Below are 230,686 nucleotides of genomic sequence, written 5' to 3'. Positions count from 1 at the left end.
AGGAACCAGCAATGCGCCATATTCCTTAGCAAGTTTACGAACAATTTGGATTTTAGGGTCTAAGTCTTTACGCCAGCCATGACGGTCGTCGGTTATAGGAAGTACAAACGGCTCCATCAAGATGATGTTGCAGATTCCCGCTTTTTGAAGTTCATTTAGTAATTTTCGATAAACGGATTCAAATTGCTGAGCAGATTTCTTAGTTCCGAATATAGCCTGATCGCTAGTATTATGCCAGGTATCATTGATTCCGATCAAAATCGATACATAGTCAGGTTGTAAAGCTAAACAATCTTCTTGCCAGCGTACTTGCAGATCTGCAATTTTGTCTCCTCCTATCCCACGGTTCATGCATTCAAATTCCATCGTTGGATATTGGGAGATTAGTTTTCCGGCAATCAAAAGTGGATAACCTTTACCTAGATCAGTTGCTTCTGCTCGGTCTCTTCCTGCGTCTGTAATGCTATCACCGATAAATAATATACGTTTTTTCATTTGTCAAAAACTCCTTTTGAATAAAACGATGATTTTCTTCCTTATATTATCCCATAAGCCCTATCAAGACGAAAGAGAAAATATATGTATAAAAAATGACACCAGCCTAGTCCCTTCAAACAATTGAATGAACGCTCATCAAGTGTCTAGTTTTTTATGCTATTTTTTTCTTAACGTGCCGGATTCCCCTTGATTCCTTCGTTGTTTGGTCCAGAGAGATCGATCATACCCAAGCTTCCGTCAATCAGACCACTGATGACGCCATCAAAACATATATTTATAGGCTCATCTAAGACTTCTAGTAAATGTCCCTTTACTAATATCTCTTCTAGATTGCTTGGGATAGATTGGTCATAACTTTATCTGGTCCGATGATTTCAAGGGTGAATTGAACTTACATATGGATTATTGCATGCTGAAAATACGGACCTACTCCATCTTCGAATGTTACTATTAGTTTGTTTTCAGGTGCTAGATGCTGCTTTATTTCAACAGCAGAAGCATCATCAAATTAGATTTCCATTTGAATTACCTTCTTTGTAAATGTTTGATTGATTGCGATTTCGTTATAGAACCTTGTGAATCAAATAGCAATTTCTTTTGCTTTCTTCTCTTGTCTGCTGGAAACTTCCTTTATCCCGTATTTAAAAAAAAGAACTGCGAGAGTTCGCAGTTCTTTTTTTTAAATAAACGTTGCTCTCCGGCCAATTCCTTGGTCACAAGTCACAATAGTCATCAAACATGAAAAACTATTTTTTGAAATTACTCCTTGTGACTCGGAGCTGAACGGCAGACGCACAACCTCTTATGGATAAATTCGGTTCAACAAACGTGGGAATGGAATAGCTTCACGTACATGGTCGATACCAGCAATCCAAGTGACTGTTCGTTCAAGACCTAGACCAAAACCAGAGTGCGGAACAGAACCGTATTTACGTAGATCAAGATACCATGAATATTCTTTTTCATCCAAACCGTGATTACGGATTTGTTCTAGCAAGAAATCATAGTCCGTTGCCCGTTCGCTTCCGCCAATAATTTCACCGTAACCTTCTGGTGCGATCATATCTGCACAAATTACCACGTCTTCTCTTGTTGGATGTGGTTTCATGTAGAATGGCTTGATGGCTTTTGGATAGTTTAGGATAAAGACAGGCTGTTCGAATGAATTCGCAATGAACGTTTCATGAGGTGAACCAAAGTCTTCGCCCCATTCGATGTCATCAAATCCATTTTTCTTCAGTAATTCGATTGCATCATCGTAAGTAATACGAGGGAATGGCAATTTTGTATAAGTTTTTAAGACTTCTTTGTCTCGTCCTAGTACATCTAATGCGTATTCGCAATGATCTAAAACATTTTGTACTAAGAATGCTACATATTGTTCCTGTACTTCTAAACTTTCTTCTTGATGAGTGAAAGCCATTTCTGGTTCGATCATCCAGAATTCGATCAAATGACGTCGTGTTTTTGATTTTTCAGCACGGAAAGTCGGACCGAATGAAAAGACTTTTCCGAAAGCCATAGCAGCAGCTTCCATGTATAATTGGCCACTTTGAGATAAATAAGCTTTTTGATCAAAGTAATTTGTTTCGAATAGATCCGTAGTGCCTTCTGGTGCAGAACCAGTCAAGATCGGCGGATCGATTTTGACAAAATGATGTTGATTAAAGAATTCATACGTTGCACGAATGATTTCATTTCTGATCTGCATAATCGCATGTTGTCTTGAAGAACGCAGCCATAAATGACGATGATCCATCAAGAAGTCTGTTCCGTGTTCTTTTGGTGTGATCGGATAATCGTGGCTCTCGCTTACCACTTCCACATTTGTAATTCCGATTTCATAACCAAATTTTGAACGACTGTCTTCACGGATTTCTCCAGTTACTAACACGGATGTTTCTTGGTGTAGATTTTTAGCTGTTTGGAAAACTTCTTCCGGCACTTCGCTTTTTACAACTACACCTTGGAAAAAGGCTGTTCCGTCTCTTAATTGCAAAAATGCGATTTTTCCGCTTGATCGCTTATTTGCGACCCAAGCGCCGATTGTTACTGTTTCTCCCACATGGTTTTTCGAATCGATGATTTGAATTTGTTCCACGTATGACTCTCCTTTTATATTCCTTGAATTTCTTCAGGATTAATTTTGACTTTTACTCTCAATAAATTGCTTGATTCTGCGTACCGCTTCTTCTAACGTAGCGCGATCAGTGGCATAACTCATGCGGACATTTTCTGGTGCCCCAAAGCCTTCGCCAGTCACAAGCGCTACCCCTGTTTCTTCTAAAAGATCTTCTACCCATTGTGTGACATTTTCATATTTACACATGCGTAGCGTTTCTTTTACATTAGGAAAAAGATAAAAAGCTCCTTGTGGCTTTTCAAGAGAAACACCCGGCAGTTCTGCCACAAGCGGATATAACGTATTCAGGCGTTCTTCAAAGGCGTTCCGCATTTCTTCCACTGTATCTTGCTCGCCTTTCAATGCTTCAACAGCTGCATATTGACTGACTGCTGTCGGATTACTGGTTGACTGGGAAGCAACAGCAATCATTCCATTGATGATCTCAGAATTCCCCACCGCATAACCAATGCGCCAGCCTGTCATCGCATATGTTTTAGACACGCCATTGATGATGATGGTCTGATTTTTGATTGCTTCTGAAATCGTTGCAATTGGAGTAAACTCATTGCCATTATAAACTAAACGGCCATAAATATCATCAGCAACTATCAAAATATCATTTTTTACTGCCCATTTACCGATTGCCTGAAGTTCATTCTTGCTATAAATCATTCCAGTCGGATTCGATGGAGAATTGATGATTACGGCTTTTGTTTTTTCTGAACGTGCTTGTTCTAGCTGTTCAACAGTAACTTTCCAGCTATTGGATTCTTCCCCTTTCACAAAGACAGGAAGTCCTTCTGCCAGTTTTACTTGCTCACCGTAACTGACCCAGTAAGGCACAGGAATGATGACTTCATCTTGCGGGTCAAGGATCGTTTGGAAAAGGGTATACAAAGCAAATTTCGCTCCGTCTGTTACGACTGTTTGTGAAGGTTCATAGACAAGTCCATAGTTTTTCTTCAGATAATCAACGATTGCCTGTCGAAGCTCTGGGATTCCTGCTGTTGGTGTATAATAGCTAGCTTTCCCATTGCGGATTGCTTCGATTGCTGCTTCTTGGATGTTTTCTGGTGTCGCAAAATCCGGTTCTCCCACAGTCAAACTCAGCACATCTCTGCCTTTTGCTTTTAATGCCTTGGCCTTTGCCGCAGCTGCCAAAGTGACAGACGGTTCTAATCGTTTTGTTCTTTTTGATAACTCCATCCCATTCATTCCTTTACCTTTTAAATTCCCTTGATTGTCTTGACTTCATCTCCAGATTCAAAGCCAATCAGGTAATAATTCAGTTTCCCATTTGTTTCTTTTCCTACTACTTCCCACACAGGCTGATCATCATACATCCCTAAAGCAGCTTTTTCGATTTGGATTTCAGGATGGGCCGCAGCAATTGTCTGTTTTGCTTCGTTTTCAGTCAGTCCCTTTGTTTGATCCAATACTTTTACTTTTTCACCAGATTTAGGAATGATAACGGCGATTTCTTTTCCTTTATCATTTGTACCTGTCAGTGAAAAGTATGTCTTCTTTCGAGTAAACCAATAAAAATGATCGGTTTCCTCAAGATTTGCATATTTCTTTGCGATTTCTACTGCTTCTTTCTTCGCCTGCACCGCCGGACGACTGGAACGCAAGTAAAAAATCGAGCTGATCACGATGACCGCTAATAAAAATACGATCAAGCCAAGTAACACGCGATTAATCGTTTTTTCCTTTGTCTGTTTTTTCTTCAAGGGTCGTCGCTCCTTTATCTTCATTCCTTTTCATTATAGCAGATTTTAATTATGAAAAAAGACAGCTCCTCTAACTTCCTTCTTCATTTTTCTTTAAGAATTCATGGATATCCTGATAGATTTCCTCCATAGCTAGCTCTTTGATCGGTACTTTTTTCGGTAATGCATGGATGATCCGTGCGCCATATTTTGCAGTGACTAGTCTTCGATCCAAAATAAGCAATACGCCACGATCTGTCTCCGTCCTTATCAAGCGACCTAATGCTTGGCGTAACTTCAAAGCTGCTTTAGGTACGGATTCCTGGTAAAAAGGATTGATCCCCTCTGATTCTAAATAAGCGTTCCTAGCTTTGACCATCGGGCGAAGCGGATTATCGAAGGGTAAACGTGTGACTACAACGATCTGTAAAGCATCTCCAGGCAAATCTACACCTTCCCAAAAGCTGTCAGCGCCAAACAATACGCTTTTTTCTGACAAAATGAAGCGTTTCAAAAGCTTCTCCCGGCTTCCGCCAAACCCTTGAGCTAGTATTTCTCGTCCTTTTTCTAGCATAGACAGATGCATTTTCTGATAGACCTTCTGCAAAACATCATGAGAAGTGAATAACACAAGTATTGGCCGATCTTCTTGTTCGATCAGACCTGTAAGTGCTGTCTCTAAATAATCGATATATGCTTGATTGCTGACTTGATGGACGGCAGGTGCCTCTTTTGGCACATAGATCCTTGCCTGTTTCTCATAATCATAAGGAGAGGCAATCACTTTAAGAGGTGCTGCTTCAATGCCAAGCCGTTTAGAGAGATAGTGTCGATTAGGGCCGATCTTCAGCGTTCCTCCAATATAAAGAATACGATCATATCGAGGATACCAAACAGTCGACGGCAACATAGCCGCTTGAAAATCATGGAGATGAAAAATCATCTGCTGCGCTGTGTTCCCAGGAACGAACCAATGGATCAAATGATCTCGCCAGTCTTCCAGCCATTGATCCATCAGCAAGTACTGCTTGTCTAATTGATCAAATAAGCTATATAAACTTGCTAAATCGATCCGCATCTGGTTTGTCCAGCTTTCTTGGATAATCTCAAAAGTCAGACGCATTTGTGACTGTAGCTGCTGGATCTCCTGATAAAAAAGCTGCAGGTGATCAATGGCTGTCCCAGATTCCAGTGGCAGCTGATCCAACATCTCTTTTGTCATCATGACTTCTTCTGGATACTGTCCGTTAGGTTGCTTGCCGCTCACTAAACTCATTAATCCTTCTGCCATACAAATCTGTGCTTCGCATAGCGCAGAAAGTTCTTCTCGATAAATCGATAACCAGCGTAAGGCTTCATGTTCTTTCGGTAAATAGCTTTGTATTCGGTCAAACAGCTGATTTGGTTCTTCTAATTGCTGGATTTGTTTATGGAAATAGTTAATACTTAATCGTTTGTCATTTACTTTTTCAGCGATTTCCGGCAAATGATGTACTTCATCGATCAACAAAAATGGACTAGCTGGAAGCAATGGTTCTTTTCGCTGTGTTTCTTGTATTAAAAACGCATGATTGACAATCAAAAAATTACTTTGCCTGATTTTCTTTTGCAAGAAACGAACAAAGTCTTGTTCGTAAAATGACTGATTTCTTGCTAAAAATCCAATACCTCTGTGCGCGATATCTGCAAAGAATGAATGGTTCAAATTTGTTAAATGTAATTCATCCAAATCACCGGTCTTCGTTTGCGTCAGCCAAACTAAGACCGCCATTTGATACAAAGCATATTGTTTTTGTTCTCGCGGTTCCACGAGTGTTCCTTTAAATCGCTGCAGGTCAATATAGTGGCGATAGCTTTTGATAATTACAGGTTGTATGGGCTGATCTAGCAATTGATTCAGCAATGGAATGTCTTTTTCTATGATCTGCTGCTGCAAAACTAGCGAAACGGTACTGATGACAGCGGGTTTTTCAGGTGTAGCCAAATAACTCAATGGCAGCAGATAACCGATTGTTTTACCCATTCCTGTAGCTGCTTCGATCATCAAATCTTTTGATTCATCTTTTGTGAAATGGTCGTAGACCGCATTCATCAGTCTGTTCTGTTCTTTTCGATACATCAGTGTTTTACCAAACATTTTTTCTTTTGCTTGTTTTTTTCTTGGATATGTCCGCTCGCCATAATGGACGGATGTGAATAGTTCCACTTCTTTTTTCTGCAAAGCTAGCCCATCGACGATTTCTAATGAGGGATCAAGTGGCTCTGGTTTTTCTTTCATTTCTTCAATCACATGATAAATGAAACGACTCGTATCCATACCTGTGTGTCTACTTAATCGCGCAATCTGCTCTAACGTGATGATTGGCAATTTTCTCATCCGTTCTTCGATCAGCAAAAGAAGTTGACCTGTCACTTCGGCATCACTATCTGCCTGATGAGGATTCTCATGAATAAATCCAAGGCTTTCTGACAAATCAGCTAAGCGAAAGCTTGGTTCCGTCGGCAAGAAAATTTGTGCAAGTTCTACTGTATCGATGCCTGGTATCTTCAAACTAGGAAGTCCGCATCGCATGAGTTCATGGTTCAAAAAATTATAATCAAAATAAATATTATGCGCGACAAATATGGTGTCTGCCAAAAGATTGTAAATCGTTTGGGCGACATCTTCGAAATAAGGCGCTTTTTGGACGCGTTGATTCGTGATCCCTGTTAAATGCTGGATTTGTTTTGAAATCTTCCGCCCTGGATGAATATCGATCGAAAAACGTGAAGTGATCCGACCTGATTCAATCATGACGCAGCCAAATTGGATGATCCGATCTTCTTTTGGATTCGTCCCAGTCGTTTCGATATCAACGACTGCATAAGTTCTTGGTTTCAAAATATCTTCCTCTTCTCCTGCCTCTAATGTTCTTTTGAAATTATACTACAAAGTGCAGAAAAATACTCTCATCGCTTTTTAAAGAAAATAGACAAAAACGCCCAGACACGCAAATGTCTGGGCGTTTATTTTTTAGTATAGGTTAATTAAGCTTTAGTAACGTTTGTTGCTTGAGGTCCGCGTTGGCCTTCTTCAACATCGAAAGTTACTGCTTGGCCTTCTTCTAAAGTTTTGAATCCGTCGCCTTGGATAGCTGAGAAATGAACGAATACATCGTTTCCGTTTTCTGCAGTGATGAATCCAAATCCTTTTTCTGAGTTAAACCATTTTACTGTACCTGTTTCCATAATAAAAATCCTCCTTGTGTATCAACACATATTTTGCAATTACTTGAATGGTGTATATCTGGAAGATGTTTATTTGAAACAAGCTACCACAGATTACCGAACAAAAACTACTCCTATAGTATATCATACCGTTTACAAAAAAGCTAGAGTTTTTCGACTTTTTTTATTAAAAAAAGTTTTCTCAGCGATTACATAAAGTGAAAAACCGAACTTTTTTTAAAATAAACGACATATTGTTCAGTTGGTGTTTTTTTGCTCTGATGTTCTTTTTTAAACTAAAAAAATTATTCTTTCTGACTACTTATCGGTTCTGTTTCAACGGTCGAGGCTGGGGAAGATTCTTTAGTAGGTCTGATGTTCTCATGGTATTTCTGATAGCCTATGACAGTTACCAGAAGAACAAGGCAAACCAATACGATCAACGAGATTAGTTTTTCTTTTTTGCTCATATCTATACCTCATAAATAACAGGATGATGTCCATCATATTTCTGAGTATAAGTAAAAGCAAAAGCTGCAGCTGTAGAATGTAAGAAATGCCAGCAACTTTCATAATCACAGGTCGGACAGTACCAAAAGTAACCAAATCTTGGCTGCAAAGACCGTTCTTCTGTTTCAGGAATCGCAGAATCAAGATCTGGTGTCTGTACATAAACATTTTTGTACAGACGTGTGCCTGTAATAGGAGACCGCTGTGTTTCTTCAGCAAAAACTGGCTGACTTGTTAAACTTAGGGATAGAAACAGCAAACACCATAACAGTCTTTTTTTCATAAAGACCTCCTTATCGATAAGTTTTTCCCAATTAAAATCATATCTCAAGAACGCCCGTTATTCACATTTTGTTCATAAATGATGTTTTTTGTATCATAATCGTCAAAAAGAGGTCGTGACCACGTCACAACCTCTTTTTTAAACGGTGTTCCAGAAGTAGCTTCTTCGGAAATAAGCCGAAATTTCACAAAAATTTGAGAAATAATTTTTGTCAATCTCTTCTTATTTCTTGAAGCTGACCACTTCTGTCACAACCTCTTCCTTAAACGGTGTTCAAAAGCTTGCATCTGCGGTAATAAGCCCACCAAACAAAAAATATGAAGAGCTATTTTTGCTTGCTGTTCTTATTACTTGATGCAGAACAGCTTTTTCACAACCTCTCATACACGGTGTTTAATCAGCTGACCTTCGGTATTAGCTCAAAAAACGGCAAAATATGTGAAACTATTTTTCCGTTTGTTTCTCTAATACTCAGGTCAAAATACTGATTTCATAACCTCTTTTAATAACGAAGAATCGCTGTCAGACTCTTTTCATCTGGCGCATCTTTTTGATCCAAAATAAATACTTTCCCGCCATTAATGATCACATCATCTGCTAATGCATTCAACACTTGACGCCGATCATATTCTATTTCAGGATCTTCACCGAAACCATCAGCTAAGTTTGACGTAGCGATAAATAGATGCGACACTTTTCCTTCTTTCGCAGCTGGAACGATATCAACTAACTGATCGATGAATTTCTTATCTAAGAGTTTATTGTATTCTTTTGATTCTTGAGCTGCGAGTTCACTTGACAGCTTCTTCGCCCCTTCTTCGATATCTCTAAAGGATAGCTGCGCAGGAGAAGCAGAAATCGCAACGTCTGCACAATAGTAAGGATTTTTGGCGATTTTTTTGAACATCGTCTGATTTTCTGGTAGAGCAAATAAATAAATCGGCCATTGTTCTGGATTTTCGAAAGAATCCTTCAAGTACGTATCAACTGCTTGGTAATAGTTGACCCAATCGATCTCTACTTCTTCATCTTTTGGATTTACGCCATGGAAAGTTACTCCATCTCGGGCTCCGCCTCCTCCATTAGAAGAGAAGTTCAAACCGCCACCTGTCAGTTCAGATCCCAATGCAGTAACGACATCAACCGGTGCCCCTTCTGGTAGAGATACTTCTTTTACTTGTTTGTTGCTGACTTCATACAATTTCATGGAGTCGCGGTTCAATCCCAATAAATAATAAGAATAGTTGAACTGCCCATTTTTGATAATAGCCAGTAAATAAGGAAGATCACTTACATAGTATTGATCGTCTACCGGGATACTCAAACGATGGATATAGGTTTGGTCAGCAGTTATAATGACCGCTACACTCGTAGTTGCACTACGCCAAAACGAAGGATCTCCTAACAAATTTTCAATTTTTTCTTGGAACGGGGACCAGTCATGTTCGGAATATTTTTTCTCAAAACGTTTCTTTGCTTCTTTCGCAAAATTTTTGAATTTGATCTGATCTTTTTCCACATCTTGATGGGCGACATGCGTATTCAGCATGATCGTGACGAATGGTCCTTTAGCGCCTTCTGAAGTCAATTGTGACAATAATTCTTTATCCTTTTTTGCCATAAACGTACCCCTCCTAAAAAAATCATTCCTTTGTTTCTACCTAAAGTCTACCACAACACTATTTTTCCATACAATAAAACGTATCTAAAAAAATAAAACGGTTTCTACGGTTTTAAATTTAGCTATTTTTTTAAGTTATCTTCATAATTTCCTCAATTATTTAGCCCCAGTCTTCAACTATTCTTCATGAAATGCTGATAAACTAAGAAAAAGAATAAAAGAGGTGGATCTTATGCATTTGATTATGATTTTCAGTTTATTAAGTATTATCAGTTTATTTGCTTTCAGCGCTTCCCGCTTATTAGATGCGGAAACACAGCCTATTCCTGTAAAAGTACGTAAAAACGACCGCTAAACTTCCATAACGCGCGTTCTTATCCTAAAGTTTTTTCAGAAACATTGAAACTCTCTCCCCTCTCTGATAAAATTTTAATTTGTAGCGAAACAAATTAATTACAAGGAGATCGGATATGTCCATAAAAAAAACACGTCTAGTCCTATTATTGGCTAGTCTCATTCTTTGCCTTGCTTCTTTTCTACCAGCTGTTGCTGTGCAAGCTGAAGATACGTTCAAAGTAAATGCAAAAGCAGCTTTTGCTGTAGATGCGCAAAGTGGTAAGATTCTTTATGATCAAGATGGAGAAAAAACCATGGGGATCGCTTCAATCACAAAAATCATCGGTCTTTACATCGTTCTTGATCAAGTAAAAGAAGGAAAACTATCATGGGATGATAAAGTTTCGATTTCAGATTATGCAGAAAATTTGAGTATCACCCCAGATTTATCGAATGTTCCTTTGCATAAAGAAAACACCTACACTGTCAAAGAATTATTCGACTCTGCAATCATCCAGTCAGCCAATGCTTCAATGGTGGCCTTGGCAGAAAAAATCTCTGGCAGCGAAGCTAAATTCACTGAACGAATGAAAGAACAATTGAAAGATTGGGGAATCAAAGATGCAACAATCGTTAATGCATCAGGATTGAACAACTCTTATCTTGGCGAAAACCGACCAGAAGGCACTGGAGAAAACGACGAAAATCAAATGTCTGCTCAAGATGTGGCCATCGTTGCCCGCCATTTGATCTTGGATTTCCCAGAAATACTGGATGTATCAAGTACTACGACCCAAATGTTTGGCGAAAATACGCAATCACCAGTGGAAATGGTCAACTGGAACTGGATGCTCCCAGGATTCGTTAATTACAAGGAAGGCGTGGACGGATTAAAAACTGGTACGACTGAGCTTGCAGGTGCTTGTTTCGTTGGTACGATCACTAAAAACGATCAACGGATCATCACTGTCGTATTGAATGCGGACGGCCATGCGGAAAACCCGAGTGCCCGCTTCAATGAAACAGACCGTTTGATGGACTACTGCTATGACAACTGGTCAGAAAAAGAGCTAGGAAAAGCTAACGCAAGTATTCCTAGCCTAAAAACCATTGATGTAAAAGACGGAAAAGAATCAACAGTTCCTGTTGTGCTTAAAAGCCCTGTAAAAGTATGGGTACGAAACGATATGGATACTGGCAAATTAACGATCACGCCAACACTTGACAAGAAGCAAGTCACTGACAACGAGATCCAAGCACCTATGGATAAAGGTACAAAAATCGGTACCGCTACGATCACCTTGGCAGACGATAAATTAGGCTATTTAGAAGACAACAATGCGCCATCAACAGAGATCATTACGGATAAAACAGTGGAAAAAGCGAATATGTTCGTGATTGGCTGGCGACGCGTCGCAGAATTTTTCGGCAACTTGTTTTAAGTGAACAATAAGAAAAGCATCTTTCCATCGGAAAGATGTTTTTTTGCTTTTTCTAGTTTAAATAACAGCTTTTTTCATCTATTTTCGTTATACTGTATAAGAAAAAGGAGTTGAATTTATGAATCTAACCAGAGATCTGATCTTTTTAGTTCTCTATCTTATTGGGGTATTCTCTATCGTTTATTGGCGAAAACAGAAGAAGGATCCTTCCTTGTTCTTTTACGGCAGTACGTGGACATTTACGGTAATCTTAACTTATTTTGTCGTGTTGGAAATTTTTTATTCGACCTTTTATTTTTTGATTCCATTGTTGTTCTTTAGTATCTTTGCTTTTTCTTATTTCACAGAAAAACGAAGGCTGCTGAATGGTCTTTTATTCAATGTTTTCCTCATCAGTTTCGGCATCTACTTGTTTGTCTTGCTGTATGAAACGCAAAATATTTTCCTTGGCGGACTGATCGCCTTGATCACGATTCCATTGCTACTTGTCCTTTTATTTGGTATTTATGGATTGATTGTTTTTCTTTTTTGGAACGGGGTCACAGTTTTACGTAGAGAATCGCATTCATTAGCTAATCTTTTAACGTTGATACTAGCCATTTTTCTTACACTGTTTCTTGTTTTTGACTTTTTCTTGTTAAAATATTTGCCGCAATGGATAAATGCTTTGTTTTTCTGCGTTCCCCTGATCTTGATCTATCTATTTATCGTATTCTACAACTTTTTGACTGTCTCATTCTTGTATCAGTTCAACCGGCCTCGATACAATCAAGACTTCATCGTTGTGTTAGGCGCTGGGTTGATCAATGGAGAAACAGTGTCTCCTCTTCTAGCCAAGCGAATCAATAAGGCAATTGCTTTTTATCGGGCTCAAAGCCGTGCTACATTAAATCCGCCCATCTTATTGATGTCTGGCGGGCAAGGAGCAGACGAAAAAGTACCAGAGGCCATTGCGATGAAACAATATGCCATGGAACAAGGAATCCCTGAAAGAGACATTCTTGTCGAAACCAATTCGACAACCACTTTGGAGAACATGCTCTATTCAAAGGAAATCATGGATCAGCAAATGAAAGGGCCATACCGCGCGATCTTCAGTTCCAACAATTACCACATTTTTAGAGCCGGTCTTTATGCGCGGCAAGCCAAATTGAAAGCAAATGGTATTGGTGCAAAAACAGCTTTCTACTACTTGCCTAATGCGTTTTTAAGAGAATACATCGCCATCTTGATGATGAACAAAAAAAGACATATGATCATTTGCGGATTGCTTTTCGCAGGCTCCGCATTCTTATCGCTGATTACTTTACTTTTCTAAAAAAACAAGGTGTGACAAAACATATGTCACACCTTGTTTTTTTCTTTCATTCTCTTAACTATTGGCAAAAAGAGTATCCCTTTTTTGACCGCTACTTGCTGAGCAGAATAAATACCGCTGTTGCCTGAACACATAAAGCTGATCAAGCAGATCATAAAGAAGTATACTGCCGCTTGTGAACCGAACAATTCGATCCCCATCACAAAGCAGGCAATCGGTGTATTTGTCGCACCAGAAAATACTCCGATAAAGCCCAATCCTGCAAGAAAAGGAACAGAAACATGGAGCAAAGGCGCTAGTGCTGCACCAAGCGTTGCACCAATTTCAAACAATGGTGTCACTTCTCCCCCTTGATATCCCGCGCCTAAAGACAAAACTGTGAAGAATAACTTCCCAATAAAATCATAGACATGTGCCTGTCCATTAAATGATTCTTGAAGTAACGGAAGACTCAATCCGAGATAACGTTGTGTTTGCAAAATCAATGCTGCTGCCACAACTACAGCTCCACCTATCGTATTTCGCCAAACAGGATGAGGAATCCATTGTGCATATCGCGCTTTTAAAAAGACGATCGAACGGCTGAATACCCAGCCAATCAAACCAAAAGCAATCCCAGCAACAAAAACTTTGAAGAACAGCAACATACTCCATCCAGGGATCACACCCATTTGGTAATGTAGGTGAGAAACACCATAGCTTTCCGTCATGAAATTTGCAAACAGTGCAGCAAAGAAGCTAGGGAAGATCGCTTCTGTTCGGACTTTCCCGATTGCCAACACTTCTAATCCAAATAATGTTCCAGCTAAAGGTGTGCCAAATACAGAACTAAAACCCGCACTGATTCCACTGATAATCAAGATTTCCCGTTCTGCTTTATCCAATCGGAACAAACGTGCTGTATTATCTGCTAACGCTCCCCCCATTTGGACTGCTGTTCCTTCACGGCCAACAGATCCCCCAAATAAATGGGTAGTTATGGTTCCAAACAGTGTAAGTGGAATAAGCCGCAACGGGATTTTTTCTTCTCCACCATTTCCTTGATCGATCACTAAGTTGTTTCCACGACTAGAAAGACCGCCGTGATACGCATAGAGATAAGCAAAAAGCGCACCACTAACTGGTAGTAGATAAAGGAGCCAAGGATGTGATAGTCGGATATCTGTCACAACTGTCAGGCTATTTAAGAAAAAAGCAGATAAGCTCCCCATGAATATACCGAGAATCGCTGTGATCACCAGCCACTTCAGCATGTACACTAAAATGCGTACTGGACTCGGTAATTGTTTTTCCATAAAAAATTCCTCCTCAATAAAAAAACGCCTACTAAAGAAAGGGGCTATCCCCAGACTTTAGTAGGCGTCATTAGCTATCTTTCGTTAGCATTTAAAGGCGAACACCATCACCTATTCACTTCCATTAAAAGATAGCATATTTTTCTGTAAAAAACAATAAAATTATCGTTCTTTCTTTACACGTTCAGCAAATTCATAGAAAGGAGCCAATTTCGTTAACTGTTGATTACATTGGTCACTATCATGACAAATATAATTCCCCTTTTTCGTATACGTGCCATCAGAACCTGCTTTCGTTGTAGAAAGAAAAAGCGAAACATTCGATGTTTTCTGACAGATTGCACAGATTCCCTTATTTATCGTTGGTGATAAAGTACCGCTAATCCCTTTTAATTTTTCATCTTCGTAATAGACCATGAATTTTTTCTGCGTACCTGGATCATTCCAGCCGATGTACGTATGTTCTTGCAAGTCGATTTCATTCCAAGCTGGTTTTTTGAGTTTTTTCACTTTTCGGAATAATTTCTCGATTTGTGGTTTGCTAGGCTGCATAAACGGCTGAACGATTTGCTTCAGCTCCTCCAATGCTCTTTCTGCTTGCGCTTTTGTCAGTTTTACGTCTAAAACTGTCGTTAAAAATGTATCGATTTCTGGCAGTTCGTGATCTAATATGTCTCGAATCTTTTCAGCTGCTAGTGCCTGAACTGTTTGTACCGTTTTTGGATCATTGACAGATGAGTACGCATTTAATAACTGTTCTACTTCTCTTTTTATAAAAAAATATTGGTATGGTTTTATTGTTTGTTCCATGATTTTAAAGTCCTTTCTTCTAACCAAAGTGCATACTTTGTAGAAAAAAGTGATCTTCTGCAAAGTATGTGTTACCTGAAGATCCCGGACTCTTTTAAATAAGATACGTTTTGCATCTTATCATCACCCCCTTTAATGCTTATTCTTCTATGTACATGATTCATTCGATAAATAAAAGTAAACCGTATCTTGAACAGATAGTCAACTGCAAACAGAAAAAAGGACTGTGACAAAAGTCGTGTCAAAGTCCCTTGTTTCGAATGAATGGTGTTCAAAAGCTTGCATCTGCGGTAATAAGCCGAAACTTCACAAAAATTTGAGAAGCAATTTTCGTAAATTCCTTCTTATTTCTTGAAGCTGACCACTTCTGTCACAACCTCAATATGGTCTATTATTGGTTTTACCTGTTAAATCGAGGATTCTTTCCCAAAGTAACGTTGCCATCTCTTACGCATACTTGCAGACATGGGCTGAGCCGCTTCTTTGACTGCGCAGTATTTGTCCACGAATGTCACGATATATCCTTCTTTGTACTTAGGCGGTGCTATCGTTGCACCCCACATGTGCTTCAAAATGATATCTCGCTCAAGATCCGACAAATCGGTGATTTTTTCTGCATTCTTTACAGCAATTCTTGGATGGATATACGCATGTGTCCCCTCGTCAAATTTCGTCGTACGCCAATCATAGTAGAACAGATCATGCAAAAGTCCAGCACGCGCTGTTGCTTTAGCATTGCCACCCCATTTTTTTGCGAGCAGATAACTATAGTAAGAAACACTGATGGAATGCTCCAAACGAGTGGAATGAACATGCTGTGTGTAATTCGCTAATTTTTTCACTGCTTCTGTTTCTAAAAGATCTTGTACATAAGACATATATTCTTCGTCTTCACGCCATTTTTCTGTCATAATTATCGATCTGCCACCTTTTTGAATTTCATTTTTTTCTGAAATTGATCTAAGTATACCACCAGTGTTCGGATTATTCTAGTCGCTCTAGATAAAATAGTTAAAGCTTAATAGTTCCTTAATCATAAAGAAAAATGATAAAGAACGATCCCTGCTGCGACTCCGACATTCAATGATTCCGCATTTCCTTTCATTGGGATATATACGTTCTGATCAGTCAAAGACAAGATTTCCTGACTTACTCCCTGACCTTCGTTTCCCATGATTATAGCGAAATCCTCTGTTTTTTCTACTTTGTCTAATGCATGTGCTTCTTCATTTAATTCTGTACCGTACACCGTAAACCCTTTGCCTTTCATTACAGGGATCACTTCTGACAAATCTTTTTGTAACACAGGCAAATGATAATTGCTTCCCTGCATGCTTCGCAGCACCTTTGTACTATAAATATCTGCCGTTCCTTTACCTAATAAAACACCAGCCATACCAAACGCATCTGCCGTACGGATCATCGTTCCCACATTTCCAGGATCCTGTACATTATCTAGTAAAAGCCAGCCTCCTGAAAAATCTGGCGTATCTTCAGATGTTAACGTCATCACTGCTAAGATCCCTTGCGGTGTAGGTAGATCTGACATAGCGGTCATGACCTCATCTGAAATTAGAAAAGTAGAAATCTCTTTGTTTACAGCCAGCCAGTCTCCCCATTCTTTCATACCTCTCTGTGTCACAAAAAGTTCTTTTATTTCTGCATCAGACAACGCAGCTTCTTCGATCAGATGGAACCCTTCCAAAAGATATTCTGCCTTTTCTTCTCTGTATTTCTTTTTATGTAGTTTTTTTAATTCTTTGATTCTTGGATTTTTTGCTGATTGGATCTCTTTCACATTCCTCACCTCACCTGATTATATCATGGAATAGGTGCTTGAGCTTGTTTCATCCCAAAAAAATCGGTATCATTGATTTATAAAACAGGAAAGAAAGGTGACGAACATGCGCAAAGTTAAAATGAATGTCCAAGGACGTGTCCAGGGCGTGGGATTTCGCTATATGACCAAGATGGTTGCTGATCAGTTAGGCGTGACCGGAACGGTAAAAAACGAAGACGACGGCTCAGTCACAATCGAAGCAATCGGAAATGACGACATCATCCAAAAATTTATCGAAGAAGTCAAGAAGTCTCCGAGCCCAAGTGGACGAGTGCAGTATGTGGATGTCCAAGAAGATCCGATGATTGAGGAACGAAAGAAATTTGATGTGGTGGGATAAGGTTGTGAAAAAGCTGGTCTGCATCAAGCATTAAGGACTGGTTGTGAAAAAGTCACTTAGTTTTGAGTATTAAGGAAAATTTTGTGAAAATGGCTTTCCACATTTTTGCATAAATTTGACTTAATACCGAGAAACTGACTTTTGAACACCGTCGATAAGGTTGTTTTTGAAGCGCTTTGCCTCGAGTATTAAAGACAGGGAGTAAAAAAGCTGATCTATAACTTGCAATAAATTTGCTTAACCCATATTTTCCAGACAGAACAAAAAAGTTTTTAGTTTTTTAAATAAGAAAGAAACACTTGGAATCACTCTTTTCTTTCCAAGTATTTCTTTCTTGATTTTTTGTCTTTTTTCAAAATTTTCCGCTACGAAAAAGAACGAATATTTATATGAAATTTCTATGAAGTTGATTGAATTCCATGCGCTTTTTTAGTATAGTTAAGTTTGTGTAAAAATTATAGAAGAGGAAGTATTCTATGAATAAATGGAAAAACTGGTTATTGGGATCCGGACTTGTCAGTATCCTGCTCTTTTTATCTGGCTGTGTGCGGATGGATTCAAACGGAAACCCTGACACTTCAGGAATCGTTTATCGAGTACTCGTCCATCCTATGGGCCAAGCGATTACATATCTAGTTGAGAATTTCAATTGGTCTTACGGCTGGGCAGTTATTGCAATGACTGTGATCGTTCGTATCATCATCTTGCCACTAGGTATCAGTCAATCGAAAAAAACAATGATCCAATCTGAAAAAATGCAAGCGTTAAAACCACAAGTTGAAGCAGCACAACAAAAGCTAAAAGCTGCAACAACACGTGAAGAACAAATGGCAGCACAAGCAGAAATGCAGCAAGTATATCGCGAAAATGGATTGAGTATGACCGGCGGAATCGGCTGTCTGCCTCTATTGATCCAAATGCCGATCTTCTCTGCCTTGTATTTTACGGCACGCTACACAGAAGGTATCCGGGAATCATCTTTTTACGGCATCGATCTAGGCTCACCAAGTATGGTGCTTGTGGCCATCGCAGGGGTCGCTTATCTGCTTCAAGGATATATTTCAACAATCGGTATTCCTGAAGAACAGAAAAAGACGATGCGTACGATGCTGATCGTCTCTCCTGCTATGATCGTCTTCATGTCGATCAGTGCGCCAGCCGGTGTTACACTTTACTGGGTAGTCGGTGGTGTGTTCAGCTGTCTGCAAACATTCATCACAAACGTTATGATGAAACCACGTTTGAAAGCACAAGTGGCAGAAGAGTTGAAACAAAACCCGCCAAAACAAGTCGTCACTCCAAGAAAAGACGTGACAGAATCAGCAAAGCCCGCTAACAACAAACAAGCAACAAAACAAATCAAACAACCAAAAAACAGTACAAACAACAAGGGCCGCAACGCAGGAAAGCAGCAGAAGCGGAAATAAAAACATAGGTCAAAAAAGATGAGAGCTTAGCTCTCATCTTTTTTGTTACTCTTCCTCTTCTGCTATTCCATTAATTAATTCGTTGACAGAGACAATGCTTTCACATCCTGCACGAACAAACTCGGGCTCTGAACCGATCATTTGTGAGTTGATAAATTCAATGACCATCGGAAGATTCACCCCAGCATAAAGAGTAATCTGTTGTCCTTCCATTATTAGTTTAGAAATGATATTTGCAGGTGTACCGCCTAAAAGATCGCATAGTACCACAAAATCATTTAACGAATCTGTGACAGTGAGAAACTTTTGTTTGTATGTTTCAGTGCCATCTTCTGGTAATAAAGGTAACGTGTAGATATCCTCTTGAGGCCCCATGATCATTTCTGTACTTTTTTTCAATTCCTCACAAAATTTTCCGTGACTAATCAATACCAATTGTCTACTCATTTCTCGCTCTCCCTTATTTTGAAATCACACCCAATGCAGATAAAGCAACACACACAATTAATACGATAAAAATCGCTCGAGTAGGAGTCATGTTTTTCTTTCCTAATAACCAATAAACACCACCGACGATCCCAGCGGGTAAAATTCTAGGTAAGATCATATCGATATAGTTTTGCATATTCAATGTCACATCGCCAATCGTTGGTGCCCATGAAAATTTAACATTGATCATTGTCGCAACTAATGCCCCTACCATGAATACCCCTAATAAAGTGGCTGCGTCCGTTAATGCAGTTAAGCGAGATTGCATAGTAGTAACTAAGGAAATTCCTTCTTTGTATGCAAATTCAAGTTGCTTCCAACGAAAAACCATGACAACAATCTGTGCAAAAATCCATATAAACACACCTATCGGATTTCCATCAGTTGCCATATTCGCCGCCAAAGCCCCAAAAATCGTTGGGATCAAAGCAGCAAATACGGAATCTCCAATCGCTGCAAAGGAACCCATCAATCCAGCTTTCAGCCCCGATACGGTTTCCTTTGAAGCAATTCCTTCTTTTTCTTCCATTGCAAGATCAATCCCAGTAATGATTGTATTAAAAAAATTAGAAGTATTAAAAAATTGCGTATGTGTTTTCATCATCTCTTTTAATTCTGGTGTGTTGTCGCCGTATATTTTTCTTAGTTGTGGCAGGATAGTATATAAATAACCAGAACCCTGCATTCTCTCATAGTTCCAACCTAATTGAAAAGTGAACAAACTTCTTCGATTGATTTGCTTAAAATCTTCTTTTGTTAATTTGTAATTAGATTTCGTCATCTTCGATTTCCCCCTCAACAGAATGTGATGGCTCACTAGCTAATGGACGATGGTCTTTGTTTTGATCATTCTTATAACTGATCATTGCTAGTGCTAGACCAATCAATGCTACAGCAAGCATCGGCAGCGAATTGAAAGTTGCCGGAAGATCTTTAACAACGCTTGCCACACTTGTTCCTAATAATTGAACATTAGAGAATAACGTTGCTAATAATGCCGTAATCGTAAATCCTAAAATAAGATAAGAAAGACCTGTGGTGCTAGTTAATTTTTTCCTAGAGGAAAATGTCTAAACATGTTGGTAAATCAACAAAAAACGCATATAGTAGTCTCAAAACTCCCAAGAAATGAGGACTACATATGCGTTCATCAAAATATACTGAACATTATACAGATACTTTTATAACATTCAAGGAAATTATGAGAACTGTTTCTAACATATACCACAATTGTGTACCAGATAAGATTAAAAACCGAAGAAATACTGATCAACTGAAGCAACGCGATACAGTGATTATTGCTTGTGTTATATGGGGCATAATTAATGGCTATACTAGCCAAAGAGCCACGTATAGAGCGGTTTGTTCCGTCTTATTTCTTAATGGTGACTTTCCTAGTAGGAGTCGATTCACTCGCTTAAGTTCAAACTTAGCTTACACTATCAAGATTATTCGATACTTTTTCATCAAGAAGCTCACCAAAGGTGAACTAGTCGGAATTATAGATAGTTTTCCTAGTCAATTATGTAAACCAGTTAGAAATAGACAAGCAAAACTATTGAATCAAATAGCCAAAGTTGGCTATAACTCAACAAAAAAATCTTATTTTTATGGTCTTAAAATTCATATGATCGTTACTAAGACTGGCTTTCCGATTACTTACTCAATCACGAATCCAGGTGTCCATGACGTGAAAGTGTTAGAGACTTTATCGGAAGAAGCGAATCTTCCCAATATCCTAGGGGACAAAGGATATATTAGCCATAAAATCCATGAAAAGCTTGCCCTTAAGGGCATTACTATATCCGTTCCGCCACGTAAAAACATGGATAAATCAGAAAAACTAGACCACAGCTTACTTGGAAAACAAAGAAAAACAGTTGAGACTGTTTTTTCTTCCTTAGAAAAATTAGGTTGTCAAAATTTCAACTCACGTTCTGTTAAAGGGCTAGAGAGTAGATTTGAAAGCATATTACTGGCTTACAGTGTTCTATTAAGTCGAGCACAACGACGTTTTGAAGGAACTTTGAGATATTCTTTAGGATATTAAAATTAACTAGCACCACGGGTAGTATCGAGTCATACGAAAGTCTGTTACAGTGATTGGACCACCTTGAGCAATTTGTTCTCTGAATACTGGAATCACACTACCTCGAGAACCAAGGACATTCCCAAATCTGACAGCTGAGAATTTCGTACAGCCTTCTTCATTCAATCCAGTCACGATCATTTCAGCGATTCGTTTTGTTGAACCCATGACATTTGGAGGATTGTTAGCTTTATCTGTCGATACCATGACGAAGTTTTTCACTTTTGCTGCTTTAGCTGCTTCTGCTACATTTTTTGTACCGAAAATATTGTTTTTGACTGCTTCTTTTGGATTATATTCCATCAGTGGTACATGTTTATGAGCAGCTGCATGGTAGACGATATCTGGATGATATTGTTCCATGATCTCATTGATTTTCTCGCGATCTTGGATATCTGCGATGATCGGTACAATTTCTGTAGGACAATTTTGATGATGTGTGCGTAACTCACGGTCAATCAAGTAGATCGAGTTCTCCCCATGTCCTAAAAGCAATAGCTTTGCAGGATTGAATTGAATGATTTGCCGACAGATTTCTGAACCGATCGATCCTCCTGCGCCGGTGACAAGAATGACTTTGTCTGTGATCTGATCTTTGATGGATTCAATATCCAACTCTACCTCATCTCTTCCCAGTAAATCCACTACGTCAATTGTTTTTAATTTTGATACGCTAATTTTCCCTGAAGCAAGTTCTTCTATAGAAGGCATCGTATTGACTTTCACATGAGTGGATTCGACTAACTCGAAGATTCTTCGTAATTTTTTTCTTGATAAGGAAGGGATAGCGATCGTTACCATTTGAATGTCATATTTTTCAATCAATTCCGGAATATCTTTTAATGCACCTAATACTTTTTTTCCTGAAAGATACGTATTTCTTTTATTCGGATCATCATCTACAAACCCGACAACATGGATATCTTGAGCCGTTTTGGATCCAAGAAAGCTGTTGTATAAAATACGCCCGCCTTCGCCAGCACCAACAATCAATGTATTTTTAGCAGAATCTGCTGATACGTATCTCATATTTTTTGTTTCGACGTAGATACGCCAGATCAATCGGCTACCGATGATCAATAAGAGCGAAAGCAGATAAGCAAAGATAACTAACCGTAAACTATATCGCCGATTAATGAACAGCAGTATGAGGATACTTGAGGCAGCACTTGCAGATAGTGAACCAAAAATTGCAATGATCTCTCTTAAATTTGTATAGCGATTGATCCGAGTGAAAACTTTGAATAAACTACCATAAAATAAATAAAAACCAATCGACAAACCGATAGAGATTAAAATAAGGTCCATTGGTATAGCTACAAACGGCTTCATGAATTTAGCTGCTGCAATATTTGCAGCAATTAATAACAAGCTGTCCACAACAACCAATGTGGCAATTTTTCTTCTTCTTGTTAATACAAACACCCTACATTCCCCCTAAAATAAACCAAACTTCTTCTTTTTTACCTCTTCATAGACTGGATAACTGATTTCATCCCCGTTGATCAGATCCTTTGCGACTTGTTTCATCTGTACTACTTTTTTCTTACCAAAGTCCTTGCCAATCTGCTTATAGCACTCTTTTAAGTAAAAGGTGCGCTTAGAGACCCCATGGGCATCAGAAGCAGCCATCTGCACAAGATTATGTTTGACCATCGTTTTGGCTGTTTTCTGGATGTCTTTGCCAAATACCCCAACATAACTTGGCGCAGTGAGTTGGGCCAAACATCCCATATCTAGGAACGGAAGCAAATGATTTGGGTCTTCGCGAAAATGCGCGTTACGTTCTGGATGGACGATCACTGGTGTCTTTCCTAGTTCTAACAACTCAAAAAAAAGCCGTTCTGCATATAACGGCACTTCCAGTGTCGGAAATTCGATCAGAAGATATGTATCATCTAAATCTGTAAATAATATTTCATCTCGATGGATGTCTTCGATGAGCGTTCCGGTAATACGTACTTCTTGTCCTTCCAATAACGTCAAAGGCAACTGTCTTTTCTCTAATTCGGCTTGTAACGAAGCGACTAGAGAAATGACTTGTGATTTTTCATTGCTGTATTTTCCATTATTGTGGTGTGGTGTGCATAAAATATGCGTAATGCCTTGCTGAATCGCTTTTTCAGCCATTGCAATACTTGCTTCTAAGTTTTCTGCCCCGTCATCGATTCCTGGTAGGATATGGCAATGTAGATCGATCATTTCTCTTGTCTCCTCTCTTCTTATTCCTTAATTTCCGTAGTAATAACCAGCATCTTTGCTATGTTCTGCTCCGTTGTACACAACACCTAAGACTCGTGCTTGTACCATCTCTAGCAGTTCTTTTGCTTTAGTCAAGGATTCTTTACGTGATGTATTTTCACGTACGACCAATAAAGTGCCATCCGTTTTTGAAGACATGATCTGTGCATCTGTTACGGCTACTACTGGTGGCATATCGAATATCACCACATCAAATAACTGTCTTGCTTCGGCTAGAATCTGATCCATTCTTGGCGAGCTTAACAATTCTGATGGGTTGGGTGGCTTAGGCCCACTAGGCAAAATCGATAAGTTCTCGACTGGCGTTCGTTGGATTACATCTGCTACACTTCCTGATGAACTAAGTGCTGTACTTAATCCACTGGCATTGTTCAGCTGGAATGTTTTATAGACGACGGGTTTACGTAAATCTGCATCGACTAGTAGAACCCGTTGACCGGATTTAGCAAAAACGACTGCAATGTTTGCTGAAGTGGTGGATTTTCCTTCTCCAGGACCTGATGAAGTCACGACAATCGTTTTGATTTGCTGACCAGCTGCGGAGGCAAACTGGATATTCGTCCGGATCGTACGATATTGTTCGGCGATTGGTGAAGATGGGTTTGTTAATGTGATCAAACTGACTGCATGAGTTTGTGCTGCTTTTTGTTTCTGTGTTCGTGCCATTTTTCTTCCTCCTAGACTCTTGAGCGGCTTCTGCGTGATGGGGCTGTTTTATCGTTTGTAGCTTTTGGTCGTGCAGGAGCTGTTCCTTTTTTACGGATACCAGCGTTCAATTCTTTCGCTGACATTTCTGGAACTGTTCCTAAGATTGGGAATCCTAATGTATCCGTCACATATTTTTCATCTTTCACTGTCCGATCAAGTAATTCGAATAAGAATGCCAGACCTACGCCTACCATCATTCCTAACACTAAGCCAATCACTAGATTCAATTTATTATTTGGCGAAACAGGTGTCGTATTGGCAACTGCACCTGAAATAATCGAGATTTTATCGACATTCATCACGTCTTTTGCGTTCTCTTGGAAAACTTGTGAAGTTGTATTAGCGATCTGTTGAGCAGTCACTGCATTCGTGCTTATTGCTTGGATCGAGAACATTTGTGAATTTTGTGACTGATTGACGGAGATCGCATCTTTGATTTGTCCAGCAGTCATTTTCACATTGTCTTCTGTTTCTAAACGATCTTTGACTTCATTTAGTACTAAATCACTGACGATCATATCTTTATACGTATTGATCATTTGCAGGTTCGTATTGACATCATTGACATTTGCAGTGTCTGATTGTGGCAGTGTCACGATCAATTGTGCTTGTGAACTGTATTTTGGTGTCAAGATGAAAAATGTTACGATTCCTGAGATGGCCAAGCCAGCAAACATTGAGATGATGATTGTTACCAAGTGTTTGCGTAATGTTTCAAAAATTTCTTTCAAGCTGATTGTCTCTTCCATTTTTTCTCCACTTTCCTATTTATTCTCTAGATTCATTTGATCTTTTAATTCTTTTTTCACACGATCAAGTTCTTGATCGCTGACTTTTTGATAGGAGATATTATCTTGCATGAAGCCTTCTCCTTGCAGCTGATCTTGCTTGATCGTACCAAATGCTTCCCGATAATCTAAAGCGATTTTTTTCATTTCATCAAAGCTCATGTCTGTTTTCATATTCGACTCTAGAGCATTCAAAACGGATTGATAGTTGCTGACACCGTTTAAACTCAATACTTTTTTTGCTACACCTTCTACGATCTTTCTTTGACGCTCTTGTCTACCATAGTCACCATTTGGATCTTCATAACGCATACGAGAATAAGATAATGCCTGATCCCCGTTCAATGTGATTTTACCGATTGTAAAGTCATAGCCATCTTGTGAGAAAGTGAGGTCATTATTGACTTCGATACCACCAACTGCATCAACGAGTTCCTTTAGCCCTTTCATATTGATAGAGACATAGTGATCGATTGGGATGTCTACATATTTTTGTACGGTATCCATCGCCATGGCAGCTCCGCCGAATGCGTAAGCGTGGTTGATCTTGTCTTTTGTGTCACGACCTACGATGTCGACATACGTATCTCGAGGAATGCTGACGATCGTTGTCTGTTTGTCTTCAGGACTGACTGTGGCAACCATCATCGTATCTGATCTTCCTTGATCGACCCGACCTAAATCTCCAGTATCAATCCCCATCAATAGAGCAGAGAAAGATTCTTGTTTGTCCAGATCAACTGGTTTCGTTCGTTCTCCTTGGGTTCGTTCCACTGATTCGTAAGTTTTCTCAATAGAATGTGAGAGATCCAGATATAATTTTGCTCCTACTCCTACAATTGCTAATACTAATACGATAAGAACTGCTAAAATAATCAGAAATATTTTTTTCCCTCTTGATTTTCTTCTTCGTCTTGCCATAGTTTCCTCCGTTTGCTAACCTTGCTTGAATCAACGCTTTAACTGTCAATAGCTTATATTGCTATAGCCCATTTGCTGAGCAACAGTTTGTGCTTTTGTTGCGTATGCTACGCTTATTTTTTCATTCCGGATCTGCTCTATTTGACTGAGCGCCGTCAAATATTGATCGTAAGTAGCGGTGGCAGTCACTTGACCATCCTTTAACATCGTATCGAATAACTGATCTAGTTGCGTGACTTGCGCGATCTGGGTATCAGCGAATCCTAGATATTGCATAACAACCGTTTTCCAAGGACTATCTTTAAAAAAGCTCATATTTTCACGTACACGAGCGACATCTGCACTTGTCACCTTTTCTTTGATGATGACATCATCTACAGCTTGCTGCCAGTTTGATACATTTTTAGTAAATAAATCGTTGACAGCTGTCTGGATCTTCAGTTTTGATTCTGCACTATCTAACTGTGTCACGATTGCTTTCTTCTCATCTTGGATTGCAACAGCTTCTTTAGGCAATTCTGATTCTTTGATGTCGTAATCATCAGCTGAAAGTTTGACAGAGGATAGCTTATTGGACAAACTTGTGATTGTTTCTTCTGTTATTTCAGGGTTTAGAAAAACTTTTTCTTTTGTACTATACAGCTTGTCTACTTCTTTTGATAAAGAAGTCAAGGTGTCTTTTTGATTGGTGATGGCAGATTCTGCATAATTGATCCGTTGCTGATGTTGTCGCTGATTATTGATATGGTATCCAAACAAACAGATCGCAATAGCACCTGCACCTACCGCCACAGCAGTCAATGACTTGACGAATGGCTTTTCCATAGATTCACTCCTAAGTATTGATGATAGATAAATTAAGATATAATTCACTTACATAAAAATGACAGCTTTTTATTTAAAAAAACATAATTAAACTAATATATTCACAGAAATATTTGTAAACAAGTTTTCCCTATATAATCATACCACAAACTGTTTTCTTGACTAGGGCAATTTACGATTAAAAAGTAAATAAAACATTAATAAGATAACAATTAATCGATTTCATTTTTATTTCCTTAATTTTCATAGGTATTTTTAAAAGTTACACAAAAAATAAAATAACAAAAAAATTAACATTGAATTAATAATAGTTATCCTGAATAATTCATACTTTGACTTCAAACCGTCTGAAACTGCCTAACAGCAGTCTTCATTTACTTTTTCATTTTCACCTGTTAAGTGATGCAAAAAGAACCCCATTCTGATATGGTAAAGGTGTCGAAACCAACCATAAGAAAGGAGTTCTTCTCATGACTAGCTTACACAAAAACCAGGTAAAATTCAATTCAAATTTGACTATTTCACATACAGGTGGTCGCTTATCGAGTGATTCGGGTTTGGTCTTAGTTAAAGAGGTGATGAATACCTTCGACTTTTCACACGTAGCTAAACAGTGGCTCCATATTAAAGACAAACGTGTTTACTTCACACATGATAACTTAGCGATATTAGAACAACTCATTATGCAGTTAATTGCTGGGTACTCGGCAGACTCATCAGCTAATCTATTAAGACAGGATCCAGTCTTTCAAGCTGTACTCGGTAAAAAAGAGTTGACCTCACAATCGTCAATCTCACGGTTTTTAGATCGTTTCACCGAGGAGAACATGGATCAACTCCAAGCATTAAATCAGTCGCTGATTGATAAAGCGCGTTTGATTCGCAATGACACCGAGTTAATCATTGATGTCGATTCCACACATTTGGATACCTTTGGACGCCAAGAACAAACAGATTATAATGCCCATTATCAAACCTACGGCTATCACCCATTAGTTGCATTTGACGGATTGACCGGAGATTTCCTAAAAGCTGAACTGCGTTCAGGCAATCAGTACACGTCTAAAGGGGTAAAAGCCTTTATCGACCCGCTGTTACACCACTACAAGAGCACGTTACCTCATACCGAGATATTGGTTCGGGGTGACAGCGGCTTCGCCACACCAGAGGTGTATGAATCTTGTGAAGCAACTGAAAGCCAGTACGTTATCCGATTAAAGAGCAATCGGAGGTTAAGTCAGTTAGCTGAACACTCTGTTCTTTATGGGGATAATAAAAAATGGGAAGACCGAGAAATACAGTATTTTTCACTCCCTTATCAAGCACAATCCTGGTCAAAACCCCGTCGCGTTTGTATTCGATCAATCCGTGAAGCAGGAGAGCTTCTTTTTCACCACGCATTCATTGTGACGAATCTATCCGATAATGTCTCGCCTGAAGTCATATTCTCTCTTTACGGCAAGCGTGGAACAATGGAAAATTTCATCAAAGAAGCGAAATCAGGCTTTTATTTTGACAAAACAGATAGTCCGCGTTTCCTGGAAAATCATGTCAGAATGATGATCAGTGTCCTGGCTTACAACCTCGTCAATTTTTTAAAGACCATTGGATTTGAACAAGTGAATCGGGGGATGACGATTCATTCTATACGATTGACATTGCTTAAAGTTGCCGGAAAACTCGTTAAAACAGGTAGACAAGTCTATCTCAAACTGTCGAGTTATCATGTGTATCAAACTGAATTTTATAAGGTTTTTGAACGCCTACGGCGATCTAGGCAATGGATTTAGGCTAGTTATCGTAAAAATTTTTAACCTATTTTTCCAAGGGGTCAGTCTGCCCTTAAATAGACAAATAATTTTTATTGTAGCCTTCTTCCGTATATATCCTGTTCGAAAACACATTATTTTGGAAGAATGTATCTGCCTAATTTAAATGTAGGCACTTTGTTCAAAAAAATAGCTTAAATTTAGAGCTATGAATTATTCAGGAGTTATTTATATTTATAACAAATAAACCAGAGAAACAGCCTATTTTTTGCCTGTTCTCTGGTTTATTTACATATTAGAAATTATTTTGTGATGATTTGATCCAAACTTGCTAGTGACAAAGCCATGGCAGCAATTTGACTTAATTGCGTTAATCGGTTCTTACGTACTGCTGGTTCTTCTGCCATGACCATCGTCTGATCAAAATAATTTTCGATCAGTGGGCGAAGGCTTACAAGCTGATCATAATTTTCGTTGATCGTTTGGTCAGCAAAGCTTGTTTTCATTGCCTCTACTGCTTTGTGCAGTTCTTTCTCCGCTTCGTTTTCGAACAGTTCAGGGTCTACTTCTGATTGTTTTTCAAGCTCCGCTTTTTTCGCTAAGTTCACGACACGTGTCAAAGCTTCCATCGATGGTTTGAAGTCTTCATCTGCAAGATGCTGCTTGAACAATTGTGCTGCTGCAAATACTTTTGTCAGATCTTTTTGTTCTGCATTCAAAACAGCTTCGATGACATCATGACGGATATTCTTCGTTGTCAATAATTGGCGCAGACGGCCTTTGATAAAGTCGATCACCTGTTGTTGTCCCGCTGACAAGCCAATGCCAAAACGATCCGTATCTTTACTGATAACTTCACTAATCGTTTCTTGCAGAACAGACAAAGGAAAGGCCCATTTTTTCGATTCGATGATTCGAACGACACCATATGCTTGACGGCGCAAAGCATATGGATCGTTTGAGCCACTTGGGATCATCCCAACTGCAAAGAAAGAAAAGATACTATCTAATTTATCAGCAATCGCTAAAACAGAACCTACTGTAGTCTCAGGTAAATCTCCTTCACTGGATATAGGCATGTAATGTTCACGGATCGCTGTTGCTACGGCTGGTTTCTCGCCTTTAAGCAGAGCATATTTTTCTCCCATGATCCCTTGTAGTTCAGGGAATTCTCCTACCATGTTGGTTACTAGATCAAATTTATAGATTTCAGCAGCGCGTTGCAGATCCATCAATTCTTCCTCAGATAGTCCTACTTGTTCGCCTATAATGCGGGCGATGACTTGTACCCGTTGCATTTTCTCGTAGATGCTACCGATTTTTTCATGGAAAGTAACAGTTTTTAATTTTTCAACGTATTGGTCGATTGAAGCTTTCTTGTCTTCATTATAAAAGAATTCTGCATCTTCTAAACGAGCAGTCAATACTTTTTGATTGCCTCGTACCACATTTTCCAATTTTACCCGATCGCCATTACGAGCAGAAATAAAATGAGGAAGCAACATACCTTGATCGTTCCGTACTTCGAAATAACGTTGATGTTCTTTCATAGAAGTGACTAGTACTTCTTCAGGAACAGAAAGATATTTTTCCTCGAAGTCGCCAGAAAAGACAGTTGGATATTCGACTAGATTGTTGACTTCTTCTAGTAAATCTTCATCTAGATCAATGATCCAGTGATTTTTTTCTGCTAATTCGTTTGCTTGTGTGATGATCATTTCTTTTCTTTTTTGCGGTGAAGCAATAACAAATTGTTCATTTAATTTTTCTTCGTATTCTTTTGCATGCGCAAATGTTACATCTTCGCCTAAGAAACGATGACCTCTTGAAGCTCTGTCTGTTTTGACATCCAAGATCTCAAACGGGATTATTTCGTCATCTAACAATGCCACGATCCAGTGAATAGGGCGAATATATTCAAAATCGTATTCTGCCCAGTGCATCGTTACTGGGAAAGTGAGGCTTTTAATGACATCTGCTAACCCTGTCAATACTTCTTTTGCTTCTTTGCCGTGAGTGTATTTCGTTACATAGACATATTCCACGCCTTTTAATTCTCTAAAAGTGATAGCATCTGTCGTCAGACCTTGTCCGCGGACAAATCCTTCAGCTGCTTTCGTCCAGTTTCCATCTGCGTCCAAAGCAATTTTTTTGGCTGGTCCTTTGACTTCTTCTTCACTGTCTGCTTGACGTTCTGGAATGTTTGTTACTTTGATTGCTAAGCGGCGCGGTGTAGAAAACGTTTCGATCGTATCATAAGTCAATTGGTTTTCATCTAAAAATTTTGCAGTTTTTTCTTCTAATTGTTTCATGCTTGGTGTGACAACATGAGCAGGCATTTCTTCCAGCCCGATTTCAAGTAATAAGTCTTTTGCCATCTTATTCAGCCTCCTTCATGTTTTCTGGATTTGCTGTGTTTTTATTCAATAAAGGGAATCCTAATTTTTCGCGTTCTGCCACAAAGATTTTGGCTACAGCACGAGCCATGTTGCGGATACGGGAAAGATAACCTGCTCGTTCTGTTACGGATACTGCACCGCGAGCATCTAATAAGTTGAATGTATGGCTGCATTTCAAAATATAATCATACGCTGGATGAACAAGATTTTCATCGATACAGCGTTTAGCTTCTTTTTCAAAACGGTCAAAATTGCTTAGTAGCAAGTCTTGGTCGCTTACTTCAAAAGAATATTTGGAATGTTCATATTCTGGTTGTTTGAAGATCTCGCCATATTTCACACCATCAGCCCATTCCAGATCATAGACACTTTCAACTTCTTGAATATATGAAGCAAGACGTTCTAGTCCATAAGTGATCTCAGAAGTAACTGGTTTACAAGGTAGTCCTCCGACTTGCTGGAAGTACGTGAATTGTGTGATCTCCATCCCATCAAGCCATACTTCCCAACCCACACCGGCACACCCCATCGATGGGTTCTCCCAGTTGTCTTCAACAAAACGAATATCGTGTTCTAATGGATCAATTCCTAAAAGACGCAAGCTTTCTAAATAAAGCTCTTGGATATTTTCAGGTGAAGGTTTCATTACGACTTGAAATTGATGATGCTGATACAAACGGTTTGGGTTTTCTCCATAACGCCCGTCAGCTGGTCGGCGGGATGGCTCTACATAAGCAGCATTCCATGGTTCCGGTCCGATTGCCCGTAAGAATGTATATGGGCTCATCGTACCTGCTCCTTTTTCTGTATCATAAGCTTGCATCAGCATGCAGCCGTTTGATGACCAAAATTTTTGTAATGTTAAAATCATATCTTGGACGGTCAATTTTTTACTCATCTGTTTTGCCCCTTTCAATTTTTAAGCGTTGCTGTCAATAAGAATACAGGAAAGAAAACGACAAAAAGTCCCTATGTCTGATTACAGACATAGGGACGAATAATTTCGCGGTTCCACCCTACTTCCGAATAAAGATTCGGCAGCTTCATTTATCGTACTCGCAAGTGCCTCTTCAAAAATCGTTTGGGTCCGGCTTCCACTCTCCCGAACTCGCTAAACCACGTGTTTTTTACTGATCTTGGTCAATGTACGTATTCATTTTGCAGTTTTCTTGTTTATATAATAGATCCTCTCAGTGAACGATCTATTTAATCTACGGTTAATAATAGACGGAAGTCCCTGTATTTGTCAAATAGTTTTGGTTTTTTTGTTGTATCTTTCATTTATTCTTCTTTTTCAGGTATCTCTTTTTCAGGCATATTTTTCTCTGGCGTCTTTAATACGTGTGCCCAAGACTTCATTTGATCAATGAACTTTTTGCTTTTTAGATGAATACCGACATATTCATCATACAACTGGTCAATGAGGTCACGGATTGCCTGCTTCGTTTCTTCTTTCAAGTGGATTCCACTGATCTTATCATAAGAAATAGCCGAAAACATTCGGACGAAATAAACAGCGCGAGGATCTGCATGATAACGGTGTTCGTCCATTGGCCAGTGTTTCTCGCATATCACACCGCCATATTTGGAAGAATAGTCAAATTTTCCTTTTGTTTCCCCGCATACGACACAGTGCGTCCAAATTGGCGCGATTCCGAAGCGTTGCAGTATTTGAACTTCAAAGATATTCGTGATGATTTCTGCATCATCTCCTTGATCCATCCGCTGCAGAGCTTGTTGCGTAAATTGGAATAAATGCGGGTCATATTGATGATCTTCGATTGCTGCATCTACTAGATTTAGCAAATAGGTACCATAACCGCTCAAAAAGATATCTTCTTGGATGTTCCGAAACGCATGGACGTCTTTGACACTGCTTAAAAACGACAAACCTTCACTTCGAAAATTACCGATATAGACTGCTTCGGTAAAGGGGAGCAAAGCCGGAGCTAATGGCTGATTTTGCCGATGGATTCCTTTGATATAAAACATCATTTTGCCAGAAGATTCCGTAAAGATTTTGACTAATTTATCTTTTTCTTTGTAATTACGGCTAGATAAAATCAAGCCTTTCGATTCTGCAAGCTGGCTCATATTCTCCCTCCTAAAAAATAAATCTGGAAAAGCAGATTCTGCCGATCCAGATTATTTATGTTTCGATCTTCCGCCGTTTTTCTCAACGTGCGGATTTTTATCCAGTTTATTTCTATACTTAACCTATAAGAAGTTCAGAATATCAGTATTCATCTTTTCGGTAGCCGAAGTCTTGCAGATAGACTTTTTTGTCTCGCCAGTCTTTTTGGACTTTGACCCAAAGTTCTAGAAATACTTTGTCTCCTAAAAGATTTTCGATATCCTTTCTTGCTTTCGTTCCTACTTGCTTCAGCATTTTTCCGCCTTTGCCGATAATGATTCCTTTTTGGCTATCTCTTTCGACGATGATCGTGGCCTGGATATGGATTTTATCATTCTCGTTTCGCTTCATCGAATCAACAACGACTGCGACAGAATGAGGCACTTCGTCTCGTGTTAAAAACAAGACTTTCTCACGGATCAATTCAGAAACGATGAAGTATTCAGGATGATCAGTCACTTGATCATCTGGAAAATATTGTGGGCCCTCTGGCATTTCACTGACTAATACATCCATTAAGCGTTCGACATTGTTTCCTTCTGTAGCAGAGATCGGAATCACTTGTGCAAAAGGCATCTGCGTCGAATAATCTTCGATGATTCCCAGCAACTCGTCTGGATGGATCTTATCGATTTTATTGATAATCAGATAAACAGGAGAATGCACGTTTTTTAGACGTTCAATAATAAAATCGTCTCCCCGGCCGCGTTTTTGATCAGCACTGATCATAAATAAGACTGCATCCACTTCTTTCAACGCACTGTAAGCTGCTTCTACCATAAAATCTCCTAGACGATGCTTTGGTTTATGGATTCCTGGTGTATCGATAAAAATCAGCTGAGCTTCTGGTGTAGTATATACTCCTTGGATTTTATTTCTAGTTGTCTGTGCCTTGTCACTCATAATGGCAATTTTTTGACCCACGATTCGGTTCAATAATGTGGATTTTCCTACATTCGGGCGGCCGACGATTGCGACAAACCCTGATTTATGTTCTGGCATATACGTTCTCCTTTTTAATTAAACAACAAATGATATATTTTAGGGACAAATAAAATCAACCCAATGATGACAGCAAAACAAGCGGTCACTAAAACTGCTCCAGCTGCCATATCTTTGATTTTTTTCCCAATCGGATGAAAATGAAAATCCGTAAACATGTCCACTACATTTTCAAAAACAGTATTGATGATCTCTACTATCCAAACGAGAAAAACAGCTAAAAGCAGCCATAACCACTCTATCCGATCAAGCTGGAAAATCACGCCCATAAATAAAGCAAGGATACCGAACGCAACATGTTTCCTCATATTGCGTTCTTCCTCAAAAACGGTTTTGACTCCTTGGACAGCAAATTCCACAGACATCAGGAAATGTTTGTTTTTCTCTACGTTTTTATCTTTTGAGTCCATAGGCATCCAAGATCTCTTTCTGTAAACCAAACATTTCTTTCTCATCTTCTGGTGTCATATGGTCATACCCGTTGATATGCAAGAATCCATGTACCGCTAAAAAGCCAAGTTCCCGATCATATGAATGGCCGTAAGCTTCTGCTTGTTCAGCAGCACGTTCAATAGAGATCATGATGTCTCCTAGTACACGAGGTAATGGATTCTCTCCATCTTCAAAAATCACTGGGATTTCGTCTTCGCCTTCTTCTTCCAGAGCAAAACTGATGACGTCTGTCGGTGCATCTTTTCCACGGTAATCACGATTGATTACTTGGATTGCCGCATTGTCCATGAAAGTAACAGACATTTCTGTTTCCTCTGGCAGCTTTAAATAAGATGCTGCAAATTGCAGCAAGTCATCGATTTCTTTCATTTTCTCTTCTGAGACTTGGTTTGTTTCATCCATAAAGGTAATATCCATTATACATCGCTTCTTTCTATTCTTCTTGTTCTTCCTTTATCTTCTCAACTTCTGTTTTCATTTTAGGATATTTGATCCGAGAATGGAAGGTGCTACTTAAACCGCTGATCAATGATTTTTCCACTTTTCGGATTTCTTTCAAGGTCAGTCCACTATCGTCTAATTGACCATCGGAAATACGCTCTTCGATAAGATTATGGACAAAACTTTCGATTTTTTCGCTCGTCGGATGATCCATTGCCCGTACTGCAGCCTCACAACTGTCAGCAATATTGACGATCCCTGCTTCGCGACTTTGCGGTTTTGGTCCAGGGTAACGGAATTGCTCTTCTGTTACTTCCGGATTGCGTTCTTTCGCTTTGATGTAGAAATAACGCATTAGCGTGGTTCCATGATGCTGTTTGCAAATATCGATCACCATTTGCGGCATATTATAATCTTCCAATATTTTGGCTCCATCTGTCACATGTCCAAAGATAATATGTTTACTGTCTTCTGGCAATAAGAAATTGTGCGGGTTTTCCGCTCCTGAAGGCAAGTTCTCAACGAAAAAGCTAGCATGTTTGATCTTGCCGATATCATGATAATAGCAAGCTACTCGAGTTAGCAAAGAACGTCCGCCGATTTCTGCTACAGCGTTAGCACTTAGATTAGCTACCATCATACTATGATGATAAGTACCTGGCGCTTCTTCCAGCAACTGTTTCAATAAAGGATGATTTGGATTGCTGAGTTCATTTAATACAATTACACTGTCATCATTGACCATCAATTCAATATATGGGTGTAGACCGATCGTCAGCAAGAATGAGAAGAGTGCACCAGTGAACCCGCAGACGAGCATTAACCAAGTCGTTGCATCACCAAAGCTCATTCCTTGATAGACGATCAAAATGACATCCATCATCACAGGAAAAATAATGACCCACATGGCAGCAGATAATCCTTGTTCTGAGATCCGTTTACGTCTGACAATCGTTGCCATGAGCCCAGAGAAAACATAAGACATCAAGATAATCGTTAGAAAGTTCGTGCCAATCGAATCATAAAAGATGAAAAGTGCAGATACTGCTTGGAAAATACCAGCCATGATCCCTGATCTTCGATTCAAGAAAAAGCTTAAAACAAGTGGTGCAAAAGCAGCGGGATAAAACAGCGGGATGTAAGTAGCTTGTTCCGTTTGGAATAATTGGAAAAATTTCATCAGCACTATGCTGACTGACATAGCTGTCACATAGAAAAGCACGTATTTTGTTCTTTCTCCTGCATTTTGGAATTGAAGTGAATTATAAATCAGTACGCCGATTTGAAGCAAAACAGCTAAAACCATGGCAATTAGCGGAAAAATCGAAGTTGTTTGATTAGTCAGTCCTAGTAATTCCAATTTTTTCATAGCTGAAGCATCGATTTGATTACCTTCACGAACAATGATTTCTCCTTGGAAGATCATCACTGGTTGTACAGCTTCTCGTGCGGATTGTTTCAATTCTTCTGTCTTTTTCTCATTCAATACGTCATTCACTACGATACCTTGATCCACTAAGTAGCGAATCATTTGTTGTTGTGCTGGTGTGACATTCAAATATTGGATTTGCTCTTCTGCTTCTTGTTTAAAAGCTTCCAATTCACTTTCACGAACTTGTTTGCTCATCTGTTCGTCAATGAGCTTCAGACTCTCATCCCTCACAGTATGGATCTCAGTTTCAGTCATTTCAAATATCGTCGAATAAAAATTGTTCGGTAGTTTTTGATAAAACGCAACATTTTCTGCATTCACATTTTCAAAATTTTTCTTCAACGCGGCGATCCGCTCTTCTGTAGTAGGCTTTGGGATATTTTCATCTTCCTTTGCCTTATCAATCTTTTCGTCATAAGATTTGTTGATGGCATCATTCGTCTTATCGATCAATTCAAATAGTTGCTTGATCCGATTGTTCTGGTCATCTGCAAGATCTTTTTGGTAAGTGTATTCTGGAGTGACTGCTTCTGCTGCCAGTTTTCTTTTTTGTTCGGTTTCTTCCGTGTTCTCGATCGTTTTGTTCGCACGGATACTTTCTTCTGCTACTTGGCCTTCTCTGAAATCATTGGCCTTTTGTTTGACACTACTAAATGTAACGCCGCAGATAATGATAAAAAACAAGAACAGCAGAAAAGGCAATGCTGCCTTTCCAAGTTTTTCTTGTAGTTTCTGCAGTGTTTTATTCAACATGTGCTTATCCTCCTAAGCAAAGCTTATTCTTGATGGAGATCTGCCTTTTCATAAGCTTTGATGATTTCGGCAACTACAGGGTGCCGAACAACGTCACTTGCTTCAAAATTAACAAAATCGATTTTCTTGATTTGCTTTAATGTTCGTTCTGCATGAACAAGACCACTTGTTGTCCCTCGAGGCAGATCAATCTGACTCGTATCTCCATTGACAATCATTTTTGATTGATAACCAAGACGTGTCAGGAACATTTTCATCTGAGCAACTGTCGTGTTCTGTGCTTCATCCAAAATAACGAATGCATCATCCAATGTCCGCCCCCGCATGTAAGCTAAAGGAGCAATTTCGATCACGCCTCGTTCCATCAATCGGTTCGTATGATCTAATCCAAAAATTTGGTATAAAGCATCATAAACAGGACGCAGATAAGGATCTACTTTTTCTTTTAGATCCCCGGGAAGAAAGCCTAGATTTTCCCCTGCTTCCACAGCAGGCCGCGTCAAAATGATTTTTTGCACTTCACCTTTTTTCAAGGCAGCGATTGCTAATACTACTGCAAGAAAAGTTTTTCCTGTCCCGGCTGGTCCTACGCCAAATACGATATCATGTTTGGCTACCGATTCGACATATTTCTTTTGGCCGCTGTTTTTTACCCGTATAGGTTTTCCATTACGGTCTTTGACGATCTCTTCCTCATACATCTCAACAAAATAATCTAATGTGCCTTTTTGCCCCATTTTCAGTGCCGTCACGACATCTGGTGTACTTACATGGATTCCTCGTTTGATCAATTCCTGCAATGTCCGAATGACTGAGGCAGCCAAGGAAATCTGGGGTTGTTCACCAATGATCTGAATGATTTCTCCACGTGTATGGATGGTTGTTTCTGTTGTTTCTTCAATCAGTTTTATATGCTTGTCGTGTGCACCTAAAAGCATGCTGACATCATCAGCAGCCGTCAATCTAATCTCTAAAGAACTAGACTCTTCCGTCAAAAATAGACATCCCCTTTTTTTCGATTCATTCTTTCCTATTTTACCATACTCAGAAGAAACTATATAGCAAATAAGAAAAGGTTCTAAAAGAGTTGCTTAACCATAAGTACCAAGAAACGTTAAAAAATAGCTGCTTCCATTCTCTAAAGGTCTCGTTTGAATAAAAAAAGCTGATCATGTAACCTATGCATAAGATAGAGGACAAGTATTCCGTCTAACTTAGCAAGTATTCTCTGGGTATTTTTCTTGTTTCAAAAAAAGAAAACAAAATATTTGAAATATTCTTGCATTTCAAAAAAAACAGGTGTATTATAACGTCAACAAATAAATATACAGCAAAGCGTCGAGGAAAACAGTAGGCTATTCAGCGATTTATTCCCAGTGAGTCATGTAAGTGAGAAATGACAATAAATCGAATAGACGAACATCATTTCCGAGTCAATGTCGAAAACGTAGATCATTGTGGCTGCCTCCATTATCAGGCTAGCGGATAACTTTATCGAAAAGCGTCCGTGAATGAAGAAGCTTTTTTAAGCGAAAAAAGGTGGTACCGTTCTAGAATCTAGAGCCCTTTTCCCAAGTGGAAAAGGGCTTTTTTTATATTTTAAGGTGGTGGTTTTCATGGAATCTGATATTAGTGGTATTTCTAGTTTCTGCAACGTTTATTTTGTTACTCAAAATGATAATTATTGGAGGAAAAATTTATGGAAGAAACAAAAACTTATTCATGGAAGCAATTATTGATGGTCAGTTCACTTATCTTCGGGATGTTCTTCGGGTCAGGTAATCTGATCTTTCCTGTCCACTTAGGTCAAATGGCTGGATCAAACTGGATCAGCGCTGGTGTAGGATTTGCCATCTCAGGCGCTCTTTTCCCATTATTAGCTATCTTAGCTGTAGTAGTGACAAAAAGTGATGGTCTGTATGACTTAGCTAAACCTGTCGGAAAATGGTATGCTGCCTTGTTCTTGATCCTTGTTCATTTAACGATCGGACCATTCTTTGGTACACCGCGGACAGCAGCAACTGCTTTTGAAATGGCTGCTAAACCCTTTTTGCCTGAAAAATATGATTCATTAGGTATGTTTTTATTCTCTGCTCTTTTCTTTTTACTTGCTTATTTCCTTACTGTACATCCAACACGTTTGGTCAAATATGTCGGAAAGTATTTAAACTCCTTGTTTCTTGCATTATTAGCTATCATTTTTGTCGTTTCTTTATTCCAACCCATGGGGAATCTAAACCAATCTGCTGCAGATTCTTATCAGACGAACGCTTTGACAAATGGCGTTTTAGAAGGATACAACACGGTTGATGCAGTAGCTTTACTTGCTTTAAGTGTCACTTTTGTCCATGCAGTTCGTGATCTTGGTTTTAAAGATAAAAAAGTCACAGAATTAACAGCAAAAGCTGGTAGCCTGAGCGTTGCGTTAGAAGTCATGATTTATTTTGGTCTGGTCCTTCTCGGTGCGATGAGTTTGAATAAGATGTCTTTATCAGAAAATGGCGGAACTGCACTTTCTCAGATCACTAATTTTTATTTAGGTAACTTCGGTGCTAGCTTCTTAGGGGTAATGGTCACATTAGGTGTCTTCACTACCGCTATGGGACTCGTTGTTTCTTTTGCACAAGATTTCCATAAACTGTTCCCTAAAGTCAGTTATATGACATGGCTGCGGTTAACGACTTTTGTCTCTTTTGTCGTTGCGAATGCCGGATTGGATAATATCATCCAATGGTCTTTACCAGTATTGATGCTTTTGTATCCATTGTCACTTGCGTTAATCTTGCTTTCCTTAACAGCAAAATTCTTCCAAAAGAGTCCATTTGTCTATCAAGTAACGATGTTCTTTTCTGCCGTTCCAGCCGTATTGGATATGTTGGCAAATTCGCCTGCATTAGTCAGTCAGCAAACTGTCGTAGCAAGCTTACTAGGATTTTATCATCATTATGTTCCTTTTGCTGCATTAGGACTTGGCTGGGTCGTCCCAACGTTGCTTGGTTACGCTGGCAGCTTGCTCTTTTATTATGTATATCGCGTATCAGGATATAAACAAGAAGCAAGTGAGTTACCAGAAGAATAACCAAATCAAACACAATTTAACATAAGAGATATTAAACAGGAAAAAAACAGCTAGAAGAAAGAATCTTATTCTTTCTTCTAGCTGTTTTTTAGTTCTTTTTTTACGAACACAAAAAACTGCGGACAATCACTGTCCGCAGTTTAAATGATAAAATTAAGATTGTAATAGTTCTTTCACAATCGCATTCACTTGGTTTCCATCTGCTTTTCCTTTGACTTTAGGCATAATTGCACCCATAACTTTGCCAAATTCTTTCATTGATGAAGCACCAGTTTGAGTGATTGCTTCTTGAACAAGTTGTCGAATTTCTTCGTCGGAAAGTTGTTCCGGCATATATTTTTCGACTATTACAATTTCACTTTTTACTTTTTCAGCTAAATCGTCACGTCCTGCTTCTTCAAACTCATGCAAAGAATCACGTCGCTGTTTCATTTCGCGAGACAACACCGTTAGTTCTTCTTCTTCTGTCAAGTCGTGACCTTCTTTAATCTGCTCGTTTTGTATAGATGACTTGATCATTCGGATGACTTGTAAAGATTCCTTATCTTTCGCTTTCATCGCTGCTTTCATGTCATCGTTTAATCTACTTAGTAGTGACACACTACCAACTCCAATTCATCACAGAACTAGAATTTTTTGCGTTTTCTAGCTGCTTCAGATTTTTTCTTGCGTCTTACACTTGGTTTTTCGTAGAATTCACGTTTACGAGATTCTTGTAAAGTACCCGCTTTTGACACGGAACGTTTGAAGCGACGAAGAGCATCGTCAAGTGATTCGTTTTTGCGAACGACTGTTTTTGACATGTTAATTCCCTCCCTCCGAGCTTAAAAAGTAACCGTAATTGTTATTGAAATATATCTCAAAAAACAAGACTGTCCTGTAAACATTATATCTAATGCTGTTTTGACCGTCAAGGAAATCTTGCTTTTTTTTAAAATTATCAAATGTTATTTTATTTAAATCCTTATTGACAATTTTCACATCTTCCGAAAATCTCGAATCTATGCCCTTCGATCGTGCATCCACCTAGCTGTTCTTCGAAATAATTCATCGGACACATATGGATTTCTTTCGTTGTTCCGCACACTGTACAGATAAAATGATGGTGATGGCCGATTTCCCCCTGACAGCAATGAAAACGAAACTTCATTTCTCCATTTAAATCGGTTTCTTCCAGTAAATCGATCTCTGCAAAATCATGGAGATTCCGGTAAATCGTATCATAACTTACCCCTTTGAATTCCTGATTCATATAGTCAAAAACTTCTTTAGCAGATACGTAGCGGTTACGCTTCACTAAATAAGTTAACAATGCTTCTCTTTTTTTAGTATATTTAAAACCGTTATTTTTCAATGTTTCTAATGATTGTTCGATCAATGTCTGTTTTTTCATGACTTATTCCTCCAAATCAAAATGATTACGAAGTACGCATTCTAGAGTATGGTATAATAAACATAAAAAAAATGCAAGTGAGGTTTTATCCATGTCTTCCGATTCTACAGAAATCGTTACTTTTTTTGTCATCTCCGACTCTGCTGGAGAAACTGCGACAAAACTAGCGCAAGCTACTATGGCTCAATATCCTACCGTTGAGTTCAACCTATTCCGCAGAACGTTCGTGACAGATGAAAAAACATTAAGGCAGGCATTGCAAGATGCATTAGAAGAAAAAGCACTTGTCCTGCATACATTAATCAATCAAGAACTGATCGAGATAACACGTTCTTTTTGTGAAGAACATCAATTATTTAGTTTCGATGTGATGACGCCACCGATATCAGAAATTGAACGTTTAACTGGTATCAAGCCAATTCGGCAACCTGGTGCCCTCCATTTATTGAATGAGAACTATTTCAAACGGATCAAAGCAATGGAATTTGCTGTAAAATACGATGATGGGAAAGATCCTCGTGGTTTTTTAGAAGCAGATGTCGTTTTGCTAGGCGTATCCCGAACTTCCAAAACGCCTTTGAGCTTGTTTTTAGCAAATAAAAATTTAAAAGTTGCTAATTTACCTTTGATTCCCCAAGCACATATTCCCAAACAGCTGTGGGAAATCGATCCTAAAAAAATCGTGGGACTAACGAATAACCCAGATATTTTAAATAATATCCGTAAAGAACGGATGCGCTCTTACGGATTAAACCCTGATACTGCTTATTCCGATATCGAAAAAATTAGAGCTGAACTCGATTTTGCGAATGATCTTTATGAAAAACTAGGATGTGTAGTGATCAATGTGGCATCTTTATCTATTGAAGAAACGGCTTCGCTTATTTTGAATGCTTTAGACCTAGAAGATCATAGTTATTATGGAACTGAAACAACAGAAAAAAGCGATTAATCATTTTTGTCTTTTTCTTAAAAAACACTGGAGTGTGACAACGAAGAAATTTCGTTGTCACACTCCAGTGTTTATCTATTTGCACCTATCGTTATTGATGTTCCACATGTTTGAGTGTCTGGTTCAAAATATCCAGTACATGAGAATCATCAAGACTATACAAAATCGCTTTTCCCTCGCGATGAGACTTGACGACATGATTTTCTCTTAATAAACGTAGTTGATGCGATACAGCAGACTGCTCCATTTCCACTGCTTGGGTGATTGCTGTCACATTTTGTTCCCCGTCTTTCAGATATAGCAGAATTTTAAGACGAGTGGGATCACTCAACATTTTGAATAATTGACTGACTTTCTCTACTTTTGATTTTTGCGTGTCTGGCAATCCATTCACCTCCAACTTGAAAAAAGACTGACTTCTAAAGTTTACCACTTTTTCCATCAGTCTCAAGTTTTTTATTCTTCTGTCATCTTTTTGATAATCGCTTCATAAGAGGCTACTTTTTCGGCTGCGTCTTCTGTAGAGCTTCCTTTTACACCAATATAAAACTTGATTTTCGGCTCAGTTCCTGAAGGGCGAATAGCGATCCAGCCATTTTCTTCCAATGTATACTTCAATACGTCGGATGGCGGTGTTGTTAGTTTTTCTACGTTTCCTTCACGGTCTGTTCTCGTCAATTCTTTAAAGTCTTCTGTTTGAATAACTTTTGCTCCGGCAAATTCTGTCGGTGCTTCTTTACGGAATTTTTCCATCAAAGCAGAGATTTTCGCAGAACCTTCTTGTCCGCTCATTGTCACAGAAATCGTTTTTTCTGCGAAATAGCCATAGGTTTCAAAAATCGTTTGCAAGCCGTCATACAACGTTTTGCCTTGTTTTTTATAGTAAGCTGCTACTTCTGCTAATAAAAGCAATGCTTGGATCGCGTCTTTATCGCGAACAAAAGGTTTAACTAAATAACCATAACTTTCTTCGAATCCAAACATAAAAGTATGTGAATGGTCTTCTTCAAATTGTTGGATTTTTTCAGCAATGAATTTAAACCCTGTCAACACATTGAACATAGTAGCACCGTAGTGTTCCGCAATTGCTGTAGGCAATTCGCTGGAAACGATTGATTTCAATACCGCTGCGTTTTCTGGTAAAGTTCCCCGTGATTGATGTGCTTCCAAAATATATTGAGCAAACAATGCTCCGATTTGGTTTCCAGTCAATACTTCATAAGAACCATCTGGCAAACGAACCGCTGCGCCTAAACGGTCTGCATCAGGATCTGTTGCAATCAGCAAGTCAGCTCCTTCTTTTTCTCCAAGTCGTATAGCATATTCAAAAGCTGAATGTTCTTCTGGATTTGGCGATTTGACCGTAGTGAAATCTGGATCTGCCACAGCTTGTTCGGGAACTAGTACGAATTGTTCGAATCCAGCTTGTTTCAACGCACGTTCACCCAACATTTTCCCTGTTCCATGAAGTGGTGTGTACACAAGTTTCAAATCTTTCCCCATTGTTTCCACCAATTCATGATCAATCGTTACTGCTTTGATTTCTTCTAGATAAGCAGCGTCCACTTCTTCTCCGATGATCGTGATCAACCCGCTATGTTTAGCTTCTTCGTCAGATAATACTTCGACTTTTAGCGGATTGCTGACTTCACGGACATATTTCGTCAATGCATCTGCGTCTGCAGGAGGCATTTGTCCGCCATCTTCTCCGTAGACTTTATATCCATTGTAAGCCGCTGGGTTGTGAGATGCGGTTACCATGATTCCCGCAAACGTCTTCAAATGACGAACTGCAAAAGAAAGCTCTGGTGTTGGACGCAGACTTTCGAATACATAAGACGGGATATTGTGATGTGCTAGTGTTTTGGCTGCTTCCATTGCAAATTCTGGTGACTGATGGCGTGAGTCATAAGCGATAGCGACACCTCGGCGTTTTGTTTCTTCACCTTGTGTATCCATGAAACGTGCTAGTCCTTCTGTTGCTTGTCTTACCGTATAGATGTTCATTCGATTGATCCCAGGTCCTAAGATTCCCCGCATGCCTGCAGTACCGAATTCCAACGGTGCATAAAAAGCATCTTCAAGTTTTTCAGGATCTTCACCCAGATCATTTAATTGTTTTTTTAAGTTTTCTTCTAAATTTTCTTCATGTACCCATTGTTCATACACTTGTTCCCAAGACATGAAAATAACACCTCTTTCTGAAATATGGTTCTTAATAAGTATAGCATTCACTTATTAGATATGAAAGTATGAGGACCAAAAAACGCTTAAATCAAGAAAGGATTCTTTTATCAAAAGGTGTTGGACGTGTTCGCATAAATCAGATTCAGTAAATTTCACGCGAAAAAAAAGAGTAAAAGAACAATTGAACCCGTTCTTTCACTCTTTTTAAACTTATGCTGTTGTTTCTTCCAAAGACTCCAAGTATTTATACACTTGTTGTCCAGCAATACCGCCGTCACCAACAGCTGTAGTGATTTGTCGCAAATCTTTTTCACGAACATCTCCGATGGCAAAAACGCCTGGCATATTCGTTTTCATTTCGTTGTCTGTTGGAATCCAGCCAGCTTCGTTCGTCAAACCTGCTTCTCTAAAAGGTGCAGTTAATGGATCCAGTCCAACATAGATGAATACTCCGTCTGCTGCTAAATCAAATTCATTGCCGGTTTTGACATTACGTGCTTTCACACCTGTCACTACCATTTCGTTTCCAACGATTTCGTCAACGACTGTATCCCACATAAAGGAAATTTTTTCATTTGCAAATGCACGGTCTTGGATGATCTTTTGTGCACGTAATTCATCTCTACGGTGGACGATCACTACTTCAGAAGCAAATTGTGTCAAATAGATGGCTTCTTCTACTGCTGAGTCCCCACCCCCGATGACTACTAGACGTTTGTTACGGAAAAACGCACCATCACAGACTGCACAGTAAGAAACGCCTCGTCCAGCAAATTCTTCCTCCCCAGGTACGCCTAATTTACGGTGGATACAGCCTGTTGCGATAATGACTGTTTTTCCTTCGTAACTTTTATCTTCACAGATGACTTCTTTATGGCTGCCGTGATCCTTGATATCTTGAACGATTCCATAAGCATTTTCTGTCCCAAATCTTGAGACACTTTCATACATCTTATAAGCTAGATCGGGGCCCATGATCGAATCGAATCCAGGATAATTTTCGATTTCTGCCGTATTGTTCATTTGGCCGCCAGGGGCACCTTGTTCGATCATCAATACGGATAAGTTTGAACGTGAAGCATATAAAGCAGCAGTCATCCCAGCAGGACCTGCGCCAATAACGATTACATCATACATATGTAGATTCTCCTTTACTTAATCAAGTAAGCATACTTTACAGCCAATGCGAAAAAAAGTCTATTGTTCTGCTTGCGTTTCTCGAATAGCTTTATTATACTCGAAAAATCCGTTGAAAAACAATAGACTTTTATAAATCATTGATCAATCGTTCGAAAGATTTTCTCCATTTGAATCAATTACTTTTTTATACCAGTTGAATGATTTTTTCTTTGAACGGGCTAATGTGCCATTTCCTTGGTTATCACGATCGACATAAATGAATCCGTACCTTTTCTTCATCTCACCGGTACCAGCTGATACTAAATCAATACATCCCCAAGTCGTATAGCCTAATAGATCGACTCCGTCTAGTTCTACTGCATCCTTCATCGCCTGGATATGCGCTGCCAGGTAATCGATTCGGTAATCATCTTCCACATAACCATTTTCATCTGGCGTATCGACTGCACCTAAGCCGTTTTCTACAATAAATAATGGTTTTTGATAACGATCATAAATATCATTCATCGTTATTCTCAAGCCTAATGGATCAATTTGCCACCCCCATTCACTTGCTTGCAGATATGGATTTTTGACAGAAGCAAAGATATTTCCTGCAGTCTGTTCCAAGAGTTCGTTATCGGTAGTCGAAACTCGGGAAGAATAATAAGAAAAAGAGATAAAATCAACAGTATGTTCTTTCAGCAATGCGGCATCCCTTGGTTCCATTTCGATCTGAATGCCATTTCGCTCCATTTCTTTCAATGCATAAGCGGGATATTCTCCTCGTGACTGGACATCAATGAAGAAATAATTTTCTCGATCTGATTTTCTAGAAGCCCAAACATCTTCAGGATTGCAAGTGTATGGATAATATGCTCCTGCTGCCAGCATACAGCCTACTTTGTTCTCCGGATCTACTTCATGAGCAATCTTCGTTGCGATGGCACTTGCAACCAACTCATGATGTGCCGCTTGATATTTGATTTGTTCTTCATTTTCTCCTTCTTCAAAATACAGCCCTGCGCCCATGAATGGTGCATTAAGGATCATATTGATCTCATTGAATGTCAACCAATATTTGACAAGTCCTTTATAGCGATTGAAGATGACTCGACACAGATTTTCATAAAAACCAACGAGTTCTCTGGAACGCCACGCACCATATTCTTTGATCAAATGCATTGGACAATCAAAATGCGTAATCGTCACAAGTGGCTCAATTCCGTGCTTTTGGCATTCTTTAAAGACATCCTCATAAAATTTCAAGCCAGCTTCATTCGGCTCTTTTTCATCCCCCATTGGAAAAATACGACTCCAGGCGATAGACATTCGATAAGTCTTGAACCCCATTTCTGCAAACAAAGCAATATCTTCCTTATAACGATGATACATATCGATTGCAATTTTTGCTGGATAAAAATGATCCTCATCAAATTCAAACATTTTTTTCTTTCCGGTGATAACAGGAAAACGGTCTTTTCCGATTGGCACAACATCTACGTTTGCTAGTCCGCGTCCACCTTCATCATAACCGCCCTCACATTGATTGGCTGCTGTAGCACCGCCCCATAAAAAATCTTTTCTGAATCCCATTATACTTCCTCCATTATATGTGTATTACCTGATAATTCTCTTGCCAGTTCATCTTGAACTTTGATTCCTTCTTCTTTTAATCGGCTGATTGTTTCCTTGAATTGCGGTAAATACTGCTGGTGTGCAATAAACAACTCATCCATGATCCGTTTTGCTGTCTTTCCTGATCGTATAAGTGGATTGATCGTAAACGCCTGTAAAGCTGTCCCATAATCACCAGTCACAGCTGCTTCGATCGTCAGCAATTCCATATTCTTCATTACTTGCAACCAGCCTCTTTCAGCAGCAGGAAGAGAACCAAACGCTACATTTCTCGCTCCTTGTGCGCCAACATAGGCAGTGACTTCTACTACACAATCTGCCGGCAGGTCAGGAACAGCTCCATCATTCTTTGTAGATACCACGATCTGTGTTTCTTTATTTCCATAGATTGAAGCAATCGTTTCACAGGCAGCGTCTGAATAATAAGCGCCACCTCGTTTTTGCAATTGTTCAGGTTTATGGTCTAATTCTGGATCTTTGTATAATTCAAATAGCTCTGCTTCTGTTTCTTTCACTTGCTGCGCTCTTGTACCAATCGTTTGATATTCTTCTAAAGCATGTTCCAGCATTTCTTCTTCACGGTAGTAATAGCGGTGGTAGCCACAAGGAATCATGTTCATTTGTTTTAATTGTTCTTTGAAAAACGGGATATCAAAGATATTTTTCGGTAATCCATTATCTTCATCGTATAAACGATCAATCAATTCTGCCGTGCGGTCATTTCCTTTATTATCTGCTACTTTGTGCCAATGGAAATGATTTAGACCGGCAAACTTGTAGATCAGCTCTTCTTTTTTCTTGCCAAGCATTGCTGGTTCTGTCATCATCGCCATCACTGGCACATTGCATAATCCAATCACTTTATCCCATTTGCCATATCTGATAACTGCTTCTGTCACCATCCCACTTGGGTTCGCGAAATTGATCAGCCAAGCATTTGGACATAAACGCTTCATGTCCTCAACGATTGCCAAAACGACTGGAACGGTACGAAAAGCTTTGAATATCCCGCCAGCACCATTTGTTTCTTGCCCAATCATCCCATAATAACTAGGGATCCGCTCGTCTTTGATTCGTGCATCTAATTGACCGACACGAAACTGAGTCGTAACAAAATCCGCATCTTTCAATGCTTCTTCCCGATCCAGAGTTGCATAGATCTTGACTTCATATGGAGAAGCATCCCACATACGCTGAGACATCTGACTAACGATCTCAAGCTTTTCTTTTCCTTCTTCTACATCTACGAGCCAGATTTCTCGTATCGGTAATTCCTCATATCTTTTGATAAATCCTTCCATCAACTCAGGGGTGTAACTGCTGCCTCCACCAATCGTAGCGATTTTGATTCCTTTTGCCATGTTCTCACTCCTTTACTTTTTTACACTTTCATTATCTTTTTTGTAAACAAAACAAACAATAGAAATCCGTTTCTTTCCAGTAATATTTACAAAAGTTACTGTTTTCTAGTGGATTTTTGTAAATATCTTGTCAAAAAAAGTCTATTTTAAGTTATATAGTATAAATCCGTTTACAAAACATTTTCAAAAAAGTTATAATTTACGTAAAAAAATAAGAAGAAGGTATCTACATGTTATTACGTGAAAAAATCAAAGAAATCTCCTTTTCTCCTTCAGAAAATGAAGTGATCCAGTTTCTCTTAAGCGATTCTCCAGCACTTGGCGAAATGACCATCCAAGCGATAGCTGAGCGATGTTATGTCCACCCGTCTACACTCATCCGTGTAGCAAAAAAAATGGGTTTTGATGGCTGGGTCAGTTTTCGTAATGCTTTTTTAGCTGAAACAGCCTATCTTGAAGGGAATTTTCAAGACGTAGATGCGAATCTTCCTTTTTCCACCACAGACGGTATTATGACAATCGCAAATAAAATGGCTTCTTTAGAACAGATGACGATTCATGATACACTTTCTCTCATTCATCATGACCAACTGCAAAAAGCTAAGTATTTACTGCTCCAGGCAAAAAAAATCGTGATCTTCGCCAGTAACTCGAATACTTTGATTTCTCAAGATTTCATGCTGAAAATGAAGCGCATCAAAATGGATGTCACAATTGTCACCACTTTTGGTGAATCATTCTATGAAGCGTACAATTGTACGAGCGATATGTGCGGGATCCTGATTTCTTATACGGGTGAAAATAAAGTGATTCTTCGTACCGCAGAAATATTGAAACAAAATCATGTTCCAATTTTAGCTTTGACCAGTATCGGTGATTCAACGCTATCTGCAATGAGTACAGCCGCTTTGCGACTTACGACACGCGAGCGACTGTATTCAAAAATTGGTAATTTTACGATCAATACATCAATTTGTTATCTTCTAGACGTGTTATATAGTTGTGTTTTTGCAGAAAATTATCAACAGAATTTAGTCCATCTAATTTCTGTCGGTCAAAAATTCGATAAACGCCCTATCAGCTCAGCCATCATGAAAGAGCCTTTCAATTTTGAAAATAAAGAAGTGGAATAAAAAGAATAGTTAAGCCTAGTCCATTCTTCACCTAACCGTTCAGGTCAGTGCGGTGATAAGTGCATCGTCTGGCCCGACCGTCTCCCCTTGGTTTTCCAAAATATCCAAATAATCCGTGTAATTGGTGACGATCACAGGTGTTTCTAAACTGTATCCTTCCTTTTCGATTTTCTTTTTGTCGAAGCGTAGCAACAGATCGCCTTGTTTCACTCTTTCTCCTTGCTGCACTAAGCTTTCAAAATATTTCCCTTCCAACTGCACAGTATCCAATCCGACATGAATCAGCAATTCCAGCTCTGTTTCAGAAACCATTCCAATTGCATGTTTCGTCGGGAACAGGGTCATGACTGTTCCGTCAAAAGGGGCACGTACTTCTCCTTTTTCAGGGTAGATCAAGATTCCTCGACCTAGTGTTCCTTGTGCAAAAGCTGCATCCTTTGCTGCATTTAGTGGAGCGATTTGTCCTTGTATCGGTGTTTTTACAATTTCTTTACCTGATTTTTTCTGTATATTATCTGTTTCACCTGCTTCATCCTTCCAAAAGAAAAAAGTCAGCGAAAACCCGATTACCGAAGCAATAGCAATGCCGATAAACGCTTGAAACATACCACTGGCGTCTATTTCCGTGATGTAGTTTACCACCCCAAAAATCCCTAATCCGCCCATTGTGTAGCTGATTGTTCCAGATGCCATCAAATAGATTCCTGAAACAGCACCACCAATCATCGAGTAAATAAATGGCTTCTTCTTCGGTAAGGTGATTCCATAAATGGCCGGTTCTGTTACGCCGAAGATTCCTGAAATCACAGCTGGCATGCAAAACGCCTTCATTTTTTGATCCTTGAACTTGAAATACATCGCCAATACCACTGCTGTCTGTGCAAAACTCGCGCCATAAACGCCTACTAACATCTGACTCCACCCATTTTGCGCTAGCTGCATAATCGCAAGAGGGATAATACTCCAATGAAGTCCGAAAATCACCAGTACTTGCCAAAGAAACCCTAGAACTGCACCATACACAGCTGGAGAAAAGTCCATCAATGCTTGGAATCCCGTGCTTAATAGATCTGTCAGTATACTGACAATCGGACCGATAATCAAAAAGCCAGCAGGAAGTGCGATTAATAACACAGAAAAAGGAACCAAAAAGGTCTGGACGACTGCAGGAATCCATTTCTTGGCAATTTTTTGGACTTGTCCGGCAAATGCGATAATGAAGATAACAGGTACGACGCTACTGGTATAACTGCTGCCCACCCATGGGATACCCAAAAATGTTTCATAAGCCGGAAGCCCCAGCAAGCTATAAGGCGCAGGACTGCCATCAGGGAAACCACTTTGTAGTGCTGCTCCTTGTACAGTCGGATAACAAAGTGCTGCACCAATCACGAGCCCCACCATCGGATTCAGATGAAATTTTTTCGCTGCTGTGTACCCTAAGATCACTGGCATGAAATAAAAAATTGCATCCCCTATCCCATTCAGCATGATGTACGTACCCGATCCTTCAGTATAAAATTTGAGAAACAAGAACAAAGCATTTAATCCTTTGACCATTCCCGCTGCAGCCAAAGCACCTAAAAAAGGCTGGAAACAGCCACTTAATATGTCGATTAATCGATTGAACAGATTACTACTTGAAGAAACCTCTTCTTCTGCTTCATCGGAAATCCCGGCTACTGTCAGTACTTCTGCATAGACATCTGGCACATGATTCCCGATTACAACTTGATATTGCCCGCCGCTTTTCATGATGGTGACTATCCCTTCCATCTTTTTCAAAACATCATCCTTTGCTTTATTTTCCTCCTTTAGTTTGAAACGAAGTCGCGTCACACAGTGTGTCAAGCTACGGATATTTTCTTTTCCTCCGATATTCTTTACGATGTTTTCTGCTAATTCCTGGTATTTTCCCATTTCTATTCCCTCCAATTAATTAGTGGAAGGTTTAGCCAACCGAATGTCACTACCCTTATTTTCATACGTTCTTGTTAATTTGTCCTCCTTTTTTATTTATTTACAACGATTCTCATGCACTAAACGCGCAGTATGGATCGTTAAATACATTTTTTCATCCGTGGACATCTGGTAGTCGAAAGCCCCGGTTAAAAAGTCTGCTATTTTCTCAACGCAACCAAACGTATCCTTATATTTTTTTTGAATAACTTGGAACAATTCCTCAGAAACTTCTCCATCTTCTGATTTTGCTCCATCTAGGATCTGATAACTTGATGTGGTATTTCTCCGAGATTTTCTTCACTGTTTTTTTCCCAATGGCATACTCTTTAGGAAACAGTTGTTTGATATCATACAGCAATACATTTGGCACAAAGATCCCCATTTTTTGACGTTCGATAGCTGTATACAAGTGATCCGTCAATGAAATATACACAGAATCATTTAAATGGACTTGCAGAGCCTCTTTTGTATATTCAATGATTTCACAAGAAATTTCTAAGTACTCAAGAGGAATCGCTTGTGCCAATTCTTGGAACTGTTGTGAAAGTCCGTCATTTTTCAACTGAAATTTTTTGTCGATGCATGAGTCAAGAATCGGGTCACCCACCTTCTTTTTGAATGCCAATCCTTTTCCCATCACAATCATTTCCCGATCTCTTTCATCCCTTGTTATTACGACGTTGTTATTCAGTACTTTCTCAATCAGCATGTTTTGCTCCTTTCCATGATATATAGGGCTGTATCCAAAACAAAAAGAAAAACCCAAAAAGCCGTCCATGAAACCATGGGAGACTCATCAGGTTTAGCTTGCATCAGGCAATCACTATCCAAGTTGTATCGTTTTCTTTATATTATCGAAAGCAAACGATTTTGTCAACGCTTTCTTAGGGTCTATTAGGCACTTCTGACTAGCTGACGTCGTCTTTTTTAAATCTGGTAACTACGACACTAACTCTCACAGATGAAAAATATGGGAAGCTATGTTTTATTTTCACTCTAGTGCTTAGGTCAAAATGCTACTGTCACAACATCTTTTATATACCACTGCTTTGCAGTTTGTACATATCTGCATACAAACCATTTTGCGCTAGAAGTGTTTCATGATTCCCGCGTTCTACTATATGACCTTTGTCTAAAACTAAAATCAATTCTGCATCTCGAATCGTTGACAGCCGATGGGCAATCGCAATCGTTGTCCGTCCTTGTCGCATTTTCGCCAATCCTTCTTGGATCAATCCTTCTGTTTCAGTATCGATATTTGCTGTTGCTTCATCCAATACTAGAATTTTAGGATCAGTCACGATTGTTCGCGCAAAAGTGATCAGCTGTCGTTGTCCACTAGAATAGCTGGCACCATGTTCGATCACTTTTGAGTGATATCCTTTTGGTAATTCATCGATGAATTTGTTTGCTTGAACAAACTCAGCCGCATGGCGTATCTGTTCGTCTGTGATAGCTGGATTCATCATCCGAATATTTCCTGCGATATCCCCATAAAACAAGAAAGCATCTTGCAAGACCAGCCCCATTTTCTTACGTAACTCTTCCATTGGATATTCTCGAATGTCATGATCATCAATCAATATCTGACCTTCATAAAATTCGTAAAACCGCATCAACACATTGATGATCGAGCTTTTCCCACTTCCGGTGTGTCCCACTAATGCAACGGTCTCTCCCGGATTAGCAACAAAAGAGATATTGTTTAATACATTGTGCTCTCCATCATAAGAAAAGCTTACATTGCGAAACTCAATCTTACCTGAAGTAATCATTTGATCTGCTCCAGGGTTTTGTTGTGGTGCATATTCTTCCGTATCCATAATCTTCAAGATACGACTACCAGCAACCATCCCATCTGTGAAGATGCTCAAAAAGTCCATCATTTGAGACATTGGATTAAAAAATCCCTGGACATAGGTCGTAAATGCATAGATCAGTCCAACTTCTACGGGAGAATGCAACGCATCGATCCCAAACAAAGTCAACACCAACGCAATCGCCAATGCATATAGAAAATTGATGATTGGACTTAACAGAATCGAATTCGTTTTGATCATCGCATAACGCGTGTCTAAATACTCATTGTTCACTTGTTCAAATTCTTTAGCTAAACGAGCTTCTTGGCGAAACTGCTGGATAATACGCATGCCGGAAATCGATTCATTCAATTTCGTATTCAGCTGACTTAATTTTTCTCGCATATTCCGGTAAATACGAGAACTAAATTTCTGGTAATACCAGATGACGATTCCTAAAATTGGCAAGAACACCAAAGTCCACAAGGCAATTTCTCCATTGATTTGAAACATGGCAATGAATGAAGAAACGACTGCAAAGATCCCAGTCAATACCATCAAAAAGACGTACCAAAATTCAAATAGCGTTTCTGTGTCATTCGTCACTCGAGAAACGGTTGATCCTGCCGGTGTCTGATCAAAATAACGCATACCTAGTGTATGCAGCTTTTCAAATAATTTTACCCTAATATACTGATAGGTCTTCAATGAAGCCATGGAATACAAATACCATTGGAAAAACCAAATGATACTTTTGACTATGACTCCAAATAAGTACATACCAGCAAAAAACAAAATAACTTGTGTCGTAGCCGACTGTTTAGCCAGATGATCATCCATAAAAGTTTGGATGATCCTTGGCAATAGGACATTGATCACAGACAGAGCAAACGCAAATAAGATAGCAACGATGAACGTTCTTCTAAAAGGTTTGGCGAACTTCATCAGTCGTTTGATAATCTTTTTCTGTTCTTTAAGTGGAATCGATTTTGTCCATTCCGATTGATAATTTTCATCCATCAGGCCTCGCCTCCTTCTATCTTCGCTTCTAATTGCTGTTTCTCCCACATTTGTTCATACCAGCCCCCTAGTGCAAGCAGCTCATGATGGGTTCCTCGTTCAATGATTTTCCCTTGATCGACAACAATGATTTCTTTTGCATGCATCACGCTACTTAAACGGTGAGCTGAAATGATAGTTGTTTTCTCTTTTCTTATTTCTTTTAAATTATGCAAGATAGCTTCTTCTGTTTTGGCATCTACTGCAGAAAGTGCATCATCTAATATTAATAATTCAGGATTTTTGATCAATGCTCGAGCAATCGAAATCCTTTGTTTCTGTCCGCCAGATAAAGAGACTCCACGTTCTCCAACTAAGGTATCATAACCTTTTGGTAATTCCTTGATTTCATTGTTGATAAATGCTAAAGAAGCCGCATGCTCTACTTCTTCTTCTGAAAGTTTTGGATTAGAAAAACGGATATTATCTCGAATGGTCATCGAAAACAAGAAGTGATCCTGAGGCACATAGCCGATTGATCCTAATAAAGCATTCAATGAATATTCTTTGATCGAACGTCCGCCAAATTGGATTTTCCCTTGATAATCATCGTATTCACGCATCAGTAATTTGATGATCGTCGTTTTTCCCGCACCAGTTTTCCCAACAATACCTAATGTTTCTCCTTCTTGGATTGCAAACTTGATTTGTTCTAATGCTGGTGATTCTTCTTTCGGATAATTAAAAGAGGAAATAGCTACATTCAGCTCGCCTTTTGCCGGGGTCTGCACTGCACCAAGTTGTTCCACGATATGCGTTTTTTCATGCAAAAGTTCATTGACGCGATCATAAGAAGCATTTCCTCTTTCCAATACGTTGAACAATCGACCAATCGCAAACATCGGCCAAACAAGCATACCGATATAACTAATAAATGAGACCATCTGCCCGATCGAGATCGTGCCTTCCAAGACATACTTTCCACCTAAAATAATTGTTGCAACATAAGACAGACCGATAATCAAGGTAATGAATGGATCAAATAAGGAGTCTAAAAAATTGACTCGTTTGTTTTTAATAATTGCATCTTCAATCTTTTCTTCAAAATCCGCTAGATCTTCTTTTTCTTGTCCAAATGTTTTAATGACTTTGATCCCAGTGATACTTTCTTGTGTCTTATCATTGATACTAGAAAAAGCTTCTTGCGAATCACGAAAAGCATCATGGAGTTTTGACCCCAGCACTCGCGAAGTGACGGCCAGCAAAGGCAGAGGAATCAGCGCAATCAGTGTTAAGCGCCAATCAATAAACAAAATCATCGCAATGATCGTTGTTCCGCCCGTAATCACTGAATCTGCAAAGGTCAAGATACCAGCTCCTGCTACATTCTGGATCGCATTCAAATCATTCGTTGCATGAGCCATCAAATCCCCAGTCCGATATTTTTGGTAAAAGAGATTGTCCATTTCTGTAAAATGTTTGAATAACTGCTGCCGAAGTTCTTTCTCCAACCGAGCTGCACTTCCCCAAATATTCGTCCGCCAGATATAACGAAAAAGATATTGTAAAAAAGCAGCGATAATCAATAGGAAGATCCACCCGAAAATGATCTTTACTGATAAATTTTTATCAGCAATCTCATCAATGATGATCCCAATCACTTTTGGAGGAACTAACTGTACCAAGGCCACTGCGAATAGCGAGAAAACCCCAATTAAATAATGTTTCTTTTCCTGACGAAAAAACCAGCCTAACTTTCTAAAAATCGACATTTTACTCCTCCTTTGTCTTTATCAAGAGCCTAGGATTGTCTGTGCTTGTCTTTTTTGCTGAATAATCTGAATAGTCTAACAAATTACGAAATAAAAAACGGGCTGAAAAAATCAGCCCGTAAAAAGTCGTTGGGTCAGAACCTATTTTTTCCCTTGGTTCTTCATTTGCTGCATCATCTGGCGAATTTTCTTCTCAGATGGTTTTTGCCCCATTGACATCATCATTGATCGCAACATGTCCTCATTAACGGGAGGATTTTTTTCTAAATAGTCTTTCATATATTTACGCGCTAGGAAAAAGCCACCTACTGCGCCGATTAGCAAAGCAATAATAGCAATAAGTACGACAATACCTGTTGATAACATATAAATCTCTCCTTTCTATTTCCGAATTGCTCTCAATGACTTATTTTACTAAAGTTTATTGAAAAAAGAAAGGCGTATTCTTTAGTTTCATGCAAAAAATAGTGTTTTTTTTAGAGGAGAACAAAATTTCTTTCGTCATCTAACAAGACGCGCCACGAAAATAAATTAGGCATACCGAATCTTTTTCTTTAATTTTTTCTTTTTGAGGTGTAGAATATAATCGTAGATAAATAGGAAAGGTGGTTTTTTCTTGAATAATCAATCCAACAAACAATTTCATAAGCATCGACTTATTGAACATACAAATGGTTTATCTTTAGCTGAAGTAAATGGAACAGTTGATGTACCAAAGGGGAAAAGTTTTTTTAAAACACTTCTTGCTTACTCTGGACCAGGTGCATTAGTAGCAGTTGGTTATATGGATCCAGGTAACTGGTCCACTTCGATCACTGGTGGACAAAATTTCCAATATTTATTGATGTCAGTTATTTTGATGTCTAGTCTGATTGCTATGCTTTTACAGTATATGGCAGCAAAATTAGGAATCGTGACCCAAATGGATTTGGCCCAAGCAATCCGAGCACGCACAAGTAAGACATTGGGTGTCATTTTATGGATCTTGACTGAATTAGCCATTATGGCAACAGACATCGCAGAAGTCATTGGTGCAGCAATCGCCCTCTACTTACTTTTTGATATTCCATTGGTGATTGCCGTCTTTATTACTGTATTAGATGTTTTCGTTCTCTTACTACTGACAAAAGTCGGGTTTCGTAAGATCGAAGCACTGGTTGTCTGCTTAATTTTCGTCATTTTATTCGTTTTTGTCTATCAAGTTGGCTTGTCTAACCCAGATTGGCACAGTTTATTTGCTGGCTTTATCCCTAACAGTCATACATTCTCAGACTCACCGGTCATCGGCGGCGAAACTCCGCTGACTGGAGCTTTAGGGATTATTGGTGCAACAGTCATGCCGCATAACTTATATCTTCATTCAGCAGTTTCTCAAACTCGGAAGATTGATCACCAAGACGAAGAAGATGTAGCACAAGCTGTACGTTTTTCTACTTGGGACTCTAATATCCAATTGTCGATGGCTTTTCTAGTCAATGCACTGCTATTGATCATGGGTGTCGCTGTCTTCAAAACCGGTTCTGTCCAAGATCCTTCCTTTTTTGGTCTGTATGAAGCCTTATCTGATCCATCAGCTATGAGCAATGGTATCTTGATTGCTGTAGCAAAATCTGGTATCTTATCCACTTTATTTGCTGTAGCACTTCTTGCTTCTGGCCAGAACTCTACTATTACTGGTACGTTGACCGGTCAAGTCATCATGGAAGGCTTCATCCATATGCGTATCCCGATTTGGCTAAGAAGACTGGTCACACGATTGCTTTCTGTGATTCCTGTATTGATTTGTGTTTTGTTTACAAGTACAAAAGGAACGATCGAAGAACATACCGCTTTGAATAACTTGATGAATGAATCCCAGGTGTTCTTGGCTTTTGCGTTGCCGTTTTCGATGATCCCTTTACTGATGATGACCAACAGCCAAGCGGAGATGGGTAGCCGATTTAAAAATTCATTCATCGTAAAACTTCTTGGCTGGTTCTCTGTGATTAGTCTAACTTACTTGAACTTACGAGGATTACCAGGACAGATCGAAAGTTTCTTTGGTGAACAAGCCACTTCTGCTCAACTAGCATTGGCTGATCACATCGCTTATGTAATCATTGTTCTTGTCCTTCTCCTGTTGGCATGGACGATTGGTGATTTATATAAAGGAAACAAAAAATATGAACAGCGTTTGCAGGAAACGGTAGAAGAAATCGAATAGAAACTGATTTTTCCACACAAAGACCCTTGATAGTTAGGTTAAAAATCTAGCTACCAAGGGTCTTTTTATTTAGAAGATAAAGCCTTTTTCAGATTTAATTTACTGAAAACTAGCATGCTTGTTACTACGATGAATTGCGTTAATGGCACGCCTGCGCCAGTGTAGACACTTAAAAAATAATCCTTTTTTTCTGGCGCATAAGAACAAAACCACGAGACACCGAAAAGAAAAACCAATTGTGTCAGTATTAATCCGGTGACCACAATCAAAGAGGAACTATAATAGGCACGATCAGCTTTTGCAAATACGGTTCCTAGTATCATAAGTAATATCCCTGCTATTGAAGCAATCAGCACGGGAATAGCCAGAACTTGGTAAATTTTTATGATGACATTCGCGACTTTTGCTGATTTTGTTAATTGGAAATTAGGTGTTCTCGGTTCATTACTATCGATCCAATTCTCCATTAGCGGAAGGTTTAATAATTCTTGAGCCTGTTTGACTTGTTCTTGCGTTCCGAAACTATAATTTCCTCCTTGATGGAAATCTTTATATCGCCATGCATAAGCGTATCCTGATTGAAGGAAATCGAATACGATTGGCAGATCACTCATCGTCTTTCCATCTCCTGATCCCATCAGATAGAACTCTTTTTTCTTTTTGATGGTTCCCTTGTGATAGGCTTCTTCTAATTCTTGGTTGACTTTTTTCCAAAAATCATTGGTTTCTTTTGCATTGTTTTGGTAATAACCAGATTCGCTTACCACATCTCGCAATGCCCAAAAGATGATATCTCCGGGTAATTCTTTTACTTTTCCACCTTGAGTCCACGCGTGAGTCGTATATAATTCGTCAATACGGGTAGAAACAGTATGGAATGTAGGAGATGCGGCTAATGCTTTATTTAGTGCAGCATGTGAGACCCATATCTCACTGTTTTCTTTATTCAAGTTCGTTTCATCATCTATTCGGATCAGTTGTTTCATCAAACGTCCAAATTCTCCACTGGAACGGTCATTGATGGTTGCAATACCGTATGTTGTCTCATTTTTATATTCGATCCACTGATAGACGATGGAAAAGCCAACTATAGGAAGTAAAAACAATGAAAGTTTCAGCCATTCCCGTTTCGAGAGAAGAAAGAGTCGTTTTTTTAACTTCTTTACTTCTTTGAAAGAAAAGTCTTGCCCTAGCAAGATCTGGACGAAACTGATACCCAAAGCTACTACAGTAAAAGGAAGAAGCCAGATAGAATCTTCGCGAATGAACCAAAAGAAAGGAAAAGCGACAGAAAGCCCTAAAAACCATGGCAGCAATTTTCTGCTAGAACCGTATTTGCGGTAATAAATAGCTAGTAAACAAGCGATAATGATCTCAACAGCCGGAATCACGAGGGCATTACGATATGTTCGAGTGGAATATTCATGTGTAAAACTAATCGGAGAAAACAAAAAATAAAAATAGATACTTAAAAGAAGATACTTGTTCTTCACGATCGGTTTAAACGCGAGTGCAACCAATATACTGGCAAAAATACTGAACATGCCGAACAAAACAGCATAAGAAAGATGCAGTTTATGTGCAAGTACTAAAAATAAGCTGTAGGAGATTCCTTTGGAAAGTGTTGTAGTCGTATACTCCCCTAGCCATTTACCGTCCAAAATATTTTGAGCATAGCGAATCAGCAGCTGGTCATCATAGGTTGCCGACATGTCTGTTCCATAGATTGCTTTACTATATAAATACAAACGAATAATTGTAAATAATAGGGCTATGCCAAGAATAAAGTATGTATGTTTCTTTTTTAGTTGGTTGATCAAGGGTTTTAAAGTGTTCAGCATCTTTTCGTCCTTCCAATCACGTTTTGCCACTTGCTTGTGAAACTTTTCGTTTTTTTACTTTTCTAACAGTATACCTTGTTTGTCTAAATTTAAAAAGAGGGGGGAGAAGATGCATGATGAAAAAGACTGCAAAAAGTACTCCTTTGTTTCTTAAACAAAAAAGGACAAGGCAATGTGCCTGGTCCTTTTTTGCTGCTGTCAGATAGAAAATCTTAGAGTATCACTTCTTCTGCTAATAACTCAGGAAACACTTCTGGATCGAATATTTGTGCTTTGAACATGGCGATTTCTTTTCCATATGGTGCGTAAGCTTTCTTTTTATCTTTGCCGACATAGGGAGTTTCCAAGATTTTCGAAATATTGTCAAACATTGGATCATGGACGATCTTATTCAGCGTGTCGAATCCGATTGTTCCAAAACCAATATTGGCGTGCCGGTCTTTATGCGAACCTTGCGGATTTTTAGAATCATTGATATGGAGTACTTTAAGCCGATCTAACCCGATGATCTTATCAAACTCTTCCATTACACCTGAAAAGTCTTCTTTAATATTATAACCGGCATCATTCGTATGACAGGTGTCAAAAGTAACGGATAATTTTTCATTTAATTTTACTCCATCGATGATTTGCGCTAATTCCTCAAATGTTCGACCGATTTCCGTACCTTTACCTGCCATTGTCTCCAAAGCGATTTGTGCCGTCTGTTCTTTTGTCAAAACTTCATTCAAGCCTTCAATAATTCTAGCAATTCCGGCTTCTGTTCCTGCCCCTACATGAGCACCTGGGTGAAGTGTAATTTGAGTAGCGCCTAAAGCTTCCGCACGAACAATCTCTTCTCTCAGAAATTGGACGGCAAAAGGAAACATTTCTGGTTTGATCGTATTCCCCAAATTAATGATATAAGGGGCATGAACGACGATATTTGTTAGACCGTTTTCTGCCATGTACGCTTTTCCGGCATCAATATTCATCTCTTCGATGGCTTTTCTTCTAGTGTTTTGAGGGGCGCCTGTATAGATCATAAAAGTCGAAGATCCATAACTGGCTGCTTCTGCTGCTGCTCCTAACAGCATTTTCTTTCCGCTCATGCTGACGTGTGAGCCTAATAACATGGATGGATTCCTCCTTGAAAGGCAATTGTTACTAACAATTCCTATATATTGGTAAGATGATATACAAAGAAAATGATTGATTTTTCTTTGCCCTGTTCTCCATAGTAACTGAAATTTTCTCTAAAGAAAAGCTTAAGAACTCTTTTATAAAAAAGATCATTTTCTCACGTTTTAACTCCTTTAAAAAAGAAATTCCTGCCAAAAACAGCCTTGTCTGTTTTTTTGTTCTATTATTTGCTATAATTAGCGAAATAAAACCATTAGTTGAGGTGACCCTTTTGCCACGCAAAAATACTCGAAAAAAACAGAATAGAAGAAAAAAAGAAAAATGGTTTGTTCCTAAGATTATTTTTAGAGTTTTTCAATCATTGACTGTTTTTATTACTGTTCTTCTTTTGATGTTCGCAGCTCTAGGTATTGGAATAGGCGCTGGCTATTTTGCCTATCTCGTCGAAGACACACAATTGCCGACTAAAAAAGCACTGCAGACAGAACTAGGAAACATTACAGAAACGTCAAAGATTGTTTATGCAGATAATACAGAGATATCAAAAATCCAGACAGATCTGATGCGCACGACTATTTCATCTGATAAAATTTCACCTTTATTGAAAACTGCAATTATCAGCACAGAGGATGAATACTTCGATAAACACCAAGGTTACGTTCCTAAAGCTGTTTTACGAGCATTAGTATCTGAAGCTACTGGTATTGGCTCTTCTGGTGGATCAACTTTGACACAGCAATTAGTCAAACAGCAGATCCTTACAGATGAAACAACATTCAAACGTAAAGCAAACGAGATCATTCTTTCTGCACAAGTAGAAAAATACTTTTCAAAAGATGAGATCATTGCTACGTATTTGAATGTCTCACCATTTGGTCGTAATAATAAGGGACAAAACATTGCTGGAGTCCAGGAAGCTGCAAGAGGAATCTTTGGTGTAGATGCAAAAGATGTTACTCTGCCGCAAGCTGCTTATATCGCTGGATTACCCCAAAGCCCGATCACGTATAGTCCATACACGAACACAGGTGCGCTAAAAGAAGATCTTTCTGCCGGCCTTGCCAGAAAAGATTTTGTTTTATTCAGTATGTATCGTGAAGGCCAAATTACGAAAGAACAATACGAAGAAGCAAAAGCCTATGACCTTACAAAAGACTTTCTACCACAACAAATCGCAGAACAGACTGACAGAGAATTCTTGTATTATACTGTGATGAATGAAGCAACAAGAATCATTGCACAACAATTGGCTGAAAAAGACAACGCTGATATGTCTGATTCATCGATCAGTGACGCTTATTATCAAAAGGCACAGCAAACGATCCAAAATAAAGGATATACAATCCATTCGACAATCGATAAAGATGTCTATGCTGCATTGCAAAATGGCGTTGAAAATTATGGATACATGTTAGATGATGGTGCTGGCAGTCAAGTAGAAACCGGAAATGTATTGATGGATAACAGAACTGGCCGCATCTACGGATTCGTTGGCGGACGGAATTACAGTCAGAATCAAAATAACCATGCCTTCGATACAGAACGTCAAGCTGGCTCATCAATCAAACCAGTTCTTGTTTACGGACCTGCAATCGACATGGGGCTTATCGGATCAGAATCCCGTGTATCAGATTATGCAACAACTTGGCAAGAAGGAGAAAATGCTGGCGAGAAAATCGTCAATGCTACTAACGAAGGATCGAACACCTTCCAAACCGTCCGTGAGTCACTAGAATGGTCCAACAATATCCCGGCTTATCACTTATATCAAGATGTGTTGAATTCCGGTGGATCGAAACAATATGCTTACGAGCACTACTTGTCAAAGATGAACTACCCGGCAAATGACAATTGGGGCGTTGAATCTGCTCCTTTAGGTACAGTAGATGTCACGACGCTTCAACAGACCAACGGATTTCAGGCTTTAGCAAACGGCGGCGTCTATGAAGAAGGCTATATCATCGATTCCATCACAGATAACGCAGGAAATGTAATTTATAAACACGAAAGCAACTCTGTCCGGATCTATTCGGAAGCAACGGCATCGATCATGAATGACATGATGCGCAGTGTGATCAATGCAAAAATCACTACACCATTCAAAGATGCCATCTCAAGCTTAAACGGAAATCTAGGAAAAGCAGATTGGGTCGGAAAAACTGGTTCTACCAATGAATACCGAGATTCATGGCTAATTGTCTCTACTCCGTCTATTACCATCAGTAGCTGGGCAGGGCACGATGACAATACTGGAATGGACAGCAAAGCAAGGATACGTTCGGCTAATTATCTTGCCAATCTGATCAATCAAGCTTACCAAGCAAAACCTGACATTTTTGGCACTGATGAGAAATTCGAATTATCATCTGATGTGATGAAGAAAAAAGTATCTGGATTTACTGGTCAAACACCTGGAAAAGTTACTGTCAATAAAAAATCCATCCAAACACCAGGAAAAACAGTTGAATCGCTATGGGCGAAAAATGGACCCAAGAAAAGCGCCTTTAAGTTTGGCGTTGGCGGTACCGATGAAAACTATACAGATTACTGGAACACCGCTTCAGCTTATGCAAGAGCGAATCAAGCAACCAAAGAATCAGATGAGAAAGATGATTGATTTAATAGAATACACAGTAATAAGGGAATGTGACAATAGTATTGTCACATTCCCTTATTTTTTTGATGATGGTGAACAAAATACAGCATCTATACACGGATTGTTTTATATACGATAAATATAATTTCAACCACTTTCTCTCTTTTTTAAAACACAAAAAAAGGATTATAACAAAATTTTGTCATAACCCCTTTTCCCAAATAAACGGTGTTCTCCTGCCAACTCCGAATCACGAGTCACAATATTCATCAAACATGAGATGCTGTTTTTTGAAATTGCTCCTTGTAACGCAGAGTTAAACGGCAGGCACACAACCTCTGAATGGTTGTCCTTTTATTATTTTGTAGATCCTTTTTCTTCGATTCCATAAGGCAAGATAATCGTTTTTTCTTCGACTTCTTCTTTATTCATCATTTTCGTCAATAGGCGCATAGATACCGCCCCTAAATCGTATAATGGTTGTGTGATACTTGTTAAACGAGGACGAGCTACTTCTGTCAGTAGTGAATTGTTACTTGTGATGATTTCGAATTCTTCCGGTACTTTCACGCCACGGTCTAATAAACCATCCAAAATACCGATGGCTAATTCATCATCTGAAACATAGACAGCTGTTGCACCGCTATTATGGATCCGATCGACTAGAGATAGACCATCTTTGAAGTTGTATTGTGCTTCAAAGATCAATCCTTCGCTATATGGTAGGTTATTTTCGCTTAATGCTTCTTTATAGCCTTTCAGACGATTTTGTCCATTGATGGGATCGATCAACGCACCACTGACAAAAGCGATTTTTTTATTGCCGCTTTTTGCCAATTTGTTTACTGCATCTTTTGTTGCGGATACATAATCAATGTTTACGCTACCTACTTGTTCATCTGGATCAATAGAGCCAGCTAATACAACAGGAGTTTTTGAACGTGAAAATTCTCCACGGATTTCGTCTGTGATATGGTGACCCATGAAGATCACGCCGTCCACTTGCTTAGCCAGTAAGTTATTCAATACATTGACTTCTTTTTGGTCGTTGCCATCTGAATTTGCTAAGATAATATTGTATTTGTACATTGTTGCCACATCATCGATACCACGTGCTAAAGAAGCAAAGAACATATTGCTGACATCAGGGATGATTACACCAACTGTTGTTGTTTTCTTACTTGCCAAGCCACGCGCAACTGCGTTTGGACGATAATCCAAGCGATCGATAACTTCCAAGACTTTTTTTCTTGTTGCTGGTTTAACGTTTGGATTGCCATTTACGACACGTGAAACAGTAGCCATCGAAACATTTGCCTCTCTCGCTACATCATAGATAGTGATTGTTTGCTTTTCCATTTGTGTTCTCCTATTCATATTTTATATGTTTTCTGAAAATACGTCTTACATTTCTAAAATAGAATATCAAATAATCTCAAGAATTGCAACCGTTTTATCTCTGTTTTCATGAAAATTTTTACTTTTTTCAGTTTTTAAAACGTTGGTCTTTTAATAAATCAGTGGTACAATTATTGAATACAAAATTAATTTAGAAAGTAGGTTGCCAAATGAATAACGTAAAAATCAATGAACTACGTCAATGGATGGCACAACACCAAGTCGAATTGGCTTATATCAGCGACCCTGGCCACATCGCTTACTTTTCCGGATACGAAAGTGATCCTCATGAGCGTGTACTAGCTCTTTTTATCCCTCTTGAACAAGATCCTTTCCTTTTCACTCCTGCTTTGGAAGTTGAAGATGCTCAAAACAGTAGTTGGGCGTATGATGTCCGTGGCTATTTAGACAGCGAAAACCCTTGGGAGATCATCGGAAAAGAACTTCGTGCTCGCTATGGTCAGCCTGGCAATGTAGGGATTGAAAAGAACGCCTTGACTGTCGAGCGCTTCGATGCTATCTCTGATATCTTGACGGGAACGGATTCTTACACTGATCTAACTTCCATCATCCAACGTCTACAACTGATCAAAACTCTAGAGGAAAAAGACAAACTGATCGAAGCTGGTAAATGGGCCGATGTTGCATTTGAGATTGGCTTTAAAGCAGTGAAAGAAGGCGTGACTGAACAAGCGATCATTGCAGAAATCGAATACCAATTGAAAAAACAAGGTGTTTCACAAATGTCTTTCGACACATTAGTCCTTGCAGGAGCAAATGCTGCAAGCCCTCATGGTACACCAGGAAACACGAAGATTTTACCGAATGAACTTGTGTTATTCGATCTTGGCGTTGTTTGGAATGGCTATTGCAGTGATGCTACTCGTACAATTGCTTATCAAAAACCAACCGACTTCCAAGAAAAAATATACAACATCACTCTTGAAGCACAGCTTGCCGCACAAGAAGCCGTCCGTCCAGGTGTGACAGCAGGTGAACTTGATCAAATCGCACGAAACGTGATCAACAGCTATGGCTACGGCGAATATTTCAATCACCGTTTAGGTCACGGGATCGGAACAACCGTCCACGAATTCCCTTCCCTTGTAGAAGGAAATGACTTAGTAATCGAAGAAGGGATGTGCTTCTCTCTTGAACCAGGAATCTATATTCCTGAAAAAGTAGGGGTACGTATCGAAGACTGTGTATATGTGACAAGCGATGGCTGTGTGCCATTCACGACTACACCAAAAGAATTACTTGTTTTAGAAAAATAAGAGTAAAAAAGGTGAGAGCTAGTCCGCTCCCACCTTTTTATTCTATAAATTTGTGATTTTAGTGATTTGTAGATGAATCTGTCATTGTATCTTTTATTTCTTTTTTAGCTTCTTTCGCATCTTCTTTTGCCATTTTCATCATTTCTTTTGTGTCATCTGCAACTGGTTTTGCTTCTGACATTCCTTCATTGACAGTATCTCCTGCTTTACCAGCAGCGTCTTTTACATCAATCATGATATCTTCTGAAGTATCTTTAGCAATACTTCCTAATTCATCTGCAGGTTTTTTCATATCTTCTGCCGTTTTTTTGAAACGATTAGATAAGTCAGCTGATTGTTCTTTAAGATTTAACAAGATATCGTCAGATTCACTTCCTGCTTCATCTGCTGATTCACTTACTTTTTGTTTGACACTACCTGCTAGATCACCTGCTTGTTGAGAAAGATCTTGCGCTTTTTCTTTTGCAATACCTGTTAACTCAGTCGATTTTTCTTTCGCCATATCTGTGTAATCTGAAGCCATATCCATCAAATCATCCGCTTGGGCAGCTAATTCATCCCGAAGTTCTTTACCAGATTTTGGTGCTAACAATAACGCGGCGATTGCTGCGGCTGTTCCTCCGACTACTGCACCTAATAAAAATCCACCTTTTTTAGCCATTTTTATTTTCCTCCTGTCGTTTCAGTATGTTTTTTGTTTTTAAAAAATTTCATCGCTGTCCCACCGACTTTTCCGGCAACCGTCGCTTTAGCTGTCGTTTTACCGATTCCGCCGACTTTCGTCGCGATGTTTTTACTAGAATGATTAAGTTCTGATACACTTTCACTTAAATCAGCAACTGCTGTGAACAATGGATCGATCGTTGCGACTTTTCCATTGATATCCAAGAGCAGTTCATTACTTTTGACCAGCAAGCCTTCTACTTGTCTAGACAAAAGATCTACGTCTTTTGTGACGATTTCGATCGTCGTATTTGCTTCTGCTACAGTCTGATCTACTTTTTCTAAAGTTTTAGAAACTTGCAACAACACACGAACGATAAAAACGACAAGTATCGCAAAGGCGATTGCTGCGATCAATCCTGCAATTTCTCCTCCTGACATGATCAAACTCCCTTCTTGTCTCTCTTTTCTATAAGGATAGCATTTTCGTGTTTTTTAAACAAATAAAAACGAGCTTCAACTACTTTTTATTCAATTAGCAGCTGAAGCTCGTTAGAAAAAAGGGTTATTTTTTCTTTTCTTCTTTGATTTCTGTTATTCCTTTTGGATTATGATCGATCTTGCTTCCTTCTGCTTCTAATGTTTTACCTAAAGACAGGATATACTCACGTAAAGGTGCACCTACTTCTGGATGTGTTAGACCATATTCAATACTTGTTTTCATAAAACCAAATTTGTCACCGACATCGTAACGTTTACCTGTGAATTTACGGGCAAATACGCGTTGTGTTTTATTCAATGTATCGATTGCGTCAGTTAGTTGGATTTCATTTCCGGCTCCTGGTTGTTGCTCGGACAATACATCAAAAATTTCTGGAGTCAATAAGTAACGTCCAATAATAGCTAAATCACTTGGTGCTTTGCTTGGATCTGGTTTTTCAACAAAGTTTTTGACATTGTATAACCCATCTTCCAATACTTCTCCTGGATTGATAATTCCGTATTTTGAAGTTTCATCATGAGGAACTTGCATAACGGCGATCGTAGAAGCATGAGTACGTTCGTAATCATCGATTAATTGCTGTGTCAATGGTACTTCATCTTCCATGATATCATCGCCTAGCATAACGACAAACGGTTCATTTCCAATAAAGGCTCTTGCTTGAAGAACGGCATGTCCTAAACCCTTTGGATGAGATTGACGGATGAAATGCAAGTTGACATCTGTCGTTTCTTCTACTAATTTCAATAATTCGGTCTTTCCTTTTTCACTTAGGTTTGTTTCTAATTCAATATTTGAATCAAAGTGATCTTCGATTGGTCGTTTAGCTTTTCCTGTAACGATCAAGATGTCTTCGATTCCTGATTTCAACGCTTCTTCAACGATGAACTGGATTGTTGGTTTATCAACAATTGGCAACATTTCCTTTGCCATAGCTTTTGTTGCTGGTAAAAATCTTGTTCCTAATCCTGCTGCTGGAATAACTGCTTTTTTGACTTTCATATACATTCGCTCCTTCAAAAAATTGTTAATGAGAATTCATTTTCTTTTTTCCCATCACGTAACATGATTTCTTTTGCGGCTGTTTTGATTTCTTTTTGTTCATACAGCACTTCATAGATTGTTTGAGTGATGGGCATTTCGATTTCCATTATTTGGGCTAGTTCCATCGCTGCTTGAGTAGTATTCACACCTTCAACGACCATTCCCATATTGGCTAGCACCTCTTCTAGGGGCTGCCCTTGTCCTAACAAGTTGCCTGCGCTCCAGTTCCTAGAATGAACACTTGTGCAAGTAACGACTAGATCGCCTACTCCGCTTAATCCGATAAAGGTCAGCGGGTTGGCACCCATTGCTACACCTAAACGGCTGATCTCAGCTAATCCGCGCGTCATGATTGCTGCCTTTGCATTATCGCCAAACCCTAAGCCGTGAATAGCGCCAGCACCAATAGCAATAATATTTTTCAAAGCTGCCCCCATCTCTACACCGATCACATCAGGATTGGTATAGATCCGAAAATAATTATTCATGAACAGCTCTTGTACATATTTTGCTGCTTTTGCATCTGTACTTGCAGCTGTGATCGTAGTGATGTCATGTTTCGCTACTTCTTCTGCATGGCTTGGTCCAGAAAGAACAACAACAGCTTTTCTTTTTTCTGCTGGGATTTCCTCTAACAAGATGTCAGAGATCCTTTTATGTGTTCCCTGTTCTAATCCTTTACTTGCATGGATGATCACTGGCTTTGTATTCAATTTAGGCACTAGTTCTTTTGCAACAGAACGTATTGCTTTCGTTGGAATGACGAATAGCACCGCATCTGCGTCTTTTACTGCATCTTCCATATTGGTGAATGCTTGGATGGAATCGGGTAGATAATGATCTGGTAAATAACGTTGATTCGTGTGTTGGGTGTTGATTTCTTCTACTTGTGAAGCACGATGTCCCCAAATCCGAACGTCATGTCCGTTTTCGGCGAGGACTTGTGCCAAAGCAGTACCCCAAGAGCCTGGTCCTAAAACCGCTACTCTATAATTCATTTTACCACTCCTGAAATTTTTTTCATTTTTAACGCTCTAAAAATCAGATAATTTGTTGATTTTTTCCTAATGAGCGGTCATAATCCGGTAAATTTCCTTTTTTTCTGCGCCAAATAAATAGAATCAATGTACCGACAAATAACACAGCAGATAATAATTGAGAAATACGGATCACACCTAAAAAGTAAAGACTGTCTGTACGTAATCCTTCAATAAAGAAACGCCCGAAACTATACCACATTAGATAACATAAAAGGACTTCGCCTTTTTTCAAAAGGTGTGGTTTCTTTCGTAAAAACAAAAGCAAAATAAATCCAATCAAACTCCAAAGTGATTCATAAAGAAATGTTGGTTGACGATAGATCCCTTCGATATACATATTATCAATGATGAATTGCGGTAAATGCAGACTTTCTAAGAAGCTTCGCGTCGTGTCTGGTCCATATGCTTCGTGGTTCATGAAATTTCCCCAACGACCGATTGCCTGTGCTAATAATACACTTGGTGCAGCGATATCTAAAAAAGTCCACAAAGAAATAAAATGATATTTAGTAAAAAAATACAGCGTGATCGCGCCTGCAATCAGTCCGCCATAAATAGCTAAGCCTCCTGAACGGATATTGAATATTTGGATTGGATCAGCTATATACTGGGGAAGATCAAATAAAACATAATATAAGCGAGCGCCAATAATGGAGATAGGCAATCCCCACAACATAAAATCTGTCACATCATCTGCTTTTAATCCTACCCGAACAGCCTCTCTGCTGCTAAGCCACATGGCGATAATGATACCTGATACGATGATCAATGCATACCAGTAGATAGGAATCCCTACAAGCTCAAAAGCAACTCGATTGATTTGTGCTAACATATTGTCACTCCTTGCTAGTCGTTGCCTGAGTTTTCTTCAATCAAGCGACTTAATCTTTCTTCAAATGTTTTCGTTGCGTCAAAGCCCATTGTACGTGCACGGAAATTCATCGCGGCTACTTCAATGATGATTGCAACGTTTCGTCCTGTTTTGACAGGGATTTTTATTTGTGGAATGCCCACTTCCGCGATTTCAACGGTCGTGTCTTCAGAGCCCAGACGGTCGTATTTCTTATCTTTTGCCCATGCTTCCAGATAAACAGCCAACTGGACTTGCATAGAGCCACGTACCGCACTCGCACCAAAAAGATTCATTACATCAATGATCCCGATTCCTCGGATTTCAATTAGATGTTCCAGGATTTTAGGCGGTTCTCCGATCACCGTTAATTCATCTTGCTGATAAACATCTACTCGATCGTCTGCGATCAATCGATGACCGCGTTTGATCAACTCCAACGCTGTTTCACTTTTTCCTATCCCACTGTCACCTTGAATCAGTACACCTAATCCGTAAACATCCACTAAAACACCGTGGACACTTGTTCGAGGGGCAAGGCGACCATCTAAATAACTGGATAATTCTCCTAATAAACGAGAAGTTGAGATGGGAGAACGCAGTACAGCTATCCCATTTTCATTTGCTGCCTGGATCATTTCTTCTGGAGCCGGTAATCCTCTTGAAATAATAAATGCGGGCATATCTTCACTACATAATCTTCTCATGATGATCAAACGCTCTTCTGGGATCATCCGTTCCGCAAAACTGATTTCTTTACTGCCAAATAGCTGTAAACGATTATGGGAATAATAATTAAAATAACCAGTCAACTCTAGTCCTGGGCGTGAGATGTCCCCAGTTACGATGACACGGTCTAAGCTTTTCTCGTCGCCTGTCACGATTTCCAAAGATAATTTTTTCACTAATTGGCTAACTTTTACAACTTCTGACATTCATGCTACCTCATTTCTATTAGAGTGTTCTCTATCATTTTATCATTGTCTAGCCAAAAGTACTACCAATTAAAAAAAACGTTTTTATTTAATTACCAATGTAATAGAAAACGCATTCCTGATTCTAAATAAAAAAACTGCGCCGATAGTTCGGCACAGCTTTCTTTTATTTTCTACTGTTATGTTCGCTGACAATTACATTGACAAGCGACATCAAGATAGCTACTAACAACGCTGCACCGAATGAAGAAAAACTAAAATGTTCTGCTCCCACAAAAAAGGAGGTCATTTTAAGAATCGCTGCATTGATAACAAACGTAAACAATCCCAATGTGACTAATGTAAAGGGCAGGGACAGTATCGTCAAAATCGGTTTGACAAACATATTCAACACAGACAATACGAAGCTGGCAAGAACGGCCGTCCAAATACTGCTTACATGGACCATCGCAGGAAAAAGAACAGCCAATGATATGAATGTTAACGTATTAACTAAAATACGTTGAAAGTACGACATTAAAAGTCACTCCATTCGTCATCATCGATTTTTTCCGCTTCTTTGCGTTTTTTTGTTTGTTCACGAGTTTGTTCACGATAATTGTTTTTTTCATAATATGCATTGTTATGTCCATAGTTTGTTCGTGCAGAACGCGCAGATGGGATAATCAAAGCTAATAAAATGTATAAAATGATTGGACTTCCAAAAGCAACTAAGCTCAGGAATACATAAAGCACACGGATAACAGTCGGATCAATCCCGATGTATTCTCCTATTCCTGCTAAAGTCCCTGTCAAAACAACATTTTTATTGGATTTTGTCAACTTTTTTTTCATCATGTCTCACCTCTGTTCTACTATTTTAAATGAAGAAAATCGTTGTGACAACCTTCTTCTTAATCGGTGTCTCTCTGCAAAATTCTCGGTCACAAATTACCATATTCATAAAACGTGACGAGCTTTTTTTGAAATTATTCCTTGTGACTCGGCGATAAGTGGCAAGTTCATAATCTCTTGGTAAACGGTGTTCAAGAGATAGCCTATCGGCAATAAGGCACAATTTTGTAAAATAGGGGAAGCTATTTTACAAAATCGCTTCTTATTGCTCAAGGCTGAACATCTCTTTCACAACCTCTTTATTTATCTGTATCTTTTAAATAGATACTTCCTGTTGTCGTTGAAAGTTGCACTTGCGCGATTTCACCATCTGAAACACGACGGAATTGCAACATTTGGTTTGTCCGTTCTTTTTTCTCACGAACTACTTCGTAATTGGACAGACGGCTATTGATACTTCCAAGACTTGTTTTAGCATGTCCTTCCAAACCGATGCCATCTGGTAAAGCGACTTTGACATTTCCGTTCACTGAACTTGCTTCTACTTTTTTCAAATTATCTTCTTTAATCGTAAGACGTACATCACCATTTACTAAAGACACAGAAAGATTTTCTGCTGTCGCACCAAATGTCACTGTACCATTTACTGTTTCGATAATAGAATCTAAGATGTTCCCGTTTCGAATATCGATATTGCCGTTTACACCTTCTACTTCCAGCATCGTTGCAGTTAATTGGTCCACGATGATGTTACCATTCGTAGATTTTGTATAAATATCTTTAGCTTCCAATGTTTCAATCATGATGTTGCCATTTAGAAGTTTAATAGCTGCGTGGTCGTATACTCGTTTAGGTAAGTAGAAAACAAGGTCTGCACGCACACGTTTATTTGGAATTTGGAAGGAGATATGATCTTCATTAACCTCAATCTGGCTCCGTTCAGAGAATGCTTCAAATGGTTCAGCACCCATTTTTCCGTAAAGTTTGATCTTAGCTTCAACTTTCACATCGTTGCTGTCCCACGTTTTTAACGTCACGTTTCCGTTTGCTGCCTTGATATCAAGGATACTTGCTGCAGGAGCTTCATAGTAAAATTCATGCTCAAATTTCGTTGTCGCAATCCCAGGGACACGTAAGCTGACATCTTTCCATTCCATGTTATCATTCACTGTTTCTGAAACAGTTTGGAATGTTTTCTTCAAGAATTTTCCTAACTGTGATCCAGCTTCTGACATTTTTTCGCCTACTTGATTCAGTGTATCTGTTGCTTGATCTTTCCAATCATCTGGCAATTCAAACTTATCAGTAAACGTTTCTTTTTTCTCAGACCATTGATTCTTACGGATATCTTTTAATTCTGCTTCTAATTTCAATTGTTCTTCTAACAGTGTATCGCCACTAGCTTCTAACTCTTTGATTTCTGCTTCTAACGTCTGACGCTGTGCTAATTCTTCTTCTGTCAACTCGCCTAATTCTTCTTTTGTATTCAGCTGCATCAATGCTTCCTGTTTCTCATTGCGTGCTGCCTTATTGTCAGCGAATTGAGCATTTACTTCATCTAGACGCGCCGAAGTTTTATTCGCTTCAGTTGCTAGTTCATCTAAGATCTTTTCTAAGTTTTCTTGATCTTGTCTTTCTCTTTCCTTTGGATCAACTGGCTCAGAAATTTCTTCTTCGCCGTTTTCAAGTTTATCGATCAATTGACTTGCCTGATCTTTTTCTTTATGACTAGCAGTTACCTTGTCTGCTTCTTTTTTTATTTGCTTTTCGTCTTTTTCAGTTGCCATGCTTTCTAATAAATCTAAGCCTTCTTCAGTCGAAAGGATTCCTTTTTTCACTAAATCTAAAATACGTTCTCTTTCTTTCATGGAAATTGCCTCCTTAAGCAAAATTGTTTGCAAGCTTTTCCTTACATCCATATTATGCACTGATTCAGTAAAAATGTCATAGGACTTAAGTTGTAACTTTTACTCCATCTTGAGTTGTTCTTTCTTTTTTGTAAAGAGATATGCTGTAGTCACGCAGGTTAAAGGAAGAACAAGTAGTGCGGACAATGTGGTAAGAATAGCCATCGTATATTCTAGAACAAATGATTTTTCATTGATCACTTGCTGAAAAGGAATGTCTAAATCAATAAACCAGAGGATCAACGCTAAAGAACTTCCCATGAATGCAAAAAGAAGTGTCATTACTGTTGACGCCAATATTTTTTTAGCAATAGCGAAACTAGAATGGCGCAATTGGTAAAAAGATAATTGCGGATTTGCCTGATATACTTCGAATGTCCCACTAGAAATTGCTACACTAGCATCTAAAACAGCACCACTAAGACTAATCAGAAGCAACGATCTCGTAAGTAATCTAAAATCAATCGCTAAAGTCTTATCTAAGCCAGATAATTCTTCTAGTTCTACCGATGTAAAACCTTGGATCGCTAAAAAATCAGTGATAGGAAGCAATAGTAGGAAACAAAATAAAAAGATCAGTATACTCACAAAAGCTGCACGCATTTTTAGATTATAACCGTTGATAAAAAATAAGATAACCACAGCAATCAATAAAAATCCTATGACCGACAATGCCAGTATCGGCCACTTCTGATGATAACCGAATAACAACAGGAAAAAGATCCCTAAATTGATGAATAAGCCTAAAAGAATATACATACCTTGCGTACCGCCAATAAGTAGCACGCTGATTGCTAAAATCCCAACAAGTATAATAAGTACATTCATCGTTTCAGCCTCCTTACAGTCAGAAAAAAGAGGACCGAGATAGGGATCGATAATACTATTCCTAAGCTGCCAGCAATGACGCGTAAAAATTCCAATGATAAATGCTGTTCTATCGTTTCTTTGAACGACCATTGATTTCCTAAATATAAAAGAAGCGATGGAACTGACCTACTGATATAGACGAACAAAAGGATATTGGTCATCGAGCCAATCACATCTCGACCCACTTGCCTTCCTGAAAGCCATAACTGTTTCGCTGTTATTTCTGGTTGTCGCTTAGTCAATTCTTCTAATGTCGCAATGACTATGATAACGGTATCGAGTGTTCCTCCAGCTGTTCCAATCAGTACGCTAGAAAGAAAAACAGAACGATACGGTCGTGTCAGATAATTCAGTTCCTCATAGCGCAGTCCTTGGTCTTTCCAATGATTCATTGTCAAAAGACAAATAAAAAATGCTAAAAAAACACTCGTAACTGCAGCTGAAATTTTGATTATACTGCTTCTATTCCATCCATCTAAAGCCAATATGCTAATAATCATCCCTATAACGACGAACAGGATAGATATATTTAATAGAGAAATCCCTTCTGTTTTAGTAAAGATGAGCAACAAAAGTAAAAGTAAAACGATATTGATGATGAGACTTCCTAAAGCAAATAGACCCTGTTTTCCGCTAATAAGCAACATGGCGCCAATGAAGATACTTGTGAAGAAGAAAAGCCAGCCATCATTTTTTTTGCTACTAGCTGCCATTCATCTCCATGCATTTGGACTAGATACATTTGTCTCGCTTTTATATTTGCTGTTTCTATTTGATTTTTTTGATAAGGAACCGATAAATAAATCGATTCTCCTTTTTGATCCGTGTTCATCAGTTTTCCTGTAATCAATTGATGATCCTCTTTTATTCGTACTTTTTCTATCTCGATGACAGGTACTTCATATAAAGCGGCTTGATGCTGAATAACCCATGAAGTAAGCACACAAATAAAAAATATAGTGATGATGCTAATTTTTTTTTGCATTCTTTATCCTTTCTATGAAATGATGAAAAGGGTTTGTGACATGTTTTGTCACAAACCCTTTCCCGAATAAACGGTGTTCAAAAGCTTGCATCTGCGGTAATAAGTCCAGCCAAACGAAAAATATGAGGAGCTATTTTTTGTTTGACTGTTCTTATTACTTGATGTAGAACAGCTTTTTCACAACCTCTTTTCATAAACAAACGGCATAATCACAGCTTCAGTTTAGAAAATCTCATTGTGGTTCGTATTTAACTCAGTGATTTTCCCTGTAGCCAAGTAGACGATCCATTCACAGATGTTTGTCACATAGTCTCCGATCCGTTCTAGATAACTGGCAACATTCAAGTAGTCTGTTCCACTGATGACTGTCTCAGGATTTTCCTGCATATTTTTGATTGTTGCATTATAGATTCGATTGAAATAGTCATTGACTCTTTGATCCATATTGGCGATCGTACGTGCGTCTTTTTTGTCTGTTTTGACATAAGCAACTAGGACGTTGTCCACCATTTTTTTCACATAATCGGACATATCGGAGATCTCTTTTTCGATTTCCGGTATTCTCGTCTGCCCTTTTACGCGAATCGTGGATTTAGCAACAGACACCGCATGATCGGCCATACGTTCTAAATCCGAGCTAGCTTTCATGACCGTAATGATCATACGCAAATCAGTTGTAACTGGCTGTTGCAATGCGATCATTTCAAAACTTTTCTTCTCCAAGCGTGTTTCCATGTTATTGATATTTATATCGTTTTCGATAACTTCTTGGGCTAAGATTTTATCGTGTTTGATGTATGCACGAACTGACTTGTGCACGGCGCTGCTCACCATCATCCCCATTTCGTAGAACTGATTATGGAGATTCAGCAATTCTTCTTCAAATTGTGTACGTAGCATTCCGTTTCCTCCTTATCCAAATCGACCTGAAATATAATCTTCTGTCTCTTGTTTTTCTGGATTCATGAATATCTTCTTCGTATCGTTGTATTCGATCAAGTGACCATCTAAAAAGAATGCCGCCTTATCTGAAATACGTGAAGCTTGAGACATATTATGGGTCACGATGATCATCGTATACCGCTCTCTTAATTCTAACAGCATACTTTCGATTTTCCCAGTAGAAACAGGATCAAGCGCACTTGTTGGTTCATCCAATAAGATGATTTCCGGATTAACTGCCAAAACACGTGCGATACATACACGCTGCTGCTGCCCGCCGGATAAAGATAAAGCACTTTTATGCAATTTGTCTTTCACATCATCCCAAACAGACGCTGCCTTCAGGCTTTCTTCAACTACTTGATCAAGGACTTTTTTATCTTTTTCCCCTTTTAATTTCAATCCATAGATGACATTTTCATAGATAGAAAAAGGAAATGGGTTTGGCTGCTGGAATACCATGCCGATTTCTTTTCTTAGTTCAACAACATCTGTTTTTGGACCATAGATGTCTTTGTCTTTATATAAAACACTTCCGGTGATCGTTACATTCGGAATCAGGTCATTCATCCGGTTCAAAGAACGCAGATAAGTGGATTTTCCGCAACCAGAAGGACCGATCATCGCAGTGATTTCCCCTTGATTGAAACTTAGATCGATCCCTTTTAGTGCTTCTTTCTTTCCATAATACAGATGAAGATCTTTAGATGAAATAATTTCTTTTGTCATGTTGAGGCCTCCGTCTTAACCAAAATGACCGGACACATAATCTTCGGTTGCCTGAATTTTTGGTCTGGTAAATATCTTGTTAGTTTTGTCATATTCCATTACTTTTCCTAGATAGAAAAAGGCAGTATAGTCGCTGATACGAGCTGCTTGTTGCATGTTATGCGTCACGATGATGATCGTATAGTCTTCTTTCAAGTTTACAAGTGTTTCTTCAACCGTTCCTGTCGAAATAGGGTCCAAAGCACTTGCCGGCTCGTCTAGCAGCAAGATATCAGGTTTCATCGCGATCGCACGAGCAATGCATAAACGTTGCTGTTGCCCGCCAGATAAAGCCAAGGCACTTTTGTCCAAGCTGTCTTTTACTTGGTCCCACAAGGCAGCTTGTTTCAAGCTTGTTTCAACGATTTCATCTAATTTCTTTTTGTTTTTTTCGCCGTGCTGTTTCAAAGCAAATGTAATATTGTCATAAATCGACTTGCTGAACGGATTAGGACGTTGAAAAACCATGCCAATCCGTTTGCGCATCTCATAAACATCCACTTGAGGCGCATTAATATCTACGCCTTGATACATGATTTTCCCAGTGATTTTCGTATTAGCGATCCCATCATTCATTCGATTCAACGAACGAAGATACGTAGATTTTCCGCAGCCGGAAGGACCAATCAGTGCAGTGATCTTATTTTTTTCAAATTCCAGATCCACTCCTTTGATTGCTTCATTGTCGCCATACCAGACATGTAGATCATCCGTATATAGTGCTACTTCTTTCTCTTTTGGCATGGTGATGACATTTGTTTCATTCCAGTTATATTTTTTCATTTTGCTTCTTCTCCTTAGGCTGAAGTCATTTTTCGGTATAATCGTTTGCCAATCGCACGAGCGCCGAAGTTGAACAGTAAAACAGCAATGATCAACACGGCAGAAGCGCCAGCCGAAACAGAAACACCATCAGGCATCGTGCCTTCTGTATTGATCTTCCAAATATGGACAGCTAATGTTTCAGCTTGACGGAAAATGCTGATCGGGCTTGAAACACTTAATGGATTCCAGTTCGTAAAATCTAACGCAGGTGCACTTTGTCCAGCCGTATAGATCAATGCAGCTGCTTCACCAAAAATTCTTCCAGAACTTAGGATCACACCAGTCAAAATCCCTGGTGTCGCTTCTGGAACCACCACTTTCATCACTGTTTCCCAGCGTGACAAACCTAAGGCCAATCCTGCTTCTCGTTGTGTGTAATGGACCGCTTGTAAAGACTCCTCAACTGTTCTAGTCAAAAGAGGCAAGTTGAATACAGTCAAAGCCAATGCACCAGAAATAATCGAGAAACCATACTGGAATTGAATAACGAAAACCAAGAAACCGAATAAACCGACAACGACAGAAGGCAACGAGCTCAAGATTTCAATCGACGTGCGAATCACATCTGTTAGCCAGTTTTTTCCAGCATATTCTGAAAGATAGATACCCGCACCTAAAGAAATAGGAAAACTGATGATCATCGTGATCAAAAGCAAATAAATCGAGTTAAATAGCTGGATCCCGATTCCACCGCCTTCTTGGTAGGCTTTGGAAGGTTCGGTCAAGAAGGACCATGAAATGTGCGGTATTCCCCGAACTAAGATATAAAGTAGTAAAGCTGCTAAAATCAATACGATGATCCCCGAAACTATATATAAAACACCTGTAGCAATTTTATCTGAGCGTTTTGCGTTCATTATTTCAGCTCTCCTTTCTTCCCAATCATACGGATCACGATATTAAAGAATAATGACATCAATAGCAAGATCAGCGCTAATGACCATAACACATTATTTTCAACTGTTCCCATGATTGTATTTCCGATTCCCATTGTTAAGATGGACGTCAATGTAGAAGCAGGAGTAGTAAGTCCTGTTGGCATCAATGCTGCATTACCGATGACCATTTGGATAGCTAAGGCTTCACCAAACGCACGAGCCATACCAAAAACGACTGCTGTTAAAATCCCGGGCACGGCTGCTCGTAGCACGACTTTGTAGATTGTTTGCCATCTTGTGGCACCAAGCGCTAATGAAGCTTCCCGATAGTGCCGTGGTACTGCCTTTAATGCATCAACAGTCATCGTTGTGACAGTCGGCAAGATCATAACGAACAACACAAATGTACCAGCTAAGATACCAAACCCTGTCCCGCCAAAAATACTTCTGACAAAAGGCACGATAACTGATAAACCGATAAAACCATAAACGACAGAAGGAATACCTACAAGCAGCTCGATGACCGGCTGTAAGATCTTCGTTCCGTTTTTAGGAGAGATCTCCGTCATGAATACTGCTGCACCAATGGCAAATGGCGTGGCAACGATAGCAGATAAAAAGGTCACAATAAACGAACCTGTGATCATAGGCAATGCCCCTACCATTGGTTTCCCATTTGCTCCGATTTGGCTTGGATTCCAATCTGTACCAAACAGAAAATCAAATACATTGATCTTATCAGTAAAAAAGGTGGCCAATCCTTTACTAGCTACAAAATAAAAAATAGATAATACAACCAACACGATCAGCGCGATACATAAAAAACTGATGAATTTTCCACGCTGTTCCATTTTTGAACGTTTTGATTTTGTTAATAATACTTTTTTCACATCTTCCACAGATGACTCCCCCTTAATCAGGTTTAACATACTCACTCAGTGTACAAATTGAACATCAATTTGGTTTTAATAACATGTAAAAGTTTAGCTAAGTTTGTAAATTTTGTGTAAAGATTACTCTTTAACGATATTTCCTTGCCAATCACGTTCGACTTTCATATGAGAAACAGGGATATAACCTAGTTCTCCAACGATGTTATCTTGTACTTCATCAGATAAGATATAGTCTAAAAATTCTTTTGTCAGTTTTTTTGGATGATCTCTTGTGTACATATGCTCATATGCCCAAATCGTCCATTTGTTCGTTGTCACATTTTCATCTGTCGGTTCTACACCGTTAACATTCAACGTATCTACATCATCGGAAACATAAGAAAAAGCAACATAGCTGATTGCACCGGGTGTGTCGGCAACGATCTGGCGCACCATTCCGCTTGAATCTTGTTCTTGTGCCTGAACAGCTGTTTCTCCGTCCAATACCCATTTTTCAAACGTGCTACGGGTTCCGCTTCCTGAAGCGCGGTTCAATATAACTACTGGCTGATCTTTTCCACCGACTTCACTCCAGTTTTTGATCTCGCCTGTAAATAGTTTTTTCAGGTTTTCCATACTGATGTCTTTTACGCCAATATCCTTGTTCACAATAGGAGTGATCCCAACAACTGCTACTCGATGATCGACTAATGCTGAGGCATCGATCCCCGATTTTTCTTCCGCAAACAAATCAGAGTTTCCGATGTCGACTGCTCCTGACTGTACTTGAGACAAACCAGTTCCGCTTCCGCCCCCTTGTACATTGATGAATTTTCCAGGATTTTCTGTCTGGTAAGTTTCAGCAACTGTTTCTACTAAAGGCTGTAAAGCAGAAGAGCCAACAGCCGTAATGGATTCTCCTCGATCAATCCACTTTGAACAGCCTGATAAAAGAATGGCTAATCCTATTATTGGTAAGAATAATTTAAGTTTTTTCATTAGAAATCTCCTTTAATCCTAAAGTATGTTTATTTTATCATTTTCATTACTTGATGAAAACGAATCAAAATCATTAAATAACAAAATAAATTCTCATAATTGTAAAAAAAACTATCTCATTAAAAGTTTCTATGCTATACTGGCTTTGAAATGTGTCTCTTTTAATAGCATATATTAGCTTATTTCTTGCTTTCCCCAAAAAACAAGAGATACCCCAAAGTTAATTTCGCTCATGCGAGACGCTTTCTCCATTTCTGACGTACTCTCAGAAATGGCCCCGTTAGAAAAGGACACGAGATCTCCATCTGTTGATGGTTCTCATGTCCTTTTTATGTTTTAAAGGAGCGGCGAAATCAATCTTGCTAATCCTTCTTTCATCTTGATGATTATTCCTCGGTTTTCATACATTTCTTTTGTGAGATGCGTAGAAATTTTCGAGTCTTCAAAAAAAGCTTTTCTTACACGTGAAGCCATTCGTTCATCATAAACCAGTGTATTGACCTCAAAGTCTAAGCGAAATGAACGAACATCGATATTTGCTGAGCCAACTGAAACAATGCCACCATCGATAATCATCGTCTTTGCATGAATAAATCCATTCTCATATGTTTCGATCCTTGCTCCATACTCGATCAGCTCTGCAGCGAAAGAATACGTTGCCCAGTAAACGAGAAGATGATCTGGTTTGTTAGGTATTTGGATATGAACTTTTACGCCTGAAAGAAGAGCCAACTTCAGTGCTTCATGAATCGATCCATCCGGTATGTAATAAGGCGTTTGGATCAATATCTCCCGTTTGGCTAACGAAATCATTTTCAAATAAGTCATTTTGATTTGTTCATGTTCGGTATCTGGTCCGCTTGTCACGATTTGAACAGCTATATCACCAGTAGTGTGAATGGACGGAAAAAATTTGGGAGAATAGCCTACTTCTTTTGTATGCTGAGAATTCCAGTCCATCAAAAAACGGTTTTGCAAGGTATACACCGCTTCTCCGTAAATACGCAAATGATTGTCTCGCCAATAACCAAATTTCTTTACCAATCCTAGATATTCATTTCCAACATTGAACCCACCTGTATATCCGATTTTCCCATCAATAACTACGATTTTACGATGATTGCGATAATTGATCCGAGGATTAATATACGGAACAAATAGAGGAAAGAAAAATGCGACTTCTCCGCCTGCTTTTTTCAAATTCTGAAAAAAGCTGGAAGAAACTTGTGTGGAACCCCATGCATCAAGAAGGACTCTGACTTTTACCCCTCGTCTTGCCGCCTCTGTCAATGCATCTCGAACTTCTTCACCTAATGCATCACTGCGATAAATATAATACTGGAAGTGGATATGGTCTTCTGCCTGCTTGATATCTTCAATCAGCGCATCGAATTTTTCACGACCATCTGTAAATAAAGTGATTTCATTTTTAGTCGTATAGAGCGTACTTTCAAATACCGTGAGCATATAGATCAATTGTTTCACATCTACTTGTCCAGTAGGCGGATGAGGATAAAGCCCTCGCATCAATGCCTGTTTGTCTTCTTCAATTTCCAGGTTCTTACCGATTTTCCCTTGGATCTTCAAATCAAAAATTTTCTCTTTGGAAATCCCTCTTCCTAAAAAAATATATAAAATAAATCCTACAACTGGAATGAACATCAAAACGAGCAGCCATGCCCATGTTTGAGCAGTTTCCTTTCTTTCTCGAAAAACGATGATAAAGGAAAGCAAAATATTCATAATCAAAAGGATCGTAAAAAAATTGTCAACGATAATTTTCACGGCTTCACCTCTTCTTCTACCAACTTAAGAATACCCAAGTTGTTTTTTAAAGTAAAGGGAAAAAAGCCGCTTCCTTCTATTCTCCTAGCCAATAAAAAAAGAAAGCTGGAACGAAACTGTCCAACTTTCTCATTTTATTTATATTGTGGTATTAGAATTTCAAGAAACGTCTCATAGAAATGATCGAGCCAAGTGAACCAATGATCACACCAATGCCGACCATTAAAAGATTGATTTTCCAAACGATATTTTGTGGATGAATCAATGAATAATGGGAACGTAATAATGATGGATTGATCAATTGGAAAAACCATGCATAACCAAATGTGATGATCAAAATCGGAAGAATCGCACCGATCAGACCGATCCAGCCACCTTCAAGGAAAAACGGCCAGCGAATATATCCATTTTTTGCACCGACTAAACGCATGATTTGAATTTCACGCTGTCTAGACAAAATCGTGATCCGAATCGTGTTCGAAATGAGAAACATCGCTACGAACAGCAGCAATGCCGCTGCAACTAATCCCCATGTCCGAACTGCACCAGCGATTTGGAAAATCCGATCTGAGGAAGCTCCACCGTAATCAGAACGAGAAACATTCTTCAAATCTGCTGCTTCTTCTGCTACTTGTTTTGTATAAGAAGGATCAGTAGCACTTACTACATACACATCATATAACGGGTTATTGTCACCTTCAAACAATTTCCAGGAATCACCCATTTCGTTTTGGATTTTTTTCAATTCCTGTTCTTTGCTTGAAAATTCAACTTTTTTAACATGATCTAAGTCATTCAATTCTTTTTCTAGCTTTTTCATCTCTTCGTCTTTTGTACCGATATCTACGAATACAGATACATCAACGTTTCCTTCTATATCCTGAGCTAATTTAGTTGCATTCATGATAACTGCCATGAATACACCGACTAAAGTCAACGTGATCGTTACCGCACTGACTGAAGCAACTGTCATCCAGCCGTTACGTTTCAAACTCTTGATACTTTCTAATAAATGGCGGAAAAAGGTTCTAATCATCGTATCCATATTCCCCTTCCGCTTGATCTCGAATAATGCGGCCGTTTTCGATAGCAATTACTCGGTGCCGAATCGTATTTACGATCGTACTGTTATGTGTAGCCATCACGACAGTAGTTCCTTGGGCATTGATCCGATCTAATAATTTCATGATTTCCCATGAGTTTTCTGGATCCAGATTTCCTGTCGGTTCATCCGCGATAAGTACTTTAGGCGTATTCACGATTGCCCGAGCAATAGAGACACGTTGCTGTTCCCCACCGGATAATTCGCTAGGAAAGACTCGAACTTTGTGTTTCAAACCAACAAGGTCCAGCACTTCCATTACTCGTTTTTTGATATCTCGAGGTTTTCTGCCGATAACTTGCATAGCGTACGCAACATTTTCATATACTGTTTTTCTTGGTAATAATTTATAGTCTTGGAACACCACGCCGATTTCTCTGCGTAGATAAGGAACTTCGCGGTTTTTGATTGCTATTAGATCATGACCTGCGACGTTCAAAGTTCCTTTTGAAGCTTTTTCTTCTCGATACATCAATTTGATGAATGTAGATTTACCGGCTCCAGACGGACCAACCACATAGACAAACTCTCCTTGTTCGATGACAATCGAGAGATTGCGGATAGCGGTCGTACCATTTGAGTACTTCTTCATTACATCCTTCATTTCAATCATGGCGTTCTCTCCATATCTTTTTCAGTCTTTAGCTATTATAGCATGGCAATGTTTCAACATGCTTGCAAAATCTTACAATTTTATTTCAATTTAACAATGAGTTCTTATTGTAGATGCATTTTTAAATAGCCGTCAATAAATAAATCAAGGTCACCGTCCATAACTGCTTGGACATTTCCTGTCTCTACGTTTGTCCGATGGTCTTTTACCATAGAATAGGGATGGAAAACATAAGAACGGATCTGTGAACCCCAGCCGATTTCTTTTTGTTCTCCTCGAAGTGCAGCTGCTTCTTGTTCTTTCTTTTCCACTTCTAATTGATAAAGCTTAGCTTTTAACATCCCCATAGCTTGCTCACGGTTTTTCAATTGTGAACGTTGTGCCTGACTAGCTACTACTGTTCCTGTAGGCAAGTGAGTGATCCGTACAGCAGATTCTGTTTTATTGATGTGCTGACCACCTGCACCACTTGCTCGGTACGTATCGATTTTCAAATCATCTGGATTGATTTCTATATCGATCGTTTCATCAAGCTCTGGCATCACATCTACCGAACAAAAAGAAGTATGACGTCGTTTCGCTGAGTCAAAAGGCGAAATCCGTACAAGGCGATGAACACCTTTTTCTGATTTTAGATAACCAAAAGCGTTGTGTCCTTTAATCAGCAGGGTCACACTCTTGATCCCTGCTTCATCACCTGCTTGATAATCTAGTGTTTCTACTTGATAGCCATGCTGCTCTGCCCAACGTGTATACATACGTAAAAGCATGCTGCCCCAGTCTTGGGACTCCGTTCCGCCAGCCCCTGGATGCAATTCGACGATCGCATTGTTTCGATCATAAGGTCCGTCTAACAGCATAGATAATTCATACGTCTTCATTTTTTCATCTAATGCATTGATACGTGTTTCTGCTTCTTCCTGCATTGCTGCATCAGGTTCTTCTTGCAGCATCTCCACCATCAATTCGATTTCTTCTAGTTCTTCGGCAAGAGAATGGAATTGGTCATAGGTTTCTTTATTAGCGTTATTTTCGCTGATCACTTTTTGTGCGGCTTCGCTGTCATCCCAAAAACCAGGTTCAGCCATTTTTGCTTCTGCTTCCGCGATGTCTTCTTCCAGCTGATCTAAGTCAAAGAGACCTCCTGAAACTTGTGACCTTTTCCTGCATTTCTGTCAGGAGATTTCGAATTTCGGATATTTCCATGTTTTTTCCTTCTTTCACTATACTTTTTTCATTATATCTAGTCTAACAGAATCAGCAAATAACAGAAAGAAGGTGAGACGAATTCTTAAAAAAAGAATTTGTCTCACCAATCCTGCTGTCAGAAATTAGTTTGCATTTTTTCCATGACAGTTCTTATATTTTTTCCCGCTTCCACAAGGACAAGGATCATTTCTTCCGACCTTGTTCACATGGATTGGCTGTTTTTTCGCGCTAGTATTACTATTTTCTTTGGCATCTCCGTCTTCTGAGTGAGAAGCTGTTCCTTGAGAAACCTGTTCACGCTGTACGTTTTGACGGATCTCAGCTTTCATAAAGATTCGAGTGACTTCATACTCGATGGCGCCTACCATATCTTCAAACATCTTATAGCCTTCTGTTTGATATTCGACTAATGGATTATTCTGTCCATAAGCACGTAAGCCGATTGACTGACGTAATTGATCCATTGCATCAATATGGTCTGTCCATTTAGAGTCCACAACACGCAAGATCACGACTTTTTCAAATTCCAACAATTGCTCTGGACCATTTAGTTGAGCCGCTTTGGTATTAAATACTTCTTGTGCTCGTTCGTTTAGATACTCTTTGATCTCCTGAGCTGTTTTTCCTTCGATATCTGCAAGAGTAATACTATCTTCATGGACAAGAGTACTGCCGGCAAAATCGATGATACTTTCCAAATTCCAATTTTCTTTCTCTAATTGTGTATGCGCATCTACTACACGACTGATTGTCCGTTTGACCATGTTCATTAGTGGCTTGGATAAGCTTTTTTCTTCCATGATTACTTCTTGTCGCTGTTTATAGATTACTTCACGTTGTTCACGCATCACATCATCGTATTGTAAGACGTTTTTACGTGTGTCATAGTTATTTCCTTCTACACGTTTTTGTGCAGATTCTACTTGTTTCGTTAGCATCTTGCTTTGGATAACAGCATCTTCCTCACCGATCTTCATCCGATCTAAGAAAGCTTTGATTCGTTCTGAACCGAATCGTTTCATCAAATCATCTTCCAATGACAAGTAGAATTGTGACATACCAGGGTCTCCTTGACGTCCTGCACGTCCTCGAAGCTGGTTATCGATACGACGAGATTCATGTCGTTCTGTCCCGATAACTGCTAGACCACCAAGTTCTCTTACCCCAAGTCCTAACTTGATATCTGTTCCCCGACCAGCCATGTTGGTAGCAATCGTCACAGCACCTTTTTGACCAGCATTCATAATGATCTCTGCTTCTTTAAAGTGATTTTTCGCATTCAGCACTTCATGAGGAATACGTTCTTGATTCAGCATATCTGATAATAACTCAGATGTTTCAACCGCAACAGTTCCGACTAACACAGGTTGACCTTTGCGGTAGCGATCTTTGATATCTTGCACGACAGCGTGGAACTTGCTTTGTAATGTTGGGTAAAGCAAATCTGGACGATCATCACGGATAACCGGACGATTTGTCGGAATCTGGTATACTTGGATGTTATAAATTTCTCTGAATTCTTCTTCTTCTGTTTTAGCTGTACCAGTCATTCCCGCAAGTTTCTTGTACATACGGAAATAGTTCTGGAAAGTGATCGTCGCCATGGTTTTCGTTTCGTCTTCGATCTCTACGCCTTCTTTAGCTTCGATTGCTTGGTGAAGTCCATCTGAATAACGGCGTCCATCCATGATCCGACCAGTGAACTGGTCAACAATCAGTACTTTTCCGTCTTGGACAACATAATCGATATCTAAAAGCATGATATAGTTGGCTCTCAATGCTTGATCCAAGTGATGGGTCAATGCAGTATTTTCAATGTCGTATAAGTTATCCAAACCGAATGTTTCTTCTGCTTTTTCGATCCCTGCTTCGGTTAAACTGATTGTTTTTGATTGTACATCGATTTTATAATCTTCTTCTTCTTTCAAACGTTTCACGAAGTTGTCTGCTCTTGTATATAAAGCTGTGGATTTTTCTGCTTGCCCTGAAATGATCAGCGGCGTTCTCGCTTCATCAATCAAGATTGAGTCAACTTCATCGACAATGGCATAATTCAGCGGACGTTGTACCATTTGATGGCGGTAAACGACCATATTGTCTCTCAAGTAGTCAAATCCTAATTCATTATTCGTACTATAAGTGATATCACAATTATAAGCCTCGCGTTTTTCATCCGAAGATTTTGAGTTGATATTCAACCCCACTGTTAATCCTAAGAAATTATAAAGTTCGCCCATTTCCGTCGAGTCACGGGTTGCTAAATATTCATTGACGGTAACTACGTGTACCCCTTCGCCAGTCAGAGCATTTAGATATACTGGCATCGTTGCGGTCAAGGTTTTACCTTCACCAGTACGCATTTCAGGGATATTTCCATCGTGAAGCACGATTCCACCCATCAATTGTACGTGGTATGGATATAAACCTAATACACGTTTTGCTGCTTCTCGGACGACTGCAAAAGCTTCCGGAAGTAATTGATCTAATGTTTCTCCTTTTTGGTATCTGCCCTTGAATTCAGCAGTTTTTGCCTGTAATTGTTCATCAGTTAATGCTGCCATTTGGTCAGCGTATGCTTCAACTTTTTTTGCAATGCTATCTAAACGTTTTAGTTCTTTCTTATCGTTTTCGATAAGTGAACGAATCAAATTGGCCATGCGTTGTGTAATCTCCTTTTCCTTCTGTGTATTATCCAGACTATGTAGACTTTACTTTTCATTTTATCATTAGTTATAGATAATTGAAATATCTTAAGCGTATTAAAGTAAGAACTTCATAATTTATTCATATTTCATCTAAAAGAGGAGGAAACTCAAAAAAACTTGCGGCAGCTGTCAGTAGCTGCTGCAAGTTTTCGTTGTTATTTAAGTAAGGCTGATCAGTCTGTTTCAATCAGTCCGTATTTTCCATCTTTACGGCGGTAAACGATACTTGTACCATTTGTTTCTGCATCTTCAAAAATAAAGAAGTTATGTCCCAGCATGTTCATTTGTAAGACTGCTTCTTCACTATCCATTGGTTTCAATGAAAGGCGTTTCGTACGTACGATATCTAATTCAGAATCATTTTCGTTTTCGTCCTCTTCATTGAATAAAGCAGCAGCATCTGCAGTATTCATGCCCGTTTCACGGGATTTACGATTAATTTTTGTTTTGAATTTGCGGATTTGGCGTTCCAATTTGTCAACAACCAAATCGATACTTGCGTATAAATCTGGAGAAGTTTCTTCGGCACGTAATACAAGATAAGGTAATGGGATCGTTACTTCCACTTTTGCTGTTTTTTCTGTATAAACTTTTAAGTTCACATGCGCCGTTGCATCGGGTGCGTCACTGAAATAGCGTTCTAGTTTGCCTACTTTTTTCTCAACGTAGTCGCGAATCGCTTCAGTTACTTCGATATTTTCGCCGCGTACATTATATCTAAACATAAAAATTACCCCTTTCGTCTACCACAATCAAGAAGGAGAAGGACCACTCTTTCCCTCTTCTTAATTCTATTATATCGAACTCTAGGTTATTTGCAAATTAAATCGCTATCAAATTTCCACATCTGATTCATCTTGCCAAAGAAATGGTTCGGATGATTTTCGGCTGTGCGTTCTGCAAGCAATCTGCTGCATGAAAAAGCGTCTGTCCTGTTGTATAGACATCGTCAATAATCAATATTTTTTTATGTTGTATCTTAGAAAGAGGTACGGCAAGCTCAAAAGGCTGAGGCATCTCCAATCTTTCCTTTCGCGTGTTTTTTGCTTGAGCAAGCAGATGTTGCTCTCTTTTGAGCAGCATCTGAAAAGGAATTTTTGCTGCTTTCAACATCTCGCTTACTTGATTGAATCCTCTTTCTAGCCACCTTTTTTCAGATAAAGGTATTGGACAATAAATATATGCCGGGTAATCTTTTTTTATCTGAGTCCATTTATATGCAAAAGTCCCTGCTAATCGGATATCTCCCATAAACTTGTACCGATTGATCCAAGCCTGCATCTTTTCATCGTACGTAAAAAAGGCGCGGTGTTGAAAATCATATGCAGGATATTTCTTCTTCCATTCTTGACAGTCGTTGCAGTAAACGAAACTAGTCTTTGCTTTCTTTTTCGTCTCCTCGTATTTCAAATGGATTGGTTTTTGACAACCTGCACAACCTTTTGCTTCTAATAAATGGAATTGTGCGCGGCAAACTGAACATGTCTGAGGAAGTCTAGATTTCGACACTCCGATGATCTCGCTGAATGTTAAATTTTGAATGATGTCTTTACCGCAGCAACTACATCTCACAGCACCTGCTTCCCTTCTTCGTTCATTTCTTTGATTTCCTGACAGGCTTTTCGAATAGCTGAAGTTTTTTCTTCATAGAAAAAATAGACTCGACTGTTCGTATAAGGACCTTTACGATCAGCTCTTCCTGCGATTTGCACCAAAGAGGATTTAGTAAAAACTGGATGATCTGCTCCTAAAACGATGACAGAGATTCTTTCAAATGTGACTCCTCTTTCTAGGATCATTGTGGTTAACAGTATCTCGTATATTGCTTCTCGCATTTTCTGAACTTTCTTTGCCCGTTGATCGTCTTGTGAAGAAACATCTGTTATCTCATATTCTGGAAAAGCTTCTTGCAGTGTGATTTTTAAACGATGCATCATCGTAATACTTGGACAAAATAAAAGGATACGGTTTTCTTTGATTAGTTGCTGAATGATCCGCACCAAAGAGTTGATTTTCTTTTTGTTTCCACATTTTTGTCGCCAATTATTCATGAAAACAAGCACGGGTTCAGGAAGCAAGCGCCGATGAAAGCGCAAGGCAAGTTTGTGGAGCTCAAATGTCTGCTTGATTTCCTTTAGTAACTTCTCATCAGGCGTGGCACTTAAGTAGATGAATCGGCCGTTTGATCTGATTGCTGTTTGCACAGCGTGAGCTAGCCCAGCATCCCCGTTATAAGGAAACGCATCGATCTCATCGATCACTATTAAATCAAAGGACCGATAAAAACGGTATAGCTGATGAATCGTACAGATAACAAAAGAAGTAAAGGTATAAGCCGTTGCTGTATTCCCATGGAGCAACGTGATTTTTTCTTCTGGAAAAACATAACGATAGCGTAAAAACAATTCATTACAAACATCGACTCGCGGTGTACAAATCGCTACTCTTCCTCCAGCTTTTAAAGTTTCCACTAAAATAGGATAAAGCATCTCTGTTTTCCCTGCACCTGTTACAGCCCAAATAAGATGATGTCTTTTTTCTGAATGGCAAAGTATTCTCTTTGCGATTTCCGTTTGTTTTTCAGTAAGCTGTCCTGTCCAAAAAAAGACGACTTCTCGAGGTTTTGCTTCAGGCTGATCAAACAAATATAAATCTTGTTGAGTGTCGCATCACCCTAAATATAGACAATGTGTACAAAAATAACCGTAATCTGCAAGCTGTCCAACAATGACGGACGTCCTCATTCCACAGCGATGACAAAGAATCCAGTTGCCCAAACGTTCCACTGCTGCGATCTTCTCATAATTTGGTAAATTTACCTCCTCACAGTCTATTGCTTTAATATCTCTCGTCAGAAGCCTTCTACCCCAAAAATGATTCATATTATTCGCCCTAAAAAAATATACGAAAAAACAAGCGATCTATTTTTTGGATCGCTTGTTCGATAGTTATACTGTTCTATTTATTCACCTATGAGCGCGATTGCTTGATCTAACACTTTTTCGCCATTCATCATACCATAATCAGCCATATTGATGACATCTAAAGGAATGCCTTTTGGTTCCAGACGTTTCTCAAAATCAGCTTTCATAAAGCGAACTTGTGGGCCTAATAACAACACATCCACGTCTTTATTTGCAAGATTGTTATCTGCGTCAGAAGCGGACACAGCGAAAATATCAGAGTCGATTCCTTTTGCTTCAGCAGCTTTTTGCATTTTTGTTACTAGTAAACTTGTGCTCATACCAGCCGAACATACAAGCATGATTGTTTTTTTAGCCATATTTTTCTCTCCTTTTTAAAACAAACTACGCAAACGTTTTCTTCGCGTCTGTTACTTTATTATATAAAAAGAAAGAAATTTGTCAACGTTTTCTAAACGCGGTTTATTTAATCAAATAGCCAACTAGATTTCACTAATTTATTGAACACGACATATTCTTTGTCCAAATTGATGACAACTACTTCATAGCCTGCATTTATCCAGCCATAGGCACCTTTTTCAGGGTGTTTATAATCATTTGCCCACCAATCTGTACTTTCCCTTGCTGTTTTGGGAAGTCCGTTACTGGGAAACAACAGTTCGTCAAATTGGGTAAAGGTCAACGTTACTTGAGAGCCGCCATTGTTCTTCAAATAATGCGTAATTGCATCGTACTTTTTCATTCGTTCCTGCATCCCCAGATCCACCTGCCTTTGTCTTTATTATCGCATACTACAGCAATTGCGCAACCGTTACAGTGTTGAAACAACCTAGAACTTTATTTATACTGAATAAAGAAAATGAAAAAAAGAGGTGACAAGATGATCGAGCGCTATCGTACAATAAAAGAAAATGGACAAAGTGAGATTGAGATCAAAAAATCACGCTTTATCTGTTCTCTTAGACGAATAGAATCAGAGGACCAAGCAAAAAATTTCATTCAAGAAATAAAAAAAGAACATTGGAAAGCGAACCATAACTGCAGCGCCTTCATCATTGGAGAAAAAAATGAAATCCAGCGAAGCAGCGATGATGGAGAACCAAGTGGAACGGCGGGCGTACCGATGTTGGAAGTCCTCAAAAAAAATCAACTGATCAATGTAGCTGCAGTAGTCACTCGATATTTTGGAGGAACGAAACTCGGCACAGGCGGATTAATACGAGCATACACTCATGCGGTCTCTCAAGCATTGTCTGACATTGGAATCGTAGAAGGTACCTTGCAACAGGAGATCTCTGTGATGATCACGTATCCGCAACTAGGAAAATTACAGAATTATCTTGAACTCCAACATTTTTTTATAAAAGAAATCCAATATACTGATCAAGTTAGCGTCATCTGTGCTGTAGATGAAAAAAGTGCTGACCACTTTAAAGAATCCATCATTGAGCTGCTGAACGGACAAGTCCAATTTGAAGAGGGTTCTGTTTCTTATCACGAGCAACTGATAACTGATCATATATAAAAACAGGTGATTCTGATTCTCTTTTATTTCTAATAAGGAATCAGGGATCACCTGTTTTTTATTTTTCCAAATAAAACTCAAAACGATTTCCTACGTATTGCGTACGCACATACTCAAACGGCGTACCGTCTTCAAAATAAGAAATCTGGCGCAAACGAAGAACTGCATCTCCTCGTTTTACCTCTAAATAGTCAGCAATTTTCTCAGAAGCCAACACAGCAGTAATCGTTTGATTCGCTGGACCGATCTTTTTCCCGCCTTTTTCTTCTAGCGTGCGATACAACGATTCAGTAATCTCTGCTTTGCTGTAGCCATCGATCAGCTTTTGTGGAACACTGGCAACTTCAAAACAAATAGGGACATCATCTGCGAAACGAATACGTTCCATTCGCAAGATCGTGTCATCTTTACTCAAGTTTAGTTTTTCCATTTCACTTGAGCTTGGCGAAGTCAAGAAATAAGAGATTGTCCGACTAGACGGTACTCGATTTTGTGATTCCATAATTTCTGTAAAACTTGTTGCACCAGACATTTTTTCTTGTACTTTTTCTCGCGCAACATACGTACCCGAACCGATCTTTCTTTCTAAGATTCCTTCATCTGCCAAGTTTTGAATTGCTTGTCTCAACGTCATACGGCTGACATTGAATTTCACTGCTAATTCTCTTTCTGAAGGAAGACGGTCTCCGACTTTCCATATACCTTGTTCGATTTCATTTTTTAATTGGTCATGAATCTGTATATATACAGGTAATTGATTCGACATAACGTACACCCGTCCTTTCGTTTCTTCTATTATAACTGGTATATACCTGATTCACAACTGAAAAAGATAAAGGTTTCTATCCATCAACGGAGGATTTAGACACACATCGTTCTCCCTACTCCTATTGTCAGAAACAATTTTTTAGATATGTTCAACCTAGAAAATAACAAAAGACCCTAAAATCGATGAAAATGCCGACTTATGGATCTTTTGTTATTATTAGCGGTTTTTAGCCATCCATTTTTTTGTATGATTCGTTGGGCGTTTTGATTTTACCTGGACCGCTTTTCCGCCTTTTTTCGGAATATTCACTTCAATATTGTATTTTTCTGATTTGACCAAATCATATAACTTTTCAGCTGCTTCGTCTACTTTTTCTTTCCATTTCATGTGGATCCCTCCAATTCTTGTAGTTAACTTAACTCTATCTTAATTCAGCAGAATCTTCAAGGAACAAGGTAGCAAAGCAAAAAAAAGAGCTCTCGAACTAACGAGAGCTTACGATTGTGGTATACTGGGGTAGCTGGATTCGAACCAACGCATGAGGGAGTCAAAGTCCCTTGCCTTACCGCTTGGCTATACCCCAATGAAATGGAGGAGAGTGGATTCGAACCACTGAACCCTAAGGAACGGATTTACAGTCCGTCGCGTTTAGCCACTTCGCTACTCCTCCGAAAGGTTTGTATCAACCTGACTTAGTTATAATACCTAATTTTCCAGATTTTTGCAACCCTTTATTGAAAGTTTTTTTGATATTTTTTTATTCGTGCAGATTCCAGTGTCGAATCACTGTTTCTATCGCATTTTCAAGACTTTTTTCTTTTCCAAAATCTTCTTCACCAAAGAAAATTTCATATTCTTTTGGCCCATAGGCTAAGATCTCACCAATCATTTTTTTCCCTATAAATAACTGAGTGACTTCATAATTCTTACCTTTGATATCTTTTTTCACTTCTTCTATACGCACTTCAATATCTTTATTTTTTTTTGACATCATTTTCACCTCTCAGATATTTTATCATACTGCAGCAAATAAAACATTCCTTAGGTAAAAATCTCCTATTCATTTCATTCTCTTCTTTTATGCAAGCTGCACCTTCTCTAAAGCTCTTAATTCTCTCCTTGACGTACAGCGAGATAGTTTGCTGCTGCACCTACAAGATTAGCATCGTTTCTGTACTCACATAATAAAATCTGCGGTTCGAAATCATGCAGATCGAATTGTTCTGTCAGCTTCTTCATTCGGCTTTTGATCTCATCAATGAGCCCTTCTTTTGCAGAAACCCCGCCGCCTAATACGATCACTTCCGGATCAAACGAAAATTGAATACTGAATAATCCCTTTGTAAGATACGTATAAAAACTCTCAACTTCTTCTTTTGCTATTGCATCTCCAGTTTCTGCTAATTCAAAGACATCTTTTCCGGTATAAGCATTTTTATCGAGACCTTTGCGTTCACAATAACGCCAAGCCATCTGTACCGCTGTACCAAGTTTACTGAATGTCTTATCGCCATCTAAGAACATCAACCCAAATTCTCCACCGTAAAGATGTGCCCCTTTATTTATTTGTCCTTTCGTGAACAACGCCCCGCCAATCCCAGTTCCTGCCACAACAAAAGCAACATCTTGATAATCACGGGCAGCACCTTCATAAAATTCAGCCATTCCGGCACAGTTGGCGTCATTTTCAATCGTTACTGGGAGTTGAAACAGAGTTTCCAAATCTCGGAAAATATTAAATCCATGAATATAAGGAATCGCACTGATTCCCTCAATCACCTGTTTCTTATTATTCACTACTCCAGGAGAGCTGATTCCAATTCCTTCGACTTCAAAAGAAACGAGTATTTTTTTATAAACTTGAAATAATTGCGTTTTCATTTCTTCCCAAGATTCAGGCGTTGCAAATTGTCCCTTACCTTTAATCTCTTTGCCATCCCAACAACCATATTTGACAGCCGTTCCACCAAAATCAAAAACTAATATTCCCATAAAAATATTCTCCTTTTTGTTTGCTAAAGCTATTGTAATGTATCTATTTAGCATTTGAAAGCATTTTCTCGAATTGAAAGTTTATTAGTTAAAGCTATTTTTAGGTAAGTGAATTGCTAAAATCACTTGATCCCTTAATTGATCTCCATTTTCAAAAATGGGCTCAGAGTAATGATGGATAAAATAGTCTTTGACTCGACCAATCTCCACATAGCCCATTTTTTGATAGAGGTGTAACGCAGCGCTACTAGTAGTGCCAGTACGTATAATGATCCGAGTTTGGTTTGAAGCTAGCTGTGAAAGCTTCTGAAAAGCTGTCTCAAGTAATTTTCCGCCAATCCCCTTTCCTTGATACGTTGGGGTTACTGCTACATTGACGATTTCGTATTCTTTTTCCCTTGCCACATAGATCAGTACACCTATTGTTTTTTCTTTTTCTTTCCATATCCAGCCACTCCCTCTGGAAACATATACTTGAACTTTTTCTTTATCAGGATCTGCATCTAATAACAAGGACCATGGTAAATCTTTCTTGTTTAGTTCTTCGATCATTTTTTGTCCCCCATATAAGTAGTTGCGGAGTTGTTACTTTGACAATAAATTTCCTCTTTTTCTTTATCGCTCAGTGCTACCCGTATTTTTCACAACCTTTTTATAATCTGGTTCTTTTTTATCTTTCTTATTTCGCGTTAATCGGAATGTCAATGGTACATAATCGATACCGCCTTTGACAAAAGGATGACAGCGTAAGATCCGTGCAGTCCCCATTACCGTCCCTTTTAGCGCACCATGGGTTTGAATTGCTTTTATCATATAATTGGAACAGGTTGGGTAATAACGGCAGCTAGGTGGAAATGCAGGCGAAATAAAGCGCTGATATCCTCTAACTAAATAAATCAATATCTTCTTCATCAATTAGATTCCTTCTTTTCTTTTACTAAAAAAAGGGATCGCGACTAACGTCAACGTTCCCTTCTGTTTTCTTTTATCATGTTCTGCTTCATGGCTCACTTCATATCGACTAGAACCACTGTGATACTTATTTATCAATGAAAAAAGTCTCGAATATGAATCCACAAACTTGGCTGGAATACTTTAAATGGATTGCCGCCACCGATGACACCATATCCGATCATCGTTCCGGCCACAAAAAGAAGGATAAGCAATAAGATCACCACTAAAATCTTTATCAAAGTTAATAAGATATATCGTTGGTTACTCATTCAGCCACTTCCTTAAGCAATCGTTTGTGCTGTTTTTTCAGCAGAAGTTTGATCCATGTCTACACGTTCGACGTCTGCACCTAATTGCTGTAGTTTGATATGGAAATTATAATATCCACGGTCTAGATAATTCAAGTTACGCACACGTGTGATTCCATTTGCTTTCAAGCCAGCTAAAACTAATGCTGCTGCTGCCCGCAAGTCTGTTGCATATACTTCTGCACCTTGCAATTCATGGTTTCCATCCATGATTGCTACATTTCCGTCGATTTTGACATGAGCGTTCATACGGCGCATCTCTTCTAAATGTTGGAAACGATTTTCAAACACTGTTTCAGTCACCACACTTGTACCTTCTGCAACTAATTGGATAGCTGTCATTTGAGCTTGCATATCTGTAGGGAAACCAGGATGAGGCATCGTTTTTACATCTGTAGGTAAGATATGTTTTGGTCCGATGACACGGACTCCGCCTTCTTCTTCAATGATTTCTGCACCCATTTCGATCAATTTAGAAATCAATGGGCGGTTATGTTCAGAGATAGCATCTGCAATCAGCACATTGCCTTGTGTCATTGCAGCAGCAACCATAAAGGTACCTGCTTCGATACGATCTTGTACGATTGAGTGGTTGACTGCATGTAAATGATCCACGCCTTCAATACGCATTGTTTCAGTACCAGCTCCATAGACTTGAGCGCCCATTTTATTCAAAATGTTTGCTAAATCAACGATTTCTGGTTCGCGAGCTACGTTTTCAATGATGGTTGTTCCTTTTGCTTTTACGGCAGCCATCATGATATTTTGAGTAGCACCTACACTAGGGAAATCTAAATAAATCGTGTTACCGATCAATTCATCCGCAATTGCTTCGATATAGCCGTTTTTTTGAATAATTTTTGCTCCTAAAGCTTGAAATCCTTTTAAATGCAAATCGATTGGTCGTTTACCAATCGCACATCCACCAGGCATAGCTACTTTTGCATGTCCATTTCTGGCAAGTAGCGGACCCATCACAACGATTGAAGCACGCATTTGACTAACATACTCATAAGGCGCTTCGATTTCTAATTGTCTTGAAGCGTCGATTGTTACTTGATTCTTTTGTTCATCAAAATCTACATCTACGTTTAAGTGACGAATCACTTGATTCATAGTGAAGACATCAGAAAGAATCGGAACGTTGTCTAATGTCGTAATACCTTCTTCTGCTAACAAACTAGCAGCTAAAATAGGCAAAACAGCATTTTTAGCTCCTTCAATTCTTACTGTTCCATTTAATTGATTGCCACCTCTTACGATGATCTCTTCCATGTTGTTCCCTCCAAAAAATTCCAATGAGCATACACTTACTCAAAATCTTTTCTATTATAACATCCTTGCTTTTAAAATAGTACCTTTTTTTAAAATTTACAGGCTAACGAAAAGATTTCGGCATAAAGCGATAACTTCTAAGAAAAAATTACTTGCAGTGTACCCTAAAAAAATTGAAAAAAGTACGATTGCCATTCTAATTTGCGTATTATGCATTGGTCTGAAAAAAGTTTCAATGCGTAACGAACGTAAAGACCAGAAGGCTAAGTAGATAAACGCCAAATGACTCACGATTCGAAGCACCGCATCAATTCCGTATACTTGCATAATGACGTCCTTTCTAACGATTGTTTTATAATAACTAATAAAATGATAATACCATAAAATGTATAAAAGGAAAAACAAGTATACTTAAAAATATAGGAATCCCCTTACATTTTTTAGGAAATAAATGCTAAAAATATGCAAAAAAAGGGACTGAGACAAAAGTCTTGTCGCAGTCCCTTATTCCAAATAAACGGTGTTCAATCATCTGACCCTCGGTATTAGCTCAAAAAACGGCAAAATATGAGGAACTATTTTCCATTTGTTTCTCTAATACTCAGGACAAAACGCTGATTTCACAACCTCTGATATACGGTGTTCCAGAAGTAGCTTCTTCGAAAAATAAGCTGAGATTTCACAAAAATTTAAGAAGCAATTTTCGTAAATTCCTTCTTATGTCTTGAAGCTGACCACTTCTGTCATAACCTCTTTTTACTGTTCTTAAACACGGATAAACATCCGCATCTCATTTTATGAGTGCTTAGATACTTTGATACGATTGATTGCTCGGTGCAACGCAACAGTTGCCCGTTTCAATTCGTTCGTATCTTGTTTTGCTTTTGCTTCTTCGATTTGGCGTTCTGCGCGTTGTTTTGCACGTTCCGCACGAGATACATCGATATCACGTTCACGTTCCGCACTATCAGCAACGATTGAAACAACATTATCACGAACTTCCATGATTCCGCCATTAACAGCGATCCAATCGACGTGGGTATCTGAATCTGTTCGTTTTACACGAACTTCATCAATCGTCAATGGAACGATGATTGGTGCATGTTTAGGCAAAATCCCAAGCTCACCAGCTGTCGTACGTGCAACGACGATAGCTGCATGGTGATCATAGACCAAACCGGCAGGAGTTACCACATTTACTGTTAAATATTGATCCATGGGGCACCCCTTTCTAGTAGCCTAGTGTTTTCGCTTTTTCTACGACGTCTTCGATTCGGCCAACACTTCGGAAAGCTTCTTCAGGAAGATCATCGTATTTGCCTTCCAAGATTTCGCGGAATCCTTTCACTGTTTCTTCTACAGGGACATATGAACCTGGAAGACCAGTAAATTGTTCAGCCACGTTAAAGTTTTGTGACAAGAAGAATTGGACTCTGCGGGCACGAGAAACTAACACTTTTTCTTGATCGGATAATTCATCCATACCTAAGATAGCAATGATATCTTGTAATTCACGATATCGTTGCAATACGTGTTGGACTTCTGTTGCTACTTTATAATGTTCTTCTCCCACGATTTCAGGTGCTAAAGCACTTGAAGAAGAAGCCAATGGATCTACCGCTGGATAAATCCCTTGTTCTGTTAATTTACGTTCCAAGTTGGTTGTCGCATCCAAATGGGCGAATGCTGTTGCCGGCGCCGGGTCAGTGTAGTCATCGGCTGGCACATAGATTGCTTGGATCGATGTGATCGAACCTTTTTTCGTAGATGTGATACGTTCTTGCAATTGACCCATTTCTGTTGCCAATGTTGGTTGATAACCAACCGCAGAAGGCATCCGTCCTAACAAGGCTGATACTTCAGATCCAGCTTGAGTGAAACGGAAAATGTTGTCGATAAACAACAGTACATCTTGACCTTCTACATCACGGAAATATTCCGCAATCGTCAAACCAGTCAAAGCAACACGCATACGTGCACCTGGTGGTTCGTTCATTTGTCCGAACACCATGGCTGTTTTTTCGATAACTCCTGAATCTTTCATTTCATAATACAAGTCATTACCTTCACGAGTACGTTCACCTACACCGGTAAATACAGAAATACCACCATGTTCTTGGGCGATATTATGGATCAGTTCTTGGATCAGTACGGTTTTACCAACACCGGCACCACCGAATAGTCCGACTTTCCCACCTTTTAAATATGGGGCAAGCAAATCGATAACTTTGATCCCTGTTTCCAAAATTTCTGTACTTGTACTTAATTCGTCAAAGGCTGGTGCTTTTTTATGAATTTCGCTTCTTTCCGCATCTTCTGGGAAAGGTGTTTCTAAATCGATCGTATCTCCTAGTACGTTGAATACGCGACCTAATGTTTCTTTACCTACAGGAACAGAGATTGCTTTGCCTGTATCAATGACTTCCATTCCTCTTTGTAAACCATCTGTTGATTCCATCGCAATGGTCCGGATCACTCCGTCCCCTAATTCTAACGCTGCTTCAAGAACAACTTTTGATTTATTTTCGTCATTTTTATAAACAACTAATGCGTTGTTGATATCTGGTAAGGATTGGTCTAAAGAAAATTCCACGTCGACAACGGGACCGATTACTTGAACAATCTTGCCTGAACTCATCTTTTTTCCTCCAATCTCAATACTATTCTAGTGCCGAAGCTCCGGCAACAATTTCGGTAATTTCTTGGGTAATAGCCCCTTGTCTTGCACGGTTATAAGAAACCGTCAGCTCATCAATGATATTAGCAGCATTATCAGTTGCTGTTTTCATTGCTGTCATACCAGCAGCATGTTCTGCTGTTTTGGCGTCAACGATCGCACCGTAGATCAAACTTTCAGCATACTGAGGCAATAACTGAGACAAGATTTCTTCTTTTGAAGGTTCAAAAATATATTCTTGTTCGAAAGTCGTTGCTTCTTCTGGATCTAAGTCTGAGATTGGCAGCATTTTTTCTACACGAAACTGACTAGTTAGCGAATTGATATGATGGTTATAACATACGTATAATTCATCGAATACTTCGTTTTGGAACATAGTTGTTGCCATATTTACGATTTTGCGGACTTCATCAAAGCTTGGCTGATCAGATAGATTGCGCAGCTCATATGCTAGATTGATACCGCGTGCTTTAAAGAAGTCTGCACCAGTTCCGCCAATTGCGATCATCACGTAATCATCGGGTGATTGGTGGTCTTCTTCTAAAATAGACATCGTTTGTTTCAATATCGAGCTGTTATATCCACCGACTAAACCGCCATCTGCAGTGATGACGATATAACCAGTTTTCTTCACAGGACGGCTGAGCAGCATGCTGTTGTAATTGATATCCCCTCTAGGATTTTCTGAGGCAATATCATTTAACTGAGTAGCAGTCAAATGCGTAACGATTTCTCTTACTTTTGTTGCATAAACCTGAAACTTCTGTGAAGAAGCTTCAGATTTTGTCAACTTAGAAGCAGACACCATCTGCATTGCCCGCGTGATTTGGCTCGTTTTTTTCGTTGAAGCGATACGTGTCTTGATTTCATTTAATGAAGCACCCATTCATCTCACCTCACTATGCATTTTGAATGGATTTCAATTTATCTTCTGTAGAGGAATTACTTCCTTTTGTAGCTAAGAACATGTCTTTATATTCCTGAATCGCACTGTTCAACGCTTCTTCTTCTGGAAGATCTTTTGTTGTACGGATTGTTTCAAAGATATCTGAATGATTGGTATCCAGATATTCGAATAATTCATGTTCGAAGTCTAAAATACTGTCTACAGGAATACTATCTAAGAATCCATGTGTCAAAGCATACAAAATCACTACTTGTTTTTCAACAGCTAGCGGTGCATGCAATTTTTGTTTCAAGATTTCTACTGTACGGCGTCCACGATTTAGTTTTGCTTGTGTTGCTGCATCCAAGTCAGAACCGAATTGTGTAAATGCTTCTAATTCACGGTAACTTGCTAAGTCTAGGCGTAAAGTCCCAGCAACTTTTTTCATTGCTTTGATTTGCGCAGAACCCCCTACACGAGATACAGATAGTCCGGCATCAACCGCTGGACGAGTACCTGCGTAGAACAAGTCGCTTTCTAAGAAGATTTGTCCATCAGTGATCGAAATAACGTTTGTTGGGATATAAGCAGAGATATCTCCAGCTTGTGTTTCAACAAATGGTAAGGCAGTCATTGAACCGCCACCTAAATCATCACTTAATTTTGCTGCACGTTCTAATAAACGTGAGTGCAAGTAGAAAACATCCCCAGGATAAGCTTCACGACCTGGTGGACGGCGAAGTAGCAAGGAAAGTTCACGATAAGCAACAGCTTGTTTTGAAAGATCATCAAAAATGATCAATACATGTTTACCGTTGTACATGAATTCTTCACCCATTGCAGTACCAGCATATGGTGCGATATAAAGCAATGGTGCTGGTTGAGACGCACCGGCATTCACAACGATTGTGTAATCCATTGCGCCATATTTTTTCAATGTTTCAACTTGTGTACGAACTGTAGAATCTTTTTGTCCGATTGCTACATAGATACAGATCATATCTTGACCTTTTTGGTTGATGATCGTATCGATCGCAATAGAAGTTTTCCCTGTTTTACGGTCACCGATGACTAATTCACGTTGTCCGCGTCCGATTGGCACAAGGGCGTCGATCGCTTTTAGCCCTGTTTGCATTGGTTCGTTAACAGATTTACGTTGCATAACACCTGGTGCCATCGCTTCTACTGGACGAGCTTTGTCAGTAACGATTTCACCTAGTCCGTCGATTGGTTGACCTAGCGGATTGACTACCCGACCGATCAAGGCCTCTCCAACTGGAACTTCCATGATCTTACCTGTTCGTTTTACTTTATCTCCTTCACGAATGGACTCGAAATCGCCAAGGATAATGATACCTACATCATTTGACTCTAAGTTTTGCGCCATTCCGTATGAGCCGTTTGAAAATTCAAGCAACTCACCACTCATCGCGTTTTCTAAACCATGTGCACGAGCGATCCCGTCACCTACATAAGTTACGGTACCGATTTCTTCGACTGAAAGCACGTTTTGATAATTTTCAATTTGTTCTTTAATCAAGGCACTAATTTCTTCTGCTTTGATGGCCATTCGATTCACCTACCTCTTTGTACTATCTGTTTAATTGATTACGCATTTTTTCTAATTGCGTGCGAATGCTTCCGTCGATTACTCGATGGTTGGCTTCAACAATCGCGCCACCAATAATAGAAGAATCAACGATTTGTTTTAATTCAACTGATTGATAGTCCATTGTTTTTGCAACATTCTTTTCTAATTGTATTCGTTGTTCGTCTGAAAGTGGGACTGCTGTTGTGACACTTCCCAATAGTAACCCTTGATGTTCATCATATCGACGTTCATATTCTTCGATCATGAACAAAAGGTCATCCATTCGGTTATACTCATAAACAACTTCTAAAAAGTTTTTAACGATCCCATCATAACCGCTGACAAGCTTGTCCATGATTTCTCGTTTTTCATGAGGTTCTAGACGAACATCACTTAACATATTCCCTAATCCAGGTACTTGTTCATAGATTTGACGTAAACTTACGAGATCTTGATAGATTTCTTCTGCTTGATTTGAATCGATCGCCAGTTCAAATAAAGCTTTCCCGTAACGTCTTCCTACTGTATATTTATCTAGTTTCATTTGAAGAACCTAGACCTTCAATGTATTGATTGATTAATGATTCATGCATTTCTGGAGATAATTCTTTGTTCAAGATTTTTTCCGCGATTTGAAGAGAGAGTTCTGCAACGTCGTCTTTTACAGAGTTCAGCGCTGAATCACGTTCTACAGTGATATCAGCTTGGGCTTTGCTTTTTAGACGAGCTGCTTCTTCTTGAGCATCCTTCAAAATATTTTGGCGGCTTAATTCTCCACTTTCTTTCGCATTTTTGATGATATCAGCTGCATCAGAACGAGAGGCTAACAATTGTTGTTCGCGTTCTTGTTCCATTTTCGCTGAGTTGATGCGAGATTGTTCTGCAGAATCTAAATCATTGGCGATCTTGTCTTCACGTTTTTTCAAAATATCGCTGATTGGTCCCCAAGCAAAGTGCTTCAAGAGAGCCAGTAGTATCAAAAATGAGCCGCTGACAACGATGATATTACCTAACATCGCATTGCCAACTTCTGCAATTGCCAATTGATTCAGCATAGGCGAGCCTTCCTTTCTTTGGAGTATTTCTAGTTTCCATGTAAAAAAGCAGTAACAAACGATGTTGTTTCTGCCTTAATACTGATTCAATTAAACGGCAAAAACTAGAATCAAGGCGATAACTACCCCTAAGATAGGAACAGCTTCAACTAGAGCTACCCCGATAAACATTGTTGTACGGAATTGACCAGACATTTCAGGTTGGCGAGCCATTGATTCGATTGTTTTAGAGATAACTTGACCGTTACCATAACCGGCTCCGATTGCTGCTCCCATGATTGCGATTGCTGCTGCGATATAATTCATAATTGTTTTCCTCCTAAAATAGATAAATAGTAGTTTGTTTTTTAACCGAGTATTATTCTTCTACTTCAATCTTATGGCTCATATAAACCATTGACAAAGTGACAAAGACAAATGCTTGGATGCTCCCAATAAACAAGGAGAACGCGATCCAGACCATCTCTAATGGAATTGCTAATGGTAATGAGAACCAGCCTAAGCTTGTCATCATTTTTGCAATCAAGGTTAGCAAAACTTCCCCCGCATAAATATTCCCATAAAGACGTAAAGCAAGTGTTAATAAGTTTGTAAATTCTTCAATCAGTTTCATCGGAAACATAAAACTATAGGGTTTCAAGAACGAATTTACGAAATATCCTTTGAAGCCTAACTTTTTCACCCCGAATAAGTGAGTAAGTAAGATCATTATAAATGCCAAAGTTAAAGTAACAAACGGGTCTGCTGTCGGGCTTTTCCAAAGTGTTGTTTCGTTAGGTAAGACGATTTTTGTTACTAAACCTATGTTGTTTGCAACAAAAACAAATAAAAACAATGTAAATGCCAACAAATGGAAATTGCTCAATTCTTTTCTAGGCAGATTATCTGTTACGATTCCTCGACTAAAATCAATGACCCATTCTATCGCATTTTGTTTGCCTGTTGGTTTCAACTTAAGATTTCTTGTAAAAAAGTAAGCTAAGAAGAAAACAATCAAACAGGTCAGTAACACCATTATACAAACTGTACCATCAAACCAAATTGGTCCAATGTGAAACGTTAGCGAGCGTTCATCCAATCCATTTCACCTCTTTTCCCCGAAATTCACATAAAATCAATTCATGTGCGTATCTGGTTTTTTCCAATCGGTTTCTAACCACACGGTATCATACCACCATGAAACAGAAAATTCAAAACATTTTCATGAAAATTAGACACTTTTTTATTTCAGTCAAAAACGAAGCGAATTTTTCCCCATGCACGGTGCTCCTGATCTAAGAAAAAACCTGTGATAATCATGTTTTATCAGATTAAATGCTAACAAATTTTATCATTAAGTAAAAGCAAAAGCACCGAATATGCGAAAAAGGATAATGAAATTATCTAGAGAAATTTTTTAATGTTCGATCAATTTGTCGATCGATATCTTTTCGTTTCAAATCTTCCCGTTTATCATACGATTTTTTCCCTTTTGCCAGACCAATCAATACCTTGGCATAGCCGTTACGAATATAGACTTTTAAAGGAACAACAGTGATTCCAGTGTTTTTCAATTCGTTTTCAAGACGAACGATTTGTTTCTTGTGTAATAATAACTTTCTCGTGCGCAACGGATCATGATTAAAAATATTTCCTTGTTCATAAGGACTGATATGAACATTATGCAAGAAAGCTTCCCCGTTGCGGACGCGAATAAATCCATCTTTCAGATTGATCCGGCTGTTTCGTATCGACTTGATCTCCGTTCCTTGCAAGACCATCCCTGCTTCCATCGTGTCGATGATCGAATAATCATGGCGAGCTTTCTTGTTTTGTGCAATTAGTTTTCCCTCGCCTTTTGGCATAGCTGTTTCCTCCAACTCATTTTATTTTTTCTTTTTCTTCTTTTTGACACCTTTGTAAAATGGCTTTTTCCCTTTATTCTTACCGAACGTTTGCTTACTATCACTATATCGTTTGTTCTTCTTGCCATTTTTTTCTGAGCGTTTGCCTGCTTGTTTTCCTTCTCGTTTTCCAGATTTTCCATTGCGTGCTTTTGGACGTTCCAACGCAGTGACCTCTTCTGCGGAAACGAGTTCAAAATCCACTGCTCGTTCATCTGGATCAGCTTTGACTACTTTTACGCGCACTTTTTGTCCGATTTTAAAAGTCAGACCAGTTCTTTCACCTACAAGAGCTAAATGATTTTCAACAAAATGGAAGTAGTCCTGTTTCAATTCATTGATATGGATCAATCCTTCTACTGTATTCGGCAGTTCGATAAACAGGCCGAATTTCACAACAGAGCTGATGATCCCATCGAATTCTTCTCCCACTTTGTCCATCATGAATTCTGCTTTCTTCATGGAATCTACTTCACGTTCTGTTTCTACTGCACGACGTTCCATCTTAGAACTATGATCTGCAATTTCAGGAAGTTCCGCAGCCCACGAACTTTGATTGCTTTCACTTTTATCTTCACTGTAAGAACGGATCAGACGATGGACGATTAGATCGGGATAGCGTCGAATAGGAGATGTAAAGTGTGTGTAGTAATCTGCCGCTAAGCCATAATGCCCAAAATTGTCTTCTGAATAGCGTGCTTGTTGCATGCTTCTTAGCAACATAGTATTGATAACTGCAGCTTCTGGTTTGTCTTCTACTCCTTCGATCACATGCTGTAAATCTTTTGGTGTGATCGTTCCTTTCGTTCCTCGGACCAGAATGCCCAAAGCTGAAGCAAAATCAAAGAAGCGCTGCATTTTTTCTTCTTTTGGCTGTTCATGGATTCGGTAAATAAACGGCAGATTTAATTTATTATAATGTTCAGCTACCGTTTCATTGGCCGCAAGCATGAAAGATTCGATCAAGCGTTCACCAATTCCTCTGCTTCTTAGCTGGATGTCATTTGGGTGTCCTTCAGCATCAACAAGGATTTTCGCTTCGCGATCCTCAAAAGAAATCGCGCCACGTTTGATTCGCATCGTTTCAAGGATTCGATGCAATTCACCCATTTCTTGGAACATAGGTACGAGCTGAGCATAGCGTTGCATCGTTTCTTCGTCTTGATCTTCTAAGATTTGATTGACAGCTGTGTAGGTCATCCGTTCTGTTGTTTGGATCACACTTGGGAAAATATCATGAGAGACTACTTGTCCATTTGGATCAATCTCCATTTCGCAACTCATGGTCAGCCTTGGAACATGGGGATTCAGTGAACAGATACCATTCGATAAACGTTGCGGGATCATCGGAATCACTCGATCAGTCAAATATACACTTGTCCCTCTTTCATATGCTTCTCTGTCCAATTGACTGCCTTGTGTCACATAGTAAGAAACATCTGCAATGTGTACTCCAAGAAAATAATTACCGTTATCTAATTTTTTAACCGTAACTGCATCATCTAGATCTTTTGCATCTTCTCCATCAATCGTAACAATGAGCTGATTTCTTAAATCTCTACGTCCAGTTATATCCTTTTCGCTGATTTGATCTGGAACTTCATCTGCTTCAGACAATACATCATCAGGAAATTTCGTAGGGATACCATTAGCCACGACAATTGAGAGGATATCCATGCCAGGGTCATTCTTATGACCAATCACTTGCTTGATTATCCCTTCTAAACTAGTCGCATACCCTTTTTCAGGGTAATGGGTCAGTTCGATCAGCACAATACTTCCGTCAACTGGACGAACTCCCTCTGCTGCTGCATATACTTTAAATTGGTTGAGCTTTCTATCTTTCGGGATAACAACGCCGTAAAGATCCGTTTCTTGTATTTCTTCTTCTGAATAAGCAACGAATTCCCCTGCTAACTGAGTAGTCGCCCGGTCTCGAATCTCGACTACTTTCCCCTCTGCTCCGCGATCCATATCTGTATTTGCTCGCTTCATGATATCGATTGCTACGGTGTCTCCATCCATTGCAAAACCAGTCGCTTCTTTTGGGATATAGATGTCATCTTCTTCGGGATCAATCGTTACAAATCCAAATCCTCGTTCATTTGCTCGAAATGTTCCTTCGATCAAGATTGGTTTTAAAGGAAGTTTCACTTTTCCTTTTTTATTGAAAACTATACTCTGTTCTCTTTCCATTTGAGCAATCGTTTGTACTAGTAATTTAAAATCATCGCTTTTTTGGAACCCTAAACCTTCAGCGATTTCTTCCATAGAAAAACTGCGTTTGCGACTGCTTTCCATGAAAAAGAGAATTTTCTCTTTTATCGTTTCTTTTGTCATATTTATTCCTCATTCCAAGGTAATTTTTCTAAAAATTCCAAGACGTCTTTTTCTAATTCGCGTCTTGCTGTACCAACTGTAATCACATGACCACTTTCAGGATACCATTGAAGTGTCACTCGCTGACGGCTAAACTTGCGTGCAGTTTCAAATACGCCATTAGGGTCGATCATTTCATCTTTCCCAGCTTGAGCTAAAAATATCGGCTGTTGGATATCTGACAACCTACTTTCTACGATTGCTGCCTGATCTTGTATATCCATTAATTGTTGTTCAGCTAACGAGCGGTAAGCAACTGCTTTTTCATTGATTTCTTTCTCTGATTTACCTGCTGTCTTAAGCACTTGACGTACGTATTTTTCAAAGTTTTCAGGCACGTTTGTTTTTACAGGAGACAAAGGCGAACAGAAAAAACCGCCGCCAATCACTGATTCTTCTTCTAGTGCTCGTACAGCAAAGATGCCGCCCATCGATAATCCTAATACGGCAATATCAGAAAACTGCTCAGACTGTAAAAAATGGATGGCTTTTTTAGTGTCTGCCCACCAGCTTTCTGCTTTTTCTTGCAAGATATCATATGGCTCCATTGTTCCGTGTCCTTTAAAAAGCGGCGCATAAACTGTATAATCTGCTTTTTCCAAAAATCGTGCGAGCATTCGAACATCGTTTGGACTTCCTGAGTAAGCGTGAAGCAGCAAAACCGCTCGCTTTCCATGTTTTGCATAAAGGGGTTTTGGTAATTGTCTCACTCGTCTCACCTCTTTCGCCTAATTTTACCATAGTTTCTTTCATAACTTCTTCTTAAGCGTTCTCTTTGCAATAAAAAAAGCCGCCCGCCGTTTTGCGAGAGGCTTATTCAACTACTTCGAAGATAAATATGCTAGGACAAATAATAAGATCATCCAGATAGCTCCCATAACTGCAGTTGATCGCTGCATGACAGCTTCAAAGCCGCGAGCTTTTTGTTTGCCGAATAGTTGATCCGCACCGCCGGTAAATGCACTCGCTGCACTATTTTGCTTGCTTGGCTGCATCATAATCGCAATGACCATAACAATCGATAAAACGATCACGATTCCCAAAATTAAATTATACATATCGCAGCCTCCTTCCCAAAAGATATCGTCTCTTTAACTTTATCATAGATAAAAGTCCGTGACAACTCTATATAAATGGAATAACAGCTGAAAGTTCAAAACTTTCAGCTGTTATTCTTATGACTGACGTAAGACGTCTTGATATTCTGGTTTCTTTTCAAACTCTTTTTTTGCATAAGGGCATAAAGGAATGATCTTTTTCCCGTCTCGTCTTGCTAATTCTACTCCAGTATACACTAGCTTTTCAGCTAACTTTTGACCACGATATGCTGGATCTACAAATGTATGGTCAATGATCATGATGTCTGGGCCCGCATCTGACCATGTCATTTCTCCAATCTCTTGTTGCTCATCATTGAATAAAGCAAGACGATTTTTTTCTTCTTTGATTTCCATATGCCGCACTCCTCAAATAACTGATATTTTTTTATTCCTACCTTATTTTAGCAGTCTCCAGATCTATAAACAATTATTTATCCTCGAATTACTTACAAAAAAGAAGAGAAAATTAATCCATCGTTATTCTTTGTTCAATAAATGAAAAAATCACTGTCCAATAGGTTTTCGGATCTTTCATCGATGCTTCCAAGTGTTCTGCTTCTGGAACAAGCAGCAGTGCTTTATCCCCTGCCGTAGCATTTTGAATCGTGTACGCTGCTTCTGTAGGGACAAAATGATCTCTTTCACCATGGATGACTAATAAAGGCAGATGGTTGCTGCCAAGCTGTCTCGTAGCTGATGCTTGCTTTAAGGAGTAACCGGCGTATTTCTGGGCATAATGATTCGCATATCTCATGACCATTTTTTTAGGAAAGACAGTGATTTTACTTAACATATATCGGAATTCTGCATAAACAGAAACATATCCGCTGTCTAAAATAAATCCTTTGACCGCTGATGGAAGTTTTTCACCACTTGCCATCATGATCGTAGAAGCTCCCATTGATCCGCCGTGTAAAATAATGGACGCATTCGGCTGTTCATCTAAGATGAGTTGGATCCAGGCAATTAAATCTAGCCGATCTAGCCATCCCATTCCGATGATTTCTCCTTCACTTTCTCCGTGCGCACGTAAATCAGGTACAAGAACGTTGAATCCTTTCTCTGCATATCTTTTACCTATATGAGACATGTCTCTTTTCCCTGTGCTTCGGTAATCATGTACGCAAATGACCCATTTATTCTGCTTATTTGGATGGATGAACATCTGACCAGCTAGTTTCAACCCGTCATAACTTTTGATTGTTTTGGGTGTTCCCTGCTCCCAAAAGCTTTCACACTCTTCTTCTAATTTTTGTCGTTTTTTTTCTACTGACGTGACTGCAGCAGGGTCCATCAAACGATGACCAGTGTCTTCATACCAGTCATATCCTCTCTGTACTCCCGCTCTTACTAATTTCTTTGCATAAAAATAAGAAAGAAAATGGTAACTGATCCCTATAATTATCAGAATAAGAATGAAATAAAAAATAACCATTGTACACCCGCCGCTTTCTGCCAAACTATAATCTATCTATTATCCAATGTACCGATCCATAGGATTCTTTATTTTCGGCACACGTAAATTCCATTTCTTTTTCATTGTATCATTTACTTAAAGTTCTCCTCAATAGATTTACTTGTAAGAGAGCATTTACATTCGCAATAAAAGCCAGTATACTAATTTCGTGCATTATAATCAAGACGCTCGTCTTGGACTGGTTCGGAAACTTCCCAGAATAAAAAACTAAGTATCTCTAAAGAAAGGAGATTGGAAATAATGCGAAAAGTAATTATTGATTGCGATCCAGGGATCGACGACACTTTAGCTTTATCATTAGCTGTCAAATCCCCTGATATCGAAGTAGTTGCTATTACCGTAGTTTGTGGGAATGTCCCTGCAGATATAGGTACGCAGAATGTGCTGAAATGCCTGGAACGCTGTGATCGTTTAGACATTCCTGTTTATCAAGGAATGGAAAAACCTTTGAAGCAACCTTTCATCAGTGCACAAGACACTCATGGTATGGATGGTTTAGGGGAAACAAATTTCCCGATGATCTTGAGAAAACAGGCAGAACCTCTCCATGCCGTTGATTTTTTGGCTGATTATTTCAAAGAAAAGACAAATACATCAGTCATTGCTTTGGGTCCTTTGACCAATATCGCTTCTGCTTTGAAAGTCAACCCAAATATTGGGAAACATATGGAACGTTTTGTCTCGATGGGTGGAACTTACAAAAGCCATGGTAACTGTTCGCCAGTTGCTGAATACAATTACTGGTGTGATCCTGAAGCAGCTTCTTATGTATTCGAGAATCTCAAACAAACGATAGAAATGGTTGGGTTAGATGTGACAAGAGAAATCGTCTTGACACCGACTATCCTCGAATACTGCTGTCAAATGAATCCTGAAGAGGGAGAGTATCTAAAAGCGATCACTCGTTTTTATTTTGACTTCCACTGGAAACAAGAAAGAATTTTAGGATGTGTCATCAATGATCCGTTAGCTGTTGCTTATTTTATCGAGGAGGCCATCTGTGAAGGTTTCAAAAGCTTCACTGCTGTGGAAACTCAAGGAATAAGTCGTGGACAAACATTGGTTGATCGTTATGAATTTTGGCAGAAACCTGCTAACAGTAAAATTATGACAAAAGTAGATACTCGTCTTTTTTTCCGAAAGTTTTTAACCGTTCTTTTAAATGCACAAGAAGAAACGATTATGAAAGATTTGGAAAGGTTAAAGATGGGCTAACAAAATGAATAAAAACAAAATGGCAACTCGCGTACTTACAGTGATGGCTTTGTGTATTGGGATCAATTATATTGGAGGAACGATTGCTTTATGGCTTCGTTTGCCAATCTATCTCGATTCTATCGGAACGATTTTTGCTGGTGCATTGCTTGGGCCTGTACCTGGAATGCTGACAGGATTGTCCAGCGGTATTTTAAGTGGAGTGACTACAGATATTTTTTCTCTGTATTATTCGCCAATCCAAATTCTCACAGGCTTGCTTGCTGGATTGATTTTGCCAAGATATCTCGGCAAAGATAAAAACAGCTTGAAACTGTTATTACTCGCTTTGATTTTGTCGGTACCTGGAACGATCGTTTCTTCGATCATTACCGTTCAGTTATTTGGCGGGATCACCTCCTCAGGATCCAGTATGATCGTTCAGCTATTACATGGGTTAGGTTTAAGTCAGACAACAAGTGTGATCTTGGTACAGGCAGGTACAGACTACCTTGATCGTTTGTTGTCTATCGTCGTTGTTTCATTAGTCATCACTATGTTGCCACAACGCTTGATATATTCAAAAAGAAAAATAGGCTGAATAAACAGAGCTGGATTAGCAAAATAATGCTAATCTGGCTCTGTTTTTTCATTTATTAAAAAAATCTTACGCTAAGTAGGATAAAATAATTCCTTGATATTTTTCGATCATATCCAAATAATTATCGATTTCAACATACTCATCTACTTGATGAGGCAAAGTAACGACACCAGGCCCAAAGACGACAAAGTCGAAGGAATGGTTAGCTTTCGTAAATTCGGCTGCATCCGTTGTTGCTGCCGCTCCAACTAAAGGTAATGGCTGGCTGAATTGTTGCTGAATGCAATGAATCAAAGGAGAATCTGGATCAGCTTTGACAGGTATTTTGTTGTAATCGATCATCAATTCCAAATGATAGTCTGTCTCTTGATTCAATTCATTGACGATTGATTGCAGCAATGCAATGATTTTATCATTTGGGTATTCTGGAATCGATCGAATGTTCCCTTGGAGCTGCGCATGGCTTGGGATGCTGTTGACTTGATTCCCGCCACTGATCAATGTAACATTATGGATTGTTTTTCCTAGGACAGGATTCTCGATTGTTTCAGCGAGGTGATTCATTTCAGCATTTGCTTTCGTAATGAATTCATTTAGGTGATTGATTGCATTATAACCTTGGTCTGGCATAGAGCTATGCGCTTCTTTTCCGTGCGAGGTGACTGTATAGTTGATTGATCCCATGTGCGTATACATCAAACTGTAATTGGTTGGCTCTCCGATGATCAAGGCATCTAAGTCATCTACATAGCCTGCTTTCGTGAGCTGTTCCCCACCTAGTTCACCCACTTCTTCTCCGACAGTGGCTAATAATTTGACTGTTCCGTTAAATGGTTTTCCTGACTCTTTCAGTTCGATCATGGCAATCACCATTGCTGCCAAGCCACTCTTCATATCTGTAGCACCACGTCCGTACAAACGGTTCCCATGGATTTCTGCTGCAAAGGGTGCATAGGTCCAAGACGATTCATCACCAGCCGCCACGACATCCATATGCCCAGATAGGCCTAACACTTTTCCTGATTGGCCCTTTTGGTAACGAGCAATCAAATTATCTCTACCATCTCTGTAAGAAACAATCTCTCCTGTTATGTCATGCTTTGCCAAAAGCTTATTCAAATAGGCTGCTACTTCACCTTCGTTTCCATTCACTGATTTAATTCGGATGATCTCTTGTAAAATCGCGATTTTTTCTTCTTTTTTCATCTAATCCTCTCCCTTGCCATTTCTTTTTATTGTATTTGAGTGTGCTCGAATTTTCAAATAGGAGCAACCAAAGTAAAAATGAAGAAAGAGAGCCACTTTATGAAAAATATGCTGCTACTTCCCTCCTATTTTATTTATACGAGAGGACTTGCTCATAGATTCCTATTCTACTGTTCTATCCTTAAAAGCTCTTATATGATGCTAGTTATTGTTAGCTTTCCTTTTTCAAGGATGATCTTTTCTTGTACCATTCTTTGTAAACATCATATACAGAAGCTAGTTGCAAAAAAACTCTCTACCTGCTGATATTTCAGCAAGTAGAGAGTTCGATTACTTAACTAAGTGATCATACTCGACTATCTTTCAATAGTCGATCATGTATCTTCATTAGAAAAGAATTATTTGTTTTTTAAGTTGTAGAAAGATTTCAAACCTTTGTATTCTGCAACTTCACCAAGTTGGTCTTCGATACGTAGTAATTGGTTGTATTTAGCAATACGGTCAGTACGTGATAGAGAACCAGTTTTGATTTGGCCAGCGTTTGTTGCAACAGCGATATCAGAGATTGTTGAATCTTCTGTTTCACCAGAACGGTGAGATACAACTGCTGTGTAGCCAGCTTCTTTAGCCATTTCGATAGCTTCGAAAGTTTCTGTTAATGTACCGATTTGGTTCACTTTGATAAGGATTGAGTTAGCAATTCCTTTTTCGATACCTTCAGATAATTTTTGAGTGTTTGTTACGAACAAGTCGTCACCAACTAATTGAACTTTGTCGCCTAATACGTCAGTTAATTTCTTGAATCCGTCCCAGTCGTTTTCGTCTAATCCGTCTTCGATTGAGATGATTGGATATTTAGAAACTAATTCTTCGTAGAATTTGATCATTTCGTCAGTTGTTTTTTCGCCTTCGCCTGAATCAGCTAGTACGTAAACACCTTTTTCTTTGTCGTAGAATTCTGAAGAAGCAGCATCCATAGCAAGAACAACGTCTTTACCAGGTACATAGCCAGCTTTTTCGATTGCTTCGATGATTACTTCAAAACCTTCTTCGTTTGAACCAAGGTTTGGAGCAAATCCACCTTCGTCACCAACAGAAGTTGCTAATCCGCGAGCTTTCAAGATTGAAGCTAATGCGTGGAATACTTCAGCACCCATACGTAGAGCTTCTTTGAATGTTGGAGCGCCAACAGGCATGATCATGAATTCTTGGAAGTCGATTGAGTTATCAGCATGTGATCCGCCGTTGATGATGTTCATCATTGGTGTTGGCAATACTTTTGTGTTGAATCCGCCTAGGTAGTGGTATAAAGGTACTTCTAGGTAGTCAGCAGCTGCACGTGCAACAGCGATAGAAACACCTAAAATAGCGTTCGCACCTAATTTACCTTTGTTAGGAGTTCCGTCTAAAGCGATCATAGCTTTGTCGATAGCCATTTGGTCACGAACATCGTAGCCAATGATTGCTTCAGCAATGATGTTGTTTACGTTGTCGACAGCTTTAGTTACACCTTTACCGCCATAACGAGCTTTGTCTCCGTCACGTAATTCAACTGCTTCGTATTCACCAGTTGAAGCACCTGAAGGAACCATTCCGCGGCCAAAAGCTCCGCTTTCTGTGTATACTTCTACTTCGATTGTTGGGTTACCACGTGAGTCTAAGATCTCGCGAGCGTAAACATCAGTAATAATTGACATGTTTTGTCTCTCCTTTGAGTTTGTTTTTTCCTAAGGGATTTCCCTCATATACGATTTTAGTTAATTTTGCTCATTAGTGCAAACATTTCTTGCATTTTTCGCAAATTTTCAACAATTATTTTACAGCGTCTAACAATGACAAGAATGAATCTGCTTGCAAGCTTGCGCCACCGACTAAAGCACCGTCAACATTTTCTTTTGCCATGTATTCAGCAATATTTTCTGGTTTTACAGAACCGCCGTATTGGATACGAACTGCTTCTGATACTTCTTTTCCATAAAGTTTTTCAACTGTTTGACGTACAACTCCACAAATTTCGTCAGCGATTTGTGCGTCAGCTGATTTACCAGTACCGATTGCCCAGATTGGTTCATAAGCAATAACCATGTTTGACACCTGTTCAGCTGAAAGATCAGCTAAACCAGCTGTAATTTGTCCTTCGATCCATTCAGCAGTTTTGCCTGCTTCATAGGTTTCTAAAGATTCGCCACAGCATAGGATTGGTGTCATACCATTTGCAAAGATAGCTTTCGCTTTTTTATTGATGTCTTCGTCTGTTTCATGGAAATATTCACGACGTTCTGAATGTCCGATGATCACATAATGAACACCTAGATCAGCAAGAGCTGCTGGTGAAGTTTCACCAGTGAACGCACCTGAGTTTTCCCAGTAGCAGTTTTGTGCTGAGATTTTTAGTTCTGTACCTTCAGCTGATGTCATTAATTCTTGTAAGAATAATGCAGGAGATCCGATGACTGAATCAACTTTGTCATTTGAAGGGATTTTGTTTTTTACTGCTTCAGCAAATTCTTTTGCTTCTGATGCAGTTTTGTTCATTTTCCAGTTACCTGCGATAATAGGTTTACGCATTGAGGAACACACTCCTTAATTTATTGAAAAATGGCTAGGGAGTCATGAAAACTCCCTTCACCTTTTGTTCGATTACTCGTCAGAATTGAGCAAACTTGGTCGTTTATTTATCGTTGATTGCTGCTAGTCCTGGTAATTCTTTACCTTCAAGCAATTCCAAGCTTGCGCCGCCACCTGTTGAGATGTGTGTGAATTTGTCAGCAAATCCTAATTGTTCTGCTGCTGCGGCTGAGTCTCCGCCACCGATGATTGTTGTTGCGCCTTCTAAGTTAGCGATTGCTTCACAAACACCGATTGTACCTTTAGCAAAGTTACTCATTTCAAATACACCCATAGGTCCGTTCCAAACAACTGTTTTTGCACCTTGTAATGTATCAGCAAATAATTTTACTGATGCTGGGCCGATGTCTAAAGCCATCAAACCATCAGGAATGTCTCCTTCGATTACTTGTGTTTCAACATCATTTGAAAATTCTGGTGCACAGACATTGTCGATTGGCAAGACAAGTTTGTCGCCTGCTTTTTCGATTAATTCTTTTGCTAGTTCCACTTTATCAGCTTCTACTAGAGAGTTACCGATCTTGATTCCTTTTGCTTCGTAGAATGTGTAAGTCATTCCGCCACCGATCAAGATTTTATCTGCTTTAGGAATCAAGTTTTCGATTACGCCGATTTTATCAGAAACTTTTGCGCCACCAAGGATTGCAATCATTGGTCGTTTTGGTTCTTCTACTGCTTCACCGATGAACTTGATTTCTTTTTCCATCAAGAATCCAGCAACTGTTGGGATACCAGTTGAAGCGATACCTACGTTAGAAGCATGTGCACGGTGAGCTGTACCGAAAGCATCGTTAACAAATACATCGCCTAATGAAGCCCAGTATTTACCTAGTTCTGTATCATTTTTGCTTTCTTTTTTACCGTCAATATCTTCAAATCGTGTATTTTCGAATACGACAACGTCGCCGTCATTCATGTTGCGGATTGCTTCTTCTAATTGTTCTCCGCGAGTTTCAGGTACGAATGTTACTTCTTTACCTAATAATTCGCCTAGACGTTTTGCAACTGGAGCTAAAGATTTTCCTTCTTTATCTTCTTCTGTTTTTACACGTCCAAGGTGAGAGAAAAGGATTGCTTTTCCGCCTTGTTCTAGAACGTAGTTGATTGTTGGCAATGCTGCTTTGATACGAGTGTCGTCAGTGATCACGCCGTCTTTCAAAGGAACGTTGAAGTCAACACGGACAAGAACTTTTTTGTCTTTTAAATCGATATCTTTCACTGTTTTCTTAGCCATTTTATTTCCTCCTGAATAAACTTATTATCAAAAAAAGCGGAAGAAGCGCGATTGCTTCCCCGCTTTTAAATGTACATGTCTATAATTTACACTTGTACGTTTGTCTATCTTATAAGTTAGCGAAGTATTCTAAAGTACGTACTAATTGTGCAGTGTATGACATTTCGTTGTCGTACCAAGCAACAGTTTTAACTAATTGTTTGTCGCCAACTGTCATTACTTTAGTTTGTGTAGCATCAAATAATGAACCGTAAGTCATACCAACGATATCTGAAGAAACGATTTCGTCTGTGTTGTATCCGTAAGATTCGTTTGAAGCTTCTTTCATTGCTGCATTGATTTCGTCAACAGTTACTTCTTTTTCAAGAACTGTTACTAATTCTGTTAATGAACCTGTTGGTACAGGAACACGTTGAGCAGCTCCGTCTAATTTACCGTTCAATTCAGGAATTACTAAACCGATAGCTTTAGCAGCACCTGTTGAGTTAGGAACGATGTTTGCAGCAGCAGCGCGTGCACGGCGGAAGTCACCTTTAGGATGAGGTCCGTCTAGAGTCATTTGGTCACCTGTGTAAGCGTGGATAGTTGTCATTAATCCTTCAACAACACCAAATTTGTCGTTCAATGTTTTAGCCATAGGAGCTAAACAGTTAGTAGTACATGAAGCACCTGAGATAACTGTTTCTTTACCAGTTAATGTTTCGTGGTTTGTGTTATAAACGATTGTTGGAACATCGTTTCCGCCAGGAGCAGAGATAACAACGCGTTTAGCACCAGCTGTTAAATGTTTTTCAGCTGCTGATTTAGAAGTGAAGAAACCAGTACATTCTAGAACGATATCTACGCCTAGTTCGCCCCATGGTAATTCTTCTGGGTTGCGGTTAGCTAATACTTTAACTTCTTTTCCGTTTACGTTGAATGAACCTTCATGAACTTCAACTGTTCCGTTGAAACGTCCTTGAGTTGTGTCGTATTTTAACAAGTGTGCCAACATTTTAGCATCTGTCAAGTCGTTGATTGCTACTACTTCGATTCCATCTACATCTTGGATACGACGGAATGCTAGACGTCCAATACGTCCAAAACCATTAATACCTACTTTAACTGTCATTTAAGATTTCCTCCTTATGAAAATCAAAAAAATATTTATTTTAAAGGGTTACCCCTTTTAAAATCTCATTTGCAGCAGCTTCATCAGTGATGAGCCACGTTTGTTTTGGTGCATTTTTCATATAAGCTCGAATTGCTTTAGCTTTTGATTTTCCGCCCGCGATTGCCATGATGATCGGGACTTTTTCCAAATCTTGCAATTCTATGCCGATTCTAGGGACCTTATAAACGACTTCACCTTTTTCATTGAAAAAGTAGCCAAAAGATTCCGCAACAGCATTTGCTTGTTTCAGCATGACTAATTCTTTTTCAGTCATCTTACGACGTGCTGCCATGTGTAATGCACGCCCAATACTATGAATAACACAATTCGCTTCACTAATCAAGTTTAAGACTTCTTGGATAGATGGCTCATTGAGTAAAGAATTGTAAGTTGCCAGACTTAATTGTTCCGGAACATAAAGTGCACGGTGGTTACCGTTTGCTTTAGCAGCCATTCTTGCACTGACAGAATTTGCCTGTACAGTTATCGCTTCACCAATCCCGCCTCTTGCAGGGACAAACAGGTTATGCCGTTTCTTATTTTCCAGATTAGACAATTGTTCGGCTACCACAGCCATAGTAGTTCCTCCCATCACAGCGATGATATTCTCGCCTTCTGGAAGTAGTCGGTCTAGGGCTTCGCTCAGCGCTTCGCCGAATGCATCAGCCACTTTGGTCTGCTCTTCGCTGTTTCCTGAAACAACGATACAGCGTTGGTTACCAAAATATTCTGCCAACTGTTGTTCGGTTTGATGCGTACCTAAAAGCTGATCCATGAAGTTTTCAAGGCTTTGATAAACTTCTTCGCCCTTAGTTGTCAGCGTCATACCGCTTTTTGAGGTGTCGATCAAATTCAGATTTTTCAAAAGATCTGTTTCTGTTCGCAATACTCGTTCTGTGATCCCCATACTTTCCGATAAACTTCGACGTCCAATCGGCTGCATCCAATAGATATTTCGTAAAATTTTATAGCGTTCTTGCAACACTTCGATAATATCTGGTGCAACAGATTCAATCATTTTTATTTCATCCAGCATAGCGATCTCCTTAGTTGGACACTTTACGTCCAATGTAGACTTAAAACGACCCATATACGATAAAAAAAGAAATTAACTATTCGAATTTCACATCAATAAAGGGAAATCTCAACCTCACGACTGTAAGTCTAACAGTTTTGCTCTCGTTTTTCAACTAAAAAGACTAGAAAAAGTGAAATACTTTTTCTAGTCTTTTGACTGATTAGTTATCATAACGTTTTCTTTTTGATGAACTCGGGATTCCTAATAAATCACGATATTTTGCTACTGTTCGTCTTGAGATCGCTATCTCATCTTTTTTCAGCAATTCAACCAATTTCTGGTCAGACAACGGCTTGTTTTTGTCTTCTTGATCGACTAATTCCTGCAGCTTTTTCTTCGCTGTATCTGCTGAAAGGTCTTCTGTCTGTTCTGTACTATTCGTAGGAATTCGTGTAGTGAAAAATTTTTTTAATTCAAATACACCGAAGTCTGTTTCCAAATATTTCCCGTTGACTGCACGACTGACCGTGGATTCATGCACATCTATCTCAGTTGCAACTTCCTTTAACGTAAGAGGCTTGATTGGACGTTCCTTGTCGATAAAGAAAGCTTTTTGCCGGGAAACAATGACTTGAGCAACCCGCAAAATTGTATCCCCACGTTGTAGGATCGTTTTCTTCAACCATTCGAATTCCTGTTTCCGTTCTTTTAAATAATTTTCAGTTTCTTTATCTGCTTGTTGTGACATTTGTTTGAAGTAACTCTCTTGAAAGCGTATATTTGGCTGATTTTTTCGGTTTGAGATAACTTGTACATTTTTATCGTCGTCCACTAATACCCGGACATCAGGAATAATGTACAATTCGCTGCTACGGTCGAAAATCCGGCCAGGGCTTGGACTCAACGTTTGTAAATAGTCGAATATCTGCTGAACAGCATGTAGATCAACAGAAAAACGTTGTGCGATTTCTTTCCATTTTCGCTCCACCAGTTCCTCAAAACATTCTTCCAACACGATATAAGCTAATTCCGGCGCATAATCATCTCGTTCTGTTTGAAGCATGAGACATTCTTGCAAACTACGTGCACCTACTCCAGCTGGTTCTAATTGCTGAATCAGAGTCAACGCATCGAGCATTTGGATAGGCGTAGCTCCAATCTCTTTTCCGGCTTCTTCTAAACTAATCGTCAAAAATCCGTTCAAATCGATGTATTCTACAAGATAAAGAACGATTTTCCTCAAAAAAGTATCTCGGTAATTCAAATGGACTTGTTCGATCAATGAATCAAATAAAGACCCTTTTGTATCAGGAATCTGATTTAGGTAATTTGTCTCTTCTCCTTCATAAGAAGATGAAGAAGCTTTTATGTAATCTGGCTGCCATTCCGGCTCAACAACTTCCACCAATGGATTTTCCATTGCTTGATTCTCAACGAATGCCAACAGCTCCTCACTGTTATATTGTAAAACTTGGATGGACTGTTGCAACTGTTGCGTCATGGCTAGTTTCTGTGTCTGCTGCTGTTTTTGTGAAAAATTTTGCTCAAATTTCATTTTTTTGTCCAATCCCCTTGTAATTTTTTATCTGTTTAGTTACAATTATCCCAGTGCTTGCGTCCTTAGTGTAGTGGATATCACGTAAGATTCCGGTTCTTGAGACGGGGGTTCGATTCCCTCAGGACGCGTTCTACTGCTATTTTAGCATAATTTACGAATAGTTGCTTCTTTATTTTTAAGTGAAAACTGTCCGCCAAAGAAAATTGGTGGACAGTTTTTTGTTGTACCTGTATAGATATTGTTAAGCCTTTGCAAGTAAGGTAGTTATGTGTTCAACTACTTATTAAAATGTGTTATTTATTAAAGATACTTGTCTCACTTACTGAACTGGCCGATGATCGTTTCTGCCATAATAGTTCTCGACAGCCGTTGGATGCCCTAATAAATCCCCAACTGTCGTGATGCGATACCCTTGCTCTTTCAGATAATCGATCACTTGAGGAACGGCACGAATCGTTTCAGGATAGATATCATGGAATAAAATAATTGCCCCATCGTATACTGTTGCTTGGATCTTCTGCAAAATCAAATCAGGATTTCTTGTCTTCCAATCTTCTGAATCAACAGACCATTCGATGATCGGTCGCTGGATGATCGTTGCTCCTACATTCGTGACAGAACCATAGGGCGGACGAACAAAAGTGGGGGTTTTGCCAGTGACTTTTTTGATCTCAGTGTCTGCTTTCGTCACTTCCTCCGTCATCGACTGGGCAGAAAGAGTGGCCAGATTCTGATGATCGTATGTGTGATTGCCAATCTCGTGCCCTGCTTCAGCTGTCTGCTTCACGATTTCAGGATGCTGCGCCGTATTTTCTCCTAAGACGAAAAAAGTGGCATGCACGTTTTTTTCTTTTAAGATTCGCAGAAGCTGCGGTGTTGTGGTCGCTCCTGGTCCATCATCAAAGCTGATTGCGACGCTTTTGACAGCCGGATCTCGGCTCGTTTTTGTACTGTCTTGTGTTGATTGTGATGACTGACTTTGTACCTTTTCCGCTGATTCTTGAATGGCTTCTTTGACGTTAGCTGTTTCAGTTGATTGGCTTTTAATGGTTGATTGTTCTGATTGTTTGAAAGATTGTGACGAATGCTCCGAAGAGTGTGTTTGTCCTTTTACTTCGGTGATCAAGGAGGCCACCGAAGTAATTTCGAAAAACAAAAGCACGGATAAAGCAATAATACTGATAACTAAATAATTTCTTTTCACTATATCTCTTCTTTCTCTTTTTCTCTTCTTATTATTTACTTGTACTTACTTGAAAATTGAAACTGCTAGTCGCAACTACTTCTCGTCTAATGATCCAAATAATCTTCCGATGCCAAAATCGTTTTTGTCACGGACTTAGGAATGACAAATTCTGGTGTACCCATATAACCAGGAGCAATTTCGTATTGAGAAAAAGTCAAAACTAATTGATGCTCTTTGTTCAAATAAAAACTTCGTGTAGGCGTAACAAGTGTTGGTTTTTCTATCGTCCCTTCTTGAATATCTTGCTCAGTCCAATAGTACTTAGATGGATCTTCCTTGACTTGTTCGGCCATCTGCCGTTTGACTTCTTTTGTCAAAACAGATAGATAGGTGTCATCTTTGAATAAAAGTGGAAGTGAGAGCTGGACACTGTTTTTCTTGTCGATTGTGTCGTATCTTTTTTCAACATGGCTATCTGCTGCTGTTTGGGTGATCTGCCTTTCAATCACGAGAAACCGGTTATCGTCTACGATTTTCTGATAATCTCCCAAAACTTGGTAATGATCCGTTTCAAAATTTCCATATTCTTTTTCAGCTTTTTCAAAATCTGCTTGTCCTTCGCGAAAGTATTTTTGATTTAATCCATGAATTGTTTTATTTTCTTTCTCATTTTGTGTATTGATCTTCGGTACCTGAATATCGATTTTTTCAGATCGATCAGTAAAGCGTTCGCCTAAGATCAATTCAATGACTGATCCTAAGATGGGTAAATCTTCTGCAAAGCTTCGAACTTGACTATTAAAAAGAAGGCTACTTGTTGTAATCATTACGATAGCCAAAGATACTCCGAACCCTTGGAGACGTCTCTTTCTCCGCTTTGCTTTTATAAATGATTGCTCTTCGATAATAAAACGCTGGCGGATCTCCTCTTTAAGCCCTTTGGGAATTGCTTGTTCTTTATAAGTTTTCTTTAGTTTTTTTAAATTTTCTTTTTGGGAATACATGGCACTCTTCTCTCCTTCATTCTAGGATTTGACGTAAAGCATTCAATGAGCGGTACATTTTCGTTTTAACTGTGTTTTCATTCATATCCAAGATAGTCGCAATTTCTTTCAAACGAAATCCTTCAAAAAAGTAGAGGATCAGAATCTCTTTTTCCGGACTGTCTATTTTATCTAAAATCATATGGAGCTCTGCAACGGAAGTTTCTAAAGGTAACTGTTGGGGGATATCTTGAATTTCAAATAAGTCCACAGGCGTCCTTTTTTGTCTGCGCCAACTATCTAATGCCGTGCGGATCAATATCCGATAAAACCATGCACTAAAATGCTCGATCTCTTTTTCTTTTTCAAAATAGTTCAGGGCTTTATGAAAACTATCTTGCATCACATCTAAGGCCTCTTCTTTATCATGTACGTAATTCATCGTGATACGGAACATTTTTTGATAATCAGTTTCGATGAGTCCATTCAGCAGGTGACGGTATTTTTCGATCTGCCGTTTTTTCTTATATCCAGTAAAAATCATTCTCCACTCCTTTCTGCCTCACTTAATATGACGTACAAGGTGCGCTAAAAGTTTCAATTTTTTTATTTTTTATGTATTTACTTGGGATTTTTATATACAAAAAAGAAGGTGTGACAAAAATCGTGTCACACCTCCTTATTCTGATAGGCTGATCGTCTCTGTCACAACCTCTCGTAAGAAAATAATGTTTATTCTTTTTCAGAGTCAGAAAATTCTTCCTCTTCATAATCTTCATCATCATCGTCTTCGTCTATGATACTTAAATCTTCTTCGATATTTCCTGGCAAGTCTTCTTCATCATCTGTCGGGTCATCTGCTCCGATTTCTTGCAAGTCAGAATTATAAGCAGCGATTTCTTCATCTTCATCATCATCGTCATCAAACAGATCATCGTCATCTTCTTCTGTCAGATCTGTATCTTCTGGGTCATCGTCATTGTAATCGATCGCGTCTTCATCATCATTGATAAAGGCGTTGACTTTCTTGCGTTTACGGCGACGTGGAGTATCTTCATCCTCTTCGTCCATTCCATGGTTTACTTCTTCATCGATCGAATCGATAGCATACCATGAACGCAAGCCCCAACGATTATCCCCTAATGAGATAAAGCTGCCGTCAATATTCAAGTCAGTATAAAATTGTGCGAGTGAATCACGAATTTCACTGTCTGATTTCCCAAGATAGTTTTGGATCTGGTTAGCTAAATCAGAAAAATCCATGACATCGCCACGTTGTTCTAAGATCGCGTGTGCTACTTCGATCATTGATAATTCGCTTTTGTTTGCACCTTCAAATACACTAATTTCCAATCAGGACACGTCCTTTCACAGTCTACTCCTTATCATACAAAATCAGACACAAAAAATCAAACTTTTCTTTTATATTTACGCTGTAAAATCCAAGGTCAAATAATATTCGCCGATTTTTTCCGGTCCCATGAACAGATCATAATCGATTCGAACCTTCCCTGCTGTGGGACGGTCTTTCAAACTAACATGCAGTTCTTTCGTAAAAGTAGCAATCTGGATCATACCGTATGGTGTTCGATAGGATGTTTCTAACCGTTCTTTATAGCCAAATTTCAAACGCATCCGCATTTCTCCTGCACGGATCAGCTGTACATGACCATCTGGAACTAATTTGATCGTTACAGGAATCTCATCGCCCGTCTCCTCCTGAATCTCTTTATAACGTATGTACAGCGTATCGCCAATTGTCACCATTTGCCCTTTCAAATCAAAATAAAAATCTTGCACTTCCCCTTGCTGTTTTACTTTTGTACGCAATTTGATTGAAATCGGTGTTCCTTGTGATAATTCCATTATTCATTCTCCTTTACTTCTCATAGCTACATTGTTCCTAGTTTCTTTTGTTTTGTCAACCAACTTGTCCATTTTTACAGAAAACCTTTTTTCCAAAACAACTCTTTGATTTTAGAGTATAATATTGTAGAAAATATGAATTTATACAAAGGAGCCGGTTGAATGAACCCTGCGATTCGACTAGATCAGCACATTTATCAAAAAAACGACTTTTCCCCTTTTGCATTAACAGATATATTAACGGAATATTCTAAAGAACACCAGCAAATCTTTTTACATTTCTGGCAATATGACTGCACAGTCATCTTAGGTATGAAGGATGTTCGAACTCCTTTTCTAAGTGACGGGATCCAAACACTGAAAGATGCAGGTTACGCTCCAGTGATCAGAAATTCAGGTGGATTAGGGATCGTATCAGATGAAGGAATTTTGAATATTTCTTTGATTTTCCCCCAAAGTGACACAAAAAAAATAACCATAGATGACGCTTACGAGCAAATGCTCCTATTGACTAAATACGCTTTTCCAAAGGCACCGATACAAGCATTCGAAATCACCCATTCTTATTGTCCTGGAACTTATGATTTAAGCATCCATGGCAAAAAATTTGCCGGTATCGCTCAGCGTCGGATCAAAAATGGGATTTCTGTTATGATGTACTTAAGTGTCAACGGTAATCAGGAAAAACGCGGGCAAGTCATGAAGCGATTTTATCAATCTGCTTTAAAAGAAGACTTTGGTACAAATGGCTATCCTGCAGTGGATCCTGCTACAATGGCAACACTTGAAGAACTGCTTGACCAACCCCTTTTTGTAAAAGAAGTCAAAGAAGCATTTGCAAAAGCTTTTGAAAAGCTGTATTCTGCAAGTGATTTACAGGATTCTACCGACTGGCTAAAAAAAGAAATCCAGCTGGAGCAATGGAACAACCAAATCCAGAGAATGGAACAACGTAATAACATAAAGGAGCTACATTATGACAACCCCTTATAAATATCAAATGCTGCCTATGGAAAAAGTTTTTCGTGATCCAGTCCATAACTATATCCATGTCCAGCATCAAGTAATCTTAGATTTGATCAATTCGAAAGAAGTCCAACGTCTACGACGCATTAAACAATTAGGCACTTCTTCTTTCACTTTTCACGGAGCAGAACATAGCCGTTTTACTCATTCATTAGGCGTTTATGAGATTTCAAGACGAATCTGCGATATCTTTTCTCGAAATTTTTCAAAAGAAAAAATAGGCAACGGAGGCTGGGATGATCAGGAACGGCTGGTGACTTTATGTGCGGCACTGTTGCATGATGTCGGTCATGGTCCTTACTCTCATACATTTGAACATATCTTCCATACGAATCATGAAGCCATCACTGTAGAGATCATCACTTCTCCAGAAACAGAAGTGTATCAGATTCTTAACCGAGTAGAAGAAGGTTTTCCTGAAAAGGTAGCTAGTGTGATCCAAAAAACTTACCCCAACCCACAAGTTGTCCAAATGATTTCTAGTCAGATCGATGCAGATCGAATGGACTATTTGCTTCGGGATGCTTATTTCACTGGAACAGAATATGGAACATTTGATCTTACCCGAATATTACGTGTGATTCGTCCTTATGAAGGCGGGATCGCTTTTTCCATGAGTGGCATGCATGCAGTGGAAGATTATATCGTTAGCCGATATCAAATGTATGTGCAAGTGTACTTCCATCCTGTTTCCCGTGGTATGGAAGTAATTTTGGAGCATCTGCTTCATCGCGCACACGAGTTGTATCAAGAAGATGCCAGCAGTTTTGAACTCCATTCTCAATTACTTCTGCCATTTCTTGACGGAAGCTTTACTTTAGAAGAATACCTCAAACTTGATGATGGGGTCTTGGGCACTTACTTTACTCAATGGTCTGAATCTGCTGATCCTATTTTAAATGATTTAGCTAAACGTTTTTTGAATCGTAAACCACTGAAATCTGCTACTTTTTCTGGCAACCGGGATTCAAAATTAGTCCAAGAACTCACTTTGTTAGTAGAAAAGGTCGGATATAATCCTGTTTATTACACTGCTGTGAATTCTAGCTACGATCTACCTTATGATTTTTATCGCCCAGAACAAGGCAGACATCGCACACAAATCGAGATTTTGCGAAATGACGGAACTTTGATAGAATTATCACAGGTTAGTCAGCTTGTTGCTGCATTAGCGGGACAAGAACAAGGAGATGAGCGATTTTTCTTTCCAAAAGAAATGGTTGATCCGTCCTTGCGTGATCATTATGATTTATTTGACGAAACTTATCAAGAATTTGCCAGCCATATCCGTAATGGCGCATTGATTGAAATAAATTAAAATATATTGGAGGAAATTATGTCTATCAAACTAGTCGCTATCGACATCGATGGTACTTTATTAAATGAGAAAAGAGAAGTAACAAAAGAAGTAAAAGAAGCGATTGCCGCTGCTGTTGCAAAAGGTGTTTCGATCGTTTTATGCACTGGCCGTCCCTTACCAGGTGTCCAGGAACAGTTAAACGAGTTGAACCTTTTTCAAGATAATGATTACGTTATTACTTATAACGGGGCACTCGTACAACAAACGAAATCAGGTAAAATCATCGCCCGTCACGGACTGACACATGAAGATTTCCTAGAGATCGAAGTAATGGCACGCCGTGTCGGCAGTCATCTCCATTCGATCGATGACAAAGCGATCTACACGCCTAATCGAGATATCAGCGCTTATACGATCCACGAAGCAAGTTTAGTCAAGATGCCGCTAAAATATCGAACACCTGAAGAAATGACACCAGACATGAACATCGTCAAAATGATGATGATCGACGAACCAGAAATTTTAGATGCAGCAATTGCGCGTTTACCGCAAACTTTCCGTGATAAATACACAACGGTCAAAAGTGCGCCCTATTACTTCGAAGTACTAAATAAAGAAGCAAGTAAAGGTGCGGCAGTTGCGAATCTCGCACAGCACCTTGGTATTGATCAAGATGAAATCATGGCTATCGGAGATAACGAGAACGACTTATCCATGATTGAATATGCTGGTCTAGGAGTAGCAATGGGAAATGCCGTTTCTCTTGTCAAAGAAGCAGCAAATGTCATCACTTCATCAAACGACGAGCACGGTGTAGCTGAAGCAATCAAAAAATATGTACTGTAATAAATAAAAAAACTGAGAGAAAGCTGATCTACTCGCTTTCTTTCAGTTTTTATTTTTTTCGATCCATCTCTCGACTGCCCATCGGTGGCTACCACGTTTCAATTTCACAAGCGCTTCTTGAGGGCTCACCCACCAAATTTTATTGGTCTTTTCAGTTGGTTCTCCTATACGCTTCCAAGAATCAGCAACAAAGAAATATCCTGGATTATAATAATAAGTTGCACGATAATTCGAGTAAAAATACTCATCAGCTTCTCCCAGATAAGAAGAAATTTCTGCCACAATTCCCATTTCTTCTATCAGCTCACGGACAATCGCTTCTTCTTTCGTCTCTTCTCCTTCAATTTCCCCGCCAGGAAGAAAAAAAGCACCATTTGGAGCCTCGATTACTGCAATCTGCTGATCTCTTTCTATGACAATATATGCTGCATAACGGGTTTGATAATCAGCAAATTGCTTTTTTTCACCAAAAATTGGTTTATCCATGAATAGTTTCCACCTTAACAGTTTTATTTTCTATCCATTTTACATGAGAAATTTCTCATGAACAAGCACAAATCAACTATTTCCTTACTTCTTTTTGTTATGATTGAGTAAAAGGAAAAGGAGAGATGAATCTATGAAAATGGCTCACACATGTGTTCGAGTGAAAGATCTTGAAGCATCAATCGAATTTTATCAAAAGGCATTTGGTTTTGAAGAAAGCCGCCGCCGTGATTTTCCAGAAAACAAATTTACACTTGTTTATTTGACACTTCCTGGGGATGACTATGAATTAGAGTTGACTTACAACTATGATCATGGTGCGTATGATCTAGGAGACGGCTATGGTCATATCGCTATAGCAGCTGATGATCTAGAAAAATTACACGAGCAACATAAAGCTGCTGGTCTTGAGATTACTGACTTAAAAGGATTACCTGGCACTGCGCCTTCTTACTACTTTGTCATTGACCCTGATGGTTATAAAATCGAAGTCATCCGAGGATAGTTAGTATGGGGCATTTTACTCTTGATTGAATAAAAAACAAACACCAATAATTAAAATGAGACGCAAACTTTTCATTAAATTGAAAAAGTTTGCGTCTTTTTTTAACAACCATTGTAGCTATAAGGTTGCCACTCTCCACCAATTTATTTTTAATTCATTTGAAAGAAATCAAATAAACGAGGTACCTTTAGAAAACAAAACTGCTTTTCCTCCTATTATCACACGATCTTCTTTTAATTCACATTCTAGATCCCCGCCCCTTGATGACATTTGATAAGCTGACAATTTTGTTTTATTCATTCTTTCTGCCCAATAAGGAATAAGATTAGAATGTGCTGATCCACATACTGGATCTTCATTGATTGTTAATTTTGGAAAGAAGGTTCTAGAAACAAAGTCTTTTTGCACACTTTCTGCTGTCACGATGACTCCTATTCCTAATTCAAAATTTTTGATAGCTGTAAAATCTGGCTGCAATTTAGCCACCGTTTTTTCATCTTCTAATACGAAAAATAAATCACGTGCTAAGTAGGCTTCTTTAATCTTAGCCCCAATCGCTTCTTCATATTCAGACAATATCGGCACTTTTTTCGGCATAATACTAGGAAAATCCATGTAATAATAATCTTTAATTCTTGTCACAAATAGATTACCGCTTTGAGTAGAAAATTTAATCGTTTCATCAGGTATTTTGTAATAGTTAAATAAAACAAATGCTGTTGCTAATGTCGCGTGACCACAAAGATCGATTTCTCGATCTGGCGTAAACCATCTAAGCTCAAATTCTTGGTTTTTCTTCACTGTAAATGCTGTTTCAGATAAATTGTTTTCAATGGCAATTTTTTGCATCGTACCTTCTGGCAGCCATTCTTCTAGCACATAAACCGCTGCTGGATTTCCTTTGAACACCTCATCTGCAAATGCATCAACTACGTAATAATCTAAGTTCATTTTAAAGCCCCTTTCTCTAATTTGTTATAAATATATTCTGCACAACAAAGATCTTCAATAGCTAGACCAACTGCGTCGAAAATCGTCGGCCTCGATTCTCCTTTATAAAATGTTTTTTTCTCAGAAACTAATTCGCCTAATGTACCAACAATACAAGATTCCTCTAAATCTCCTTCTGCCATGGCTATAAGCAGGTCCCCGCTTTCTGTTAAGGCAGCTGAGTAATCATCTACATAGATTTGAGAAGTTTCCATCAACGATGTACTTATCTCTCTTGTATCAGGAGTAAATGTGCCCACAGCATTGATATGTGCGTCTTCCCTTACCCACTCTTTTTGAAGAAATGCCTCTTTACTAGAGGTCAACGTACAAATGATTTCCGCTGGACGTACTGCATCTTCTACTGATATTGCATTTATAAACGTTATTTTAGGATACTGTTTTTTAGCTTTAGCGATAAAAGTATTTCGTCTTTCTTCTAAAATATCGTAAACAAACACTGTAGTGATGGGACGAATGGTAGAAATCGCAGTCAAATGCGACAATGCTTGTTGACCAGCTCCAATTAAAGCAAGTGTTTCTGCATGCGGATTTGCTAAGTAATCTGTTGCCAGCGCAGATACAGCAGCTGTTCGAATCCAGGTGACTGCATTTGCGTTTATCAATGCTTTGGGTAGTCCGTTTTGAGCATCAAACAAGAAAATCTCTCCTAAATGAGAAGGTAAATGATACTGATGATTATCCGGAAAAGCGGTAATGACTTTTGTGCCAAAATATCTGTTCTCCCCCAAATAAGCAGGCATCATCGCAAACATATTTTTGCCTTTTCCGTCAGGTAAAATTTCCACCAATCGAGGATTTTGGCTGATTTTACCACTTTCATAATCAAAAAAACATTTTTTCATTACTTGAATCGCTTCTTCAAAACTAAAAGAAGCTACTACTTCCTCAAAATTAATAATTTTCATAGACAATTCCCTCCTCACAAAAGATTAACTTCTAAAATCAATACAATCAATGGTAAAATTGTATGGTATACAATTTTAAGGAGTGGAGAAAATGCCTATTAATTCTTATGACAATTACCCGTTAACTTGGCGACCAGACAAACAAAAATTGAAGCGTCCTTATTATCGATCGTTGATTCAACAATTAGAACAAGATATTTTAAAGAATAAATTACAGAAAAACACTCAGTTACCCTCCCAAAGAGAGCTAGCTGATTATTTAGATTTAAATTTTACTACCGTTGGCAAGGCTTATAAATATGGAATTGAGAAAGGTTTGCTGTATACGAATATTGGAAGTGGCACATTTATTTCTCCCAATGTCTTTGAGTCCATCACCATCTCTACCAATGAAGTAACCGAACATATCATTGATTTTGGTCTGGTTAGTTCTTTTGAAGAATGTAATAAATTCGTTGTCCCGTTTATTCAATCAACTAGTAATAACCCAAATCTTGTTGGTTTGCTTAATTACCAAGATCCCAAAGGCACAAATTTTCAATTGACTACTGCAGCAAATTGGTTAAAAACTCAAGGAGTCATTCCGTCCTTAGAATCTCTATCTATTGTTTCCGGTGTTCAAAATGGATTGGCTATCACACTTTCTGCACTTTTCTCTCCAGGTGATAGAATAGCAACAGACCGATATACATACGCTAATTTCATTGAATTGGCTCAGTTATATCATTTAGAGATCGTTCCAATTGATTTTGACGAGCAAGGAATGCGACCTGATATATTGATTCAGGAATGTAGAAAAAAGAAGATTCATGGTGTCTTTCTTATGCCTTCTTGTAATAATCCTATAGGGTTTCAAATCTCTCACAAAAGACGAGAGCAATTAGCCGAAGTGATTGAAAAAGAAGGTCTATGGGTTATTGAAGATGATATCCATTCATTTTTAACAACTTACTATCAACATACGATCATTCCTCCTTTCCAAAATTTATTACCTAACCAAACAATCTACTTAGCTGGAATGACAAAATTTATTTGTTCTGGATTGCGAGTTGCTTATCTTGTAGTTCCAGTACATGTCCAAAGCAAGATAGAACAAGCAATTTTTAATATAAATGTGAAAACTTCTGGATTAGATGTGGAAGTCATCACTCAAATCCTCCATTCAAATGAAGCAAATAGGATCTTAGAAACTAAATTAAGTCTTACAAAAAGAGCCAATCAGCTTTTTGATTCTCTTTTCAAAGTAGAAAAACCAACGAATCGTGTCCCTTACTATCGAATTCTTCCAGTTGATCCTGAGATTGACCCTAAGATAATTGAGAATGACTTTCTTGCTAACGGTATCCGACTTTATCATTCCAGACGCTTTACTACACGTGCTGGAATGGCAACAGTTTTTTTGACAAATTTTATAAGGTGCAGAACTTCTTTCCGTATGCTATTCCGATTGTCCTTGACAATGAGCCTCCTCGGATGTGACGATCTTCGGCAGGAGCTAACAGTTAAAGTTAGACTGCCTCGCTAGCGTTAGCACATCCGAGCTCATTATCAAGGATTCGCTGCGCCAATCTCTGGTTACGGTAACCAACCGGTGTCTCGTAGCCAAGTGTACCGTGCAACCGAAGGTGGTTCCACCAATTGACATAGTCAAATAACTCCAAATCCAATTGTTGTAAGGTTTCAAATGTGTATTGATAGACAAATTCTACTTTCAACGACTTATAAGTTGATTCAGCTACGGCATTATCAAAAGGACAGCCTTTATGACTCAATGATCGATTGATGTCAAAAGTTGTTAATAATTCATCAATAGCTTGGTTATCAAACTCTTTTCCACGATCAGTATGAAAAATCTCAACCTCTGTCAGAGGTTGTTTGATACGGCTAAATGCTTTTTTTACTAGAACGGCATCTTTATGTTCTCCACAAGAATAGCCGAGAATTTCTCGATTGAACAGATCCAAAATGAAACAGACATAATTCCATTTTTTCCCGACTCGTACATAAGTCAAGTCTGTTACGATCGCTTCTAATGGGTTGTCTCTTAAGAATTTACGATTCAATACGTTTGTCGTTTTGGCTTCATTGCAAGTAGAATGATGTACTTTAAAATAAGCAACAGTATAGCTCGATTTTAATCCTCTATTTTTCATGATTCTACTAATTTTTCGTCGGCTGATCTGAATGCCTCGTTTTGATAAGGCTTTTTTTATTTTTCTTGAGCCGTAGGCCTTTCGGCTGCGGATAAATTCTTCAGCGACTACTTCTTCAAGTTCTGATTCGTCTTTCTTTGGTTTTGATTGATAATAATAGGACTGACGTGATAGACCTAATATTCTGCACATCGCTGATATAGGGTAAAGATGCTTATTCGCATCGATTACTTGTCTCTTCGTCCGAATATCAGCGCTGCTTGCTTTAAAATATCATTTTCCATTTCTAATTGCTGGTTTCTTTTACGTAGTTCTAACAATTCTTTTTGTTCAGGCGTAAGATTATCTTTTTCTTTGAATGAACCACTCGTTTTAGATTGCTTTACCCATTTGTCAAATGCTGAAGCCGTTAGTTCATATTCTCGAATGATTTCTACACGTGGCTTTCCAGCTAAGTAAAGATTGACGATTTGTTGCTTGAATTCTTGTGAAAAAGTTCTTCGTGTTCTCTTAGACATAAAAATTCCTTCTGGTATGTTTTCTTCTAGTCTACACACCTTAATTTTTCTGTCTAGTTAATTGTAGCCTATCCATGCGCAACCAGATGCATTCGTTCGAATTTCCCTATCCTCTAATAACCTTGAAATTTTAGCTTCTGGACTAAGTATCGTAAAAGAAAAAATAAAAAAATATGAATTATAACCTATTGATAAATAAAGGAATCAAATCTTATTGATTCCTTTCAATAAAAAAGAGGCACTACCCGAGGTTCAACAACGGGTAGTGCCTCAAAAAATAAACGAACATTTTGCACTTAAAGTATCCAAGAAGCAAGAAAAATTATTTTATTTTCTTATTTTACTAAATCACTAGGTTTCTGTCAGAAGATGAAATTATCCAATCATGACACTTTCTTCTGGATATTTGTATTTTGATTGTGTTCTTTGTGCTTTTGTCATCAGAGAGAAGACCACAGTCAATACACCAACTCGTCCAATGTACATAAGCGCTATAATGATCAATTTCCCTATTGCAGTCAAGTCTGGCGTCAATCCCATCGTAAGACCTACTGTACCAAACGCAGAGAAGACCTCAAAAGCAATATATTCGATGCCAGAAGTTTTAGGTATCGTTTCAGTCACCGATAAAATCATGATGGCGACTACACACAACGTCAACGTAACAAAAAATAAAGTAAGTGCCCGCAACACTGCGCCTTGTCGGATGGTACGGCCAAATGCTTCCGCTCTCGTACGTCCTTTCAACATCGAACGCATCTGGATCAGCAACACACCTAACGTAGTTGTTTTCAATCCGCCGGCCGTCGACCCAGATGTTCCGCCGATGTACATCAAAAACATCGTTAAAATCAGACCTGCATGGCTCATATGGAGGTAATCAACTGAATAATATCCAGCCGTTCTAGGTGTCACACTCATAAAAAAGGTGTTTGCCAATCGTTGAAACATATTCCCTTCCACTAGCGTTGCCCCATTGCGCTCTGTGAAAAAGAACACAACGAATCCGCCTAATAAAAGGGTACCTGTAACGGTTAATGCGATTTTTGAATGAATCGTCATCTTCTTTTTCTGATGATATTCCAGTAAATCACGCCATACGATGAAGCCTAACCCACCAGAAATGATCAAAGCAGATACCACCATGATCAAATAAACATTTTGCTGGTGATTGGCTAAACTGTCTCCTAACAAATCAAACCCTGCATTACAAAAACTAGAGATTGCATGGAACAAACTGTACCAGATACCTTTCAACCAGCCAAATTCAGGCACAAATACAAAAGATAAAGCAACCGTACCAATCAATTGGATCACAAAGGCCAATTTTAGGATGTAAAGCATGAGCTTCATCACACCTGATACTTCTTCTAGATTCAGCGCTTCTTTTAATATAATACGTGTGCTGAGACTGACTTTCTTCTTTATCAATGCAAAGCATAGAATCGGAACCATCATAAAACCAAGACCGCCGATCTCAATCAAAAGCATGATCAAAAATTGACCAGCACTGTTCCAATGCTCTGCTGTATTCAATGTTGTCAATCCCGTTACACAGACAGCAGAAGTTGCAGTGAAAAGCGCATCGATAAAATTTGTCCCATGCCCACTATTACTAAAAAATGGTAGGGTAAGTAGGCCGCCGCCAACTAAAATCAGGAGAAAAAATCCTAATGCGAGAAGCTGAACAGCCGGCAAACGTTTCTTTATTTGTTTGCTTTGTTTAATCATCGTTTTCCTCTTTTAAAAAAAGATACCACTTAGTCAGTGGTACCCATATTTTTTACTTTGATCAACCTTGTTACTTCTGCGCGCTCGTTTTCTTCCAGCTTCATACGAATATAATAGATCGTTTCTTCTAATTGAGGGATCGTCATATATTCTAATGCATTGACTCGCCGACGTGTCTTTTCGATTTCACTCGCCATCAGTTGACAAGTTTTTTCGATTTCTGTCAGTTCCAAAAGTTTTGGAAGCAGGGTAGTAAACCGATCGATTGACCGATCCAGTTCGGCACTGGAATTCAAATACCCGTATTCCAAAGGTGTGTCTGTCAGCTGTTCATCATATTCAAAATTCATCACAGGTACTTTTACACTCATGATATTTTTGTCTACGATAGACAAATCAACGTTTTCCGCCGGCAAAACAAATAATTCTTCGATGAAAGGTTCCGTGATCGAAGCATTTGCCAATACAAAATCAGACATTGCTTCTGTCATAGACTCTTCCATTTCTTGACGCAGCTGGTTGTTCTTTCGAATCAACAGGATGAATTGACGCATCAGTTCATCTTGCTTATCTTTTAATAATTTATGCCCTCTTGTGGCAGTTGTCAACTGTTTTTTCAATCGAGTCAATTCCATGCGGGTCGGATTCACATTCAATCGTGCCATCAGAACTCACTTCCCTTCTGGCAGATATTTGTCCAGCATGTCGTCTTTGATTCGTTTTAATTCGGTTCTTGGCAACATCGATAGCAGTTCCCACCCTAGATCAAGTGTTTCAGTAATCGAACGGTTCGTGTAGAATCCTTGATTGACATATTCTTTTTCAAACCGCTCAGCAAACTTCGCATAGATCTTGTCTACATCAGATAAAGCAGATTCACCTAAAACTACGGCTAATTCTTTTGCCTGTTTTCCTTGTGCATAGGCTGCAAAAAGCTGATTCATCGTAGCTGCATGGTCTTCTCTTGTCTTTCCGGGTCCAGTTCCCTTATCTTTTAACCGCGAAAGAGACGGGAGTACATCAATTGGTGGCTGAATCCCACTCTTGTAAAGCTCTCTAGTCAAGATGATCTGTCCTTCTGTAATATAACCAGTCAAGTCAGGGATTGGATGAGTTTTATCGTCTTCTGGCATTGTTAGAATCGGAATTTGAGTAACCGATCCTTTTAGTCCGCGGATTCTTCCTGCTCGTTCGAATAAAGTAGCTAAGTTCGTGTAAAGATACCCAGGATATCCTCTTCTTCCTGGAACTTCTCGCCGTGCTGCAGAAATCTCTCGCAATGCCTCTGCATAGTTGGTCATGTCTGTCATGATAACCAAAACATGCATTCCCTTTTCATAAGCAAGATATTCTGCAGCAGTCAAAGCCATACGAGGAGTAGCGATACGTTCGATTGCAGGGTCGTTTGCTAAATTCATAAACATGACAGAACGGTCGATTGCGCCCGTTTGACGAAAATCTTCCATGAAAAATTCAGCTTCTTCAAAAGTGATTCCAATAGCAGCAAAGACTACGGCGAAATCATCTGATGAATCGAGTACCGTTGCTTGTCGCGCGATCTGAGCAGCTAATTCTTTATGAGGAAGACCAGAGCCAGAAAATACTGGTAATTTTTGCCCACGAACTAATGTATTCAAATGATCGATTGCAGAGATACCTGTTTGGATAAACTCATCTGGATAATCCCGAGCTACTGGATTGATTACTTCTCCGTTAATATCCAAATGCTTTTCAGGCAGGATCTCTGGTCCGTTATCTTTCGGTCGTCCCAAACCATCGAATACTCGACCGATCATGTCTTCCGATACACCTAGTTCTAAAGGATGGCCTAAAAATCGTACAGAAGAGTCACGTAAATTGATACCACTTGTTCCTTCGAATATTTGGACCATTGCTTTATCTTCTTGGACTTCCAATACTTGTCCACGACGAATCTCGCCATTTTGCATACGGACTTCGATTAATTCTTCATATTTGACACCAGCAACTTTTTCAACCGCCATCAATGGACCGACGACTTCACCGATCGTACGATATTCTTTAATCATTGCTCATGCCTCCTTCTGAAACGATCGTTTGCATCGTTTGCTTGATTTCACCAATAATTTGATCTAGTTTTTCTAATTCTGTTTCCGGGATATATTTGCTTCGTCCGATCCTTTCACGAATCGATACGGTACCGTCCATGATCTCACTTAAATAAGCACCTAACGACAACGCACGGCGTCCTTCTTCACCAAAGGTCAAGATCATCTTCAACATTTTGAATTGTTTCTCTCTTGAAGTGAATGTATCGACATCATCAAAAGCATTTTGCTGCAAATAATCTTCACGAATGGATTTTGCCACTTCTAATGTCAGACGGTCATTATCTGAAAGGGAATCAATCCCTACCAAACGCACGATTTCATTCAGCTGCTGTTCTTCCTGCAAAATACGCATGCCCTCGGTGACCATGGATGCCCAGTCAGCTTGAAGGATATGATCCATATACTTCCCTACTTCTGTTGAATAAAGAGAATAGCTTTGTATCCAATCGATCGAAGGAAAATGTCTTTTTTGGGCTAAACTGGAATCAAGACCCCAGAATACTTTTACGACCCGCAATGTATTTTGTGTGACTGGTTCCGAAATATCCCCTCCAGACGGGGATACAGCACTGATTGCGGTTATACTTCCTTCGCGACCTTCTGATCCTAATGCAATGACTCTTCCAGATCGTTCATAGTATTCCGCAAGCCGTGAACCAAGATAAGCTGGATAACCTTCATCACCAGGCATTTCTTCCAAACGTCCGCTCATCTCACGAAGTGCTTCTGCCCATCGTGAAGTGGAGTCTGCCATGATAGCAACGTCATAACCCATGTCACGGAAATATTCCGCAATTGTGATTCCCGTATAGATAGAAGCTTCTCGAGCTGCTACTGGCATGTTTGATGTATTAGCAATCAATACCGTACGTTCCATCAACGATTCTCCTGTATTAGGGTCAATCAATTCAGGGAATTCATTTAAAACATCCGTCATCTCATTTCCACGCTCGCCACATCCCACATAGACAACCATGTCCACATCGGCCCATTTTGCAATTTGATGCTGAACGACTGTTTTCCCTGCACCAAAAGGACCAGGTACAGCTGCTGCTCCTCCTTTTGTCACTGGGAAGAATGTATCAATCACTCGCTGTCCAGTGATCATGGGTGCATCCGGGTTTAATTTTTCTTTGATTGGCCGACTACGTCTTACTGGCCATTTTTGAAGCATCGTCAAATTTTTGTCACCATTTTCGGTTTCAATGACACATACTGTTTCATCAATAGTGAATGAACCTTTTTCGATTGTTTTGATCGTTCCTTTTATCCCATTTGGCACCATGATTTTATGTTTTATAACTTTTGTTTCTTCTACGATCCCGATAACATCTCCAGCACTCACCGTTTCTCCGGCTTCTACTGTTGGTTCGAACCACCATTTTTTCTCATGGTCCAATGCGGGCAATTGAACTCCGCGCCCTAAGAAATTACTTTGTGTGATTTCCATAAAGGTATCTAATGGCCGTTGGATTCCGTCAAACATTTGTGAAATGATCCCTGGTCCTAATTCAACAGATAAAGCTTCACCAGTAGAGCGAACCGGTTCGCCTGGACCAATTCCAGAAGTCTCTTCATATACTTGAATAGACGCCACATCGCCACGCATCTCGATAATTTCTCCGATAACTCCTAGATCTCCCACTAGACACATGTCTTGGATACTGGCATCAGACATGTTCTCAGCCATTACAAGAGGTCCGGAGACTTTTATGATTTTTCCAATTTGCAAAATTTCTATCTCCTTTTCATACTATAAGATATTTTGACCTACTGCTTTTTCTACGTTTTTTTGAATTTCTTCCAGCCCTATCCCTAATGATCCTTGATGATTGGGAATCAATACGATAGCAGGTATCATTTGTTCCTTGTAACGTTCGATCGTTTCTGGGCTCAATGCTGCACATTGCTCTGTGACATAAATCACGCCATACTCATTCTTTGCCATTTCTTCAATTGCCTGACGAACGGTTTGCTTGGTTGTACCATAACGAACATCAAAGCCAAACAATTTGAATGGCAAAACAGAATCTTTGTCGCCAACTACACCGATCTTATGCGTCATAGACTTGTCTCACCCGCTTTCTGATTGTTTCTGATTCGAAATGGCTTCTTTTGCCGATAACCAGTAAACGAAGGTTTTTGCTTTCTACCTCTTTTGCGTTCAAAAAGGCTAGTAGTGGCAGTGGTCCGAAAGCCTGGGTTTGTGCTTCTTGATACAATGAACTTAGATAATCATCTTTCAACTGTTCAAGCTTTACGAGATCAATATTTCCCTCACGGATGACAGGGCGCAGAAAATCAGCATAATCTGTCTCTAATAGAAAATTCGTGTAATCTTCCATATCTTTATCTACAAAGTTCAAAAATACTTCTTTTTCGATACTTCCCGAGCTGGAAAGTACCGTCGTCATGAACCCATATGTTCTTTTCTGCAATATTCCTCGAGCCATCGTTGTGATATTGGTCAAGTCAATAAAAGCAATGACTTCTGTCAGCAATTCTTGATATCCTAGCTTATCGGCAAGCCGTCGCTGCTCTGTCAAAAACTGTCGATCATAAATCACGTCAATTCCCTGAAGAATGGTAGACTCTTCAAAATAATCACGTACTTCTCGTATACTGTCCATAATGCTTTCAGGAAGTTCATTTGAAACTTGCGTATGAATGGCATCCTTCAAGGTTTCTAATGAATAAAATCCATCGTCGATATACAAATGGTCCAGATTTTGATTTGTCATCTCAGCTTTTGTCAAAACCTTCAGATTATGGAAAGTATAACGCATCGTATAGATCCAAACGATTTCAGGCTCCGGTGCTGATTCCTTTAACCAGCGAAATAGACGGCTCTGCTCCTTTAAAAGATTCTGTTCGAAGTCATATTCATATCCGTCATAAATATATGGACTGTAAATCGTGGATTTCAATATTTCACCAAGTGCTTCGACAGAATTTGTTTGAATCATCCGTTCAAATGTCTCATTGGACAAAAGTTCAAGCTCTCTTCCGCGAATCAAGGGATTTAGTTCGTGGTATTCCATACACTGATCCCTCCTTATTCGAATAATTGATTGGCAATCTCAAAACTCATCGTTCCTTGGATATCTTGTACAAGGCTGCTGAAAAGAAAATTATACTGAACTCCTTGATCGTTTATCAGAAAACCCGCTTGATCAGCAACAGTTTCATCACTTAAAACCATCATAAAGGGAAGTTCATTGTTCCATTCATCCAACAACGTCTGAGAAAGATAGGCTGCTGATTTTTCTCCAGCAATGAATGCTACTTTTTCTGTCAAAGGTAATGAATACAATGCATTTTTGATAAACTGGATTTGTTCAGATTCATCCCAATTTTCCATTTCAGTTACCGCATCTGCAAACAATCGTCTTAAAAATTCCTGCTTCGCATTCAAATTTTCTTGTCGTACTTCTACTTGCTGGCGATTCCTTAGCTGACGGTATTTTTTTTCGAGTAATTCGATTTGTTTTTCTTTTTGTTTTTGATGTTCTGTTTCAACTTGCGTACGTTTTTGTTCAAAGTTTTGATCGATCTTCATTCGCTCTTCTTGTTCTAACGCCGCTCTTTCCTGCTCTGCTGCTTCGTTCATCTGAGAGATGATTTTTTCAATGGCGTTCATCTGCTTTTCCTCCTTTATGCTTAGGCATTCAACACTAATAGGAAGGAAATAACGAAACCTAAAATCGCGTATGTTTCAACCATCGCAGCAAAAATGATTCCTTTTGTAGCATGTTCAGGTTTTTTCGCTAAAATTTGAATACCTGCCGCTGCGACTTTTCCTTGGGCAATACCTGAAAACAAGCCTGTAAAAGCAATCGGCAGAGAAGCACCTAGAAAGTTCAGTCCTTGTACAACTGACATGTCATTTCCTAAGTTGATAAAAATCAAAAAGGCAATAACGAATCCATACAAACCTTGCGTGCCTGGAAGCAATTGCAGAATCAGAGCCTGCCCGAATTTTTCGGGTTGACTTGTTGTCAATGCTGCTGCTGCCTCACCTGTCATTCCAACACCTTTAGCTGAACCGATCCCTGAAAAAATCGTCGCTGTTGCCATCGCTAATACCGCAAATACCATTCCACCATTTTGACTAATTAAGTAATCCATCATTATATAAAAATCCTCCAATTATTTATTGTTTTTTTTCTTGTGATTGATGTTGACGTATTTTTCCGCCGTTTTCAGCGGATCAAAGGCACGTCCGCCTCCTGTATAAAACTTCCCAAAAAATTCGACATACTGCAATCGTGCGCCATGGACATAGGCACTTAGCAGTGTCAAAAACATATTCAGTGCGTGTAAAGCGATGATCAAAAGGATCCCTACACTGAATCGAGCAGCTGGCGGCATGAAAGCAACTAGCATATTGAATGCCGCTCCAATACTTCCGCCTGAAATACCCAATGCCATCAAACGTGTATAACTGACTAAATCACCGATATAGCCGGTCAGTCCGTAAAGATTATACGCACCTTTGGCAGCACCTTTGACTTTAGACGGCGTTTGGATAATCGGAACGATCAAGATACATAAGGCAGCAATGATCGATAGCCCAGCGCCAAGGTAAACAAATGCTGTATTTTTTATCAACATGGCACCAACCAACGCAATAACGATCCCAATTAGGATCCCTTGCCAGGCAAATCCATCACTGACAGCACTCAAGTAATCTTTTCTCCTGATATTTTCCTTTGCTGCCACAAATAATCCAACCAAAATCTGTATCAGACCGAAAATCACGGATAAAATCAAAATCGTATTGACGTCATCCGTCGTAGATAGGATTGGGAAAGGCAAGCGGATGCCAAACAGTTCTTTTGGTAATGACTGTCCGAAAAATGAACTGTAGATCAATCCCCAGATGATCGATGGTATCGAGAGAATCTCAAAGAATTTTACGAAACGTTTCATCCCGCGTGGTAGAACAAGTAGTTTTTGAGCTAGTATTGTCCCAATGAGCATCAGCAAACCATAACCAACATCTGCGACCATCATCCCGAAGAAGACAAGATAAAATGGTGTCATCCAAGGTGTTGGATCTACTTCTTCATATTTTGGCAGACTGTACATTTCAGTCAGCAATTCAAAAGGTTCGACAAGCGGATGGTTTTTCAATTTAGTAGGGACTTCCTGCTGAATCTCTTCTGAGTTTGGTGTTTCGAAACTGACGTATATATCTTCTTCTGATACGGTTTCGTTTAACACATGCAGCAAATTCTGTTTTTCTTCTGCATCTACCCAACCTTGCAAAACGATCAGATAAGTCGCATGGATAAACCGTTCTTTTATTTTTTCTCGTTCTGCAACGGCAAGTGTGACTTCTTCTACCCATTCAAATTCTTGGATATAGCCACTGCACTGACCTAACGCTGTCGTTATCTTCTTTTGCTGCTCGTGAACAATGGATAATTGCTGCTTGGTCTCTTGCAGTTTTTCTTTAGGATTTTGTTCATAAGGATACGTTTCTTTATTGAACCCGTATTTCCCAGCAATTTCTTCTATAACAGCAACTGATTTTTTTAAAGCAACATACGAAAGATAAACTTGTTTTGGCGTATAATCTATTTCTTCCATATAAACGTCATCAAGCTTACTCAGTTCTTCCTTGAAACTTTCAAAATTTGCTGCACTCACAGTCCCCATCTCAAAAATGGTCGTCTTACTTGCATACATACTTGGAGCAATATCCAGCTGTTGCCAATGAAGAAGCCATTCTTCCTCTTCTTCTAAACGATCACGTTCTTCAGTTAGTTGTTCCCACTTTTCTTTTAAATCAAGGACTTCTTTCAATTTATTTATGAAATTTTCTTCGGAATAATTGGCTTCCAAATCTTGTAAGGAAAGTTCTTGACGTTTCAAATGGAGTTTCTTTTGACGGCTATCGCCGTGGTGTTGTATGAATTGGATAGCTTCTTGGATGTCTTTCAACCGATTACCTAGAGCGCTTAATTTTGCTTCTTTATCAATAATCGTGGTATCTGGAAAATACTTCTCCACCCACTGGTTGTTTGTTCTATTTTGATACAGATCCCGGATTTCAACGTTTTGGATTCCTTGTACTGCTTGTAAAATCCTCTCCTGATTTCTTTTATCTGAAATGAGGGTCACTTTTTCCATCTTAGTGACGGCCATAAGTTTCTTTCACCCTTTCAATGATCGCACCGATCGCTTGACTCTGATGCTTTTGATATTGATCTTTCAAAGTTGCTTGCACCTTGTCTGCTTCTGCTTTCAATTTCATTTTTTCTTTTTCTAATTCTTGTATTTCAAATTGTTCTTTTTCTTCCACCAACTGTTTTAGTTGTTGTCGATAGTTTGTTTGGATCGTTTCCAATTCCTGCTCTTTTTCTGTTGCATAGATCTTCAGCTGCTGCCGCAGTGTTTGAGCACGCTTTTCATTTTCTTCTTCTGCTTTTCGGATTTGTTCCAAAGCTTCTAACACTTGCTTCACTTCCTTTCGATTTAAAAAAGAGGTACATGCTTTCTTTTTTCATTGAAAGTATGTACCTCTAAAGATAACTTAGTATAGGCAGGCCCCTTCAATAAAATGTCCTTCTCACCCCTTGAAGAACTAGATCCTTGAAGCTTACGCCCAACCTTTTTATTTCTGCTTACTTTTTATTATAACAAATTAAGCAATATTTTCAACTATCGTCATGAATTTCACACGAAATTTCTCTTTACAGATAGTAACACAGCAAGAACAGATAAGTATAGGGGCAAGTCTTACATAGTTTAATTTTTTTTAAATCCTTGTTACAATAAGTCTACTTTAGGGGGAATACAAATGAAACCAATCATCGGCATTGCCGGAAATCAACTGATTCGAGCAACAGATACTTTCCAAGGAAATCAAGTGAGCTATACACCGCAAGGATTCGTGGATGCAGTTTTAGATGCTCAAGGATTGCCTCTTATTCTGCCAGTCATGTCTCCAGATTCAGCTCCTCAACTGATTGGACAAATCGACAAACTTATTCTTGCAGGTGGTCAAGATGTCAGTCCACAACTTTACATGGAAGATCCTCATCCAAAGCTAACGGAAACAAATATTCAACGAGACCAATTTGAACAGGCACTGATCTTGGAAGCATTGAAACAAAGAAAACCAATTTTTGCAGTCTGCCGGGGACTCCAACTATTGAATGTCGTTTTGGAAGGTACACTTTATCAAGATCTTTCATTATATCCAAAGTGGTCAGTAAAACATGAACAACAGCCCACTGCCCCGCAATTTACGACTCACGAAGTCAAGATTGTTTCAGACAGTTTGTTAAGCAACCTTCTCTCCGATCCATATTTTGTGAATTCTTACCATCATCAGGCAGTCAAAGATCTTTCACCTTTATTAAAAGCCATCGCTTTTTCTAACGATGGACTCGTTGAAGCGGTTCAAAGCAAAGATGATATGCATAAAATCCTCGGTGTTCAATGGCATCCGGAACTTACCCACCGTGTACATCCATCTGAACAGCGCTTATTCGATTTCTTTGTGAATGAATTTTAATAGACTTTCTGAGGGGGTTGTGAAAAAGCTGTTTAGTTTCGAGTATTAAGAAAAATTTTGTGAAAATGGCTTTTCACATTTTTGCATAAATTTGGCTTAATACCGAGAAACTGGCTTTTGAACACCGTTTATACCAAGAGGTCGTGAGCCTGCCGTTCAACTCTGAGTCACAAGGAGCAATTTCAAAAAACAGCTTTTCATGTTTGTTGAATAGTGTGACTTGTGACCGAGGAGTTGGCAGAAGAACACCGTTTATCCGGAAAAAGAGACTGCGACACGACTTTTGTCTCAGTCTCCAGTCTATGGAACAATGTTCACTGGAATTCTTCTCAATCGTCCTTTCGATAGTCCAACAGCCTTTTGAGCTGGGTAATCTGCTGCTGCAGTTCCATACCTTTTGTTGTATCACGATTGAGTTTGCGTGGTAGTTGCTGTTCGATTACTTTTTTCACATTTGTTTGGTCGGATTTTTTTGCAAATTGTTGTTCAATAGGCAAAAACGGATAATGTGTCACGATTTGGAAACCATAAGAATTGCATAATAGTGAATAACCGGCAATTCCTGTCGTTTTTTGATAAGCTTTGGATAAACCTCCGTCAATGACAAATACTTTTCCATTTGCTTTGATCGGTGACTCCCCTTTTTTTACTTTTACTGGCGTGTGCCCATTAATGATTGCTGACCCTTCTTCTTTTGTGTCGAATTCTGCTAAAATTTTTTCACTGAACCACTCTTCATCTCGCAAGTGATAATAAGGATTGCTTTTCTCGACGTGCGTATGAGGCTCTGTGAGAAAATAACGTTCAAAAGTCGCCATTTTACTCTTGCCGAATAAAGGCGAAAATGGCCCACTCCACGCATACCAAATCAAATCGGTTGCTAAATCTTCTTTTGCAGTCAGATCTTTTGCGCTTTCAGTTATCTGTTTTTCAAAAAAGCCCAGCAGTTCTTTTCCGCGATAAGATTGGTCTAATTCAAATGCTAAGAGCTGTCCCTTCTCGTCTACAGGTATACAGCCATGAAACAGCACATGCTGATTGTTCGTGAGATACATTCCCCCTTTTTCGATCAAAAACGTCATATGTTTTTGCATTCTCAAAGAGTGCTGGAATGAATACATCAAACTATCAATCACTTTTTGTTCCTCTTCCAAGAATTTTTTTGGATCATCTGGCTGGATCGTTTGAAAACAAGTTCCTTTCAACTCATAGAGCTGACCTTCTAAATCAATCGTTGATGCTTCATAGTCGATTTTTTCCAGCAATTTACGATCGTCCATTTTAAATTCAGGTCGACGATCCAATAACTGATGTTCTGATTTGAATTGAAGGATAGAAAGTGCCTGATGGATTTTTTCTAATTCTTCTTGCTCTCTTTCGGATAGATTTTTACTGTTTTTAGGCGCAAATACTGGATTCTTCTGATAAGTTTGATGAGCAAAAGAAAACAATGGACGTAAATTCAACCCATATTCTTTCTCTAATTCAAATAAATAATTATAGCGTGCTGCAATCCGTAAAAGTGTCAGTAAACATGCCTCAGAGCCGCAATACGCACCAATCCACAAAATATCATGATTTCCCCATTGGATATCTACAGAAGAAAAATCCATGATTCGATCCATCACTTTGGCTGCTTGAGTTCCTCGGTCAAAAATATCTCCAACGATATGCAAATGATCGATGACAGATTTTTGGATCGTCTGTGCAAGTTTCGTTAAAAATTTTTCTTCTTCCTTCATCAAAACAAGTTGTTCAATGATTTTTTTTACATAGTCTTTTTTTCCATTGATACGGTCATCGATATACAAGAGTTCCTCAATGATATAGCTATATTCTTTCGGCAATCCTTTTCGAACTTTTGACCGGGTATATTTGACTGTCGTAAACCGTAAAAGATCGATCAAATGATGGATCAGCTGCGATTTATCTTGTTCTTTGTACCAATCAGTCGTTAATGCATATTCTGGATAAGCCGTAAAAATAGTGAATTGGCTGATATCCGTTTCCGTCATTTGTTCAGAAAAAAGGTCTTTGATCTTTTCTTTAAGATTTCCTGAACCGATACGCAGAATATGATCAAAAGCAGGAAATTCGCCATGTATATCACTCAAAAATAACTCTGTTCCTTTTGGAAGCTGCAAAATTGCTTCGAGATTGATGATTTCCGTGATGACATCCTCCGTTGAGGGGAATTTTTCTGAAAGTAAATCTAAATAACGGTCCATTAAAACGCCTCCAAAAATTGGTATACTCAATATTATAAAGTTGTTATACACTATTTTCAATGAATATATATCCAATATAGTAAAATAAATAAAATAGGTCTATACAAAAAGAAGCTGGGAACAATAGATGTCCAGCTTCCTTCTGTATTTTAGGATTGTTTTATGCTTTTTTTCGTTCATTCCTCATAATTGAAATCGATTGTTTCAATGAACTCCATAATCCGCCTTCGCTATAAACGAGTACATTCGATTTGTACATGTTTGCAGACAAGATCATCAATAAGAATGTTACGGCTACAAGTACCAACAAGGAAATCAATGCTCCACCCATACCGACTGTCTCATTTGCTAAGCGAATCGGCATAATATATGAAGATAAGAATGGAATATACGAAGTGATCCGAATAACGATATTGTTTGGATCTGAAGCTCCTAGTATCAATCCAAGCATGTATCCGCCTAGAGATAGATAAGTCACTGGCAAAATTGCTTTTGCTGTATCTTCTGCTTTGTTGACCAAAGAGCCACATAAAGCTGCTAAAACAGAAAAAATCAAAATGCCAAAGATCATGAATAGAAGAGAATACCACAAGAATGGTCCAATCAAGTTATCCAATGAGATACCGTCTAATATATTTTTGACCATTTCCATATCTTTGAATTGACTGTATCCTATACCAAAAATAATACCGTATAATGCCATTTGCGTTAATGCAACAAGTAAAACACCTGTTAATTTTCCGTAAAAATGCTTTTGTGCAGTCGTACTGGACAGGATCACTTCCATGATCCGCGTGCCTTTTTCAGAAGCGATCTCTTGTGCAATGATCTGCGCATACGTCAAAATAATAATGAACAAGACAATCGTTGCTACATAACTTACGACGTATTGGACTGTCGAGTTATCTTCTCCGACTGTCATTTTTCCTTTTGAATCAAAATTGACTTTTTGTCGAGTCAAACTTGCTTGTTGGCTCAAGCTAGCTACTTCTTCTGGTGAAATGCCTAATTGACTCGCTCGAAGCATCGATTGCAAGCCAGTCAGTTGTTGTTGTATCAGTAGTTGTGTACTTTGTCCTAATGAATTTTCGCTATAAAGCATCCCATTTATCTTATCATTCTCAGTTGAGACTACTAAATACGCATCGATTTTTTCTTCCGAAAGCTCTTTTTGTGCTTTTTCTTCAGAATCAACTGCTTTGAACTCAAAATCATCTGTTTTGACTTGGCTCATTTGCTGACTGATTTGCTCATTATCAGCCAATACGCCGATTTTATTGACATCACTATTTTGTTGAGCAAAGTTTCCTGCTACATAAATGATACCCAGCATGATAAAAGGGACTAATATCATGATCAAGAAAGAAATCGACTTAACATTTTTTAAATAGACATCTTTGGTAATAATCCAAAACTTACGCATCGATTTCACCTGCTTTCAATTTGAAAATCTCTTCCAAAGTTGGCGGTTGCTGGTTAAACATAGGAATGTAGCCGAACTGAGTCGCACGAGTAAAGATTTCTTTCCCAGCTTCAGGATCTTCTAAGGTAATCTCTAACGTATTGTCTTCATGAAGGATCACTTTTTTCACGCCTTCGATTTCTTCTACTTCCTGTTGGCTTAAACCAGATTCCAAGAATAACTTCGTACGGCCAAATGATTCACGAATCTCATGTACTTTTCCATTCAAAACCATTTTTCCGTTTCGCAACATGATCAAATGATCGCAGATTTTTTCTACATTATCCATATTGTGGCTAGAAAAAATGACACATGAACCATGTTTTTTCAATTCCAATATTCCATCTTTTAGCAATTCAGCATTTACCGGATCTAACCCGCTGAATGGCTCATCCAAAATGATCAATTTAGGTTCATGGATTAACGTGGCGATCAGCTGGACTTTTTGCTGATTTCCTTTAGACAAAGATTTTACTTTATCCGTCTTTTTCCCTTTTACCTGAAATTTTTCCATCCAAAAGTCGATTTTTGGTTCAATCTCTTTTCTTGATTTCCCTCTAAGTTCTGCAAAATAAAGCAGTTGGTCTTGAATCGTTACTTTCGGATAAAGTCCCCGTTCCTCCGGAAGATAACCGATGACATCATAATCTTTCTCCCCAAGATGATGGCCATTCCATAACACTTCTCCTTGGTCTTGTGTCAAAAAATCCAAGATCAAACGAAAAGTCGTTGTCTTCCCAGCCCCGTTTTGGCCAATTAGCCCCATGATTTTTCCATCGGGGATTTGGAAAGAGACATGATCGACAGCTGTGTAGTTCCCAAAAGTTTTAACAAGATCCTTGACTTCTAACATTTCTTCACTCCTTCTTCAAGAAATCACATATATCCTTAGACACCAGACGTAAGCGATTTATTATTTACCAACAAAACGTAAACGCTCTTTTTGTTGTACATAAAATGATAGGACACTTTACTTTCTTTGTAAAGTGCCCTTTCCTCATTCCTGATGTAATTTATCAAATACGTTTTGTGCGACATTTTTCGGCAGTCCGATTTCTTGTAATTCTTCTGTCGTGGCTGCTGTGATATTTTTCAACGATTTGAACTCTTTAAGCAGCATTTTTTTTCGTTTTGGTCCTAACCCTTCAATTTCATCTAATCGGGAAGCAAAACTGTTTTTACTGCGTAGCTGCCGATGGAAAGTGATTGCGAATCGATGGACTTCATCTTGGATTCGCTGGAGTAAGAAAAACTCTGGTGAATTTCGCTCAAGCGGTACTACAGCCAAATCTGTACCGAATAGCAACTCATTTGTTTTATGTTTATCGTTTTTTGCCATGCCAGCAATAGGAATATCGATTCCTAATTGATTTTCTAAGACATCTTTTGCCACATCTACTTGTCCTTTTCCTCCATCGATCAAGATCAAATCAGGTAAAGGCAACCCTTCGCGAATCACTCGCGAATATCTGCGATAGATGACTTCTCTCATTGATGCATAATCATCCGGTCCGTTGACTGTTTTTATTTTATATTTCCGATATTCTTTTCTTGCCGGTTTTCCATCAATGAATACGACCATCGCAGCCACAGGATTCGTCCCCATGATATTAGAGTTATCAAAAGACTCGATACGTATTGGGGTCGGGATATTCATCGCGTTTCCTAAACGTTCAACTGCTCCGATCGTCCGTTCCTGTTTTCTGGCAATCAGATCAAACCGTTCATTCAAAGCAACTGAGGCATTCTTACTCGCCAATTCAACTAATTTTTTCTTTTCTCCTCGTTTTGGTTGCAGCACTTTCGTAGCTAACAAAGCTTCTACACTGGGCTTGTCGATCGTATCAGGAATCAAGACTTCTTTAGGAATGAAATGCTCATTTTCCTGATAAAACTGACCGAGGTAAGTCAAGAAATCTTCTTCTGCTTCGTTATAGAAAGGAAACATTGAAACATCTCGTTCAATTAGCTTTCCTTGTCTTACGAAAAACACTTGGACACACATCCATCCTTTATCAATCGCATAACCAAATACATCTCGATCCAGTAAATCAGTATTTGTCATTTTTTGGCGAGTCATGATTGTCTCAATGGCACGGATCTGGTCTCGGTATTCTGCAGCTTTTTCAAACTCCATGTTTTCAGCAGCTTTTTCCATTTTCTGATGGATCTCTGACTCGATTTTTTCGTGTCCTCCGTTTAAAAAGTTTTTCACTTCATCAACGATTTTCGTATAGACTTTCGGATCTACGTCGAAATAATAAGGACACAGGCATTGTCCCAAATGATAGTAAAGACAAGGCTCCTTCGTCTGACTAGGTTTGCATTTTCTCAGAGGAAATAATCGATCGAGGATCTTCTTTGTCTCATTCGCCGCACCGACATCGGGATATGGTCCAAAATACAGTGCTTTGTCTTTTAGTACCTTACGAGTAATCACCAAACGGGGATATTTTTCATTCGTTATCTTAAGGAAAGGATAGGTTTTATCATCCTTTAACATAATGTTGTATTTAGGATCATTTTTCTTTATCAGATTGATCTCTAAGAGCAATGCTTCGATATTCGATTCTGTAACGATGTATTCAAAGTCTTCGATTTCACTAACAAGCCGTTCCGTTTTCGTATTATGGCTACCAGTAAAATATGAGCGGACACGATTTTTTAATATTTTGGCTTTGCCGACATAAATGATCGTTCCATTTTTATCTTTCATCAAGTAACAGCCGGGCTGATCAGGAAGTAAAGCTAATTTGTTTTTGATTCGTTCGTTCATCTGGTACTCCCCTTCATATTCAATTAAAGTTATTATAGCATGTCTGTCAAAAAAACAATCCAGCCTGACAACGTAATTATACTCAAAAAATATTAATTTGAATAACCTTAACTCAACCGCAAAAAAACCGAGGACGGAACTGGATTCAGTCCCACCCTCAGCTTATTTTTGCTGTAAGTTTTTATAAATATTGATCGATCATTTGACGTAGTTGTTCTTTTGAATGAACACCAACAGCTTTTTCTACTACTTGACCATCTTTTTTCAACATTAATGTTGGAATGCTCATGATACCGAATTGTTGAGGAGTTTCTGGATTTTCATCCACATCCATTTTAGCAATTCTGAATTCTTCTTCATCATATTCTTGTTCCAACTGATCCAAAATCGGTGCTTGCATACGACATGGACCACACCAAGTTGCCCAAAAATCAATCAATACAAGTCCTTTATCTGTTTCTTCATTAAATGTCTTATCTGTAATTACTTGTGACATATCAAAGACCTCCATTTTTAAAATCTATGACTAGTATAGCATTTCTATACTTGGATAGCGAACCATCTGCTTACCTTTAGTAAGCTTTACTTAAATTTAACAATTGTCGCACCATTTCCGCCTTGGTTTGCCGGTGCAAACTCAAAGCTTTTGACGCTCCGATGGTTTTTAAGATAATCAGTAATTCCCTTGCGAAGTGCGCCTGTTCCTTTTCCGTGGACAATAGTCACTTGAGGATAACCAGCTAGAATGGCAGAATCCAAATATTGATCTACCTCACTTAGCGCTTCTTCGTATCGTTTTCCTCGAAGGTCCAATTGATTCGGCACGTGACTACTAGATTCAGATCGTACAGCATGGATAACTCGTTGTGTCGGCTCTTTTTGAGGAGCAACAGGCGTCAGCTCGTCTTCGGACACATTCATTTTTAATATACCGATTTCTACTTGCCACTGATTCCCGTTTTTACGTAAAAGCGTCCCTCTTTGGCCGTAAGTCGTAACCAACACTTCGTCTCCCGGTTTCAACGTTTTTTGTTCTTTCGCCTTCTTCAATACTTTATTTTTCTTCAAAGTTTCTTCTTGATGTAGATTTGCTAATTGGGTCTTTGCATCGATCAACTGATGCTCTTTCACATTTCCTTGCCCAATCTGCTGTTGCATTTTACGAATATCAGCAATGATTTTTTCTGCTTTTTCTTCCGCCTCTGACACGACTTCATTTGCTTTTTTCTTTGCTTTTTCCATTTCTTTTTCACGTTCTTCAAAGAAATAGCTGTAAGCTTCTTTCAAATCATCGTGAAGTTCTTGTGCCTCAGAAACAAAATGACGCATTTCCAGATATTCGGTCTCTGCCATTTTCCGGCGATTCTCTAAATCTGTGATCATTTCGTTTAAATCTTGGCTCTCATCATTCATCAACTGCTTCGCTTCATCAATAACTTCTGTATCAAGACCTAATCGGCTAGAGATTTCAAACGCATTGCTTCGTCCAGGAACGCCAATCAGCAAACGATACGTTGGACTTAATGTATCCACATCAAACTCCATGCTGGCATTAATCGTATTTGCCCGATTATATCCATAAACTTTCAATTCAGGATAATGCGTTGTTGCCATCACATAAGCAGACTTTTTACCAAGATCATCTAAGATTGCGATTGCTAGAGCAGCACCTTCTTGCGGATCTGTTCCTGCACCGAGCTCGTCAAATAATACCAGACTTTTTTCATTGACTTTTGATAAAATATCTACAGTGTTCGTCATATGAGAAGAAAAGGTCGATAGACTTTGCTCAATCGACTGTTCGTCTCCTATATCCGCAAATACTTCCTCAAAAATACCGATTTGACTTTCTTCACCTGCAGGAATCGGTAATCCTGCTTGCCCCATCAGTTGTAACAGACCTAAAGTCTTCAACGTGATCGTTTTCCCACCTGTGTTAGGTCCTGTAATGACGATGGCTTGATAGTCTTTTCCGATTGTGATGTCATTAGAAACTACTTTTTCCTGATCGATCAGTGGATGTCTTGCTTGTTTCAAGACGACATGATTGTCTTCACTGATTCCCGGCACGATGGCTTTTACTTCTTTACCAAATCGTGCTTTTGCATTCATCAGATCCATTTTACCAATCACATAAGCATTGTGGATGATTTCTTGACGATGGGGAACAAGTTCAGCAGAAAGTTCACTTAAAATACGTTGAATCTCATTTCGTTCAGCGATTTGGTATTGACGCAAACGATTATTCAAATCCACCACTTGTTTTGGTTCAATAAATAAAGTCTGACCTGAAGCACTTTGATCGTGGACTACACCGCCAAATACACCGCGGTATTCTTGTTTGACTGGGATAACGTAGCGGTCATTTCGCATGGTGATGATCGCATCACTTAAATACTTTGCATTTTTCCCACGGACGATCCCATCTAACTGTTCACGAACAGCTTGTTCACTTCGCCGAATGTTCTGTCTTATGCTCTTTAACTCAGGAGAAGCGTCATCAGTCACGCGTCCGTCTTCATCGATTGCTTCCTTTAAACGGCGGCTCAAAACAGGGATCGTGACTAACTGATCTGCCCACATATACAAACGTGCAAATTCGATTTCACTGTCAGAAAGATCATCAATGAAACGATTCAATTCGCTTGTCGTAGACAATACTCTGGAAACTTGTGCAAGCTCCACTCCATTCAAGTCTGCTCCGATCTCAATCCGTTTCATATGGGGACGGATATTTTCAATTTTAGGTATAGGGATCCCGCCTCGCAGACGTTGCACTTTCAATCCATCCTCAGTTTCTTGAAGCCAGTTTGTGATCGTTTGTTTCTCACTCACTGGTACCAATTCTGCCAGTTCTTCTTTTCCTTGTGCAGTCACTACAAATTGTCTGACCATCTGTTTGACTTTTTCAAATTCCAATGTTTCAAGGATTCGGTTATTCATTTTATCACCTTATCTTTCACTATGAAAAAAGAGCTGTGCCGGACATACGCTACGCAGCCTTCTTAAATAAACTACTCTGTACAAAAAACGAAATATTTTCCAGCACTATTTTCCTTAATTCAAAATATTCGTTACCCAAAGCTCATACATCTTGTTGGTAAGAAATGGCGTTCTCTCAACGATAAAACGAGCGAAACTATGCTCGCCGAATTGATTTTGGACCACATCTAATGGAACAAAGGCAAGTAACTGCAAAATCAAAAATATAGTAACGTAAGCCATGATTAGTGACAGGATGCCTCCTGCAATCCAGTCTACCTGTCTCAAGATCGGCACATACGTCAATCCATGGACAAAAACCCCCACAAATCGGGTAAGCAGCCAGCCAATTAGCAAAATAATCAGAAAAGCAGTTCCTGCATAAAAAGCTTCATCTAGGTGAAAGGCAAATACCTGATCAAAAAATGCTAACTTTGATGTTGGGGTGACAGCTGGGTATGGAATGTATAATTCCAAATGACTTGCTAATGGTTTGTAAAAATGCTGGGCAGCAATAAATGACAATACATATCCAATCGCGAATATGATTTGCAAAGCAAACCCGCGACGTGCTCCAGAAAAAAACGCAATTAGCAATAAAAATAAAATCAGCAAACTCAGCATGCTACGTTCCTTTCTCTTCTAACTTTTTTAAATTTTTCTTATTTTGATAAAAGGATCTTAATTAGAAGATTTTTGTTTAATTTGTCCTTTTCGTTTCTCGTTTAAAATCTGTTGTGCTTCCACATGATTTTTAATGGTATGATCTGCTTGACCATTTTCTTTCAATACTTCCCGAGCTTCGTTCTCGATTGCTTCAATGCGTTTCACACGATTTTCAAGCTCTGTAAATTTGATCATTTTTTTCTTTAATTCTGCTGTTTCTTCTTCCAGCTCCAATATTCTTTCTTGTTTCTTCAATTGATCCGAAAGCGCATTGACAGCCATCAAGATTGCTGCTTGTTCATTATCCATTTGTGGTGATAATTGTTTCAATTCTGCTAACTGTTCATTGATCAGCTTCGTTACGATATCCATATGATGCTTGGTTTCCCGTCCGATAATAGTATATGTTTGGTTGGCAATCACCGCTTTGTAGCGTGTTTTTTCGTGCGCCATACGAATCATTTCCTCCTATTTGATGAAAGTTTTATTTAGTGTACCATGAAGTTGGTTCTTTCACCGTTCTCCACAAATATTTTTCACATACTTAACTATTATATGATAAACTTTAAAAAAATGCTATGTCTCGCAATCTCTTAGAAAACGAAAAGTCGTGAGTTGCGGTATAGTTTTATGTATAAAAACGAGGAGAATTTTATGAGCAACGTCATTATCAAAGCAACAAACGACCAACTTAGTCAAATGAAAGCATACTATCGCTCTTATTTGTTAAATAAACAGATTCCTTATACTAGCTTTGCTGCAAAAAAAGACGGGACGACCATTACCGCTTATACATCCGGAAAAGTGATGTTTCAAGGTACGAATGCAGCAATAGAAGCTGATAAATGGGGGGAGGCACAGGATAAACAAGCCAAGCCAGCAAAAACAGCCTCTTCTTTGCCAAAAAATATCAGTCAATTATCCGTTTTAGGTAGTGATGAGGTCGGAAATGGCAGCTATTTCGGTCCGCTAACAGTATGTGCTGCTTATGTGAAACGTGATCAGCTTGCAGAATTACGTAAACTTGGTGTTAGAGATTCAAAAGAGTTAAAAGATAGCCAAATCATCCAGCTTGCTGACATCTTAAAAAAAACCATCCCCTATAAACTGCTTGTCTTATCTCCAGAAAAATACAATGAGATCCAACCAAAATACAATGCCGTTCGGATGAAAGTCGCTTTGCACAATCAAGCGATCCATTTGCTGCTAAAAAAAATCGAGCCAGAAAAACCAGAAGCGATTTTGATCGATCAGTTTACGCCGGAAGCAAATTTTAAAAAATATGCGCGTTTAGAAAAAAATCAATTACAAGAAAAACTGTACTTCGTTACTAAAGGAGAACAATATCATTTAGCTGTTGCTGCTGCTTCTATCATCAGTCGTGCCAGCTTTTTGGAAGAGTTAGACAAAGCATCAGCTGAAGCTGGAATCACCCTTCCGTCAGGAGCTGGAACGAAATCTGACCAAGTAGCGGCAAAACTATTGGAGAAAGGCGGCATGCCTATGCTTGAAAAATATGCCAAACTTCATTTTGCCAATACAGAAAAAGCTTTGAAGCTACTAAAAAAATAATGGAACTGTGACAAAAGTCATGTCACAGTCCCTTGTTCCGAATAAACGGTGTTCAATCATCTGATCCTCGGTATTAGCTCAACAAACGGCAAAATATGAGGAACTATTTTTCCGTTTGTTTCTCTAATACTCAGAACAAAACGTTGATTTCACAACCTTTTTCTTAAACGGTGTTCTCATGCCAACTCCTCGGTCACAAGTCACAATAGTCATCAAACATGAGAAGCTGTTTTTTGAAATTGCTCCTTGTGACTCAGAGTTGAACGGCAGGCTCACGACCTCTTCCTTAAACGGTGTTTAAAAGCTTGCATCTGCGATAATAAGCCCGGCCAAACGAAAAATATGAGGAGCTATTTTTGTTTGGCTGGGCTTATTTATTACTGAAAATAAGTGGTCAATGCTTGTGTCAAACTTGCAGCAATCTGCTGCTGATAACTGTCTGTTACTAATTCCTTTAAATCACTATCATTATTCATATAACCCATCTCGATTAAAATAGAAGGTTGAAGATTTTCTCGAAGAACTTGATAGTTCCCAGTGGAGATTCCTCTTGAATCCAGAGGCAGATCAGTGAAGGAGTCAGCAATTGTCTGTGCTAATGTTTCCTCTTGTCCATAGTAATAATATGTCGTGATTCCAGTTGCTTCATTCGCATATTCCGTAGAGTCTGCGTGTAAACTGATAAAGACATCTGCCTTTTTTTCTTCACTGTAGTCGCATATATCTCCAAGCTGTACTAATTCATCTGTAGTATGGGTCAAATAAACCGTTGCTCCAGCATCCTCTAGCGCCTTTTTTACTTTTATGGCTGTACTTAATGTTATATCTTTTTCTTCTGTTTGTTCATCATTGCTTAATGCCCCAGTATCATTTCCGCCATGCCCAGGATCTAATACAATCACTGCATCAGATAGCTCTTCCGGTTTTGTTTGTATATTCTTTGTGACTTTGGTTCCATCTTCGAGGGCTAAATATCCAGTATAGCCATCATTTGTCTTGATCTGATAAGCATTTTTTGTTTCAGAAAGAAACTCCGCCAGCTCTCCGCCGTTTATAGTTGCAAGTGGGGTAGTTAGCGAGTCATCTGTATATAGTGTACGGTCATTTTTTCCGATTTTGATTAATGTCTCTTGTTCTGTATCATCAAATGATTCCTTTGTCTTTGTAACCGTACTGTTCGTACTGCTGACCGTTTGTCCAACTATCTTTTTTTGACCAAAAACATCTATTTGAAAACAGATAATAATGATAATGATTGCAAATACAAAAGCTCCAATTATTTTTTTCATTCTTGACTCTCACCTCGTAGATCCAGACTAAGGGCCAAAACTTAAAATCAGCTTAAGTAAGCAAAAAAGGGGCTGTAAAAGATATAACCGTAGAAAATAACATTACTGCTAAAATGATTTTTTTCATTTTTGGCATATCCTGAAATCTCCTTTTGACTATTCGTGGTGATTCATCTACCCAATAAATAGTTTCCTTCATTCTACAAACAATTAATTTCTTCGTTATTAAATTAAAACACTTCCTGGAACACCGACATAATAAATAAAAATATACCCTGATAATCATGAGAGAATAACAAATTTGTATTTATGAAAAACTACCTATATAAAGAAGCAAGATATAACGATCTTCGTCATATCTTGCTTCTTCACCTAACTATTTTCTCCCTATATAACAGCTTTACGCTTCTCCTAATACACCATTCAAATATAAATCGATCAATTGCGCCACATTTAGCGGTTCTTCCACAGGTCTTTTCGACCGAGTGATGTAAGGTGTTAACACTAAGAAAAAATGCCTTGCTGCGATTTCTTTTGAAATCCCATTTCTTAGCACAGATTGGTTTGCTGAAAAGATTTCTTCAAAAGGTTCACGATAATTTTTCTTCCATAGAAAGAAAAGATGATCTCTTGTTTCCTTTGAAAGATTGCTTTCAAGATCGTGAAGCATCAGAAACAAATCGACCAGATGTGTCTCAATCAAAAACTGCGCCATTTTTGTCAAGGTTACTTGAAATCCCGTTTCGCTTGTTTGAACGATTTCTCTCAAAGCTTTTCCAACATCTTTTAAGTGGTTTTCTAAAACTGCCGTATATAGTTTTTCTTTATCACCGAAATAATGATAGAGATTGGGCTGGGTGATCCCAACTTTTTGTGCGATTTCTCTTGTTGAAGTGCCGAGATATCCCTTGGACATAAACAAGTCAGTCGCTTCTTTCAAAATTTTTTGCTGTGTATCTTTGTTGTATCGATGGACCATTTTTCCACCTGCTTTTTGGTTATTCTTTTTCTTTCAATACACCATCTTCCATCATAAATATTCTATCGCATTTGTCAATCAGCCGTGTATCGTGAGTAACCATGATCGTTGCTTTATTTTTGTCTTTTGATTCTTTTGCCAAGATATCGACTACTTCTCGTGCCTTTTCTGAATCCAAACTAGCAGTTGGTTCATCTGCTAGAATAATGGACGGATCATTGTACAATGCACGAGCGATTGCGACCCTTTGCCGTTCTCCACCAGATAGTTCTTCTGGATACTTGTTGATCAACTTATCCACGCCAAGCTGCTCAAATAATTCGTTTGCTTCTTTTTGACGATGTTCATGTTTAATCTTATCTACTAATAATAACTGCTTTTTTACTGTCAGAAAAGGAACCAGATTGGAAGCTTGCAAAATAAAGCCAATTTCTTTAAAACGTAGTTTAACGCGTTCGCTTTCTTTTTGATTACTGAATTCTTGATCATTGATAAATACAGAGCCACTGCTAGGCGTCTGCAATCCGCCTGCCAAAGTCAAAAAAGTACTTTTACCTGAACCAGAAGGACCGATGATTGCAACAAATTCCCCTTTATCGATACTCATGGTTGTTTCTTTCAATGCTTTAACTACTTGGTCGCCATCTTGGAAACTTTTTTCTACTTCTTTAAATTCTATTGCTTTCATGTTCTTCCTCCTTCTTATCCAATTGCCTTCAACGGATCGATTTTTACGATTGTCCGAACAGAAAATAGTGCGCCTAACACAGCTACTACTAACATCAACAAGCTAATGACGCCAAAAAACAGCCAATTGCTTTGGAATGGAACCGCATCAGGTAGAACAAGGGATGTTCCCACTGTTCCTAATAGACCAAGAAGAATACCAACAAATGATAAAATGAATGTTTGTGCCACTACAGAACGCGCAATAAATCCTCCTGTGATCCCTTGTGCTTTCATTACACCAAAGATATTAATCTTTTGCATCGTCAGTACATAAATGAAAATCCCGATCACAATAGCCGCAATAACGATCAAAAATCCGATCATAAATCCAAAAGTCAATACTTGCGCATTATATCCAGGTAATTCATTGATGAATTTAGAAATTTTGATCTGTTCTAAATCTTCAGGTAAATTACTGATTTTACCTCTGACAACTATTGCGTTAATCCGTGCATTTTCACTTGTATCTTCTTTTTCGAAGCGGATTTCTTGGTAAGCATTGATGGTTGTATAGAGAACTGGTGAGACATTGAATTTGGCATGATCCGTAAAGCCAGTTAGTTTAAACGTCTTGTCACTACCAGATAACTTAACTGTATCTCCTATGGCTAGACCATATTCTTCTTTCAAACTAATATCGCCTACTGCCTCATCATCGTTATCAAAAGCTTTTCCTTCAACAAGATTGGGCATGATGAATTGATTTTTATCGATACCGAAGAAGCTAACATTGATTTTTCCTTCTTCTGTACTGTCTTTACTAGTCACGACTCCAGGTGTTTGGGCAAGATACGCCACTTTCCCACCTTCGACTTCTTCTGCTATCTTCTTAGTAATCATGGACATCCCTAGATTTGAATTTGCATCTTTCGAAAGCACAATCGAATCTGCCTCCCACTTGTCGACTGCTGTTCGATTATCTTGAGCTAAGCCATAAGCTAACCCAGTCAAAAAAAATACCAGGTAGGCGATCAAAAACATCACCCCTGCAACTAACGCATAACGTAACTTTGAATGCATAATTTCATTTAATGCTAAAAACATTTAACTCCTCCTCCTGAAATAATCATTTTATACAACAATTTTATCACTTGATAAATTTTTGGCGAATATTATGCTCAAAAAATTCTTCCGCTATTTCATTATATGAATTTTTTATTCTCGATTGATTAATATTTATTATATCCCCACACAATAAAAGACCGTGATATTTCTCACAGTCTTTTATCTACTCTATTGCTATTTGCTCTCTTAGCTAGTACTTTAAAAGCTAACTCATTGAGGTAGTGAAAACGAGAGGTGTATTCAGACAGAAATCCAAAATCCTCAACTGCTAGCTGTGGAATCGTAGTTTTGTGTTTCACGATATCCGCAAGCAGGTTCAAATCTGATAATAAGAATTCTTGGCTTATCAGCTGTCCGCCAATTATTTCTAATGTATCCGGATGGTAGATCAGCTTTGCATTTACTGTTTTGTTTTCTTCGTCGTATTGTGGAAATAGATCAAATTCTCCTGAACACGAACCGGTATTTTGTTCCAAGAATGGCGCTTCATCTTCTGTCAGCCCTACAGTTCCTAAAAAGTAGTCTATAATGACTGCTGCTGTTATCTTTTGTCTGAGGTCGTAAGCGGTTGGCTGACCACTCAAAGTTAGCGCTACTGCTCTTGCCATATGTACAGCTCGAGTAACTAAAGGTAAAAAGAGATGCCGTTTATTTTTGTCAAAACTGACTGGGACGATATCTCCAATCGCATAGATGTCCGGATCACTTGTCTGCAGATATTCATTGACTATCACAGTCTCATCCTCATACAAAGCCACTTTTTCTTTTAACAATGTCGTATTAGGACGAGTTTGGGCAGAAAAAATGACCATATCTGCCTTTATTGTTTGAGACAGAAGTTGTACGGATACTACTTTCTCTTCTGATTTTTTCCAATCGATCAAGAATTCATTTGGATAAAAATTTATTTGCTTAGTTTGCAGCTGATTTTGAAAACTGTTGATCATATCCTTATCGAAATATCTTGATAAAACATTCGGCATATAATCAACTAGATGAATAATGTATCCTTTATTTCTCAAAGCATCTGCTAATTCCAATCCAATGTAACCAGCACCGAAGATCACTACTTCTTTTGCTTCTTTTAAAGCGGCAAGTACTTGCTTAGATTGCACTAGATTTTTATAGGTGTAGACATTTTCAGCTTCAATTTGTTTATACAAGGTGACAGGAGAGGAACCTGTCGCTACGATTAATTTATCATAGGTTATGGTCTCGTTTTTTCCTTCTTTGGATGCGAGGATGAGCTGATGTTTGTCTGGATCAAGTTCAGTTACTCTCCATTCGGTGATCAGTTTTGCCCCACTTTCTTGAAGAGTCCGCATGTTATGGGCAACTTCAGCTAAACTACGTATCTTTCCTTTTAAATAAAGGTTGATTCCATTTGAAACATAGCCTAGTCCATCTTTATGATCTTCATCGATCAGTAAAACTTCTGCTTTCGGTTGAAGTTTTCTTAGATTTAGGGCAGCTGTGATGCCTTCATGGGAAGCACCAATGATCACGATTTTCATGTTTTATTCATCCTTAAATTCAATTTTTCTAAATAACATTCTTTTAAAAATTGGTTCAAATAGGGGAAATCATAATTATATTCGTTGCTAGTGAATACAAAAACTTTAGCGGACTTCTGTGACGGGTACTCTTTCAATTGGCTAGTCAAAATGATATCATACTGCTTTTCTTTCTCGTATTCGACTAAATCATATTTGATCGTATTCAGCAATTGTTCCTGGATGATTTCTTTCACGATATCCGCCATTAGCCTTTCATAAGGAAGATCATAAGCAATTTGCAGACGTAATTCTAACTGCTTGATCAGCGTCCGTAAAATAGATGCATAGCGAGCAAATAATTCAAAGCGGGCATTTTCCTCGTCTACTTCAGTAAAATCAACAATAGCAAATGTTTGTCTGACCAATCTTTCACATAAAACCAGGAATTGTTTATCTTCTACTTCAGTTAACCGCTGTTTTAATCCTTCTTGGCCAAAAATATTCATCCATCCTCTAAAATAGGCAAAATGAGCGTGATTTTGCATCACTGTCAACGCAATCTTTTGCGAAATCTCTTCTGGAAAAACATAAAAAGAGAAATATTCTTCTATCGATTGTTTAAACGTTCGATTCAATTGAGCTACTACGTCGTCTTTGTATTTTTCGCTTATCAAAAACTCCTGGACATGCGAGTTATGTGTATCTAATGTAAAGTTACTGATCATGAAAAGATAAAAAACCAACGTTTCATTTTGATTCCAAGGAAAGGCATATTGAAAGAAGTAACGGGTCAAAAATGTATGGAGGTCCAATAAAAATTGTGTCGTTTGAAACAATCCAACAGGAAGATTGCTATAATCTGGTTTGGATTTTTTCGTACAGCGCATTCGCTTCTTCATAATGGAAAGCCATATTTCAAATTTCAATCGTCCTTCTTCTGTAATAGCAAAACTAAACTCTTTTTGCAGCAGATCTAAAAAAGTGTTTCCTGATAAATCACTGTATTCTTTTTTGTTTTCAAGATAGGGACGTCCAAACCAAAATAATTGGAAATAAAAATAACGAATTTGACTTTCTGGACCGGTCAGCCGCCCGCTTTTTATTTTCAGATGAAACTCATTTAAAGAATCATTTAATTCCTTCACTCTGCGAGACAAAGTAGCCGAACTGATATTAAGTTCCATGACAAGTTTCTGCCGATCAAATGAGCCATTTTCCAACAGATAAAGAAGTATCTGATATTTTGTAGAATAGCGCAAGTAACAATGATAATAAACATCGACTGCTGCTATATTTCCATGTCTGATTAATAAAATATTCCCTTCTTGGATAACAATTTCCAATTGTTTGATATTTTCCAAGTTAGCTTGTAAATAAAACAGATCTTCTTTCAAGGTAGCCCGATCAACTGATAAGCGGGTAAGTACGTTATTAACGGAAACCTCTCCTTTTTCCTCTAATAAAAGTTGGAAAAGTTTGATTTGCCGTTGTTCATTTTTTTCAAGCAAACTGAAAAGTTCCAAGTCCACTCCTTCAAGCATTTCTGATTTTAACAGCAGAAGTTTCCTTCTCATCCTTGAAAAAGAGGATCTGTGACAGTTATCACAGATCCATACAAATTCTAATCACTTAGCTGGTTGGCCCAGCTGTCAGTTCCCATGTGACCATGCCTTGATACGTTGCGCCAGGTTGAGCATTCGTACTGCTATTTACCTCTAAGAGTAAACCATCGGTATCGGGAAAGTCAACGAGAACCTCTCCTTTAGCTGTTCCATCACTCTCATAAATCAACGTGTTTTGACCTTGCTGAATCAATTGCTTTGATCCAGAATGATTGAAGTATAATTTTGTTCCGCTTAATTCTTGACCTTGATCATTCTTAAATAAAGAAGTCAATGTACCTGTCAGTTGCCAAGGAGACGTGCTTGGAAGCCGAGTATCCCGCACATCAAAAGAAAAATCGCCTTTTGATTCATAATAACTTGTCTTCAACGGTTTGGGGAGATCGTTACCAAATGTAAAATCATCTGGTACATTAACTAATGTTAATTCTTGTTTGGGGACAAGAATTGTTTTAGCAGATGTTTGGACAACTGGGTTAGGAAGCTTAGCACCATCTGCTAATGTAATATTGCTGGAAAGTACAGCTGCCTTTGTCAGTATGCTGACGGATTGTAAAGAAGTATCTACAGTATTTAATTGATAGTTGTAAGTAAGATGAATGGTATCTCCTATTTTGCTCAATAGATCTGCTGGGACAGAAACTCCTTGTTGAATGCCGGTATCTGCGATAGTTGTACCATTTAATTTTAAGGAACCATTGATATAAGTAGTATTTTCAGGAAGTGAGATCGTGATTTTTTTGTCGGTTATCGCATCCCCAGATTTTGTTAACGTGAATGTCACATTTTCTTGAATCGTATCTCCTGATAGAGCAGACAGGGGATCTCCTGTCTCAGGTTGTCTGCTAAGGTTTTTTAGCTGACTATCTGCACTCACAGATGGAAAATTAGCCACTGTTATTTGAGGAAGAGTGGTGATTCCAGCTTGTTCAGACTGCCATTTGTACGCAAAAGACGGATACATGTTAGTAAGTACATCGTCCACCAAGCGATAATCAAAATAATATTGCCCTGAAGCCAATGCAGGTAGTGTAGAAGTAGCTGTATTTACACCCCCGTTATTTGATTGGATCGTTTGGAAAAGTTGATCTGTCCATCCTGTCGCTAATTTTTGGGTTCCTTTCGAATAAAGCCTGTAATGGATCGAACCCTTTTTTAGTTCAGTTGCTGACCAATTGGCCGTGACTTGGTACGATGCAGAAGAAAGGAGCTTTCCCCACTGACTATCGGCTGTTAAGTTTGTTGGTAAAACCGTTCCGTCTAGCTTGTACTGCTCCAATACCTTTAAAGCAACAGGAGAAAGCAATCCGCCTTGCGCATCTTTCCCACTGTACACGATATTGGCTGTCTGATTCAATCCACTTGTGCTTGCTGGAGTATGAGTCAGTATTGCTCCTTGTGTAACGTTTTTTCCTGTAAAATAGTTGACTACGCGATCAAAGCGACTAAATGGCAACTGATCAAAACGTCCTTCAGTCAGCCCCATCGTCAATGTCCGACTATTGGTAGAGCCTGGAAGGTTCTGGTTATTTCCATCCACGTATTCTGTGGTATCAGCAAATGTATTATATTTTCCTGTTGAATCACTTGGTGAGATGTAACTATTCCACGTATTTATCTCTGCACTTGCAGAAAATGCATATGCTCCTGGATTCAAGTTTCCGCCAGTTAATTTAGGATAAAATCTACCTGCAGCTGGAGCTAAAATCGAATTGAACATACGATCTTGGATAATATTATTCGAATCATAAAAATCAACAGAAAAAACGGCCTTTTTAGACATAGAAGGTTGTAATTTACCCTTGGTCAAAATTTTGTTTGGACTCGTATCATATTTATCTCCGTTTTCTGTCATCTTCGCGACATTAGCTGTAACATCAAATTGAAGCGGGATATCGTCCACGTTGAATTCGCCTCGCGTAATAATAGCAATAATATCTGTCAATAGAGTATTTGTATCCCACGACCCCATCCCAAAACGCAAGGTATGGCTTCCTGCTGATAATAAACTTCCGCTAGTAACCTTGATGGGGGCACCGGCAATATACAAGTAGGCGTTGTTCCAGTCAATTGCTTTTAATACATCACTGCTTGATACATGTTCCGGCAAATTGATGATCGCCACAAATGCAAATCCTTGTGCAGTGATATTCACCAAATCAAGTACATTTGTTAGTTTCACATGGCTTTCCCAATGAAAACGGACCGTGCCACCTTTCCAAGGATCATTTGAACCATCGTTCAAATAAGTAGCAGTCAATTTAGGCAATTGGTTAGCCCCAGTTAGTTGGACAAGCTTCCCGCCATTGACTGCACTACGTCCACCATTTGGAGGTACGATATTTTCATACGTGTATGGATCATAAGAAATGGCAGGAGGCGTTGCTCCAACAGCTTCTGCCGAAGGTGAAAAGATAAATATACTTAAAACAAAAAGCGAAGTAAAAAAGAAGGAGCGAAAAAATGAAAATTTATTTTGTAGCAACATGTTCATCCTCCTTTTCCTTTCTTCTCCATAACAACAACCACGCAAGAAGCCATAATTCTATACCAATGATCAAATAAAGAAAACGGATCTTTTGTTCATTCGTCTCCGGGAATACGCCATGTTGATTAGATTCTTTATAAATCGGTAGCTGTGTCTGCTGTTTTGATGCGCCATTGACTGAACCACTTGGATGCGGAATTGGACTTAGATCATAAAATGTAATCGTACCTGAACTTTTGGTATCTGCTTGGACTGGCTCTTGCCAGCTGAAGAACAGCAAACTTGCAATAATCCCTCCCAATAAGATCGATGTTTTCAACGAAATCACCTCATCATGTTGTTTCTCCTTTTTTCTTTTTCTTGTGGACCCACAAAAACAGCAAAATCAACCATAACACTAGAACTGCAGCAACCAATCCTGCATAAAGCCATGGGAAAGATTGTTCTTGTACTGCAAAAACGGAATTTTCATTTACTTTTTGTGCTTTTTCTTTTTTGATCGTAAAGTTTTGTGTAAATCGCCATTCATTACTGTCGCCTGATTTTGCTATGATTTCTGCGCGGTAATCGCCGGCTTTTGCTTTATCACCAGCTAAATCAAGATTCAAGTGAAAATTCGAATTTGGTGCAACTAAAAATGCATTAGACGTATTTTCAATATAAAGCTGATTTTCATAAAAGATCTTGCTCGTAAATATCAAATTGCTGATAATCCTAGGCTGAGGATTTTGGAAACGAAGCTGAACAGTTGGCTTTGCGTTGACCTCGTCCAAATCTCCTGATAAAAGTTTCAGATCCGGTTCTATCGTCTCTTGACTTTCTTGTAAAACGACTGCGAGATTATAAGCAATACGATTTTTGATTTGTGCTCCTTCTGTAGCATTTTCTGTTTCAGCTTCTTCTTTAGGTGAAACATGAATACCCGCTAATACACGTCCCTTAAAGCTTTTTGCTGGGATTTTCACTTCTATAGGTACAGTTGTTTCTGCATGTGCTGATACATTGATTTCCTTTTTCGCAATGAGCAAAACGTCACGGACATCAAACGGCAATGTCTCATCTAACGTTGGGTTTTTTTGACTATAATCGATCGTTCCACCATCACTCGTTACCGCCGGATTGACAGAGACCTCAAATGTTCGTTCTTCATCTGAAGAATTGCTGATAATTACTTCTAGTGTCTGATTTTGTTCCGGTGCCACTAATAAATCAAAATAACCGATTGCTTTATCTATTTGGTTCTCTGGAAATACCGGTTTGATTCCAAAGTCTCCTGCTGAATCCTTTGCTTGGCTGATTGACGGAAAAATGAAAAATAGACTTAAAATAGAAAAAAACGAAACAAACAGTCGTTTACTTTGATTCATTGTCCACCACATCCTTTCAACAACAACTGCGGTAAAAAATCCTTCACCTATAGTATTTTCACCGCAGTTTGTTGAATTTATTTCATACTCTATGCTACTGGGCCAGCCACGAGGTTCCAAGTCAAATCAGCCGTGAATGTTCCAGCTGCTGCTTTCGGCACTTTCAGTGTGATATTTGCTGGATCATAAACAGAAAGCCATGTTCCCAGACCTTGATCTTTTGCTGCTGTAAATATTGGTGTCGCTGCACTTGCTTTACTCAACCCAGTTACAGTTTGACTAGTTGGTCCAGTGGATTCGTTATCTGACGTACTTTTAACAGTGGATGTTCCAAAATCTAATTCAGCGCCTTGCAAAACTTGTGAACCGTTTACAAAATCTGAAACCGAAACTGTCACGTTCCACCCTTGTGCTTGGCCATCTGCACCTACACCTCGACGATCTGATACTTAGAGATAAGGTGTATCGTTTTTTGAAGCGTCTACTTGATACGTTTTTGTTCCGCTTTCAATCTCGTGTGTACCAAATGGCAATTCGGGAACTACATCCAGTGTTAAAGGACCTGTCTGGCCAGTTGCTGGATTTTCCGGATCTGCTGGCTCTACTGGTTTTGAAGGATCAGTAGGGTTAAGAGGCTCCACGGTATTTGTTGGTTCAGTAAAGGTAATATCTCCTTTTGAAGTCGCTTGACCCTCAGCAAAAGCTGGTGTTGCCAAGCCGCCTAGAAGAAGTGTTGAAAGTAATAATGTCCCAATCATGTTCTTTTTCATAATAAATCACTCCTTTTTCTTAGTGACCTAAGTATAGTAGAGACAGTATGCAAAAAATCCTCATGAATTCATCCGCTTACTTGAAATTATGACCCTTTTTGTATAAAAGAGAAAAAAACAATAAAATCGTTTACATGAATATTCTTCCTTTTTTATTAAGTATGAAAAAATATTTCAATTTTATTTTTTCGTTTCAAATTATTCTATTAGTGACATCCTTGAACTATAAAAATAGGAGTACGGCATCATCTGCCGCACTCCTATTTTTTTCGTCATTTGTTTCTTAAATAAAACGATTCTCACGCAATTTTATTTTTTTGATATCTTCTACTGTTTGTGTTCCAGCTAATTGCATGACCATTTCCAATTCTGTTTTAAAGAAATCAAACACTTGATGGACTCCTGTACTTCCTCCTAAAGACAATCCATAAATAACGGGTCTGCCAATAGCAACAAGATCTGCACCTGATGCGATTGCTTTGAAAACATGCTGTCCGCGTCGTACACCGCTGTCAAACACGATTGGTACACGTTTATCTACTGCTTCTGCCACATATTGCAACGAATCAAACGCTGCTGGACCACCATCTAGTTGACGGCCACCATGATTAGATACCCAGATTCCGCCAGCACCAGATTCTAATGAACGATAGACATCTTCTTCTGACTGGACACCTTTCACATAGACTGGCAAATCAGAATGAGCAGCAATAAATTCTACATCTTTTGGACTAAGCTTCTGTTTGGAAGATTTGTACACAGCATCCATCGTTTGGCCTACTCCTGATTGATAAGCCTGAACGATCGGCATTGGCAGTGGGAAGGTAAACCCATTTCTGCGGTCTGTTTCACGGTTTCCGCCAACTGTTGCATCCGCTGTCAATACGATTGCTTTTGCTCCATTACGCTTGGCCACTTCAAGAATATCCAAATTGATCCCATCATCTTTGCTCATATAAAATTGAAACCATTGCGGTGCTTTCTCCCCGCCTGCTTCTCTTATCTCTTCTAATGTACAAGAAGCGTAAGAACTTGCTGTATAGATCGTCCCAAAATCTGCTACACCTTTTGCAGAAGCTTTCTCCGCCTTCACATGAGCTAAGCCATGAGCAGCAACTGGTGCCATGATGATTGGTGCAGTCAGCGTTTCTTTGTCAAAATGTGTAGTTGTATCGGGTAATTCTACATCTCTTAATACATGAGGAATAATCAGCTGATGATTGAATGCCCGTTCATTTTCTTGATAAGTAAATAAGTCGCCAGCACCACTGCTGATGTAACCATAACCACCAGCTGGAATCACTTGTGAAGCGGCTATTTCTAAATCTTCCATATTGATAAAATCCACTATTCCTTCATTTGTACCTGCTTGATACGTTTTTTCCATTTCAATGCCTTCCCTCTATAAAAAATTGAATGAATAATATGATAGCGTTTACACACTTTATATTACTCTTCCGTATTGATACAGGCAAATAATCTGTTTACATTTCAGTCATTCCAGTTGTTACTACTCTGAAAGAAATGTTTAGAACACAAATAGATAAAAAACGATGGGATTTTGACAAAAGTCGTGTCAAAGTCCCTTTTACGAAATACTGTGGATGCCTATTGAAATAAGTGCGGGTTGTTTCTTTGTATTTCAATCGTTTCTTGCCATTCTTCGTTTAATTTTGGATTACCGTTTTCTTCCTTGAACGCATAAGGTCCCAATCCAAAAAGCTCAGTTAGTATTTGATTCACGATTCCATATAGCTCGGTGTGATCGGACACATGATTATTGAAGATCATCTCATTATCACCACGTTTGAATCTCACATTCGGGCTCTCATGATGAACCTCTATGCAGTTTTCCCCTTTTTTTAACTGACGGATTTCTGAAAACATCTCATAAATATCTTCTCCAATAAAACCTTCAGCAAGCGCCAGACTGTCCACAAGACCGCCTACTGTCAACTCAGAGATTATCGCTTTGTTGGCACCAAGCTTTAATGTATAGCTTGTTGCTTCTACTACGCCGCATGCATTGCAACCACCTTCTGATAGTTCGCTTTTTCTGATCAATTGAACTTCTTTCATTTTCTGTTCCTCCTCTTAGTTTTCTACTTATGTATTTTTTATCACCTGACGTAAGTGTATTTTATCGTCACGATCACGTGATTTATTCTTCAGAGATTCTATTTATCTATCTAACATATCCTTTATTCTTCTACTTTTCTTTCTTTAGCATATAAGAGATACGCATAGTAATCAAGCAAGGATTGTTGATATAAAAAGAACAAATACCGCTATTTTGATTTCTTTTGACTCTATTACTCATATAAATAAAATTTATTATACCTGCTCTTTTTGACTATATCCTCATCTGACTCCTATACTTCGTTTGTATTAAAACTTAGGAGGAATCATTCATGCTTACAGGGCTAAACTTATTAAATAATCCTTTTCTAAATAAAGGAACAGCTTTTACAAAAGAAGAACGGGCAAAATACGGAATCACTGGTATGCTTCCAAGTACTGTCCAAACATTGGAACAACAATCTGTCCAAGCTTACGGTCAATACTTAAGCAAACAGACCGATTTGGAAAAACGTATCTTCTTAATGAATCTATTCAATACGAACCGGACATTGTTTTATAAATTGATGGGCGAACATTTAGTTGAATTCATGCCTGTCGTTTATGATCCTGTCGTTGCGGATTCAATCGAACAATACAACGAAATTTTCTTGAAACCACAAGATGCTGCATTTCTTTCAATCGACGAACCAGAAAATATCAAAGCAAGTTTGAAAAACGCAGCAGATGGACGCGACATTCGTTTGATCGTTGTGACAGATGCAGAAGGAATCTTAGGTATGGGTGACTGGGGTGTGAACGGTGTTGACATCGCTATCGGTAAATTGATGGTCTACACTGCCGCGGCTGGTATCAATCCTGCACAAGTCTTGCCTGTATCAATCGACGCTGGTACTAATAACGAAGAATTATTGAATAATCCATTATACTTAGGGAATCGTCATGCTCGTGTAGAAGGCGAAACTTACTACGAATTCATTGATCAATTCGTTCAATCAGCTACTGAATTATTCCCAGAATTGTTATTACATTGGGAAGATTTTGGACGAGGAAATGCTGCAACGATCTTAGAAAAATACGAAGATAAAATCACTACTTTCAATGATGATATCCAAGGCACAGGAATCGTTGTACTAGCTGGTGTATTAGGTGGATTGAATATATCAGGTGAGCAATTGAAAGATCAAACGATCTTGACATTTGGTGCTGGTACTGCTGGTGTAGGTATCGCAAACATCCTTTTAGATGAAATGATCCGTCAAGGTGTACCTGAAGAAGAAGCACGCCAACATTTCTATCAAGTAGATAAACAGGGTTTATTGTTTGAAGATACAAAAGGATTGACTCCTGGTCAAATCCCATTCGCTCGTAAACGCTCAGAATTCACTAATGCTGATGAATTGACAAACTTAGAAGCAGTTGTAAAAGCAATCCATCCAACGATCATGATCGGTACTTCTACCCAACCTGGAGCATTCACTGAAGAAATCGTGAAAGAAATGGCGGCTCATACCCCACGTCCAATCATCATGCCTTTGTCTAATCCAACAAAATTGGCAGAAGCAAAAGCAAAAGATTTGATTGAATGGACGGACGGAAAAGCTTTAGTTGGAACAGGTATCCCTGCTGCTGATGTGGAATATAACGGTGTAACTTACCAAATCGGTCAAGCAAATAATGCGTTGATGTACCCAGGTTTAGGGCTTGGTTTGATTGCTTCAACAGCTACACGAGTAAATGCTGAAATCATTTCTCAAGCTAGTCGAGCATTAGGCGGAATCGTTGATGTAACAAAACCAGGAGCAGCTATCTTGCCTCCAGTAGCAAAAATCACTGAATTCTCTCAAACGATTGCTGAAACTGTCGCAAAATCAGTTGTTGCACAAAAATTGAATCGTGAAGAAATCACGGATATCAAAGAAGCTGTTGAATCTGCTAAATGGGTTCCTGAATATAAATCTTTAGAAGATTAAGATTGTTATAGTAAAAGAACATACAGAAACTTTGTATGACGTCTAAAAAGAAAAAAGCGACTGCGGCAAAACAGCAGCCAGCCAACTACTGCTCTTTTGCCGCTTCTCTTTGGCTTTTTTCATACGATACAGAATAAGAAAGGATCTGTAAAAATGGCACAAAAAACAACAACCGCAACTGCAGTTGAGGAAAAGAAAAAAGAAGGGTTTTGGTCAACAAAAATTACCGGCGTAAGTTTGCCCCTTTATTTGATCATGGTCCTTGTCCTGATCATTGCAATGGCTTTAGGAAAATTACCGACGAATATGATTGGCCCAATCGCTGTTTTGGTCATTTTCGGTAATTTATTTCATTTTATCGGAACAAAAATCCCTATAGTCAAAAGTTATTTAGGTGGTGGCTCCGTTTTTGCGATCTTTGCCTCTGCCGCGATTGCTACATTTGGGATCTTACCTGAGTATGTAGTAAAATCCACAGAAAACTTTGTCAGCAATATGGGCTTTTTAGACTTTTATATTGCTGCCTTGATTACTGGTAGCATCCTTGGTATGAACCGTAATCTATTGATGAAAGCTTCTGTTCGTTTTATTCCCGTTGCACTTATTTCAATGGTCGTCTCCTTTTTTGCCGTAGGACTCGTAGGTATGCTTATCGGAAATGGTTTTGCAAATTCCGTTTTATATATCTCATTGCCCGCAATGGCTGGTGGTGTTGGAGCCGGAGCTGTACCTTTATCAACGATTTATGCAAATGTTTTAGGTACGGACGCTTCTTCTATCATTTCCCGCCTGATTCCTGCGACAGCAATGACAAATGTCCTAGCTATCATTGGTGCAGCGTTAGTTGCTCGTGCGGGACAATCAATGCCAAAATTCAACGGTAATGGTAAATTAATGGAAAAAGGCGACCTTGGCGATGGAAAACCTAGAAATGTAAAACCTTCCATTCCACAATTAGGTGTCGGTTTGATGGTATCATTGACTTTCTTCATCTTAGGACAAATCTGTAACTATTTTGTTCCTAAAGTCCATGCTTACGCATTCATGATCATTATCGTTGTTATCTGTAAAATCGCAAACCTATTACCAGAATATTACGAAGATGCAGCTATCATGTTCAACAACTTGATTGTCAAAAACTTGACAGCAGCTGTTCTTGCCGGTATCGGTATTGCGTTATTGAATCTAAATGTATTGGCTTCTGCTTTGACATGGCAATTTGTTGTCTTATGTTTGACAAGTGTTATCGCGATTTCAGTAGTTTCAGGATTTGTCGGTCGTTTGTTTGGTTTATATCCAATCGAATCAACTATTACTGCTGGCTTATGCAACAACTCGATGGGTGGTACAGGAAATGTAGCTGTCTTATCTGCAGCTAATCGGATGGAACTTATTGCTTTTGCTCAAATGGGCAATCGGCTTGGTGGTGCCATCGTTTTGATCATCTCAGGTTTCTTGATGCAATTACTTTCTTAGTCAAAAAAAATACCTGATCATCAAGTATCGGCTTGATGACCAGGTATTTTTTGATAAAAATTTACAGGATTTTCAAAAATCTTTTTTGCATTTTATCGGAATGATAACCGATGCGTTCATAAAATCGGTGTGCTTCTACTCTGTATTCTGCAGAATTAAGTCTTATTGCTGATATTCCTCGTCTTTTCGCTTCTTCTACGCCAGTCATCAAGGCCTTTCCGATTCCTCTTTTTTCAGCATGTTTAGACACAGCAAGTGCCATAATATTGAACATCGGATCGCTGAAAATCGATTCATAGGACTCCGCTTGTACATAGCCAGCTGCTTTTTTAGAAGTAGGATCTTCATAGACCAAGAAAAAATTTTTTTCTGGCTCCTTCAACAGTTTCTTCATTTGTCTCACCGTAACGGTTAATGGTACATCATATCCTAATTGTTCCGCATTGATTTCTCGTAGTGCTTCTGCATCTCCTAAACGCATTTCCCGCAACATCCAAATCACCAGCCAATTTTTATTTTTTTAAATGAATTTTTTTATCACAGTATACTCCTTTTTTCACTTAAAAAAAGACTTTTCAGTGATTTTGACTTGCTTGAATCCAGATCCTTCTAATGTTTGCAAGATGACGAAAGCATTGTAAAGATTGATCAAAAGAACCACGATGACAATCGCTTGAAAAATAAAGGTCACTTTTTTTGGAGACAAAACCCTGCTAAATCTTGCTCCCCACAAACCTCCAATAACAGCAGCGGGGATAACATAAAACAACATAGATAAATCAAAGCGCATAAAGCTACTTGTTAAAGCAATCGTTACCAATTTTGCCAGTTGAGAAAAGAAAATCGTAGATAGAGAATATAGTGTTGCTTCTTTTATTGGCAATGCAAACATCAGCATCAACAAAGAAACATTGACTGGTCCACCACCAATACCTAAAAAACTAGCTAAAAAGCCCAGAACCCCCCCACATATAAGGTACCAAGTCCATGACGTCAAATGAAATTTTGGCTGATGATGCTTGGTGTAGAAGAACGCAAAAACCAAGGTCAATACCGTCAAAAAAATTTGGATCAGCTGCACATGCTTCTCGTTTTCAAATAACTGTAAAAAAACTTCGAATACAATGTTGCCGACTACTCCTCCAACAACAGCTCCACTAGATACCCAACCGACAATCTGCCAATTCAGTGATTTCCCGCTTGATACTTGTCGCACAGTCGAAACAATGGACATCGTGAATACCGCAACTGTTGAGTAAAAAGAAATCCCTGCAACAGAATGGGCGCCGATAAGATCAAGAATCGGTTTGATCAACACGCCTCCACCCATCCCGGAAATAGCGCCAACTGTGTTCGCCAGAACGATCACCACAAAATAAATCAGACCAATCATCTTGTATTTCCTTTCTCTTGTTTATATCTTTTAGCGATTGTTACTCTTTTCTTTTATTATACAGTAAAAGAAACAAACGAGGCTTCGAAAGCTTTTCTACTTTTTAAGGAAATTTAGTGCTAAACGAAAAAACCGGGCTCTACTTTTCAGAGAGTCCAGCTTTTCTTACACCTTATCGATTCTTTTGTTCTATTCTTCTTCCGCCATGAATGTATTGAATACTTCTTCGATCATATCCCATTCTGCGTCTGTTTCGATTTGTTCTAACTCGCCTTCTGTTCCATCTTCGTTTTCGATGTATGCATAAGCTTGTAATTCTACATCTTCATCTTCTGAAACACCAGCTGGATATAAAAGAACATAGTTACGTCCAAATTCTTCTTGTCCGTCAACTGTTAGCAAGATTTCGTATAATGTTTCATTTCCTTGGTCATCCACCAATGTGATGTGTTCGTGTCCTTCGTGTTCGTGGGAATGGTTATGTTCTGTCATAAGATTACCTCTTTTCTTTTTATTATTAAAATAATTGCTTACCTGAGCCGTCTAAATAATTTTGTAAAATCATCACAGCTGCTAATTTATCGATGACTTTTTTTCGTTTCGCTCTTGAAGTATTTGCCTGCTCTACTAGCATACGTTCTGCCTGAACAGTGGTTAGTCGTTCATCTTGATAATCAACCGGCAAGGAGAATAGTTCTTTGATCTTCTCTCCATATGACATGGAAGCTTCTGCCCTTGGTCCGATGGAATTGTTCATATTCTTAGGTAATCCAACTACAAAACGGTCTACTTCGTACTGCGCCACTAATTCCTTCAACCGATCAAAACCAAACTCTTCTTCTGCCTCATTGATTCGAATGATTTCTACTCCTTGAGCTGTCCAGCCAAAGGGATCGCTCACAGCAACGCCTACTGTCTTAGAACCGACATCCAAGCCCATTACTCTCATAAATTCACTCCATGATTTGAGAGGTAGTCTTTGACAATTACTTCCATGATTTCATCGCGTTCGTGACGGCGAATCAAATTTCGTGCATCACGATAACGAGGAATGTAGGCCGGGTCTCCAGAAAGCAAGTAGCCGACAATCTGATTGATTGGATTGTAGCCTTTTTCTTCCAAAGCCCGATAAACAATCGCTAATGTTTCGCTCACTTCTTTTTTGCGACTATCGTCAAAACCAAAACGTACGGTTTCATCTGTAAAACCCATGATTCTACACCTCTTTCCCGCAAGGTAATTCCAGCTTACCTTCTACACCCTTATTTTACTCGAAGAAAGGGAAAACTACAAACAAATATTCCAAACTTCTGAATAAATTAAGAAACACGATTTGTCTGATTTTTCCTTTTTTCTGTGGCTTTTTCAAAAGCCCTCTTTCCATAAAGTATACGCTATATTTCTTTGAAAGTATGTTTTTACACAATTTTTTCATAAAGTTCATAAAAAATTCGAATTGCTGCTACTAATTTTTCGTTTTCGTTGCTTGCCCTGTCTCATAATTGATGGTGTAGCCATCTTGAACATTGTAGATAAAGACATTGAATTCAATTTTTTTGTCTTCAATGCTTTCTGCTTCCAACTGCACACCTCTTGCTACCAGTTCATTTCCCTCGAAATGAGGAGTGACACGATAGCGTACATGATGATTTGTTTCCTTGATATATGCCGCAATATCATTTTCGTGGGCAAGCATGTACGGAGCATTCAACGAACGTGTCCCTGTCATTAAGTTTTTAATGTTATTATTTTGACCAGTCAACTGGAAACCAATCAAATGGCTGCGGTTGTATAACCATTGTCCGTCACTTAATTTCTTTTGTTTCCAACCTGTCGGATCAATATACAAAGGTTCTCTCTTTTCAGTAGGAAACAAGTCTTTTCCCAACATCGCATTGGCTTGTCCTACTCTGTTCAATTTGTCTATATTTGAATAGCTTTCCCATGTCCCTTTGGAAAGACTAAGATCCTCTTTTGTAAACTCCGGCTGATTCCCATTGATTTCTATTTCTTGATGTTTTCCATCATATTCTGGCACATCCGCTACTTGAGAAGCTTGCGGTGTGGAATCAAAAATGGTTGTAATTTGTTGGAAGATATCTGAATCTTTTTGTGTGGTGGAAATACCGAGTGCCCCTGCAATCACAGCAGCGACGATCCCCACGATCGCCTTGGTTGTTTTTTTGCTCATTTCTTTACTCCTTTACTAACAGTTCCCTAAATCTTAACATATGTTCCCCTATAAATAAATACTGGAAAGAAATAGAAACAGTAAAAAAATAAAACCAGTTTTTAGACGGCTTAAGAATACAAAAAAAGAGACGGATTCATCGTCTCTACTCAATCACAAAACACTATTTACAAGGTATTTATTATCATTCAAAAAATTTTTCTTAATACTCAAAACTAAACGGCTTCTGTACGACCTCTTGGTAAACAGTGTTCAAAAGCTTGCATCTGCGGTAATAAGTCCAACCAAGTCAAAAACATAAGAAGCTTTTTTGCTTGACTATTCTTATTACTTGATGCAGGGCAGCTTTTTCACAGCCTCTTTTAAGCGGGTGACGGGAATCGAACCCGCGACATCAGCTTGGGAAGCTGGGATTTTACCACTAAACTACACCCGCGATACAAAAACAGTATACGCCTCTTTCACTCCTTCCTCAAGTTTTTTTATTCTTTACGCTTCCGATATGTTTTGTAGTAAAATAAAACTAATCAATCAATTATTGGAGAAGATGCTATGACGGGAAAAGAATTAGATCTGTTGCTGGACACTTGTTTACTCGCTGGGAAAATCATGATGGAAAGCAATGCGGAGATGTATCGGGTAGAAGATACGATGAGTCGAATTGCTTTAGCTTCTGGAAATTTCCGTTTGGTCAGCTATGTCACTCAAACCGGTCTCTTTATTGGTCTTGATCGTACCTCGACCATCCGAATGGAACAAATTACCAACCGTTCGATTAATTTAGAAAAAGTAGTAAAAGTAAATGATCTTTCACGTAAATATGTTGCTTCAGAGCTAACATTAGAAGAACTTTACTGCGAACTGCAAGCAATCGACCGAGACCGTTCTTTCTTTCCTGTCTGGTTGCAAATCGTTAGCGCGGCAGTGATCAGTGGAACAATTATGGTGTTATTTGGCGGAAAGATGACCGATTTACCTGTAACTTTAGTCATTGGAGGATTGGGATACGCAGCTTATCTATATAGTTTGAAATTTTTTAGAATCAAATTTTTATCGGAATTTTTATCTTCTTTATTGATTGGCATAGCCGCTATCTACAGCGTACGTTTTGGCTTAGGAAGCAATCAGGATCTAATCATTATCGGATGTGTGATGCCTTTAGTTCCTGGAGTTCAAATTACGAACGCTATCCGTGATTTGCTAGCTGGACATTATGTCTCAGGAGTTTCTCGCGGAACAGAAGCGATGATGACCGCTACGATGATCGGTTTTGCGATTGCTTTTATTTTCCAGCTTTTTTATTAGGAAAGGAACACAAGTATGGGGACGATATTTATTCAGTTTTCTTTTAGTTTTTTAGCGACTGCGGCATTTGCCGTTATTACAAATGTACCTAGGCGTTCATTGATTTGTTGTGGTCTTTCTGGTGCTTTTGGCTGGATGATCTACTGGATCTGTGTTCAAATAGGCGGATCTGCTGCTTTTGGTTCATTGCTTGGTTCTTTAGGAGTAGCATTCATCAGCGATCTTTTCTCTAAACGTTTGAAAATGCCCGTAACGATTTTCAATATTCCCGGGATGGTTCCTCTAGTCCCTGGTGGTTTAGCTTATCAAGCGGTTCGGAATCTCGTTACTGAATCCTATCGAGAAGCGGCTCATTATGCGGTCCAAGCAATTATGATTGCTGGAGCAATCGCTTTAGGTCTTGTATTATCAGAAGTCTTTAACCATAACATCCGTAATTTCAAAGTAAAGCGTGACGCAATCATGATGAAACGAAAAAAACGGCTTTTTAAATAAACGAAGTGTAACAAAGAAAAGGTTGTGAAAGAGACGTTCAGCCTTGAGCGATGACAAAATATCTCACAAACATTGCGACAAGTAACCGCAGGAGCAATAAGAAGTAATTATGAGTATTAAAAAAAGTTTTGTAAAAATAGCTTCTCACATTTTTACATAAAATTGACTTAATACTGAGAAACTGACTTTTGAACACCCTCTATCTGTAAAAAAGGGGCTGCGACATGATTTTTGTCACGGCCCCTCTTCTTTATTCAAATTTTTTCCAAAACGTTCGTTGATAATAAACGATCCATAGAGCGGAAAGTATTAGAACTAAACCGATCACAGGAATATTCACTAACCAAAATGGATAAAACAAAGCCAACATTCCGTATAAGACGATAAGAATAATACTGATGATCAATGAACCCATCATAGTTGCGACTAAACCCAAACTTCCTGAACCTCTGTTAAATAATTGGTTAATATTGGTCCAGTTCAGCAGCAGCAACCGATAATCTCTAGCGAAATAACGTAGTGACAATAAGTAGCAACCGAATAAAGAACCAAATAGCAAGCTAGGGATAAAAAACAAAGGCAGCTGAAAAGACAGTCCGCTTAATAATGCGATCCCACCAGTTAAAAAACTCTGCAATATCCATCCGAATCTGAACTTTTCTTTTAAATATTGGTTCATAGAGATTGGCAAAGAACGGATAAACAGAAAATTTTCTTGATCCAAAGAAATAAGATTACTGATAAAAGAAGTCTGATTAACTGTTAAGAAAGCCAATGCGATCCCTACCAGGAAAACAACACCGATTAACTTATTATCTAAATCAGTTAATTTTATTTCGCCTCCTAGGGCAAAAGCAAGAATAAAAATGATTGGAGTTAACAAGGAAGAAGAAAGAACTTGCATAATCAAATTAGGTTCTTTTACTAATTGAGCATTGTAACTAAATAAAAGCTGATGCACATTTTGGTTCTTTTTATGGGTTCTTTTTATTTTGAACTCACTGTTTGAATCAGTCAGTTGCTCTGTAAGCTTTGGTACTATCAGCTGTTTTACAGCAAGGAAAAATCCCAGAGCCGTGATAGCTAGTATTCCCCAACCCAATAAACCTTGTTGAGAAAGTGGCTGACTGGCAGCATCATAGAATGGCAATAATATCGAAATCGGATGCCGATCTGTTAACTCATTTTCAATAGTCCCCGTTTGATGATTCATCCACATGATTCCAGCAAATGCGATCAGCATCGAGCTGCCAAGCAAGATACTAGAAACTGTTTTTCTATGTTTTTTAAACACTGCTGTTCGAGCCAAACCAAAAACAATCAAACTAGCCAGACAAAAAAGAATAATCAAAAATAGAGAAAACAAAAGGATTGAGATAATGATAGTAAGCAAAATCCCTAGATCAGCTCGCCATCCGGTTAAAATAAACATGACTAGAAGCGGAAAAACAAAAGGGATGATGGTCAAAGCAACTACCAAAATCTTTGCTGAAAAAACCTGTCCTTGTCCAAAAGGCAGAGGCAAAAATACTTGCAGGTCATTTCCTTCAAAAAAGATATTATAAATGACTGATATACTTTGAGTTAAACCTAACATACCAAAAAGTGCCACGTAATAAGTAAAGAAACCTGGCAATTTAACAAAGTTCATAGCAAACATAGCAAATCCGTAAATCAGTAAAAAAATCAGCCCTGAAAAAAGATTTTGAGACAAAAGATAGATAGTTAATCGCTTTCCCTTTTTTCCTTTCTCTCTTGCTTTATTCGTGAGCTGTGGATTAACATATAAAAGATTAACTCGAATTAATTCTAATAATTGTCGCTTATACATACGGTCCATCTCCTGTCGCTTGCCTTCCAGCCATTTTCAAATAAATCTTTTCTAGCGTTTCATCAGGTGAGCCATTCAATAATTCACTAACTGCCCCCTGATAAATCAATTCACCTTTCTTCAAAATAGCCAGTTTATCGCATAACTGTTGTGCGGTATCCAATACATGTGTAGAAAAAATGACTGTTTTTCCTTTTGCGGCATGAGCCTTCATCATTTCTTTCAAATCAAATGCTGCTTGAGGATCAAGTCCTTGCAAAGGTTCATCCAATACCCAAATATCTGGATCTGGCAGCAACGTGCCGATCAAAATCGTTTTTTGACGCATTCCATGTGAAAAACTTGCGATTGTTTCATTTTGATGACTATACATATCAAAAAGCGCTGTCAATTCTGCTAAACGCTTTTCTTTTTTTTGTGTGTCTAATTCATAGGCAGCTGAAATCAAGTCCCAATATTCTCCAGCCGTCAATTGTAAAAAAATATCTGGGGAATCAGGCACATAACCGATTTTTTGTTTGATACTCAAGCGATTTTCCGTCAATTTCATTCCATCTACTAAAATCGTTCCCGATGATGGTTCAATAATACTAACTAAACTTTTAATCGTAGTTGATTTTCCGGCACCATTATGTCCTAAAAATCCAAAAATTTCCCCTTGTCTTATCGAGAGAGACAAGTCTTTTAATGCTTGTTTTTTCCCGTAACTTTTACTTACATTGATGAATTCAATCATTTCTGTACTCCTTTTGTTTGTTATTACTTTTTATTGTACCCTTCGTTATTGGTGGAGTAAATGTCAAAAAGAGTGCATAACAAAAAAGGATAGAAACGACTAGGCTGCTACTTGGGTTGTTCTCTTCTACAGGAAAACACTCTTCTAACAGGTAAGATATGAGTCTTTGTTTTCTTTAAAATGATTCATTTTCTATCTTTTCTTGCATAAAATTCTTTAATTTATCAATACTTCTCTTTCCCATCTCTAGTTGTTCTCCATTTGCAAATGTTACTATTTCGTTTACTCTGCTAATAGATGTGATGTTTTCAGTATTAATGATATAAGCTTTTAAATCTTTACATAAATACTCATATTCGAGTGATTTTTTATATTTTTTAATTGTGCCGTTTACGAGAATCTCTTCATCTTTCAATACTATATAGGTTGAATTAAATACTTTACATCCGCACGCACAGTCGGTCAATCACCTCAAGGGGACGCTCGTTTACATCGGCTAAGAAACCGCGGACCGACTGTTTGATTTTCTGGACGTGGTCAAAAAAAACATTGTTGATGACCGATTCCTTGAGCCACTTCCAAACGCCTTCCATTAGGTTCAACTGAGGGCTGTAGGGAGGGAGGAAGATGAGTGCCAGGCGCCTAGCGTTTTCTTCAAGAAAAGACTGGATCAGCTTGGCGTGGTGGATAAGGGCATTATCCAATACCATCACGATTTTTCCGGTGGGGTATTCCCGCAACGTCCGCTCCAGAAAACGGAGGAAGGCCGCTGCGTCGTATGCCCCTTCTTCTGTACAAATGATCCGACCGGTTTCATAATCCAAGGTGCCTATCAATTTTACCCCTTTGTGTTGTCCATAAGTGGGGATTTTTCGCTGGTGGCCGCGGAGAAACCAGGTGCAGCCAATGGCTTGGTAATCCCGGATCATGGTTTCGTCCTCGAATAGGAGGTGGTCAATATCGCTATTCAGCAATTTTTTTTTAGGCTCGGGAAGGTTTCTTCCAAAAATACCTGTTGTTTCTTGGAATCCGCTTTTTTGAGGGTATACGTCGGACGGGTCCAGCTTAGTCCTAGCCGGTGAAGGAGGTCCGCCACGCCTTTTTGCGTATATCCATAACTCCATTCCCGGAGAATCAGGTCACACACAATCGCCAATGTCCAATTGGCACGGGATTTGAAACCTACTTCCTCCGGAGTGTGGTAGGCGACGATTTGGACCAGTTCCGCTTCCTGTTCATCTGTCAGCCGTGAAGGTCGTCCGCTTTGTTTTTTGGAGACTAAACCTTGGATTCCATTATGGCAGTAGTTTTTCACATAGTGGCTGACAGTATGCTCGTCGCGGCCGATGGTGTGCCCGGCTTCTTTCCGGGTGTGGCCTTCAAGAACCAACTTGACTGCCAGGAAACGCTCGTACAACCGGCGGTTGTCTGTCGTATTCATCGCTTTTTCCAATTCACGGATTTGGCGTTCTGTTTCCATGTTCCCCACTCCTCAAGTGTTTTCTTTAGTATACGCCTATAGGAGGAAAAACGAATACAATTTAACTCAATTTATATAGGCCTATTTTATTTTTATAACCTGGCATGCTCATTAGATAAAGGATTTCATCGTAATGGACATAGTGATCGCTATTACCATAACGGACAGTTGTCCACCTTTTTTTCGTAGCATGTTGAACAGGATAGTTTTCTTTTTCTTTCAATAAGTAACTTTGGATGCTTTTTTTATTTTTTTCATAAGTGAATTCTTTTATCAAATAACCACTAGGCGTAATCTTTCGATTAATAACAGTTATTGCTTTATTCGGATGAGACGTTAGATAAACAATTTTACACTTTTCATTCTTTTCTCTAAGCATTTCGCCTAGATCGATAACGCTATAATAGGCGTTCAAATCGATGTCTAGGAAAAAAATATCTGAGGAATAGATTTCATTATTTTTAATGAATTCAACAAATTGTATAACGTTCAATCCCTGAACGATCTCAAATTTCCAAGGACTTAATAAAATTCTGGATTCTTCCAAAATTTCTACTAGCATTTTTTCAAAAACCAAACTATCATCCAAAATAAATATACGCGTTACCATAAAAAGTACCTCCACTCGATATTTTACTATCAAAATCATTTCATACAACTTTTCAACATACATGTTAGGAATAAATTGTAATTCTCTTCACAATCTTTTCCAACACCTTTGAAACCGATATCAAATACTTTCAGGATGCTGCTTCTAAAATAAATATCAAACAAATGAATACATCATGCAAAAAAAGCCAGACAACCGACGTCCTTGCGTGTCAGCTGTCTGAGCTATGTTTATTTATTTTGTTCTTTTAAAAAGAACGATACACATACTGATTTTTCGGAGCAGAGACTTTCTCAGCGTTTGTAACAACTACAGATGGGATTTCACGCTTGAATGGTTGATAATAGTCTGATTGGATGGTTCCTTCTATTTTATACCATTCATCATTTTTAACCGTTACTCCTTCCGGCATATGCGTCAACAAACCAAAGACTCCTGAATCTGCCACACAATGGATAATGCCGAATCGGAACAAGAGGATATCTGTATTGCTATCGTTCGGTGTTTGGTAAACAAATCCTTCATAGCTGATTTTTTTGCCAATGAATTCGCTAGGGTAATTATAAATTAGCTCCATAACTTCTAAATAGTTTTCATCTGTGATCTTGATAGTTTGCTTATCCCCATACTTTTCTTTCAACTCATTCATTTGGTCTAAGTAGTCTGATTTGTTGAAATAAATACTGGTATCCGGCTTTAAGTATTGTGTCTGCATCTCCGGATCCCCTACTGATTCTTTACTTACTGGGAAATTAAATCCTTTGGCTTCTACGATCGTAGTGTCGAGACTAACTGTTGGAAACAACGTCCCCACGATTACTGGCAAAGCTAGCAGTACATAAGCGATTCCACGTTGATAAGGTTTTGACAACCCATGGTCATGATCGTGCTCGTGTGCCTTTTCCTCTGCTTTTCCGTTTTTGACCCACAAATACAGCTGAACTAAAGCCAAAAGAGCAGATAAAATCATTGAAAGAATAGCTAAGTAGCGATAATGGACATTGATATATTGATCGAGTTTGCCAGAAACTTGCAAGTACATCATCAATTCGAAATACCCAGATAAAATCAAAAACCGCAGCATATTTTTCCTCCTAAATAAATAATGTGAATCCAATAACGCTAAGGGCAATCAGTCCGATCAGCGATAAAATAAAGCGTCCTGTAAAATATCGTTTCATCATCAGTAGATTTTTGATATCGACCATTGGGCCAAAGACCAAAAAGGCAGCTACAGGTGCTGTGCCGAACAGACTTAACAAAGAAGATCCTATAAACGCATCTGCTTCTGAGCAAAGAGACATCGTAAAGGCCAATAACAGCATGATGATAATGGCTAAAATCTTTGTTGAGCCGAGCGTTAGCATAATTCTAGTTGGTAAATAAGTCTGCATCGCAGCTGCGATTAATCCGCCAATGATCAAATAACGACCTGTATCAAAAAATTCGTCGATTGAATGTGTCAACACATGCCCAGTTTGATGGATCAGCTGATTTTTTGGTTCATTCTTCTCACTTTGTTCTTCTTCATGGACATGATGATGGTGATTTTCTGCTACTTTAGACGTGATTTTTTCTTTCAATACAGCGTCTTTTTGAAAATAGGCAAGCCAGACACCAATCACAAGGGCAACAAAAAAGCTGCCTATCACCCGCCAGCTTGCCATCTGCCAAGAATTGCCAAATGCGATAAAAGTGGAAAAAATCACGATTGGATTGATGATCGGAGCAGTCAGCATAAAAGCAAACGCTGTGTGAACTGGTACGCCTTTTTTAACAAATTGATGAACGATCGGTACGATGCCGCATTCACATGAAGGAAAGAAAAATCCTAAGATCGAACCAGTAAAAATAGAGAATATACGATTTTCAGGAAGCCATCTCTTCACACGTTCTGGGGTCAAAAATACTTGTAAGGCGCCTGAGATAAGACAGCCTAATAATACGAAAGGTAATGCTTCAATAACGATCGATAAGAAAATCGTACTCATCTGCAAAACCGAATTTGGAATAAAAGAAAACATGAGTTTCCTCCTTTTTATTTCTAGTTCATTCGCTTTGCAAATATACGCTTTTATTCAAAAAAAAACAAGTTGCTCTGTAAATTTTTACACAACTCTTATTTTTTACCAAAGCACTTCAATTGACTTTTTCTGTTATTCCCATTAAATTAAGGTCTCATACATATCACTTCTATCACAAAAGGGAGAATAAAAATGAAACAAACCACTAACTTGACTGAAGTTCAAGACATACTGCAACAATCATCCGTTGTCGTCGTTTATCTTTCGATGCCTAATTGCAGTGTTTGTCACGCTGTTCGTCCACGACTAGAAGAACTGCTCACACATTATGATATTCCGGCACTTCATTTGGATGCATTTGAAACACCAGAAGTAGCTAGTAAATTTGAAGTGCTGACTGCGCCAGTTGTCCTGATTTTTCATCAAGGAAAAGAAGTCTTTCGGCAAGCACGGTTCATCGACTTTAAAAAAATCCGTTATCTACTAGATGAACTGACAGCAGAAGATGATTCCCTTTCTTATGAAGAAATCTTCCGAACAAAATAATCGTTGTCCAAACAGAAAAAAGCGATTGAACAAGTGAAAGTTTTGCCTTCATTTGTTCAATCGCTTTTTATTTTTATTCTGCTGTATTTTCGGAATGCGCATTTGCGTCAGAATGCAAGAAATAGATCAAGGTTTGCAATTCATTCGTCAAATCAACATTTTGGATCAATACATCTGACGGAGCATTCAATCGAGCAGCGGTAAAGTTCAAGATTCCTTTGATTCCTGCTTCCGTTAACTGATTGACTACTTCTTGTGCTCTTTCAGCGGGTATCGTTAAAATTGCTACTTCGATTTGTTGGATCTTGATTTGTTCTGACATATCTTCCATTGGATAAACGGGGATACCGTCTACGATGCGCCCAACGATTTCCTCATTCACATCAAAAGCACAACTGATACGTATGCTATTACTTTGATGGAATTTGTATTTTAGTAAAGCACTTCCCAAGTTCCCTACACCGATCAGCGCAACATTTGTCAATTGATCGTCGTTTAATGTCTTTGCAAAAAAGTGCATAAGATCTTCTACATCATAACCATACCCACGTTTTCCTAATTCGCCAAAATAAGAAAAATCTCGACGGATCGTTGCACTATCTACTTGAACGGCTTCACTTAATTCAGTTGAAGACACTTTTTTCTTTCCAGCATTATTTAAAATCCTTAAATAGCGATAATACAAAGGCAGTCTTTTAGCTGTCGCCTTTGGAATAATATGATCTTTCACGAAATGACCTCCACGTATTGTCTAATTACATCTTTGATTTCTCCATCATAGCAGTATTTATAGGAAAAAATCAATTCCATTGCTCAGATATTGTGAAATTTTATTCTTTATTCATTTATTTATCATTTCTGCAAATCTCGCAGTATAATGGAATTTATGGTAGACTACTAATTGAAAAATAGTTTTTTATTTGAGGAGAATTCACAAAGTAGAAAAGAGGATTCCATGATATTATTACAAGCCAATCAGATTGCTCGCCATTTTGGTGCAGAAGTCTTATTTGAAAACATACATTTAGAAATCAGTACAGGCGCTCGTGTCGCTTTAGTTGGTAGAAATGGCGCTGGAAAATCGACTTTATTGAAGATCATTGCTGGAATTGAAGCACCTGATGAAGGAAAGATCGCTAAAAATAAAACAGCGACTCTCGGATACCTCGCTCAGGACACAGGACTTGATTCCAATGAAACAGTTTGGAACGAGATGCTGAAAGCTTTTGAACAAGTTAGACAAATGGAAGAGCGGATGCGCGAGCTAGAGATTTTCATTAGCGAAGGTACGCCAGACACACCTGCATATACTTCTTATTTAAAAGAATACGACCGGCTGCAACACGATTTTTCAGATCGAAACGGCTATGGTTATGAAAATGAAATTCGTTCCGTATTGCATGGGTTTAAATTCGATTCTTCATTTTATGATCAGAAAATCGATACTTTATCAGGCGGACAGCGCACTCGTTTAGCTTTAGCTCGCATGCTTTTGCAACACCCTGACATTTTGATTCTAGATGAACCAACGAACCATTTAGATATCGAGACGCTTTCCTGGCTTGAGAATTATCTGCAAAGCTATACTGGTGCATTATTGATTGTTTCCCATGACCGTTATTTTTTAGATAAAGTAGTCAATGAAGTCTATGAATTAAGCAGAAGAAAAATGCGCCATTACAAAGGTAACTATTCGAAATATCTAGATTTGAAAGCAGAACAGCTAGCAAGTGAATGGAAGGCTTATGAAAAGCAGCAAACAGAAATCCATAAATTAGAAGACTTCGTTGCTCGGAACCTTGTTCGCGCCTCTACCACAAAACGAGCGCAAAGCCGCAGAAAGACATTAGAAAAAATGGACCGGCTGGATCGTCCTCAAGGGGATGAAAAACAAGCAAACTTTCTATTCAGTATAGAAAAGCCTTCTGGAAATGTAGTCTTGCAAATCGAAGATGCCGCTATCGGATATGATAATGTCACCTTATCTGAACCAATCAATCTAGATATCCGTCGTCAAGAAGCGATTGCTCTAGTAGGTCCGAATGGTATCGGGAAATCGACATTGCTGAAATCAATCATTCACCAGATCCCTTTTATCCGTGGAAAAGAAACGCTAGGGACAAATGTCACCATCGGCTATTACGATCAAGGTCAAGCTGATCTGCATACAAACAAGACGATCCTAGCAGAATTGTGGGATGAGCATCCTACCACTCCAGAAAAAGAGATTCGAAGTGCTTTAGGTGCTTTCTTATTTTCTGGCGAAGATGTAGAAAAACCAATCCCTCTGCTAAGTGGCGGTGAAAAAGCACGGGTTGCTTTAGCCAAGTTAGCGATGAACAAAGAAAACTTTTTGATTTTGGATGAACCAACAAACCATTTAGATATTGACAACAAAGAAGTATTAGAAAATGCATTGATCGATTATGACGGCACACTGCTTTTTGTTTCCCATGACCGATATTTCATCAATCGGATCGCGACAAAAGTCGTCGAACTCTCTGAAAATGGCAGCAAAGTCTATCTAGGAGACTATGATTATTATTTAGAGAAAAAGCAGGAAGAAGAAGAAATCGCCGAATTGTTGGCACAAGATGAGCCAGAATCTGCTCCTGCTCCCACGAACAAATCTGATTATTACCAAAGCAAAGAACAGCAAAAGCTTATCCGTAGCCTTCAACGAAAAATTACTCAGGTTGAAGAAGAAATGGCGCGGATCGATGAATGGATCGATCAGTTGGAACAAGAAATGGTCGCGCCAGAAAACCTGGAAGATCACGTAAAACTCAATGAGCTGAACCAAGATTTAGAAGCTGCTAGACAAGATCAAGAAACAAAATTGACGGAATGGGAAGAACTAAGCTTGGAATTAGAAGAATACGAGAATTAAAAGCCAATGGAAAGAGGTTGTGACAGCACTGTTGTCATAGCCTCTTTCTTTTTTATGCAGAAACATAGCGAAACCTTTCTCTTTTTCTTACTATTTTTCTCTACTGACAAAATAAACAATAATTTTCCGGCACAATTATTTGCTGTTTTTTACCATAACATAGTACGATCAACGTAGAAAAGGAGATGTTTTTATGAAAGTTGTTGTCATTGGCGGTGTAGCTGGCGGTCCTTCATTTGCCACTCGTTTCCGTCGATTGAATGAAGCGCACGAAATCATTATCTATGAACGCGGAGAAAATATTTCTTATGCAAGTTGTGCTTTGCCTTATTATTTAGGAGGTGTGATCACTGACCGTGACTCGCTGATCGAACGTACACCAGAAATATTGAAAACAAAAAACAACATCGATGTCTTTACTAAACACGAAGTAACAGCAATCGATCCTTCTACTAAGCGATTAACAGTTAAAGACCTATCCACAAATGAAGAAACAAAAACAGATTACGATAAGTTGATCATCTCTTCTGGTGCTAGACCAGATTATCCGGATATTCCCGGAGTTTTTGAAGCAGAAAACGGCTTTGTCCTCCGTAGTGTGACGGATGCGGATCGAATCAAATCGTTCCTTGAAGAAAAAAATCCACAACATGTCGTCATTCTTGGTGCAGGTGTTATGGGTCTGGAATTAGCTGAGAATTTCAAGCATCGCGGCTTAGACGTGACTTTAATCGATCAATTGCCACAAGTCGCTTTCCCTTATGATCCAGAAATTGCTGATTTAGTTTATGACAAATTGCTGAAAGAAGGATTAGCCGTTCATTTAGAAACAAGAGTTACTGAGATCCGTGATAAAGGTCGAGAAATAGTATTATCAGATGGCTCCGTCCTTTCTGCTGATATGCTAATTTTTGCTGTTGGTGTTTCTCCGAATAATGAAGTGGTGAAAGCAACCGGCATACAATTATCAGATACAGGCCAGATCATTGTTGATGACCAGTTACAAACCAATCTGCCGGACATCTATGCGATTGGCGATATTATCGAAACGACTAGTGTAGTGACTGGTCAGCCGATCCAAAGTATGCTTTCCAGTGCGGCCAATCGTCAAGGACATATGTTGGCAGATATTTTAAATGGTACGCCTATGCGCTATCGCGGATATATTGGTGCAGGTGTCGCAAAAATCTTTGATCATACAGCAAGTTATGCGGGAATGACAGAACATGCATTAAAAGCATCAGGCATAACAAATTATAAAACTGTTTTTATCACTCCTTTTGACCATGCCTATTTCTATCCAGAAGCTACAAGATTAAATCTAAAGCTGATTTTTGATGCAGATAGCGGTCGTATTTTAGGTGGACAAGCATTTGGAGAAAAAGGTGTCGATAAACGGATGGGAGAACTTTCTGTAGCGATCACCGGAAACTTGACAGTCTTTGATTTGCCTGATTTGGAGTTGCCTTACTCTCCACCGTATTCTACTACCCGTGACCCGTTGAATATAGCTGGTTATGTCGCAATCAATCAAATGACGAATATCGTAGAAACGATCAAAGCAAGTGATATACCCGAAAACGATTTGAAAGAAGCGTTCTTTTTAGATATACGTGAACCTAATAAAGCACCTTCTGGCAGTATCTCGGCAACAAAAAATATTCCAATGAATGAGTTACGAGATCGAATCAATGAAATCCCAAAAGATAAAAAAGTTTACATTACTTTCAGAAGAGGATTGAATACTTATACTTCTGCCCGAATCTTGGCAGGTTTGGGTATCAAAGCGATTTTGATTGAAGAATAAAAAAACGACCGCGGTGGGTAGCCGCGGTCTAGGAGTTATTTTTACTTGAGGAGTAAAAATGAAAAAGTATATAGGGTTGTTGGTTGGTATGTATATAGAATAGAAGATAAATGTGAAGAAATTGTGCATTATTTCTTCACATTTATTAGGTTATAGTTTAAGAAAGTTTAAACATTGCGCAATTTAATTATTTTAGCTGTTTCTTTTCATAAAAAAACATGTTGTGACTCTGAGACAAATCATAGTCCATAGTGATGTCTCTAGAGTAACTACGCCTAATATTACGAGGCATAATATTAATTCATCAGCACTAGTACCTAAACTAGCATCCCTTTCGAATATTTTTTCTTATATAATAAAGTTTGCTTTCACTCCTCTAATCTCACCAAATCGACTGGCTTGCGTTGTGTGATACTAGGAACTGATTTGTTTAGAACGACTTTTCTATTGTAATCATATTTTTCGCCATCCTCGTTGTCTTCTAATCCTTCAATGAATGATCCCTAATGTGTGTATTAAGTAATTTAATTTTTTTGTTCCTATTTATTTAACAAATAAATAATATAAAAGGTAAATAAAAAAGAGTGGATTTCTCCACTCCATGAAAAGCCGACTTTTTGGGACGCTTTTTTTTGCCAAGCCTCACATTTTTATAGCCAAACTTCTTTTGCGACTTGCTGCAATAATTGGATTTTCTTCCATTGTTCTTCTTCTGTTAAATGGTTTCCTTCTTCTGTTGAAGCAAACCCACATTGAGGACTGATACTTAGATTTTCCAATGGTACAAATTGTTGTGCTTCTTTTATTCGTTCTTTTATTTTCTCCGTATCTTCCAAATCTGGAAACTTAGAAGTAACTAATCCTAAAACAACTTTACTTTCTTTGTTACTCCAATGTCTTAAAGGAGTAAAATCTCCTGCTCGGTCAGAATCGTATTCCAAAAAGAAACCATCATAATTTGTTGAAAACAACTCTTCTGCAATGGGTTCATATCCACCGGAAAACAGCCAAGAAGAAGCGTGATTCCCGCGGCAGATATGTGTTGTGATCGTCAAATCTTCTGGTTTGTCTTCCAGTGCATTATTGATAATCTCTGTACAAATATGGGCCATTTCTTTCGGATCAATTCCTTTTTGAAGAAGTGCTTCTCTTTTAGTTTGATCAGCTAGAAACGCCCAATTTGTATCATCGAATTGCAGGTAACGGCAACCTTTTTCATAAAAAGCATGAATCGCTGCTTTGTAAGTAGAGGACAAGTCCTCATAAAAATCAGCTAGATCAGGATAAATCTCCTTGATTTTTGAAGAACCATCATTAGATAGAATCTCTTGTCGTAAAATCATCGTGGGACTAGGGATCGTTGCTTTTGCAACAAAAGTATCATCTGTTTCCACTACTTCTTTCAGAAAAGCAAAATCTTTTAAAAATGGGTGATTTGGATTGAAAGATAATTTATCTACTACCCGAATATTATAAGCTGGAGCTGCTTTTCCGTGGAATGTTTGATTATATCCAGTTTCTGGAACATAGCCTTCGATACCATTTAGTTCTTCTAAAAAATCAAGATGCCAAAATCCACGCCGAAATTCACCATCTGTAATTCCTTTGATGCCGACTGCTTTTTGGTCTTCCACTAATTTTTTTATTTCCTGGTCTTCGATTGCACGAAGTTCTTCTTTTGAAAGTAAGCCTTCTTGAACTTTTTTTCTTGCTTCTTTGATCGATTGCGGGCGTAAGAAACTTCCGACATGATCTACTGTAAATGGTCTATTTTTGCTCATTTCACTCACTCTTTTCTTTGTTTTTTTGTAAAAAAAAATCCTTTTACTAGCAAATACTAGTAAAAGGACGATTATACTCGTGGTACCACCTTTTTTCAGAAAAAACATTCTTTCTCTCAGCCTGACAATAAAATCAGTGGTCTTGGTAACGAAAGACTGTTCGTTTTTGCCTACCTTTCGACAAAAAATCCTCTAAGGCCATTTTCGACAGTCAACTTCTAGCTTTTTACACCAACCAAAGCCTCTCTTGAACCATTTTCTGTCTACTTTCCTTCTCATCGGATACTATTAGAATAAAATTAGAATAGCATGTTTGAAAGAAAAGTCAATAGGGAATAAGAACAAACAAAAACTAATTTGTTATTCTTAGTAATTCGTTTGTGGAATACAATAAAGCTTTTCTAATATGATAATTGTTCAGTCGTCCTTTCATCTTAGATCACTTCCTTAAAATGATCATACCCGTTTCAACCACATAAAAAAGGACTTAATTTTGAAAAATTTCCCATCAAAACTAAGTCCTTTTTATTATAGTTATACAAATTTGCTTATTTTCTCGCTATTTCCGATACATCTTGAATTCTAAGAATAGGTCATTATAGATGCCTAGGTATTTCGATCCTAGATCTTCGTAGACTTCAAGATGGGAGATCGTGTCATCAGATGGATAGAATTGTTCGTCCGACGAAATGTCTTTTGGCAATAACGCTTTTGCTTTTTCATTTGGTGTAGAATAACCAATATACTCTGCATTTTGTGCCGCATTTTCCGGTTCTAGCATAAAGTTGATGAAATCATAGGCACCTTCTTTATTTTTCACGGTTTTTGGCATAACGATATTATCAAACCAAAGATTGGAACCTTCTGGTGGGATTACGTAATGTAAATGTTCATTTTCCCACATCATATCGGCAGCTTCGCCAGAAAATGTCACTGCCACGGAGGCTTCTTCATTGATCATATACATTTTGATCTCATCTGCCACGATTGCTTTGACATTTGGCGTTAAATGATTCAATTTATTTGCTGCTTCTGTCAGCTGTGCCATATTCTTACTATTCAAAGAATAGCCTAAACTATTCAAAGAAAGCCCCATAACTTCTCGTGCACCGTCAATCAGCATCAAACTGTCTTTTAATTCCGGCTTCCACAAATCATCCCAATGCTTAATTTGATCTGCATCAAAGAATTTATCGTTATATACGATCCCTAAAGTTCCCCAAAAATATGGAATCGAATACTGATTATCTGGATCAAAATCCAAGTCTAAAAATCGTGGATCAATATTATTTAATCCTTTGATCTTCGAATGATCTAATGGAAGTACTAGTTTTTCTTTGATCATTTTTTGGATCATATATTCACTTGGTATAGCGATGTCGTAGTTTGTCCCACCTTGCTGGATTTTTGTGAACATCGCTTCATTAGAATCAAATGTTTCATAATTCACTTTGTATCCATATTCTTTTTCAAATTTCGTGATCAGACTAGGATCGATATAATCTCCCCAGTTATAGATGGTAAGTACCTTTGCTCCACTCATGCCACTTGTTTTTTCAAGTTGACGAACACCAAGCAGCAGCACCGCAATAATGATGAGAATACCTAAAAACAGAGATTGTAATTTTTTCATCGCAGCCGTGCCACCCCCTCGCGTACTCTTCTGTTTTTCTTCAGCCGTTTTGGACGGTTTTCTTTACTAATGAAGTAGTATCCAATGACCAATATCATGGAGAACAAGAAAACTAACGCACTTAGCGCATTGATTTCTAAACTGATTCCTTGTCTTGCACGAGAATAAATCTCTACTGAGAGCGTCGTAAAGCCATTTCCTGTGACGAAAAACGTAACCGCAAAATCATCAAGAGAATAAGTAAATGCCATAAAATATCCAGCTATGATTCCTGGAGAAAGATAAGGCAAAATGATATTTTTGACTACTTGGAAATTATTAGCACCAAGGTCTCTAGCCGCATCGACCATTGAATCGTTCATTTCCTGCAATTTTGGCAAGACCATCAAGACGACGATTGGAATGCTGAAAGCAATATGGGAAAGCAATACACTCTGAAAACCTAATCCGAATCCTAGTAGTGTAAAGAAAATCAAGAAACTAGCACCGATAATAACATCAGGAGAGACTAATAAGATGTTATTCATGCTCAACAACGCTGTCCGTGCACGTCGTTTCTTCGTGTAATAGATTCCCATAGCCCCAAATGTCCCGATGATCGTGGCGATCAATGCAGATAAGAAAGCCAGCATGAACGTATTCAATACGATAATGATCAAACGAGTATCTTCAAAAACAGCTTCATAATTTTCCCAAGTAAACCCTGTAAAGCTGTTCATCGTTCCTCCTTCATTGAAGGAATAAAAAATCAGATAGAAGATCGGTGCATATAAGAATAAAAAAACAATCCCTAAATAAAGATACGACCATTTAAATTTTTTCATTTATGAGCGACCTCCTTTTTTCTTCTCGCCTGTCAGGAGCATCACGATGAACATAGCAATGATTAAAATCACACCGATTGTAGAACCCATCCCCCAGTTTTGTGTAACCAAGAAATGCTGTTCGATAGCCGTTCCTAAAGTGATCACCCGATTTCCGCCAATCAGACGAGTCAGCATGAATAAAGAAAGAGAAGGAATAAATACTGCTTGGACGCCGCTTTTCACACCATTTAATGATAACGGAAAAATCACTCGTCGGAAGGTCTCAAAGCTATTCGCGCCTAAATCTCTGCTGGCACTGATCAAAGAAGGATTCATCTCTTCCAATGCATTGAAAATTGGCATAATCATAAATGGAATCTCGATATACGTTGCCACGAACAGAAAACTGAAGTCTGTGAATAATATCTGTTTCGGCCCGATCCCGATAAAATCAAAGAAATGATTCACGCTGCCGTGCACACTGAAAATTCCAATAAATGCGTAAGCTTTAAGCAGCAGATTCACCCATGTAGGCAAAATAATCAGCATCAGCCATAATTGCTTGTGCTTCAGTTTTGTTAAAAAATAAGCAGTCGGGTAACTGATGATCAGCGTGAAAAACGTGATCAAAAATGCATACCATACAGAATTGATCGTCATAGAAAGCGATGTCCCCGACGTAAAATAAGATAGATAATTATTCAGCGTGAATTGCCCATTCATATCAAAAAAAGATTGATAAATGATCATTAATACAGGCGCGATCACGAATAAACCGAGCCACAAAATATAAGGGACGGAATAGATCCTGCGCATTGTTTTCATTCTTGTCCCCCCTATTCTTCGTAGCTGTCAAGACGTGCATCGAATTCTTCTTCAGACTCGTTGAAACGCATGACATGGATATCTTCTGGCTCAAAGGCCAATCCTACTTTGCTTCCTTCTTTAGCTTTTTTCGTTGAATGGACCATCCATTCATTTTGCTGTTCATCATAACAGATGATTTCATAATGGACACCACGAAACAGCTGAGTATCAACCGTTACGACTAGTTTTCCTTTATCTGGTGTCGTGATCGTCAAATCCTCTGGGCGTAAAACAACTTCAACTGGTTCATTTAGACGCATCCCGCCATCGACACATTCAAATTGCTTACCAACAAACTCAACTAGATTATCTTCGATCATTACACCGTCCACGATATTGCTCTCCCCAACAAAATCAGCAACGAAATGATTGATTGGCTCATCATAAATATCTACAGGTGTACCACTTTGGACGATTTTCCCTTTATTCATGACAAAAATCTCATCACTCATTGCCAACGCTTCTTCTTGGTCATGAGTAACAAAAATAAACGTGATTCCTAATCGTTGTTGCAGATCCCGCAGTTCATACTGCATATCTGTACGTAGTTTCAAATCAAGCGCCGATAACGGTTCATCTAGTAGCAATACTTTCGGTTCATTTACAATTGCTCGTGCAATCGCTACACGCTGTCTTTGACCACCAGACATTTCACTGATCTCCCGTTTTTCGTATCCAGGAAGCTGGACCATACGCAAAGCATCTTTTACCTTCTTTTCGATATCTGATTTGGACATTTTCTTGATCTTCAATCCAAAAGCAACGTTATCAAAAACATTCATATGAGGAAAAAGTGCATAATCTTGGAAGACGGTATTTACTTGTCGCTTATTAGCTGGCAAATCATTCAACCGTTTCCCTTCAAAATAGATGTCCCCTTCTGTAGCTTCGGTGAATCCAGCTATAATACGTAGGATCGTTGTTTTACCACAGCCGGAAGGACCAAGCAGTGTATAAAATTTTCCTTGTTCGATCTCAAAACTTACTTTTTTTAATACTGTTTCATCATCATAGCGTTTCACTACTTGATCAAATGAAATGATTGGTTTCCCCACGTTTTTACCCCCTATATTACAAATATGATTGCGTTGCAACAATCAATACTTTTGTTCGTTTTTTGAGATGATTCCTTAATTGATGTTGTTTTGTCGCTTGATAATAGATCGACTGTCCTGCTTTTGCCACATAGACCGTCTCTCCTAAGCTTAACTCTAATTCCCCTTCTAATACAAAAATAAACGTTTCAGATAATGAAGGTTCAAACGTCTTATATTCTCCTGCACCTTCAAAAGTCAGCAAGACAGGCTCCATTTCTTTTTCATTCGAATCAGCCACGAGCCATTCCAATTCATACCCGTTTTCTTCATCAAAATAAACCGTATGATCTTCTTTTGAATAAACCACTTGCAGATTCGCTGCTTCTTGATGAAAAAATTCTTCTGGAGTCACACCTAAGACTTCAAGAATAGAAAAGAATGTTTCCATTGATGGTGAACTTAAATCTCGTTCCAACTGGGAAATATACCCTTTTGACAAATCTGTGCGTTCGCCTAGTTCTTCTTGTGTCAAATTCTTTTGGATGCGCAAATTTCTTAACTTCTCACCAATTTCCATAATTTCCTCCGAATCGAAGTTTTCTAATAGTAAACTTCCTGTTTACTACCACTCGTATTAGTATACGAAATTTATTGAAAAAGGCAACCCTTTGTAAAATTTTTTTTGCTGAATATTTCTTTATCTTTTGGAATAAATTCTAGTTGTTTGATTCTTTATTTTTCACCTAATTTTTGTCTAAATTTACGGAAGAACAAGAATAAAAGAGTAGGCTTTATGGTATGATAAAAGAAAATTTTAAAAGGAGTGTCTCACGAATGAACGCTTTTCGATCTTTTCAGGTAATAAAGGAACCTGTTTTCCATACAGCAATCAGTGATCTGCCATTTACTGAATTGGCTGAAAATGAAGTCTTGGTAAAAATTGCCTATTCTGATGTCAATTATAAAGATGCATTGGCAATGAGCGAATCTGGTCAGGTGATACGAACATATCCGATGACTCCAGGGATTGATTTATCCGGAACTGTCGTCCAAAGTAACAATCCACGTTTTTCAAAAGAAGATCTTGTACTTGCTACTGGTTTTGGGCTTGGTGTCACCTATCCAGGCGGTTACAGCCAATACCAAAAAGTACCAGGAGACTGGTTAGTCCCTCTACCGAAAAATATGACACTGCGTCAAGCGATGATTTTTGGTACAGCAGGGTTTACTGCTATGTTGTGTGTGAACGCTTTAATCCGTCAAGGTATGACCTCCGATAAAAAAGTTGTCGTTACTGGTGCTTCTGGCGGTGTAGGCAGTACAGCGATAGCCCTGTTACATAAACTAGGATTCCAGTCAATCATTGCCTTTTCCAGAAAAGAAGAGTCTGTCACATGGCTAAAAAGTCTAGGTGCTTCTCAAGTCGTACGACCTGATGAATTTCTGCCAGAGACAACAAAAGCTTTAGGAAAACAGCAAATCGACTATGTCATCGACACAGTAGGTGGCGAGCAGCTAAGTAGTCTTCTTCCATTGATCTCTTATAACGGTGCAGTAGCTTTATGTGGCAATGCTGGGGGAATCAAACTAAACGCGACTGTCTTGCCTTTTATTCTGCGAAACATCCAGTTGATTGGAATTGATTCTGTCAATGTACCAATAGATCAACGTCTTTCTTTATGGCAACAGATGGCGGATTTGCAGATTGCAGATGAACTGGTCGTCCAAGAGATTACTCTGGATCAATTGCCTGAAACAGCATCTAAACTACTTGCTGGAACACACCAAGGAAGAACACTAGTAAATGTAGGTGACCATAAATGAAGATTCTAATCACAGCTGGAGGAACGACTGAAAAAATCGATCAAGTACGTGCTATTACAAATCATTCGACAGGACGATTAGGGCAAGCATTAGCTGATTATTTAGCTGCCAATCCGGATACCACAATCGATTACGTGACTACGAAACAAGCACTGAAACCGAAAAGACACTCCAATATAACGATTTATACGATCGAATCTGCACTGGACTTATTTTTACAATTAGAAGCACTAACGAAAAAAGAACACTACGACGCGATTATCCACAGTATGGCAGTCAGTGATTTTACTCCTGCTTTTAGTTTTTCAGAAGAACAGCTGGCAAAAAACCTACCCACTTCTTCAACGCAAGAAGAACTGGACAATTGGTTTGCGGAAAATGAACAGACAGATACCACTGTTTCAAAGATCTCTTCTGACACCGAGCATCTTGTGCTCGTTTTGAAGAAAACACCAAAAATCATTTCTTATCTACGTGAATGGCAGCCAAAAGCAAAAATCATTGGTTTCAAACTATTAGTAGATGTACCAAAGGAATCTCTTCTGGCAGTCGCAAAAAATAGTCTGATAAATAACAAAACTGATTTTATTTTCGCAAATGATTTGACGGAAATCCATGGCGAGACACACCACGGCTATCTCTTATCTAAAGATGGAACAGTGGAAGAAGCTCAAAGTAAATCTGAGATTGCTGCATTGATTACTGAGAAAATTAGACTGGAGGAATCAAAATGAAAAAGATCTTACTAGGCGTTACTGGAAGTATTTCTGCTTACAAAAGCGCTGATCTTACAAGTCAATTCGTCAAATTAGGTGCCCAGATAGATGTGATTATGTCTAAAAGCAGCACACATTTTATCACGCCATTAACCTTGCAATCTCTGTCGAAGCGCGCAGTCCATACAGACGTCATGCAAGAATCAAATCCGCAGGTAATCAATCATATCGAACTAGCAAAACAAGCTGACTTGTTTCTCATCGCGCCTGCTACAGCAAACATTATCGGCAAGCTAGCAAATGGCATTGCAGACGATCTTCTTTCAACAGTCGCAATGGCGCTTCCAGTGGGAACACCAAAATTGATTGCCCCTGCCATGAACACGAATATGTATCAAAACCCGATCACTCAGCGTAATCTGGAAACATTGAGATCTGTCGGCTATCAGGAAATTGAACCAAGAGAATCTCTTTTAGCTTGTGGAGATTTTGGAAAAGGTGCCTTAGCTGATATTCAGACGATCATCGAACAGGTCATGCTGACTCTTAATGAAAGAAATGCTTAGAAAAAAGGAGTACTTATGAAAAATACAAAAAACTTTACATTAACTGCGATGTTTTTAGCTATTTTGATTTTATTAGCTGTTACGCCTTTAGGTTTTATCCCTATCGGTCCAATCAATGCAACAACCATGCATATTCCTGTAATCATTGCTTCGATCGTTTTAGGACCAAGACTAGGTGCTTTTCTTGGCGGTACATTTGGACTGATCAGCATGATCCGTAGCACAGTTATCCAAACACCTTTGTCTTTTGTCTTTTCTCCGTTTATCCCAGTCATCGGAACAGAACATGGAAGCTGGAAAGCCTTGCTGATCGCGTTTATTCCTCGTATCTTGATTGGGGTGGTTCCTTATTTCGTTTATAAAGGTCTGCGCAAACTAATGAAACAAAAAGCAGATTCCGTTTCTTTATTCTTAGCTGGACTTTCCGGTTCATTGACCAATACGATTTTAGTGATGAATATGATCTACTTTTTATTCCAGCAAGATTATGCCAAAGTCATCGGAACAAATTTAAATGCTGTTTATTCAGCTATTCTAGCGGTTATTTTTACAAGTGGTATACCTGAAGGAATCGTCGCAGGTCTTGCGACTGCAGCAGTATGCAATGTCTTGTTAAGATACTTCAAGCACCCTTCTCTTACTAACTGATAGTCATCGTAGCCGATCTCTGATTTTTTTCTCTTTTGGTGTTACTATTGAATGGAAAGATTTGACGTCGAAAGGATGATCCAAATGAAAATTTTTGTTGTAGGTGCAAACGGACAAATTGGCCGACACCTGATAAAAGATTTAGCTCCAAGTTCCCATGAAATTTTTGCAGGGGTGAGAGATGTCGCTTCCCAAACATTAGTAAAAAAAGAGAATGTTTCGTATGTCTCTTTTGATTTAACTTGGTCCGTGGAAAAAATGACCGAAGCATTCAAAGGCATCGATGTATTAATTTTTGCTGCCGGCTCTCAAGGAAAGAATCTTCTGCAAGTAGACTTGGATGGCACAATCAAAACAGTGATCGCAGCTGAAAATGCGCATGTCTCTCGCTATCTGATGGTCAGTGCTGTTTATGCAGATGAACCAGCAAAATGGCCTGAGTCCATGACAGATTATTATATTACTAAACATTATGCAGATGAATGGCTGAAACGAACTAACTTAGATTTTGTCATTCTTCAACCAGTCACATTGACTAACGATGAAGAAGTTACTTCCATTCAATTAACTAAGCCTAATGAGAAGGCATCAAAAACGATCACTCGCTCTACAGTTGCTGCTGTACTTGCCGCTCTAGTGGAAGAAACGGATATTTCTCGTACGACTCTAGTACTTTCTGAAGGTAGCAAAGAGTTGAATACAGCATTCCAAGAATGGGCAAAGGAGGGATAGATCCATGCGTGCCATTTCAATCAAGCATCCTGGTTCTGTAGATGTATTAGAACAAATTGAAGTGCCTGTTCCTAAACCAAAACAAGGCGAATTACTGATCAAAGTCCATACAGCAGCTGTCAATCGAACAGATATTATGAAAAGAGAATCAGTCTCTTTGAAACCTCCCTACCCTATTTTGGGAGTCGAAGTAGCTGGAGAGGTAGTTGAGAATAAAAGTGATATCTCCACTTTTACTCCTGGGACAAAAGTATACGGATTAGTCAATCTAGGTGGTTATGCCGAATATGCTGTGATGCCTGCCGATCGTGCAATCCTTCTCCCTGATACGCTAGACTATGTTTCTGCTGCTGGAATCTCAGAAGTTTTTTTGACTGCTTATCAAACACTTTACTGGCTTGGAAAATTACAAGAAGGCGAAACTGTCTTGATCCATGCAGGAGCAAGTGGTGTGGGAACAGCAGCGATCCAATTAGCTAGACAGCTTTCTCACGCGAAAATCATCGTTACTGCAGGATCAGAAGAAAAACTCGCCTTTTGTAAAGAACTTGGTGCAGATGAATTGATCAACTATAAAAAACAAGACTTTCAAGAAGAGGTACGAAAAATCACTGAAGGTCGGGGAATCGATGTTATTTTGGATTTCATCGGCGCTTCTTACTGGGAAAAGAATTTAGCTTCTATAGCCGTTGATGGACGTTGGGTCTTGATTGGTATGCTAGGTGGGACCATCGTGCCTGAGATAGACCTTGGTGTATTGATTGGGAAACGTGTCCAACTGCTTGGTACATTATTGACACCTAGAAGTGATCAGTATAAAGCAGAGCTCGCACAAACTTTTATGCAAAAAGCTGGGCCTTTTCTAGAAAATGGCAAGATTCGGCCAATCATTGACCGTACATTCCAATTCAGCGCAGTCAAACAAGCGCATGAATATATGGAAGCAAACAAAAACATCGGAAAAATCATTTTGAAGATAACTGAATAAAATCATGCTGATCAAAAAAGAGGCTGGGACAGAAGCGTTTAACTCCAAGAAATAAGAAGAAATTCACGAAAATTGCTTTTCAAATTTTTGTGAATTCCAGCTAATTTCCAAAGGAGTTGCTTCTGCTTCCGCCGTTTATACGTGTTTAGAGCGTGGGACAAAAGTAAAGAACACTTTTGTCTCACGCTCTTTTTCCGAACAAATGGTGTTCAAAAGCTTGCATCTGCGGTAATAAGTCCAACCAAGTTAAAAACATAAGAAGCTGTTTTTACTTGGCTGTTCTTATTACTTGATGCAGGGCAGCTTTTTCACAACCTCTTCACTAAACAGTGTTCAATCAGCTGACCCTCGGTATTAGCTCAAAAAACGGCAAAATATGAGGAACTATTTTGCCGTTTGTTTCTCTAATACTCAGGTCAAAACGCTGATTTCACAACCTCTTTTTATTTACGTTCTATTTCATTCATTTTCCGAAGCAAATCGAGCTGCTTGTATGCCCGCTTGTCGCCCAAAAATAATGATCTCCGCAACTGAATTTCCACCGATCCGGTTGTTTCCATGTAAGCCACCTGTGACTTCACCAGCAGCATATAACCCCCTAATTGGCTGGTTTTCTTTATCTAATACTTCAGTGTTCGTATTGATTTTCACACCGCCCATCGTGTAATGGATTCCTGGTGCGATTTTGATCGCATAATAATTCGGAGACGATAAGTCATGTTCCATGGCTGTGGCACGGTTGAATTGAGCATCTTTTTTCTCCGCAACATCCGTATTCCATCCATCAACTGTTTTTGCTAGTATTTCTTTTGGTAAATCGATTTTTTCTGCTAATTCTTCCATTGTCTTTCCAGTTGTGACATATCCTTTTTGGTCATAAAATTCAATAGCTGTGGCACGATCACGCACGCCTTGGTCAAAAATCAAATAAGCTGATTTTTCAGGCAATGCTGTAATTGCTGCAGATACTTTATCCCTTGTATCCATTTCATTGACAAATCTTTTCCCCTCTTGATCGACCAAGATTGCTCCTTCTCCGCGAACAACCTCACCAATCAAGACCCCCTCATCCTGCTGCACAGTTGGATGAATTTGTATTTTATCCATATCAACGGTTTGTCCACCTAATTTTTCAATCATGGTGATACCATCTCCAGTTGATCCTTCTTGATTTGTCGTAATATAATCAGCTAAATCGGGACGATATTTTTCAATAAATTCTTTGCTGGCACCAAAACCGCCTGTGGTAACTACGATTGCTTTTCCGGTGACCTCTTTTGGTTCTTCTCCTTGAACATGTACAGTCACTTCATTGACCGTTTCCCCATTTTTCTTAATGTCTGTCACATCTGCGTTGACAAAAATAGGGATTTCCCGCTCATGGACGTTATTCAATAACCCCTCCACTAAGTATCCACCAATAGCCGAGCCATCAGACGGACGATGTGTCCTCTTTTCACTCATCCCTCCAGTGATCGTTAAGTTGTCCAGTTTGATACCGTTTTGATCTAGCCAATCGACCGCATCAGCAGAGTGATCGACAAAGTATCGAAGCATTTCTTTATCATTCGTTCCTCCACCACCTTTTAGCGTTTCTTCATAGAAGGCATCATTCGAGTCTTTGATTCCTTCTTCTTTTTGAAATTTTGTTTCTGAAGCATTCATACCGCTTGATGATTTAGATGTGTTTCCTCCGGCAACAGGCATCTTTTCCAAAATTACTGGATTCAACCCAGCATCTTTTGCTTCGATAGCTGCTGCCATCCCTGCACCACCAGCTCCAATAATCACGACATCATAAGATTCTTTCATTTCTTTTGGATCTGTATATACTTGTTCAGAAGCGCCTGATGATACTTCGGCAGATTCCTTCGTACTAGAACTTGTCTGCGCTGTATTTTTCTGATCTGCGCCGCATGCGCTCATAGCAAGAAGTGCAACGGCTGTTAATAAACCAGCAACTAATTTTTTCATTTGTATCCCCCTTTTCTCCTTATACTATATTAAGTGATTTTTTTCACAATATCAACTCTGTTTTTCTTTAAGTCATATAGCTTTGGTAAACACACGCTTCTTAGTATAATTAAGGATATACATGAAGGAGTTATTTTATGAATCATTTGAAAACCTTTTTTACGAACAGTACAAAAACTGCTGGCAGAATCACAAATGGAATCTATATTTTATTACGTATCATCGTTGTTATTATGTTGGCTGATCAGATTTGGAACCAACATTGGGGAAATACGATGCTTTTATTATTGACACTGATTTTGTTTGAAATTCCTTATTTCCTAGAAAAGATATTAAAGATACAGATTCCAAATATGCTAGAAATCATTTTGTTATCTTTTATTTTTAGTTCAACAGTTTTAGGAGAGTTAAGTGATTTTTATGGCTATTTTTCAATGTGGGATACTTTTCTACATGCATTCAGCGGATTTTTAGCTGGGGGTGTCGGCTTTTCCCTTGTTTATTTGCTCAATAAAAATACAAAAACCATGAACTTGACTCCTTTATTACTAGCAGTTGTTTCCTTCTGTTTTTCGATGACAGTTGGTGTTATGTGGGAGTTTGTGGAATTTTCAGCAGATAAATTACTGCAATTCGATATGCAAAAAGATACGATCATCCAGCAAATCAATAGTGTGGAGTTAAGTAAAGACGGAAACACTGTCTATCATGTTCCAGATATCACTCGGACAATCATTGAAAGTCAAAATGCAGATGGTAAAACAGATAAAACAATCATCCAAAATGGTTACTTAGACGTGGGAATCATGGATACTATGAAGGATTTATTTGTTAATTTTATTGGAGCAGTTGTTTTCAGTGTATTTGGTTACCTCTATAGTCGAAACGATTACCAAAAATTTACGTTCATCAAGAATTTTATTCCTAAAAAAATCAAACGATAAAACATGCTAAAAAACAAGAGAAGGGGCAGTGACAATACTTTTGTCACTGCCCCTTCTTTTTTGAATGTATGGCATGCCATTAGTTATCCGATAGTATTAACTCAAAAAAGTAAGATATGAGGAATGACTATTTCGTTTTTTATCCCAATACTGAGGACTTATTTCACCATTTCGTTATTTATCTAATTTACTTAAAACCTGCATAACTTTTTCATAATCTGGATTAGGTGTGCCGTCTAGATTTTCAGCAATAAAAGTAAAACCCATTTTTTTATAAAGAGCAATCGCCTGATGGCTCCATGTCTGTGTGTGAAGATAGATTGGTCCGTCCGTATGGAGGGTAGGAAATTCTTGCAAGACTCTGGCAGTCAATGCTTTTGCGAGCCCTTTTCCTTGGTAATCTGGTTTCACTGCTAACCAATGAAAAACCGGATACACTTGCTCTCTTGATTTTTTTCGCCAAGCGGTACAGGTTGCTACTTTTTCTCCTTTTTTTGTCTCTACAAAAAACATCCTTCTTTCAAGTTCTTCAGGATAAGGAGCAAAGTTTTGTTGAAAATACTCAAGTGCTTCATCTGTCGTTTGAAATTCCCCAACGGAAGTCTCAATCTCCGCCCAAGCAGATTCATCTTCTTTTTGATCAAATCGAAATTCAAAACCTTCCGCTAAAGGCGTGATTGGAACATTTTGTTGAAGTGGTCTTGTCATCCAGATTTCTGCGTAAGGTAACGTTTTATCTAACATTTTTCTATCCCTCCTCGTCTCCATTATGCCAAATAACATATGACTCAGCTACTTATTTGACTATAACAGATAGAGATATAAATCAGAACCAGTCATCTGCGCCAAATTCATTTCGATTAGCGTATACCCATGTTCCTGCCATACCTCGCATGAAATCTCCTAAAGCAGAAGAAGGAATACCTCCACCAGGTGCGGGTGTTCCCGGACTAGGAAGTGGTACTTGCGGCTGCAGATGCTCATCGGTGGAATCAATAGTTGACAAGCGTTTTTTCTTCGTTTCCTTCTGGTCATCTGATTCATTCTGATCTGCCGACTGTTTAGCAACAAATTCTTTTTCTGATTGTTGTTTTATTTTAGGCTCTAAAATTTCATTTTCCAATCCAGAAACTTGTGAGGCCAAATGAGCTTCTTGCCTTATCGTTTTATTAGATTCTGAGATTTTTCTAGATATTCTTGCTGGCTGTAAATTTCTTGTTTGCTTTGCTTCCCCTGTTGGAGAAACTGCATGAGCCATTTGTTGTTTTTTTTCTGACAAGTTTTCTTCTTGTTTTTTTTGTTCTTTTTGTCTTATCTGTTTTTTTAATGGTAAAACGTGTAAAAGCGACTGAGCATGGAGTTCTTGGAGTGAATACGGGTCATGATAACTATACATAATCGTAAAATCACCTGTTTGTTTGGTCAAATAACCATCCTCCAATGGTACTTCATTGATTGTAACCGATACATCCTTTAACGGTACGGGTTTATCTAAGGAATTTGTTGCTGATTGGATCAACTCTTCTTTGTTTATTTTTTCGTTTGGATGAACAATAAGATCATGGCCTTCTAATGAACGATTGTCTGGTATATAAACATAAGTAAAGGTAATTTCCCCTCCTGATTGCTTCCTGTTATTCATCAGTTCTGAGTGAAGTACTTCAAGGATCTCCGACCAGTGACTTTTTCTGTCTAATCCGTTTGCTTGCATCCAATCAGAAATAGAAGTGACTTTTCCGTCTTGTTCATAAGTCGATAAATCTATATTTGGCACTCGATCAGAAAATTCAGCAGGTAGGCGCAAATCAGGAATACGATTTACACTACTCATATGTGTTTCTGCTTGAAGTTCTTTATTTGTTTGACTATCTATAAAATGAGTGATGACAGTCGATGAAGCAGCAGATGCTTCTACATAAACTACAGCTGTTGTTTCTGCCACATTTGATGTTTTCGAGTCTATATAAGTTAATACAACGGGATATTCTCCCGGAGTTGTAGTATCTACTGTCCCGTTCATTTTGATTTCTTCTTTATTTCCTGAAGTTCCATCGCTTTTTGTTACATATTCAACAAGATCTTTAGGGGCGTAACTCTCTCCTGTTCTTAAGTGAAGATCTTTTCCTTTGATAGCTGTTTGATCAGCACGAACATGGATCACAGCAGATGCAGTCATTGTTTTTAAAGCAATTGGATCAAAATAGGACAAGGAAATAGTAGATGTTCCTGTATTAGTCGTATCCACGATATTCCCATTGTTTGAAATTACTTTGGACATATCTCCTTGTGTTCCATCTGCGTTCTTCAGCCTTTCTACCAGATCAGATATCGAAACTTTTGTCCCTGCCAGAACATCGATTTTCTTTCCTTCAAACTGTGAATAATCTTTTTCATATACATAAGAAACTTGTGCGCTTCCACCGTTCTTTATATCTGTCAAAGCATGATTCAAAATATCAGTGATCTGTTTTAACTGATCACCTTTTGTAGGATCAGTCATATCGGAAAAGATAGAAAGCGGCACACTGCTTCCGGTTTCCGATGTCCATAATGTTTTGTTAGGAATTAACCAGTAGTGGTTTATCGTTGGAGGATAACTGACTTTATTATAGGAAGTCAATGCAGGAAGTAGCTGTTTTCCATTTGCATCAGTGAAAGTATGAGTAATAGTGATAGGGGAATCAGTGGTCTCAGAAACAGAGGTACGTACGACCTTGATGGTTTGTGCCGTTGCCTGAACGGGTACATGCATATAGACACCTACAGATAAACTGATCAGCATCGTGCGCATCATAAACTTAACGTAGTGTTTTTCAGAACACGACCGTTCCTTATCTAAACGACAAGCGTGTTTATTTAGTTGTTTTGAACGTCTTTTTGAACACATTTATTCTTAGTCCTCCCTACTCTTGTCTAAACATGAAGTAGTAATTTTCATAAGATGATTTCATTATATAAATAAAATCAAAAAAAGATGGACTATTAGGAGAGTATTTTTTTTGATTTTTTATTGTTTCAAGAAAATCGGAATAATAACTTATGTAATTTTTAATTTTGTTAAGTAATATATCTAGTTATATCTAGTTACCTTTTCTTTGAAAAAAACATAAATCAGCTAATAAATATGTGAGACAAAGCTGCCATCCATAAATACTAGCTGATTTTTTCAGTTAAATGTCTATTTTTTTCTCTGATGATGATATTTCCAAAATATTCCCAGTCATCTGGAGTCGGTGGATTTTTCCAAATTATCTGTTCTTTATTAAATTTTTCAAGTAAACAATCAGATAAATAAATATTCGTACGAGAAGTGATTCGACTCTCAATCACAATATTGTAATTTTTAAATCCTTTCACTTGAGAAATAATGTAATCGGTATAAGCAGATCCTTGCGAAAAATCAATACAGACATGAATCGGTGCTTCAAAATATGATACCGGACAAATACCGACCAATAAAAAGAGATAATCATAAAATAAGCGAATCATGAAACGTTCATCTTTTCCCAAGAAATAGCGTTTATTCTCTTGTATGACCTTTTGGATTGCTGTACTGAATATTGGATACGTCTCGAAGAAAAACTGTAGCTGCTTTTTAGACGTAAAGCTAGTCATCTCAAAGTCGAATATCCAATTTTTTCGATTGACATGCATCATACCCATACGAAGTTCTTTTCGTATATATAGTCTTTCTTCTTCAGAGATTTCAATCGAAAATGGTAATTGATCAATCAATTCCACTGACATTTTTTGACTAATCATGTGGATATCATGAAAATGAGCTTCCGCAAGTCCAAATGCGCCATCTAATTCAAATTCTTCTTCCGTGATCAAAAACAACATGATATAAGAAATCTCATCAATGATCTGCTCTTTAGGGATATGAAAAAAAGAAATATGTGATAAATCCTTGATGATCTTCATTCCTTCTGAGCTCTTAAAGTATTCATCTGAAAAGAAACGTTTTCCGATTGGTTGATTCCCATAGGCCCTCAACAAACTAATAGTGGTTAGCAAATTGAATTTGATTCGTTTTGTTGCAGACAGTTTTAAATTGAACAGATATTCAAAATATTGCACGATACTCTTTGCTTCATTCATGACGCTTTCTCTAAATGGCATAGAAAAACCATTAAAGACCCCGAAATATACCCCAAATAATACGTTCCGTATGTTTATTTCTTCCCCAACTAATATGTTTTTCTTTAACTTTATTTGATGCTGTTCAAGAAAAGAGACTAATTCTCTTCTTTTTACATAGGCTCTTGATATGCTTAAAAAATGATTCTCTGCAAATTTTTCGATCGTTACTTTTGAATCCACGATCTCCGTTAACAGTCGAGCAATTTTTGATCGTTGAAAGTAGATTCTTCTTAAATTTTTGATATCCGTCAAATTCAGACGTTCGACATGGATCTCTGCTTCTTCTGAAATTTGGATCTCTGGCTTTGTTTTGAATTCAGTAAATTCTTTATTTAATTCTATGATATAATTTCTTGTTTTAAATTTAGACAAACCTAATGTTTCATATAACTTAGGTAGCACTACATAATTCTTTTTCTCAAATTCTAAATATCTAGCTAGCAGCAGTTTTTCTCTATCTTCCTCTTCTATAAGGTAATCCAACTTCATATCCTACACCTCAAAAAATGCCTCATACCAATTACTTGATATGCAGATGAAAGTTCATCTTTTCACCTATACTGATTTTATGATGGATTATGCTTGTTTTTTCATCAGTTATTCTCATTTTTTATCTTTTTTTTGAGAATATTGCAAAAAATGGAAAAATTTATGAGGAAATATTCTATATTTTTTGTTTTATTGTGTTAAAATGTACAAGATTTGCGCCATTTGCGTAAACAACCACAAAAAAGAGCAGGGCGGCCACCGTCCTGCTCTTTTACTTATTTTAAGTTCCATTACTTATTAATTGGCTAAACTTCTGCTTGTTTCTGATATTGCTTGTTTTTCTCCAATGATCCGCACTTCTGTTTCTAAAGACACATCAAATTTTTCTTTGATTACTTCTTGGATGTGCGCAATCAATTCAATATAATCTGTCGCTGTCGCATGATCAATATTGACGATGAATCCAGCATGTTTTTCAGAGACTTGTGCACCGCCCCATTTCAGGCCTTGCAATCCTGCTTGTTGGATCAGCTGACCTGTATAGTGTCCTACTGGGCGCTTAAAGACACTTCCGCATGAAGGGTATTCTAATGGCTGTTTTGATTGACGCAATTCGGTCAACTCATCCATTCTTGCTTTGATTGCTTCATAATCCCCTGTTTGCAAACTGAATCGAGCTTCCAATACGATAGCACGTAATTCTTGGACTTTACTGTGACGATAAGAAAATACCATTTCGTCTTTTGTCAAAGTTTTCAATGTTCCATCTTCAAGCAAAAGATCCACTTCAGCAAAAACATCTTTGATCTCTCCGCCATACGCACCTGCATTCATATAAACCGCTCCACCGACACTTCCCGGGATGCCGCAAGCAAATTCAAATCCAGTCAATGATTCTGCCAAAGCTGCATAAGTCGTATCAATCAGTGAGGCACCTGCTTCCGCAATGACCATCGTTCCTTTGACATGAATCTGTTTCATTTCAGTCAGCATGATGACTACACCGCGAATCCCGCCATCTTGAACGATCAGATTGCTTGCATTTCCTAATACCATCCAAGGTATATCATGGATTCGGCAATAATCGATGATTTGCTTTACTTCGTCTTGCTTTTTCGGGAATGCAAGGACATCAGCTGGTCCGCCTGTTTTCGTAAACGTATAGTTCATCAATGGTTCATCAAACAATAAAGTAATCGTGGCTAAGCTTTCAACTATTTCTTCTTTATTCACTGAGGATTTTCCTTTCTTTTCTCAAACGTCCTCATTATTCTATCACGCTTAATACAATCTTGCCAGTCTTGTTCAAAGTTGATGACGGTAGTGATCTTTAAGCACTTCCTCACATAATTCATGACTTCTTACAACTTCTTTTTGTTTAAGCATTTCTGTTTCCGATTTACCTAAACGGATCTGAGAAAAGAAGGCCTCTACCATTGGCTCAAACCCGCGTTTGACTAGCGTGTTTGTCCAGTCGCCAAATTCTTTCACTTTTTTTCCATCAGCATCTTGAATGACAAGCTGGGTCAGATCGTTTACTTCATAAGTACCATTTTTACTTGTTACTTGATATTTTTCTATATTAGCGCCACTTGCTAAATCCATCGTTAAAATAGCCGTTTGATTTTGTGTTTCTAATTGTAAAATGGCATATTCCAAAAATTCTTTTGTTTCTCTTATCTGGTATTTTGTTCTCAAAATGGGTTCATCCAATAAATACACCGCTGTATCAATAAGATGTAAAAACAAATCATAAAGGACGAATTCTGTCGTTTCTTTTGCCGCTATTCGATTTTTTTGCAGGTGGATCAACCGCTTATCTGGGATACATTTCAATTCTTCTACCATAGGAGCAAAGCGCCGGTTGAAACCGATCATCAAAATTTTTTGGTTCTTATCAGCTAATTCTTGCAATTCACGAACTTCATTTAGATGGACACTCAGTGGTTTGTCAATATAAACATGGATACCATTTTCTAGACATTTTTTGGCTAATTCATAATGTACTTTTGTTGCTGCGTGGATCATACATGCTTCGATTTTTTCTTCTAAAAGCTCATCGATCGTTTCATATAGATGTTGGAACCCGTACTCTTTTTGAATTCTTTCTTTTGTTTCTTTATTTCTTGTTGCAAAATAAAAATCAAGTGTTCCTTGTTTTTTCGCATAAGTTGGTAAATATGCTTTTTCTGCGATATTCCCTACACCGATTACACCAATCTTCATCGACTTTCCTCCTGGATCATTTAGTTACTTTCATCTTACACCATTTTTTACTAAAATGAGGTACAATAGTATCGCAAAGGTAAGGAAATTAATTCGAAGGAGTGTGCTTTTATTGAAATTTATCTCTTGGAACGTAAACGGGCTTCGTGCCATCGTAAATAAAAATTTTTTAGAAGTTTTTCATGAGTTAGACGCCGATTTTTTCTGTCTGCAGGAAACGAAACTCCAAGCAGGACAAATTGATTTAGATCTTCCAGGTTATTATCAATATTGGAATTACGCAGAACGAAAAGGCTATTCCGGCACAGCGATTTTTGCTAAAAAACCAGCATTGAATGCCACTTACGGAATGGGTATCGATATCCATGATACAGAAGGCCGTCTGATTACTTTGGAATATTCCGATTTCTTTCTTGTAACCTGTTACACGCCAAATTCTCAAAGCGAATTAAAACGTTTAGATTACCGATTAGAATGGGAAGAAGCCTTTTATAATTATTTGGAAAATCTAAAAAAACAAAAACCAGTCATCGTGTGTGGGGATCTAAATGTCGCTCATCAAAAGATTGATTTGAAAAACTGGAAAACGAATCAAAAAAATGCTGGATTCACTCCAGAAGAAAGAGCGGCTCTTTCTCGACTGTTGGATAACGGGTTTATCGATACATTCCGTTATTTTTATCCAACCCAGGAAGGTGTCTACTCTTGGTGGAACTACCGATTCAATTCAAGAAAAAACAATGCTGGTTGGCGGATCGATTACTTTTTGACGAGCAAAGATTTAGAGCCAAGACTAGCTGATGCAAAGATCCATACGGACATTATGGGCAGTGATCATTGTCCAGTAGAATTAGATTTGAAATAAAGAGGATGTGAAAAAGTCGTTTAGTTTCGAGTATTAAGAAAAATTTTGTGAAAATGGCTTTCCACATTTTGCATAAATTTGGCTTAATACCGAGAAACTGGCTTTTGAACACCGTTTATCGAGAGGTTGTGAAAAAGCTGTCCTGCATCAAGTAATAAGAACAGCCAAACAAAAATAGCTCTTCATATTTTTCGTTTGATTGGGCTTATTGCCGCAGATGCAAGCTTTTGAACACCGTTTATTAAGAGGTTGTGAAATCAGCGTTCTGACCTGAGTATTAGAGAAACAAATGGAAAAATAGTTCCTCATATTTTGCCATTTTTTGAGCTAATACCGAGGGCCAGCTGATTGAACACCGTTTAGTGGAGAGGTTGTGAAATCAGCGTTTTGACCTGAGTATTAGAGAAACAAACGGAAAAATAGTTCCTCATATTTTGTCGTTTTTTGAGCTAATACCGAGGGTCAGCTGATTGAACACCGTTTAGTGGAGAGGTTGTGAAATCAACGTTCTGACCTGAGTATTAGAGAAACAAACGGAAAAATAGTTCCTCATATTTTGCCATTTTTTGAGCTAATACCGAGGGTCAGCTGATTGAACACCGTTTAGTGGAGAGGTTGTAAAATCAGCGTTCTGACCTGAGTATTAGAGAAACAAATGGAAAAAATAGTTCCTCATATTTTGCCATTTTTTGAGCTAATACCGAGGGTCAGCTGATTGAACACCGTTTAGTGGAGAGGTTGTGAAAAAGTCGCCTACTTTCGAGTCGTAAGAAATTTTTTTGAAAATGGTTCCTCACAACTTTGCATAAATTTGGCTTAATACCGAGAATTCATGATCCCTATCTAACTCCAAATCACAAGGAATAAGTTCAAAAACTAGCTTTTTTCAACAAATATTACATAAAAAATTCTATGTTTTTTGTTAAATTTATTTGCTTTTTTCAAAAGTATGTTACAGTAATTTCCCAAGGAGGTTTTACAGAAATGAATTTTGTTGCCATGGATTTTGAAACTGCCAATCATCAGCCTTATAGTGCTTGTTCTCTTGCGCTAGTCATGGTAAAAAACAGCCAGATCGTTGATGAATTCTATACATTGATACAGCCTGAGACTCCTTTTTTCTGGCGAAATGTCCAAATTCACGGAATCCATCAAGAAGACGTACGCAATGCGCCGAAATTCCCAGAAGTCTGGCAAACTATCCAACCATATTTTCAAAAAAATCGTTTAGTCGTTGCACATAATGCTGCTTTTGATACAAAGGTCTTAGCGGGATGCTTAGATTATTATCATCTTGAACAGCCTAATTATCTTTCTTTATGTACAGTGAAAAGTAGCCGTCGCTTGTTTCCTGAATTTCCAAATCATCGATTGAACACTGTGTGCGAAAATTTGAACATCCAATTAGATCATCACCATGATGCATTGGAAGATAGTCGTGCATGTGCGGAAATCCTGCTTTATCAAGAAAAAAAATTCGGGACAGATCCATTGAAAAAACTTGTGACTATAAAGTAAAAGAATACTTATGAAACACACAAAGAGGTCGTGAGCCTGCCGTTTCACTCCGAGTCACAAGGAGCAATTTCAAAAAATAGCTCCTCATGTTTATTAAATATTGTGACTGGTAACCGAGGAGCTGGCAGGAGAACACCGTATAAGGAAGAGGTTGTGAAAAAGCTGTTCTGCATCAAGTAATAAGAACAGCCAAACAAAAATAGCTTCTGATATTTTTCATTTGGTTGGACTTATTACCGCAGATGCAAGCTTTTGAACACCGTTTACCAAGAGGTTGTGAAATCAGCGTTTTGATCTGAGTATTAGAGAAACAAACGGCAAAATAGTTCCTCATATTTTGCTGTTTTTTGAGCTAATACCGAAGGTTAGCTGATTGAACACCGTTTATTCAGAAAAAGGGACTGTGACACGTATTTTGTCATAGTCCCTTCGTGTGTTTTTCTGCCTTCTCAAAAGGATGACAGTTTCTCACTCTTTTCCTATTTCTTCTATTCAATCAAATAACTCATTTTATATACATCTAAAAATTCGCCTAGATCTGTTCTTGCCCCTCTAGGCATGACCGCTTCGATTTGGAAGCCCATTTTTCGGTAAAGGTGTACGGCTCTTTCATTACGAACTTGAACGTCAAGCTCCAATCGAAAAAGTACACCCATTTCCTTCGCCCAACTGATGATTTCTTCTAGCATAAGAGTGCCTAGTCCCATTCCCCAATATTCCTGCAGAATACTGATACCGACTTCTCCCACGTGAGACAAACGAAATTGACTGTCTGCCTTGACAGATGCTGTTCCAATAATCGTCCCTTCATAGATTGCAAGCAGCAATAAATTATTATTGCTTTCGTATATATAATCCAACTCTTCTTCTAAGGTTTCTGGTGGTAACAGGAGTTCTGCTTCATCCAAAACTAAAAATTCTGTCTCCTTATTGACTTGTCCCATCATCAAAAGAATGTCTTTTGCATCTCCTGGCACTGCTTCCCGCAAGATGATCCCAACTTCTTCACTCATGATTTTCAGCCCATTTTTCTAGAATTCGCTGTTTGAAGGTTTCACTTTGCTCCCCGTATGAGATTAGTTTCACATACCGTTTTTCTAAATCTGTATCACTTTTTTCTAAAATCAGTTCCAAATAATCCTCCGGCAGTGCTTCTTCTAATAGATTTCCCCATTCGACAACGGAAAGCCCATCACCTTCAAAATATTCATCTAACCCTAAATCTGCTCCGCTAGCTGCTACCCGATAAATATCCATATGATACAACGGAATCCGACCTTGACTATATTCTCTAATAATCGTGTATGTCGGACTTTTGATCATTTGCGTTATCCCTAATCCTTGGGCAATTCCTTTCGTCAACGTTGTTTTACCCGCACCTAGATCACCAGTCAATATCAGATTGTCACCTGGTATTGCGGAATGACCAATTGCCTCTGCGAATTGTTCTGTCATTGTTAATCCTGATAGTTCGATCATTTTTCATCTTCTCCCGCTCTTCTTTCTTTTTGCCAGTATATCGCGTAATGAAGTTTTTTTAAAGAAAAAATGAACTAGTCAAGAACAGCAGCTGCTGTTTTTGGCTAGTTCGCGTGTATTTGTTAATCAATCAATGTTTGTGCTGCTGTGATAATCGATAATTTATATACATCTTCTTCATTTGCTCCACGAGACAAATCAGAAACCGGTTTGTTCAAGCCTTGTAGAATTGGTCCGATTGCTTCAAAGTTACCGAAACGCTGAGCAATTTTATAGCCGATATTTCCTGACTGCAATTCTGGAAATACAAAGACTGTTGCTTGACCAGCTACTTCTGAATCTGGCGCTTTCAGTTGTGCAACTGAAGGAACATAAGAAGCATCAAATTGCAATTCGCCGTCGATCATGTATTGTGGCGCTAGTTTTTTAGCGATTTTAGTTGCTTCAACTACTTTGTCTACTTCTGGCGATTTCGCTGAGCCTTTTGTCGAGAAGCTCATCATTGCTACTTTTGGTTCGATATCGAACAATTCTGCTGTTTTTGCAGAATCTACGGCGATTTCAGCCAATTCTTGCGCAGTTGGATTCACGTTGATCGCACAATCCGAAAAGACATATTTTTCTTGATCTCTTCCACGTACCATGATCATCGCTCCGCTTGTCCGACTGATGCCAGGCTTTGTTTTGATGATCTGAAGTGCTGGGCGAACAGTGTCGCCAGTCGAATGGATCGCTCCAGAGACCATTCCGTCTGCAATCCCCATATACGTAAGCATCGTACCAAAGTAATTCACATCTTTTAAAATCTTTTCTGCTTGTTCTTTGGATGCCTTTCCATTTCTGCGTTCAACAAAAGCATCCACCATTTCATCCCACTTATCGTAATTATCAGGGCTGATGATCGTAAAGCTAGATGTTTTGATTCCTCTGGCATGCGCTGCATTTCTTATTTCTTCTTCGTTCCCTACTAAAATAGGTTCCACAAGTTCTTCTGCTTTCAACCGGGCAGCTGCGCCTAAAATACGAGCATCAGTAGCTTCCGGGAAAACGATTTTGATCCCACGGCGAACAATCTTAAATCTTAAACTATCAAACAATTCCACAAGATGACCTCCAGACGTTTTTATATGTATTATCATACACTATTCCAGAAAAAAAGAACAGTTTATTTTATCTGTATCAGTCAAAAATGCTGGAAAAATTAAGTTTTTCACATACATAGCGAACTGCGCTATAACAGGAAAGCGCTGTTTTATTACACTGTTTCAGGCAGTTGCCAATCAATCGGTTCTTCTCCTAACGCAAGGAGCGCATCATTCGTTTTCGAGAAGGGTTTGGAACCAAAAAAGCCACGACTTGCAGATAACGGACTGGGATGTGGAGATGTTATGATGATATGGCGACTCTTATCGATCATTTTGATTTTTTCTTGTGCCGGTTTTCCCCACAAGATAAACACGATTGGTTTTTCCCGTTCATTTAATTTTTCAATGATCGTGTCTGTTAATCTTTCCCAACCTTTCCCGCGATGAGAATACGCTTGCCCTTCCCGAACGGTAAGAACGGTGTTGAGTAAAAGGACTCCCTGTTTAGCCCATGACACTAGATTTCCATGTTGAACAGGTGCGATTCCAAGATCATCATTAAGCTCTTTATAGATATTTCTTAACGATGGCGGGATCTTTACGCCGGGTTGCACAGAAAAAGATAAGCCATGAGCTTGATTTTCTCCATGATAAGGATCTTGTCCTAAAATCACCACTTTAACTTCTTCATAAGGAGTCAATTCCAATGCTTCATAGATATGATACATATCTGGATGGATCTTTTGGGACGCATATTCTTTTTTTAAAAATTCTCTTAGATGCAGATAATAATCTTTTGAAAATTCTGGGGACAAAACTTCTTGCCAACTGTTATGAATGATTTCTTTCAAAACCTCCACCTCCTAATAAAAAGAATAACTCACATTTTCTTCAATCACAAGGGACAATCTTCACCCTCAGCACTTGATTAATATGGTAAACTAGGAACAAGAAGCAGAAAGGAACGATAATCATTATGATCAAATTAATTGCATCAGATATGGACGGCACATTATTAGATGCCCATATGAGTGTTTCTCCTGAAAATGCCGAGGCGATACGTTTTGCAAATGATGCCGGTGTTGAGTTCATGGTCGCTACTGGTCGAAACTATCAAGAAGCTCGCGCAGCTTTAGATGAGGTAGGAATCGATTGTGCGATGATCACTTTGAACGGGGCACAGGTATTTGATAAAGAAGGAAATTCACTGTTTACCGTATCGATTCCAAATAATCAAGCAATCTCTGTTTTAGATATTCTAGATGCTAACGGTATTTACTATGAAGTAGCAACCAACGATGGTCTTTATTCTGAAAATCAAGCGAAACGAATCGAAAGTTTTGCTTCCATGGTGGCTACCCATTTACCTCACCTTACGTATAAAATGGCGATTGCCATGGCCTCAGCTAAGCTGGAGTTATTGCACATCACATACGTGGACAGTATTCGTGCTATCTTGGAAGAAAAGAATCTGGAAGTTTTAAAAATTATTTGTTTTCATACAGAAGGGCCAGCTGTATTAGGTCCAGTTGGAAAGCAGATTTCTCTTTTAGGCGATCTAGCAGTTACTTCCTCTGGTCAAAACAATATCGAAGTGAACCATAAAAACGCTCAAAAAGGAATTGCTGTTGCCCATGTCGCTCACGAGCGTGGGATTTCTTTAGAAGAAGTCATGACGATTGGCGATAACTTCAATGATGTCAGCATGCTGCAAGTAGCAGGAGTCAGTTTCGCAATGGGAAATGCAGAAATCGAAGTAAAAGATTATGCCAAATATACAACGGACACAAACCTTGAATCTGGCGTAGGAAAAGCCATATTGCGCGCGATTGCAGAAGACTTGTAGTTTTATCTAGAAAAGAGGGATATAGATGTCAGAATTTTTCATTCAGGAAAAACAGCTTGGACGTGCAACTCGGACAATTGTCAAAAACGAAAAAGGACATTCCCTGTTTTTGATGGTTGGTCGCTGGGGAACAAAGGGCGATGCATTGTCTCTTTATGCCATGAATGGCGATCTCGTTGCTCACATCAAGCAGATAAGCCTGACATTCGGTACGCGTTTTGAGCTGTATAAAGAGTTCGAAAAGGTGGGAACCATGCAGAAAATATTCAATTGGCCCGGTGATTTTTATTATATTCGTAGACTTCACTGGACAGTCCAAGGTGATATCTATAATCATCAATATCAAATCCATCATTTCAATCAGCAAATCATGAAAATGGATAAAGCAACACTTTTTTCAGGAGATTACTATGTATTGGATGTCTCAAATGATGAAGATGCTCCAGTTTGTATTTGTATTGCTGCGGTTTTAGATTACTGGCTCTACCGTAAAGACAAAAGCAAAGAAAAGCCTTTATCCTATCGATTTGATGTGAACTAGAAAAAATGAAAGCAAGCTAACAATAAACAATCTCAAACTCTAAGTCAAAATTAAGAATCTACGATATTGGGAGTCGTTACTTGATCGAGTAACGACTCCCAATATTTCTTATCAAAAATAGGAAATACCAAAATTCCCTTCGAGACGGAGGTATTCAAACACTCTTGATGATGAACTAAAAAAGTGCTGTTTTATCCTTCTATATTCTCATAACACATATTAAGACTTTAATCGTCCGATAGGACATCCTCCATTCGATCTGACTGTTCCTCTATATATCCCTACATACCAAAATCTTCCTGTAGCAAAATCTTTGTCGTAAGACCAAGTTTGTAAATATAATTGCCCACAATAAATACCATCATTATATATAATTGTATTTGTTAGACCGCTTAAAGTAGCCGATCGTCTTGTGTGGTAGATAACTTTACTACCTCTGCTATTGATAGTACTCATTACTTGCTCAGCATTTAAATCATTTGTATCAGCATGGATTTTTTGTGAAAAAGCGGTTAATCCCCATATAGCCATTATTAAAATAAATAAGTTCTTAAATTTTTTCACTTATATTATCTCCTTCCTGATATTTATTTTTGAAGGAATCGGTAAAGGTAAGGAATGGTGATACTCCAACAAAATTGTTAAGCGAAACCGATCGACTGTTACTGGCTGAAATGATTAAAGAAGACTTTCCTTCCGAAACTATTTCTACTGAAAATCCAGAGTTACTGCAAAGTTTCAACAGGAAAGTCAAAAATGGAAGAGTGGAAATCGATTCTGATAATAAAAAAACTTATCTAATCGGAAAAGATTCAAAAAGGAATTTACATGGGTAGCTGATAACCAAACAAGATTGAAAGATTCATTCGGAGTCGAATATAGTTTTACAACGGATAGCAAATAGGACTGTGACAAAAATCGTGTCACAGTCCTTTATTTCGAATAAACGGTGTTCAAAAGCTTGCATCTGCGGTAATAAGCCCAACCAAACGAAAAATAGGAGGAGCTATTTTTATTTGGCTGTTCTTATTACTTGATGCAGGGCAGCTTTTTCACAACCTCTGATACACGGTGTTCCAGAAGTAGCTTCTTATTTCTTGAAGCTGACCACTTCTGTCACAACCTTATTAAAACCTATTCAATTTTTAGTAACGTTCATTCTTCTTTACACCATTATTATTTTTTCACTATTTGACAATTTAAATCAATTTAATTTCTTTTGCATATGATCATAAAGATGACCACTGATCATCCGCTGACCGACAACTTTGAAGTCATGGCGTTCGTATAATTTTTTAGCCTTTGGATTTTTTTCATCCACACTTAGACCGATGACGGAGCGATTAGCTTTCTTCGCCAATTTAGGTAATGCTTCTAATAACCGTGAACCGATGCCTTGTCCTCTAAAATATTCTGATACGCTGATAGAGTCCAAATACCATTCATCGGGAAACGTTTCTTTATCAATAAACAAACGTGTAGACGCATCTAGCTGATATTTCTCTAAGATAGGTACCAGTGGCTGATCGATGATTGATTCTTCTTCATCTGTATAACCGTAAGCAACTCCTGCAACTTTACCGTCTATTTCTTCTACGATACCTCGTGAATAACTGTAACGATAATTTGGATCAGTGATTGCTTCTTCTAAAATCTCTAAAGTCTTTTGTTCCCCTGTCTGCTTCAAAAATGGCAATTCCATGTCTTTTAGAATCACTAAGATCAATGGGGCGATTTCTGGAGCATCTTCTTTTCTCGCAAAACGAATCATAGTTTCCTCTCCTTTTCTCCATTCTAACATGCAGAAAAAGAAATCGCAAAATCGTTATTTTAAAAAATCTTCAATCTTTTCAGTAATGAAATAACCATGAGTAACGATTCTTGCCGCTTCAGTTCGGCAATAAGGGCAGACGACTGGCATTTCTTTATCATTATGTTCGACTACATTATTGACTTCTTCGTATGCAAATTTTTTTCCGCAATTAGGGCATTTCATTTTTTCCATGTTATCTCAACTTCCTTTCATCTTTACTCTCTTAGCTTACTCTTATATTGAAAAAAAGAGAAGCAATATCCTTCTTCTATGCAGATATCCATACCTGACGGTCCTGTTCTCCATCTATTAATCGGACTTTATAATAAGGACGTTCATCTTTGACTAGAAGTGTCCACTCTTTCACTTTTGCTTTTTTCCCGTAGTAGCTGACTGCTTCCTTCATCGCTGCTTGCGGTTGTTTGAACTCTTCCGCTTTTTCTATATCAAAAAGATATTCTGCGGCCTTTTTCGTGTCATTTCGTACGGTTGTTTTCCCAGTGGATGGATTGACTGCTATGACTTGTCCTTCACAAAAAAACTGGTATTCATATGTTGCATTCGTAGGATTATCCAAGTCTTTTTCAACTGCAAAATGAATAGCAGATATGTTATGTTCTTTTGTTTCGTTTTTTACAATTGCTGCTGCTTTTTTCAATGAGATCCGATATTCCTGGTCACTAATATCATCCATGTGAAAAGCGGCATTGAGCAGTCCCGTCATACCGGTAATCCCTATTACGATGAGGGCAGCAACACCAAACATCATTTTTTTCATTCTTCATTCTCCTGTTTCTTTTTTTTAAAGAATATCAAGAAATGAACGAATGAAAAATCGAATGAAACGAAAAAAAAGTGACAATTTTGTTATCTTTATTCGTGCAATTCTAATGGCAATCCGTCTGGATCAAAGAAAAACGTCATTTTTTTTCCTGTAAAGGTATCTTCTCTAATCGGTTCTGATTCGATCCCTAAGGACTGCAATTCTGCAATTGTTTCTTCAATATCGTCTACTTTGAAAGCAAGATGACGCAAGCCACAAGCTTCTGGATAGTTTGGTCGTTGTGGTGCATTAGCAATTCCAAAAATCTCCAATTCAGCACTTCCTAGTTTCAGATCTAATTTATAGTCATCTCGTTCTTTGCGGTAATTTTCTCTGATTACTTCAAATCCTAATTTATTAACATAAAAATCACGTGATTTCTGATAATCTGAAACAATGATGGCTATATGATGGATCGTTGTAAGGTTCATATGAGCACTCCTATTCTTCGTTTAAGCTCGGATCTATATTAATCTCCAGTTCCATTGTAAATGTGTCAGATTGAAAAAAATAGCTGTTTTTCCTTTTTATTAAGAAAAAAGGCAAAAAAAAACAGAAAGTAGGTCCTCCAAGACACTCTTCCTGTTCCCAATATAATAAATGAAAGTAAGAAATTATATTTTCAAGAAAACAAACAGAAAATTATCATAACACAAATTATTTATAATTGAAAGACTAGTTTTTTTTTAAGAAAGGCATACAATAGATTGTGTTAGTAAATACAGAACACACTACATTTAGTGTCTTAAGGAGTCCTCATACATGAAGTCATATTTTCAGTTTTTAGCTCATCAGCTAAAAGGCTGGCCGCAACAAAATTATTATCTTTTCTTTTTCAGTCTTGGCTGTCAGGTCATGACTCTTGTCAATAGTCCCATCACTTGGCTGGCCGTTATTACATTTATCGGTACCACGCTTGGTGTATTGTGTATTTTATCCATCAATGCGGCAAAATCAGTCAACGGTATTTTAGGTATTTTGTCTGCGATTTGTTTTATTATCGTTGGATTCTCAGCAAAGAACTATTTAAGTATCGGTGAACAGATTGCTTATATGATCACATTGGATATCCCCGTATTGTTAAGTAAAGAATGGAATCATAATATGGCTTCAAAAATCCGAAAATTCACTGGAAAAAGCTGGTTTATCGCAATCATCAGTACTTTCCTTGTCTATCTTGTTTCAGGATTCCTGATTGGTCGTTATACAGATGATCCTCGGCCGTGGGTAGATGCCATTGCTTTTTCTATTAGCTTGACTGCTGGTATCATCAGTTTCTTGCGTTACAACAACCAATATTACTGGTGGTTAGCTTCAGGGCTTGCTCAAATGGTCCTTTGGTATATTTCATTTACGCATGGATCTGCAAGTTTGGCGATGTTCGTGAACAGCTCTGTTTACTTGCTGAATGATGTCCTTGCATTTACCGTTTCACCTTGGTATAACCAAAAAGAACGTGAACGTATGCAAAAAATGGAAGAAGAATACTACAACGCACAACAACACGCATAAAAAAACTGAGCGTGGGACAAAAGTAAAGAACACTTTTGTCTCACGCTCTAAACACGTATAAACGGCGGAAGCAGAAGCAACTCCTTCGGAAATAAGCTGAAATTCACAAAAATTCGAAAAGCAATTTTCGTGAATTCCTTCTTATTTCTTGGAGTTAAACGCTTCTGTCCCAGCCTCTATTTTTTATAGTAATTCCTTCAGATACTTTCTTGCCTCATCATTGAAACGCAGTGATTCTTCTAACTTCTGATAATATTCCAACGCTTGTTTCTGAGCTTCAGTAAAACGATAATGTTTTCCTTTCCATTTGTCGATTGTCTCTTGCACATTTCCAGATTGGATATCTTTCACTACTAGTTGCCATTTTTCTTTTGAGACTGTACGGTCTTTCTTATCAGCAGATTGTATAGCTTCTCGTTCTTTACGCAATACTTTTAAAAAACCATTTCTGACTATCCGAGGAATGCTGTCGAAGAACCCTTCTGTAAAACCATAGCGACAATATTGCTTCCAAATAAATAGATAGATTTTTGGTTGGATGAATCGTTGGTTTTTCGCAAAATATTCCATCTGAGCAGTGACTTCTGGTGTTCGTTGACGTTTTGTCTTTCTCAACACAGAAATAAATGTTTCAAAATAAGCATTAGGATGTACTGGCACTTCTTCATATACGATGGATTGCCAATCTTTACGTAAAAATGCGCGATAGTTGATCAAGAATTCTTCTACATCCTTTACTAATTCTTCTGCAAAGTCGTCAAATAGTTCTTTTTTTATCTGTCGCTTTTTTGGCTGCCCATTGATGTGTTCACTTATTTTCTTGATTTCATTTTCCAATGCTTGATAATCCGCTATGTAAATCGGCATTTCTACTTGGCGAAATTCTGCGAGCCGCTGAGCTAATTTTATATCCGGTAAATATGGCTGTTTCATCCGACGATTTTGGTACAAGACAAAACAGTATTTTTGCCATAGTCCTTCAGGAAAATCGATATTCTTCTGCTTAAGCCATAATAATTCGTCTAAGGCCAGATCAACTTTTGTCATTCCCTGATGGATCGAAGCTGCCACTGTCGGAGAGACATGCAGGTGATCGGCAAAGTGGTTGATGCCTAGTTTTAGGATCTTTCCGGTTTTTGGCGATTTAACGATGTATTGCACTTTTAATTCTCTACCACACTCACAATACAATTTTTGCTGGCTTCGTTTTGTTCGAAAAAACGGATTGATCTTGAAGTCAGAAAACACCCAATCTGTTGCAGCTAAATAATGTTCTTCCATAAAACGAGAGCTGATTAGATATCGGCGGTGCTTATCGACTAGTTCCCGCTGTTTTTTCGTTAATTTTGCATAGATCTCCCAACGTTGACTGCTTGTGTATTGTTTAGAAATTTTGATGGGATAGCTTTTGCTGATTTCTTTTGGAAACCATTCTTCAAAGACGGATTGCCATTCTTCCACGGCTGTTTCTTTCCTTTCTAATTACAAAAAGCTGGCTACTAACATAACGTTAGCAACCAGCCAGTGTTTCTTGCTAAATTAATGAGTTGTTCCGGCATTTCCGGAAATATCTTCTTTATTTTCTACTGCTGCTTCAACTGCATAAGTCAAAGAAGAAGCAATGTCTTCTAAAGACATAGAAGGCGTACCCACTGGACGATCGATCACTTGATCGGGTGAGAATGGCACGTGGATGAACCCACCTCGAATTGCCGGGAATTGTGTTTCGATCAAATGAAGCAAACGATACATGATATCATTGCAGACAAATGTTCCTGCTGTATAAGAGATGTACGCTGGTAGACCATGATCTTGTACATTTTTTGTCATTGCTTTGATTGGCAATGAGGTAAAGTAAGCGGCTGGACCGTTTTCTTCTAAAGCCGTATCGAATGGCTGATTTCCTTCATTATCAGGGATTCTTGCTTCTGCTAGATTGATTGCGACACGTTCGAACGAGACTGCTGACCGCCCACCTGCTTGTCCGACACAGATCACGACATCTGGTTGGTGCTGTTGGATGGCTTCTTTGACTACTTGACTGCTTTTTTCGAATACGGTCGGTACTTCCACTTTGATGATTTCAGCACCGCTGATTTCATCTGGCATTTTTTTTACTGCTTCATAGGCTGGATTCACTTTGTCCCCACCAAATGGATCAAAACCTGTTACTAGTACTTTCATCTGTTGTTCCTCCGTCCGATTGATTTAACATATGGTTATCTTTTATCATACCATTTTCCTTGAACAGCGTAAATAAAGGAAACAATAGTTTAAATAACATAACAGATCAAACTTAATATATTCTTATAAAAAATAGTGTTCCACTACAATGTTAGAAGAGGTTGCGACAATTATTCTGTCACAACCCTTCTCTTCTATTATTTAAATAGAATCATATAAGCAATTTGGAAAACTAGCATAAATAACGCAATAAACAACTGGTTTTTGATCACTCCGTATTTGTCTTTCATCTCCAGCATCGCTACAGGCACGATATTGAAGTTAGCAGCCATCGGTGTCAGCAGGGTCCCACAAAAACCGCAAGTCAATGCAACCATTCCTATTAACGCTGGATTCGCTCCATGACTAAATACGAATGGTGCACCGATCCCAACCGTCATCACGGTGATGGCCGCAAATGCATTCCCCATGATTACCGTAAATATCACCATGCCAAGAGCGTAAATGATGATGCCGATGTTCACATTTCCTTCTGGAACGATCGTACCTACTGCATTGGAAATCACTGTCCCAACTCCAGCGCTTGTAAATACCGCACCTAGAGAAGCTAAAAGCATTGGCAACATGCTTAACGGCCCTACTGTGCCCAGCATATCTGCTGCATCATCTAAAAATGTACTTGGTCGATTATCTCGAGAAAAGAACATCAAGATTAGCATGGCTGCAAAAACACCGACGCCCACGCCGACTAAAGCACCTAAATTGGTAAGTAGAGCAAACAAGATCGCAAAGACACCGATACTCAAAGCTGGAATAAAGATTTTCATTCCTAGTTTGTCTGACATTTTTTCCATATATTCTTTTGATGGAAGCCGGCTTTCTCCTTTGCTGACTTTCTTAGCAATTGCTGGTATGGTCATCGCAAAGATCAAGCCACCGTTCACGATTGCCGGAAGCCATCTTCCTCCTGCAATAACTACCCCTAAAACCGTCCAGAAAAAGGCTGAGCCGTAACGATGAGGATTGGTTTTATCTGTTAAGTTTCTTACTCCAGTGTAAATCAACACAAGTCCCATCACGATATAAAGGATCTCCAATAATTTATCACCTAACAAAATATCAGGATTTGTAAAAAAGTCCATCTTATTGCCCCTTTCCTGGATAATATTTCTTCGCTAATTTCTTTTCTTTAAGATAGAAGTAGACACTTGCCACAACTAAAGCCGTGATAGCCACTGGAACTTCCACTAAAGCAAGCTGTCCCAATGTTACGTCATATCCTAGATCTTTCAGTGTTGATTGGACTAGCAACGCCCCTGCTCCTCCGATGAATAGTACTTGGCCAAAGAACCAGCAGACATTTTCCATAGCCGAAGCCATACCTTTTAGTTCTTCTTCATGCTTAGGATGGACTTCTAATCCTTTTGATTCGATGGTCCCCAATGCCATCGGTAAAATGATTGGACGAACAAATCCAGCAACTCCACCAAAACTCACGTTAAAAGCCGCAAAGATCATTCGAAAGATCCCATAAATATCTACAATCATACCAGCAGATACTTTCTTGAATCGCTTGATCAAGGAAGCCGCTGATTCTTTCAGACCATTTCTTTCAAGCGTTCCTGTTGCCAACATAATGATGATAAAAATCGCCATCCCGCGATTGTTTACAAAACTTGTACCTAAAAGTTCTAACATTCCTTGAATGCCAAGACCGCCAGTCAAAGCTGTAACAACTAAAGCAACCATTACGATCAATATCGAGTCTAATTTAAATGCAAACCCGAGAATAACAATCAAGACGCCTAAAAGGCTAAGATAATTTTCCATATATTTTCCTCCATAAAATGACAATATTTTTTTAATTATAAAGCAAAACACATAAAAAATATAGTTGTTTTCTCACGAAATAGACACTATTTTTAAATATTTTTCGTTATTTTTTTATCACAAAAATTATCTTACTTATTGTAAGGTAAAGCTTTTTTTAATTTATTGCCCGCTAATATATAGAAATAAGGTCTAGTTACTGTTTTTTTTAAATGATTAATAAATAACAACTCCTTTCTGTGAAATTGCAAAGCATTCATCTTCTTTTCTGGTAACGATATATTCGTCAATGCTTGGTACACTTTACTAAAAAGTATGAGATTGCCGATATCTGGATAGGTGTGCTATACTACAGAAAAAGATATACGATCTGCCACCGGGTAGGATAAAGAGGATGATCATTCCATTAGGTCTTTGAAGGGATGATTTTCCTCTTTTTGTGTATTTTTTTATAGTTAAGGAGGAATGTAAGTATGGCATGGATGGAATTAATCATAGCAGGAATTTTGGAAGTATTCTGGTCAACGATGATGAAATGGAGTGATGGTTTTTCTAAAATCAATTATTCTTTTTACACAGT

General features: G+C 38.6%; 217 protein-coding genes, 4 tRNA genes, 7 pseudogenes, 2 riboswitches and 2 other annotated features (2 of these 232 only partly in view). Of the genes and pseudogenes, 44 read left to right on the top strand and 184 right to left on the bottom strand.

What is annotated here, in order from left to right; genetic code table 11:
- The 8 genes from IGJ87_RS04035 to IGJ87_RS04000 all read right to left on the bottom strand — a co-directional run.
- Positions 1 to 495, bottom strand: partial view of an SGNH/GDSL hydrolase family protein gene (locus IGJ87_RS04035; RefSeq protein ID WP_430609907.1) — the 5' portion only. 180 nt of this gene lie to the left of the window's left edge; 495 of the gene's 675 nt are visible here — the first part of the coding sequence; it begins with the start codon at positions 493 to 495; the stop codon falls past the left edge of the window.
- 805 nt (positions 496 to 1,300) lie between these two features.
- Positions 1,301 to 2,599: an asparagine--tRNA ligase gene (asnS, locus tag IGJ87_RS04030; protein WP_002291771.1), complete on the bottom strand. Its 1,299-nt coding sequence runs from the start codon at positions 2,597 to 2,599 to the stop codon at positions 1,301 to 1,303.
- Positions 2,600 to 2,638: 39 nt separating this feature from the next.
- The gene (locus IGJ87_RS04025) at positions 2,639 to 3,829 is read right to left on the bottom strand and encodes a pyridoxal phosphate-dependent aminotransferase (RefSeq protein ID WP_265632430.1); all 1,191 of its coding nucleotides are present in this window, start codon (positions 3,827 to 3,829) and stop codon (positions 2,639 to 2,641) included.
- A gap of 20 nt (positions 3,830 to 3,849) precedes the next feature.
- Positions 3,850 to 4,377 carry a DUF5590 domain-containing protein gene (locus IGJ87_RS04020; RefSeq protein WP_002321579.1) on the bottom strand — a complete coding sequence of 176 codons (528 nt, stop codon included), beginning with the start codon at positions 4,375 to 4,377 and terminating at the stop codon, positions 3,850 to 3,852.
- A 46-nt stretch (positions 4,378 to 4,423) separates the two neighbouring features.
- Positions 4,424 to 7,213, bottom strand: a complete 2,790-nt coding sequence (locus IGJ87_RS04015; protein ID WP_105459747.1) for a helicase C-terminal domain-containing protein — start codon at positions 7,211 to 7,213, stop codon at positions 4,424 to 4,426.
- Positions 7,214 to 7,359: 146 nt separating this feature from the next.
- Positions 7,360 to 7,560 (bottom strand): cold-shock protein, encoded by a 201-nt coding sequence (locus IGJ87_RS04010; protein ID WP_002288762.1) that lies wholly within the window; start codon positions 7,558 to 7,560, stop codon positions 7,360 to 7,362.
- 451 nt (positions 7,561 to 8,011) lie between these two features.
- On the bottom strand, positions 8,012 to 8,332 hold the full coding sequence (locus IGJ87_RS04005; RefSeq protein ID WP_105459748.1) for a hypothetical protein: 321 nt from the start codon (positions 8,330 to 8,332) through the stop codon (positions 8,012 to 8,014).
- 502 nt (positions 8,333 to 8,834) lie between these two features.
- Entirely contained in the window at positions 8,835 to 9,953 is a 1,119-nt protein-coding gene (locus tag IGJ87_RS04000; RefSeq protein ID WP_002299523.1) for a hypothetical protein, read from the bottom strand.
- A 232-nt stretch (positions 9,954 to 10,185) separates the two neighbouring features.
- Between IGJ87_RS04000 and IGJ87_RS03995 the strand changes: the two genes are divergently transcribed.
- The 3 genes from IGJ87_RS03995 (at position 10,186) to IGJ87_RS03985 (ending at position 13,049) form a co-directional block, all read left to right on the top strand.
- A complete protein-coding gene (locus IGJ87_RS03995; RefSeq protein ID WP_002296297.1) occupies positions 10,186 to 10,308 on the top strand; it encodes a hypothetical protein in 123 nt (40 codons plus the stop codon).
- 115 nt (positions 10,309 to 10,423) lie between these two features.
- The gene (locus IGJ87_RS03990; protein WP_002302201.1) at positions 10,424 to 11,731 is read left to right on the top strand and encodes a serine hydrolase; all 1,308 of its coding nucleotides are present in this window, start codon (positions 10,424 to 10,426) and stop codon (positions 11,729 to 11,731) included.
- Between the two features lie 118 nt (positions 11,732 to 11,849).
- Complete coding sequence (locus IGJ87_RS03985) at positions 11,850 to 13,049, top strand: YdcF family protein (protein WP_002302199.1); 1,200 nt, start codon at positions 11,850 to 11,852, stop codon at positions 13,047 to 13,049.
- 26 nt (positions 13,050 to 13,075) lie between these two features.
- On the opposite strand, the gene IGJ87_RS03980 is transcribed toward IGJ87_RS03985, so the two are convergent.
- The 4 genes from IGJ87_RS03980 to IGJ87_RS03965 form a co-directional block, all read right to left on the bottom strand.
- Positions 13,076 to 14,344 carry a voltage-gated chloride channel family protein gene (locus IGJ87_RS03980; RefSeq protein WP_100970518.1) on the bottom strand — a complete coding sequence of 423 codons (1,269 nt, stop codon included), beginning with the start codon at positions 14,342 to 14,344 and terminating at the stop codon, positions 13,076 to 13,078.
- Positions 14,345 to 14,398: 54 nt separating this feature from the next.
- A riboswitch (Fluoride riboswitch) is annotated at positions 14,399 to 14,465 on the bottom strand.
- Between the two features lie 41 nt (positions 14,466 to 14,506).
- Positions 14,507 to 15,154: a FusB/FusC family EF-G-binding protein gene (locus IGJ87_RS03975; protein WP_105459749.1), complete on the bottom strand. Its 648-nt coding sequence runs from the start codon at positions 15,152 to 15,154 to the stop codon at positions 14,507 to 14,509.
- Positions 15,155 to 15,561: 407 nt separating this feature from the next.
- The gene (locus IGJ87_RS03970; RefSeq protein WP_002289559.1) at positions 15,562 to 16,065 is read right to left on the bottom strand and encodes an HD domain-containing protein; all 504 of its coding nucleotides are present in this window, start codon (positions 16,063 to 16,065) and stop codon (positions 15,562 to 15,564) included.
- A gap of 122 nt (positions 16,066 to 16,187) precedes the next feature.
- Positions 16,188 to 16,952 (bottom strand): TrmH family RNA methyltransferase, encoded by a 765-nt coding sequence (locus IGJ87_RS03965; protein WP_002323863.1) that lies wholly within the window; start codon positions 16,950 to 16,952, stop codon positions 16,188 to 16,190.
- A 106-nt stretch (positions 16,953 to 17,058) separates the two neighbouring features.
- Here IGJ87_RS03965 and IGJ87_RS03960 point away from each other — a divergent pair, with 106 nt between their 5' ends.
- Complete coding sequence (locus IGJ87_RS03960; RefSeq protein WP_002289551.1) at positions 17,059 to 17,334, top strand: acylphosphatase; 276 nt, start codon at positions 17,059 to 17,061, stop codon at positions 17,332 to 17,334.
- Between the two features lie 476 nt (positions 17,335 to 17,810).
- Positions 17,811 to 18,761 (top strand): membrane protein insertase YidC, encoded by a 951-nt coding sequence (gene yidC / locus IGJ87_RS03955; protein WP_002302193.1) that lies wholly within the window; start codon positions 17,811 to 17,813, stop codon positions 18,759 to 18,761.
- Between the two features lie 45 nt (positions 18,762 to 18,806).
- On the opposite strand, the gene IGJ87_RS03950 is transcribed toward yidC, so the two are convergent.
- From IGJ87_RS03950 to IGJ87_RS03940, 3 genes and pseudogenes are all read right to left on the bottom strand, one after another.
- Complete coding sequence (locus IGJ87_RS03950) at positions 18,807 to 19,208, bottom strand: PTS sugar transporter subunit IIA (RefSeq protein ID WP_100970519.1); 402 nt, start codon at positions 19,206 to 19,208, stop codon at positions 18,807 to 18,809.
- A gap of 13 nt (positions 19,209 to 19,221) precedes the next feature.
- Positions 19,222 to 20,031, bottom strand: a complete 810-nt coding sequence (locus IGJ87_RS03945; RefSeq protein WP_100970520.1) for a PTS system mannose/fructose/sorbose family transporter subunit IID — start codon at positions 20,029 to 20,031, stop codon at positions 19,222 to 19,224.
- Positions 20,018 to 20,281, bottom strand: a pseudogene (locus tag IGJ87_RS03940) (PTS fructose transporter subunit IIC); the annotation flags it as partial. The gene IGJ87_RS03945 and the pseudogene IGJ87_RS03940, both read right to left, overlap by 14 nt.
- A 110-nt stretch (positions 20,282 to 20,391) precedes the next feature.
- Between IGJ87_RS03940 and IGJ87_RS03935 the strand changes: the two are divergent.
- On the top strand, positions 20,392 to 21,300 hold the full coding sequence (locus IGJ87_RS03935) for an IS982-like element ISEfm1 family transposase (RefSeq protein WP_002326174.1): 909 nt from the start codon (positions 20,392 to 20,394) through the stop codon (positions 21,298 to 21,300).
- Between the two features lie 18 nt (positions 21,301 to 21,318).
- On the opposite strand, the pseudogene IGJ87_RS03930 reads toward IGJ87_RS03935, so the two are convergent.
- The 6 genes and pseudogenes from IGJ87_RS03930 to IGJ87_RS03905 form a co-directional block, all read right to left on the bottom strand.
- Positions 21,319 to 22,764: pseudogene (locus IGJ87_RS03930) on the bottom strand (polysaccharide biosynthesis protein); the annotation flags it as partial.
- A gap of 12 nt (positions 22,765 to 22,776) precedes the next feature.
- On the bottom strand, positions 22,777 to 23,541 hold the full coding sequence (locus IGJ87_RS03925; protein ID WP_100970521.1) for a tyrosine-protein phosphatase: 765 nt from the start codon (positions 23,539 to 23,541) through the stop codon (positions 22,777 to 22,779).
- A 27-nt stretch (positions 23,542 to 23,568) separates the two neighbouring features.
- A complete protein-coding gene (locus tag IGJ87_RS03920) occupies positions 23,569 to 24,267 on the bottom strand; it encodes a CpsD/CapB family tyrosine-protein kinase (RefSeq protein ID WP_086299801.1) in 699 nt (232 codons plus the stop codon).
- A gap of 11 nt (positions 24,268 to 24,278) precedes the next feature.
- Positions 24,279 to 25,058: a YveK family protein gene (locus tag IGJ87_RS03915; RefSeq protein WP_002326287.1), complete on the bottom strand. Its 780-nt coding sequence runs from the start codon at positions 25,056 to 25,058 to the stop codon at positions 24,279 to 24,281.
- Between the two features lie 15 nt (positions 25,059 to 25,073).
- Positions 25,074 to 26,018, bottom strand: a complete 945-nt coding sequence (locus IGJ87_RS03910; protein ID WP_194175220.1) for an LCP family protein — start codon at positions 26,016 to 26,018, stop codon at positions 25,074 to 25,076.
- 45 nt (positions 26,019 to 26,063) lie between these two features.
- On the bottom strand, positions 26,064 to 26,843 hold the full coding sequence (locus tag IGJ87_RS03905) for a hypothetical protein (protein WP_104858573.1): 780 nt from the start codon (positions 26,841 to 26,843) through the stop codon (positions 26,064 to 26,066).
- A gap of 470 nt (positions 26,844 to 27,313) precedes the next feature.
- On the opposite strand from IGJ87_RS03905, the gene IGJ87_RS03900 reads away from it, so the two are divergent.
- Entirely contained in the window at positions 27,314 to 28,633 is a 1,320-nt protein-coding gene (locus IGJ87_RS03900; RefSeq protein ID WP_194175222.1) for an IS1380 family transposase, read from the top strand.
- Positions 28,634 to 28,914: 281 nt separating this feature from the next.
- Here IGJ87_RS03900 and glyS read toward each other — a convergent pair whose 3' ends face one another.
- The 8 genes from glyS to IGJ87_RS03860 all read right to left on the bottom strand — a co-directional run bounded on the left by glyS (position 28,915) and on the right by IGJ87_RS03860 (position 38,221).
- Positions 28,915 to 30,990, bottom strand: coding sequence for a glycine--tRNA ligase subunit beta (gene glyS / locus IGJ87_RS03895; protein WP_002303432.1), 2,076 nt, complete (start codon positions 30,988 to 30,990; stop codon positions 28,915 to 28,917).
- Position 30,991: 1 nt separating this feature from the next.
- A complete protein-coding gene (gene glyQ / locus IGJ87_RS03890) occupies positions 30,992 to 31,909 on the bottom strand; it encodes a glycine--tRNA ligase subunit alpha (protein ID WP_002296161.1) in 918 nt (305 codons plus the stop codon).
- 383 nt (positions 31,910 to 32,292) lie between these two features.
- Positions 32,293 to 33,105 (bottom strand): DNA repair protein RecO, encoded by an 813-nt coding sequence (recO, locus tag IGJ87_RS03885; RefSeq protein ID WP_002301248.1) that lies wholly within the window; start codon positions 33,103 to 33,105, stop codon positions 32,293 to 32,295.
- 142 nt (positions 33,106 to 33,247) lie between these two features.
- Positions 33,248 to 34,147, bottom strand: coding sequence for a GTPase Era (era, locus tag IGJ87_RS03880; protein ID WP_002288753.1), 900 nt, complete (start codon positions 34,145 to 34,147; stop codon positions 33,248 to 33,250).
- A 14-nt stretch (positions 34,148 to 34,161) separates the two neighbouring features.
- A complete protein-coding gene (locus IGJ87_RS03875; RefSeq protein WP_002301250.1) occupies positions 34,162 to 34,557 on the bottom strand; it encodes a diacylglycerol kinase family protein in 396 nt (131 codons plus the stop codon).
- Positions 34,541 to 35,017 carry an rRNA maturation RNase YbeY gene (ybeY, locus tag IGJ87_RS03870; protein WP_002288749.1) on the bottom strand — a complete coding sequence of 159 codons (477 nt, stop codon included), beginning with the start codon at positions 35,015 to 35,017 and terminating at the stop codon, positions 34,541 to 34,543. Before ybeY ends, IGJ87_RS03875 begins: the two co-directional genes overlap by 17 nt.
- Positions 35,018 to 35,033: 16 nt before the next feature.
- Entirely contained in the window at positions 35,034 to 37,226 is a 2,193-nt protein-coding gene (locus tag IGJ87_RS03865; protein ID WP_043902523.1) for an HD family phosphohydrolase, read from the bottom strand.
- Between the two features lie 23 nt (positions 37,227 to 37,249).
- Complete coding sequence (locus tag IGJ87_RS03860; RefSeq protein ID WP_043902522.1) at positions 37,250 to 38,221, bottom strand: PhoH family protein; 972 nt, start codon at positions 38,219 to 38,221, stop codon at positions 37,250 to 37,252.
- Between the two features lie 704 nt (positions 38,222 to 38,925).
- Between IGJ87_RS03860 and brnQ the strand changes: the two genes are divergently transcribed.
- Complete coding sequence (brnQ, locus tag IGJ87_RS03855; RefSeq protein ID WP_002288744.1) at positions 38,926 to 40,305, top strand: branched-chain amino acid transport system II carrier protein; 1,380 nt, start codon at positions 38,926 to 38,928, stop codon at positions 40,303 to 40,305.
- 153 nt (positions 40,306 to 40,458) lie between these two features.
- Here brnQ and IGJ87_RS03850 read toward each other — a convergent pair whose 3' ends face one another.
- The 3 genes from IGJ87_RS03850 to IGJ87_RS03840 all read right to left on the bottom strand — a co-directional run bounded on the left by IGJ87_RS03850 (position 40,459) and on the right by IGJ87_RS03840 (position 41,698).
- Complete coding sequence (locus IGJ87_RS03850; RefSeq protein WP_002287318.1) at positions 40,459 to 40,905, bottom strand: GatB/YqeY domain-containing protein; 447 nt, start codon at positions 40,903 to 40,905, stop codon at positions 40,459 to 40,461.
- A gap of 26 nt (positions 40,906 to 40,931) precedes the next feature.
- Positions 40,932 to 41,108 carry a 30S ribosomal protein S21 gene (rpsU, locus tag IGJ87_RS03845; protein WP_002287321.1) on the bottom strand — a complete coding sequence of 59 codons (177 nt, stop codon included), beginning with the start codon at positions 41,106 to 41,108 and terminating at the stop codon, positions 40,932 to 40,934.
- A gap of 161 nt (positions 41,109 to 41,269) precedes the next feature.
- Positions 41,270 to 41,698 (bottom strand): Fur family transcriptional regulator, encoded by a 429-nt coding sequence (locus IGJ87_RS03840; RefSeq protein ID WP_002287322.1) that lies wholly within the window; start codon positions 41,696 to 41,698, stop codon positions 41,270 to 41,272.
- Between the two features lie 91 nt (positions 41,699 to 41,789).
- Here IGJ87_RS03840 and IGJ87_RS03835 point away from each other — a divergent pair, with 91 nt between their 5' ends.
- Positions 41,790 to 42,650 carry a pyruvate, water dikinase regulatory protein gene (locus IGJ87_RS03835; protein WP_002296156.1) on the top strand — a complete coding sequence of 287 codons (861 nt, stop codon included), beginning with the start codon at positions 41,790 to 41,792 and terminating at the stop codon, positions 42,648 to 42,650.
- 91 nt (positions 42,651 to 42,741) lie between these two features.
- Here the strand turns inward: IGJ87_RS03835 and IGJ87_RS03830 are convergent, their stop codons facing one another.
- The 5 genes from IGJ87_RS03830 to IGJ87_RS03810 form a co-directional block, all read right to left on the bottom strand.
- Positions 42,742 to 43,092 carry an ArsR/SmtB family transcription factor gene (locus tag IGJ87_RS03830; protein ID WP_002321425.1) on the bottom strand — a complete coding sequence of 117 codons (351 nt, stop codon included), beginning with the start codon at positions 43,090 to 43,092 and terminating at the stop codon, positions 42,742 to 42,744.
- A 14-nt stretch (positions 43,093 to 43,106) separates the two neighbouring features.
- Positions 43,107 to 44,834, bottom strand: coding sequence for a phospho-sugar mutase (locus tag IGJ87_RS03825; RefSeq protein WP_002319221.1), 1,728 nt, complete (start codon positions 44,832 to 44,834; stop codon positions 43,107 to 43,109).
- A 213-nt stretch (positions 44,835 to 45,047) separates the two neighbouring features.
- Complete coding sequence (trxB, locus tag IGJ87_RS03820) at positions 45,048 to 45,974, bottom strand: thioredoxin-disulfide reductase (RefSeq protein ID WP_002296150.1); 927 nt, start codon at positions 45,972 to 45,974, stop codon at positions 45,048 to 45,050.
- Positions 45,975 to 46,118: 144 nt separating this feature from the next.
- Positions 46,119 to 47,552: a 6-phospho-beta-glucosidase gene (locus IGJ87_RS03815; RefSeq protein WP_430609893.1), complete on the bottom strand. Its 1,434-nt coding sequence runs from the start codon at positions 47,550 to 47,552 to the stop codon at positions 46,119 to 46,121.
- A complete protein-coding gene (locus IGJ87_RS03810; RefSeq protein ID WP_002336800.1) occupies positions 47,552 to 48,955 on the bottom strand; it encodes a 6-phospho-beta-glucosidase in 1,404 nt (467 codons plus the stop codon). The genes IGJ87_RS03815 and IGJ87_RS03810 overlap by 1 nt, the downstream gene beginning before the upstream one ends.
- Before the next feature lie 230 nt (positions 48,956 to 49,185).
- On the opposite strand from IGJ87_RS03810, the gene IGJ87_RS03805 reads away from it, so the two are divergent.
- On the top strand, positions 49,186 to 50,088 hold the full coding sequence (locus IGJ87_RS03805; protein WP_002336801.1) for a MurR/RpiR family transcriptional regulator: 903 nt from the start codon (positions 49,186 to 49,188) through the stop codon (positions 50,086 to 50,088).
- A 39-nt stretch (positions 50,089 to 50,127) separates the two neighbouring features.
- On the opposite strand, the gene IGJ87_RS03800 is transcribed toward IGJ87_RS03805, so the two are convergent.
- From IGJ87_RS03800 to IGJ87_RS03780, 5 genes and pseudogenes are all read right to left on the bottom strand, one after another.
- Positions 50,128 to 52,008, bottom strand: a complete 1,881-nt coding sequence (locus IGJ87_RS03800) for a beta-glucoside-specific PTS transporter subunit IIABC (RefSeq protein ID WP_194175224.1) — start codon at positions 52,006 to 52,008, stop codon at positions 50,128 to 50,130.
- A gap of 96 nt (positions 52,009 to 52,104) precedes the next feature.
- Positions 52,105 to 52,759 (bottom strand): annotated as a pseudogene (locus IGJ87_RS03795) (PRD domain-containing protein).
- 325 nt (positions 52,760 to 53,084) lie between these two features.
- Entirely contained in the window at positions 53,085 to 54,869 is a 1,785-nt protein-coding gene (locus IGJ87_RS03790; protein WP_002289169.1) for an ABC transporter ATP-binding protein, read from the bottom strand.
- Positions 54,869 to 56,620 (bottom strand): ABC transporter ATP-binding protein, encoded by a 1,752-nt coding sequence (locus IGJ87_RS03785; RefSeq protein ID WP_002304603.1) that lies wholly within the window; start codon positions 56,618 to 56,620, stop codon positions 54,869 to 54,871. The genes IGJ87_RS03790 and IGJ87_RS03785 overlap by 1 nt, the downstream gene beginning before the upstream one ends.
- Before the next feature lie 141 nt (positions 56,621 to 56,761).
- Entirely contained in the window at positions 56,762 to 56,986 is a 225-nt protein-coding gene (locus IGJ87_RS03780; RefSeq protein ID WP_002294955.1) for a YneF family protein, read from the bottom strand.
- 250 nt (positions 56,987 to 57,236) lie between these two features.
- On the opposite strand from IGJ87_RS03780, the gene IGJ87_RS03775 reads away from it, so the two are divergent.
- Positions 57,237 to 58,823 (top strand): Nramp family divalent metal transporter, encoded by a 1,587-nt coding sequence (locus IGJ87_RS03775; protein ID WP_002294957.1) that lies wholly within the window; start codon positions 57,237 to 57,239, stop codon positions 58,821 to 58,823.
- A gap of 65 nt (positions 58,824 to 58,888) precedes the next feature.
- Here IGJ87_RS03775 and IGJ87_RS03770 read toward each other — a convergent pair whose 3' ends face one another.
- Together IGJ87_RS03770 and IGJ87_RS03765 are read right to left on the bottom strand one after the other, a co-directional pair.
- Entirely contained in the window at positions 58,889 to 60,664 is a 1,776-nt protein-coding gene (locus tag IGJ87_RS03770) for a hypothetical protein (protein WP_002294959.1), read from the bottom strand.
- 212 nt (positions 60,665 to 60,876) lie between these two features.
- Positions 60,877 to 61,779, bottom strand: a complete 903-nt coding sequence (locus IGJ87_RS03765) for a deoxyribonuclease IV (RefSeq protein ID WP_002294962.1) — start codon at positions 61,777 to 61,779, stop codon at positions 60,877 to 60,879.
- 278 nt (positions 61,780 to 62,057) lie between these two features.
- On the opposite strand from IGJ87_RS03765, the gene IGJ87_RS03760 reads away from it, so the two are divergent.
- The gene (locus IGJ87_RS03760) at positions 62,058 to 64,403 is read left to right on the top strand and encodes a transglycosylase domain-containing protein (RefSeq protein WP_002294964.1); all 2,346 of its coding nucleotides are present in this window, start codon (positions 62,058 to 62,060) and stop codon (positions 64,401 to 64,403) included.
- Between the two features lie 336 nt (positions 64,404 to 64,739).
- On the opposite strand, the gene ccpA is transcribed toward IGJ87_RS03760, so the two are convergent.
- Positions 64,740 to 65,741 carry a catabolite control protein A gene (ccpA, locus tag IGJ87_RS03755; RefSeq protein WP_002291653.1) on the bottom strand — a complete coding sequence of 334 codons (1,002 nt, stop codon included), beginning with the start codon at positions 65,739 to 65,741 and terminating at the stop codon, positions 64,740 to 64,742.
- A 209-nt stretch (positions 65,742 to 65,950) separates the two neighbouring features.
- On the opposite strand from ccpA, the gene IGJ87_RS03750 reads away from it, so the two are divergent.
- The gene (locus IGJ87_RS03750) at positions 65,951 to 67,057 is read left to right on the top strand and encodes an aminopeptidase P family protein (RefSeq protein WP_002294966.1); all 1,107 of its coding nucleotides are present in this window, start codon (positions 65,951 to 65,953) and stop codon (positions 67,055 to 67,057) included.
- Positions 67,058 to 67,115: 58 nt separating this feature from the next.
- On the opposite strand, the gene IGJ87_RS03745 is transcribed toward IGJ87_RS03750, so the two are convergent.
- From IGJ87_RS03745 to IGJ87_RS03610, 28 genes and pseudogenes are all read right to left on the bottom strand, one after another.
- Entirely contained in the window at positions 67,116 to 67,718 is a 603-nt protein-coding gene (locus tag IGJ87_RS03745) for a YtxH domain-containing protein (protein WP_002294968.1), read from the bottom strand.
- 2 nt (positions 67,719 to 67,720) lie between these two features.
- Complete coding sequence (locus tag IGJ87_RS03740; protein ID WP_002289575.1) at positions 67,721 to 68,161, bottom strand: DUF948 domain-containing protein; 441 nt, start codon at positions 68,159 to 68,161, stop codon at positions 67,721 to 67,723.
- A gap of 124 nt (positions 68,162 to 68,285) precedes the next feature.
- The gene (gene galU, locus IGJ87_RS03735; protein WP_002289574.1) at positions 68,286 to 69,224 is read right to left on the bottom strand and encodes a UTP--glucose-1-phosphate uridylyltransferase GalU; all 939 of its coding nucleotides are present in this window, start codon (positions 69,222 to 69,224) and stop codon (positions 68,286 to 68,288) included.
- A gap of 14 nt (positions 69,225 to 69,238) precedes the next feature.
- Positions 69,239 to 70,264, bottom strand: coding sequence for an NAD(P)H-dependent glycerol-3-phosphate dehydrogenase (locus tag IGJ87_RS03730; protein ID WP_002325831.1), 1,026 nt, complete (start codon positions 70,262 to 70,264; stop codon positions 69,239 to 69,241).
- A 43-nt stretch (positions 70,265 to 70,307) separates the two neighbouring features.
- Positions 70,308 to 71,138 (bottom strand): prolipoprotein diacylglyceryl transferase, encoded by an 831-nt coding sequence (lgt, locus tag IGJ87_RS03725; RefSeq protein ID WP_002289570.1) that lies wholly within the window; start codon positions 71,136 to 71,138, stop codon positions 70,308 to 70,310.
- Positions 71,139 to 71,152: 14 nt separating this feature from the next.
- The gene (gene hprK / locus IGJ87_RS03720; RefSeq protein WP_002289568.1) at positions 71,153 to 72,091 is read right to left on the bottom strand and encodes an HPr(Ser) kinase/phosphatase; all 939 of its coding nucleotides are present in this window, start codon (positions 72,089 to 72,091) and stop codon (positions 71,153 to 71,155) included.
- Positions 72,092 to 72,257: 166 nt separating this feature from the next.
- Complete coding sequence (locus tag IGJ87_RS03715; RefSeq protein WP_002289566.1) at positions 72,258 to 72,608, bottom strand: phage holin family protein; 351 nt, start codon at positions 72,606 to 72,608, stop codon at positions 72,258 to 72,260.
- The gene (locus IGJ87_RS03710; protein WP_002294972.1) at positions 72,608 to 72,928 is read right to left on the bottom strand and encodes a PspC domain-containing protein; all 321 of its coding nucleotides are present in this window, start codon (positions 72,926 to 72,928) and stop codon (positions 72,608 to 72,610) included. Before IGJ87_RS03710 ends, IGJ87_RS03715 begins: the two co-directional genes overlap by 1 nt.
- Before the next feature lie 296 nt (positions 72,929 to 73,224).
- Complete coding sequence (liaX, locus tag IGJ87_RS03705; RefSeq protein ID WP_002289495.1) at positions 73,225 to 74,793, bottom strand: daptomycin-sensing surface protein LiaX; 1,569 nt, start codon at positions 74,791 to 74,793, stop codon at positions 73,225 to 73,227.
- 99 nt (positions 74,794 to 74,892) lie between these two features.
- Positions 74,893 to 75,660, bottom strand: a complete 768-nt coding sequence (locus tag IGJ87_RS03700) for a YibE/F family protein (RefSeq protein WP_002294975.1) — start codon at positions 75,658 to 75,660, stop codon at positions 74,893 to 74,895.
- Positions 75,657 to 76,349: a YibE/F family protein gene (locus IGJ87_RS03695; RefSeq protein ID WP_010726177.1), complete on the bottom strand. Its 693-nt coding sequence runs from the start codon at positions 76,347 to 76,349 to the stop codon at positions 75,657 to 75,659. The genes IGJ87_RS03700 and IGJ87_RS03695 overlap by 4 nt, the downstream gene beginning before the upstream one ends.
- Positions 76,310 to 76,687, bottom strand: a complete 378-nt coding sequence (locus IGJ87_RS03690) for a hypothetical protein (RefSeq protein WP_002322849.1) — start codon at positions 76,685 to 76,687, stop codon at positions 76,310 to 76,312. Before IGJ87_RS03690 ends, IGJ87_RS03695 begins: the two co-directional genes overlap by 40 nt.
- A gap of 222 nt (positions 76,688 to 76,909) precedes the next feature.
- Positions 76,910 to 77,587 carry a phosphate signaling complex protein PhoU gene (gene phoU / locus IGJ87_RS03685; RefSeq protein ID WP_010723432.1) on the bottom strand — a complete coding sequence of 226 codons (678 nt, stop codon included), beginning with the start codon at positions 77,585 to 77,587 and terminating at the stop codon, positions 76,910 to 76,912.
- 12 nt (positions 77,588 to 77,599) lie between these two features.
- The gene (pstB, locus tag IGJ87_RS03680; protein ID WP_129150170.1) at positions 77,600 to 78,358 is read right to left on the bottom strand and encodes a phosphate ABC transporter ATP-binding protein PstB; all 759 of its coding nucleotides are present in this window, start codon (positions 78,356 to 78,358) and stop codon (positions 77,600 to 77,602) included.
- A 15-nt stretch (positions 78,359 to 78,373) separates the two neighbouring features.
- On the bottom strand, positions 78,374 to 79,180 hold the full coding sequence (gene pstB / locus IGJ87_RS03675; protein ID WP_002289486.1) for a phosphate ABC transporter ATP-binding protein PstB: 807 nt from the start codon (positions 79,178 to 79,180) through the stop codon (positions 78,374 to 78,376).
- A 14-nt stretch (positions 79,181 to 79,194) separates the two neighbouring features.
- The gene (gene pstA, locus IGJ87_RS03670) at positions 79,195 to 80,079 is read right to left on the bottom strand and encodes a phosphate ABC transporter permease PstA (RefSeq protein ID WP_002294978.1); all 885 of its coding nucleotides are present in this window, start codon (positions 80,077 to 80,079) and stop codon (positions 79,195 to 79,197) included.
- Positions 80,079 to 80,999 (bottom strand): phosphate ABC transporter permease subunit PstC, encoded by a 921-nt coding sequence (gene pstC / locus IGJ87_RS03665; protein ID WP_002292761.1) that lies wholly within the window; start codon positions 80,997 to 80,999, stop codon positions 80,079 to 80,081. The genes pstA and pstC overlap by 1 nt, the downstream gene beginning before the upstream one ends.
- 114 nt (positions 81,000 to 81,113) lie before the next feature.
- Positions 81,114 to 81,971 (bottom strand): phosphate ABC transporter substrate-binding protein PstS, encoded by an 858-nt coding sequence (locus tag IGJ87_RS03660; protein ID WP_002292763.1) that lies wholly within the window; start codon positions 81,969 to 81,971, stop codon positions 81,114 to 81,116.
- A 336-nt stretch (positions 81,972 to 82,307) separates the two neighbouring features.
- The gene (cls, locus tag IGJ87_RS03655; RefSeq protein WP_002300487.1) at positions 82,308 to 83,756 is read right to left on the bottom strand and encodes a cardiolipin synthase; all 1,449 of its coding nucleotides are present in this window, start codon (positions 83,754 to 83,756) and stop codon (positions 82,308 to 82,310) included.
- A 151-nt stretch (positions 83,757 to 83,907) separates the two neighbouring features.
- Positions 83,908 to 84,792, bottom strand: a complete 885-nt coding sequence (gene ftsX / locus IGJ87_RS03650) for a permease-like cell division protein FtsX (RefSeq protein ID WP_002294981.1) — start codon at positions 84,790 to 84,792, stop codon at positions 83,908 to 83,910.
- Entirely contained in the window at positions 84,785 to 85,471 is a 687-nt protein-coding gene (gene ftsE / locus IGJ87_RS03645; RefSeq protein WP_002292768.1) for a cell division ATP-binding protein FtsE, read from the bottom strand. Before ftsE ends, ftsX begins: the two co-directional genes overlap by 8 nt.
- Before the next feature lie 104 nt (positions 85,472 to 85,575).
- Positions 85,576 to 86,677 (bottom strand): peptide chain release factor 2 gene (prfB, locus tag IGJ87_RS03640; protein WP_096948712.1). Its coding sequence is split into 2 segments (ribosomal slippage): positions 85,576 to 86,604 and positions 86,606 to 86,677, totalling 1,101 coding nucleotides; the frame shifts between segments, so codons are not numbered across the junction.
- A 125-nt stretch (positions 86,678 to 86,802) separates the two neighbouring features.
- Positions 86,803 to 89,337: a preprotein translocase subunit SecA gene (gene secA / locus IGJ87_RS03635; protein WP_002289770.1), complete on the bottom strand. Its 2,535-nt coding sequence runs from the start codon at positions 89,335 to 89,337 to the stop codon at positions 86,803 to 86,805.
- 221 nt (positions 89,338 to 89,558) lie between these two features.
- Positions 89,559 to 90,110, bottom strand: a complete 552-nt coding sequence (gene hpf, locus IGJ87_RS03630) for a ribosome hibernation-promoting factor, HPF/YfiA family (RefSeq protein WP_002294985.1) — start codon at positions 90,108 to 90,110, stop codon at positions 89,559 to 89,561.
- 127 nt (positions 90,111 to 90,237) lie between these two features.
- Complete coding sequence (locus IGJ87_RS03625; RefSeq protein ID WP_002325836.1) at positions 90,238 to 90,957, bottom strand: ComF family protein; 720 nt, start codon at positions 90,955 to 90,957, stop codon at positions 90,238 to 90,240.
- Positions 90,954 to 92,267 (bottom strand): annotated as a pseudogene (locus IGJ87_RS03620) (DEAD/DEAH box helicase). The gene IGJ87_RS03625 and the pseudogene IGJ87_RS03620 overlap by 4 nt, the downstream one beginning before the upstream one ends.
- 80 nt (positions 92,268 to 92,347) lie before the next feature.
- The gene (locus IGJ87_RS03615; RefSeq protein WP_002317881.1) at positions 92,348 to 92,668 is read right to left on the bottom strand and encodes a PTS sugar transporter subunit IIB; all 321 of its coding nucleotides are present in this window, start codon (positions 92,666 to 92,668) and stop codon (positions 92,348 to 92,350) included.
- 107 nt (positions 92,669 to 92,775) lie between these two features.
- Positions 92,776 to 93,063 carry a DUF7662 domain-containing protein gene (locus IGJ87_RS03610; RefSeq protein ID WP_002294988.1) on the bottom strand — a complete coding sequence of 96 codons (288 nt, stop codon included), beginning with the start codon at positions 93,061 to 93,063 and terminating at the stop codon, positions 92,776 to 92,778.
- 126 nt (positions 93,064 to 93,189) lie between these two features.
- On the opposite strand from IGJ87_RS03610, the gene IGJ87_RS03605 reads away from it, so the two are divergent.
- Positions 93,190 to 93,834: a YigZ family protein gene (locus tag IGJ87_RS03605; protein WP_002325838.1), complete on the top strand. Its 645-nt coding sequence runs from the start codon at positions 93,190 to 93,192 to the stop codon at positions 93,832 to 93,834.
- Positions 93,835 to 93,892: 58 nt separating this feature from the next.
- Here IGJ87_RS03605 and IGJ87_RS03600 read toward each other — a convergent pair whose 3' ends face one another.
- The 25 genes from IGJ87_RS03600 to IGJ87_RS03480 all read right to left on the bottom strand — a co-directional run bounded on the left by IGJ87_RS03600 (position 93,893) and on the right by IGJ87_RS03480 (position 112,138).
- Complete coding sequence (locus IGJ87_RS03600) at positions 93,893 to 94,600, bottom strand: GntR family transcriptional regulator (protein WP_002292782.1); 708 nt, start codon at positions 94,598 to 94,600, stop codon at positions 93,893 to 93,895.
- Positions 94,601 to 94,819: 219 nt separating this feature from the next.
- Entirely contained in the window at positions 94,820 to 94,990 is a 171-nt protein-coding gene (locus IGJ87_RS03595; RefSeq protein WP_002294990.1) for a hypothetical protein, read from the bottom strand.
- Positions 94,991 to 95,114: 124 nt separating this feature from the next.
- A tRNA-Gln gene (locus IGJ87_RS03590) sits at positions 95,115 to 95,186 on the bottom strand.
- Positions 95,187 to 95,192: 6 nt separating this feature from the next.
- Positions 95,193 to 95,273 (bottom strand) — tRNA-Tyr (locus IGJ87_RS03585).
- A gap of 87 nt (positions 95,274 to 95,360) precedes the next feature.
- A complete protein-coding gene (locus tag IGJ87_RS03580; RefSeq protein ID WP_002316425.1) occupies positions 95,361 to 95,597 on the bottom strand; it encodes a DUF2969 domain-containing protein in 237 nt (78 codons plus the stop codon).
- A 113-nt stretch (positions 95,598 to 95,710) separates the two neighbouring features.
- Positions 95,711 to 96,595 (bottom strand): ROK family protein, encoded by an 885-nt coding sequence (locus tag IGJ87_RS03575; protein ID WP_002325839.1) that lies wholly within the window; start codon positions 96,593 to 96,595, stop codon positions 95,711 to 95,713.
- 84 nt (positions 96,596 to 96,679) lie between these two features.
- Positions 96,680 to 97,147: a GNAT family N-acetyltransferase gene (locus IGJ87_RS03570; RefSeq protein WP_002317882.1), complete on the bottom strand. Its 468-nt coding sequence runs from the start codon at positions 97,145 to 97,147 to the stop codon at positions 96,680 to 96,682.
- Between the two features lie 63 nt (positions 97,148 to 97,210).
- The gene (gene yidD / locus IGJ87_RS03565) at positions 97,211 to 97,507 is read right to left on the bottom strand and encodes a membrane protein insertion efficiency factor YidD (RefSeq protein ID WP_002289000.1); all 297 of its coding nucleotides are present in this window, start codon (positions 97,505 to 97,507) and stop codon (positions 97,211 to 97,213) included.
- Between the two features lie 134 nt (positions 97,508 to 97,641).
- A complete protein-coding gene (locus tag IGJ87_RS03560; protein ID WP_002292789.1) occupies positions 97,642 to 97,818 on the bottom strand; it encodes a DNA-directed RNA polymerase subunit beta in 177 nt (58 codons plus the stop codon).
- A 12-nt stretch (positions 97,819 to 97,830) separates the two neighbouring features.
- Complete coding sequence (gene murA, locus IGJ87_RS03555) at positions 97,831 to 99,132, bottom strand: UDP-N-acetylglucosamine 1-carboxyvinyltransferase (protein WP_002289003.1); 1,302 nt, start codon at positions 99,130 to 99,132, stop codon at positions 97,831 to 97,833.
- Positions 99,133 to 99,228: 96 nt separating this feature from the next.
- Positions 99,229 to 99,459 (bottom strand): DUF1146 family protein, encoded by a 231-nt coding sequence (locus tag IGJ87_RS03550; RefSeq protein ID WP_002289004.1) that lies wholly within the window; start codon positions 99,457 to 99,459, stop codon positions 99,229 to 99,231.
- A gap of 468 nt (positions 99,460 to 99,927) precedes the next feature.
- Positions 99,928 to 100,350 carry a F0F1 ATP synthase subunit epsilon gene (locus tag IGJ87_RS03545; RefSeq protein ID WP_002289005.1) on the bottom strand — a complete coding sequence of 141 codons (423 nt, stop codon included), beginning with the start codon at positions 100,348 to 100,350 and terminating at the stop codon, positions 99,928 to 99,930.
- A 13-nt stretch (positions 100,351 to 100,363) separates the two neighbouring features.
- Complete coding sequence (atpD, locus tag IGJ87_RS03540; protein WP_002289006.1) at positions 100,364 to 101,770, bottom strand: F0F1 ATP synthase subunit beta; 1,407 nt, start codon at positions 101,768 to 101,770, stop codon at positions 100,364 to 100,366.
- A gap of 22 nt (positions 101,771 to 101,792) precedes the next feature.
- The gene (locus tag IGJ87_RS03535) at positions 101,793 to 102,695 is read right to left on the bottom strand and encodes a F0F1 ATP synthase subunit gamma (protein ID WP_002317883.1); all 903 of its coding nucleotides are present in this window, start codon (positions 102,693 to 102,695) and stop codon (positions 101,793 to 101,795) included.
- A gap of 13 nt (positions 102,696 to 102,708) precedes the next feature.
- Positions 102,709 to 104,265: a F0F1 ATP synthase subunit alpha gene (gene atpA / locus IGJ87_RS03530; protein ID WP_002317884.1), complete on the bottom strand. Its 1,557-nt coding sequence runs from the start codon at positions 104,263 to 104,265 to the stop codon at positions 102,709 to 102,711.
- 22 nt (positions 104,266 to 104,287) lie between these two features.
- Positions 104,288 to 104,830, bottom strand: a complete 543-nt coding sequence (locus tag IGJ87_RS03525) for a F0F1 ATP synthase subunit delta (RefSeq protein WP_002292794.1) — start codon at positions 104,828 to 104,830, stop codon at positions 104,288 to 104,290.
- Complete coding sequence (gene atpF / locus IGJ87_RS03520; RefSeq protein ID WP_002292796.1) at positions 104,817 to 105,341, bottom strand: F0F1 ATP synthase subunit B; 525 nt, start codon at positions 105,339 to 105,341, stop codon at positions 104,817 to 104,819. Before atpF ends, IGJ87_RS03525 begins: the two co-directional genes overlap by 14 nt.
- Before the next feature lie 90 nt (positions 105,342 to 105,431).
- Positions 105,432 to 105,647 carry an ATP synthase F0 subunit C gene (gene atpE, locus IGJ87_RS03515; protein ID WP_002292797.1) on the bottom strand — a complete coding sequence of 72 codons (216 nt, stop codon included), beginning with the start codon at positions 105,645 to 105,647 and terminating at the stop codon, positions 105,432 to 105,434.
- Between the two features lie 52 nt (positions 105,648 to 105,699).
- The gene (gene atpB / locus IGJ87_RS03510) at positions 105,700 to 106,419 is read right to left on the bottom strand and encodes a F0F1 ATP synthase subunit A (protein WP_002300474.1); all 720 of its coding nucleotides are present in this window, start codon (positions 106,417 to 106,419) and stop codon (positions 105,700 to 105,702) included.
- A gap of 301 nt (positions 106,420 to 106,720) precedes the next feature.
- A complete protein-coding gene (gene smpB, locus IGJ87_RS03505; protein WP_002292799.1) occupies positions 106,721 to 107,185 on the bottom strand; it encodes an SsrA-binding protein SmpB in 465 nt (154 codons plus the stop codon).
- Between the two features lie 21 nt (positions 107,186 to 107,206).
- A complete protein-coding gene (rnr, locus tag IGJ87_RS03500; RefSeq protein ID WP_128704360.1) occupies positions 107,207 to 109,564 on the bottom strand; it encodes a ribonuclease R in 2,358 nt (785 codons plus the stop codon).
- 2 nt (positions 109,565 to 109,566) lie between these two features.
- Positions 109,567 to 110,322, bottom strand: coding sequence for an alpha/beta hydrolase (locus IGJ87_RS03495; protein WP_002317886.1), 756 nt, complete (start codon positions 110,320 to 110,322; stop codon positions 109,567 to 109,569).
- A gap of 102 nt (positions 110,323 to 110,424) precedes the next feature.
- Positions 110,425 to 110,661, bottom strand: a complete 237-nt coding sequence (gene secG / locus IGJ87_RS03490) for a preprotein translocase subunit SecG (RefSeq protein WP_002289017.1) — start codon at positions 110,659 to 110,661, stop codon at positions 110,425 to 110,427.
- Between the two features lie 117 nt (positions 110,662 to 110,778).
- Positions 110,779 to 111,057 carry a GNAT family N-acetyltransferase gene (locus IGJ87_RS03485; protein ID WP_002296443.1) on the bottom strand — a complete coding sequence of 93 codons (279 nt, stop codon included), beginning with the start codon at positions 111,055 to 111,057 and terminating at the stop codon, positions 110,779 to 110,781.
- A 112-nt stretch (positions 111,058 to 111,169) separates the two neighbouring features.
- Complete coding sequence (locus tag IGJ87_RS03480) at positions 111,170 to 112,138, bottom strand: alpha/beta hydrolase (protein WP_002317887.1); 969 nt, start codon at positions 112,136 to 112,138, stop codon at positions 111,170 to 111,172.
- A 214-nt stretch (positions 112,139 to 112,352) separates the two neighbouring features.
- Positions 112,353 to 112,397: riboswitch (PreQ1 riboswitch) on the top strand.
- 23 nt (positions 112,398 to 112,420) lie between these two features.
- Here IGJ87_RS03480 and IGJ87_RS03475 point away from each other — a divergent pair.
- Entirely contained in the window at positions 112,421 to 113,395 is a 975-nt protein-coding gene (locus IGJ87_RS03475) for a nucleoside hydrolase (protein WP_002289478.1), read from the top strand.
- Between the two features lie 4 nt (positions 113,396 to 113,399).
- On the top strand, positions 113,400 to 113,975 hold the full coding sequence (locus IGJ87_RS03470) for an ECF transporter S component (protein ID WP_002289479.1): 576 nt from the start codon (positions 113,400 to 113,402) through the stop codon (positions 113,973 to 113,975).
- A 66-nt stretch (positions 113,976 to 114,041) separates the two neighbouring features.
- Here IGJ87_RS03470 and IGJ87_RS03465 read toward each other — a convergent pair whose 3' ends face one another.
- The 7 genes from IGJ87_RS03465 to rpoN form a co-directional block, all read right to left on the bottom strand.
- A complete protein-coding gene (locus IGJ87_RS03465; protein ID WP_002295137.1) occupies positions 114,042 to 115,181 on the bottom strand; it encodes an ArgE/DapE family deacylase in 1,140 nt (379 codons plus the stop codon).
- 398 nt (positions 115,182 to 115,579) lie between these two features.
- Entirely contained in the window at positions 115,580 to 116,878 is a 1,299-nt protein-coding gene (gene eno, locus IGJ87_RS03460) for a phosphopyruvate hydratase (protein WP_002292812.1), read from the bottom strand.
- Positions 116,879 to 116,993: 115 nt separating this feature from the next.
- On the bottom strand, positions 116,994 to 117,749 hold the full coding sequence (tpiA, locus tag IGJ87_RS03455; protein WP_002292815.1) for a triose-phosphate isomerase: 756 nt from the start codon (positions 117,747 to 117,749) through the stop codon (positions 116,994 to 116,996).
- A gap of 103 nt (positions 117,750 to 117,852) precedes the next feature.
- Positions 117,853 to 119,043, bottom strand: a complete 1,191-nt coding sequence (locus tag IGJ87_RS03450; protein WP_002295135.1) for a phosphoglycerate kinase — start codon at positions 119,041 to 119,043, stop codon at positions 117,853 to 117,855.
- Positions 119,044 to 119,152: 109 nt separating this feature from the next.
- Complete coding sequence (gap, locus tag IGJ87_RS03445; RefSeq protein ID WP_002292818.1) at positions 119,153 to 120,154, bottom strand: type I glyceraldehyde-3-phosphate dehydrogenase; 1,002 nt, start codon at positions 120,152 to 120,154, stop codon at positions 119,153 to 119,155.
- A 40-nt stretch (positions 120,155 to 120,194) separates the two neighbouring features.
- Positions 120,195 to 121,286 carry a sugar-binding transcriptional regulator gene (locus tag IGJ87_RS03440; protein WP_002321448.1) on the bottom strand — a complete coding sequence of 364 codons (1,092 nt, stop codon included), beginning with the start codon at positions 121,284 to 121,286 and terminating at the stop codon, positions 120,195 to 120,197.
- Positions 121,287 to 121,434: 148 nt separating this feature from the next.
- Complete coding sequence (rpoN, locus tag IGJ87_RS03435) at positions 121,435 to 122,769, bottom strand: RNA polymerase factor sigma-54 (protein WP_002295132.1); 1,335 nt, start codon at positions 122,767 to 122,769, stop codon at positions 121,435 to 121,437.
- A 59-nt stretch (positions 122,770 to 122,828) separates the two neighbouring features.
- On the opposite strand from rpoN, the gene IGJ87_RS03430 reads away from it, so the two are divergent.
- A tRNA-Arg gene (locus IGJ87_RS03430) sits at positions 122,829 to 122,900 on the top strand.
- A gap of 191 nt (positions 122,901 to 123,091) precedes the next feature.
- On the opposite strand, the gene IGJ87_RS03425 is transcribed toward IGJ87_RS03430, so the two are convergent.
- The 5 genes from IGJ87_RS03425 to IGJ87_RS03405 form a co-directional block, all read right to left on the bottom strand.
- Positions 123,092 to 123,976: a polysaccharide deacetylase family protein gene (locus tag IGJ87_RS03425; RefSeq protein ID WP_002295129.1), complete on the bottom strand. Its 885-nt coding sequence runs from the start codon at positions 123,974 to 123,976 to the stop codon at positions 123,092 to 123,094.
- A gap of 86 nt (positions 123,977 to 124,062) precedes the next feature.
- Entirely contained in the window at positions 124,063 to 124,962 is a 900-nt protein-coding gene (locus tag IGJ87_RS03420) for an RsiV family protein (RefSeq protein ID WP_002296447.1), read from the bottom strand.
- A 16-nt stretch (positions 124,963 to 124,978) separates the two neighbouring features.
- Positions 124,979 to 125,485 carry an RNA polymerase sigma factor gene (locus tag IGJ87_RS03415; protein ID WP_002295126.1) on the bottom strand — a complete coding sequence of 169 codons (507 nt, stop codon included), beginning with the start codon at positions 125,483 to 125,485 and terminating at the stop codon, positions 124,979 to 124,981.
- Positions 125,486 to 125,673: 188 nt separating this feature from the next.
- Positions 125,674 to 126,294 (bottom strand): DNA-directed RNA polymerase subunit delta, encoded by a 621-nt coding sequence (gene rpoE / locus IGJ87_RS03410; protein ID WP_002292825.1) that lies wholly within the window; start codon positions 126,292 to 126,294, stop codon positions 125,674 to 125,676.
- Positions 126,295 to 126,369: 75 nt separating this feature from the next.
- A complete protein-coding gene (locus tag IGJ87_RS03405; RefSeq protein ID WP_002295125.1) occupies positions 126,370 to 126,807 on the bottom strand; it encodes a DUF1934 domain-containing protein in 438 nt (145 codons plus the stop codon).
- A 162-nt stretch (positions 126,808 to 126,969) separates the two neighbouring features.
- On the opposite strand from IGJ87_RS03405, the gene IGJ87_RS03400 reads away from it, so the two are divergent.
- Genes IGJ87_RS03400 through yidA form a run of 3 tightly spaced genes read left to right on the top strand, consistent with a single transcriptional unit; the run spans position 126,970 to position 129,979 of the window.
- Positions 126,970 to 127,800 carry a lipoate--protein ligase family protein gene (locus IGJ87_RS03400; RefSeq protein ID WP_002295123.1) on the top strand — a complete coding sequence of 277 codons (831 nt, stop codon included), beginning with the start codon at positions 126,970 to 126,972 and terminating at the stop codon, positions 127,798 to 127,800.
- Complete coding sequence (locus IGJ87_RS03395) at positions 127,784 to 129,151, top strand: HD domain-containing protein (protein WP_002295121.1); 1,368 nt, start codon at positions 127,784 to 127,786, stop codon at positions 129,149 to 129,151. The genes IGJ87_RS03400 and IGJ87_RS03395 overlap by 17 nt, the downstream gene beginning before the upstream one ends.
- Positions 129,152 to 129,169: 18 nt before the next feature.
- Positions 129,170 to 129,979: a sugar-phosphatase gene (gene yidA, locus IGJ87_RS03390; protein WP_002295119.1), complete on the top strand. Its 810-nt coding sequence runs from the start codon at positions 129,170 to 129,172 to the stop codon at positions 129,977 to 129,979.
- A 42-nt stretch (positions 129,980 to 130,021) separates the two neighbouring features.
- Here the strand turns inward: yidA and IGJ87_RS03385 are convergent, their stop codons facing one another.
- Positions 130,022 to 130,465, bottom strand: coding sequence for an NUDIX domain-containing protein (locus tag IGJ87_RS03385; protein WP_002295117.1), 444 nt, complete (start codon positions 130,463 to 130,465; stop codon positions 130,022 to 130,024).
- A gap of 133 nt (positions 130,466 to 130,598) precedes the next feature.
- Here IGJ87_RS03385 and gloA point away from each other — a divergent pair, with 133 nt between their 5' ends.
- Positions 130,599 to 130,970, top strand: a complete 372-nt coding sequence (gloA, locus tag IGJ87_RS03380; RefSeq protein ID WP_002295115.1) for a lactoylglutathione lyase — start codon at positions 130,599 to 130,601, stop codon at positions 130,968 to 130,970.
- Between the two features lie 168 nt (positions 130,971 to 131,138).
- Here the strand turns inward: gloA and IGJ87_RS03375 are convergent, their stop codons facing one another.
- Together IGJ87_RS03375 and IGJ87_RS03370 are read right to left on the bottom strand one after the other, a co-directional pair.
- Positions 131,139 to 131,921 carry a PhzF family phenazine biosynthesis protein gene (locus tag IGJ87_RS03375; protein ID WP_002295114.1) on the bottom strand — a complete coding sequence of 261 codons (783 nt, stop codon included), beginning with the start codon at positions 131,919 to 131,921 and terminating at the stop codon, positions 131,139 to 131,141.
- Positions 131,918 to 132,889: an ornithine cyclodeaminase family protein gene (locus IGJ87_RS03370; RefSeq protein ID WP_002296449.1), complete on the bottom strand. Its 972-nt coding sequence runs from the start codon at positions 132,887 to 132,889 to the stop codon at positions 131,918 to 131,920. Before IGJ87_RS03370 ends, IGJ87_RS03375 begins: the two co-directional genes overlap by 4 nt.
- A gap of 91 nt (positions 132,890 to 132,980) precedes the next feature.
- On the opposite strand from IGJ87_RS03370, the gene IGJ87_RS03365 reads away from it, so the two are divergent.
- Positions 132,981 to 134,414, top strand: coding sequence for a PLP-dependent aminotransferase family protein (locus tag IGJ87_RS03365; protein WP_318220400.1), 1,434 nt, complete (start codon positions 132,981 to 132,983; stop codon positions 134,412 to 134,414).
- Here the strand turns inward: IGJ87_RS03365 and IGJ87_RS03360 are convergent.
- The 11 genes from IGJ87_RS03360 to IGJ87_RS03310 form a co-directional block, all read right to left on the bottom strand.
- Positions 134,398 to 135,560, bottom strand: a protein-coding gene (locus IGJ87_RS03360) for an IS3 family transposase (RefSeq protein ID WP_086956687.1) whose coding sequence is annotated in 2 segments (ribosomal slippage) — positions 134,398 to 135,284 and positions 135,284 to 135,560 — 1,164 coding nt in all. Because the reading frame shifts where the segments join, the coding sequence is not laid out codon by codon here. The genes IGJ87_RS03365 and IGJ87_RS03360 overlap by 17 nt on opposite strands.
- A gap of 375 nt (positions 135,561 to 135,935) precedes the next feature.
- Complete coding sequence (locus IGJ87_RS03355) at positions 135,936 to 137,291, bottom strand: TrkH family potassium uptake protein (RefSeq protein ID WP_002295106.1); 1,356 nt, start codon at positions 137,289 to 137,291, stop codon at positions 135,936 to 135,938.
- A 29-nt stretch (positions 137,292 to 137,320) separates the two neighbouring features.
- Entirely contained in the window at positions 137,321 to 137,956 is a 636-nt protein-coding gene (locus IGJ87_RS03350) for a V-type ATP synthase subunit D (protein ID WP_002295103.1), read from the bottom strand.
- A gap of 6 nt (positions 137,957 to 137,962) precedes the next feature.
- On the bottom strand, positions 137,963 to 139,339 hold the full coding sequence (locus IGJ87_RS03345; protein ID WP_002292842.1) for a V-type ATP synthase subunit B: 1,377 nt from the start codon (positions 139,337 to 139,339) through the stop codon (positions 137,963 to 137,965).
- Positions 139,332 to 141,113, bottom strand: a complete 1,782-nt coding sequence (locus IGJ87_RS03340) for a V-type ATP synthase subunit A (protein WP_002295101.1) — start codon at positions 141,111 to 141,113, stop codon at positions 139,332 to 139,334. Before IGJ87_RS03340 ends, IGJ87_RS03345 begins: the two co-directional genes overlap by 8 nt.
- 21 nt (positions 141,114 to 141,134) lie before the next feature.
- Positions 141,135 to 141,446, bottom strand: coding sequence for a V-type ATP synthase subunit F (locus IGJ87_RS03335; protein ID WP_002292844.1), 312 nt, complete (start codon positions 141,444 to 141,446; stop codon positions 141,135 to 141,137).
- The gene (locus IGJ87_RS03330; protein WP_002295099.1) at positions 141,436 to 142,422 is read right to left on the bottom strand and encodes a V-type ATPase subunit; all 987 of its coding nucleotides are present in this window, start codon (positions 142,420 to 142,422) and stop codon (positions 141,436 to 141,438) included. The genes IGJ87_RS03335 and IGJ87_RS03330 overlap by 11 nt, the downstream gene beginning before the upstream one ends.
- A 14-nt stretch (positions 142,423 to 142,436) precedes the next feature.
- A complete protein-coding gene (locus tag IGJ87_RS03325; protein ID WP_430609850.1) occupies positions 142,437 to 143,021 on the bottom strand; it encodes an ATPase V in 585 nt (194 codons plus the stop codon).
- A 20-nt stretch (positions 143,022 to 143,041) separates the two neighbouring features.
- Positions 143,042 to 143,512: a V-type ATP synthase subunit K gene (locus tag IGJ87_RS03320; protein WP_002292848.1), complete on the bottom strand. Its 471-nt coding sequence runs from the start codon at positions 143,510 to 143,512 to the stop codon at positions 143,042 to 143,044.
- An 18-nt stretch (positions 143,513 to 143,530) separates the two neighbouring features.
- A complete protein-coding gene (locus IGJ87_RS03315; RefSeq protein ID WP_002295096.1) occupies positions 143,531 to 145,534 on the bottom strand; it encodes a V-type ATP synthase subunit I in 2,004 nt (667 codons plus the stop codon).
- Positions 145,521 to 145,853: a hypothetical protein gene (locus tag IGJ87_RS03310; protein ID WP_002349065.1), complete on the bottom strand. Its 333-nt coding sequence runs from the start codon at positions 145,851 to 145,853 to the stop codon at positions 145,521 to 145,523. Before IGJ87_RS03310 ends, IGJ87_RS03315 begins: the two co-directional genes overlap by 14 nt.
- Before the next feature lie 99 nt (positions 145,854 to 145,952).
- Positions 145,953 to 146,000 (bottom strand) — a sequence feature (sodium ion sensor (DUF1646 type); this cis-regulatory element may regulate processes involved in with the transportation of sodium ions).
- Between the two features lie 189 nt (positions 146,001 to 146,189).
- Between IGJ87_RS03310 and IGJ87_RS03305 the strand changes: the two genes are divergently transcribed.
- Positions 146,190 to 146,909, top strand: a complete 720-nt coding sequence (locus IGJ87_RS03305) for a gamma-glutamyl-gamma-aminobutyrate hydrolase family protein (protein ID WP_002325846.1) — start codon at positions 146,190 to 146,192, stop codon at positions 146,907 to 146,909.
- Positions 146,910 to 147,238: 329 nt separating this feature from the next.
- Here IGJ87_RS03305 and IGJ87_RS03300 read toward each other — a convergent pair whose 3' ends face one another.
- The 8 genes from IGJ87_RS03300 to zapA all read right to left on the bottom strand — a co-directional run bounded on the left by IGJ87_RS03300 (position 147,239) and on the right by zapA (position 157,476).
- Positions 147,239 to 149,137 (bottom strand): fructose-bisphosphatase class III, encoded by a 1,899-nt coding sequence (locus tag IGJ87_RS03300; protein ID WP_002295093.1) that lies wholly within the window; start codon positions 149,135 to 149,137, stop codon positions 147,239 to 147,241.
- A 160-nt stretch (positions 149,138 to 149,297) separates the two neighbouring features.
- Entirely contained in the window at positions 149,298 to 150,560 is a 1,263-nt protein-coding gene (locus IGJ87_RS03295) for an ABC transporter permease (RefSeq protein WP_002295092.1), read from the bottom strand.
- A complete protein-coding gene (locus IGJ87_RS03290) occupies positions 150,553 to 151,452 on the bottom strand; it encodes an ABC transporter ATP-binding protein (protein ID WP_002295091.1) in 900 nt (299 codons plus the stop codon). The genes IGJ87_RS03295 and IGJ87_RS03290 overlap by 8 nt, the downstream gene beginning before the upstream one ends.
- Before the next feature lie 144 nt (positions 151,453 to 151,596).
- A complete protein-coding gene (uvrC, locus tag IGJ87_RS03285; protein ID WP_002295090.1) occupies positions 151,597 to 153,375 on the bottom strand; it encodes an excinuclease ABC subunit UvrC in 1,779 nt (592 codons plus the stop codon).
- Positions 153,376 to 153,556: 181 nt separating this feature from the next.
- Positions 153,557 to 153,871 carry a thioredoxin gene (gene trxA, locus IGJ87_RS03280; protein ID WP_002290803.1) on the bottom strand — a complete coding sequence of 105 codons (315 nt, stop codon included), beginning with the start codon at positions 153,869 to 153,871 and terminating at the stop codon, positions 153,557 to 153,559.
- An 86-nt stretch (positions 153,872 to 153,957) separates the two neighbouring features.
- Entirely contained in the window at positions 153,958 to 156,318 is a 2,361-nt protein-coding gene (locus IGJ87_RS03275) for an endonuclease MutS2 (RefSeq protein WP_002295089.1), read from the bottom strand.
- A gap of 114 nt (positions 156,319 to 156,432) precedes the next feature.
- A complete protein-coding gene (locus IGJ87_RS03270) occupies positions 156,433 to 156,981 on the bottom strand; it encodes a CvpA family protein (protein WP_002295088.1) in 549 nt (182 codons plus the stop codon).
- Between the two features lie 57 nt (positions 156,982 to 157,038).
- Positions 157,039 to 157,476, bottom strand: a complete 438-nt coding sequence (gene zapA, locus IGJ87_RS03265) for a cell division protein ZapA (protein ID WP_002295087.1) — start codon at positions 157,474 to 157,476, stop codon at positions 157,039 to 157,041.
- A gap of 201 nt (positions 157,477 to 157,677) precedes the next feature.
- Here zapA and rnhC point away from each other — a divergent pair, with 201 nt between their 5' ends.
- On the top strand, positions 157,678 to 158,595 hold the full coding sequence (gene rnhC / locus IGJ87_RS03260; RefSeq protein ID WP_002295085.1) for a ribonuclease HIII: 918 nt from the start codon (positions 157,678 to 157,680) through the stop codon (positions 158,593 to 158,595).
- Between the two features lie 377 nt (positions 158,596 to 158,972).
- On the opposite strand, the gene IGJ87_RS03255 is transcribed toward rnhC, so the two are convergent.
- The 12 genes and pseudogenes from IGJ87_RS03255 to IGJ87_RS03200 form a co-directional block, all read right to left on the bottom strand.
- Complete coding sequence (locus tag IGJ87_RS03255; protein ID WP_002295084.1) at positions 158,973 to 159,884, bottom strand: N-acetylmuramoyl-L-alanine amidase family protein; 912 nt, start codon at positions 159,882 to 159,884, stop codon at positions 158,973 to 158,975.
- A gap of 400 nt (positions 159,885 to 160,284) precedes the next feature.
- Entirely contained in the window at positions 160,285 to 160,863 is a 579-nt protein-coding gene (locus tag IGJ87_RS03250) for a TetR/AcrR family transcriptional regulator (protein ID WP_002325848.1), read from the bottom strand.
- Between the two features lie 19 nt (positions 160,864 to 160,882).
- Positions 160,883 to 161,551, bottom strand: a complete 669-nt coding sequence (locus tag IGJ87_RS03245) for an ABC transporter ATP-binding protein (RefSeq protein WP_002295078.1) — start codon at positions 161,549 to 161,551, stop codon at positions 160,883 to 160,885.
- A gap of 14 nt (positions 161,552 to 161,565) precedes the next feature.
- On the bottom strand, positions 161,566 to 162,636 hold the full coding sequence (locus IGJ87_RS03240) for an ABC transporter permease (protein ID WP_002295076.1): 1,071 nt from the start codon (positions 162,634 to 162,636) through the stop codon (positions 161,566 to 161,568).
- A gap of 170 nt (positions 162,637 to 162,806) precedes the next feature.
- Positions 162,807 to 164,171, bottom strand: coding sequence for an NAD(P)/FAD-dependent oxidoreductase (locus tag IGJ87_RS03235; RefSeq protein ID WP_002303371.1), 1,365 nt, complete (start codon positions 164,169 to 164,171; stop codon positions 162,807 to 162,809).
- Positions 164,168 to 165,727: a helix-turn-helix domain-containing protein gene (locus IGJ87_RS03230; protein ID WP_002305555.1), complete on the bottom strand. Its 1,560-nt coding sequence runs from the start codon at positions 165,725 to 165,727 to the stop codon at positions 164,168 to 164,170. Before IGJ87_RS03230 ends, IGJ87_RS03235 begins: the two co-directional genes overlap by 4 nt.
- Positions 165,728 to 165,782: 55 nt before the next feature.
- Positions 165,783 to 168,263 (bottom strand): hypothetical protein, encoded by a 2,481-nt coding sequence (locus tag IGJ87_RS03225; RefSeq protein WP_002303372.1) that lies wholly within the window; start codon positions 168,261 to 168,263, stop codon positions 165,783 to 165,785.
- Positions 168,247 to 168,582 carry a hypothetical protein gene (locus IGJ87_RS03220; protein ID WP_002295066.1) on the bottom strand — a complete coding sequence of 112 codons (336 nt, stop codon included), beginning with the start codon at positions 168,580 to 168,582 and terminating at the stop codon, positions 168,247 to 168,249. The genes IGJ87_RS03225 and IGJ87_RS03220 overlap by 17 nt, the downstream gene beginning before the upstream one ends.
- A 13-nt stretch (positions 168,583 to 168,595) precedes the next feature.
- Positions 168,596 to 169,630, bottom strand: coding sequence for a DUF916 and DUF3324 domain-containing protein (locus tag IGJ87_RS03215; RefSeq protein ID WP_002295065.1), 1,035 nt, complete (start codon positions 169,628 to 169,630; stop codon positions 168,596 to 168,598).
- 89 nt (positions 169,631 to 169,719) lie between these two features.
- Positions 169,720 to 170,400, bottom strand: a pseudogene (locus IGJ87_RS03210) (WxL domain-containing protein).
- A 283-nt stretch (positions 170,401 to 170,683) separates the two neighbouring features.
- A complete protein-coding gene (locus IGJ87_RS03205) occupies positions 170,684 to 171,787 on the bottom strand; it encodes an alpha-hydroxy-acid oxidizing protein (RefSeq protein ID WP_002295061.1) in 1,104 nt (367 codons plus the stop codon).
- Positions 171,788 to 172,008: 221 nt separating this feature from the next.
- A complete protein-coding gene (locus tag IGJ87_RS03200) occupies positions 172,009 to 172,479 on the bottom strand; it encodes a DUF4809 family protein (RefSeq protein WP_002295059.1) in 471 nt (156 codons plus the stop codon).
- Between the two features lie 332 nt (positions 172,480 to 172,811).
- On the opposite strand from IGJ87_RS03200, the gene IGJ87_RS03195 reads away from it, so the two are divergent.
- A complete protein-coding gene (locus IGJ87_RS03195; protein WP_002295057.1) occupies positions 172,812 to 174,452 on the top strand; it encodes a malolactic enzyme in 1,641 nt (546 codons plus the stop codon).
- A gap of 153 nt (positions 174,453 to 174,605) precedes the next feature.
- The gene (locus IGJ87_RS03190) at positions 174,606 to 175,928 is read left to right on the top strand and encodes a 2-hydroxycarboxylate transporter family protein (protein ID WP_002302984.1); all 1,323 of its coding nucleotides are present in this window, start codon (positions 174,606 to 174,608) and stop codon (positions 175,926 to 175,928) included.
- Positions 175,929 to 175,989: 61 nt separating this feature from the next.
- Here the strand turns inward: IGJ87_RS03190 and IGJ87_RS03185 are convergent, their stop codons facing one another.
- From IGJ87_RS03185 to IGJ87_RS03155, 7 genes are all read right to left on the bottom strand, one after another.
- Complete coding sequence (locus tag IGJ87_RS03185; RefSeq protein WP_002295053.1) at positions 175,990 to 176,421, bottom strand: GNAT family N-acetyltransferase; 432 nt, start codon at positions 176,419 to 176,421, stop codon at positions 175,990 to 175,992.
- Positions 176,422 to 176,484: 63 nt separating this feature from the next.
- Positions 176,485 to 177,321: a sulfite exporter TauE/SafE family protein gene (locus tag IGJ87_RS03180; RefSeq protein WP_002302985.1), complete on the bottom strand. Its 837-nt coding sequence runs from the start codon at positions 177,319 to 177,321 to the stop codon at positions 176,485 to 176,487.
- 189 nt (positions 177,322 to 177,510) lie between these two features.
- The gene (locus IGJ87_RS03175; RefSeq protein WP_002295049.1) at positions 177,511 to 177,813 is read right to left on the bottom strand and encodes a DUF1292 domain-containing protein; all 303 of its coding nucleotides are present in this window, start codon (positions 177,811 to 177,813) and stop codon (positions 177,511 to 177,513) included.
- Positions 177,814 to 177,838: 25 nt separating this feature from the next.
- Complete coding sequence (gene ruvX / locus IGJ87_RS03170; RefSeq protein ID WP_002290886.1) at positions 177,839 to 178,270, bottom strand: Holliday junction resolvase RuvX; 432 nt, start codon at positions 178,268 to 178,270, stop codon at positions 177,839 to 177,841.
- The gene (locus tag IGJ87_RS03165; protein ID WP_002290885.1) at positions 178,267 to 178,533 is read right to left on the bottom strand and encodes an IreB family regulatory phosphoprotein; all 267 of its coding nucleotides are present in this window, start codon (positions 178,531 to 178,533) and stop codon (positions 178,267 to 178,269) included. Before IGJ87_RS03165 ends, ruvX begins: the two co-directional genes overlap by 4 nt.
- 253 nt (positions 178,534 to 178,786) lie before the next feature.
- The gene (locus tag IGJ87_RS03160) at positions 178,787 to 179,512 is read right to left on the bottom strand and encodes a DNA/RNA non-specific endonuclease (protein ID WP_002290883.1); all 726 of its coding nucleotides are present in this window, start codon (positions 179,510 to 179,512) and stop codon (positions 178,787 to 178,789) included.
- 365 nt (positions 179,513 to 179,877) lie between these two features.
- A tRNA-Gly gene (locus IGJ87_RS03155) sits at positions 179,878 to 179,948 on the bottom strand.
- 116 nt (positions 179,949 to 180,064) lie between these two features.
- Here IGJ87_RS03155 and IGJ87_RS03150 point away from each other — a divergent pair.
- Positions 180,065 to 180,817, top strand: a complete 753-nt coding sequence (locus IGJ87_RS03150) for a threonine/serine exporter family protein (protein ID WP_002289867.1) — start codon at positions 180,065 to 180,067, stop codon at positions 180,815 to 180,817.
- 15 nt (positions 180,818 to 180,832) lie between these two features.
- Positions 180,833 to 181,312 carry a threonine/serine exporter family protein gene (locus IGJ87_RS03145; protein ID WP_002289868.1) on the top strand — a complete coding sequence of 160 codons (480 nt, stop codon included), beginning with the start codon at positions 180,833 to 180,835 and terminating at the stop codon, positions 181,310 to 181,312.
- A 250-nt stretch (positions 181,313 to 181,562) separates the two neighbouring features.
- Here the strand turns inward: IGJ87_RS03145 and IGJ87_RS03140 are convergent, their stop codons facing one another.
- The 7 genes and pseudogenes from IGJ87_RS03140 to IGJ87_RS03110 form a co-directional block, all read right to left on the bottom strand.
- Positions 181,563 to 183,143: a hypothetical protein gene (locus IGJ87_RS03140; RefSeq protein WP_002323596.1), complete on the bottom strand. Its 1,581-nt coding sequence runs from the start codon at positions 183,141 to 183,143 to the stop codon at positions 181,563 to 181,565.
- Positions 183,136 to 183,879: an ABC transporter ATP-binding protein gene (locus IGJ87_RS03135; protein WP_002287741.1), complete on the bottom strand. Its 744-nt coding sequence runs from the start codon at positions 183,877 to 183,879 to the stop codon at positions 183,136 to 183,138. The genes IGJ87_RS03140 and IGJ87_RS03135 overlap by 8 nt, the downstream gene beginning before the upstream one ends.
- Positions 183,880 to 184,054: 175 nt before the next feature.
- Positions 184,055 to 184,312: pseudogene (locus IGJ87_RS03130) on the bottom strand (LytTR family transcriptional regulator DNA-binding domain-containing protein); the annotation flags it as partial.
- 7 nt (positions 184,313 to 184,319) lie between these two features.
- Positions 184,320 to 185,359, bottom strand: a protein-coding gene (locus tag IGJ87_RS03125; RefSeq protein ID WP_113843804.1) for an IS630 family transposase whose coding sequence is annotated in 2 segments (ribosomal slippage) — positions 184,320 to 184,859 and positions 184,862 to 185,359 — 1,038 coding nt in all. Because the reading frame shifts where the segments join, the coding sequence is not laid out codon by codon here.
- 76 nt (positions 185,360 to 185,435) lie between these two features.
- A pseudogene (locus IGJ87_RS03120) lies at positions 185,436 to 185,969 on the bottom strand (LytR/AlgR family response regulator transcription factor); the annotation flags it as partial.
- 247 nt (positions 185,970 to 186,216) lie between these two features.
- Complete coding sequence (locus IGJ87_RS03115) at positions 186,217 to 187,053, bottom strand: TIGR03943 family putative permease subunit (protein ID WP_430609830.1); 837 nt, start codon at positions 187,051 to 187,053, stop codon at positions 186,217 to 186,219.
- 10 nt (positions 187,054 to 187,063) lie between these two features.
- Positions 187,064 to 187,993 carry a permease gene (locus IGJ87_RS03110; protein WP_002287744.1) on the bottom strand — a complete coding sequence of 310 codons (930 nt, stop codon included), beginning with the start codon at positions 187,991 to 187,993 and terminating at the stop codon, positions 187,064 to 187,066.
- Between the two features lie 192 nt (positions 187,994 to 188,185).
- Here IGJ87_RS03110 and IGJ87_RS03105 point away from each other — a divergent pair, with 192 nt between their 5' ends.
- Positions 188,186 to 188,539: a thioredoxin family protein gene (locus tag IGJ87_RS03105; RefSeq protein ID WP_002323593.1), complete on the top strand. Its 354-nt coding sequence runs from the start codon at positions 188,186 to 188,188 to the stop codon at positions 188,537 to 188,539.
- 73 nt (positions 188,540 to 188,612) lie between these two features.
- Here the strand turns inward: IGJ87_RS03105 and IGJ87_RS03100 are convergent, their stop codons facing one another.
- Complete coding sequence (locus IGJ87_RS03100; protein ID WP_002287746.1) at positions 188,613 to 189,269, bottom strand: redox-sensing transcriptional repressor Rex; 657 nt, start codon at positions 189,267 to 189,269, stop codon at positions 188,613 to 188,615.
- Positions 189,270 to 189,494: 225 nt separating this feature from the next.
- Here IGJ87_RS03100 and IGJ87_RS03095 point away from each other — a divergent pair, with 225 nt between their 5' ends.
- Together IGJ87_RS03095 and IGJ87_RS03090 are read left to right on the top strand one after the other, a co-directional pair.
- Entirely contained in the window at positions 189,495 to 191,429 is a 1,935-nt protein-coding gene (locus IGJ87_RS03095; RefSeq protein ID WP_002323592.1) for an ABC-F family ATP-binding cassette domain-containing protein, read from the top strand.
- Between the two features lie 193 nt (positions 191,430 to 191,622).
- Complete coding sequence (locus tag IGJ87_RS03090; protein WP_002323591.1) at positions 191,623 to 193,236, top strand: FAD-dependent oxidoreductase; 1,614 nt, start codon at positions 191,623 to 191,625, stop codon at positions 193,234 to 193,236.
- Positions 193,237 to 193,886: 650 nt separating this feature from the next.
- On the opposite strand, the gene IGJ87_RS03085 is transcribed toward IGJ87_RS03090, so the two are convergent.
- From IGJ87_RS03085 to IGJ87_RS03060, 6 genes are all read right to left on the bottom strand, one after another.
- Positions 193,887 to 195,017 carry a 5-methyltetrahydropteroyltriglutamate--homocysteine S-methyltransferase gene (locus IGJ87_RS03085; RefSeq protein ID WP_002295032.1) on the bottom strand — a complete coding sequence of 377 codons (1,131 nt, stop codon included), beginning with the start codon at positions 195,015 to 195,017 and terminating at the stop codon, positions 193,887 to 193,889.
- A gap of 60 nt (positions 195,018 to 195,077) precedes the next feature.
- Positions 195,078 to 195,305: a binding site (T-box leader), on the bottom strand.
- 271 nt (positions 195,306 to 195,576) lie between these two features.
- Positions 195,577 to 196,650 carry an ABC transporter substrate-binding protein gene (locus tag IGJ87_RS03080; protein ID WP_002293464.1) on the bottom strand — a complete coding sequence of 358 codons (1,074 nt, stop codon included), beginning with the start codon at positions 196,648 to 196,650 and terminating at the stop codon, positions 195,577 to 195,579.
- Positions 196,647 to 197,474, bottom strand: coding sequence for an ABC transporter permease (locus tag IGJ87_RS03075; RefSeq protein ID WP_002287036.1), 828 nt, complete (start codon positions 197,472 to 197,474; stop codon positions 196,647 to 196,649). The genes IGJ87_RS03080 and IGJ87_RS03075 overlap by 4 nt, the downstream gene beginning before the upstream one ends.
- Positions 197,475 to 198,281, bottom strand: coding sequence for an ABC transporter permease (locus tag IGJ87_RS03070; protein WP_002287038.1), 807 nt, complete (start codon positions 198,279 to 198,281; stop codon positions 197,475 to 197,477).
- Between the two features lie 11 nt (positions 198,282 to 198,292).
- Complete coding sequence (locus tag IGJ87_RS03065) at positions 198,293 to 199,378, bottom strand: ABC transporter ATP-binding protein (protein ID WP_002287039.1); 1,086 nt, start codon at positions 199,376 to 199,378, stop codon at positions 198,293 to 198,295.
- Between the two features lie 16 nt (positions 199,379 to 199,394).
- Entirely contained in the window at positions 199,395 to 199,937 is a 543-nt protein-coding gene (locus IGJ87_RS03060) for a helix-turn-helix domain-containing protein (protein WP_002287040.1), read from the bottom strand.
- Between the two features lie 257 nt (positions 199,938 to 200,194).
- Here IGJ87_RS03060 and IGJ87_RS03055 point away from each other — a divergent pair, with 257 nt between their 5' ends.
- The 6 genes from IGJ87_RS03055 to IGJ87_RS03030 all read left to right on the top strand — a co-directional run bounded on the left by IGJ87_RS03055 (position 200,195) and on the right by IGJ87_RS03030 (position 204,834).
- Positions 200,195 to 201,184 carry an oxidoreductase gene (locus IGJ87_RS03055; RefSeq protein WP_002323323.1) on the top strand — a complete coding sequence of 330 codons (990 nt, stop codon included), beginning with the start codon at positions 200,195 to 200,197 and terminating at the stop codon, positions 201,182 to 201,184.
- A complete protein-coding gene (locus IGJ87_RS03050) occupies positions 201,181 to 201,918 on the top strand; it encodes a phosphopantothenate--cysteine ligase (RefSeq protein ID WP_002293460.1) in 738 nt (245 codons plus the stop codon). The genes IGJ87_RS03055 and IGJ87_RS03050 overlap by 4 nt, the downstream gene beginning before the upstream one ends.
- The gene (coaC, locus tag IGJ87_RS03045; RefSeq protein WP_002323324.1) at positions 201,915 to 202,466 is read left to right on the top strand and encodes a phosphopantothenoylcysteine decarboxylase; all 552 of its coding nucleotides are present in this window, start codon (positions 201,915 to 201,917) and stop codon (positions 202,464 to 202,466) included. The genes IGJ87_RS03050 and coaC overlap by 4 nt, the downstream gene beginning before the upstream one ends.
- Positions 202,467 to 202,481: 15 nt before the next feature.
- The gene (locus IGJ87_RS03040; protein WP_002287046.1) at positions 202,482 to 203,114 is read left to right on the top strand and encodes an ECF transporter S component; all 633 of its coding nucleotides are present in this window, start codon (positions 202,482 to 202,484) and stop codon (positions 203,112 to 203,114) included.
- 84 nt (positions 203,115 to 203,198) lie between these two features.
- On the top strand, positions 203,199 to 203,846 hold the full coding sequence (locus IGJ87_RS03035) for an NAD(P)-binding oxidoreductase (protein ID WP_089030416.1): 648 nt from the start codon (positions 203,199 to 203,201) through the stop codon (positions 203,844 to 203,846).
- Between the two features lie 4 nt (positions 203,847 to 203,850).
- Positions 203,851 to 204,834: an NAD(P)H-quinone oxidoreductase gene (locus tag IGJ87_RS03030; protein WP_002323326.1), complete on the top strand. Its 984-nt coding sequence runs from the start codon at positions 203,851 to 203,853 to the stop codon at positions 204,832 to 204,834.
- Between the two features lie 459 nt (positions 204,835 to 205,293).
- Here IGJ87_RS03030 and IGJ87_RS03025 read toward each other — a convergent pair whose 3' ends face one another.
- Positions 205,294 to 206,808 carry a flavocytochrome c gene (locus IGJ87_RS03025; RefSeq protein ID WP_002323381.1) on the bottom strand — a complete coding sequence of 505 codons (1,515 nt, stop codon included), beginning with the start codon at positions 206,806 to 206,808 and terminating at the stop codon, positions 205,294 to 205,296.
- A gap of 137 nt (positions 206,809 to 206,945) precedes the next feature.
- On the opposite strand from IGJ87_RS03025, the gene IGJ87_RS03020 reads away from it, so the two are divergent.
- A complete protein-coding gene (locus IGJ87_RS03020; protein WP_002323382.1) occupies positions 206,946 to 207,752 on the top strand; it encodes a hypothetical protein in 807 nt (268 codons plus the stop codon).
- A 174-nt stretch (positions 207,753 to 207,926) separates the two neighbouring features.
- Here IGJ87_RS03020 and IGJ87_RS03015 read toward each other — a convergent pair whose 3' ends face one another.
- From IGJ87_RS03015 to IGJ87_RS02995, 5 genes are all read right to left on the bottom strand, one after another.
- Positions 207,927 to 208,496: a GNAT family N-acetyltransferase gene (locus tag IGJ87_RS03015; protein ID WP_089030379.1), complete on the bottom strand. Its 570-nt coding sequence runs from the start codon at positions 208,494 to 208,496 to the stop codon at positions 207,927 to 207,929.
- A gap of 82 nt (positions 208,497 to 208,578) precedes the next feature.
- Positions 208,579 to 210,639, bottom strand: coding sequence for a bacterial Ig-like domain-containing protein (locus IGJ87_RS03010; protein ID WP_002325851.1), 2,061 nt, complete (start codon positions 210,637 to 210,639; stop codon positions 208,579 to 208,581).
- A gap of 266 nt (positions 210,640 to 210,905) precedes the next feature.
- The gene (locus tag IGJ87_RS03005) at positions 210,906 to 212,384 is read right to left on the bottom strand and encodes a helix-turn-helix domain-containing protein (RefSeq protein WP_002323384.1); all 1,479 of its coding nucleotides are present in this window, start codon (positions 212,382 to 212,384) and stop codon (positions 210,906 to 210,908) included.
- A gap of 297 nt (positions 212,385 to 212,681) precedes the next feature.
- Entirely contained in the window at positions 212,682 to 213,617 is a 936-nt protein-coding gene (murB, locus tag IGJ87_RS03000) for a UDP-N-acetylmuramate dehydrogenase (RefSeq protein WP_002291437.1), read from the bottom strand.
- Positions 213,618 to 213,689: 72 nt separating this feature from the next.
- The gene (locus tag IGJ87_RS02995) at positions 213,690 to 214,610 is read right to left on the bottom strand and encodes a Gfo/Idh/MocA family protein (protein WP_002323385.1); all 921 of its coding nucleotides are present in this window, start codon (positions 214,608 to 214,610) and stop codon (positions 213,690 to 213,692) included.
- Between the two features lie 112 nt (positions 214,611 to 214,722).
- Here IGJ87_RS02995 and IGJ87_RS02990 point away from each other — a divergent pair, with 112 nt between their 5' ends.
- Both IGJ87_RS02990 and IGJ87_RS02985 read left to right on the top strand, forming a co-directional pair.
- Positions 214,723 to 215,475, top strand: a complete 753-nt coding sequence (locus IGJ87_RS02990) for an exodeoxyribonuclease III (protein WP_002293820.1) — start codon at positions 214,723 to 214,725, stop codon at positions 215,473 to 215,475.
- A gap of 984 nt (positions 215,476 to 216,459) precedes the next feature.
- Complete coding sequence (locus tag IGJ87_RS02985) at positions 216,460 to 216,993, top strand: 3'-5' exonuclease (RefSeq protein ID WP_002291442.1); 534 nt, start codon at positions 216,460 to 216,462, stop codon at positions 216,991 to 216,993.
- A 488-nt stretch (positions 216,994 to 217,481) separates the two neighbouring features.
- Here IGJ87_RS02985 and IGJ87_RS02980 read toward each other — a convergent pair whose 3' ends face one another.
- From IGJ87_RS02980 to IGJ87_RS02965, 4 genes are all read right to left on the bottom strand, one after another.
- Positions 217,482 to 218,006 carry a GNAT family N-acetyltransferase gene (locus tag IGJ87_RS02980; RefSeq protein ID WP_002287063.1) on the bottom strand — a complete coding sequence of 175 codons (525 nt, stop codon included), beginning with the start codon at positions 218,004 to 218,006 and terminating at the stop codon, positions 217,482 to 217,484.
- The gene (gene tsaE, locus IGJ87_RS02975; protein WP_002323522.1) at positions 217,999 to 218,472 is read right to left on the bottom strand and encodes a tRNA (adenosine(37)-N6)-threonylcarbamoyltransferase complex ATPase subunit type 1 TsaE; all 474 of its coding nucleotides are present in this window, start codon (positions 218,470 to 218,472) and stop codon (positions 217,999 to 218,001) included. The genes IGJ87_RS02980 and tsaE overlap by 8 nt, the downstream gene beginning before the upstream one ends.
- 122 nt (positions 218,473 to 218,594) lie before the next feature.
- Positions 218,595 to 219,575 (bottom strand): phosphate acetyltransferase, encoded by a 981-nt coding sequence (pta, locus tag IGJ87_RS02970; RefSeq protein ID WP_002291445.1) that lies wholly within the window; start codon positions 219,573 to 219,575, stop codon positions 218,595 to 218,597.
- A 152-nt stretch (positions 219,576 to 219,727) separates the two neighbouring features.
- Complete coding sequence (locus IGJ87_RS02965) at positions 219,728 to 220,408, bottom strand: uracil-DNA glycosylase (RefSeq protein ID WP_002291446.1); 681 nt, start codon at positions 220,406 to 220,408, stop codon at positions 219,728 to 219,730.
- 125 nt (positions 220,409 to 220,533) lie between these two features.
- Between IGJ87_RS02965 and IGJ87_RS02960 the strand changes: the two genes are divergently transcribed.
- Positions 220,534 to 221,403 carry a Cof-type HAD-IIB family hydrolase gene (locus tag IGJ87_RS02960; protein WP_002287072.1) on the top strand — a complete coding sequence of 290 codons (870 nt, stop codon included), beginning with the start codon at positions 220,534 to 220,536 and terminating at the stop codon, positions 221,401 to 221,403.
- A 25-nt stretch (positions 221,404 to 221,428) separates the two neighbouring features.
- Complete coding sequence (locus IGJ87_RS02955; protein ID WP_002291449.1) at positions 221,429 to 221,944, top strand: LURP-one-related/scramblase family protein; 516 nt, start codon at positions 221,429 to 221,431, stop codon at positions 221,942 to 221,944.
- Positions 221,945 to 222,163: 219 nt separating this feature from the next.
- Here IGJ87_RS02955 and IGJ87_RS02950 read toward each other — a convergent pair whose 3' ends face one another.
- From IGJ87_RS02950 to gloA2, 5 genes are all read right to left on the bottom strand, one after another.
- A complete protein-coding gene (locus IGJ87_RS02950) occupies positions 222,164 to 222,508 on the bottom strand; it encodes a hypothetical protein (protein WP_002325852.1) in 345 nt (114 codons plus the stop codon).
- A gap of 640 nt (positions 222,509 to 223,148) precedes the next feature.
- Positions 223,149 to 223,715, bottom strand: a complete 567-nt coding sequence (locus tag IGJ87_RS02945) for a GNAT family N-acetyltransferase (protein ID WP_089030380.1) — start codon at positions 223,713 to 223,715, stop codon at positions 223,149 to 223,151.
- A 54-nt stretch (positions 223,716 to 223,769) separates the two neighbouring features.
- Positions 223,770 to 223,949, bottom strand: a complete 180-nt coding sequence (locus IGJ87_RS02940; protein ID WP_002291570.1) for a hypothetical protein — start codon at positions 223,947 to 223,949, stop codon at positions 223,770 to 223,772.
- Between the two features lie 76 nt (positions 223,950 to 224,025).
- On the bottom strand, positions 224,026 to 224,535 hold the full coding sequence (locus IGJ87_RS02935) for a hypothetical protein (protein WP_089030381.1): 510 nt from the start codon (positions 224,533 to 224,535) through the stop codon (positions 224,026 to 224,028).
- A gap of 95 nt (positions 224,536 to 224,630) precedes the next feature.
- Positions 224,631 to 225,011 (bottom strand): SMU1112c/YaeR family gloxylase I-like metalloprotein, encoded by a 381-nt coding sequence (gene gloA2, locus IGJ87_RS02930; RefSeq protein WP_002287076.1) that lies wholly within the window; start codon positions 225,009 to 225,011, stop codon positions 224,631 to 224,633.
- Between the two features lie 331 nt (positions 225,012 to 225,342).
- On the opposite strand from gloA2, the gene pnuC reads away from it, so the two are divergent.
- A complete protein-coding gene (gene pnuC, locus IGJ87_RS02925) occupies positions 225,343 to 226,092 on the top strand; it encodes a nicotinamide riboside transporter PnuC (protein ID WP_002299958.1) in 750 nt (249 codons plus the stop codon).
- 183 nt (positions 226,093 to 226,275) lie between these two features.
- On the opposite strand, the gene IGJ87_RS02920 is transcribed toward pnuC, so the two are convergent.
- The 4 genes from IGJ87_RS02920 to IGJ87_RS02905 form a co-directional block, all read right to left on the bottom strand.
- Complete coding sequence (locus IGJ87_RS02920) at positions 226,276 to 227,553, bottom strand: hypothetical protein (RefSeq protein ID WP_002323716.1); 1,278 nt, start codon at positions 227,551 to 227,553, stop codon at positions 226,276 to 226,278.
- A 78-nt stretch (positions 227,554 to 227,631) separates the two neighbouring features.
- Complete coding sequence (gene pcp / locus IGJ87_RS02915; RefSeq protein WP_002287081.1) at positions 227,632 to 228,276, bottom strand: pyroglutamyl-peptidase I; 645 nt, start codon at positions 228,274 to 228,276, stop codon at positions 227,632 to 227,634.
- A gap of 197 nt (positions 228,277 to 228,473) precedes the next feature.
- Complete coding sequence (locus tag IGJ87_RS02910; RefSeq protein ID WP_089030383.1) at positions 228,474 to 229,418, bottom strand: DUF979 domain-containing protein; 945 nt, start codon at positions 229,416 to 229,418, stop codon at positions 228,474 to 228,476.
- A 1-nt stretch (position 229,419) separates the two neighbouring features.
- Positions 229,420 to 230,106, bottom strand: coding sequence for a DUF969 domain-containing protein (locus tag IGJ87_RS02905; RefSeq protein WP_002287083.1), 687 nt, complete (start codon positions 230,104 to 230,106; stop codon positions 229,420 to 229,422).
- 473 nt (positions 230,107 to 230,579) lie between these two features.
- On the opposite strand from IGJ87_RS02905, the gene IGJ87_RS02900 reads away from it, so the two are divergent.
- Positions 230,580 to 230,686, top strand: the 5' portion of a protein-coding gene (locus IGJ87_RS02900) for a DMT family transporter (protein ID WP_002287086.1). The gene runs 214 nt beyond the window's last position; 107 of the gene's 321 nt are visible here — the first part of the coding sequence; it begins with the start codon at positions 230,580 to 230,582; its stop codon lies off the right edge, out of view.

Origin of the sequence: Enterococcus sp. DIV1411a, assembly GCF_050531945.1 — a bacterium.
In the GTDB taxonomy this organism is placed as follows: domain Bacteria; phylum Bacillota; class Bacilli; order Lactobacillales; family Enterococcaceae; genus Enterococcus_B; species Enterococcus_B faecium.
This window is presented reverse-complemented; position numbering and strand designations above follow the sequence as displayed.

Excerpts from the sequence above, each read along its gene's own strand:
- IGJ87_RS04000 (WP_002299523.1), bottom strand. The coding sequence starts at position 9,953 with ATGGCAAAAAAGGATAAAGAATTATTGTCACAATTGACTTCAGAAGGC.
- IGJ87_RS03180 (WP_002302985.1), bottom strand. The coding sequence starts at position 177,321 with ATGATTGGTCTGATTTATTTTGTGGTGATCGTTCTGGCGAACACAGTT.
- IGJ87_RS03715 (WP_002289566.1), bottom strand. The coding sequence starts at position 72,608 with ATGTCGTACTTTCAACGTATTTTAGTTAATACGTTAACATTCATATCA.
- IGJ87_RS03200 (WP_002295059.1), bottom strand. The coding sequence starts at position 172,479 with ATGAAAGAAGTTCAATTGATCAGAAAAAGCGAACTATCAGAAGGTGGT.
- ftsE (WP_002292768.1), bottom strand. The coding sequence starts at position 85,471 with ATGATTGAAATGAAGGATGTAATGAAGAAGTACTCAAATGGTACGACC.
- IGJ87_RS03015 (WP_089030379.1), bottom strand. The coding sequence starts at position 208,496 with ATGTTAGATAAAACGTTACCTTACGCAGAAATCTGGATGACAAGACCA.
- secG (WP_002289017.1), bottom strand. The coding sequence starts at position 110,661 with ATGTATAATTTAATTTTGGGAATCGTGATCGTTTTATCGATTGTTATG.
- IGJ87_RS03915 (WP_002326287.1), bottom strand. The coding sequence starts at position 25,058 with ATGGAAGAGACAATCAGCTTGAAAGAAATTTTTGAAACATTACGCAAA.
- IGJ87_RS03175 (WP_002295049.1), bottom strand. The coding sequence starts at position 177,813 with ATGACAGAACATAACCATTCCCACGAACACGAAGGACACGAACACATC.
- IGJ87_RS03215 (WP_002295065.1), bottom strand. The coding sequence starts at position 169,630 with ATGAATCAAAGTAAACGACTGTTTGTTTCGTTTTTTTCTATTTTAAGT.
- IGJ87_RS03570 (WP_002317882.1), bottom strand. The coding sequence starts at position 97,147 with ATGATCGAAGAACTAAACAAGAAAGATTTACCATGGTCCTTGTTATTA.
- IGJ87_RS02940 (WP_002291570.1), bottom strand. The coding sequence starts at position 223,949 with ATGGAAAAAATGAAATGCCCTAATTGCGGAAAAAAATTTGCATACGAA.
- IGJ87_RS03150 (WP_002289867.1), top strand. The coding sequence starts at position 180,065 with ATGACGGGAAAAGAATTAGATCTGTTGCTGGACACTTGTTTACTCGCT.
- IGJ87_RS03005 (WP_002323384.1), bottom strand. The coding sequence starts at position 212,384 with ATGAAGTTGGATTACCTTATAGAAGAGGAAGATAGAGAAAAACTGCTG.
- IGJ87_RS04005 (WP_105459748.1), bottom strand. The coding sequence starts at position 8,332 with ATGAAAAAAAGACTGTTATGGTGTTTGCTGTTTCTATCCCTAAGTTTA.
- IGJ87_RS03790 (WP_002289169.1), bottom strand. The coding sequence starts at position 54,869 with ATGGATGAAAATTATCAATCGGAATGGACAAAATCGATTCCACTTAAA.
- IGJ87_RS03825 (WP_002319221.1), bottom strand. The coding sequence starts at position 44,834 with ATGTCTTGGGAACAAGTGTATGAACAATGGGTACATGAAGAAAATTTA.
- tsaE (WP_002323522.1), bottom strand. The coding sequence starts at position 218,472 with ATGATCGAACTATCAGGATTAACAATGACAGAACAATTCGCAGAGGCA.
- IGJ87_RS03840 (WP_002287322.1), bottom strand. The coding sequence starts at position 41,698 with ATGAAAAAACAGACATTGATCGAACAATCATTAGAAACATTGAAAAAT.
- IGJ87_RS04020 (WP_002321579.1), bottom strand. The coding sequence starts at position 4,377 with ATGAAGATAAAGGAGCGACGACCCTTGAAGAAAAAACAGACAAAGGAA.
- IGJ87_RS03420 (WP_002296447.1), bottom strand. The coding sequence starts at position 124,962 with ATGTATTCCCAAAAAGAAAATTTAAAAAAACTAAAGAAAACTTATAAA.
- IGJ87_RS03290 (WP_002295091.1), bottom strand. The coding sequence starts at position 151,452 with ATGTTAGAAGTCAAGGATCTTGTTAAAACTTTTGGGAACTACACAGCT.
- IGJ87_RS03090 (WP_002323591.1), top strand. The coding sequence starts at position 191,623 with ATGAAAGTTGTTGTCATTGGCGGTGTAGCTGGCGGTCCTTCATTTGCC.
- IGJ87_RS03135 (WP_002287741.1), bottom strand. The coding sequence starts at position 183,879 with ATGATTGAATTCATCAATGTAAGTAAAAGTTACGGGAAAAAACAAGCA.
- IGJ87_RS03545 (WP_002289005.1), bottom strand. The coding sequence starts at position 100,350 with ATGGATCAATATTTAACAGTAAATGTGGTAACTCCTGCCGGTTTGGTC.
- IGJ87_RS03800 (WP_194175224.1), bottom strand. The coding sequence starts at position 52,008 with ATGGGAAAATACCAGGAATTAGCAGAAAACATCGTAAAGAATATCGGA.
- IGJ87_RS03040 (WP_002287046.1), top strand. The coding sequence starts at position 202,482 with ATGAAAAATACAAAAAACTTTACATTAACTGCGATGTTTTTAGCTATT.
- IGJ87_RS03140 (WP_002323596.1), bottom strand. The coding sequence starts at position 183,143 with ATGTATAAGCGACAATTATTAGAATTAATTCGAGTTAATCTTTTATAT.
- IGJ87_RS03770 (WP_002294959.1), bottom strand. The coding sequence starts at position 60,664 with ATGCTGAACACTTTAAAACCCTTGATCAACCAACTAAAAAAGAAACAT.
- rpsU (WP_002287321.1), bottom strand. The coding sequence starts at position 41,108 with ATGTCAAAAACAGTCGTTCGCAAAAACGAATCACTTGACGATGCTCTT.
- IGJ87_RS03105 (WP_002323593.1), top strand. The coding sequence starts at position 188,186 with ATGAAACAAACCACTAACTTGACTGAAGTTCAAGACATACTGCAACAA.
- IGJ87_RS03250 (WP_002325848.1), bottom strand. The coding sequence starts at position 160,863 with ATGGTCCATCGATACAACAAAGATACACAGCAAAAAATTTTGAAAGAA.
- IGJ87_RS03945 (WP_100970520.1), bottom strand. The coding sequence starts at position 20,031 with ATGACGAAATCTAATTACAAATTAACAAAAGAAGATTTTAAGCAAATC.
- IGJ87_RS03750 (WP_002294966.1), top strand. The coding sequence starts at position 65,951 with ATGAATAACGTAAAAATCAATGAACTACGTCAATGGATGGCACAACAC.
- IGJ87_RS03245 (WP_002295078.1), bottom strand. The coding sequence starts at position 161,551 with ATGAAAGCAATAGAATTTAAAGAAGTAGAAAAAAGTTTCCAAGATGGC.
- IGJ87_RS03830 (WP_002321425.1), bottom strand. The coding sequence starts at position 43,092 with ATGGAAAAAGTGGTAAACTTTAGAAGTCAGTCTTTTTTCAAGTTGGAG.
- IGJ87_RS03305 (WP_002325846.1), top strand. The coding sequence starts at position 146,190 with ATGAAACCAATCATCGGCATTGCCGGAAATCAACTGATTCGAGCAACA.
- atpE (WP_002292797.1), bottom strand. The coding sequence starts at position 105,647 with ATGAATTATATCGCAGCAGCAATCGCAATCATGGGAGCAGCAATCGGA.
- glyQ (WP_002296161.1), bottom strand. The coding sequence starts at position 31,909 with ATGAGTAAAAAATTGACCGTCCAAGATATGATTTTAACATTACAAAAA.
- IGJ87_RS03935 (WP_002326174.1), top strand. The coding sequence starts at position 20,392 with ATGCGTTCATCAAAATATACTGAACATTATACAGATACTTTTATAACA.
- IGJ87_RS03560 (WP_002292789.1), bottom strand. The coding sequence starts at position 97,818 with ATGAGTAACCAACGATATATCTTATTAACTTTGATAAAGATTTTAGTG.
- IGJ87_RS03080 (WP_002293464.1), bottom strand. The coding sequence starts at position 196,650 with ATGAAAAAATTACAATCTCTGTTTTTAGGTATTCTCATCATTATTGCG.
- IGJ87_RS03330 (WP_002295099.1), bottom strand. The coding sequence starts at position 142,422 with ATGGAATACCACGAACTAAATCCCTTGATTCGCGGAAGAGAGCTTGAA.
- IGJ87_RS03035 (WP_089030416.1), top strand. The coding sequence starts at position 203,199 with ATGAAAATTTTTGTTGTAGGTGCAAACGGACAAATTGGCCGACACCTG.
- IGJ87_RS03875 (WP_002301250.1), bottom strand. The coding sequence starts at position 34,557 with ATGGACTCAAAAGATAAAAACGTAGAGAAAAACAAACATTTCCTGATG.
- smpB (WP_002292799.1), bottom strand. The coding sequence starts at position 107,185 with ATGCCAAAAGGCGAGGGAAAACTAATTGCACAAAACAAGAAAGCTCGC.
- IGJ87_RS03485 (WP_002296443.1), bottom strand. The coding sequence starts at position 111,057 with ATGGAAATCAAAGAAGAAAAAAATCGTCTTGCTTTATTCAATGATGAG.
- IGJ87_RS03335 (WP_002292844.1), bottom strand. The coding sequence starts at position 141,446 with ATGACGCATAAGATCGGTGTAGTTGGCGACAAAGATTCTGTTTTGCCA.
- IGJ87_RS03700 (WP_002294975.1), bottom strand. The coding sequence starts at position 75,660 with ATGAATGTACTTATTATACTTGTTGGGATTTTAGCAATCAGCGTGCTA.
- IGJ87_RS03365 (WP_318220400.1), top strand. The coding sequence starts at position 132,981 with ATGCCTATTAATTCTTATGACAATTACCCGTTAACTTGGCGACCAGAC.
- IGJ87_RS03230 (WP_002305555.1), bottom strand. The coding sequence starts at position 165,727 with ATGAGAAGGAAACTTCTGCTGTTAAAATCAGAAATGCTTGAAGGAGTG.
- IGJ87_RS03765 (WP_002294962.1), bottom strand. The coding sequence starts at position 61,779 with ATGTTATTAGGCTCACACGTCAGCATGAGCGGAAAGAAAATGCTGTTA.
- galU (WP_002289574.1), bottom strand. The coding sequence starts at position 69,224 with ATGAAAGTCAAAAAAGCAGTTATTCCAGCAGCAGGATTAGGAACAAGA.
- pstB (WP_002289486.1), bottom strand. The coding sequence starts at position 79,180 with ATGAAAAAATATAACTGGAATGAAACAAATGTCATCACCATGCCAAAA.
- hprK (WP_002289568.1), bottom strand. The coding sequence starts at position 72,091 with ATGTCAGAAGTTGTAAAAGTTAGCCAATTAGTGAAAAAATTATCTTTG.
- IGJ87_RS03355 (WP_002295106.1), bottom strand. The coding sequence starts at position 137,291 with ATGATTAAACAAAGCAAACAAATAAAGAAACGTTTGCCGGCTGTTCAG.
- IGJ87_RS03405 (WP_002295125.1), bottom strand. The coding sequence starts at position 126,807 with ATGGAATTATCACAAGGAACACCGATTTCAATCAAATTGCGTACAAAA.
- IGJ87_RS03030 (WP_002323326.1), top strand. The coding sequence starts at position 203,851 with ATGCGTGCCATTTCAATCAAGCATCCTGGTTCTGTAGATGTATTAGAA.
- IGJ87_RS03660 (WP_002292763.1), bottom strand. The coding sequence starts at position 81,971 with ATGAAAAAACTTAAATTATTCTTACCAATAATAGGATTAGCCATTCTT.
- IGJ87_RS02935 (WP_089030381.1), bottom strand. The coding sequence starts at position 224,535 with ATGAAAAAAATGATGTTTGGTGTTGCTGCCCTCATCGTAATAGGGATT.
- IGJ87_RS03990 (WP_002302201.1), top strand. The coding sequence starts at position 10,424 with ATGTCCATAAAAAAAACACGTCTAGTCCTATTATTGGCTAGTCTCATT.
- rnr (WP_128704360.1), bottom strand. The coding sequence starts at position 109,564 with ATGACAAAAGAAACGATAAAAGAGAAAATTCTCTTTTTCATGGAAAGC.
- IGJ87_RS03575 (WP_002325839.1), bottom strand. The coding sequence starts at position 96,595 with ATGGGAATATTAGTTTTTGATTTTGGTGGAACGGCTGTCAAATATGGT.
- gloA (WP_002295115.1), top strand. The coding sequence starts at position 130,599 with ATGAAAATGGCTCACACATGTGTTCGAGTGAAAGATCTTGAAGCATCA.
- IGJ87_RS02905 (WP_002287083.1), bottom strand. The coding sequence starts at position 230,106 with ATGGAAAATTATCTTAGCCTTTTAGGCGTCTTGATTGTTATTCTCGGG.
- liaX (WP_002289495.1), bottom strand. The coding sequence starts at position 74,793 with ATGAAAGAAAGAGAACGTATTTTAGATTTAGTGAAAAAAGGAATCCTT.
- pcp (WP_002287081.1), bottom strand. The coding sequence starts at position 228,276 with ATGAAAGTACTAGTAACAGGTTTTGATCCATTTGGTGGGGACAAAGTG.
- IGJ87_RS03415 (WP_002295126.1), bottom strand. The coding sequence starts at position 125,485 with ATGATTTTTACTGGATATAAGAAAAAACGGCAGATCGAAAAATACCGT.
- IGJ87_RS02980 (WP_002287063.1), bottom strand. The coding sequence starts at position 218,006 with ATGAGTGAAGAAGTTGGGATCATCTTGCGGGAAGCAGTGCCAGGAGAT.
- IGJ87_RS03060 (WP_002287040.1), bottom strand. The coding sequence starts at position 199,937 with ATGGAAATTGGTGAGAAGTTAAGAAATTTGCGCATCCAAAAGAATTTG.
- atpD (WP_002289006.1), bottom strand. The coding sequence starts at position 101,770 with ATGAGTTCAGGCAAGATTGTTCAAGTAATCGGTCCCGTTGTCGACGTG.
- IGJ87_RS03320 (WP_002292848.1), bottom strand. The coding sequence starts at position 143,512 with ATGATGGATTACTTAATTAGTCAAAATGGTGGAATGGTATTTGCGGTA.
- IGJ87_RS03975 (WP_105459749.1), bottom strand. The coding sequence starts at position 15,154 with ATGGAACAAACAATAAAACCATACCAATATTTTTTTATAAAAAGAGAA.
- IGJ87_RS03780 (WP_002294955.1), bottom strand. The coding sequence starts at position 56,986 with ATGTTATCAACAGGTATTGTCGTACTTATTGCTATTATTGCTTTGCTA.
- ruvX (WP_002290886.1), bottom strand. The coding sequence starts at position 178,270 with ATGAGAGTAATGGGCTTGGATGTCGGTTCTAAGACAGTAGGCGTTGCT.
- pstB (WP_129150170.1), bottom strand. The coding sequence starts at position 78,358 with ATGACAAAAGAAATTATTTCATCTAAAGATCTTCATCTGTATTATGGA.
- ccpA (WP_002291653.1), bottom strand. The coding sequence starts at position 65,741 with ATGGAAAAGCAAACAATCACTATCTATGATGTAGCGAGAGAGGCAAAT.
- IGJ87_RS03525 (WP_002292794.1), bottom strand. The coding sequence starts at position 104,830 with ATGAAACTAGATAAATATACAGTAGGAAGACGTTACGGGAAAGCTTTA.
- IGJ87_RS03070 (WP_002287038.1), bottom strand. The coding sequence starts at position 198,281 with ATGAAAACAATGCGCAGGATCTATTCCGTCCCTTATATTTTGTGGCTC.
- gap (WP_002292818.1), bottom strand. The coding sequence starts at position 120,154 with ATGACAGTTAAAGTAGGTATTAATGGTTTTGGACGTATTGGACGTCTA.
- zapA (WP_002295087.1), bottom strand. The coding sequence starts at position 157,476 with ATGGCGCACGAAAAAACACGCTACAAAGCGGTGATTGCCAACCAAACA.
- IGJ87_RS02995 (WP_002323385.1), bottom strand. The coding sequence starts at position 214,610 with ATGAAGATTGGTGTAATCGGTGTAGGGAATATCGCAGAAAAAGCATAT.
- recO (WP_002301248.1), bottom strand. The coding sequence starts at position 33,105 with ATGAGCCAGCTTGCAGAATCGAAAGGCTTGATTTTATCTAGCCGTAAT.
- pstA (WP_002294978.1), bottom strand. The coding sequence starts at position 80,079 with ATGAACGCAAAACGCTCAGATAAAATTGCTACAGGTGTTTTATATATA.
- yidA (WP_002295119.1), top strand. The coding sequence starts at position 129,170 with ATGTCTATCAAACTAGTCGCTATCGACATCGATGGTACTTTATTAAAT.
- IGJ87_RS03710 (WP_002294972.1), bottom strand. The coding sequence starts at position 72,928 with ATGATGAAAAAAAAGTTGACAAAATCCAATAAAAATGTTGTTTTGACA.
- IGJ87_RS03580 (WP_002316425.1), bottom strand. The coding sequence starts at position 95,597 with ATGATGTCAAAAAAAAATAAAGATATTGAAGTGCGTATAGAAGAAGTG.
- rnhC (WP_002295085.1), top strand. The coding sequence starts at position 157,678 with ATGAGCAACGTCATTATCAAAGCAACAAACGACCAACTTAGTCAAATG.
- IGJ87_RS02955 (WP_002291449.1), top strand. The coding sequence starts at position 221,429 with ATGTCAGAATTTTTCATTCAGGAAAAACAGCTTGGACGTGCAACTCGG.
- gloA2 (WP_002287076.1), bottom strand. The coding sequence starts at position 225,011 with ATGAACCTTACAACGATCCATCATATAGCCATCATTGTTTCAGATTAT.
- IGJ87_RS03600 (WP_002292782.1), bottom strand. The coding sequence starts at position 94,600 with ATGTCGAATCAATTACCTGTATATATACAGATTCATGACCAATTAAAA.
- IGJ87_RS03295 (WP_002295092.1), bottom strand. The coding sequence starts at position 150,560 with ATGCGTAAGTTTTGGATTATTACCAAAGATGTCTATTTAAAAAATGTT.
- brnQ (WP_002288744.1), top strand. The coding sequence starts at position 38,926 with ATGGAAGAAACAAAAACTTATTCATGGAAGCAATTATTGATGGTCAGT.
- IGJ87_RS04010 (WP_002288762.1), bottom strand. The coding sequence starts at position 7,560 with ATGGAAACAGGTACAGTAAAATGGTTTAACTCAGAAAAAGGATTTGGA.
- yidC (WP_002302193.1), top strand. The coding sequence starts at position 17,811 with ATGAATAAATGGAAAAACTGGTTATTGGGATCCGGACTTGTCAGTATC.
- IGJ87_RS03115 (WP_430609830.1), bottom strand. The coding sequence starts at position 187,053 with ATGCTGCGGTTTTTGATTTTATCTGGGTATTTCGAATTGATGATGTAC.
- IGJ87_RS03160 (WP_002290883.1), bottom strand. The coding sequence starts at position 179,512 with ATGAGCAAAAAAACAACCAAGGCGATCGTGGGGATCGTCGCTGCTGTG.
- IGJ87_RS03865 (WP_043902523.1), bottom strand. The coding sequence starts at position 37,226 with ATGTTGAATAAAACACTGCAGAAACTACAAGAAAAACTTGGAAAGGCA.
- atpF (WP_002292796.1), bottom strand. The coding sequence starts at position 105,341 with ATGCTGAATCAATTGGCAATTGCAGAAGTTGGCAATGCGATGTTAGGT.
- tpiA (WP_002292815.1), bottom strand. The coding sequence starts at position 117,749 with ATGCGTAAACCTATTATCGCAGGTAACTGGAAAATGAACAAAACTGCA.
- IGJ87_RS03970 (WP_002289559.1), bottom strand. The coding sequence starts at position 16,065 with ATGACAGAAAAATGGCGTGAAGACGAAGAATATATGTCTTATGTACAA.
- glyS (WP_002303432.1), bottom strand. The coding sequence starts at position 30,990 with ATGGCAAAAGACTTATTACTTGAAATCGGGCTGGAAGAAATGCCTGCT.
- hpf (WP_002294985.1), bottom strand. The coding sequence starts at position 90,110 with ATGTTTAGATATAATGTACGCGGCGAAAATATCGAAGTAACTGAAGCG.
- IGJ87_RS03255 (WP_002295084.1), bottom strand. The coding sequence starts at position 159,884 with ATGAAAAAAATAATTGGAGCTTTTGTATTTGCAATCATTATCATTATT.
- IGJ87_RS03165 (WP_002290885.1), bottom strand. The coding sequence starts at position 178,533 with ATGGGTTTTACAGATGAAACCGTACGTTTTGGTTTTGACGATAGTCGC.
- IGJ87_RS03980 (WP_100970518.1), bottom strand. The coding sequence starts at position 14,344 with ATGGAAAAACAATTACCGAGTCCAGTACGCATTTTAGTGTACATGCTG.
- IGJ87_RS03440 (WP_002321448.1), bottom strand. The coding sequence starts at position 121,286 with ATGGGTCGTTTTAAGTCTACATTGGACGTAAAGTGTCCAACTAAGGAG.
- IGJ87_RS03195 (WP_002295057.1), top strand. The coding sequence starts at position 172,812 with ATGCTTACAGGGCTAAACTTATTAAATAATCCTTTTCTAAATAAAGGA.
- IGJ87_RS03370 (WP_002296449.1), bottom strand. The coding sequence starts at position 132,889 with ATGAAAATTATTAATTTTGAGGAAGTAGTAGCTTCTTTTAGTTTTGAA.
- IGJ87_RS03475 (WP_002289478.1), top strand. The coding sequence starts at position 112,421 with ATGCGAAAAGTAATTATTGATTGCGATCCAGGGATCGACGACACTTTA.
- IGJ87_RS03375 (WP_002295114.1), bottom strand. The coding sequence starts at position 131,921 with ATGAACTTAGATTATTACGTAGTTGATGCATTTGCAGATGAGGTGTTC.
- IGJ87_RS03925 (WP_100970521.1), bottom strand. The coding sequence starts at position 23,541 with ATGATCGATCTACATTGCCATATCCTACCAGGAATCGATGACGGGGCA.
- IGJ87_RS03605 (WP_002325838.1), top strand. The coding sequence starts at position 93,190 with ATGATCGAGCGCTATCGTACAATAAAAGAAAATGGACAAAGTGAGATT.
- IGJ87_RS03275 (WP_002295089.1), bottom strand. The coding sequence starts at position 156,318 with ATGAATAACCGAATCCTTGAAACATTGGAATTTGAAAAAGTCAAACAG.
- IGJ87_RS03740 (WP_002289575.1), bottom strand. The coding sequence starts at position 68,161 with ATGTCAGGAGGAGAAATTGCAGGATTGATCGCAGCAATCGCCTTTGCG.
- trxA (WP_002290803.1), bottom strand. The coding sequence starts at position 153,871 with ATGTCACAAGTAATTACAGATAAGACATTTAATGAAGAAACAGATAAA.
- IGJ87_RS03020 (WP_002323382.1), top strand. The coding sequence starts at position 206,946 with ATGAATCATTTGAAAACCTTTTTTACGAACAGTACAAAAACTGCTGGC.
- IGJ87_RS03400 (WP_002295123.1), top strand. The coding sequence starts at position 126,970 with ATGAACCCTGCGATTCGACTAGATCAGCACATTTATCAAAAAAACGAC.
- IGJ87_RS03920 (WP_086299801.1), bottom strand. The coding sequence starts at position 24,267 with ATGGCACGAACACAGAAACAAAAAGCAGCACAAACTCATGCAGTCAGT.
- uvrC (WP_002295090.1), bottom strand. The coding sequence starts at position 153,375 with ATGAACGAACGAATCAAAAACAAATTAGCTTTACTTCCTGATCAGCCC.
- IGJ87_RS03300 (WP_002295093.1), bottom strand. The coding sequence starts at position 149,137 with ATGGACCGTTATTTAGATTTACTTTCAGAAAAATTCCCCTCAACGGAG.
- IGJ87_RS03450 (WP_002295135.1), bottom strand. The coding sequence starts at position 119,043 with ATGGCTAAGAAAACAGTGAAAGATATCGATTTAAAAGACAAAAAAGTT.
- yidD (WP_002289000.1), bottom strand. The coding sequence starts at position 97,507 with ATGAAGAAGATATTGATTTATTTAGTTAGAGGATATCAGCGCTTTATT.
- IGJ87_RS03960 (WP_002289551.1), top strand. The coding sequence starts at position 17,059 with ATGCGCAAAGTTAAAATGAATGTCCAAGGACGTGTCCAGGGCGTGGGA.
- IGJ87_RS03470 (WP_002289479.1), top strand. The coding sequence starts at position 113,400 with ATGAATAAAAACAAAATGGCAACTCGCGTACTTACAGTGATGGCTTTG.
- ybeY (WP_002288749.1), bottom strand. The coding sequence starts at position 35,017 with ATGGATATTACCTTTATGGATGAAACAAACCAAGTCTCAGAAGAGAAA.
- IGJ87_RS03325 (WP_430609850.1), bottom strand. The coding sequence starts at position 143,021 with ATGAACGCCATTGAAAAAATCATCTCTCAGATGAACGAAGCAGCAGAG.
- IGJ87_RS02960 (WP_002287072.1), top strand. The coding sequence starts at position 220,534 with ATGATCAAATTAATTGCATCAGATATGGACGGCACATTATTAGATGCC.
- IGJ87_RS03010 (WP_002325851.1), bottom strand. The coding sequence starts at position 210,639 with ATGTGTTCAAAAAGACGTTCAAAACAACTAAATAAACACGCTTGTCGT.
- IGJ87_RS03910 (WP_194175220.1), bottom strand. The coding sequence starts at position 26,018 with ATGGCAAGACGAAGAAGAAAATCAAGAGGGAAAAAAATATTTCTGATT.
- IGJ87_RS03950 (WP_100970519.1), bottom strand. The coding sequence starts at position 19,208 with ATGAGTAGACAATTGGTATTGATTAGTCACGGAAAATTTTGTGAGGAA.
- IGJ87_RS03835 (WP_002296156.1), top strand. The coding sequence starts at position 41,790 with ATGTCTTCCGATTCTACAGAAATCGTTACTTTTTTTGTCATCTCCGAC.
- coaC (WP_002323324.1), top strand. The coding sequence starts at position 201,915 with ATGAAAAAGATCTTACTAGGCGTTACTGGAAGTATTTCTGCTTACAAA.
- IGJ87_RS03145 (WP_002289868.1), top strand. The coding sequence starts at position 180,833 with ATGGGGACGATATTTATTCAGTTTTCTTTTAGTTTTTTAGCGACTGCG.
- IGJ87_RS03805 (WP_002336801.1), top strand. The coding sequence starts at position 49,186 with ATGTTATTACGTGAAAAAATCAAAGAAATCTCCTTTTCTCCTTCAGAA.
- IGJ87_RS03995 (WP_002296297.1), top strand. The coding sequence starts at position 10,186 with ATGCATTTGATTATGATTTTCAGTTTATTAAGTATTATCAGTTTATTT.
- IGJ87_RS03730 (WP_002325831.1), bottom strand. The coding sequence starts at position 70,264 with ATGAATTATAGAGTAGCGGTTTTAGGACCAGGCTCTTGGGGTACTGCT.
- IGJ87_RS03695 (WP_010726177.1), bottom strand. The coding sequence starts at position 76,349 with ATGTTGCTTATTAGCGGAAAACAGGGTCTATTTGCTTTAGGAAGTCTC.
- ftsX (WP_002294981.1), bottom strand. The coding sequence starts at position 84,792 with ATGATTAGAACCTTTTTCCGCCATTTATTAGAAAGTATCAAGAGTTTG.
- IGJ87_RS03185 (WP_002295053.1), bottom strand. The coding sequence starts at position 176,421 with ATGTTGCGGGAAATGCGTTTAGGAGATGCAGAAGCACTACGAGAAATC.
- IGJ87_RS03395 (WP_002295121.1), top strand. The coding sequence starts at position 127,784 with ATGACAACCCCTTATAAATATCAAATGCTGCCTATGGAAAAAGTTTTT.
- IGJ87_RS02945 (WP_089030380.1), bottom strand. The coding sequence starts at position 223,715 with ATGATTCGTTTTGCGAGAAAAGAAGATGCTCCAGAAATCGCCCCATTG.
- trxB (WP_002296150.1), bottom strand. The coding sequence starts at position 45,974 with ATGTATGATGTAATCGTTATTGGCGCAGGTCCTGCTGGGATGACTGCT.
- IGJ87_RS03025 (WP_002323381.1), bottom strand. The coding sequence starts at position 206,808 with ATGAAAAAATTAGTTGCTGGTTTATTAACAGCCGTTGCACTTCTTGCT.
- lgt (WP_002289570.1), bottom strand. The coding sequence starts at position 71,138 with ATGTTAGCACAAATCAATCGAGTTGCTTTTGAGCTTGTAGGGATTCCT.
- rpoN (WP_002295132.1), bottom strand. The coding sequence starts at position 122,769 with ATGAAATTTGAGCAAAATTTTTCACAAAAACAGCAGCAGACACAGAAA.
- phoU (WP_010723432.1), bottom strand. The coding sequence starts at position 77,587 with ATGCTACGTACACAATTTGAAGAAGAATTGCTGAATCTCCATAATCAG.
- IGJ87_RS03110 (WP_002287744.1), bottom strand. The coding sequence starts at position 187,993 with ATGTTTTCTTTTATTCCAAATTCGGTTTTGCAGATGAGTACGATTTTC.
- IGJ87_RS03270 (WP_002295088.1), bottom strand. The coding sequence starts at position 156,981 with ATGCTGAGTTTGCTGATTTTATTTTTATTGCTAATTGCGTTTTTTTCT.
- IGJ87_RS03385 (WP_002295117.1), bottom strand. The coding sequence starts at position 130,465 with ATGGATAAACCAATTTTTGGTGAAAAAAAGCAATTTGCTGATTATCAA.
- IGJ87_RS03745 (WP_002294968.1), bottom strand. The coding sequence starts at position 67,718 with ATGGCTAAAAAAGGTGGATTTTTATTAGGTGCAGTAGTCGGAGGAACA.
- IGJ87_RS03225 (WP_002303372.1), bottom strand. The coding sequence starts at position 168,263 with ATGTTGCTACAAAATAAATTTTCATTTTTTCGCTCCTTCTTTTTTACT.
- IGJ87_RS03235 (WP_002303371.1), bottom strand. The coding sequence starts at position 164,171 with ATGAAAATCGTGATCATTGGTGCTTCCCATGAAGGCATCACAGCTGCC.
- IGJ87_RS02985 (WP_002291442.1), top strand. The coding sequence starts at position 216,460 with ATGAATTTTGTTGCCATGGATTTTGAAACTGCCAATCATCAGCCTTAT.
- IGJ87_RS03480 (WP_002317887.1), bottom strand. The coding sequence starts at position 112,138 with ATGGTTATTTTTTATTTCATTCTTATTCTGATAATTATAGGGATCAGT.
- IGJ87_RS03535 (WP_002317883.1), bottom strand. The coding sequence starts at position 102,695 with ATGGGTGCTTCATTAAATGAAATCAAGACACGTATCGCTTCAACGAAA.
- IGJ87_RS03350 (WP_002295103.1), bottom strand. The coding sequence starts at position 137,956 with ATGGCACGATTGAATGTGAATCCGACCCGCATGGAATTGACTCGATTG.
- atpA (WP_002317884.1), bottom strand. The coding sequence starts at position 104,265 with ATGGCCATCAAAGCAGAAGAAATTAGTGCCTTGATTAAAGAACAAATT.
- IGJ87_RS03205 (WP_002295061.1), bottom strand. The coding sequence starts at position 171,787 with ATGGAAAAAACGTATCAAGCAGGTACAAATGAAGGAATAGTGGATTTT.
- IGJ87_RS03900 (WP_194175222.1), top strand. The coding sequence starts at position 27,314 with ATGACTAGCTTACACAAAAACCAGGTAAAATTCAATTCAAATTTGACT.
- IGJ87_RS03690 (WP_002322849.1), bottom strand. The coding sequence starts at position 76,687 with ATGCAAAAAAAAATTAGCATCATCACTATATTTTTTATTTGTGTGCTT.
- eno (WP_002292812.1), bottom strand. The coding sequence starts at position 116,878 with ATGTCAATTATTACTGATGTTTACGCTCGCGAGATCTTAGACTCACGT.
- pnuC (WP_002299958.1), top strand. The coding sequence starts at position 225,343 with ATGAAGTCATATTTTCAGTTTTTAGCTCATCAGCTAAAAGGCTGGCCG.
- IGJ87_RS03075 (WP_002287036.1), bottom strand. The coding sequence starts at position 197,474 with ATGAAAAAATTTAAATGGTCGTATCTTTATTTAGGGATTGTTTTTTTA.
- IGJ87_RS03345 (WP_002292842.1), bottom strand. The coding sequence starts at position 139,339 with ATGATTAAAGAATATCGTACGATCGGTGAAGTCGTCGGTCCATTGATG.
- IGJ87_RS03785 (WP_002304603.1), bottom strand. The coding sequence starts at position 56,620 with ATGTCGATTTTTAGAAAGTTAGGCTGGTTTTTTCGTCAGGAAAAGAAA.
- IGJ87_RS03985 (WP_002302199.1), top strand. The coding sequence starts at position 11,850 with ATGAATCTAACCAGAGATCTGATCTTTTTAGTTCTCTATCTTATTGGG.
- IGJ87_RS03610 (WP_002294988.1), bottom strand. The coding sequence starts at position 93,063 with ATGCAGGAACGAATGAAAAAGTACGATGCAATTACGCATTATTTGAAG.
- IGJ87_RS04025 (WP_265632430.1), bottom strand. The coding sequence starts at position 3,829 with ATGGAGTTATCAAAAAGAACAAAACGATTAGAACCGTCTGTCACTTTG.
- murA (WP_002289003.1), bottom strand. The coding sequence starts at position 99,132 with ATGGAAGAGATCATCGTAAGAGGTGGCAATCAATTAAATGGAACAGTA.
- IGJ87_RS03615 (WP_002317881.1), bottom strand. The coding sequence starts at position 92,668 with ATGGCTAAAAAAACAATCATGCTTGTATGTTCGGCTGGTATGAGCACA.
- era (WP_002288753.1), bottom strand. The coding sequence starts at position 34,147 with ATGCCAGAACATAAATCAGGGTTTGTCGCAATCGTCGGCCGCCCGAAT.
- IGJ87_RS03550 (WP_002289004.1), bottom strand. The coding sequence starts at position 99,459 with ATGCAAGTATACGGAATTGATGCGGTGCTTCGAATCGTGAGTCATTTG.
- IGJ87_RS03085 (WP_002295032.1), bottom strand. The coding sequence starts at position 195,017 with ATGAGCAAAAATAGACCATTTACAGTAGATCATGTCGGAAGTTTCTTA.
- IGJ87_RS03815 (WP_430609893.1), bottom strand. The coding sequence starts at position 47,552 with ATGGGATTCAGAAAAGATTTTTTATGGGGCGGTGCTACAGCAGCCAAT.
- IGJ87_RS03810 (WP_002336800.1), bottom strand. The coding sequence starts at position 48,955 with ATGGCAAAAGGAATCAAAATCGCTACGATTGGTGGAGGCAGCAGTTAC.
- IGJ87_RS03050 (WP_002293460.1), top strand. The coding sequence starts at position 201,181 with ATGAAGATTCTAATCACAGCTGGAGGAACGACTGAAAAAATCGATCAA.
- IGJ87_RS02910 (WP_089030383.1), bottom strand. The coding sequence starts at position 229,418 with ATGGACTTTTTTACAAATCCTGATATTTTGTTAGGTGATAAATTATTG.
- IGJ87_RS03315 (WP_002295096.1), bottom strand. The coding sequence starts at position 145,534 with ATGGCCGTCACTAAGATGGAAAAAGTGACCCTCATTTCAGATAAAAGA.
- IGJ87_RS03905 (WP_104858573.1), bottom strand. The coding sequence starts at position 26,843 with ATGGAAAAGCCATTCGTCAAGTCATTGACTGCTGTGGCGGTAGGTGCA.
- IGJ87_RS03465 (WP_002295137.1), bottom strand. The coding sequence starts at position 115,181 with ATGAAAAAAGAAGAAAAAATCGCGATTTTACAAGAGATCATCCGAATT.
- IGJ87_RS03190 (WP_002302984.1), top strand. The coding sequence starts at position 174,606 with ATGGCACAAAAAACAACAACCGCAACTGCAGTTGAGGAAAAGAAAAAA.
- secA (WP_002289770.1), bottom strand. The coding sequence starts at position 89,337 with ATGGCCAATTTGATTCGTTCACTTATCGAAAACGATAAGAAAGAACTA.
- IGJ87_RS03240 (WP_002295076.1), bottom strand. The coding sequence starts at position 162,636 with ATGTTTTTAGCATTAAATGAAATTATGCATTCAAAGTTACGTTATGCG.
- IGJ87_RS03595 (WP_002294990.1), bottom strand. The coding sequence starts at position 94,990 with ATGAAATGGAAAGAAAAAGTAGACGAAGCAGCTGAAAAGTTATATGAT.
- IGJ87_RS03055 (WP_002323323.1), top strand. The coding sequence starts at position 200,195 with ATGAACGCTTTTCGATCTTTTCAGGTAATAAAGGAACCTGTTTTCCAT.
- IGJ87_RS03095 (WP_002323592.1), top strand. The coding sequence starts at position 189,495 with ATGATATTATTACAAGCCAATCAGATTGCTCGCCATTTTGGTGCAGAA.